Annotated in this window: 154 protein-coding genes, 1 other RNA gene, 4 pseudogenes and 1 riboswitch; of the genes and pseudogenes, 70 read left to right on the top strand and 89 right to left on the bottom strand. The window is 72.3% G+C overall.

The genetic code is table 11. The features are described 5' to 3' along the window. The first annotated feature begins 474 nt into the window (after window positions 1–474). Genes AC27LF_RS23590 through AC27LF_RS23580 form a run of 3 tightly spaced genes read left to right on the top strand, consistent with a single transcriptional unit; the run spans window position 475 to window position 3,436 of the window. Entirely contained in the window at window positions 475–1,335 is an 861-nt protein-coding gene (locus AC27LF_RS23590) for a MaoC/PaaZ C-terminal domain-containing protein (protein ID WP_479658013.1), read from the top strand. Between the two features lie 29 nt (window positions 1,336–1,364). Next, window positions 1,365–2,441 carry a Zn-dependent alcohol dehydrogenase gene (locus tag AC27LF_RS23585; protein ID WP_479658014.1) on the top strand — a complete coding sequence of 359 codons (1,077 nt, stop codon included), beginning with the start codon at window positions 1,365–1,367 and terminating at the stop codon, window positions 2,439–2,441. 17 nt (window positions 2,442–2,458) lie between these two features. After that, window positions 2,459–3,436 (top strand): 3-oxoacyl-ACP reductase, encoded by a 978-nt coding sequence (locus AC27LF_RS23580; RefSeq protein ID WP_479658015.1) that lies wholly within the window; start codon window positions 2,459–2,461, stop codon window positions 3,434–3,436. 475 nt (window positions 3,437–3,911) lie between these two features. Here AC27LF_RS23580 and AC27LF_RS23575 read toward each other — a convergent pair whose 3' ends face one another. Both AC27LF_RS23575 and AC27LF_RS23570 read right to left on the bottom strand, forming a co-directional pair. After that, a complete protein-coding gene (locus tag AC27LF_RS23575) occupies window positions 3,912–4,064 on the bottom strand; it encodes a hypothetical protein (protein WP_404036828.1) in 153 nt (50 codons plus the stop codon). A 96-nt stretch (window positions 4,065–4,160) separates the two neighbouring features. Continuing rightward, window positions 4,161–5,657, bottom strand: coding sequence for a hypothetical protein (locus AC27LF_RS23570; protein ID WP_479658016.1), 1,497 nt, complete (start codon window positions 5,655–5,657; stop codon window positions 4,161–4,163). Window positions 5,658–5,845: 188 nt separating this feature from the next. On the opposite strand from AC27LF_RS23570, the gene AC27LF_RS23565 reads away from it, so the two are divergent. From AC27LF_RS23565 to AC27LF_RS23555, 3 genes are read left to right on the top strand one after another with little or no spacing between them, the layout of a single operon-like run. Then, window positions 5,846–6,733: a Nif3-like dinuclear metal center hexameric protein gene (locus AC27LF_RS23565; RefSeq protein WP_479658017.1), complete on the top strand. Its 888-nt coding sequence runs from the start codon at window positions 5,846–5,848 to the stop codon at window positions 6,731–6,733. Continuing rightward, entirely contained in the window at window positions 6,730–7,473 is a 744-nt protein-coding gene (locus AC27LF_RS23560) for a zinc ribbon domain-containing protein (protein WP_479658159.1), read from the top strand. The genes AC27LF_RS23565 and AC27LF_RS23560 overlap by 4 nt, the downstream gene beginning before the upstream one ends. A gap of 11 nt (window positions 7,474–7,484) precedes the next feature. Then, the gene (locus AC27LF_RS23555) at window positions 7,485–8,795 is read left to right on the top strand and encodes a bifunctional RNase H/acid phosphatase (RefSeq protein ID WP_479658018.1); all 1,311 of its coding nucleotides are present in this window, start codon (window positions 7,485–7,487) and stop codon (window positions 8,793–8,795) included. 633 nt (window positions 8,796–9,428) lie between these two features. Here the strand turns inward: AC27LF_RS23555 and eda are convergent. Both eda and yaaA read right to left on the bottom strand, forming a co-directional pair. Then, window positions 9,429–10,055, bottom strand: coding sequence for a bifunctional 4-hydroxy-2-oxoglutarate aldolase/2-dehydro-3-deoxy-phosphogluconate aldolase (gene eda, locus AC27LF_RS23550; RefSeq protein WP_479658019.1), 627 nt, complete (start codon window positions 10,053–10,055; stop codon window positions 9,429–9,431). 75 nt (window positions 10,056–10,130) lie between these two features. Next, window positions 10,131–10,913, bottom strand: coding sequence for a peroxide stress protein YaaA (gene yaaA, locus AC27LF_RS23545; protein WP_479658160.1), 783 nt, complete (start codon window positions 10,911–10,913; stop codon window positions 10,131–10,133). A gap of 292 nt (window positions 10,914–11,205) precedes the next feature. Here yaaA and AC27LF_RS23540 point away from each other — a divergent pair, with 292 nt between their 5' ends. The 4 genes and pseudogenes from AC27LF_RS23540 to AC27LF_RS23525 all read left to right on the top strand — a co-directional run bounded on the left by AC27LF_RS23540 (window position 11,206) and on the right by AC27LF_RS23525 (window position 14,238). Beyond that, window positions 11,206–12,030 (top strand): AraC family transcriptional regulator, encoded by an 825-nt coding sequence (locus tag AC27LF_RS23540; protein ID WP_479658020.1) that lies wholly within the window; start codon window positions 11,206–11,208, stop codon window positions 12,028–12,030. Between the two features lie 19 nt (window positions 12,031–12,049). Continuing rightward, a pseudogene (locus AC27LF_RS23535) lies at window positions 12,050–12,829 on the top strand (DMT family transporter); the annotation flags it as partial. A gap of 115 nt (window positions 12,830–12,944) precedes the next feature. Further along, window positions 12,945–13,348: RNase P RNA component class A (gene rnpB / locus AC27LF_RS23530), an RNA gene on the top strand. A gap of 284 nt (window positions 13,349–13,632) precedes the next feature. Beyond that, complete coding sequence (locus AC27LF_RS23525; protein ID WP_479658021.1) at window positions 13,633–14,238, top strand: response regulator; 606 nt, start codon at window positions 13,633–13,635, stop codon at window positions 14,236–14,238. A 33-nt stretch (window positions 14,239–14,271) separates the two neighbouring features. On the opposite strand, the gene AC27LF_RS23520 is transcribed toward AC27LF_RS23525, so the two are convergent. The 3 genes from AC27LF_RS23520 to AC27LF_RS23510 all read right to left on the bottom strand — a co-directional run bounded on the left by AC27LF_RS23520 (window position 14,272) and on the right by AC27LF_RS23510 (window position 18,263). Further along, a complete protein-coding gene (locus AC27LF_RS23520; RefSeq protein ID WP_479658022.1) occupies window positions 14,272–15,480 on the bottom strand; it encodes a sensor histidine kinase in 1,209 nt (402 codons plus the stop codon). A 339-nt stretch (window positions 15,481–15,819) separates the two neighbouring features. Next, window positions 15,820–18,087 carry a TOMM precursor leader peptide-binding protein gene (locus AC27LF_RS23515; RefSeq protein WP_479658023.1) on the bottom strand — a complete coding sequence of 756 codons (2,268 nt, stop codon included), beginning with the start codon at window positions 18,085–18,087 and terminating at the stop codon, window positions 15,820–15,822. Then, complete coding sequence (locus AC27LF_RS23510) at window positions 18,084–18,263, bottom strand: hypothetical protein (RefSeq protein ID WP_479658024.1); 180 nt, start codon at window positions 18,261–18,263, stop codon at window positions 18,084–18,086. The genes AC27LF_RS23515 and AC27LF_RS23510 overlap by 4 nt, the downstream gene beginning before the upstream one ends. Window positions 18,264–18,544: 281 nt before the next feature. Here AC27LF_RS23510 and AC27LF_RS23505 point away from each other — a divergent pair, with 281 nt between their 5' ends. Further along, window positions 18,545–19,363, top strand: a complete 819-nt coding sequence (locus AC27LF_RS23505; protein ID WP_479658025.1) for an AfsR/SARP family transcriptional regulator — start codon at window positions 18,545–18,547, stop codon at window positions 19,361–19,363. A 16-nt stretch (window positions 19,364–19,379) separates the two neighbouring features. Here AC27LF_RS23505 and rfbH read toward each other — a convergent pair whose 3' ends face one another. Then, window positions 19,380–20,684 (bottom strand): lipopolysaccharide biosynthesis protein RfbH, encoded by a 1,305-nt coding sequence (gene rfbH / locus AC27LF_RS23500; protein WP_479658026.1) that lies wholly within the window; start codon window positions 20,682–20,684, stop codon window positions 19,380–19,382. 163 nt (window positions 20,685–20,847) lie between these two features. On the opposite strand from rfbH, the gene AC27LF_RS23495 reads away from it, so the two are divergent. Continuing rightward, window positions 20,848–21,837, top strand: a complete 990-nt coding sequence (locus AC27LF_RS23495) for a Gfo/Idh/MocA family protein (RefSeq protein ID WP_479658027.1) — start codon at window positions 20,848–20,850, stop codon at window positions 21,835–21,837. 724 nt (window positions 21,838–22,561) lie between these two features. Here the strand turns inward: AC27LF_RS23495 and rfbB are convergent. The 5 genes from rfbB to AC27LF_RS23470 all read right to left on the bottom strand — a co-directional run bounded on the left by rfbB (window position 22,562) and on the right by AC27LF_RS23470 (window position 27,516). Beyond that, window positions 22,562–23,521: a dTDP-glucose 4,6-dehydratase gene (rfbB, locus tag AC27LF_RS23490; RefSeq protein ID WP_479658028.1), complete on the bottom strand. Its 960-nt coding sequence runs from the start codon at window positions 23,519–23,521 to the stop codon at window positions 22,562–22,564. Next, a complete protein-coding gene (locus AC27LF_RS23485) occupies window positions 23,509–24,843 on the bottom strand; it encodes an activator-dependent family glycosyltransferase (protein ID WP_479658029.1) in 1,335 nt (444 codons plus the stop codon). The genes rfbB and AC27LF_RS23485 overlap by 13 nt, the downstream gene beginning before the upstream one ends. A gap of 64 nt (window positions 24,844–24,907) precedes the next feature. Continuing rightward, a complete protein-coding gene (locus AC27LF_RS23480; RefSeq protein WP_479658030.1) occupies window positions 24,908–26,242 on the bottom strand; it encodes a cytochrome P450 family protein in 1,335 nt (444 codons plus the stop codon). 23 nt (window positions 26,243–26,265) lie between these two features. After that, window positions 26,266–27,036 (bottom strand): SDR family NAD(P)-dependent oxidoreductase, encoded by a 771-nt coding sequence (locus AC27LF_RS23475; RefSeq protein ID WP_479658031.1) that lies wholly within the window; start codon window positions 27,034–27,036, stop codon window positions 26,266–26,268. 45 nt (window positions 27,037–27,081) lie between these two features. Beyond that, a complete protein-coding gene (locus AC27LF_RS23470) occupies window positions 27,082–27,516 on the bottom strand; it encodes a nuclear transport factor 2 family protein (RefSeq protein WP_479658032.1) in 435 nt (144 codons plus the stop codon). A 452-nt stretch (window positions 27,517–27,968) separates the two neighbouring features. Here AC27LF_RS23470 and AC27LF_RS23465 point away from each other — a divergent pair, with 452 nt between their 5' ends. After that, window positions 27,969–28,748, top strand: a complete 780-nt coding sequence (locus tag AC27LF_RS23465; RefSeq protein WP_479658033.1) for a cyclase family protein — start codon at window positions 27,969–27,971, stop codon at window positions 28,746–28,748. 73 nt (window positions 28,749–28,821) lie between these two features. Continuing rightward, on the top strand, window positions 28,822–29,538 hold the full coding sequence (locus AC27LF_RS23460; RefSeq protein ID WP_479658034.1) for a class I SAM-dependent methyltransferase: 717 nt from the start codon (window positions 28,822–28,824) through the stop codon (window positions 29,536–29,538). A gap of 12 nt (window positions 29,539–29,550) precedes the next feature. On the opposite strand, the gene rfbA is transcribed toward AC27LF_RS23460, so the two are convergent. Continuing rightward, a complete protein-coding gene (rfbA, locus tag AC27LF_RS23455) occupies window positions 29,551–30,426 on the bottom strand; it encodes a glucose-1-phosphate thymidylyltransferase RfbA (RefSeq protein ID WP_479658035.1) in 876 nt (291 codons plus the stop codon). A gap of 202 nt (window positions 30,427–30,628) precedes the next feature. Here rfbA and AC27LF_RS23450 point away from each other — a divergent pair, with 202 nt between their 5' ends. Next, a complete protein-coding gene (locus tag AC27LF_RS23450; RefSeq protein WP_479658036.1) occupies window positions 30,629–31,738 on the top strand; it encodes a DegT/DnrJ/EryC1/StrS family aminotransferase in 1,110 nt (369 codons plus the stop codon). A gap of 121 nt (window positions 31,739–31,859) precedes the next feature. Here the strand turns inward: AC27LF_RS23450 and AC27LF_RS23445 are convergent. The 7 genes and pseudogenes from AC27LF_RS23445 to AC27LF_RS23415 form a co-directional block, all read right to left on the bottom strand. Further along, window positions 31,860–31,988, bottom strand: a pseudogene (locus AC27LF_RS23445) (IS30 family transposase); the annotation flags it as partial. A 244-nt stretch (window positions 31,989–32,232) separates the two neighbouring features. Then, window positions 32,233–33,585 (bottom strand): NDP-hexose 2,3-dehydratase family protein, encoded by a 1,353-nt coding sequence (locus AC27LF_RS23440; RefSeq protein WP_479658037.1) that lies wholly within the window; start codon window positions 33,583–33,585, stop codon window positions 32,233–32,235. A 48-nt stretch (window positions 33,586–33,633) separates the two neighbouring features. Beyond that, complete coding sequence (locus AC27LF_RS23435) at window positions 33,634–34,530, bottom strand: NAD-dependent epimerase/dehydratase family protein (protein ID WP_487227805.1); 897 nt, start codon at window positions 34,528–34,530, stop codon at window positions 33,634–33,636. 38 nt (window positions 34,531–34,568) lie between these two features. After that, window positions 34,569–35,186 (bottom strand): dTDP-4-dehydrorhamnose 3,5-epimerase family protein, encoded by a 618-nt coding sequence (locus AC27LF_RS23430; RefSeq protein ID WP_479658039.1) that lies wholly within the window; start codon window positions 35,184–35,186, stop codon window positions 34,569–34,571. Further along, window positions 35,187–36,512: an activator-dependent family glycosyltransferase gene (locus AC27LF_RS23425; RefSeq protein WP_479658040.1), complete on the bottom strand. Its 1,326-nt coding sequence runs from the start codon at window positions 36,510–36,512 to the stop codon at window positions 35,187–35,189. 52 nt (window positions 36,513–36,564) lie between these two features. Next, complete coding sequence (locus AC27LF_RS23420) at window positions 36,565–37,917, bottom strand: SRPBCC family protein (RefSeq protein ID WP_479658041.1); 1,353 nt, start codon at window positions 37,915–37,917, stop codon at window positions 36,565–36,567. 47 nt (window positions 37,918–37,964) lie between these two features. Then, on the bottom strand, window positions 37,965–38,750 hold the full coding sequence (locus AC27LF_RS23415) for an SDR family NAD(P)-dependent oxidoreductase (protein WP_479658042.1): 786 nt from the start codon (window positions 38,748–38,750) through the stop codon (window positions 37,965–37,967). A 256-nt stretch (window positions 38,751–39,006) separates the two neighbouring features. Between AC27LF_RS23415 and AC27LF_RS23410 the strand changes: the two genes are divergently transcribed. The 6 genes from AC27LF_RS23410 to AC27LF_RS23385 all read left to right on the top strand — a co-directional run bounded on the left by AC27LF_RS23410 (window position 39,007) and on the right by AC27LF_RS23385 (window position 44,382). Continuing rightward, window positions 39,007–39,390 carry an antibiotic biosynthesis monooxygenase family protein gene (locus AC27LF_RS23410; protein WP_479658043.1) on the top strand — a complete coding sequence of 128 codons (384 nt, stop codon included), beginning with the start codon at window positions 39,007–39,009 and terminating at the stop codon, window positions 39,388–39,390. Further along, window positions 39,387–40,658, top strand: a complete 1,272-nt coding sequence (locus tag AC27LF_RS23405; RefSeq protein WP_479658044.1) for a beta-ketoacyl-[acyl-carrier-protein] synthase family protein — start codon at window positions 39,387–39,389, stop codon at window positions 40,656–40,658. The genes AC27LF_RS23410 and AC27LF_RS23405 overlap by 4 nt, the downstream gene beginning before the upstream one ends. Next, window positions 40,655–41,878 (top strand): ketosynthase chain-length factor, encoded by a 1,224-nt coding sequence (locus AC27LF_RS23400; protein WP_479658045.1) that lies wholly within the window; start codon window positions 40,655–40,657, stop codon window positions 41,876–41,878. Before AC27LF_RS23405 ends, AC27LF_RS23400 begins: the two co-directional genes overlap by 4 nt. A gap of 118 nt (window positions 41,879–41,996) precedes the next feature. Continuing rightward, a complete protein-coding gene (locus AC27LF_RS23395; protein ID WP_479658046.1) occupies window positions 41,997–42,275 on the top strand; it encodes an acyl carrier protein in 279 nt (92 codons plus the stop codon). Beyond that, the gene (locus tag AC27LF_RS23390; RefSeq protein ID WP_479658047.1) at window positions 42,272–43,378 is read left to right on the top strand and encodes a ketoacyl-ACP synthase III family protein; all 1,107 of its coding nucleotides are present in this window, start codon (window positions 42,272–42,274) and stop codon (window positions 43,376–43,378) included. Before AC27LF_RS23395 ends, AC27LF_RS23390 begins: the two co-directional genes overlap by 4 nt. Continuing rightward, a complete protein-coding gene (locus AC27LF_RS23385; protein ID WP_479658048.1) occupies window positions 43,375–44,382 on the top strand; it encodes an acyltransferase domain-containing protein in 1,008 nt (335 codons plus the stop codon). The genes AC27LF_RS23390 and AC27LF_RS23385 overlap by 4 nt, the downstream gene beginning before the upstream one ends. A 127-nt stretch (window positions 44,383–44,509) precedes the next feature. Here the strand turns inward: AC27LF_RS23385 and AC27LF_RS23380 are convergent, their stop codons facing one another. Next, entirely contained in the window at window positions 44,510–45,370 is an 861-nt protein-coding gene (locus AC27LF_RS23380) for a class I SAM-dependent methyltransferase (RefSeq protein WP_479658049.1), read from the bottom strand. A 201-nt stretch (window positions 45,371–45,571) separates the two neighbouring features. On the opposite strand from AC27LF_RS23380, the gene AC27LF_RS23375 reads away from it, so the two are divergent. The 4 genes from AC27LF_RS23375 to AC27LF_RS23360 all read left to right on the top strand — a co-directional run bounded on the left by AC27LF_RS23375 (window position 45,572) and on the right by AC27LF_RS23360 (window position 49,188). Next, window positions 45,572–46,006: an ester cyclase gene (locus AC27LF_RS23375; RefSeq protein WP_479658050.1), complete on the top strand. Its 435-nt coding sequence runs from the start codon at window positions 45,572–45,574 to the stop codon at window positions 46,004–46,006. 40 nt (window positions 46,007–46,046) lie between these two features. Beyond that, a complete protein-coding gene (locus AC27LF_RS23370) occupies window positions 46,047–46,889 on the top strand; it encodes an AfsR/SARP family transcriptional regulator (protein ID WP_479658051.1) in 843 nt (280 codons plus the stop codon). Window positions 46,890–47,001: 112 nt separating this feature from the next. After that, a complete protein-coding gene (locus AC27LF_RS23365) occupies window positions 47,002–47,484 on the top strand; it encodes a nitroreductase family deazaflavin-dependent oxidoreductase (protein ID WP_479658052.1) in 483 nt (160 codons plus the stop codon). 75 nt (window positions 47,485–47,559) lie between these two features. Next, the gene (locus AC27LF_RS23360; protein WP_479658053.1) at window positions 47,560–49,188 is read left to right on the top strand and encodes an FAD-binding oxidoreductase; all 1,629 of its coding nucleotides are present in this window, start codon (window positions 47,560–47,562) and stop codon (window positions 49,186–49,188) included. 66 nt (window positions 49,189–49,254) lie between these two features. On the opposite strand, the gene AC27LF_RS23355 is transcribed toward AC27LF_RS23360, so the two are convergent. Both AC27LF_RS23355 and AC27LF_RS23350 read right to left on the bottom strand, forming a co-directional pair. Continuing rightward, window positions 49,255–49,983 carry a class I SAM-dependent DNA methyltransferase gene (locus tag AC27LF_RS23355; protein WP_479658054.1) on the bottom strand — a complete coding sequence of 243 codons (729 nt, stop codon included), beginning with the start codon at window positions 49,981–49,983 and terminating at the stop codon, window positions 49,255–49,257. 16 nt (window positions 49,984–49,999) lie between these two features. Then, a complete protein-coding gene (locus AC27LF_RS23350) occupies window positions 50,000–50,857 on the bottom strand; it encodes an NAD(P)H-binding protein (protein WP_479658055.1) in 858 nt (285 codons plus the stop codon). 222 nt (window positions 50,858–51,079) lie between these two features. On the opposite strand from AC27LF_RS23350, the gene AC27LF_RS23345 reads away from it, so the two are divergent. From AC27LF_RS23345 to AC27LF_RS23330, 4 genes are all read left to right on the top strand, one after another. After that, complete coding sequence (locus tag AC27LF_RS23345) at window positions 51,080–51,517, top strand: ester cyclase (RefSeq protein ID WP_479658056.1); 438 nt, start codon at window positions 51,080–51,082, stop codon at window positions 51,515–51,517. Between the two features lie 205 nt (window positions 51,518–51,722). Next, the gene (locus AC27LF_RS23340; protein ID WP_479658057.1) at window positions 51,723–52,322 is read left to right on the top strand and encodes a PadR family transcriptional regulator; all 600 of its coding nucleotides are present in this window, start codon (window positions 51,723–51,725) and stop codon (window positions 52,320–52,322) included. Between the two features lie 199 nt (window positions 52,323–52,521). Then, window positions 52,522–53,502, top strand: coding sequence for an ATP-binding cassette domain-containing protein (locus AC27LF_RS23335; protein ID WP_479658058.1), 981 nt, complete (start codon window positions 52,522–52,524; stop codon window positions 53,500–53,502). Further along, window positions 53,499–54,353 carry an ABC transporter permease gene (locus tag AC27LF_RS23330; protein WP_479658059.1) on the top strand — a complete coding sequence of 285 codons (855 nt, stop codon included), beginning with the start codon at window positions 53,499–53,501 and terminating at the stop codon, window positions 54,351–54,353. The genes AC27LF_RS23335 and AC27LF_RS23330 overlap by 4 nt, the downstream gene beginning before the upstream one ends. Window positions 54,354–54,518: 165 nt before the next feature. Here the strand turns inward: AC27LF_RS23330 and AC27LF_RS23325 are convergent, their stop codons facing one another. Then, the gene (locus AC27LF_RS23325) at window positions 54,519–55,934 is read right to left on the bottom strand and encodes a lipase family protein (RefSeq protein WP_479658060.1); all 1,416 of its coding nucleotides are present in this window, start codon (window positions 55,932–55,934) and stop codon (window positions 54,519–54,521) included. A gap of 831 nt (window positions 55,935–56,765) precedes the next feature. Between AC27LF_RS23325 and AC27LF_RS23320 the strand changes: the two genes are divergently transcribed. From AC27LF_RS23320 to AC27LF_RS23305, 4 genes are all read left to right on the top strand, one after another. Next, complete coding sequence (locus AC27LF_RS23320) at window positions 56,766–58,841, top strand: hypothetical protein (RefSeq protein WP_479658061.1); 2,076 nt, start codon at window positions 56,766–56,768, stop codon at window positions 58,839–58,841. Further along, the gene (locus AC27LF_RS23315) at window positions 58,838–61,219 is read left to right on the top strand and encodes a WD40 repeat domain-containing protein (protein ID WP_479658062.1); all 2,382 of its coding nucleotides are present in this window, start codon (window positions 58,838–58,840) and stop codon (window positions 61,217–61,219) included. Before AC27LF_RS23320 ends, AC27LF_RS23315 begins: the two co-directional genes overlap by 4 nt. Continuing rightward, on the top strand, window positions 61,219–62,097 hold the full coding sequence (locus AC27LF_RS23310; protein ID WP_479658063.1) for a serine peptidase: 879 nt from the start codon (window positions 61,219–61,221) through the stop codon (window positions 62,095–62,097). The genes AC27LF_RS23315 and AC27LF_RS23310 overlap by 1 nt, the downstream gene beginning before the upstream one ends. Before the next feature lie 115 nt (window positions 62,098–62,212). Continuing rightward, window positions 62,213–62,854: a superoxide dismutase gene (locus AC27LF_RS23305; RefSeq protein WP_479658064.1), complete on the top strand. Its 642-nt coding sequence runs from the start codon at window positions 62,213–62,215 to the stop codon at window positions 62,852–62,854. 252 nt (window positions 62,855–63,106) lie between these two features. Here the strand turns inward: AC27LF_RS23305 and metE are convergent, their stop codons facing one another. The 7 genes and pseudogenes from metE to AC27LF_RS23270 form a co-directional block, all read right to left on the bottom strand. Continuing rightward, window positions 63,107–65,425, bottom strand: coding sequence for a 5-methyltetrahydropteroyltriglutamate--homocysteine S-methyltransferase (gene metE, locus AC27LF_RS23300; protein WP_479658065.1), 2,319 nt, complete (start codon window positions 65,423–65,425; stop codon window positions 63,107–63,109). A 171-nt stretch (window positions 65,426–65,596) separates the two neighbouring features. Beyond that, a riboswitch (cobalamin riboswitch) is annotated at window positions 65,597–65,788 on the bottom strand. A 178-nt stretch (window positions 65,789–65,966) separates the two neighbouring features. Beyond that, window positions 65,967–66,641 carry a response regulator gene (locus AC27LF_RS23295; RefSeq protein ID WP_479658066.1) on the bottom strand — a complete coding sequence of 225 codons (675 nt, stop codon included), beginning with the start codon at window positions 66,639–66,641 and terminating at the stop codon, window positions 65,967–65,969. Then, window positions 66,638–67,915, bottom strand: coding sequence for a sensor histidine kinase (locus AC27LF_RS23290; RefSeq protein ID WP_479658067.1), 1,278 nt, complete (start codon window positions 67,913–67,915; stop codon window positions 66,638–66,640). Before AC27LF_RS23290 ends, AC27LF_RS23295 begins: the two co-directional genes overlap by 4 nt. 26 nt (window positions 67,916–67,941) lie before the next feature. Continuing rightward, window positions 67,942–68,781, bottom strand: a complete 840-nt coding sequence (locus AC27LF_RS23285; RefSeq protein ID WP_479658068.1) for an ABC-2 transporter permease — start codon at window positions 68,779–68,781, stop codon at window positions 67,942–67,944. Then, window positions 68,778–69,716: an ATP-binding cassette domain-containing protein gene (locus AC27LF_RS23280; RefSeq protein ID WP_479658069.1), complete on the bottom strand. Its 939-nt coding sequence runs from the start codon at window positions 69,714–69,716 to the stop codon at window positions 68,778–68,780. Before AC27LF_RS23280 ends, AC27LF_RS23285 begins: the two co-directional genes overlap by 4 nt. Window positions 69,717–69,978: 262 nt before the next feature. Further along, window positions 69,979–70,329: pseudogene (locus AC27LF_RS23275) on the bottom strand (MazG-like family protein); the annotation flags it as partial. 24 nt (window positions 70,330–70,353) lie between these two features. Beyond that, entirely contained in the window at window positions 70,354–70,908 is a 555-nt protein-coding gene (locus tag AC27LF_RS23270) for a DoxX family membrane protein (RefSeq protein ID WP_479658070.1), read from the bottom strand. Between the two features lie 142 nt (window positions 70,909–71,050). On the opposite strand from AC27LF_RS23270, the gene AC27LF_RS23265 reads away from it, so the two are divergent. After that, on the top strand, window positions 71,051–71,377 hold the full coding sequence (locus AC27LF_RS23265; RefSeq protein ID WP_479658071.1) for a nuclear transport factor 2 family protein: 327 nt from the start codon (window positions 71,051–71,053) through the stop codon (window positions 71,375–71,377). Between the two features lie 287 nt (window positions 71,378–71,664). Here AC27LF_RS23265 and AC27LF_RS23260 read toward each other — a convergent pair whose 3' ends face one another. Together AC27LF_RS23260 and AC27LF_RS23255 are read right to left on the bottom strand one after the other, a co-directional pair. Next, window positions 71,665–72,423, bottom strand: coding sequence for an SDR family oxidoreductase (locus AC27LF_RS23260; protein WP_479658072.1), 759 nt, complete (start codon window positions 72,421–72,423; stop codon window positions 71,665–71,667). A gap of 104 nt (window positions 72,424–72,527) precedes the next feature. Next, a complete protein-coding gene (locus AC27LF_RS23255) occupies window positions 72,528–73,547 on the bottom strand; it encodes a Gfo/Idh/MocA family protein (protein ID WP_479658073.1) in 1,020 nt (339 codons plus the stop codon). Window positions 73,548–73,657: 110 nt separating this feature from the next. Between AC27LF_RS23255 and AC27LF_RS23250 the strand changes: the two genes are divergently transcribed. The 6 genes from AC27LF_RS23250 to AC27LF_RS23225 all read left to right on the top strand — a co-directional run bounded on the left by AC27LF_RS23250 (window position 73,658) and on the right by AC27LF_RS23225 (window position 79,407). Beyond that, complete coding sequence (locus AC27LF_RS23250) at window positions 73,658–75,088, top strand: multidrug effflux MFS transporter (protein ID WP_479658074.1); 1,431 nt, start codon at window positions 73,658–73,660, stop codon at window positions 75,086–75,088. Next, window positions 75,072–75,425, top strand: coding sequence for a hypothetical protein (locus AC27LF_RS23245; protein ID WP_479658075.1), 354 nt, complete (start codon window positions 75,072–75,074; stop codon window positions 75,423–75,425). The genes AC27LF_RS23250 and AC27LF_RS23245 overlap by 17 nt, the downstream gene beginning before the upstream one ends. Then, window positions 75,380–76,549, top strand: a complete 1,170-nt coding sequence (locus AC27LF_RS23240; RefSeq protein WP_479658076.1) for a serine hydrolase domain-containing protein — start codon at window positions 75,380–75,382, stop codon at window positions 76,547–76,549. Before AC27LF_RS23245 ends, AC27LF_RS23240 begins: the two co-directional genes overlap by 46 nt. A gap of 404 nt (window positions 76,550–76,953) precedes the next feature. Beyond that, a complete protein-coding gene (locus AC27LF_RS23235; RefSeq protein ID WP_479658077.1) occupies window positions 76,954–77,949 on the top strand; it encodes a small ribosomal subunit Rsm22 family protein in 996 nt (331 codons plus the stop codon). Between the two features lie 9 nt (window positions 77,950–77,958). Beyond that, window positions 77,959–78,573, top strand: a complete 615-nt coding sequence (locus tag AC27LF_RS23230; protein ID WP_479658078.1) for a TetR/AcrR family transcriptional regulator — start codon at window positions 77,959–77,961, stop codon at window positions 78,571–78,573. Window positions 78,574–78,669: 96 nt separating this feature from the next. After that, complete coding sequence (locus AC27LF_RS23225; RefSeq protein WP_479658079.1) at window positions 78,670–79,407, top strand: bifunctional DNA primase/polymerase; 738 nt, start codon at window positions 78,670–78,672, stop codon at window positions 79,405–79,407. A gap of 424 nt (window positions 79,408–79,831) precedes the next feature. On the opposite strand, the gene AC27LF_RS23220 is transcribed toward AC27LF_RS23225, so the two are convergent. From AC27LF_RS23220 to AC27LF_RS23185, 8 genes and pseudogenes are all read right to left on the bottom strand, one after another. After that, window positions 79,832–80,839, bottom strand: coding sequence for an SCO2278 family lipoprotein (locus AC27LF_RS23220; protein ID WP_479658080.1), 1,008 nt, complete (start codon window positions 80,837–80,839; stop codon window positions 79,832–79,834). A gap of 106 nt (window positions 80,840–80,945) precedes the next feature. Then, the gene (efeU, locus tag AC27LF_RS23215) at window positions 80,946–81,803 is read right to left on the bottom strand and encodes an iron uptake transporter permease EfeU (RefSeq protein WP_479658081.1); all 858 of its coding nucleotides are present in this window, start codon (window positions 81,801–81,803) and stop codon (window positions 80,946–80,948) included. 3 nt (window positions 81,804–81,806) lie between these two features. Further along, window positions 81,807–83,069, bottom strand: coding sequence for an iron uptake transporter deferrochelatase/peroxidase subunit (gene efeB, locus AC27LF_RS23210; RefSeq protein ID WP_479658082.1), 1,263 nt, complete (start codon window positions 83,067–83,069; stop codon window positions 81,807–81,809). Window positions 83,070–83,080: 11 nt separating this feature from the next. After that, window positions 83,081–84,223 (bottom strand): iron uptake system protein EfeO, encoded by a 1,143-nt coding sequence (gene efeO, locus AC27LF_RS23205; protein ID WP_479658083.1) that lies wholly within the window; start codon window positions 84,221–84,223, stop codon window positions 83,081–83,083. A 163-nt stretch (window positions 84,224–84,386) separates the two neighbouring features. Beyond that, window positions 84,387–85,205: a heme ABC transporter ATP-binding protein gene (locus AC27LF_RS23200; RefSeq protein WP_479658084.1), complete on the bottom strand. Its 819-nt coding sequence runs from the start codon at window positions 85,203–85,205 to the stop codon at window positions 84,387–84,389. A 407-nt stretch (window positions 85,206–85,612) separates the two neighbouring features. Further along, window positions 85,613–85,843, bottom strand: a pseudogene (locus AC27LF_RS23195) (ADP-ribosylglycohydrolase family protein); the annotation flags it as partial. 17 nt (window positions 85,844–85,860) lie between these two features. Beyond that, a complete protein-coding gene (locus AC27LF_RS23190) occupies window positions 85,861–86,871 on the bottom strand; it encodes a FecCD family ABC transporter permease (protein ID WP_479658161.1) in 1,011 nt (336 codons plus the stop codon). Window positions 86,872–86,948: 77 nt separating this feature from the next. Further along, complete coding sequence (locus tag AC27LF_RS23185) at window positions 86,949–87,971, bottom strand: heme/hemin ABC transporter substrate-binding protein (RefSeq protein ID WP_479658085.1); 1,023 nt, start codon at window positions 87,969–87,971, stop codon at window positions 86,949–86,951. Between the two features lie 112 nt (window positions 87,972–88,083). Here AC27LF_RS23185 and AC27LF_RS23180 point away from each other — a divergent pair, with 112 nt between their 5' ends. The 3 genes from AC27LF_RS23180 (at window position 88,084) to AC27LF_RS23170 (ending at window position 91,791) form a co-directional block, all read left to right on the top strand. Continuing rightward, the gene (locus tag AC27LF_RS23180; RefSeq protein WP_479658086.1) at window positions 88,084–89,487 is read left to right on the top strand and encodes an HtaA domain-containing protein; all 1,404 of its coding nucleotides are present in this window, start codon (window positions 88,084–88,086) and stop codon (window positions 89,485–89,487) included. A gap of 96 nt (window positions 89,488–89,583) precedes the next feature. Continuing rightward, entirely contained in the window at window positions 89,584–91,083 is a 1,500-nt protein-coding gene (locus tag AC27LF_RS23175) for an HtaA domain-containing protein (RefSeq protein WP_479658087.1), read from the top strand. An 18-nt stretch (window positions 91,084–91,101) separates the two neighbouring features. Further along, entirely contained in the window at window positions 91,102–91,791 is a 690-nt protein-coding gene (locus AC27LF_RS23170; RefSeq protein ID WP_479658088.1) for a PhzF family phenazine biosynthesis protein, read from the top strand. A gap of 293 nt (window positions 91,792–92,084) precedes the next feature. On the opposite strand, the gene AC27LF_RS23165 is transcribed toward AC27LF_RS23170, so the two are convergent. Together AC27LF_RS23165 and map are read right to left on the bottom strand one after the other, a co-directional pair. Next, window positions 92,085–92,732, bottom strand: coding sequence for a biliverdin-producing heme oxygenase (locus AC27LF_RS23165; RefSeq protein ID WP_479658089.1), 648 nt, complete (start codon window positions 92,730–92,732; stop codon window positions 92,085–92,087). A gap of 127 nt (window positions 92,733–92,859) precedes the next feature. Next, window positions 92,860–93,717 (bottom strand): type I methionyl aminopeptidase, encoded by an 858-nt coding sequence (gene map, locus AC27LF_RS23160; RefSeq protein ID WP_479658090.1) that lies wholly within the window; start codon window positions 93,715–93,717, stop codon window positions 92,860–92,862. A 58-nt stretch (window positions 93,718–93,775) separates the two neighbouring features. On the opposite strand from map, the gene AC27LF_RS23155 reads away from it, so the two are divergent. Continuing rightward, window positions 93,776–94,006: a hypothetical protein gene (locus AC27LF_RS23155; RefSeq protein ID WP_479658091.1), complete on the top strand. Its 231-nt coding sequence runs from the start codon at window positions 93,776–93,778 to the stop codon at window positions 94,004–94,006. Between the two features lie 388 nt (window positions 94,007–94,394). Here AC27LF_RS23155 and AC27LF_RS23150 read toward each other — a convergent pair whose 3' ends face one another. Then, window positions 94,395–95,675 carry an MFS transporter gene (locus AC27LF_RS23150; RefSeq protein WP_479658092.1) on the bottom strand — a complete coding sequence of 427 codons (1,281 nt, stop codon included), beginning with the start codon at window positions 95,673–95,675 and terminating at the stop codon, window positions 94,395–94,397. A gap of 98 nt (window positions 95,676–95,773) precedes the next feature. Next, window positions 95,774–96,373 carry a hypothetical protein gene (locus AC27LF_RS23145; RefSeq protein ID WP_479658093.1) on the bottom strand — a complete coding sequence of 200 codons (600 nt, stop codon included), beginning with the start codon at window positions 96,371–96,373 and terminating at the stop codon, window positions 95,774–95,776. A 105-nt stretch (window positions 96,374–96,478) separates the two neighbouring features. Here AC27LF_RS23145 and AC27LF_RS23140 point away from each other — a divergent pair, with 105 nt between their 5' ends. The 3 genes from AC27LF_RS23140 (at window position 96,479) to AC27LF_RS23130 (ending at window position 98,638) form a co-directional block, all read left to right on the top strand. After that, on the top strand, window positions 96,479–97,552 hold the full coding sequence (locus AC27LF_RS23140; protein WP_479658094.1) for a sialidase family protein: 1,074 nt from the start codon (window positions 96,479–96,481) through the stop codon (window positions 97,550–97,552). 38 nt (window positions 97,553–97,590) lie between these two features. Then, window positions 97,591–98,316 (top strand): NADPH-dependent F420 reductase, encoded by a 726-nt coding sequence (npdG, locus tag AC27LF_RS23135; RefSeq protein ID WP_479658095.1) that lies wholly within the window; start codon window positions 97,591–97,593, stop codon window positions 98,314–98,316. Window positions 98,317–98,425: 109 nt separating this feature from the next. Then, window positions 98,426–98,638 (top strand): hypothetical protein, encoded by a 213-nt coding sequence (locus tag AC27LF_RS23130; RefSeq protein ID WP_479658096.1) that lies wholly within the window; start codon window positions 98,426–98,428, stop codon window positions 98,636–98,638. Here AC27LF_RS23130 and AC27LF_RS23125 read toward each other — a convergent pair. Beyond that, a complete protein-coding gene (locus tag AC27LF_RS23125) occupies window positions 98,628–99,428 on the bottom strand; it encodes a site-2 protease family protein (protein ID WP_479658097.1) in 801 nt (266 codons plus the stop codon). The two genes, AC27LF_RS23130 and AC27LF_RS23125, sit on opposite strands and share 11 nt — an antisense overlap. A 50-nt stretch (window positions 99,429–99,478) precedes the next feature. Here AC27LF_RS23125 and AC27LF_RS23120 point away from each other — a divergent pair, with 50 nt between their 5' ends. Further along, window positions 99,479–99,700, top strand: a complete 222-nt coding sequence (locus AC27LF_RS23120) for a hypothetical protein (protein WP_479658098.1) — start codon at window positions 99,479–99,481, stop codon at window positions 99,698–99,700. A gap of 35 nt (window positions 99,701–99,735) precedes the next feature. Then, the gene (locus tag AC27LF_RS23115) at window positions 99,736–103,107 is read left to right on the top strand and encodes an AfsR/SARP family transcriptional regulator (protein ID WP_479658099.1); all 3,372 of its coding nucleotides are present in this window, start codon (window positions 99,736–99,738) and stop codon (window positions 103,105–103,107) included. 26 nt (window positions 103,108–103,133) lie between these two features. On the opposite strand, the gene AC27LF_RS23110 is transcribed toward AC27LF_RS23115, so the two are convergent. The 3 genes from AC27LF_RS23110 to panB all read right to left on the bottom strand — a co-directional run bounded on the left by AC27LF_RS23110 (window position 103,134) and on the right by panB (window position 106,117). After that, complete coding sequence (locus tag AC27LF_RS23110; protein ID WP_479658100.1) at window positions 103,134–103,943, bottom strand: ABC transporter permease; 810 nt, start codon at window positions 103,941–103,943, stop codon at window positions 103,134–103,136. After that, window positions 103,940–104,965 carry an ATP-binding cassette domain-containing protein gene (locus AC27LF_RS23105; RefSeq protein ID WP_479658101.1) on the bottom strand — a complete coding sequence of 342 codons (1,026 nt, stop codon included), beginning with the start codon at window positions 104,963–104,965 and terminating at the stop codon, window positions 103,940–103,942. Before AC27LF_RS23105 ends, AC27LF_RS23110 begins: the two co-directional genes overlap by 4 nt. Window positions 104,966–105,250: 285 nt before the next feature. Beyond that, on the bottom strand, window positions 105,251–106,117 hold the full coding sequence (gene panB, locus AC27LF_RS23100; RefSeq protein ID WP_479658102.1) for a 3-methyl-2-oxobutanoate hydroxymethyltransferase: 867 nt from the start codon (window positions 106,115–106,117) through the stop codon (window positions 105,251–105,253). 216 nt (window positions 106,118–106,333) lie between these two features. Here panB and AC27LF_RS23095 point away from each other — a divergent pair, with 216 nt between their 5' ends. The 4 genes from AC27LF_RS23095 to AC27LF_RS23080 all read left to right on the top strand — a co-directional run bounded on the left by AC27LF_RS23095 (window position 106,334) and on the right by AC27LF_RS23080 (window position 111,182). Further along, entirely contained in the window at window positions 106,334–107,923 is a 1,590-nt protein-coding gene (locus AC27LF_RS23095; RefSeq protein ID WP_479658103.1) for an MFS transporter, read from the top strand. Window positions 107,924–108,012: 89 nt separating this feature from the next. Next, entirely contained in the window at window positions 108,013–108,642 is a 630-nt protein-coding gene (locus AC27LF_RS23090) for a TetR/AcrR family transcriptional regulator (protein WP_479658104.1), read from the top strand. Between the two features lie 184 nt (window positions 108,643–108,826). Next, window positions 108,827–109,873 carry an endonuclease/exonuclease/phosphatase family protein gene (locus AC27LF_RS23085; RefSeq protein WP_479658105.1) on the top strand — a complete coding sequence of 349 codons (1,047 nt, stop codon included), beginning with the start codon at window positions 108,827–108,829 and terminating at the stop codon, window positions 109,871–109,873. A gap of 88 nt (window positions 109,874–109,961) precedes the next feature. Further along, entirely contained in the window at window positions 109,962–111,182 is a 1,221-nt protein-coding gene (locus AC27LF_RS23080; RefSeq protein ID WP_479658106.1) for an MFS transporter, read from the top strand. A 489-nt stretch (window positions 111,183–111,671) separates the two neighbouring features. On the opposite strand, the gene AC27LF_RS23075 is transcribed toward AC27LF_RS23080, so the two are convergent. The 4 genes from AC27LF_RS23075 to AC27LF_RS23060 all read right to left on the bottom strand — a co-directional run bounded on the left by AC27LF_RS23075 (window position 111,672) and on the right by AC27LF_RS23060 (window position 116,969). Then, a complete protein-coding gene (locus AC27LF_RS23075) occupies window positions 111,672–113,420 on the bottom strand; it encodes an NAD+ synthase (protein WP_479658107.1) in 1,749 nt (582 codons plus the stop codon). 86 nt (window positions 113,421–113,506) lie between these two features. Then, on the bottom strand, window positions 113,507–115,447 hold the full coding sequence (locus tag AC27LF_RS23070) for a S53 family peptidase (protein WP_479658108.1): 1,941 nt from the start codon (window positions 115,445–115,447) through the stop codon (window positions 113,507–113,509). A 210-nt stretch (window positions 115,448–115,657) separates the two neighbouring features. Further along, window positions 115,658–116,284: a DUF305 domain-containing protein gene (locus AC27LF_RS23065; protein WP_479658109.1), complete on the bottom strand. Its 627-nt coding sequence runs from the start codon at window positions 116,282–116,284 to the stop codon at window positions 115,658–115,660. A gap of 10 nt (window positions 116,285–116,294) precedes the next feature. Beyond that, the gene (locus tag AC27LF_RS23060; protein ID WP_479658110.1) at window positions 116,295–116,969 is read right to left on the bottom strand and encodes a thioredoxin-like domain-containing protein; all 675 of its coding nucleotides are present in this window, start codon (window positions 116,967–116,969) and stop codon (window positions 116,295–116,297) included. Between the two features lie 404 nt (window positions 116,970–117,373). On the opposite strand from AC27LF_RS23060, the gene glnA (AC27LF_RS23055) reads away from it, so the two are divergent. Both glnA (AC27LF_RS23055) and AC27LF_RS23050 read left to right on the top strand, forming a co-directional pair. Next, window positions 117,374–118,735 carry a type I glutamate--ammonia ligase gene (gene glnA / locus AC27LF_RS23055; RefSeq protein WP_388715054.1) on the top strand — a complete coding sequence of 454 codons (1,362 nt, stop codon included), beginning with the start codon at window positions 117,374–117,376 and terminating at the stop codon, window positions 118,733–118,735. A 254-nt stretch (window positions 118,736–118,989) separates the two neighbouring features. Then, complete coding sequence (locus tag AC27LF_RS23050) at window positions 118,990–119,532, top strand: hypothetical protein (RefSeq protein ID WP_479658111.1); 543 nt, start codon at window positions 118,990–118,992, stop codon at window positions 119,530–119,532. Window positions 119,533–119,686: 154 nt separating this feature from the next. Here the strand turns inward: AC27LF_RS23050 and AC27LF_RS23045 are convergent, their stop codons facing one another. Then, on the bottom strand, window positions 119,687–120,292 hold the full coding sequence (locus tag AC27LF_RS23045) for a GNAT family N-acetyltransferase (RefSeq protein ID WP_479658112.1): 606 nt from the start codon (window positions 120,290–120,292) through the stop codon (window positions 119,687–119,689). Between the two features lie 15 nt (window positions 120,293–120,307). Further along, window positions 120,308–121,726 carry a pyridoxal phosphate-dependent decarboxylase family protein gene (locus AC27LF_RS23040; RefSeq protein WP_479658113.1) on the bottom strand — a complete coding sequence of 473 codons (1,419 nt, stop codon included), beginning with the start codon at window positions 121,724–121,726 and terminating at the stop codon, window positions 120,308–120,310. A gap of 424 nt (window positions 121,727–122,150) precedes the next feature. Between AC27LF_RS23040 and AC27LF_RS23035 the strand changes: the two genes are divergently transcribed. Then, window positions 122,151–122,594, top strand: coding sequence for an ALF repeat-containing protein (locus tag AC27LF_RS23035; RefSeq protein ID WP_479658114.1), 444 nt, complete (start codon window positions 122,151–122,153; stop codon window positions 122,592–122,594). Between the two features lie 458 nt (window positions 122,595–123,052). Here the strand turns inward: AC27LF_RS23035 and AC27LF_RS23030 are convergent, their stop codons facing one another. The 4 genes from AC27LF_RS23030 to AC27LF_RS23015 form a co-directional block, all read right to left on the bottom strand. Next, complete coding sequence (locus AC27LF_RS23030; protein WP_479658115.1) at window positions 123,053–124,069, bottom strand: TolB family protein; 1,017 nt, start codon at window positions 124,067–124,069, stop codon at window positions 123,053–123,055. After that, entirely contained in the window at window positions 124,066–125,433 is a 1,368-nt protein-coding gene (locus tag AC27LF_RS23025; protein ID WP_479658116.1) for an MFS transporter, read from the bottom strand. Before AC27LF_RS23025 ends, AC27LF_RS23030 begins: the two co-directional genes overlap by 4 nt. A gap of 1 nt (window position 125,434) precedes the next feature. Beyond that, on the bottom strand, window positions 125,435–126,322 hold the full coding sequence (locus AC27LF_RS23020; RefSeq protein ID WP_479658117.1) for an alkaline phosphatase family protein: 888 nt from the start codon (window positions 126,320–126,322) through the stop codon (window positions 125,435–125,437). Between the two features lie 272 nt (window positions 126,323–126,594). Beyond that, window positions 126,595–127,101, bottom strand: coding sequence for a pyridoxamine 5'-phosphate oxidase family protein (locus AC27LF_RS23015; RefSeq protein ID WP_479658118.1), 507 nt, complete (start codon window positions 127,099–127,101; stop codon window positions 126,595–126,597). A gap of 220 nt (window positions 127,102–127,321) precedes the next feature. Between AC27LF_RS23015 and AC27LF_RS23010 the strand changes: the two genes are divergently transcribed. Next, window positions 127,322–130,315: a bifunctional [glutamine synthetase] adenylyltransferase/[glutamine synthetase]-adenylyl-L-tyrosine phosphorylase gene (locus AC27LF_RS23010; protein ID WP_479658119.1), complete on the top strand. Its 2,994-nt coding sequence runs from the start codon at window positions 127,322–127,324 to the stop codon at window positions 130,313–130,315. On the opposite strand, the gene AC27LF_RS23005 is transcribed toward AC27LF_RS23010, so the two are convergent. Continuing rightward, entirely contained in the window at window positions 130,303–131,172 is an 870-nt protein-coding gene (locus AC27LF_RS23005) for a phosphatase PAP2 family protein (protein WP_479658120.1), read from the bottom strand. The genes AC27LF_RS23010 and AC27LF_RS23005 overlap by 13 nt on opposite strands. 272 nt (window positions 131,173–131,444) lie before the next feature. After that, window positions 131,445–132,479, bottom strand: a complete 1,035-nt coding sequence (locus AC27LF_RS23000) for a LacI family DNA-binding transcriptional regulator (RefSeq protein WP_479658121.1) — start codon at window positions 132,477–132,479, stop codon at window positions 131,445–131,447. Window positions 132,480–132,871: 392 nt separating this feature from the next. Here AC27LF_RS23000 and AC27LF_RS22995 point away from each other — a divergent pair, with 392 nt between their 5' ends. The 7 genes from AC27LF_RS22995 to AC27LF_RS22965 all read left to right on the top strand — a co-directional run bounded on the left by AC27LF_RS22995 (window position 132,872) and on the right by AC27LF_RS22965 (window position 145,750). Then, the gene (locus tag AC27LF_RS22995; protein WP_479658122.1) at window positions 132,872–134,149 is read left to right on the top strand and encodes an extracellular solute-binding protein; all 1,278 of its coding nucleotides are present in this window, start codon (window positions 132,872–132,874) and stop codon (window positions 134,147–134,149) included. Between the two features lie 144 nt (window positions 134,150–134,293). Then, window positions 134,294–135,298 (top strand): carbohydrate ABC transporter permease, encoded by a 1,005-nt coding sequence (locus AC27LF_RS22990; RefSeq protein ID WP_479658123.1) that lies wholly within the window; start codon window positions 134,294–134,296, stop codon window positions 135,296–135,298. Window positions 135,299–135,311: 13 nt separating this feature from the next. After that, window positions 135,312–136,220, top strand: a complete 909-nt coding sequence (locus tag AC27LF_RS22985; protein WP_479658124.1) for a sugar ABC transporter permease — start codon at window positions 135,312–135,314, stop codon at window positions 136,218–136,220. A 57-nt stretch (window positions 136,221–136,277) separates the two neighbouring features. Continuing rightward, window positions 136,278–137,942: a glycoside hydrolase family 13 protein gene (locus AC27LF_RS22980; RefSeq protein WP_479658125.1), complete on the top strand. Its 1,665-nt coding sequence runs from the start codon at window positions 136,278–136,280 to the stop codon at window positions 137,940–137,942. A 386-nt stretch (window positions 137,943–138,328) separates the two neighbouring features. Further along, complete coding sequence (locus AC27LF_RS22975; protein ID WP_479658126.1) at window positions 138,329–139,696, top strand: alpha-amylase; 1,368 nt, start codon at window positions 138,329–138,331, stop codon at window positions 139,694–139,696. 229 nt (window positions 139,697–139,925) lie between these two features. Then, window positions 139,926–145,328 (top strand): pullulanase-type alpha-1,6-glucosidase, encoded by a 5,403-nt coding sequence (gene pulA, locus AC27LF_RS22970; RefSeq protein WP_479658127.1) that lies wholly within the window; start codon window positions 139,926–139,928, stop codon window positions 145,326–145,328. 32 nt (window positions 145,329–145,360) lie between these two features. Next, window positions 145,361–145,750, top strand: a complete 390-nt coding sequence (locus tag AC27LF_RS22965; protein ID WP_479658128.1) for a 5-carboxymethyl-2-hydroxymuconate Delta-isomerase — start codon at window positions 145,361–145,363, stop codon at window positions 145,748–145,750. On the opposite strand, the gene AC27LF_RS22960 is transcribed toward AC27LF_RS22965, so the two are convergent. After that, window positions 145,747–146,436 (bottom strand): TetR/AcrR family transcriptional regulator, encoded by a 690-nt coding sequence (locus AC27LF_RS22960; protein WP_479658129.1) that lies wholly within the window; start codon window positions 146,434–146,436, stop codon window positions 145,747–145,749. The two genes, AC27LF_RS22965 and AC27LF_RS22960, sit on opposite strands and share 4 nt — an antisense overlap. A 331-nt stretch (window positions 146,437–146,767) precedes the next feature. Beyond that, the gene (locus AC27LF_RS22955) at window positions 146,768–148,693 is read right to left on the bottom strand and encodes a hypothetical protein (protein WP_479658130.1); all 1,926 of its coding nucleotides are present in this window, start codon (window positions 148,691–148,693) and stop codon (window positions 146,768–146,770) included. 405 nt (window positions 148,694–149,098) lie between these two features. Here AC27LF_RS22955 and AC27LF_RS22950 point away from each other — a divergent pair, with 405 nt between their 5' ends. Then, window positions 149,099–149,500, top strand: coding sequence for a hypothetical protein (locus AC27LF_RS22950; protein WP_479658131.1), 402 nt, complete (start codon window positions 149,099–149,101; stop codon window positions 149,498–149,500). Window positions 149,501–149,579: 79 nt separating this feature from the next. Here the strand turns inward: AC27LF_RS22950 and AC27LF_RS22945 are convergent, their stop codons facing one another. The 7 genes from AC27LF_RS22945 to AC27LF_RS22915 all read right to left on the bottom strand — a co-directional run bounded on the left by AC27LF_RS22945 (window position 149,580) and on the right by AC27LF_RS22915 (window position 157,534). Then, complete coding sequence (locus AC27LF_RS22945; protein WP_479658132.1) at window positions 149,580–151,142, bottom strand: DUF1996 domain-containing protein; 1,563 nt, start codon at window positions 151,140–151,142, stop codon at window positions 149,580–149,582. Between the two features lie 194 nt (window positions 151,143–151,336). Continuing rightward, complete coding sequence (locus AC27LF_RS22940; protein ID WP_479658133.1) at window positions 151,337–151,990, bottom strand: response regulator transcription factor; 654 nt, start codon at window positions 151,988–151,990, stop codon at window positions 151,337–151,339. Beyond that, window positions 151,975–153,264 carry a sensor histidine kinase gene (locus AC27LF_RS22935; protein WP_479658134.1) on the bottom strand — a complete coding sequence of 430 codons (1,290 nt, stop codon included), beginning with the start codon at window positions 153,262–153,264 and terminating at the stop codon, window positions 151,975–151,977. Before AC27LF_RS22935 ends, AC27LF_RS22940 begins: the two co-directional genes overlap by 16 nt. Before the next feature lie 68 nt (window positions 153,265–153,332). Beyond that, the gene (locus tag AC27LF_RS22930; protein WP_479658135.1) at window positions 153,333–154,349 is read right to left on the bottom strand and encodes an NAD-dependent epimerase/dehydratase family protein; all 1,017 of its coding nucleotides are present in this window, start codon (window positions 154,347–154,349) and stop codon (window positions 153,333–153,335) included. Window positions 154,350–154,431: 82 nt separating this feature from the next. Further along, window positions 154,432–155,055 carry a winged helix-turn-helix domain-containing protein gene (locus tag AC27LF_RS22925; RefSeq protein WP_479658136.1) on the bottom strand — a complete coding sequence of 208 codons (624 nt, stop codon included), beginning with the start codon at window positions 155,053–155,055 and terminating at the stop codon, window positions 154,432–154,434. Window positions 155,056–155,568: 513 nt separating this feature from the next. After that, the gene (glnII, locus tag AC27LF_RS22920; protein ID WP_479658137.1) at window positions 155,569–156,597 is read right to left on the bottom strand and encodes a glutamine synthetase; all 1,029 of its coding nucleotides are present in this window, start codon (window positions 156,595–156,597) and stop codon (window positions 155,569–155,571) included. A 259-nt stretch (window positions 156,598–156,856) separates the two neighbouring features. Next, on the bottom strand, window positions 156,857–157,534 hold the full coding sequence (locus AC27LF_RS22915; RefSeq protein ID WP_479658138.1) for a hypothetical protein: 678 nt from the start codon (window positions 157,532–157,534) through the stop codon (window positions 156,857–156,859). A 303-nt stretch (window positions 157,535–157,837) separates the two neighbouring features. Here AC27LF_RS22915 and AC27LF_RS22910 point away from each other — a divergent pair, with 303 nt between their 5' ends. Further along, window positions 157,838–158,152, top strand: a complete 315-nt coding sequence (locus AC27LF_RS22910; RefSeq protein WP_479658139.1) for a hypothetical protein — start codon at window positions 157,838–157,840, stop codon at window positions 158,150–158,152. Window positions 158,153–158,215: 63 nt separating this feature from the next. On the opposite strand, the gene AC27LF_RS22905 is transcribed toward AC27LF_RS22910, so the two are convergent. The 5 genes from AC27LF_RS22905 to glnA (AC27LF_RS22885) all read right to left on the bottom strand — a co-directional run bounded on the left by AC27LF_RS22905 (window position 158,216) and on the right by glnA (AC27LF_RS22885) (window position 163,204). After that, a complete protein-coding gene (locus AC27LF_RS22905; RefSeq protein WP_479658140.1) occupies window positions 158,216–159,421 on the bottom strand; it encodes a winged helix DNA-binding domain-containing protein in 1,206 nt (401 codons plus the stop codon). 147 nt (window positions 159,422–159,568) lie between these two features. After that, window positions 159,569–160,267 carry a PspA-associated protein PspAB gene (pspAB, locus tag AC27LF_RS22900; RefSeq protein WP_479658141.1) on the bottom strand — a complete coding sequence of 233 codons (699 nt, stop codon included), beginning with the start codon at window positions 160,265–160,267 and terminating at the stop codon, window positions 159,569–159,571. Between the two features lie 2 nt (window positions 160,268–160,269). Continuing rightward, window positions 160,270–161,187 carry a zinc metalloprotease HtpX gene (gene htpX / locus AC27LF_RS22895; RefSeq protein WP_479658162.1) on the bottom strand — a complete coding sequence of 306 codons (918 nt, stop codon included), beginning with the start codon at window positions 161,185–161,187 and terminating at the stop codon, window positions 160,270–160,272. Window positions 161,188–161,300: 113 nt separating this feature from the next. Continuing rightward, a complete protein-coding gene (locus AC27LF_RS22890) occupies window positions 161,301–161,558 on the bottom strand; it encodes an SCO2583/SCO2584 N-terminal domain-containing protein (RefSeq protein ID WP_479658142.1) in 258 nt (85 codons plus the stop codon). Window positions 161,559–161,794: 236 nt separating this feature from the next. Continuing rightward, a complete protein-coding gene (glnA, locus tag AC27LF_RS22885) occupies window positions 161,795–163,204 on the bottom strand; it encodes a type I glutamate--ammonia ligase (RefSeq protein ID WP_479658143.1) in 1,410 nt (469 codons plus the stop codon). A gap of 211 nt (window positions 163,205–163,415) precedes the next feature. On the opposite strand from glnA (AC27LF_RS22885), the gene AC27LF_RS22880 reads away from it, so the two are divergent. Continuing rightward, a complete protein-coding gene (locus AC27LF_RS22880) occupies window positions 163,416–163,883 on the top strand; it encodes an RDD family protein (RefSeq protein WP_479658144.1) in 468 nt (155 codons plus the stop codon). 173 nt (window positions 163,884–164,056) lie between these two features. On the opposite strand, the gene AC27LF_RS22875 is transcribed toward AC27LF_RS22880, so the two are convergent. The 4 genes from AC27LF_RS22875 to lipB form a co-directional block, all read right to left on the bottom strand. Next, window positions 164,057–164,758, bottom strand: coding sequence for a DUF4191 domain-containing protein (locus tag AC27LF_RS22875; protein WP_479658145.1), 702 nt, complete (start codon window positions 164,756–164,758; stop codon window positions 164,057–164,059). A 75-nt stretch (window positions 164,759–164,833) separates the two neighbouring features. Then, window positions 164,834–165,031 (bottom strand): SCO2195 family GlnR-regulated protein, encoded by a 198-nt coding sequence (locus tag AC27LF_RS22870; protein ID WP_404028068.1) that lies wholly within the window; start codon window positions 165,029–165,031, stop codon window positions 164,834–164,836. Between the two features lie 272 nt (window positions 165,032–165,303). Further along, window positions 165,304–166,269: a lipoyl synthase gene (lipA, locus tag AC27LF_RS22865; protein ID WP_479658146.1), complete on the bottom strand. Its 966-nt coding sequence runs from the start codon at window positions 166,267–166,269 to the stop codon at window positions 165,304–165,306. Window positions 166,270–166,790: 521 nt separating this feature from the next. Next, the gene (gene lipB, locus AC27LF_RS22860) at window positions 166,791–167,591 is read right to left on the bottom strand and encodes a lipoyl(octanoyl) transferase LipB (protein ID WP_479658147.1); all 801 of its coding nucleotides are present in this window, start codon (window positions 167,589–167,591) and stop codon (window positions 166,791–166,793) included. Between the two features lie 237 nt (window positions 167,592–167,828). Here lipB and AC27LF_RS22855 point away from each other — a divergent pair, with 237 nt between their 5' ends. Continuing rightward, window positions 167,829–169,310, top strand: coding sequence for an NsdA family TPR-like regulatory protein (locus AC27LF_RS22855; RefSeq protein ID WP_479658148.1), 1,482 nt, complete (start codon window positions 167,829–167,831; stop codon window positions 169,308–169,310). A gap of 122 nt (window positions 169,311–169,432) precedes the next feature. Here the strand turns inward: AC27LF_RS22855 and AC27LF_RS22850 are convergent, their stop codons facing one another. Further along, on the bottom strand, window positions 169,433–170,788 hold the full coding sequence (locus AC27LF_RS22850; RefSeq protein WP_479658149.1) for an NAD(P)/FAD-dependent oxidoreductase: 1,356 nt from the start codon (window positions 170,786–170,788) through the stop codon (window positions 169,433–169,435). 163 nt (window positions 170,789–170,951) lie between these two features. Continuing rightward, entirely contained in the window at window positions 170,952–171,845 is an 894-nt protein-coding gene (locus AC27LF_RS22845; protein ID WP_479658150.1) for a TIGR01777 family oxidoreductase, read from the bottom strand. Between the two features lie 71 nt (window positions 171,846–171,916). On the opposite strand from AC27LF_RS22845, the gene AC27LF_RS22840 reads away from it, so the two are divergent. Then, window positions 171,917–172,405 carry a GNAT family N-acetyltransferase gene (locus AC27LF_RS22840; protein WP_479658151.1) on the top strand — a complete coding sequence of 163 codons (489 nt, stop codon included), beginning with the start codon at window positions 171,917–171,919 and terminating at the stop codon, window positions 172,403–172,405. Window positions 172,406–172,597: 192 nt separating this feature from the next. On the opposite strand, the gene AC27LF_RS22835 is transcribed toward AC27LF_RS22840, so the two are convergent. Beyond that, the gene (locus AC27LF_RS22835; RefSeq protein WP_479658152.1) at window positions 172,598–173,782 is read right to left on the bottom strand and encodes a MarP family serine protease; all 1,185 of its coding nucleotides are present in this window, start codon (window positions 173,780–173,782) and stop codon (window positions 172,598–172,600) included. 233 nt (window positions 173,783–174,015) lie between these two features. On the opposite strand from AC27LF_RS22835, the gene AC27LF_RS22830 reads away from it, so the two are divergent. Beyond that, window positions 174,016–174,771 (top strand): peptidoglycan recognition protein family protein, encoded by a 756-nt coding sequence (locus tag AC27LF_RS22830; protein WP_479658153.1) that lies wholly within the window; start codon window positions 174,016–174,018, stop codon window positions 174,769–174,771. A gap of 368 nt (window positions 174,772–175,139) precedes the next feature. On the opposite strand, the gene AC27LF_RS22825 is transcribed toward AC27LF_RS22830, so the two are convergent. The 6 genes from AC27LF_RS22825 to lpdA form a co-directional block, all read right to left on the bottom strand. Further along, window positions 175,140–175,658 carry a DUF4240 domain-containing protein gene (locus AC27LF_RS22825; RefSeq protein ID WP_479658163.1) on the bottom strand — a complete coding sequence of 173 codons (519 nt, stop codon included), beginning with the start codon at window positions 175,656–175,658 and terminating at the stop codon, window positions 175,140–175,142. Window positions 175,659–175,716: 58 nt separating this feature from the next. Then, window positions 175,717–176,691: a helix-turn-helix transcriptional regulator gene (locus AC27LF_RS22820; protein ID WP_479658154.1), complete on the bottom strand. Its 975-nt coding sequence runs from the start codon at window positions 176,689–176,691 to the stop codon at window positions 175,717–175,719. A 107-nt stretch (window positions 176,692–176,798) separates the two neighbouring features. Next, on the bottom strand, window positions 176,799–179,501 hold the full coding sequence (aceE, locus tag AC27LF_RS22815) for a pyruvate dehydrogenase (acetyl-transferring), homodimeric type (protein ID WP_479658155.1): 2,703 nt from the start codon (window positions 179,499–179,501) through the stop codon (window positions 176,799–176,801). Between the two features lie 344 nt (window positions 179,502–179,845). After that, window positions 179,846–180,469, bottom strand: coding sequence for a GntR family transcriptional regulator (locus AC27LF_RS22810; protein ID WP_479658156.1), 624 nt, complete (start codon window positions 180,467–180,469; stop codon window positions 179,846–179,848). Between the two features lie 1,672 nt (window positions 180,470–182,141). Next, a complete protein-coding gene (gene sucB, locus AC27LF_RS22805) occupies window positions 182,142–183,959 on the bottom strand; it encodes a 2-oxoglutarate dehydrogenase, E2 component, dihydrolipoamide succinyltransferase (RefSeq protein WP_479658157.1) in 1,818 nt (605 codons plus the stop codon). A gap of 61 nt (window positions 183,960–184,020) precedes the next feature. Then, entirely contained in the window at window positions 184,021–185,409 is a 1,389-nt protein-coding gene (gene lpdA / locus AC27LF_RS22800; protein ID WP_479658158.1) for a dihydrolipoyl dehydrogenase, read from the bottom strand. Between the last annotated feature and the right edge of the window lie 246 nt (window positions 185,410–185,655).

Here is a 185,655-nt window from a genome sequence, read left to right as displayed (position 1 = left end):
CTAGGGCGTGCTGGGGCCGGGCCCCGGAAGGGGCGCGGGGAACTGCGCGAGGAGGCACGACGGCGCGGCAGCCGGTCGACGGGGTGCTGGGGCCGGGCCCCGGAAGGGGCGCGGGGAACTGCGCGACCAGCCACGACGGCGCCGCAGCCGGTCGACGGCGTGACACGGCCGTTCCCGCGGAGCGCCACGCGGGGAACTGCGCGACGAGCCACGACGGCGCCGCAGCGGGGTGACGGCGTGACACGGCCCTACCCGCGGAGCGCCCCGCTGACGGGGTGTCAGGAGGGTTCACAAGTATCGTGGGCTCGGCTATACAAGGGGCGCCGGACTGGAACGCGTTCTAGGTCGGCCCGTGACGACCTCGGCGCGGCCGACGGTGCGGACGGCCGCGCCGGGGTCTTGGCACCGCGGAGCGCCGCGGTGCCCCACCCGCCCGGCCGCCCCCGGCCGGCCGCCGCCCGTGTCAGGAGCCGTATGCCCATCGACGCAGCCAAGGCACTCGCCGCCGAACCCCGCTCCCGGGAGATCGCCTGGGACCACAAGGACGTCCAGCTCTACCACCTCGGCATCGGCGCCGGCCGGCCCGCGACCGACCCCGACGAACTGCGCTACACCCTGGAGTCCCGGCTGCACGTCCTGCCCGCCTTCGCCACCGTCGCGGGCAGCGGCTCGCCCGGCGTGATCAGCGGCCTGTCCATGCCCGGCATCGAGGTCGACCTCGCCCGCGTCCTGCACGGCGGCCAGTCCCTCACCCTGCACCGCCCCATCCCGGCCGAGGGCACCGCCACCGCCACCGGCCGGATCGCCGCCGTATACGACAAGGTCAAGGCCGCCATCCTCGTCCTGCGTACCGAAGTCACCGACGCCGACGGCCCGTTGTGGACCAGCGATGCACAGATCTTCGTACGCGGCGAGGGCGGCTGGGGCGGCGACCGCGGCCCCTCCGGCACCCTGGAACCGCCCACCGGCGCTCCCGACCTGACCGTCGAGCGCCCCACCCGCGAGGACCAGGCCCTGCTCTACCGGCTCTCCGGCGACTGGAATCCGCTGCACGCCGACCCCGATTTCGCCAAGTCGGCCGGGTTCGACCGGCCCATCCTGCACGGCCTGTGCACCTACGGCATGACGCTCAAGGCCGTGGTCGACACGTTGCTCGACGCCGACGTGACCAGGGTCCGCGCCTACACCACACGTTTCGCCGGCGTGGTGTACCCCGGCGAGACGCTGCGCATCCGCATGTGGCGGCGGCCGGGCGCGGTCCGGGTCGCCGTGAGCGCCGTACGGGATGAGGACGAGGCACCCGTCCTCACCGACACGATCGTCGAACACGCCTGAGTCAAACCGCTGTTGAGGGGAGCCGCACCATGCGCGCAGCCGTACTGCACGAGATCGGCCAGGACAAGCTGGAGGTCCTCGACGACATCGAGGCGACGGGGTTCGGCCCCGGCAAGGTGAGGATTCGGGTGCGCGCCACGGGGCTGTGCCACTCCGACCTGTCCGCCATGAGCGGGGTGCTGCCGCAGCCGGCGCCGTTCGTGCCCGGCCACGAGGGCGCGGGCGAGGTGCTGGAGGTGGGCGAGCACGTCACCGCCCTGAAGCCCGGCGACCGGGTGGTGGTCTGCTGGCTGCCCGCCTGCGGCGCCTGTCCCGCCTGCGGGCGCGGCCAGACCGAGCTGTGCCTGGCCGGATTCATGAACGCGGGCACCCCCAATTTCAAGCGCTCCGGCGCGGACCTCTTCGGCTTCGCGGGCACCGGCACCTTCGCCGAGGAGGTCGTCGTCGACGCGGGCTGCGCCGTACCGATCCCGGACGACGTGCCCTTCGACATCGCCGCGCTCATCGGCTGCGGTGTGACCACCGGCCTCGGCGCCGCCCTCAACACCGCGGACGTAGAGGCCGGTTCGTCGGTCGCCGTGATCGGCTGCGGAGGCGTCGGCATCTCGGCCGTCCAGGGCGCCCGCCTCAAGGGCGCCGCGGAGATCGTCGCCGTCGACCCGGTCGCCGCGCGCCGCGAGTCCGCGCTGCGCTTCGGCGCCACCCGGGCCGTACCGCCCGAGGCGCTGGCCGACGCCAAGCAGCAGGTCACCGGCGGCGAGGGCTTCGACTACGTCTTCGAGGTCGTCGGCCGCTCGGCCACCGCACGCACCGCCTACGAGAACACCCGGCGCGGCGGCACGCTCGTCGTGGTCGGCGCGGGCGCCATGGACGACTTCCTCAAGCTCAACATGTTCGAGCTGTTCTTCGACGAGAAGCGGATCCTGCCGTCCATGTACGGCGGCGGCGACGTGCTGCGCTCCTACCAGCGCACCATCGCCCTGTGGCGGGCCGGCCGCGTCGACCTGGAGGGCCTGATCACCCACCGGGTGCCGCTGGCCGGGATCAACGAGGCGCTGGACCAGATGCGTACGGGGACCGCCCTGCGCACCTGCATCGAGATCTGACGGGGAGCCGCAGCCGTATGTCACTGCCACTCGAAGGCCGGTCCGCCATCGTCACCGGCGCCGGACGCGGACTGGGCCGGGCCGAGGCGCTGGAACTCGCCCGGCTCGGCGCGGCCGTCGTCGTCAACGACTACGGGCAGCCCGCCGGATGGGGCTCCCCCCTGCCCGAGCGAAGCCGAGGGCTTGGGGGAGGCTCGGGGGACGGCGCCGCCGCGCCCGCCGAACAGGTCGCCGCGGAGATCCGCGCGGCCGGGGGCCGGGCCGTCGCCCACGACGGGGACGTCGCCGACTTCGCCCGCGCCCGGGAACTGGTCGCGCTCGCGGTCGACGCGTTCGGGAGCCTGGACATCCTGGTCAACAACGCCGGCATCCTGCGCGACCGCATGGTCTTTTCCATGTCCGAGGACGAGTGGGACTCGGTGATCCGGGTCCATCTCAAGGGGCACTTCAACACCATCCACTTCGCCGCCGCGCACTGGCGGGAGCGGTCCAAGGCGTCCGGGGGGCCGGTCTACGGGCGGATCGTGAACACCTCCTCGGAGGCGTTCCTGGCCGGCTCGGCGGGCCAGCCCAACTACGCCGCCGCCAAGGGCGGAATCGTCGGCCTGACCACCTCCACGGCGCTGGCTCTCGCCAAGTACGGCGTGACCGCCAACGTGATCTGTCCGCGCGCCAGGACCCGGATGACCGAGGACGTCTTCGCCGGCATCGCCGCCCCCGACGAGGGACTTGACCCGCTGGCACCCGAGCATGTCGCTCCGCTGGTCGGCTATCTGGCCGCGCCCGCCGCCGCGCGGGTCAACGGGCAGCTGTTCGTGGTGCACGGCGGCATGGTCGCGATCGTCGAACGACCGCGGGTCCAGGCGAAGTTCGACAGCAAGCAGGACACCTTCAGCTACGCGGAGCTGGACGCACTCCTCACCCCGCACTACGCGTCCCGCCCCCCGAGCGAGACCTTCGCGGCCACAGAAGTACTCACCCTCAAACACGACTGACAGTGATGATGTTCGTGGTGACGCCGCTGGTGGGTCTGACGGGGGCCGCTCCCGCGCCTGTCATGGGGGCGGTCAGGCCCCGGCGACGGCGGTGGGCGCCGGCTCGGGGTACGTCTGCTGGTCGGCCCGGCGTCGGGATGCGTCGCGGTGGCGTGCTGCCGTCGCGCGCCACCCGGCCTGCGTGCCGTCGTGCGCAGCGCGGCCCGGGGGCGTCCGATGTCCGTCTTGGGCGCCCGCGCGTGGGCACGCGGAGGGGGTGACCGTCGGTTTCGTCGGGGTGGCCGCTTCGGGTGGGGGTTTTGTCCCGCTGGTGTTCGTGCGTGTGGCTTGGCGCGCGGGCCGTTCGGCGGGGCCGCCCGCGGGCGAGTCATGGGTGCGGGCTCAGGCTCGCGCGGTGGCGTTGGTGTGGAGGGTGTGCGCGGGGGAGGGGGCCGGGGGTCGGGTGACCGTCGGTCCCCTCCCGCCGCGGGTACCGTCAGGCCGCCGACTCCGTCGGCTCCGGCTTGCGGTGACGACCGCTCGGGGCCGTCTCGCCGTCCTGGGCCGAGACCGGCCCCCGGTGCTTGCCGTGTCCGTCTGTCTCCTGAGAGCCGGCAGACAGCGGCTGCGTCGTGCTGGTGTCGCTCATCGGAAGAATTCACCCCGTCAACATCATCTTTCGTACAGCCGGGCGAGTCTAACCGGCGGACCTCCGCCCTGATCCAGGCGGGCACGCCAACCGGCACTACTTCGTTACAAGGCGTCCCAGGGGAGCCTGTTGCAGCGGTACGGGACGCAGCGCAACCGGTCGCGGAGGCTCCGATTCCACCGCCTCCGCGACGGCCGCGGACCCCCCGGCCGCCGCCGAACCATGTGCCCCGTCCAGGCCCCCGTACACCCCCCAGTCCACCGCCCACTCACCGGACACCCCCCAGCCACGCAACACCGCCTCATCACGCACCACCAACTCCCCGGCCCCCGCGAAACCGCCGTGCGCCCTCGCACCCTCGGGCGTCCCGGTGTCACCGAGCGTCCTCGCGTCGCCGGGTGCCCCCCAGCCGCGTGCTGCAAAGCGGCCGGGTGTCGTGGCCCGTTCGTCGGGTGTCATCGAGTCGCCGGGTGCCGCCGGGGCGTTGCTGATCGGCCAGGTGGGGGGCGGCGGTGGTGGGGTGGCCGTGGTGGCCCGGGAAGTGGTGGGGGTTCGGGTGGGTGGTGGGGGTGTGGGGGGTGTCAGGTGGGCCAGGCCGCAGGGGGTCTGTGGGGTGGCGTACGGGAGGAGTAGTACGCCGTCCTCGGTCCACCGTCCCGCGCCCGTCAACCACCCGGCCGGCGCCGGGAGATGGGACAGCCGCCGCTCCGCCGGCCGCCACACCGCGATCCAGCGGCCCAGCGGCCCGTCCACGCGCAGCGCCACCGCACAACGCTCCGGCGTCAGCGCCTGCCCCGGCTGGATCGCGAACGGCGTCACCACGCAGTCCGGCATCCGCAGGCTGTCCGGGAACCGCACCGGCAGCGTGCTGCCCAGCACGCCCCAGCCCAGCCGCTCCCGCCCCGGCGAGGGCGCGTCCGAGGCGATGAGCAGCAGCCCGCTGTCCGGGTCGGCGAGCAGCAGCCGGTCGTCGCTGTCGGCCGCGATCTGCAGCAGCGGCGACACCTCGCCGCCCCGCTCCAGATCCACCACGACCGCCTTGGTGCGCCCGCCGGCCTCCCGGTCCAGGGCCAGCAGCCGCCCCGTGCCGTCCAGCCAGACCCCGCCCGTGCAGCGCCCCGGCACCTCGGCAAGCCGCTCGGGCCCGAAGGCGCCGCCCGCCACCAGCCACACCGTCGTGGAGCGCCGGCCGACCGCGAGGGCGTACGCGTACGCCCCGCCCGGGGCCGGAGGCAGCAGCCGCAGCCGGGTGGCCGCGTCCGCGGACTCCACCGCGCCCAGCGGCAGCTCCCCGGTGCCAGGACCGGTCGGGTACAGCAGCGAGAACACATGCCGCCCCGCCACCAGCCGATGGATCAGCACCCGCCCGTCGCCCATCGGCTGCACCTCGGTGCCGGGCTCCTCGGGCTGGTTGCCGGGCAGCGGCACGGCGTACGGCTCGGGGCCGTCCAGCGTCCAGCGCTCCGGGTAGCGGGAGCCGCAGTCCAGCGCGAGCCGGGCGGCGTAGGCGCCGTCCGCCGTGATGGTGCAGCCCGTCTCCGGCACACCGTCGTCCGCGCCGGCCGCCGAGGGTTCGATCGCACACGCCGTCATCGTTCGCTCACCTCCGGCGACGAACGTAGTTTTCGCACGCACAGCCGTGACACCGACGAGCAGCCTCTTCACACAAAGGGGTGGCCGCGTAACGATTCTCCTGAGGAAACAGGGATCCATGTGCTGCGCGGGCGCCCCGCGTCCGCGGCCGGTACGTCCCCGCGGAACAGGCGGGTAGCCTTTCTCCCGTGCCCCGTCTGTCTGAAGTCATCGCCGCGCTGGAGAACCTGTGGCCCGCCGAGCGGGCCGAGTCCTGGGACGCGGTCGGCACGGTCGTGGGCGACCCGGACCAGGACGTCCGCCGGGTGCTGTTCGCGGTCGACCCGGTGCGGGACGTCGTGGCGGAGGCGGTGGGGCTCGGCGCCGACCTGCTCGTCACCCACCACCCGCTGTATCTGCGCGGTACGACGACGGTCTCGGCCGGCACCTTCAAGGGCCGGGTCGTACACACGCTGATCAAGAACGACATCGCCCTGCACGTCGCCCACACCAACGCCGACACCGCCGACCCGGGCGTCTCCGACGCGCTCGCCGGGGCGCTGGACCTGCGCGTCGTACGCCCCCTCGTGCCGGACCCCACCGACCCGGCGGGCCGCCGCGGCCTCGGCCGGGTCTGCGAACTCGACCACCCCCTCACCGTGCGCGAACTCGCCGCCCGCGCCGCCGAGCGGCTGCCCGCCACCGCGCAGGGCATCCGGGTGGCCGGCGACCCCGAGGCGGCCGTCCGCACGGTCGCGGTCAGCGGCGGCTCGGGCGACAGCCTGTTCGACCAGGTCAGGGCGGCCGGAGTGGACGCCTTCCTCACCGCGGACCTGCGCCACCACCCGGCCTCCGAGGCCGTCGCGCAGACCCCGCTCGCCCTGCTCGACGCGGCGCACTGGGCCACCGAGTGGCCCTGGTGCGAGCTGGCCGCGGCCCAGCTCGACGAGATCTCCGACCGGCACGGATGGGACCTGCGCGTCCACGTCTCCAAGACGGTCACCGACCCCTGGACCGCCCACGCGGCGTCCGCCACCGCCCTTCCACCGGGCGCCACGCGCGCCCCCTCTTCTCACGCACCGGGAGCCCCCAACTGAACGCCGCCCCCGCCGACCAGATCCGACTCCTCGACGTCCAGGGCCTCGACGTACGCCTCCAGCAGCTGGCGCACCGGCGGAAGTCGCTGCCCGAGCACGCCGAGATCGACTCGCTGACCAAGGACCACACCCAGCTGCGCGACCTGCTCGTGGCCGCGCAGACCGAGGAGAGCGACTGCGCCCGCGAGCAGACCAAGGCCGAGCAGGACGTGGACCAGGTCCGCCAGCGTGCCGCCCGCGACCAGCAGCGCCTCGACTCCGGCGCGGTCACCTCCCCGAAGGACCTGGAGAACCTTCAGAAGGAGATCGCCTCCCTCGCCAAGCGGCAGGGCGACCTGGAGGACGTCGTCCTTGAGGTCATGGAGCGGCGCGAGGCGGCGCAGGAGCGGGTGGGCGAGCTGACCGAGCGGGTGGCCTCCGTACAGGCGAAGATCGACGACGCGAACGGCCGCCGGGACGCCGCGTTCGAGGAGATCGACGGCGAGGTGGCGACGGTGACCAAGGAACGCGAGGTCATCGCCGGTGCCGTGCCCGCGGACCTGCTCAAGCTGTACGACAGGCTGCGCGAGCAGCAGGGCGGCATCGGCGCGGCCAAGCTGTACCAGCGCACCTGCCAGGGCTGCCGCCAGGAGCTGGCCATCACCGAGCTGAACGAGATCCGGGGCGCCGCGCCGGACACGGTCGTACGCTGCGAGAACTGCCGTCGCATCCTGGTGCGTACGGCCGAGTCGGGTCTGTAAGGAGCCTGGACGTGCGGGAGTTCATCGTCGAGGCGGACGGTGGGTCGCGCGGCAATCCGGGTCCGGCGGGCTACGGCGCCGTCCTGCTCGACGCCGTGACCGGCCGGCCGCTGCTGGAGGCCGCCGAGTACATCGGCATCGCCACCAACAACGTCGCCGAGTACCGGGGGCTGCTGGCCGGGCTGCGGGCGGCGCGTGATCTCGATCCCGGCGCCGCGGTCCATGTCCGCATGGACTCCAAGCTGGTCGTCGAGCAGATGTCGGGCCGCTGGAAGATCAAACACCCCGACCTGAAGCCGCTCGCCGCGGAGGCGGCCCGGGTTCTGCCGCCCGACCGCGTCACCTACGAGTGGATCCCCCGGGAACGCAACAAACACGCCGACCGCCTGGCCAACGAGGCGATGGACGCGGGCCACCACGGCAAACAATGGTCCCCGCCGGCCTCAACGGCGTCCTCGGACATGGGCGGGGCCGGGGATGCGGTGGGGCCTCAGGGCACTGTCGGGGACACGGGGGAGGGCTCGTCGGCTCCTTCCGCGCCGTCGGTTCTCTCGGCGTCGCGCGGCGGGGCGGGCGCGGTCCCCGAAGCTCCCGCCGCCGAACCCCCGGGCGCCGGTGGTGGAGCCAAGGCGGTTGCTGATGTGCGGGCGGCGCGGGTCGTGGCGACGCCGAGCGCCGGTTGGGCGCCCGCGGATCTCGGGGCCCCGGCCACCTTCGTACTGCTGCGGCACGGAGAGACCCCGCTCACCCCGCAGAAGCGGTTCTCCGGGAGCGGCGGCAGCGATCCGTCCCTGTCGGACGTCGGCCGGGAGCAGGCGCAACGGGTCGCCGCGGCCCTCGCCCGGCGCGGCACCGTCCAGGCGATCGTGTCGTCACCGCTGGCCCGTACCCGGGAGACCGCCGCGATCGTCGCCGCCCGGCTCGGTCTTGAGGTGGCCGTCGCGGACGGGCTGCGCGAGACGGACTTCGGCGCCTGGGAAGGGCTCACGTTCGGCGAGGTCCGCGAGCGCCACCCGGACGACCTGAACGCCTGGCTGACCGACCCCGAGGCCCGCCCGACCGGCGGCGGCGAGAGCTTCGCGGCGACCGCGGCGCGGATCGCCGTCACCCGCGACGAACTGGTCACCGCGTACGCCCGCCGCACCGTGCTGCTGGTCACCCACGTGACCCCGATCAAGACCTTCGTACGTCTGGCGCTGGGCGCCCCGCCCGAGTCCCTGTTCCGCATGGAACTCTCGGCGGCGTCCCTGTCGGCGGTGGCGTACTACACGGACGGCAACGCCAGCGTCCGCCTGTTCAACGACACGAGCCACCTGCGGTGAGCTTCGCAGGCTGGGGTGTGTTGAGCCCTGTTGAGCAGCGCGGGCCAGTAACACTCCCGCGCCGCGGGTCCGGTGCAGAGTCGGGCGTCACATCTCCGAACCAGAGCGCAGGGCCGCGCTGAGCGTCACACGGCTGGGGTGTGTTGAGCGGCGCGGGCTGGGCGGAGTTCCACGCCGAGGCGAGGGCCATGCCGCCGGCTGGGACCCCGCGCTGAGTCGAGGGCCATGCCGCCGACCGGAGGCGCACGCTGCGGGCGTCACGTCTGCGAGCTGGAGCGTTGGGCCACGTCGGGGCGTCCTGCCGTCGGCCGGAACCCCGCGCCGCGGTAGGCGTCACGAGGTGGTGCGGGAGCCTCGCGCTGAGTTGAGGGTCGGGTGATCGGCCCGAGCCCCGCGCCGCGGTAGGCGGTGCACGGCCGAGTCGGCTTCCGCGGCGCGTCGAGCGCCCTGCCGTCGGTCGGATCCCCGCGCCGCGTCGAGCGCCCTGCCTTCGGCCGGAGCCCCGCGCCGAGTTGAGCGTCATGCTGTCGGCCGGAGTCCGTCTCCGCGGTGGGCGTCACGTGACCGAGCGGGAGCCTTGCCCTCCGCGTCGAGGGCCGTCCCGTCGGCCGGGGGGTCACGTCGGTTTGGCGGTCACGCGGAGGGGCGGAGGCTCGCTGCCTCGCGGGCCAGGGTTTCTATGCGGGCCCAGTCGCGGGACGCCACCGCGTCCGGCGGTACCATCCAAGTGCCGCCGACGCAGCCGACGTTGGGCAGGGACAGATACTCCGCGGCGTTCGCAGGACCGATCCCCCCGGTCGGGCAGAACCGGGCCTGCGGCAGCGGACCGGCCAGCGACTTCAGATACGCCGTGCCGCCGGCCGCCTGCGCCGGGAAGAACTTCATCTCCCGCACCCCGCGTTCGAGCAGCGCCACCACCTCCGACGTGGTCGACACCCCCGGCAGGAACGGCACCCCTGACCCGGCCATCGCCGATAGCAGCGCATCCGTCCAGCCGGGGCTGACCAGGAACCGCGCCCCGGCCGCACACGCCTCCGTCACCTGCTCTTGGCCGAGGACCGTACCGGCGCCGACCACCGCGTCCGGTACCTCGGCGGCGATCGCCCGGATCGCCGCCGGTGCGGCGGGCGTCCGCAACGTCACCTCGATCGCGGGCAGCCCGCCCGCGACCAGCGCCCTCGCGAGCGGTACGGCGTCGGCGGCGTCCGCCAGCACGACCACGGGCATGACGGGCGCGAGATCCAGCGGTGATGAGGACATGCCGCTCATCCTGCCCGCGCCGAGCATCCTGCGCAAAGCCCGTTGCGTATGGTGCAACGCGCGCCCGGAGTGGCGTCAGTGCACGTCGTCGACCAGCACGTCCAGCGACCAGGCCCGGCCCGCCCGCGCGGGCGCCTGCGCCTCCACCACGTACCCGAGATCCCGCAGCGCCGTCACCAGCTCGCCCGGATCCTTCGGCGCGGCACCGGAGGACAGCAGACTGCGCACGATCCGCCCCTTCGTCGCCTTGTTGAAGTGGCTGACGACCTTCCGGGTCGGCGCGTACAGCACCCGCACCGTCGCCGTACGCTCCGCCACCTCGCCCTTCGGCTGCCACGCGGCGGCATACGCGGCGGACCGCAGATCGAGCACCGGCCCGGCACCGGCCGCCGCGGGCAGCACCTCCGCCAACGGCCCGCGCCAGTGCGCGCCCAGCGCCCCGAGCCCCGGCAGCCGTACCCCCATCGAGCAGCGGTACGACGGGATGCGGTCCGTCACCCGGAGCGCACCCCACAGCCCCGAGAAGACCAGCAGCGACCGCGCGGCGCGCCGCTTGGCCGCCGGATCGAGGGAGGCCAGGTCGAGGGCGTCGTAGAGAACACCCGTGTAGACCTCACCGGCGGGCCGCGCCCCGGCCGTACGCAGCCCGGCGTTCTTGGTGACCTCGCCGTGCAGGCCCTCGCTGAGCCCCAGCACCTCGCGCGCCTTGAGCTCGTCCCCCGCGCACAGGTCGACCAACCCGTCGAGGACGGCCGCACGGGCGTCGGCCAGCCCCGGCAAGGACAGCGACTCCGGCTTCAGCGGGGCGCCACGGCCGGACGCGGCCTTGCCTTCGGACGGCGGCAGCAGGACAAGCACCATGACAGCAAGGACTCCTTCTCTCGACCTCCGCGCCAGCGTACGGCGTACACCCACCAGCCCCCCGCCCCGGCGACGACACCCCGCTGCCCCGACGGCACCCCGCTGTCCCGGCGGCACGCGGGTGTCCCGGCGGCGCCCCAGTGCCCGGCACCCGGTGTCTCGGCGGCATCCCGGCCGCGCTCCAGTGCCCCGGCACCCGGCGGCCCCGCGGCCCCGCGGCATGGAACCGGGCCCGGAGGCGTTGCACCAGACTGTTCCGGGCGGGTGAGTACGAAGGGGTGTGGGGGCGGTGGCCGAACAGGCACGGTGGACGAGGGCGCGCCTGGGCGACTGCGGCCCGCCGCTCGACCTGCTGACCGCCCGCTTCCAGCGGCACGTCTACGCCCCGCACACGCACGAGGAGTTCACCATCGGCGTGTGCGTCGGCGGCGCGGAGGTCATCGACTACCGCGGCGGCCGCATCCGCACCGGCCCCGGCTCCATCGTGGTGCTCGCCCCCGGCGAGATGCACACCGGCGGCCCCGCCACCAGCACCGACGGCTACGCCTACCGCGCCCTGTACGCCGACCCGGCCCTGCTCGCCGACGGCACCCTCGACCGCGTACCGCACTTTCGCGACCCCGTCCTCGCCGACCCCGAACTCGCCGTCGCCCTGCGGCGCGCGCACACCGACCTGAGCGCCTGCCCGGACCCGCTGGAGGCCGAGTCCCGGCTGCCGTGGCTGCTCACCGCGCTGGCCCGCCGGCACTCCACGGCACGCCCGGCCCCCGACCTCGTACCGGGCGCCTCGGCGATCGCCCGCGCGGTCCGCGACCGGCTCGCCGACGAACTGGCCGCCCCGCCCGGCCTCGCCGCCCTCGCGACCGACCTCGGCCTGTCCCGCTACCAACTCCTGCGGGCGTTCCGTACGACCATGGGGATACCGCCCTACGCCTGGCTCGCCCAGTACCGGGTGACCCGGGCGCGCGGCCTGCTGGAGGCCGGCCTGCGGCCCGCCGAGGTCGCCGCCCTCGTCGGCTTCGCCGACCAGGCGCACCTCACGCGCTGGTTCCGCCGGGTGCTCGGGGTGACTCCGGCGGCGTACCGCAACAGCGTTCAAGACGCCCGCCGGTGAGCGGCCCGAGACTCACCGCATGACTGCACGCGGCTGGTTCCTGTTCTCCCTGATGGGAGTCGTCTGGGGCATCCCCTATCTGATGATCAAGGTGGCGGTGGACGCGGTGTCCCCGTCGATGGTGGTGTTCACGCGCTGCGCCCTCGGCGCGCTCCTCCTGCTTCCGTTCGCGCTCCGCCAGGGCGGCCTGACCGGGACCGTACGGGCGCACTGGCGGCCCATGCTGGCCTTCGCGTGCATCGAGATCATCGGCCCCTGGTTCACCCTCACCGACGCCGAACGGCACCTGTCCAGCTCCACCGCCGGCCTGCTGATCGCGGGCGTGCCCATCGTGGGCGTGGTCCTGGCCAGGTTCTTCGGGGACACGGAACACCTGGGGGCCCGGCGGCTGGCGGGCCTCACGCTTGGCCTCGGCGGCGTAACGGTCCTCACCGTGCCCCATTTGACCGGCGGCGACGCCCGCTCCCTGGGCGAGGTGCTGCTGACGGTGCTCGGCTACGCCACGGCCCCCCTGATAGCCGCCCGCTGGCTCAAGGACGTACCGTCCCTGCACCTCACCGCGCCCTGCCTGGCCCTGGCCGCCCTGGTCTACGCGCCGGCCGCAGCCGCGACCTGGCCGTCGGCGGTGCCCTCCGCGCAGGTGCTGGCCGCGCTGGCCGGCCTGGGCGTGATCTGTACGGCGGTGGCCTTCGTCGCCTTCCTGGAACTGATCAAGGAGGCGGGCCCGACCCGGGCCACCGTGTTCACCTACGTCAACCCGGCGGTCGCCGTCGCGGCGGGCGCGCTGTTCCTGGACGAGCCGCTGACGGCCGGTGTCGCCGCGGCGTTCGCCCTGATCCTGGCCGGTTCGGTGCTGGCCACGGCCGCCGGTCCGCGGCGCCCCGCACGCCCGGTAACATGGTCGACACGGCAGACGAGCCGGGCGGACGGCCGCGTGGAGTCCCCCTAGGGGGCTTCCCGAGGAACGTCCGGGCTCCACAGGGCAGGGTGGTGGCTAACGGCCACCCGGGGTGACCCGCGGGACAGTGCCACAGAAAACAGACCGCCCGGCGCTTCGGCGCCGGGTAAGGGTGAAACGGCGGTGTAAGAGACCACCAGTGCCCAGGGTGACCTGGGCAGCTAGGTAAACCCCACCCGGAGCAAGGTCAAGAGGAGCGCCGTGAAAAGCGCTCTGCGCGGACGTTCGAGGGCTGCCCGCCCGAGTCCGCGGGTAGACCGCACGAGGCCGGTGGCAACACCGGCCCTAGATGGATGGCCGTCACCCCGACCTCCGCAAGGAGCCGGGGAACAGAACCCGGCGTACAGCCCGACTCGTCTGCCGCTCAGGGGCCACTGCCCCTGCGGCAGGGCGCCCGGGCCGGTATCCCGGGAGACGGCCGATTCCGTTCGCAGGGGGAATCCCGGATTCAGCGCCTGGCGCCTCGACCGGATCGAACGTCATTGATCATCGGCGAGCACCGCTGATTCCCTTTCCGTCTCATCAGACGTTGCGACCGCCCTGGTCGGCGGGTGGGGCGTTGGGCGATTCCACGCTGTGGTTCGGCTGAGCGGGTGAGAGTATGGAGCGCGAGTGTCTGGGAGACGGCCGATGTGAGAGAAGCCATGCTGAAGATTCTGATCGCCGAGGACATGGTGATGTTACGCCGAGCGTTGGCCGAACTCCTTGCGTTGGAAAGCGATTTCGACGTGGTCGCCGAACTGGATCGCGGCGATGAGATCGTTCCGAAGGCGCGCGCGCTGCGACCGGATGTGGCCGTACTGGACATCGGTCTTCCCGGTATGGACGGCATCACCGCCGCCGCCGCGCTCGGTACCGCCGTACCCGACTGCCGGATCCTCATGCTCACGGGGCTCGGCAATCCCAGCACCTTGCGCCGGGCGCTGGCCTCCCGTGCCACCGGATTCCTGTGCAAGGACGCCAACCCCGCCCAACTCGTGGGGGCCATAAGGGAGGTGGCCGCCGGGAAGCGGGTCGTCGACCCCCAACTGGCCGTCGCGGCACTCGAAGAGGTGACGCAGCCGCTGGCCCCGCGTGAACTGGAAGTCCTCCGGCTCGCCGCCGCGGGCGATGACACCGCGGCCATCGCCGGCCGTCTGTTCCTCGCCACGGGAACGGTGCGGAACTACCTGAGCAGCGCGGTGGTCAAGCTGGGCGCCCGCAACCGGATGGACGCCGTACGGATCGCCCGCGAGGGCGGCTGGATCTGACAGCGGCGACTTGTGCGCCGACCAGGTCACTTATCAGGCTGAGTGCCGGACGGGCCAGTGCTTGGGCGCGGCCGTCTTCGCCGGGAGCGGGACGACCGCCGTCAGGGAGAACCATCCCCCGTCAGTGACCTCCGCGGTGAGCCGGCCTTCCACCGCCTCGATGCGGTCACGGAGGTTGTTGAGGCCGCTTCCCGTGCGTGCGTCGCTGCCCGCTGCGGCCGGTAGGTCGTCGAGTCCGTCGTTGGTCACGGTCATTCTGACGGCGCCCTGTTCGCGGTGGAGCCGGACGACGCAGGTGCCGACCCTGCTGTGCCGCAGCATGTTGGTGACCCCTTCGCGCAGCACCGTCGCCAGGGTGGTCTCGATGTCGGGCGGCAGCGGCCCGGCGCTGCCCCGGACCTGGGCGTGCACGCCCAGGTTCCTGAGGGTGGCGAAGAGGGTGTCGACCTCTGCGGCCAGTGACATCGCACGATAGGTCTGGGAGACGGCCCGGACGTCGACCAGGGCCCGCTGGGTTGTTTCCAGGATCTCCGTCAGTTCCTGGTGCAGACGGGCGTGTTTGGAGGGCGGTAGCCGCCGTGCCAGTTCGCTCTTGAAGGCGATGGTGGTCAGGCTCATGCCCAGCAGATCGTGCAGATCGCGCGAGAAGCGCAGCCGTTCGGCCTCCACGGCCATCCGGGCGAGTTCGTCGGAGGTGTGGTGCGCATCCTGGACGAGGCGGGTCAGCTCGGAGAGCCCGAACACCACCAGGCCGGTCAGGGTGGTCGCGACCGTGCCGTAGCCGAGCGAGCCACTGCCCGCTCCGCTCTCCAGCACCAGCAGGCTGGCCGATCCCACGATCGCCGCGAACGTCAGCCACCTCCAGCGGGGCGGCAGTACGAGCAGGGCGGAACCGGCGAGGGTGCCCGGTGTGGCGAGCCAGGCGTGGGCGAAGGTGAAGAAGGGCAGATAGGTGAGCAGGGTCTGGAGTCCGAACGTCCAGTACCGCCCGCGTGTCAGCCGGGGCGACAGGTACCCGAAGGAATGGGCCAGTTGGAGGCCGTAGAGGAGCAGCAGGGTCACGATGCCCGCGGTGAACCTGACCGGTGAGAGATGGCTGTCCAGCAGATAAACGACGGCGACCCCGAAAAAGGCCACGAGGACCGCGATCGTGATGGCACCGGAGGTGCTGAGGGCGAGGTGCCTGCTGCTCGCGTAGTCCCGTTCCGTGCGCGCACCCTTGTGCTGGGCAGAACCTCGCATCTCTTCTCTTCCCCCCGGAGAGTCGAACGAGTCAACGAGTCAGGTTGTCCCGCGCGTAATCCTCTCATGGCACCGTACGGGAGCGCGGGAAACGCAATTGTTCTCCGTCCTTGTCGAAGGAGACCGTTCTTGGTGCGGAAGGGTTTACTGGGGTCTTCGAATTGTGTGGGGGTGTCTTCCCACGGCCGGGTGTGACGCGCGTCGAACCGCCCGCGCCGTCGGCCTTGACCCGCGTCACACGGCGTGATCGTCGAGCCCTCCCAGCACCGCTGCATCCCCGTCGAGTTCGAAGAACCGGTTGACTCCGGTGCGCGGAAGAAAGGGAAAGACCTCGTTCCGTCATAGGTGCAGCGGCAGCGGATTGAGATCCGCGTAGTTGGTCGGGCGGGTGAGCCGGCCGAGCGCGACGGGTACGTCGAACAGTCTGCCGGGGCCGAGTCCCGCCCAGTGCGGGCGCAGACCGGGGATCAGCACCTTGGCGACGGGCAGGTCCACATCGGGGCGGGTCTGATCGAGGACGAGGACGTCGAGGCCGTGCCGGCGCAGCAGCGCGACCAGGGCGTGGACCTGTGCCGCGGCGTCGGCGGGCGGCCGCAGAGCCGCGGGCGGCCGGGCGGACCGGCGGGCCGCGGGCAGCAGATACGGCTGGTTGGCGGTGGTGGCGTGCCGGAACCAGGCCAGGGCCTCCGAGTCGGTGCCGGTGTACGCGGAGGACCCGTCGGCCGGTTCCCCCGTCAACGGCGGCAGCATCTGGTTGAGTTCGGTGAGCGCCCGGCGCAGCGCGACACGGGGATCGAAATGCGCGCCGAAGCCCAGCACGATGTCCTCGGCCTTCTTACCGGTCCGGGCCGATACGGCGGCGACCACGGGAATGCCGAGATCGGAGGTGAGATCAAGAGCCCACACCGTCCGGCCCAGATCCCTGAGGACGGCCCGCATCCGGGCTGTCCACGGATCCCGCGGGTCCAGGGTCACACCGGGCTGCCGGGTGCGGTTGTACCACCACAGCGCGACCGCGTCCCGTTCCACCAGTTCCAGACAGCCGTGGACGATGGCGTCCTCCACACTGGTTCCGGCGGCGGCCCCGTTGGAGGTGGCCCTGCAGAATCCGGTTCCCGCGTCGGGGGCGTTGTAGTAGAGCAGACTCGTCGGCGCCAACCGCTGCCGTCGCTCGGTCAGCGACCAGACGGGCGTCCAGTCGAGGGGGGCGTCCTCGTCGAAGGGCTCGGTCACCTGGTGGAAGGGACCGTGCGCGCGGTTCCACGCCACCCGGTCCTCGAACTGCCGCCGGTCGAAGAGCTGGACGCCGTCCGGATGGACGGCGAGGGGTGCCAGCTCGCGGTAACTGCCGTGCCGGCGTGGCTCGTCGCCCTGGTAGTAGCCGCTGTACCGCTCCAGGGCCTCGGCCAACGCGCTCACCCTGGCATGGAGTTCGGTGACGCCCTTGCCGGAGCCGGGGCTGCGCAGCGGCGTGTGCAGCGGGGGCGGCGGCCGCTCGGGGTCCCAGGGCGGCTGGGCGCCGGCGTGGAAGCAGTTGAGGAATTCCGGTCCCCGCGGATCCCGGCGGATCTCCCCGACGAGACCGGTGACGGGGTCCACGAGGTGCCCGTAGCGCTCCAGCATCCGCTCCGGACCGTACGTCCGGTGGCCCCCACCCGTGGTGTCCCGCACCGGCTGCGGGAACAGCACGACTGGAGCCGAGACCCGGTCGCGCACCAGCAGCGGATCACCGCAGCGTGCGCACTGCGGGCGGCGCCGCACGGGATGGCGGCTGCTCTCCAGCGTGCGGGTGTCCAGCCGCCACAAGCTGCCCTGCTCGGTGCCCCGGTGCCCGGCGAGCCACTTTCCGGCCTCCAGCAGGGCCAGGTGCAGGGCCGCGGCACGCCCCGCGGGCAGGTACGACGGCCGGTGCGCGGCGGGCCCGCTGTGCCCGAGCCGGTGCTGGACGTACGCCTCGCCGCGTCGGCGCAGCCGGAGCCGGTCCGCGAGACAGTTCCAGCAGGGGCCGTCGCCGGGGGCGAAGAAGGGCCCGATCCACAGGTGGGTGCCGCTGGCCCGTACCGGCAGCCATGTGCGTCCCGCGGCGCGGTGCTCCGCGTCCAGGGCGCTCAACCGCGGATCGAGGTAGTCGTGGCACAGCGCCAGGGTCAGGTCGGCTGGCTCGCCCGCGGCGGCGGCGCGCAGCCCCGCCGCCGGGATCGCCTCGCGCAGCGCGTCCCCCGTGTCCTCGGTGAGGTCGACCGCGGCCAGGCGCGCCTCAAGGCCGGCGCCGGGCCGCGCCTCCAGGCCGGTGAGGGTCCAGTAGGCACGCTCGGGTCCGTCCGACCCGTCCGGCGGATAGGCGTGCAGCAGGCCCGCGTCCAGCAGCCTGGTCACGAGCCGTTCGGTGCTCTCGGCCGACAGCCCGGGTGCCGCGTCGGCGACGATACGGGGCAGATCACGGCTGCCGTCGAGCAACGGGGCCAGGAGGGCGACCTGCTCTCCGCCCAGCGTGGTCAGCCGATCCTCCGTCATCAGGAAGACGGGCTCCCCCGGCACCGACTCGACCCGCAGATGCGGTGCGAATCCCAGCCGGGGGAGCCCGTGGCCCGGGACCGTCCGGCTCATCGAGAGGTACGACCGCCGTCCTCGGCGCACGTCATGCCGGGCGAAGAGATCCAACAGATGCAGATGCGGCCGTCGGAGATCTCCGCGGCGTCGTGGCCGAAGTCGGTGATCACGAGATCGTCGACCGCCGTCGCGGTGGCCGCGGCGCCGTCCGGCAGGGGCGTGAACCGTGACATATGTGCTCCTTGTCGCTGTCGACTGCCTGCTCCGTGGATGCGTCGGACCGGGGCCGGCCCTGCGCAGCGCCGCCATCCTTCCGGGGTCCGGCGAGGGGGTACCAGTGCGTCCCGCACAGGGACCATATGAGGCTTACACATCTTGCGCATACGTTTCTCCCATGCCTGTCCGGGACCACGGCACTGGTTGACGGCCGAAGCAGCCAGCGAGACTCCATGGGCAAGGAGCTCTTCGCGGTGCTCCGCCGACCACATCCGCTGACCACATGGGGGAGACAGACGTGGACATATGGTTGCTGGGACCGCTGACGGCCGAGGTGCGGGGCCGCTCGATCGTGCCGACGGCCGCGAAGCCCCGCCAGATCCTCGCGCTGCTCGCGATCCACGCCAATCGGGTCCTGCCCGTCGGGACCCTGATGGAGGAGATCTGGGGCACCGAGCCGCCGCAGAGCGCGCTCGCGACCCTGCACACGTACATCCTCCAGCTGCGCCGTCAGATCACCGCTGCCTGCGGCTCCGACGGCGGGGTGTCGGCCAAGGACGTCCTCGTCACCCAGTACGGCGGCTACTGCTGGCAGGCGCCCGAGGACGCCGTCGACGTACCGCGGTACGAGCGGCTGGTCGCCGCGGGACGCGTCGCCACCGCAGAGGACCGGCACGAGAAGGCGTCGGCGTACTTCCGTGAGGCGCTGGCGCTGTGGCGCGGGTCCGCGCTGGTCGACGTGCGGATAGGGCCCGTACTCAGCATCGAGGTGGCCCGGCTGGAGGAGAGCAGGCTCGGCGTGCTGGAGCGGTGTCTGGAGGCGGATCTGAGGCTGGGACGCCACGCGGAACTGCTGGCCGAGCTGATCGAGCTCACCGGACGCCATCCGCTGCACGAGGGCCTGCACGCCAAGTGCATGACGGCGCTGTACCGGGCGGGCCGCTCCTGGCAGGCGCTCGACGTCTACCAGAGGCTGCGCCGCCGGCTCGCGGAGGAACTGGGGCTTTCACCGTCCCCGCGCCTGCAGCGTCTGCAACAGGCGGTGCTCGCGGCGGAACCGTGGCTGGACGTGCCCAGGTACGGGGAGAACGTGATGCTCGACCGGATGATCGGCTGACCGGCCCCGGGGCGGCTCAGCCGTTCTTGGCGACGAACTCGACGATGGACTCCCGCATGTAGTCGGTCATCTCCTCGGTGATGCCCGGGTACACCCCGATCCAGAAGCTCTGCTCGGTGATGATGTCGCAGTTGCGGAGGTCTCCCGCCACCCGGTGCGGGGTGCCGAGATACGCCGGATGCCGGGTGAGGTTGCCGCCGAACAGCCGGCGGGTGCCGATGCGCCGCTCCTCCAGGAAGGCGATCAGGTCGCGACGGGTGTACGTGGCGTCGGGCAGCACCGTGATGACGAAGCCGAACCAGCTCGGGTCACTGCCCGGCGTCGCGGTGGGCAGCAGCAGACCCGGAACGTCCGCGAGCCCGTCGCGCAGCCGCTGCCAGTTGCGCCGGCGGGCCGCGCCGAACTCCGGGAGCTTCTTCAACTGGCTGAGTGCCAGGGCCCCTTGGAGGTCGGTCGCCTTCAGGTTGTATCCGATGTGCGAGAAGATGTACTTGTGGTCGTAGCCCTTGGGCAGATCACCGAGCTGGTAGTCGAACCGCTTGAGGCAGGTGTTGTCCTCGCCCGGCTCGCACCAGCAGTCCCGGCCCCAGTCGCGGAACGACTCGACGATCCTGGCCAGTTCGAGGTTCCTGGTCAGTACGCACCCGCCCTCGCCCGTCGTGATGTGGTGGGCGGGGTAGAAGCTGACGGTGGCGAGATCCCCGAAGGTGCCCGTCATGCGCCCCTGATAGGTCGAGCCCACGGCGTCGCAGTTGTCCTCGATCAGGAACAGCTCGTGATCGGTGGCCAGTTGCTGGATCTCCGCCACCTCGTAGGGGTTGCCGAGGGTGTGCGCGATCATGATGGCCCGGGTGCGGTCCGAGATCGCCGCACGGACGCGTTCCGCCGTCGTGTTGTACGTGCCGAGTTCGAGGTCCACGAACACGGGCGTGAGGCCGTTCTGGAAGATCGGGTTCACCGTCGTGGGGAAACCGCCGGCCACCGTGATCACCTCGTCGCCCGGGCGCAGTCGCTGATCGCCGAGCCGGGGGGAGGTCAGCGCCGAGAGCGCCAGCAGGTTCGCCGAGGAGCCGGAGTTCACCAGGTGCGCCTTGCGCACACCGATGTGACGGGCGAACCTGCTCTCGAAACGCCGGGAGTGCGCCCCGGCCGCGATCCGCAGATCCAGGGCCGCCTCCACCAGGGAGACCCGGTCCTCCTCGTCCAGAACCGCCCCCGAGGAGAGGATCGGTGTCACGCCCGGCTCGAAGTTCCCCGGCCGCTGCTGCCGGTGGTACTCGCGGACCTGCTCCAGGACCAGGGCCTTGGTGTCGGATGTCATAGCCGTCCCTCCGGTAAGGATTGCCTGGGGACCATGCTCGCGCCGCTCGGTCGAGGAGCCATGGAGTCCCCGCGGAAAGCCCCTGCTCCAGCGGGCTTCCAGGGGCTTTCGACCTGCTCCGGCTAGCGTGTGTCGGCGACGTATCCCACAGGTGAGGTGGCAGATGCCCGAGGACACTCCACGACCGGTACTCCGCATGGGAGTTCTGGGCTGTGCCGACATCGCGGTGCGCCGGATCCTGCCCGCGCTGGTGGAGCATCGGTCGGTGCGGCTGGTGGCGGTGGCGAGCCGGGACGGGGCGAAAAGCGAGCACCTGGCGGCCCGGTTCGGCTGCGCGGCGGTGACCGGCTACCGGGCGCTGCTGGACCGGGACGACATCGACGCGGTCTATGTGCCGCTGCCGCCGGGCATGCACCACGAATGGGTCGCGGAGGCGCTGACCGCTGGCAAGCACGTGCTGGTGGAGAAGCCGCTCAGCACCACGTACGCGCAGAGCGCCGAACTGGTGGCGATGGCTGCCCGCCTCGGTCTTGCGCTCACCGAGAACTTCATGTTCCTGCACCACTCCCAGCACGCGGCGGTACGGGAACTGGCGGGCGAGGTCGGTGAGCTGAGGGTCTTCTCCAGCTCCTTCGGGGTGCCGCCGCCGCATCCGGCGTCCTTCCGGCACGACCCGCGGCTCGGCGGCGGCGCCCTGCTGGACGTGGGGGTCTATCCGCTGCGCGCGGCCCAGCTCCACCTCGCCGGGGAACTCGACGTCCTCGGCGCCTGTCTGCGCGTCGACGAGGCCACCGGTGTCGATGTCGCGGGCAGCGCGCTGCTCTCCACCGCGACCGGGGTGACCGCGCAGCTCGACTTCGGGTTCCAGCACTCCTATCGGTCCGTGTACGCCCTGTGGGGCAGCCGGGGGAGGATCAGCGTGCCGCGCGCCTTCACACCGCCGCGGGAGCACCGGCCGGTGGTCCGCCTCGAACAGCAGGACCGGATCACCGAGGTGACCCTCTCCGCCGACCACCAAGTGGGCAACGCGCTCGACGCCTTCGCGGCAGCGGCCCTGTCGGGCACCGGGCGGACCGGCCTGGGAGAGGCCCTGTTGCGCCAGGCGCTCCTGGTCGAACAGGTACGCAAGGCCGCAAGAGTCGTCACCCACTGACCCTCACCGCACACGACCGCCCCGGCTACCGCCCGCACACCCCCGACGGACCGCATGCCCAGCCCCCGACCGCGGACACCCCCCCGGGGGCACCCCCATCGACCAACGTGCCCCCTTCGAGCGGTGTCTTCGGGGGGTGCGGGACTTTGGGCGGTGTGTTTTCACGGGTGGTGTGCGGCTTCGAGTGGTGTGTTTTCGTGGGTGGTGTGCGGCTTCGGGTGGCATGGCTTCGCGGGCGATGTGCTGCTTTGGGGGGGTGTCGCTTCGCGGGTGGTGTGTCCCTCGGGCGGTGTGGTCCGTTGGGCGGTGTGCTTCAGGTGGCGTGCCCGCTTGGGTCGGCATCCTCGCTTCGGGCGGCGCGCGTGGTTCCGCCTGGCCGCCGCCGATTAGGCCGGCCGTCGACCAGAGCGGCCCTCGACTTTGACCGGCCGTCGACTTGACCGGTTGCCGATCGGACCGGCCCTCGGGTGGCGTGGTCCGTTGGGCGGTGTGCTTCAGGTGGCGTGCGTGGTTTCGCCTGACCGGCCCTCGACCAGGTCGGCCGCCGACCTGACCGGCCGCCCGAGCAGACCGGCCCTCGGCTAGGCCGGCTGCCCGAGCAGGCCAGTTCTCGGCTGGACCGGTCGCCCGAGCAGGCTGGTCCTCGACCGGAGCGGTCGCCGGTCATGCTGGTCCGCGGCCTCGCCAGCTCACGGTGGCGGGAGTCGGTTCGGTGGAGGGCGGGTCAGGGGTGGGCGGGTGTTCGGGGGTGGGTGCGGTGCCAGGCGACGACCTCGCGTAGGCCGTCGTCCAGGGAGCGCAGGGGACGGTAGCCGAGTTCCTTACGGATCTTCGAGTCGTCCACCGCGTACCGCAGGTCGTGGCCCCTGCGGTCGGGTACCTGGCGGACCCGGGACCAGTCAGCGCCGCACAACTCCAGCAACTTGGACGTCATTTGACGGTTCGTGAGATGCGTACCGCCGCCGATGTTGTAGATCTCGCCGGCCCGGCCGCCGGTCAGCACCGCGTGGACGGCACGGCAGTGGTCGTCCACGTGCAGCCACTCCCGGACGTTGCTGCCGTCCCCGTACAGCGGCACCGTCCGCCCGGCCAGCAGCTCGGTGACGAACAGCGGGATGAGCTTTTCCGGATGCTGGCGCGGGCCGTAGTTGTTGGCGCACCGCGTGATCCGTACGTCGAGCCCGTGCGTGCGCCAGTAGGACCGGGCGACGAGGTCGCTGCCCGCCTTCGACGCCGCGTAGGGCGAGTTGGGGAGCAGGGGCTCCTCCTCCGTCCAGGTGCCCTCGGCGATGGACCCGTAGACCTCGTCCGTCGAGATGTGCACGAAGGTGCCGACCTCGCAGCGCAGGCTCGCCTCAAGGAGCGCCTGGGTGCCCAGCACATTGGTGTGGACGAACTCCGCGGCCCCGGTCAGGGAGCGGTCGACATGTGTCTCGGCCGCGAAGTGCACCACCGCGTCATGACCGGGGAAGACCTCCAGGAGCGCGTCGAGGTCGCGGATGTCGACGCGCCGGAAGTCCAGGCGGGGATCGTCCAGAGGCAGGTTGTCCGTGCTCCCGGCGTAGGTGAGCAGGTCGACGACCGTCACCCGGGCGGGCCGGGGCCCGGGCAGGCTGCCGGCCAGCAGGGAGCGCACATAGTGGGAGCCGATGAAACCGGCACCGCCGGTGATCAGGACGCGCATGGTGTGGACGCACCTCCGGGACGTCGACGCCCTTGGGCGGCGTGGTGCTGGGCGGTCAGCCGCTCCAGTACGGGGACGACCTCCGCCGGAGTCGGCTCGGACTCGGCCTCGGTGCGCAGCCGGGCGGCGGCCGAGGTGAACGAGGGCTCCTTGAGGAGCCGCACGAGCCTGCCCCGCAGCCCCTCCACCGTCACCTCGTGGGAGGGGAGGTGGAGACCGGCGCCCAGTTCCTGCTGGCGGCGCGCCCGCTCGATCGCGTCCCAGATCCAGCCCATGGCGATCTGCGGCACCCCCTCGACCAACGCGGTCGACCAGGTCCCGGCACCGCCGTGGTGCACGATGGCCGCGCAGGTCGGCAGCAGCGCGTGCAGCGGTACGTGGTCCACCAGGCGCACATTGTCCGGGACACGGGACAGCAGCGCCCGCTCCTCGGCGTCGAGCGTGGCCACCACCTCGATGTCGAGTCCCTCGATCGCCTTGAGGACCAGGTCGACCGGGACCGCGCTGGGGAACTCGGAGGTCCTGGCCGTGAGCCCCAGGGTGACGCACACGCGGGGCCGCTCCGGCGGAACCCGCAGCCAGCCGGGTACGACGGCGGGCACCGGCCCGTTGTACGGGACGTAGCGCATGCCCACGGTCGGCCGGTCCGACGGCGGCCGGAAGCTGCGCGGCACCTGGTCAACCGACCACTGCCCCGTCACCGCCTCCTCGTCGAAGGGCACGCCGTACCGGCCGAGTGTCCACTGGAGCCACTGGCCGACGGAGTCCTCGGTGTGCGGCCCCTGTTCCCCGTCCTTGCCGGTGGGACCGGGACCGAGCTGCGTGAGGAAGGCCCGCCGCATCGACAGGAACAGGTCCGGGAAGGACAGCAGCCGGGCGTGGGCGGCGCCGGTCACCTTCGCCGCCACCGCGCCGGCGAACGTGAACGGCTCCCAGAGGACGAGGTCCGGCTCCCAGGCACGGGCGAACGCGATGAGTTCGTCGACCATCGGATCGTCGTTGATCAGGGTGAAGAAGGTGGCGGTCATCATCGTGTCCCAGCCCTTGAGGAAGGCGGGGGTGAGCTGACCGGGGGCATCGGGGTCCAGCGACTGGTCGGCGTGGTGGGAGAGCACGGAGTCGCCCACGCCCTTGACCATCTCGTCGAGGCCGGGGTCGGCCCCCACGGGGACGGCAGTCAGTCCGGCCGCCGTGATGCTCCCCGTCAGCGCGGGCTGGCTCGCCACCCGTACCTCGTGCCCGGCGGCCCGCAGCGCCCAGGCGAGCGGTACGGACCCGTTGAAGTGCGCGTCCATCGCGAAGGACGTCAGCAGAACCCGCATGGTCGGTCCTTTCTCAGCGGCTCTGGGGAAACTCCGGCCGCGGTACACCGGACGCGGCGCACCGTCACGCGGAACCGAGGGAGAACCGCAGCACTCCGCCCAGGACGGGGGACCGCATCCGCCGCTGGACGCCGTCGGCCGGTGCCAGCCGGGGGTGGCGCTCCCGCAGGGTGCGTACGGCGGTCTCGGCGTGGAGCCGGGCGAACGCCCCGAAGAGGGAGGTGTGCGGGCCGGACAGCGACAACTGCCCCTGTCCCGCGGGCCGGGTGAGGTCGAAGTGGTCCGGGGCCAGGAACACCCGGGGATCCCGGTTGGCCGCGCCGACATGCACGACGACCTGGGCGCCGGCGGGGACGTCCTGGCCGGCGAGCACGAGGTCTTCGCCGGCGATCCGGCTCTCCAGCCGCACCGGCGGCGCGTGGCGCAGCGTCTCCTCCACGGCTCCGGCCGCGAGGTCGGGGCTCTCGCCCAGCAGCGCCCACTGCCTGGGGTGGGCGAGCAGCGCCTCCACGGCGTTGTTGATGAGCCCGGCGGTGAGAGCGACGCCCACCGTGGCGGCCAGCACACCGACCGCGAGGGCGTCCTCGGCGGGAGAGCCGGCGCGCAGCACCGTGCTGAGCAGATCGTCACCCGGCTCGGCCCGCCGCGCCGCGACGAGATCGCCGACGAGGGCGCGGACGTCCTCGATCGCCTCGGTGAGCCGGCGGGTGACCGCGAGCGGCTGCGGGCAGAGCGCCGCGTCGAGCGCGACCTCCAGGGCCGGGCACGCGCGGGCGAACCGGTCGCGCTGCGCCTCCGGTACACCGAGCAGGGCCGCGGCGGCCTCGGTGGCCACCGGGCGGGAGTAGTCCGCCATGAGGTCGAAGGAGGCACCGAGTCCGTCGGCGGTCTCCTGGTGCAGGCGTTCGGCGCTCTTGCGGTGGCCGTCCGCCGCGGCCGCGCCCAGGGCCGGGGCCGCCGCCCGCTCCCAGCGCGCGTGGTCGGCGCCCGGCGCGTGGAGAAAGGCCCGGTCCAGCGGGATGATGTGGCACAACAGCGGATTGCTCCAGGCGTCCGAGAAGACGTGCCGCTGGAGGCCCGGCAGATCGGCGTGCCGCAGGCTCAGCCGCGGATCGGCCAGCGCCTCGGCGGCCACAGCGTGCCGGCCGGTGACCCAGGCTCCGGCGGTGCTCTGCCACAGCGGTGTCTCCGCTTCCCGGATGCGGTGGGCCAGCGCCACCGGGTCGTCGCTCTCCGCGCGCAGCGTCAGGGCGTACGGATCGCCGCTGGTTCCGTAGATCCAGTGGAAGCCGCGGGCGGTCAGGAGATGACGGCCGAGTTCGCTGTCGGTCTGCTGGATCCCCTCGGCCGCCACGGGGGCCTCGGCGGTGGTCGTCTCGTCGGTCTCCGTGTGGGTCACGGCAGTCTCCTTCGGGGCGTGGTTCAGGTCAGGGACAGACCGCCGTCGACCGGGAGCACCGCTCCGGTCGCGTAGGCGGCTCGCGGGTCGGTGAGCTGGACGGCCCACCAGGCGATGTCCTCGGGGCGGCCGACCCGGCCGGCCGGGACGCGCGCGGCGATCTGCTGGAGGAAGCCCGCGTAGGACTCCTGTGACATGCCGGACCGTTCACCGATACCGGTGTCGATCACGCCCGGCGCCAGGCCGAGGACGCGGATGCCGCGGGGCGCGAGTTCCACGGCCCAGGTCCGGGTGAGGAAGTCGAGCCCGGCCTTGGCGGCGCCGTAGACCCCGTTCTCCGGCCAGGCACGGCGGCCCAGTGCGCCGGCCGAGCCGATGTTCAGCACCGTTCCGCCGCCGTCGGCCGCGAGAGCGTCCAGGGTCTGCCGGGTGAGCAGCAGCGGGGCCAACAGGTTGCTGTCGAGCTGGTCGCGGGCGGCCTCCCGCTTGGTCTCCGCGAGAGCGGCGAATCCGCCGGTGGCCGCGTTGTTGACCAGCACGTCGATCCGGCCGAACGAGTCCAGCGCCGCGTCGGTCACGGCGCGGGGGGTGTCCGGATCGGTGAGGTCGGCCGCGAGGACGCTGATCCGGGGGTGCCCCTCGGCGGTCGCGGCCAGGGTGGTGGGCGTACGGCCCACGACGAGTACCCGGTCGCCGCGGTCGGCGAAGGCGCGGGCCGTGGCCCGCCCGATGCCGGTCCCCCCGCCGGTGACGATCACGCCGCGGGGCGCTGTCGTGTCCTGTGTCGCGCTCATGCCCGGGACCGTAGGACGGGCCGCTCGATTCGCGGTCGACTCCCGCTACGGCCGGTCGTCACGGGTCACCACCCTTTCCCTGACCAGGAGTTCGCCGGCCTCGCGCACCAGCACGTCCCGGCAGGTGCACATCAGGTGCAGCCGGGCGGGGCCGCCCCGTGGCACGGCGACGATCGAGACCTGGCTCTCGGCGGTCAGCGAGCCGTCGTCCGCGGGGGTGACGGTGAGCATGCCGACCCAGTGGCGGTGCGTCTCGCCGGCGGCCGCGAGACCCGCGGCGGCCTTGCGGGCGCCCTCGGAGAGAGCCGGGCGGCCGCGCACCGGTTCCGGGAGTGAGGGCGGCGCGAAGGAGCCGTCCTCGGTGAAGGTGCCGGCCCAGAACTCGGCCTCGCCCGAGTCCAGGAGCCGCATCTGCCGCGCGTAGAAGTGCTGTACCTCGGCGTAGACGTCCGCCGGTGCCGTCGGGGCCTGTGCTGCCATGCCGTGTCCCTTCCGCCGTCGCTGTGGGCCGGGGCGGGTGCGTTCCCGGGTTCCCGTGAGGTCACGACGGTGGCAGCGGCCCCTCCAGGATCGGTCGAGCCGGGATCGGTCGAGCCGGGATCGGCCGAGCCAAGCGCTCCGCTGGACATGCCGCGCTGTGCCGGCGGTCGTCTGCGGCACCGTCGTGGCCGGTCGCTCCCGCACGTTCTCGGCTTCGCTCGAACTAGGGGCCGCCCAGCGCGGCGGAGCCGCAGACAACCGACGGCACAGCGACCCTTCGGGGCGCTGTCGAACCGCAGCGGACTTCACTGGACCTGCTCGGGTCGGTCGAGCGCGGGGCGGCGGTCGCGGGGCGGGCGGTCGCGGGCCGCGTCGAGCCAGGCTCCAACGCTTCTCTAGCCGCGCTGGTGAGCATGGGCTGGCTCGCAGGAATCCATCGCCGGGAGGCTCGTGTGCGCATCATCGACCTGTCCTCACCCGTGGACGGGGCGGGTTTTGAACCCGATCCCGTGGTGCACGATGTCCTCGGCCCGAAAGAGGCCGCCACGCACATGAGCGAGGAGATGCGTGACCACTTCGGGATCGAGTTCGATCCGGCGGAGCTGCCGGAGGGCGAGTTCCTCTCGCTCGACCGCCTCCGGCTGACGACCCACACCGGGACGCACGTCGACGCGCCCTCGCACTACGGCACGCGCGCCTCCTACCGGGACGGTCCGCCGCGGCACATCGACGAGATGCCGCTCGACTGGTTCTTCCGGCCGGCGGTGGTGCTCGACCTGAGCGACCAGGGCACGGGCGCGGTCGGCGCCGAGGTGGTGCAGCGGGAGCTGGACCGGGTCGGCCACACCCTCTCGCCCATGGACATCGTGCTGCTGAGGACCGGCGCCGACGCGTGGTCGGGGACGCAGAAGTACTTCACGGACTTCACCGGGCTCGACGGGTCCGCCGTGCATCTGCTGCTGGACCGGGGAGTCCGGGTGATCGGCACCGACGCGTTCAGCCTGGACGCGCCGTTCGGCGACATCATCACCCGCTACCGGGAGACCGGTGACCGCTCGGTGCTGTGGCCCGCCCACATGATCGGGCGGGACCGGGAGTACTGCCAGGTCGAACGGCTCGCCGGGCTCGACCGGTTGCCGGCCCCGCACGGATTCCGGGTCGCGTGCTTCCCGGTGCGGATCGCCGGGGCGGGCGCCGGCTGGACGAGGGCGGTGGCGCTGCTCGACGAGTGACCCGGCGAGTGCGGAGCACACGACGGCCCGGCGGACGCCACGCCCACCAGGGCGGCAACGGGAGGAGACACACATGTACGGCAGGGAACTCGCGGACGTGTACGAGGCCATCTACCGCAGCCGGGGCAAGGACTGGGGGGAGGAAGCGGCGGACGTCTCCCGGCTCATCGCCGAACGCCGCCCGGGAGCCGACTCACTGCTCGACGTCGCCTGCGGCACGGGCGCCCATCTCAGCGTGTTCAGCACGCGGTTCGAGGTCGCCGAGGGGCTGGAGATCGCGGAGCCGATGCGCCGGCTCGCCGAGCAGCGGCTGCCCGGCGTCACGGTGCACGCGGGCGATATGCGCGACTTCGCCCTCGGCCGCAGGTACGCGGCGGTGACCTGCATGTTCTGCGCCATCGGCTATCTGGGCACGGTGGCCGACCTGCGGGCCGCCATCGCGTCGATGGCCGGCCATCTGGAGCCCGGCGGCGTCCTGGTCGTCGAACCCTGGTGGTTCCCCGAGAACTTCATCGAGGGCTATGTCGCGGGTGACCTGGCCCGTGAGGAGCACCGCACCATCGCGCGGATCTCGCACACCACCCGCAAGGGCCGGGCCACCCGCATGGAGGTCCGCTTCACCGTGGGGGACGCCGCCGGTATCCAGCAGTTCACCGAGATCGACGTACTGACCCTGTTCACCAAGGAGGAGTACATCTCCGCGTTCACCGACGCGGGCTGCTCCGTGGAATTCCTGGAGGACGGTCCCACCGGTCGTGGTCTTTTCGTCGGCGTCCGCGCATCGGGTTGACGGACGACAGCGTCAGGACGACATTTCGCGGGCCACCGACATCACATAGCGGCCGTAATCCGACTGCGACATCTTCTCGCCGAGCCGGTGGCAGCTTTCCGCGTCGATGAATCCCATGCGCAGGGCGACCTCCTCGACGCAGGCGATCCGCACGCCCTGCCTTTCTTCGAGCGTCCGCACATACTGGGTGGCCTGGAGCAGGGATTCCGGAGTTCCGGCGTCCAGCCAGGCGAAACCGCGACCGAGGTCGACCAGACGGGCTCGGCCGCGCTCCAGGTAATTCCGGTTGACATCGGTGATCTCCAGTTCTCCGCGCGCCGATGGGCGGAGGTTCTTGGCGATGTCCACCACGTCGTTGTCGTACAGGTAGAGCCCGGTGATGGCGAGGTCGGAGCGGGGCCGGACCGGCTTCTCCTCCAGGGAGACGAGGCGTCCCGACGCGTCGGTCTCGCCCACCCCGTAGCGCTCCGGGTCCTCCACGGGATAACCGAACAGCACACAGCCCTGTACGTCCCGGACAGTGCTCTGGAGCAGGTCGTAGAAGTGGTAGCCGTGGAAGATGTTGTCCCCCAGGACCAGGGCCACGTCGTCGTCGCCCACATGGTCGGCGCCGATGACGAAGGCTTCGGCCAGCCCGGCCGGCCGGTTCTGCACCGCGTAGTCGATCCGGACGCCGAGCTGGGAGCCGTCGCCCAGGAGCCTGCGGAACGGTTCCAGGTCGCGCTCGGTGCAGATGAGCAGGATCTCCCTGATGTCCGCGAGCATCAGCACCGAGAGCGGATAGTAGATCATCGGTTTGTCGCCGACCGGGAGAAGCTGCTTCGAAACGGAGACGGTTATGGGATGGAGCCTTGTTCCCGAACCGCCGGCGAGAATAATCCCCTTCATGGATATATCCCTGTCCTCGATTTCTGCTCATGCTAACGGCGGGATTCACGCGAGAGCAAGTAAGTGCAGTATCTGGTCCAGGGATATTCGAGCGGAAATAGAGGAAAATCAAGGGTTGTGGACAGGCTCGCCAATATGATGTGCTGCGAGGGGATGGTGACGCCCTGCGGCACGGCATCAGCAATGGGAGGGAAGCGAATTAATGACCACTCTCGTATGGGACTACCGGCAGGAATACGAGAACGAACGCGCCGATATTCTGGACGCGGTGGAGGCGGTCTTCAGCTCCGGCCGGCTCGTCCTCGGTGACAGTGTCCGCGGCTTCGAGCAGGAGTTCGCCGGGTATCACGGCGTGCGGCACTGCGTCGGCGTCGACAACGGCACCAACGCCATCAAGCTGGCCCTCCAGGCGCTCGGCGTCGGCCCCGGGGACGAGGTCGTCACCGTGTCCAACACCGCGGCCCCCACCGTGGTCGCGATCGACGCGGTGGGCGCCACCCCGGTGTTCGTCGACATCCACCCGGACAGCTACCTCATGGACACCGAGCAGGTGGCGTCCGTCCTCACCCCGCGCACCCGGTGCCTGCTCCCCGTCCACCTCTACGGACAGTGCGTCGACCTGGCCCCGCTGGAGCGGCTGGCCGCCGAGCACGGCCTGCTCCTCGTCGAGGACTGCGCCCAGGCCCACGGCGCCCGCCGCGAAGGCCGGCTCGCCGGCACCACGGGCGACGCCTCCGCCTTCTCCTTCTACCCGACGAAGGTGCTCGGCGCGTACGGCGACGGCGGCGCCGTGCTGACCTCCCGGGACGACGCCCACCGCGCGTTGCGCCGGCTGCGCTACTACGGCATGGAGGAGCGCTACTACGTCGTCGGCACCCCGGGCCACAACGCCCGGCTCGACGAGGTGCAGGCCGAGATCCTGCGGCGCAAGCTGCGCCGGCTCGACACCTACGTCCAGGGGCGGCAGGCCGTCGCCCGCCGCTACGAGGAGGGGCTTGGCGACACCGACCTGGTGCTGCCGTGGACCGCTCCCGGCAACGAGCACGTGTACTACGTCTACACGGTGCGCCACCCCCGGCGCGACGACATCATGAAGGCCCTCAAGGCGTACGACATCGAGCTCAACATCAGCTATCCCTGGCCGGTGCACACGATGTCCGGGTTCGCCCACCTCGGCTGCCCCACGGGCTCGCTGCCCGTGACCGAGGAACTGGCCGGCCAGATCTTCTCGCTGCCCATGTACCCGGCCCTCGCCCCGGACGTCCAGGACAAGGTGATCAGCGCGGTGCGTGACGTGCTGGACAGCCTCTGATCCCGTGCGGGGGGGCGCGTCGGCACACCGCGGGCCCGGCCCGTCACACCCCCACGCACCGAAACCCGACGGAGAGGGCGCCTTCCAGGGGCCGCTGCACCACGGATGGCGTCGACCGGACCGCGCGCAGTTCATACAGACGCTCGGCTGGGGTCTCCCAGCCGAGCGTGCTGCGTGGGCGGCCGTCGAGTCCGGCGGCGACAGCGTCCGGATGTTCGCGGGTGTGGACGGACAGGCCGGTGCACTTGGGGCCCGTCGCCCAGTCTCGGCGGCGATCGTCCGGGCCATGGCCTTCTCCCGCCACCGGTCGGCGATGTGGATCCGCTCGTTCGCGCGGGTACCTGGACGGACCGGAAGGCGGCACCACCGTGTGGGCCGGTGGTGTCGCCCTCTGCCTGTGGCCGGCGCGGTCCGGCACGCTGCTTCGTTGCTCCAGCCCTGCCGCATGAGCCGGCCGCTCACGCATCGGTCGCCGGAGCGGAAGGCGACCGTGGTCAGGCGGCCGAACGGGACGCCTCCAGGCTGCGCAGGCACGCCACCAGGCTCCGGGCCTGCACATTGAGGTAGTGGCTGTGCCGGAGAAGCCGGGTGAGCTGGTCCATGGTCAGCCAGCGGTAGTCGGGGTGGCCGGGGTCCTCGGGGACATCGCTGTCCACGATCAGATAGCGGTTGCGGGCATGGAAGAAACGGCCGCCCTCCTCGGAGAGCACGGCCTCGAAACGGATACGGTCGGGGCCGGCGGCCAGCACCTCGTCGAGATGACGGGGCCGGGCGGCGGGCGGCAGCCAGCGGTAGCTATCCGGGATGCACTGCACGGTCGGCGCCAGCTCCACGACGTCCGCGTAACCCGGCTCGGTGCGGGCGTGCAGCAGCACATGCGGCACCCCGTCGATCTCCCGTGACAGGAAGGCGACGACCCCCGTGCCGCGCGGCTCGATCATCGGCTGGCGCCAGGTGCCGACCTCGCGCCCCGCGGCCGTCACGGACACCCCGATGACATCGAAGAAGCCGCCGCTCTCGTGTGAGTACCCCATCTCGGTGTGCCGCCACTCGTCCAACGTATTAAGGGCGATCCGCTCGGTGCGCACGGTGGCCAGCGAGCGGGCCCCGTTGATCCAGCTCAGCACGTCGGTCATCCGGTGCAGCGCGCCGTCCGTCCGGGAGCTGTGCGGCAGACACGCCAGCACGGTCCTCAGGTCCATGTTGATGACGTCGTCGCGCGACAGCAGCCGGTACAACTGCCCCAGCGTGAACCAGCGGAAGCCGTCGAGGACGTCCACCTCGGCGGTCGTCTCCACCACCATGTTGCGGTTGCGCTTGCGGTAGAACCAGGCGCCCTGCTCCGACTGCCGGACGTCCGCGACCACCCGGTGCCCTGACGTGTCCCGGAAGTAGTCCAGATACGGCACGGGCTTGCCCTTGTGGACGCCGGTGTAGTTGCTGCGGGTCGCCTGCACGGTGGGGGACAGTTGAAGGCCCCGGGGGTTGCCCGGTTCCGCCTTGGCCTGGATCAGGAAGTGCGGAACCCCGTCGAACTCCTTGATCAGAACGCCCAGGATGCCGACCTCGGGCTGGTCGATGATGGGCTGGACCCATGAGTGCACCGCGCCGGCCGGATCGTGCACCCGCAGACCGTGGATCGTGAAGAACTTGCCGCTGCGATGCCACAGATCACCGGTTACCGGAGTCTGGTACCACTGGTCGAGGGCGGCCAGCGGTACCCGCTCGGCCGTCGTGTAGCTTCGCTCCCCGAACTCGGCGAACCAGTCGTCGAATCCGGCGGGATCGGTCAGCGGGCTCTCCACGGCCGCGGCCGACCTGGCGATACGGGCCGTCACATCGGCCATCTGAACTCCTCGTCATGGATGGGGGCGGACACGGTGGTGCGGGGTGGTTCAGTCGGCGGGCGTCTCCCACGTCGCCCGCATCGCCTCGGCGAGCCCGATCCGCGGCTTCCAGCCGAGCAGTTCGCCCGCCAGCCGGATGTCCGCGAGGGTCCAGCCGCCGCCCTTGCTGGCGACCGGCCCGTCCTCGACCCTCAGCGCCCTGGGCGGCAGCCCCGCGGCGGCGACCAGCAGATCCACCAGCTCCCGCATCGCGGCGGCCTCCCCGCGGCCGATATTGACCACCCGCCCGGTGGCCGGTGACCCCACGGCGAGGACCACGGCCTCGGCGAGATCGCGCACATCGATGAAGTCCCGTCGCGCGTCCGCGACCCGCAGCGTCACCGGGGCGCTCACGGACGCGGCCCGCAGCCTGTCGACGACCGCCCCGAGGAAACTGGCCCGGGTGGTGCGGGGCCCGCACACGTTCACCGCGCGCAGCACCAGCCCGTCGAACCGGCCGGCCCGGGCGCCGTCGAGCACCAGCTCGGAGCCGGCCAGCTTGGTCCTGGCGTACATCGTGGTCGGCCGGGGCTCAAGGTCCTCGCCGATGGAGCGGGGCTCGGGCACCGGCCCGTACTCGTGGATGGAGCCCACATGGACCAGCCGCGGCCGCTGCGTCATCTGCGTGAGGGCCCTCAACAGCCGGTCGACCAGGGTGATGTGCGCGTACCGCATCTCCTCCTCGGTCGTGCCCCAGCCGCCCGTCACATTGACCACCGCGCTCACCCGGTGCCGAGTGAACAACCGCGCCAGCTCGGCCGGCGCGGCCGCCGCCACGTCCAGGCCGGCGAAGACATGGCCCGCCACCGAGGGACCGCCCCGCCGGGCGACGGCGAGCACCCTGTGCCCCTCGCGCGCCAGCGCGGCGCTCACACAGCGGCCGACACAGCCGCTGGCCCCGAGCACTGCGATCCGGGACCCCGGGGCCGCCGGCCGGCCACCGGTCAGGGCCGCCACAGTGCGGCCTCGATCCGGAGGCACTTGTCGTACTCGGGCAGGCCGCCCTCCGCGTGCACCTGCGCGAGCGGCGGCGCGGCCGTGTCCCGCGCGGACAGCAGGGGCTCCACGTCCTCGGGGATCGGCAGGCCGAGCGCGGGGTCGAGCGGGGACAGGGACAGCTCGTGCTGCGCCTCGTAACTCCCGGAGAGCATGTACGACATCACCGTGTCGTCCTCCAGGGCGATGAACGCGTGCCCGACCCCGACCGGAAAGTACATGGCGCCGAAGCCCTCGGGGTCCAGCACGGAGGAGTCCCAGCGGCCGAAGGTGGGCGAGCCGACCCGGATGTCCACCACGATGTCGATGGCACGGCCCCGCGCGCAGTACACGTACTTGGCCACGCCCGGCGGGGTGACGGTGTAGTGGATGCCCCGGACCGTGCCGCGCCGTGACTTGCTGTGGTTGGACTGCGCGACGGGGAAGAGCGGATGCCCCAGGGCCTCCACGAACGCCGGCTCCTGGTACGGCGAGGTGAACAGACCACGGTGGTCCTCGAAGACGGGCGGGGTGAAGGTGTACGCGCCCCGGACGGCGAGTTCGCGGAACTTCACGGCGGAGGCCATCTACCGCTCCCCTCGGACGGCGCTGCCGCGGGAGTCCCGGGCCCCGCGGTGTTCCGCGACGAGCTTCTCCAGCAGCGGAACGATGTCGTTGGGGCTCGGTGTCCCCACCATCTCCCGGCGGATCCGCGCGCAGTTCTCCGCGAACGACGGCTCCTCCAGCAGACGCAGCACATGGTCGCGCAGGTCCTGGGCGGTGTAGTGGTCGACGTCGTGCAGGTACAGGCCCGCGCCGAACTTCTCCAGCTGCTTCGCCTTGTGGATCGTGTCCCAGACCATGTCGGGCACGATCAACTGCGGGACACCGTGGGCCAGCGCGGTCTGGAAGGTGCCGGAGCCACCGTGGTGCACGACCGCGGAGCAGGTCGGCAGCAGCGCGTTCAGCGGCACGAAGTCGACGGCCCTGACGTTGTCCGGCAGTTCCGTCCCGGCGAGCTGCTTGGCGTTGAGGGTGGCGACCACCTCGACGTCCAACCCCGCCAGCGCCTGGACCAGCTCGCCGACCGAGGCACGGTCGCCGTCCAGCACCTCACGGTGGGCCACCCCCAGCGTCAGACAGACACGGGGCTTCTTCGGCGGCTCGTGCAGCCAGTCCGGTATGACGGCCTGCCCGTTGTAGGGGATGTAGCGCAGCGGGACGAACGGCTGCCTCACCTGGAACCGCATCGACGGCGGCACCGGGTCGATGGTCCACTGACCGACCGCGACCTCCTCCTCGAACTCCGCGCCATAGCGGCCCAGCGTCCAGGTCAGCCACTCGCGCAGCGGATCGTCCCGCTGTTCCGGCAGCCGCTCCGCCTGGAGGTCCAGGAAGGTCTCGCGCATCCGCCCCAGCAGATCCAGCCCGAACAGCAGCCGGGCGTGGGCGGCGCCGGTCACCCGCGCTGCCACCGGGCCCGCGAAGGACAGCGTGTCCCAGACGACCAGGTCGGGCTGCCATTCGCGGCTGAACGCGACCAGGTCGTCGATCATGCGCTCCGGGCAGGAGTTCTGGAAGGCCATCGCCGTCATCGAGGTGAACACACCGAGGACGTGGTCCCAGGTCAGCATCTCGGGACGGGTCTCGGTCATGTCCATCCCGGCTTCCGCCTGGCTCTCCATGATCTCGGCGTCGTCGCCCAGGCCCTCGCTGACCCGCTGCATCTGCTCCTCCAGGAGCAGCGGCTCACCGACACAGACGGCGGTCAGCCCGGTATGGGTGATGTCCTCCGCGAGATCCGGCTGGCTGGCGATCCGGACCTCGTGGCCGGCGGTCTGCAGCGCCCAGGCCAGCGGAACCTGGGCATGCATATGGGATTTCGCGGCGAACGTGGTGAACAGGACCTTCATCGATCTCCCTTTTCGCGAGTGGTGGTGCCGGCGCTGTCCGGGGCGGCGGGGCTCACTGCCCGTCGTGGCCGACGTACCGGTAGCGCACCAGCCAGCCGTCCCCGTCGGCGACGAGGACGTCCTGGCACGACGTGCTCAGCCGGATCATGGGAGCGGAGCCCGTCGAGGTCGACACGACCAGGGCGTCGTAGCCCGTGCGCACCGAACCGTCCGGGAACCGCCAGGCAGCCGGCAGGCCCAGCCAGTGCCGGCGCACCGTGCCGGCCGGCGCCGCGGGCCGTTCCCGCACGGCCGCGGCGATCGCCGCCCGGCCGCGCACCGGCTCGGTGAACGTGCTCTGGTCGAAGGCCCCGTCCTCGGTGAAGGTGTCCGCCCAGGCATCCCCCTCGCCCGCGTCGAGGAGCCGCATCTGCCGTGCGTAGAACTGCTGGACGGAGGCGTACTCGGCGGGCGACACCGGTTTCGTACGGGCCCGCCGCTCCGCGTACTCCTTCGCGTGCCGCATGGTGATCGTGCTGTTGCCACCGAGCACGTCCCGGATGAAGGCGCGGGCGTCGGCGGTGGTAGCGGAGGCGCCGAGGACCTTGGTGACGGCCGCGGTGTTGACGACCACGGTGTGCCGGGAGACGGCCACGCAGCCGGACGGGATCTCCCGTACCTTCCACTCCCCGGTGTGCACGGACATCAGGGCCGGTGTCTGCGACTGCTTGTATGTGATCCGCCCGTCCGGCAGGCAGATCCGCACCGAGGCCGTGGTGTGCGTCGAACCGTCGGGGGTGCGGGTGTCCATCTCCAGGTGCTGGACGTCGGGCGTGTCCTCCTTCAGCAGCACCCGTGCGACATGCGGCAACCGCTCCTGCCACAGCCCCGCGTCGCGCAGGAAGTCCCGCACCTCCTGGGCTGGGGCGTCGATCCGCACCGAGTCCTCGAAGGTGTACGGCGCTTCGTCGGTGCCGGTGCGCAGGGCGGCGGACTCCAGCGCGGCCAGCTCGGCCCGGCTGTTGCGCTCGATGGCCTCCAGGATCCAGCCGACGTTGCGCTCCAGGTCGCCGACGGCCCGGAAGTCGTGCAGCAGCCGGACCCGGCTGCCGCCGTCGGGCAGCGCCTCGATGATCCACTCCCCGCCCATCGCGGCGACGGGATCCTGGGAGACCTCCTGGCGGAACCGGATCCGCAGCCCCGCCCGGTCCAGGGTGCGCCGCGAGGTCCAGGACTTGACCTCGCCGTTGGCGGTGGCCCAGATGCGCAGCCGCTCCTCGTCGCCGGACCGCTCCAGGCACTCCACGTGCAGACTCGGCGGAAAGACGTGCGGCCAGTCCTCCGCCCGCTCCACCAGGCCGAAGACGGCCTCGGGCGCGGCGGCCACCGTGATCGTGTGCTCGGTCGTGTGCACCTCGTACGCCATGCTGATCCCCTCTGTCTGCCCGCGGCCGCGCACGCCCGGGTCCGCTGTCAGTAGTTGCCGAGCCCGCCGCAGACGTTCATCGCCTGGGCGGTGATCGACGCGGCCGTGGCGGAGAGCAGATAGCCGACGAGCCCGGCGACCTCGTCCGGCGTGGAGTAGCGGCCGAGGGGAATCTTCGCCTCGAACCGCTTCAGCACCTCGTCCTCGGTGATGTCCCAGGCGTCGGCGTACCCCTGGCGCACCCGCTCGGCCATCGGTGTCTCGACATAGCCCGGGCAGACGGCGTTGACGGTGATGCCCGTCTTCGCCAGCTCCAGGCCCAGGGCCTTGGTGAAGCCGACCACGCCGTGTTTCGACGCCGAGTACGGCGCTCCCAGTGCCACGCCCTGCTTGCCGCCCGTCGAGGCGATGTTGACGATCCGTCCGGCGCCGCGCTCCAGCATGCCGCCGGTCGTCAGCACCTCACGGGTCATCCGGAAGACGCTGTTGAGGTTGGTCTCGATCACGTCGAGCCACAGCTCGTCGGGGATCTGCGCGGTGTGGCCGCCGCCGCTGCGGCCGGCGTTGTTCACCAGCGCGTCGACGGGGCCGAACCGGTCCCTGGCCTCCTGGACGAAGGCACGCACCCGCTCGCTGTCGCGCACGTCGCAGGCGGCGCCGTCGACGTCGAGACCCGCCTCGCGCAACTCCTTGACGGTGTGGGCGACACGGTCGCCGTCGCGGGCGCAGAGGAAGACCCGCGCACCGCCTTCGGCCAGGCTGCGGGCCACGGCGAGACCGATTCCGCTGGTCGCACCGGTGACGACGGCGACGCGTTCTGCTGCTGGCGACATGAAGGCTCCTCAGCGGTCCCTGCGGTGGGCTGTCGGACGACTGCGAGGGTGTCAGCGGCCGCTCGAAATGCGCTCGACCCCGGGCCCGGTCCGGGCTCCAGCGGCCTTCCACTCGCCTGCGAGACCGGACACGCAGCGTGGAACGACACGAACGACCGCACGATGTCAAGCGAGGCCGGGTTACCCGAACGAGCCAGACAGAGACCCGGCGACACCGGATAAATTCGGGCAAATCCCGGCAATCAGGAGGCCATTGATGACGCATCAGGAGCCGGATGCCAACGAGCCCGGCGCCGTGACCTTCGTGAACACCTTCACCGTGCACGCCGAACCCGAGGTGTTCGAGAGGGAGTTCACGCGGACGTCCGAGTTCATGGCACGTCAGCCGGGCTTCGTCCGACACACGCTCTGCCGGCACACCGAGCGGCCCGGCCAGTACGTCAATGTCGCCGAGTGGCAGGACGTCGCCTCGTTCCGCGCGGCCGTCTCGCACCCCGACTTCAAGCCGCACGCCGGTGCGCTGCGTGCCCTGAGCGAGAGCCGGCCGGAACTGTACCGGGCCCGGCTGCGCCGCGACGGCGACTCGGCGCCTGAGGTCCTTGGGCCCGACGGGACGGCCGACGCCAAGGAGGACATATGACGGCCCGCCGGGTGGTCGTCACCGGACTGGGAGTGGTCGCGCCGGGGGGTATCGGCACCAAGGCTTTCTGGGAACGCATCGTCTCCGGGGTCTCCGCGACCAGGACCATCACGGCCTTCGACCCGTCGCCCTTCCGCTCCCGGATGGCCGCCGAATGCGACTTCGACGGGGCCCGCTCGGGACTGTCGGCCCGCGACACCGCGCGGCTGGACCGCGCCACCCAGTTCGCCCTGGTCGCCACCCGCGAGGCACTGGCCGACAGCGGCGTGGAGATCGACGACGGCAACGCGCACCGGACCGGCGTCAGCCTCGGCTCCGCCGTGGGCTGCACCCAGAAACTGGAGGAGGAGTACGTCGCGCGCAGCGGCGGCGGGCAGCAGTGGCTCGTCGACCACGCGGGGGGCACCCCGTACCTGTACGACTACTTCGTGCCCAGCTCGATGGCTGCGGAAGTGGCCTGGGAGGCCGGCGCTGAGGGGCCCGCCGCGCTCATCTCGGCGGGCTGCACCTCCGGCCTCGATTCCCTGGGCCACGCCGTTGAACTCATCAGGGAGGGCAGCGCCGACATCATGATCGCGGGGGGCAGCGACGCTCCCATCGCGCCGATCACCGTGGCCTGCTTCGACGCGATCAAGGCGACCTCGCCGCGCAACGACACCCCGGGCCATGCCTCGCGGCCCTTCGACCGGACCCGCAGCGGCTTCGTCCTCGGCGAGGGCGCCGCCGTGCTCGTCCTGGAGGAACGGGAGTCCGCCCTGCGGCGCGGGGCGGACGTCTACGCCGAGATCGCCGGCTTCGCCGCGCGCGCCAACGCCCACCACATGACCGGACTGCGCCCCGACGGACTGGAGATGGCCGCCGCCATCACCGGCGCGCTCGATGACGCCCGGATCGACCGCGAGTCCGTCGGCTACGTCAACGCGCACGGCACGGCCACCCGGCAGAACGACATCCACGAGACGGCCGCGATCAAGCACAGCCTGGGCGAGCACGCCCACCGGGTCCCGGTCAGCTCCATCAAGGCGGTCATCGGCCACTCGCTCGGCGCCGTCGGCTCCATCGAGGCCGCCGCCTCCGCCCTGGTGATCCGGCACGGTGTGCTGCCCCCCACCGCGGGACTGTACGAGCCGGACCCCCAACTCGACCTCGACTACGTGCCGTTGACTGCGCGCGACCAGCGCACCGACACCGTGCTGACGGTGGGCAGCGGCTTCGGCGGCTTCCAGAGCGCGATGGTGCTCACCGCCACGGAAGGGAGGCGCCCATGACCGCCACGGCCGTGGTCACCGGAGTCGGCGTGCTCGCGCCCAACGGGATCGGCGCGCGGGAGTACTGGTCGGCGACCCTGCGCGGCGAGAGCGGCATCGGCCGCATCACCCACTTCGACCCCGCACGCTATCCCTCCCGGCTGGCCGGCGAGGTCACCGGGTTCTTGGCGCGTGACCACATCCCCAGCCGTCTCGTCCCGCAGACCGACCGCACCACACAGTTCGCGCTGGCGGGCTCCGACTGGGCGCTCGCGGACTCCGGGCTGACCGCCGACAGCCTGCCCGCGGACGAGCGCGGGGTGGTCACCGCCAGCGCCTCCGGCGGGTTCGAGTTCGGCCAGCGCGAACTGGGCCACCTGTGGGGCAAGGACCCGAAGCACGTCAGCGCGTACATGTCCTTCGCCTGGTTCTACGCGGTCAACTCGGGCCAGATCTCCATCCGGCACGATCTGCGCGGCCCCACCGGAGTGATCGTCACCGACCAGGCGGGCGGCCTCGACGCGGTCGCCCAGGCCCGGCGCCGGATCCGCGGGGGCACCCCGCTCATGCTGACGGGCGGCATGGACGCCTCGCTGTGTCCGTACGGACTCGCCGCACAGATCTCCGCCGGGATCCTCAGCGGGAGCGAGGACCCGACCCGCGGCTATCTGCCCTTCGACGCCGCGGCCGACGGCCATGTGCCCGGCGAGGGCGGAGCGATCCTGACCCTGGAGGACGCGCGGCGGGCCCGGGAGCGCGGGGCCCGCAGCTACGGCGAGATCAGCGGATACGCCGCCACCTTCGACCCCCGCCCCGGCTCGGGCCGCCCCGCCAACCTGGAGCGGGCCGTCCGCGGCGCGCTGGCCGACGCCGGTCTGCGTCCCGACGACATCGCCTTCGTCCTCGCGGACGGGGCCGGCGAACCGGAGTCCGACCGTATCGAGGCACAGGCCCTGACCGCGGTCTTCGGGCCCGAGGGCGTGCCGGTCGCGGTCCCCAAGACCATGACGGGACGCCTCTACTCGGGTGCCGCACCGCTCGACCTCGTCACGGCCCTGTTCGCCCTGCGGGACGGCGTCGTCCCGCCGACCGTCCACGTCGACCGACCGGCGACGGACTACGCCATCGACCTCGTGACCGGCGCCCCCCGGCCCGTCGGCGGAGACGCCGCGCTCGTACTGGCCCGGGGACGCGGGGGGTTCAACAGCGCGATGGTCGTACGCCGCCCGTCGGCGGCCTGAGGCCCGCCCCGGGCCGTCACGGTCGCCATCCGTCCGATCCACCACCCGTCAGCCCGTCCGGCCGCACCGCACGCGGCCGGCCCCACCGCGGCCCACGGGGTCGCACCTTGGAGATGCCATGTCCGCTTTCACCCTGGAAGACCTGTTCCGGATCATGCGTGAGTGCGCAGGCGAGGAAGAGGCCGTCGACCTGTCGAGCGCCGCCGCGCGGCAGGAGTTCTCCGCGCTCGGCTACGACTCGCTGGCCCTCATGGAGGCGATCAGCAGGGTGGAGCGCGGCTTCGGGGTCGAGCTGCCCGAGGACACGCTCGGTGAGGCGCTGACCCCGGCGGCGTTCGTCGACACCGTCAACGCCGCACTCGCCGAGCGCACGCCCGCGGTGGAGGCCGCGGGATGACCGAGGCGGGCCTGGGCGCGCGGGGCGCTCCCGTCGTGGCGGCCCAGCAGCCGGACCTCCGGATCGCCGGGTGCGCGGCCTGGCTGCCGCCCCGTACCCCCGTCGCGGACGCCGTCGCGGCCGGACGGTGCGACGAGGCCCTGGCCACGACCACCGGCATGGTGTCGGTGGCCGTGGCGCAGGACGAGCCGGCACCGGAGATGGCGGCCCGCGCCGCCCGCACCGCCCTCGGGCGCTCCGGCTCCGACGAGGTGTCGCTGATCCTGCACGCCAGCTTCTTCTACCAGGGGCACGACCTGTGGGCGCCCGCCTCGTACGTCCAGCGCACCGCCGTCGGCAACCAGTGCCCCGCGATCGAGGTCGGTCAGGTCTCCAACGGCGGCATGGCCGCGCTCGGGCTCGCCCTCGACCATCTGCGGGCCGGCCCGGCGGCCGGTGAGGCGGACCGGCGCGTGCTGGTGACGACGGGTGACGCCTTCCGCCCGCCCGGGTTCGACCGCTGGCGCAGCGACTCGGGCACCTTCTACGGGGACGGAGGCACCGCCCTCGTCCTGTCCGCGCGGGAGGGCTTCGCCCGGATCCGGGGCCTGGCCACCGTGTCCGTACCGCAGCTGGAGGGGATGCACCGGGGTGACGATCCCTTCGGCAGCGCCCCGTTCAGCCACCGGCCGGTCGTCGACCTGGACGCCTGCAAGAAGGACTTCCTGGCCGCCCACCGGGTGACCGAGGTGATCGCGGCGAGCGGGGCCGCGCAGGACGCCGCCGTCGAGCGGGCCCTTGCCGCGGCCGGGGTCATGCTCGCCGACGTCGACCGCTTCGTCCTTCCCCACCTGGGCCGCAAGCGGCTGCGGGCGGGGTACCTCGCGCGCTTCGGGATCGCGGAGGAGCGCACCACCTGGGAGTGGAGCCGAGGGATCGGGCACCTCGGCGCCGGTGACCAGATCGCCGGGTTCGACCATCTGGCCGGCTCGGGGAGCCTGGGCGCCGGGGACCTGGTCGTGCTGATGGGCGTGGGCGCGGGGTTCACCTACTCCTGCGCGGTCGTCGAAATGCTGGAACGGCCCGCCTGGGCGGGTACGGCGCAGGCGGGAGGCGTTGTATGAGCGCTGTCGCAGGGCCGCTGCCTGTCGCTCTGTTGCTGCCGGGTCAGGGTTCTCAGCATCCGCGGATGGCGGCGGGGCTCTACGGGCGCGAGCCGGTGTTCACCGCGGCGATGGACGAGTTCTTCGACGCGGCGGGCCCCGAGGGCGGTCCGCTCCGCGAGGACTGGCTGGCCGACCGGCCCGCCACGGACATGGACCACGTCACCCGCTCGCAGCCGCTGCTCTTCGCCGTGGACCACGCGCTGGGCAGGCTGCTGCTGAGCCGGCGTGTGCGCCCGGCGGCCCTGCTGGGGCACAGCATCGGGGAGTTGGCCTCGGCGACCCTGGCCGGGGTGTTCGGCCCGCGGGACGCGGCCGGCCTGGTCCTCGACCGGGTGCGACGGCTGGCCGAGGCCCCGCCCGGCGGCATGCTCGCGGTCGCCGCGTCCACGGCGGAGGTGACGCCGTATCTGAGCGGGGACGTCGTGATCGGCGCGGTCAACGCCCCGCGCCAGACCGTGCTGGCCGGCCCCGACGGCCCGCTGGACAAGGTCGACCGCACGCTGCGCGAGGCCGGCTTCACCTGCCGTCGGGTGCCGTCGCTCAGTGCCTTCCACAGCCCGGTGCTCGAACCCGCCTGCCGGGGCGCGGCCGAACGCTTCGCCGCGGTGGACCGGAACGCCCCGTCGGTGCCGGTCCACTCCGCCTACACCGCCGCTCCGTTGACCGGGTCCGACATCGACGACCCTTCCTTCTGGGCGCGTCAGCCGGTGGCTCCGGTGCTCTTCTGGCCCGCGCTGGAAGGACTGCTGGCGACCGGCGACCATCTGCTGGTGGAGGTGGGGCCGGGGCAGGGCCTGTCCCAGCTGGCCCGCCGGCACCCGGCCGTCCGGCGCGGGACCAGTGCGGTGGTGTCGCTGCTCCCGGCCAGGCCGGGCCCACCGGAGGCGGACCGGGCCGCACTGGAGGCCGCGATGGCCCGCATGGCGGCGGCGGGCCACCCGACCGCCCGCACGACCGGCTGACCGCACACGACCGACGCCCCGCCCCCGTGGACACAGCGGGGCGGGGCGTCGGTCGGTCGCGGCTGGGCGGCACGGGCACAACGAGCCGCGCCAGGGCTGCCGGGCCCGTACGGACCCGGTCGCGCCGTCAGGTGCGTACGGTCGCGGTGACGTAGCGCACGGGCGTGTCGATCGCGAGCGGCCCGTTTCCGTCCCGCATCGCGTCGAGCGAGGTGATCAGCCGGTCCCGAAGCTGCCGGCGCTTGTCGTCCGAGAGATGGTTCCACAGCAGGCGCATGCCCTGCGTGTGGGACCAGTCCACCCACGCCAGGCCCGACTCGGCCACCAGACGGACGTTCTCGTCGACGACCGACACCTCCTGGAAGCCGGCCTTCTCCAGGGTGCGGGTGAGGTCGGCCGGGTCGGCGAGCCAGCTGTTGAAGCGCTGCTGAAGCCGCTCGGGCCGCCACTGCGGCGGCAGGTCGAGCAGGAGTTCACGCGGGATCAGCTCGGTGAACACCGGGGGCAGGAAGGGGAAGGTGTCGTCGCTGAACACCGGGCTGGTGAAGGCGAGCCGCCCGCCGGGCGAGAGCAGCGGCGCGTAACGCGCGAGGGCCGCGGGCGCGTCGGGCAGGAAGATGACGCTGTAGCTGCCCAGGACCACGTCGAAGGAGCGCGGTGCGAAGTCCGGGTGCTCCCCGTCCATCACCCGCAGTTCCACCGTGGTGGCGCCGCGCAGCGACGCCTCCTTCGCGGCTTCCTCGATCATCGCCTCGGCGACGTCGATGCCCACCACACGGCCGTCCGGCCCCACGCGTTCGGCCGCCGGGAAGACACAGGCACCCCGGCCGCAGCCGACGTCGAGGACCCGCTCGCCTCGCCCGGGGGCCGCGCGTTCCACCAGACGCCGGCCCATCGGAGTGAAGAACTCCACGCCGAGCCGGTCGTAGGACGCCGCAGCGGTGTTGAAGGCGGCCGCCACTTCGGATTTGTATGTGGACGTGTCCACTGACCCTCCCGCTCTCTCGGTGGACCCACCACCTTTCCGGCCCTGTCTCGGGCATGGATGGAGGGGCCTTGGAGCGCCACTGGAATGCGGCTGGACAAAACGCAAAGAAGTCCGTGGGGGGCCTGTCGGCCCTTGCTCCCGATGGTGTCGTCTCCTAAGAATTGATCCCGTCACGTACCGCACCGATTCGGGAGGGAAAACGTGAGCGACCAGATAGCGACCGCTCGGCGCCTGGTGGAGGCGTACAACACCGGGAAAACCGACGATGTGGCCGAGTACATCCATCCGGAATACATGAATCCGGGAACTCTGGAATTCACCTCGCTGCGCGGTCCTGAGCTTTTCGCGATCAATGTCGCATGGGTCAAGAAGACCTTCTCCGAGGAGGCCCGCCTGGAAGAGGTGGGCATGGAGGAGAACGGCGACTGGGTGCGCGCCCGGCTGGTGCTCTACGGGCGGCACGTCGGTGAGATGGTCGGCATGGCGCCCACCGGGCGGCTGTTCTCCGGTGAGCAGATCCACCTCCTCCACTTCGTCGACGGAAAGATCCACCACCACCGCGACTGGCCCGACTACCAGGGCACCTACCGCCAGCTCGGTGAGCCGTGGCCGGAGAAGGAGCACCGCCGCCCGTGACAGCGGATTCCTGGACGCCGGGAGAGCAGGGGGAAGCGCGATGGAATTCGGTGTGCTGGGGCCGCTGTACGTGCGGGTGAACGGGGAGACGACCGCTCCGAGCGCCCCGAAACTGCGCAACGTACTGGCGATGCTGCTCGTCCACACGGGGCAGGTGGTGCCCGTGCCGTCACTGGTGCGGGACCTGTGGGACGACGATCCACCCGTCAGCGGACTGACCACCCTTCAGACGTACATCCTGAATCTGCGCAAGATGTTCGCCGCGATCACTGGGCTGACCACGGACGAGGTGGCCCGCGAGGTCCTGGTGACCCGGGCGGGCGGCTATCTGCTGGCCGCCGAGGCGGGAGCGCTCGACCTCCACCGCTACCGCAGCCTGGCGGCCGCCGGCCGTGAGGCCCTGGTACGCGGCGACGACGCGGCCGGGGTGCGGGACCTGAACGAGGCGCTGCTGCTGTGGCGGGGCCCCGCGCTGGTGGACGTGCCGGCGGGGCGGGTGCTGGAGAGCAGGCGCCGGCAGCTGGAGGAGTCCCGGCTCGCCGCCTTCGAGTACCTGATCGACGTGGAGCTGCGGCTCGGTATGTACCGCGAGGTGCTGGCCGAACTGGCGGCCCTCACGGTGGAGAACCCGCTGCACGAGGGCCTGCACGGCCAGTACATGTGGGCCCTCCATCTCAGCGGGCGCAGGGCCCAGGCGCTTCAGGTCTTCCACCGGCTGCGCGGGGCGCTGGTCGCGGGGCTCGGTCTGGAGCCGGGGCCACAGGTACAACGGCTGCACCAGGCGGTCCTGAACGCGGACACCGACTTCGAGCCCCGTTTCGCCGTCGGCCGGGCCCCGGTCGCCGTGCCGGCCACCGCGTTCGGCGGGGGGCGTCCCTACTGACTCCTGGTGCAGGAGCCGACCCCTGGTGACGGGGCGGTATTCACATGTGATTGCGTCGCCGGGCGCGGCGTCGCTAGGGTGGCTAGACAAATTTGACTAGCTCGGAGGGGTCATGCCGGAACAACAGGACGGGTCGGAACAGCGGGACCAGCCGGAACAGCGGGACGAGACGCCCATCGACAGTCCGACGGGCTGGGTCGCGGCGCACATCCGCCGCTACGACAGCAGCGGCGGCAAGGAGGGGCAGAAGTGGTACGGCCTCGACACGTTACTCCTCACCACCCGCGGCCGGAAATCGGGAAAGCTGCGCCGCACCGCGGTGATATTCGGCCGCGACGGTGAGAACGTCATCGTGGTCGGCTCGAACGGCGGAAAGCCCGAGCATCCGCTCTGGTATCTCAATCTGGTCGCCTCGCCCGAGGCCCATGTCCAGATCGGCGAGGAGCACCTGGATGTGCGCGCCCGCACCGCGAACGCCGAGGAGAAGCCGGATCTCTGGAAGCTCATGACGGGGATCTTCCCGCAGTACAAGAGTTACCAGAAGAAGACCACCAGGGAAATCCCCGTGGTGATCCTGGAGCCGGTGAAGAAGTAACCGCCGCTGGCCGAATGTTCAGAGTAATTGCATGGCGGAGAAACGTCATGGCAGGGAAACGGAAGGGTGTTTGTGTTGAACGAATTCACGCGCCGCGGATTCCTCGGCACCGCGGCAGCGGTCGGCGGGGCCACCGTGGTGGGCACGGCCGGACCGGGCGTCGCGACCGCCGAGGCGGCCGTCCCGGAAGCGGCGGAAGGCGGCGCGTGCGGCGCCCCGACCGGACTCGTCCAGGTGGACCGGACGGACCGGCGCTACCGGGACCTGGTCAGCCGGGGCTTCAACGGACGGTTTCGCGGCAACCCCGACGCCGTGTACGTCGTGCACACCGTGGACCAGGTCGTCGACGCGGTCAACCGGGCCCTGGCCGCGGGCCGGCGGATCGCCGTGCGCAGCGGCGGCCACTGCTTCGAGGGCTTCGTGGACGACCCCGCCGTCCAGGCCGTCATCGACATGTCCGAGATGAGAAAGATCTGCTACGACCCCGCCAAGCGGGCGTTCGCCGTGGAGCCCGGCGCCACCCTCGGGGAGACGTACCGCAGCCTGTATCTCAACTGGGGCGTCACCATCCCGGCCGGCGTCTGCCCCCAGGTGGGCGTCGGCGGCCATGTCCTCGGCGGTGGCTACGGCCCGCTCTCCCGCCGCGACGGAGTGGTGGCCGACCACCTCTACGCGGTGGAGGTCGTCGTCGTGGACGCCTCGGGCCGGGCCCGCAAGGTCGTGGCTACGAGTGCCGCGGGCGACCCCAACCGTGAGCTGTGGTGGGCCCACACCGGGGGAGGGGGCGGCAACTTCGGGATCGTCACCCGGTACTGGTTCCGCACCCCCGGGGCCACCGGCAACGATCCGTCGGCCCTGCTGCCCAAGGCCCCCGAGTCCACGCTGCGCCATCTCGTGACCTGGGACTGGTCCGCCCTCACCGAGAAGGCGTTCACCAGGATCATCGACAACCACGGGGCCTGGCACCAGCGCAACAGCGTCGCCGGCACCCCGTACGCCAGTCTGCACAGCGTCTTCTACCTCAACAGCCGGGCCGCGGGACAAATCCTGCTGGACGTTCAGATCGACGGCGGCCTCGACGGCGCCGAGGGCCTGCTGAACGACTTCGTGGCCGCGATCAACGAGGGCACGGGTGTCGAGCCCGCCGTCCAGCGGAGCACGGAGCCGTGGCTGCGTGCCACGCTGGCCGACAAGTTCGACACCGGTGGCTTCGACCGGACCAAGTCCAAGGGCGCCTATCTGCGCAAGCCGTGGACCGCCGCCCAGGCCGCCACCCTCTACCGCTATCTGAGCGCCGACTCCCAGGTGTGGGGCGAGGTCTCGCTCTACTCCTACGGCGCGAAGGTCAACTCCGTGCCGGAGACGGCCACCGCCACCGCACAGCGCGACTCCATCATCAAGGTGTGGATGTCCGCGACCTGGATGGACCCCGCGCAGGACGACGCCAACCTCGCCTGGATCCGGGAGATCTACCGCGACGTCTTCGCCACCACCGGCGGTGTCCCGGTGCCCGACGACCGCACCGAGGGCACCTTCATCAACTACCCCGACATCGATCTGACCGACCCGCGGTGGAACACCTCCGGAGTGCCCTGGTACACCCTCTACTACAAGGGGAACTACCCGCGCCTGCAGAAGGTCAAGGCCCGCTGGGACCCCAGGAACGTCTTCCGGCACGCCCTGTCCGTACGACTGCCCGACTGACAGTGAGGATTGGCCGTGGCATCGCCAGGGAGGTCTGACTCGGCGACGCGAGGAGGGCGGGCGCGCTCAGTGCGGCCCGCCCTCGGGCCGGTCCGCGAGGAACAGGCCGCGGCCCGACTGGATCCCCTCGACATAGGTGACCCGCAGGCCGGCACGGGTGAAGGCGTCCTCGTACTCGGCCCGTGTGAAGAGGGTCAGGGCGTGCTTCTCCGCGAAGTGCCGTACTCCGCTGCCGGGTTCGGCCACCACGTAGTGCACGATCATGTGCGAGGTGTGCCCCTCGCGCTCCGTGTACGAGACGCGGGTCATCGTCCGCCGTCCCACGGTCACCGTGTCCCCGCTCACATGGCGCTCGAAGGATGTCTCCAGGAACCACCACGGGTCGACCGCCACGACCCCGCCCGGCGCGAGGTGCTCCGAGAACGACCTTAGTGTCGCGGTGAGTTCGGCGGTGTCCCGCAGATAGGCGATCGAGCCGAACATACAGGTGATCACGTCGTAGGAGCGCCCCAGGGAGAGATCGCGCATGTCGCCGCCGTGCAGGACGGCGGCGGGCACCGCGGTGCGGGCCATCGTCAGCATGGCGTCGGACAGCTCCAGCCCTTCGACCTTGTCGAAGAGTTCGGCGAAGTGCCGCAGATGGGCGCCGGTGCCGCAGGCGACGTCCAGCAATGAGGCCGCCCGCGGATTGCGGGCCCGGACGAGCCCCGCGACGGTGGCGGCCTCCGCCCGGTAGTCCTTGCCGCGCGACTCGTGCAGCAACTCGTAGATCTCGGCCATCCCGGGTCCGTACATGGCGAATTCCCCTCCCTCAGCCGGCACTGTCGGAACGGTCGGCGCGGAAACGGTGGGCGTGCTCCGCGGCCCAGCTCGCGAACGTGCGCGCCTCCCGGCCCGTGACCTTCCGCACCGCGTCGGTCACCGGGCCGGGGCTGACCACGGACTCGGCGAGGTAGTCGAGCAGCATCTCGACGACCGGGGGCGGCATGACCTGGCTCATCGCCTCGCGCCCGGCCGCACGGCTCAGCTCCTCGAAGCGGATCTCCCGGCCGATCGCCTCCGCCAGGGTGCGGACCTGCTCGATCTGCGTCAGTGCCTGCGGCCCCGTCACCAGGTACTGCGCGCCCGCGTGACCGTCCTCCAGCAGCGCGGCCACCGCCACGGCCGCGATGTCGGCCTCGTGGACGATCGCCCGGGCGGCCCTGCCGTACGGTGCGCGCACCACGCTCTCGGTACGGATGGATTCCCCCCACTTCCACAGGACGTTGCCGGCGAACTCGTCGGGGCGTACGAAGGTCCAGTCCGCCCCGCTGTCCTCGACGGCCCGCTCGACCGTCCGGTGGTGCTGGTGGCTGGGATTGCTCTCGTCCTCAAGCACCGAGCTGGACGACAGGACGACGATGTGCCGGACCCCCGCCTTCCGGGCCAGCGCAGCGACCTCGTGGGCGGTCCCGGGCACCGGGAAGAGATACATCCGGTCGATCCCGTCCAGCGCGGCCGGCAGGGTGCGCGGCTGCTCCAGGTCGCCCTGGACGACCTCGACACCGGCCGGCAGCGCGGCGGTCCCGGGGTTCCGGGTGAGCGCCCGCACATGATGCCCCCGGGCCAGCACGCCCTTTGTGACATGGCGGCCGACCTTGCCCGTGGCACCGGTCAACAGGATGTCCAAAGCCCCTCCTCGGCGAACGAAGCGGTGCTCCCCGGCACTCGGCCGAAGAGGCGATTCCAGGACGCCAAGGCTGTCGCGCCGGGCTAGAGGACCCCGTGAGCCCCGATGGATCCGGGGGCCCCGCCCCGCTCCAGGAGGACTGGAGCGATCCTGCAGCCGTTCTCATGCGGGTCGGGGGCAGTCTGGCGGGACATCGTCCGCCGCTAGACCTGAGGAATCGCCATGTCATTGGCCGAGCGCAAGGCGCTGTGTCTGGAGATGGTCGCCGCCTGGAACCGCTGGGACCTGAGCGGGATCATCAAGCACTGGTCGCCGGACATCGTGCACTACTCCGAGGACACCGAGGTGAGTTCCGCCGACATGATCAAACTCATGGAGGCCGGGCTGAAGGCGTTCCCCGATCTCCAGCTCGAAGTGAAGAGCATCATGGCCGAGGAGGACCGGGTCACCCTGCGCATCACGGTGACCGCCACCCATCAGAACGAGTTCATGGGCGTGAAACCGACCGGAAAACCCGTCAGCTGGCACCTGGTCGAGGAACTGCGCTTCGCCGACGCCAAGGTCGTCGAGCACTGGGACGTCATCAACATGCGCCCCCTGCTCGTCCAGTTGGGCAAGCTGCCGGACGTGCCGAAGGTGGAGCTGGAAGCAAGCTCCTGACCTGCCCGGACGGCCGGCGGCCGGGGTAGCGGTCCGCCGGCGGAGCCCGGGGGTGCGGCGGTGCCCCGCACCCCCGGGCCGGGGTGTCCGTGTGCCGGATCGGCCCGCGTCCGGCACCCCCGCCGCGCCCCGCGCCGCTCACTATGCTGATGCGCGGGCGGGCGGCGGGCAGCCGGATCTCCGCACCGGAGAGAACGAGGTGACGATGACGGCGACGAGGCTCTTGGTCCTCGGGGTGGTACGCGGCTTCGGCAGGGCGCATGGCTACCGGGTCCGGGCCGAGCTGCTGTCCTGGGGGATCGACGACTGGGCCAACGTCAAACCCGGTTCGATCTACCACGCCCTGCGGCAGCTGGCGAAGAGCGGCCTGCTGGAGGCCACCGAGATCGAGGACTGGCCGGGACGGGTGGACTACAGCGTGACCCCCGAGGGGGAGGAAGAGTTCTTCCGGCTGCTGGTCGAGGCCCTGGAACGGCCCGAGCACCGTGACGACATGCTCAGCGCCGGCCTCGCCCTGATGCCCGCGCTCACCCGAGACCGCGCCGTCGCCGCGCTCTCCGCCCGGCTGGCCGTCCTGGAGAGGCAGGGCGCGGTGCTGCGCAAGGACCCCGAGGCGGCCGAGGCCGGGAAGCCGCCACCGCATCTGGCCGAGCTGTGGACGATGCGGACGCGGTACGTCGACCTGGGCGTGGAGTGGACCCGTGAGCTGCTGGAACGGGTGAAGTCCGGGGAGTACGAGATGGCGGGGGAGCGCGGGGACGCCTTCGGGATGCCGGGAGCCTGGCGGTCTCCCGTCGAGCCGTAGCCGAACGGACGGGCCTTCGCGAACCTGACTAATCAAACTTGCATAGTGGGTCGTCCGTGCCCTAGTTTGAAGCAGTGGTCAAGTTTGAATACTGACCCGGAGTGCCGTTCTTTCCCTCCCGCTCGTCCTCGGGGCTCTCCCGGTACGCCGGTCATGGCGCACCGCCCCTCACGGCGCATCAGGACCAAGGAGTCACAGATTGAGTTCGCCATCCACTCTTGCCATCGAGACGTCGGGCCTCGTCAAAGTCTTCGGTGAGAAGCGTGCCGTCGACGGCGTCGACCTGGTCATCCCCCAGGGCGTCGTGTACGGCGTGCTGGGGCCCAACGGAGCGGGCAAGACGACGACGATCCGGATGCTGTCCACCCTGCTGACCCCCGACGGCGGAACCGCCCGGGTCCTCGGGCACGACGTGGTCAGGGAAGCCGAGGCGGTCCGCAGCCGGGTGAGTCTCACCGGCCAGTTCGCCTCGATCGACGAAGACCTCACCGCCACCGAGAACCTGACCCTGCTCGCCAGGCTGCTGGGCTTTTCCCGCGCCCAGGCGGCGGACCGGGCCGAGGAACTGCTCGCGGCGTTCGACCTCACGGAGGCCGCCGGACGGCAGTCCAAGACCTTCTCCGGTGGTATGCGCCGCCGGCTCGACATCGCCGCCAGCCTCGTCATCACCCCCGACCTGCTCTTCCTGGACGAGCCGACCACCGGACTCGACCCGCGCAGCCGCAACCAGGTGTGGGACAGCGTGCGGGCCATGGTGGCCCTGGGCACCACGATCCTGCTCACCACGCAGTATCTGGACGAGGCCGACCAACTGGCCGACCGGATCGCCGTCATCGACCACGGCCGGGTCATCGCCGAGGGCACCACGGGCGAGCTGAAGTCGTCGGTCGGCACCGGAGCCCTGCACGTACGGCTCGTCAACGCCGAACAGCGCCCCGACGCCGCCCAGTTGCTCACCCGGGCCCTTGCCGCACCGGTCTTCCAGGAGTCCGACCCGTTCTCCCTGTCCGTGCGGACCGACGACCAGGAGAGGGTGGCCCGAGCCCTGGCCGAGCTGGCCCGCTCGGAGATCGCCGTCTCGGACTTCGCCTTCGGCCGGCCCAGCCTCGACGAGGTCTTCCTCGCCCTGACCGGCCACCCCGCGGAAGCCGACACCACCGACCAGGAGGACGCGGCATGACCCTCACATCCGAGACGACGGCCACCGCGGGCGTGCCCGCCGACGCCCTGCGCAAGGCCCTCACCAGTCAGATCCGGCCCTCCCGCCCCAACCCGCTGACCGCCGTGCGGGTCTCGGCCTGGCGGACGATGCGCAAGATGAAGCACTACGGCGTGGCCGTGCTGTTCGACGTCACGCTGATGCCCATCGTCTTCCTGCTGACCTTCACCTATCTCTTCGGCGGCGCGTTCGCCGGGTCGACCAAGGAATACCTCCAGTACTTCCTGCCGGGCGTCCTCGTGCAGACCGTCGTGATGCCGACGGTCTACACCGGTACCGCGCTCAACATGGACATCACCCGGGGCATCTACGACCGCTTCCGCACCCTGCCGTTCTGGCAGCCGGCCACCATCGTGGGCAGCCTGCTCGGCGACATCGTCCGCTATGTGCTGGCGCTGTGCACCACGATGGCCGTCGGCCTGGCACTCGGCTTCCGTCCCGACGGCGGCGTGGGCGGCGTGCTGGCCGCGATGCTCCTGCTGCTGGTCTTCGCGGTGAGCGTCAGCTGGATCTTCGCCGCCCTGGGCGTGGTGGCCAAGGCGCCCGAGACGGTGTCCGGCACCAGCATGCTCGTCATGTTCCCCCTGGTCTTCACGAGCAACATCTTCGTGGAGCCCGAGACGATGCCCGGCTGGATGGAGGCGATCGTCAAGGTCAACCCGGTCAGCAACGCGGCCACCGCCGTACGCGGTCTGATCCACGGCGAAGCGAACGGCTCCGACATCGGCTGGGTCCTGCTGGCCTGCGCAGTGATCACGGTCATCTTCGCCCCGCTGACGATGTACCTCTACCGAGCCAAGAGCCGCACCTGATCCACCCCCCGAACGGAGCCACGGCAGCCGGAGCTTCGGTTGTCTCCCCCGTCGGCCGGCCCCGAGCTGCCGTGGCTCCTCCCAGCACAACCGCGAGAGCCACGTGGGAAGTCCGGGCGCTGTCGTCACGCACGCCGAGTCGTCCGGCCACGGTGGTCGTCGGGGTCAGGGCTGGCGGGGCAGGGTCGCGCAGTTGGGGGTGGCGGGGGTGCCGGAGAGGCGCTGGGTGAGCCAGGTGATGGCCGCGGTCTGGTCGGTCAGCAGGGGGACGAGGTGGTTGGTGAGGAGTTTGTCGCCCAGGTTGGGCAGGACGATCGCCTTGTAGGTGACGTCGGCTCCCTTGGCGCACCAGTCGAGGGCGAGCCGGCGGGCCTGGGCGTGCGGAACGATGTCGTCCTGGACGCCGGTCGCCAGGCGTACGGGGCCGGCCGGCGTCAGGGTGCCGATGCGCTGCGCGTCGAGGGTGGCGCGCAGCAGGGGCTCACTGTCGACCACCTCGCTCAGCGACTGCCCGTCGCGGGTCCAGGCCGTGCTCTTCGTGAAGGCGTAGCCGAGGATGGCGTCCCCGACGCACATGGTCGACAGGTCGTGCAGCGTGTTCTTTCCCGCGGTGTTGAGGTGCCGGTCGGCTACGGCCCGGAGCGCGGGGTCGCTCTGCACGAAGCCGTTGACCGACCAGCCCAGAGCGCCCGCCAGGGCACTGCCGTCGATGCCCTTGACCACCGCGGCCAGGTCCGCGGGCGGGGCGCCCGCGTAGGTGCCGGCCAGGGTGATGTCGGGGGCGTAGTCGGGCTGGAGCTCCGCGGCCGCCGCGCCGGCTCCGCCGCCCTGGCTGTAGCCGTACAGACCGGTGGGCGAGGCCGAACTGACCGACGCGCCCGGCAGGTTGCGGGCGGCACGCACGGCGTCGAGCAGGGCGTGTGCGGCGTCGAGGCGGTTGACGTACGTGTGGAGCCGGTCGGTCGCGCCGAGTCCGACGTAGTCGGTGACGACGACCGCCACTCCGGCGGACAGCAGCCGGTAGACGGCCAGGTCCTCGTATCCGACCGACACCGTACGGCCGTTGAAGACGATCGGGTGTTCGAGGCCGAGGGAGGCCGCGCACTGGTCGCCCTGGCCCATGGTGCCCGGTGCGAGGGCCACCAGCGGGCGAGGGCCGCCGTGCTTCCAGGCCGCCGAGGGTTCGAGGTAGGCGCCGGTCACGGCGACCGGCCGGCCCGACGCGTCGGTGGACTTGTACATGAGGCGGGTCGCGGTGCCGGGCAGGGGCTTCCCGTCGAGGCCGGGCAGGCTCAGCGCCAGGGGGAGGGGAGCGGTGCGGACGAGGGCGCCGTTGGCCGTGGGCAGGGAGTCGGGCGGGGTGTAGAAGGCCGGAATGGTGACGCCCCGCGAGACGACCTCGCTCTGGGGCGCGGCCGTGGCGGGGGCGACGCCCGGGACGCCCAGGCACACAAGTGCGGCCAGGGACACGGCGAGGCGGCGACCGCGTGGCGGGGCGGCGGGGGAGACGTTGCCATGTGGCGCGGCCGGTGCGGCGCCGGGCTCGGCATGGGGGTCGGGGCGGGGTTCTGGTCGGTTCATGCGGCTCTCACTCTCTGCTGTGTCAAGCTCCTTGCGGGGTAGGCGCGCTGACGCACCGTCTGTCGGCTTCTTGTGCCGGGACGTCGTGCGCTGGGCCTTCACGCGCCGGCCTTGCGGGGCGCGGATGAGGGTGCTGTGGAGGGGGGCGTCCCCGGCCGGTGACGACGGGCTTCTCGAACGGGTCGCCGGGCACGCGGTACGCCGGGCATGCGGTACGCCGAACTGAAGTGCATCGCGCCTTAGTTACTGGCGAGTCAGTTCGGGAGCATAGAGCCGCGTGTCACCGAGTAACAAGGTGTCTGCATGTCGTTTCCCGGATGTCCCGCCAGCCTGCGCCCGGGCGGCGAGACGGAACGGAGAGCCGCCTCCGCCCGCCGCTCGGCACCGTCCCGCGCGCGGCACTCCGCACGGCAGCCGAGGGGCTTCCCCGCTGACCCGGGCCGCCGTGACCATGATCGAGGTCCAGCAGCCGGCCGCCCACAGCGGGCCGGCGAGCGCCGCGAGGCATGCCGACCGCCGGGCACGGCGGGCAAGGACCCCTACGACCGGGGCGCCCGGGCGGATCGCCGGTCAGGTACGACCGGGTCGCCCGGCCGGATCGCCGGTCGGGACCCCGGCGAGCACCGCGACATCACCCCGGTGCGGTCCGGGCACCTACTGGTGCCCCTCACCGCGCGGACTCGGCGCGCGGGACGACCACCGGAGACCTTCTGCCCGGTCGTTCGGGTCGGCGTATCCGATTGCGATGGCGGCCCTTCAGGTTCGACCATGGTGGCAAGTGCCGGGGCACAGACGGTGTTTCGCGCTCGCAAGGGGACGGGTCGGGCGGGGATGGACGACGACGGCGGCGGCCGTGGCGGTGCCACGGGCAGGAGAGTGCTGGCCCTGGGTGTCGCGGTGAAGGCGCGGCAGGAGGAGGGGCCGCCGCCGCTGGACGCGCTGGACCCCCTCGTCGAGGCCCCGCGGCACGCCGCGTCCGTGTCCGAGGTCGTGCGCGCGTTCGGCTACGTCGAGTGCCGTACCGCGAGCTCCGAGACGGACCTCGCCGAGGAGGTGCGCCGGGCGCTGAGGAGCCGGACCCAGGTGCTGATCGTTCATCTCGTCGGCCACGGCCGACTGGCCGACACCGGGGAGCGGGGTCTGCACCTGGTGGGTGCGGACGGCGGCAATCTGGACGACCCCGTCTCCTCATGGATCAGCCTGATCGAGTCCCACCCGGACAAGGAGCGGCCGCTGACCCTGTTCATCCTGGACCTGTGTCATGCCGGGGCCGCCGCGGCGCTGCCCTGGCACCAGGACATGCCGACCGACCGGCGCCGCGCCTGGGTCATCGCCGCGACCGGCTCCCAAGGCAAGGCGTTCGACTACCGGTTGAGCAGGGCCACGCGCACCGTGCTGCGCAACTACCTCGACGGCACATTGCGGGTGGACCGGTCCTGGGAGTACATCCCGCTGCCCACGGTGGGGTTCGAGATCGCCCGCGAGGTGGCGAGTCTCAGCGAGCGGGAAGGGTTCACCCAGCAGGTCGACGTCAGCCGCATTCCCTTCATCGAACGCCTTGAGCTGCCGTTCTTCCCCAATCCGCGCTACGACAGCCATGCGTCCAGCGTGTTGTCCGAGGTCGATACCGGCATCGCCGCCCTCGTGGACGAGGCGTTCGACGCACGGCACTTCATGCTGCGGGGCGCCGGCGGCGAACCGCTGGGCCGCGGCCTGGGGCGTGGCTACTTCCACGGCCGGGAACGGGAGGTCCGCGGGCTCACCGACTGGTTCAACGGCGAGGGCGTCGGCTTCCGGGCCGTCACCGGCAAACCCGGCGTGGGGAAATCGGCCCTGCTCGGGGTCCTGGTGTGCGCCGCCCATCCCCGACTGCGCGCACCCGCACGGCATCTGTGGTCCCATCTGCCGGCCAAGCCGGCGTGCCACGACCGGCTCGCCGTGGTCCACGCCCGGCGCCGCGATCTCGAACAGGTCGCCGACTCCCTCGCGCGTCAGATGGGCGCGAGCGACGACGACCGGCCGGCAGACGGCTGGGACGCGGAGCGCCTGATCGAACTCGCCGGCCCCGGAGGGTACACGCTGGTGATCGATGCGCTCGACGAAGCCGAACGCCCCGGCGACATCACCCAGGCACTGCTGTTACCGCTGGCCCGCGCCGCCCTCGCCGGTGGTGCCGGGATACGGCTGCTGATCGGCACCCGCGGTGAGCCGCCGTTCACCGGGCTGCTGCGACTCGCGCGGGAGGCCGACGGGCTCACCGACCTCGACCACGCCCAACCCGTCGAGATGTACGACGCGTTGCGGCAGTACGTCGGTGAACTGCTCGCCGACGACACCCCCTACGCGGCACGCGCCACCGTGAGGGCCGCAGCCGAACTGGCCGCGGGCATCGCACAATGCCTGACCGGCACCGGCACCGACACCGGCACCGGCGAACCGGCCGGAAACGACGCCCCGCCGGACGCGTCGAAGCCCCTGGGCTGGGGCGAGTTCCTGGTCGCGGGGCTCTATCTGCACCACGTCCTGTCCCTGCCCACCGAGTCGGACCCCGTCCGGGCCAGGGAACTCGGCCTGGCCGTACCCCGGGACCTGACTGATCTCCTGGAACTCGACCTCGCCCGCCGTACCGACCGGGGCGACCTGCGCGCCGTGCTGGCGGCTCTGGCCCACGCCGAGGGCTCCGGGATGCCCGAGCGGATCATCGCCCACGTCGCCGCCGAGTTCACCTCCGGCACCGCGCCGCTGCCCGTGCACCGCGTCCAACAGGCCCTGGAACAGGCCCGCTTCTACCTGCGCCGGGACATCGACATCGACGGCACCACCTTGTACCGGCTCTTCCACGAAGGTCTCGCCGAACGCCTGCGGGCCGACCCGTACGGTCATGAGGAACGGGGGCACAGCGCATGAGCACGGCCCCGCACACCGCGCCGTTCGCCCAGAACGTCTACGAACGGCTGCTCGGCTCGCTGCCCCGCACGGAGAACGAACGTCCCGCCTGGCATGTCGCCGACCCCTACCTGCTGCGCCACACCATCCAGCACGCCGCCGGCGCAGGACGGGTGGACGAACTCCTTCAGGACCCGGACTTCCTGGTGCACGCCAACCCCGAGACGGTGACCATGGCGCTGCGCCGGGCGACCCACCCCCGCGCACGCCTCGCGGCCGCCGTCTACCGTGCCTCGTACGGCGTCCACCGGGACCTCGGCGCCGACCGGCGGCGCCAGATCCTCGCCCTCGACGCCGCCCGGTTCAAGGCCACGGAGCTGAGCCGGGACCTCGCCTCGGGGACCGGCTGGAGCCCCCTGTGGGCGACCGGAACCCAGGTGTCGACCGCGCTCGTCGCCACGATGCCCAGCCATGCCGCCAGGGTGACCGCGGTGGCGACGGCGGTGGTCGACGGCCGGCCCGTCGCCGTCACCGTCCTCGCCGGCCCCGAGCGCGCGGTGCGGGTGTGGGATCTGCTCACCGGCCACGCCACCCATACCTTCGCCGGCCACACGGGCGGGGCGGACGCGGTGGCGACGGCGGTGGTGGACGGCCGGCCGGTGGTGGTCACCGGTGGTGAGGACGGCACGGTATGGGTCTGGGACCTGACCGCCGGTCATGCCCTGCATGCCTTCACCCACGGCGACGACGGGGTGGGCGGTGTGGCGACGGCGGTGGTGGAGGACCACACCGTGGCCGTCACCGTGGGCCGCGACGGCGTGGTGCGGGTGTGGGACCTCACCACAGGCCGCGCCACCCATACCCTCACCGGCCACACCCGCCGGGTGGATGCCGTGGCGACGGCGGTGGTGGACGGCCGGCCCGTGGTCGTCACCGGTGGTGAGGACGGCACGGTGCGGGTGTGGGACCTGACCACCGGGCAGGCCCTGCACACGCTCACCCATGGCAGCACGGGGGTGGACGGGGCGGCGACGGCGGTGGTGGAGGGCCGGCCCGTCGCGGTCACCGTCGGCCGTGACCGCGAGGTGCGGGTGTGGGATCTCACCACCGGCCGCGCCGGCCGCGATCTCCTCGGCCACACCGGGTGGGTGAGCGGTGTGGCGACCGCGGTGGCGGAGGACCGGCCCGTCGCCGTCACCGTGGGCCGCGACGGCGAGGTGCGGGTGTGGGACCTCACCACAGGCCGCGCCACCCACACCCTCACCGGCCACACGGGCGGCGTGAACACGGTGGCCACGGCGGTGGTGGACGGCCGGCCGGTGGTGGTCACCGGTGGTGAGGACGGCACGGTACGGGTGTGGGACCTGAGCGGCAGCCGCGACGGGCACGACGGCACCGTCGAGTTCTCCGGCCACACCGGATGGGTGACCGCGGTGGCTACGGCGGTGGTGGACGGCCGGCCGGTGGTGGTCACCGGTGGTGAGGACGGCACGGTACGGGTCTGGGACCTGGCCACCGGCCGCAACCTGCACAGCCTCCTCGGCCATACGGGCAGGGTGATGTCGGTGGCGACGGCCGTGCTGGACGGCCGGGGCGTCGCCGTCACCGTGGGCCGCGACGGCGAGGTGCGGGTGTGGGACCTGTCCACAGGCCGTGCCACCGGCCGGTTGCGCGAACAGCGGGACAGGGCCGAAGACAGGGCGGGCGGTGTGGCGACGGCGGTGGTGGCGGGCCGGCCCGTCGCACTGACGACCACCTCCCGCGGCGCAGTGCGGGTGTGGGACCTGACCACGGGCCGTGTCATCCGCCGGCAGCACGGACACGATTACGGGGCGGACGAGGTGGCCGCGACGGTGCTGGACGGCCGGCCCGTCGCCGTCACCGTCGGCACCGACTACGCCCGCTCCGGCCGGCTCCGGCGCACGCTCGGGGTGTGGGACCTGACGGCATCCGACCGTGACCTCTATCGCCCGGTGACGGGGCATCGCCCCCACGACCTCCCCGGCCTCGACACGGTGGACGCGATGGCGACGGCGGTGGTGGCGGGCCGGCCCGTCGCCGTCATCGCCGGCACCGAACTCGGCGGCTTCGGCGACCGGGAGCCCACGGTGCGGGTATGGGACCTGACCACCGGCCGGGACCTGCACGGCCTCCACGGTCACACAGGCAGGGTGACGTCCGTAGCCACGGCGGTGCTGGACGGACGGCCCGTCGCCGTCACCGCCGGGCGCGACCGCGAGGTGCGGGTGTGGGACCTGACCGGCCGGACGTGCCTGACCACCGTGGGCCTCCCGCACGCCGCACAGTGCGCGGAGATCACCGCGGAGGGCACCGTCGTACTCGGCATGGGCAGCGAAGCCGTCGTCCTCACTCTGGAGCCGACCTTCAGGAGATGGTGATGAGCCACACCAGCGACGATCCCCTGGCCGTGGTGGCCGTGCACGGCGTCGGGTACCACGAGGCCCGCGTCCCCGCCGAGCACGTACGCGCGCGGCACATCCGGAACTGGACGCGCCACCTCGCCGACGGGTTGCGCGTAGACACCGGCCGTCTGTCGCTCGACTTCGCCTACTACGCGCCCTTCCTGCACGCCGGCCGCACCGTACAAGGACCCGAAGACACCGAGGAGTTGGACGAACCGGTGGCCAGGGAACTGCTGGCGTCCTGGCTCGTCGAACTGGGGGCGCCCCGGCCCGTGGCACAAGGAGCACTGACGATGCCGCTGCGGTACGCCGCGTCCTGGGTGGCACAGAAGTTCAGCCTGGACGGTCGGCTGACCCGGCTGTTCATCCGCGTCTTCTTCCGTGAGGTGGCCGCCTATACGGCCCGTGCCGACTCCCCGGCCCGTACGGCGGCACGCGAGGAGGTCGCCGCGTGCATCGCCCGCCACCGTCCCCGGGTCGTCATCGCCCACTCCCTGGGCACCGTCGTGGCGTACGAGGCCCTGCACGCCCACCCCGAACCGGCGGTGGAGCTGTTCGTGACGATGGGGTCACCGCTCGCCCTGCCGCACGGCGTCTTCGACCGTCTCGTCCCGGGCCCCACCGGTGCCCCGCCCGCCCGTCGTGGAGCCCGCCCGGCCGGTGTCGCACGGTGGGTGAACATCGCCGACCCCGGAGACCCCGTGGCCATCCCGCCGCGGCTGTCCCGGGCCTTCACCGGCATCAGCGACGACCTCACTGATCCCATCCATTGGGCCTTCGGCTTCCACCATGCCAAGAACTACCTGTCCGGCAAGGCCACGGCCGCCACGCTGGCCCCGTACCTGAGGCCCTGACCGCGCCGACCGACACGGCACCGAGTCCTAGGTCCCACGCCTGATCGCCCCGCGCACTTCTTGCTGCTAGCGTGCAGTTGCACATCGTTCGCAATTATCACGGAGGACGTTGGACATGCCGGTCTACACGCTCCCGGAGCTTCCGTACGACTACGCGGCGCTCGCTCCGGTCATCAGCCCCGAGATCATCGAGCTGCACCACGACAAGCACCACGCCGCCTATGTGAAGGGCGCCAACGACACCCTGGAACAGCTCGCCGAGGCCCGGGACAAGGAGTCGTGGGGCTCGATCAACGGCCTGGAGAAGAACCTGGCCTTCCATCTCTCCGGGCACATCCTGCACTCCATCTACTGGCACAACATGACCGGCGACGGCGGCGGCGAACCGCTGGAGAAGGACGGCGTCGGCGAACTCGCGGACGCCATCGCCCAGTCGTTCGGCTCGTTCCAGAACTTCAAGGCCCAGCTGTCCAAGGCGTCCGCCACGACGCAGGGCTCCGGCTGGGGCGTCCTCGCCTACGAGCCGCTGAGCGACCGGCTGATCGTCGAGCAGGTCTACGACCACCAGGGCAACGTCGGCCAGGGCGCCACCCCCGTCCTGGTCTTCGACGCCTGGGAGCACGCCTTCTATCTCCAGTACAAGAACCAGAAGGTCGACTTCATCGAGGCCATGTGGAAGGTCGTCAACTGGCAGGACGTGGCCAGTCGTTACGCCGCCGCCAAGGAACGCGGCAACGGCCTGCTGCTCGCACCGTGACGCCGTAACCGCGTCCGCCGCACGGACGCCCTGCTCGTGACCGCCTTCTCACCGCTCACCCCCAAGGGGCGCGGGGAACCGCGCGACCGGCCACACCACACCCGCGCCCGCCCGACCGGCGGGCACACCCCGACGGAAAGCTCCCGCGAGGCGAATGCCCGCGGGAGCTTTCCCCTTCCGCCACGGACCCGGCGGTCCGCCGTCCGCCGACCGCCGTCCGCCGACCGCCGTCCGCCGTCCGCCGTCCGACGGTCAGTCCGAGGACAGTTCCGCGCGCACCTCCCGGGCCGCGGCGACCAGGTTCTCCAAGGAGGCCCGGACCTCCGGCCAGCCGCGGGTCTTCAGACCGCAGTCGGGGTTGACCCACAGGCGTTCCACCGGGATGGCCCGCAGGCCGGTGCGCAGCAGATCGGCCGCCTCCCGCGTGCTCGGCACCCGCGGGGAGTGGATGTCGTACACGCCCGGTCCGGCCTCGCGCGGATAGCCGTGCGCCGCCAGTTCCCGGGCGACCTGCATGCGGGAGCGGGCCGCCTCCAGGCTGATGACATCGGCGTCGAGGTCATCGATGGCCTGGACGACATCGCCGAACTCGGCGTAGCACATGTGCGTATGGATCTGGGTGGCCGGCCGCACTCCGGCGGTCGCCAGGCGGAACGCCTCCGTGGCCCAGGCCAGATAGTCCGGGCGGTCGGCGGCACGCAGCGGCAGCGTCTCCCGCAGCGCGGGCTCGTCCACCTGGATCACCGAAGTGCCCGCCGCCTCCAGGTCGTCGACCTCGTCGCGCAGGGCCAGGGCGACCTGCCGGGCGGTCTCGGACAGGGGCTGGTCGTCGCGCACGAAGGACCAGGCGAGCATGGTGACGGGACCGGTGAGCATGCCCTTGACCGGGCGTGCGGTGAGCGACTGGGCGTACGTCGTCCAGCGCACCGTCATCGGCTCGGGCCGCGAGACGTCGCCGGCCAGGATCGGCGGGCGCACATAGCGGGTGCCGTACGACTGGACCCAGCCGTGCCGTGTCGCCAGATACCCGCTGAGCTGTTCCGCGAAGTACTGGACCATGTCGTTGCGTTCCGGCTCGCCGTGCACCAGGACGTCGATGCCGGTCTTCTCCTGGAACGCGATCACCTCCCGGATCTCGGCCTCGATGCGCTGCTCGTAGGCCGCCGTGCCGATCTTCCCCGCCCGCAGGGCCGCGCGCGCGGCGCGCTGCTCGCCGGTCTGCGGGAAGGAGCCGATCGTCGTGGTCGGCAGCAACGGCAGCCTGAGATGGGCCCGTTGGGCGGCGACACGTTCGGCGTACGGCTCGCTGCGGCGGGCGTCGGCCGCGGTGACGGCGGCCGTGCGGGCCCGTACGGCCGGATCCCTTGTGAGCGGGGAGGCCGCGCGCAAGGCGAGGCCGGCGCGGTTGGCGGCCAGTTCGGCGGCGATGGTGCCGGGGCCGTGGGCCAGGCCGCGGGCGAGGGTGACGAGTTCGGCGGTCTTCTGCCGGGCGAAGGCCAGCCAGCGGGCGATCTGCGGATCGATGTCCCGTTCGGCGGCGGCGTCCAGCGGTACGTGCAGCAGGGAGCAGGAGGCGGCCACGTCCATGCGGTCGGCGAGGCCGAGGAGCGTGCCCAGGGTGGACAGTGACCTGCCCAGGTCGTTGATCCACACATTGCGGCCGTCGACGATGCCCGCCACGAGCCGCTTGCCCGGCAGGCCCCCGGCCGCCGCGAGGCCGTCGAGGTTCGCCGCCGCTGGACCGGTGAAGTCCAGGGCGAGTCCGTCCACGGGCGCCTTGGCGAGCACGGGCAGGGCCTCGCCGAGCCGGTCGAAGTACGACGCGACCAGGAGCTTGGGACGGTCACCGCGCAGGCCCAGGTCGCGGTAGGCGCGGGCGGCCGCGTTCAGCTCGGCCGGGGTGCGGTCCTGCACCAGGGCGGGTTCGTCCAACTGCACCCACTCGGCGCCAGCCGCGCGCAGCTCGGCGAGAACCCGTGCGTACACCGGCAGCAGCCGGTCGAGGAGCGTGAGCGGCGCGAAGCCGGCCGGGACACCGGGGGCGGGCTTGGCGAGCAGCAGATAGGTGAGGGGACCGAGCAGCACCGGACGAGCGCGGAGACCGAGAGCGAGGGCTTCGCGAAGTTCCCCGACCTGCTTGCCCGCATGGGCTTCGAACACGGTCTCCGGGCCCAACTCCGGGACCAGATAGTGGTAGTTGGTGTCGAACCACTTGGTCATCTCCAGCGGCGCCACGTCCTGCGTGCCGCGCGCCATCGCGAAGTACCCGGCGAGCCCGTCCGCCTCGACCGCGGCGCGATGCCGCTCGGGGATCGCGCCCACCATGACGGTGGTGTCCAGGACATGGTCGTAGTACGAGAAGTCACCGGTCGGGACTTCATGGAGACCGGCGCCGGCCAGCTGCCGCCAGTTGGCGCGGCGGATGCCCGCGGCTGTCCCGCGGAGGGCGTCCGCGGTGACGCGGCCCTCCCAGTAGCCCTCGATCGCCTTCTTCAGTTCCCGGTCCGGGCCCTGACGGGGGTAGCCGTGGACGGTGGCCCGCACCGCCGGGGCCGTGGATGTCGCTGTCACGAAACTCTCCTTCGCGAGCTCTGGACGAGAGCGACCCCGAAGACACCGAGCGAGAGCGCGAAGGGATGGACAGCACGGACGAGCCACGACGTCCGTGCCCGACCGACATGCGCACCGACCCGCCCTCGGGGTCAACGGGATCTCCGCGCACGGCGGTCCGCGCGCGGGCAGTGGCAGGTCTTCGGACTCGCGGGCACGCCTCGTTGTCGTACGAGACACCTACTGGCCGTCGCTTCCCAGGCCCGTCACGTCCGGGCCCAGTGCGTATGACGGCGGTCGTTCCCGCTCACCGCTGCGGGGCAGTCCCGGATTCCCACCGGGTTCCCTCTTGCGACGCGCCTGCCTGGCGGACAGGGCGAACCAGCTGCACCGGCCAGCCTACGTGCCGCCGCCCCGGAGCAGGACATGACTTCCAGCATCCGGACGGTGCGGCGCAATCCCGGACGCGGGCGCGACCGCACCGATGGGCCACCCGGTCAACTGCGCCCGCGCATACGGCGGATGGGCGCCTGCCGGCACCGGCCGGCCGAGCGGTGGGTGTTCAGTCCGCGTTCGGGCGGGCCAATCCGTGGTCGTACGCGAAGATCACCGCCTGCACGCGGTCGCGGGCGCCGATCTTGGCGAGGACGCGGCCGACATGGGTCTTGACGGTGGACTCGGCCACGACGAAGTGCGCGGCGATCTCTCCGTTGGTCCAGCCCCTGCCGATGGCGACCAGGATCTCCCGCTCGCGGCCGGTCAGGGAGTCGAGCCTCGGGTCCGCGGCCCCCGGGCCGCCCGCGCCGTACGCCGGAGGGTGACGGGTGAACTCGTCCAGGAGACGGCGGGTGAGGGCGGGGGCGATGATCGCGTCGCCCGCCGCCACCGCCCGGATCCCGGCGAGGAGTTCATCGGGCCGCGCGTCCTTGAGCAGGAAGCCGCTGGCGCCCGCGCGCAGCGCGGCGTGCACATACTCGTCGAGGTCGAACGTGGTCAGCACCAGGACCCGCGAGCGGTCGCCGGCGGCCACGATGCGGCGGGTGGCCTCGATACCGTCCATGCCGGGCATGCGTACGTCCATGAGCACGACGTCCGGCCGCAGTTCCGCGGCCATGCGAACGGCTTCCGCGCCGTGAGCGGCCTCGCCCAGCACGTCCGTCTCAGGGATGGAATCGAGAAGCATACGGAAGCCGTAGCGCTGGAGTGGTTGGTCGTCCACGATCAGTACGGTGGTCATCGGGCGCCGCCGCGGGGTGTGAGGGCGAGGGTGGCCTCCACCCGCCAGCCGCCGTCGGCGGTCGGCCCCGCGCTGACGCTTCCGTCGTAGAGCGCGGCCCGTTCGCGCATGCCCACCAGACCGTGTCCCTCCTCGTTCGGCCGCCCTGGCCGCACGGCCGGGCCGCTGTCCTCGACCCGGATGCGCAGCCGGTCGTCCTCGACCACGACCGCCAGTCTCACCCGGGCCTCGGACCCGGCGTGCTTGAGGGTGTTCGTGAGGGCTTCCTGCACGATGCGGTAGACCGTCAGCTGGACCCCGCCGTCCAGCGCGTCCACATCGCCCGACGTGCGGTAGACGACGTCGAGACCGGCGCCCCGCACCCCCGCGCACAGCGCTTCGATGTCCGCGATGCCCGGCTGCGGGCTCAGCTCGGGCCGGTGCGCGGAACCGTCCGCCTCCCGCAGCACGCCGAGCACCCGCCGCAGCTCCCCGAGGGCCTGCCGGCCGGTGTCGCCGATGAGCCGCAGCGCCTCCGTGCCGCGCTGCGGCTCCCGGTCACCGGCGTAGGCGCCCGCGTCGGCGAGGGTGATGATGACGGACAGGTTGTGGCCGACGATGTCGTGCATCTCCCGGGCCACCCGCGCCCGCTCGGTCGCCGTCGCGAGCCGGCTGCGCTGGTCGCGCTCGACCTCAAGCCGGGCCGCCCGGTCCCGCAGCCCGGCCAGCTGGGCCCGCCGGATCCGCACCATCAGACCGAGCGCCACGGCGGCCGTCGCCGTGCTCAGCAGCAGGAACAGCGCGTCCCAGACGGACACCGCGACCGACGCCCGTACCGCGACCAGCGCCATCGCCGCCGCCATCACCCCGCAGGCCCACGGCAGGTGCCGGGGCCGCCCGTGCAGGGCCAGGCTGTACACCGCGATGAACAGGGCGACATCGGCGCGCAGCGCGACGTTCAGCGACCACTGCACCGCGAACACCGCCGTGATCACGCCGAAGGCCGCCGCGGGCCTGCGCCGCCGCCACAGCAGCGGCAGCACCAGCCCGGCCTGCAACGCCAGCACGGCCGCCGTGGGCGGATGCGCGAACAACAGCCGCCGCGGCTCGTCCCCGTCCCCGGAGCCCTCGCCCAGCAGGTCAGGCAGGCAGAACATCACGAAGACGACGACCACCACCGCCGTGTCCAGCACCCAGGGCCGGGCGCGGTCGGCGCGGCGCAGCCGCTGGCCGCTCCGGCTGAAGAAGGCGACCAGCGAGCCCGTGCCGAGCACGTCGTCGGTGGTGGTGGTCACGGATGTCACCTGCCCATGGTGCGGGCTCAGACGTCGCTGCGCCGCAGCCGGTACGCCGCTCCCGCCAGCGCGAGCACCGTCCAGCCGAGGAAGACCAGCAGTCCGGCACCGGGGGACAGGACGGTGGAGTCATGGGTCAGGGCGAACAGGGACTGCCCCGCGTTGCTGGGCAGATAGGGGCTGACGTCGTTCTGCCAGGAACTCGGCAGCAGCGAGATCAGACCGGGTACCAGCATCAGCGCGGCGACCAGCACCGAGATGCCGCCGGCCACGGACCGCAGCAGCGCGCCGAGCGCGGCGCCGATCACCCCGACCAGGCCGAGATAGAGGCCGGCGCCCAGCAGACTGCGGACGACACCGGCGTGCGACAGACCCATGGCCGCGGGTGTGCCCGAGACGATGCCGCCGCCGATCAGAAAGGTGACGAACGCGCCGACCGTGCCGGCCACCAGCGCCACCAGCCCGAACACCGCCGCCTTCGACCACAGCACGGGCAGCCGCCGCGGCACCGCCGCCATCGTCGAACGGATCATGCCGGTCGAGTACTCCCCGGCCGTGACCAGCACACCGAGCACACCGAGGGCGAGCTGGGCGAAGTTCGTACCGAACAGGGACAGGCTCACCGCGCTCGCGTCGGCGAAGTCCCCGTCGAGATGGCCGGAGTCGTACCCGGAGCGGTAGCGCTGCGCGGCGATCAGCCCGAAGGCCACCAGGAACAGCAGACCCAGGGCCAGCGTGATCCACGTCGAGCGCAGCGACCACAGCTTGGCCCACTCCGAACGCAGCACCCGCGGCCCGGTCACCCGGTAGGCGGGACGCACACCGAGGCTCCGGGGCGACTCGGCGGTCGCGGCCGGGGCGTTCATGCCGCCCTCCCCAGGGCGTCGGGGCCGGCGGTCGAGCCGTGGTACTCCACGGCATCCCGGGTCAGTTCCATGAACGCCTCCTCCAGCGACACCGTGCGCGCGCTCAGCTCGAACAGCGCGATCCCCTGCTCGGCGGCCCGCAGCCCGATCTCCCGGGCGGTCAGGCCGGTCACCTCAAGTTCCTCGGCACCGATCCGGCCGGTGACCTCGACGCCCGGCCCGGCCAGCACCTCACGCAGCCGCGCCGGGTCCTGCGTCGCCACGTGCACGGTGTCCCCGCCCGCCGCACGGACCAGGTCCCGTACGGTCGTGTCGGCCAGCAGCCGGCCCCGGCCCACGACGATCAGATGGTCCGCCACCAGCGCCACCTCGCTCATCAGGTGCGACGAGACGAACACGGTGCGGCCCTCAGCGGCGAGCGAGGTCAGCAGGGTGCGGATCCACAGCACGCCCTCCGGGTCGAGGCCGTTGACCGGCTCGTCCAGCATCACCGTCTGCGGATCGCCCAGCAGCGCCGCCGCGATGCCGAGCCGCTGGCCCATGCCGAGCGAGAAGGCACCCGCCCGCTTCTTCGCCACGCCGCCGAGTCCGGCGAGGTCGATGACCTCGTCCACCCTGCCGAGCGGGATGCCGTGCGTCAGCGCGAGCGCCTTCAGATGGTTGTACGCCGAGCGGCCCGGGTGGATCGACTTCGCCTCCAGCAGCGCGCCGACCTCCTGGAGCGGTGCGGTGTGCCGGGCGTAGGCGCGGCCGTTCACCGTCACGGAGCCGCCGGTCGGCGCGTCCAGCCCGACGATCATGCGCATCGTGGTCGACTTGCCCGCGCCGTTGGGCCCGAGGAAGCCGGTGACGGTGCCCGGCTTGACGACGAAATCCAGCCGGTCCACGGCCGTCTTCTCGCCGTACCGCTTGGTCAGCTGCTCTGCCTCTATCATGCGCACTCCCTCGCTCGGGCGGCGGGCGGCGGTCGCCGGGCCACAGGAACAACGCTAAGAACGGGCCGGCGGTGAACCGGTCGTACCGGGGGCGGAACGGGGGCTCCGCCGTCATACCGCGGTACTACGACCGGCCGTCTTGTGGCTGCGGCTGTGGTGTGGCCGGGGGCGCGGTAGGGGGTGCCTCGGTGGGTGGTTCGGCGGGTGCGGGTTTGTTGTGGCTTGTCGCGCAGTTCCCCGCGCCCCTGGGACTGGGGGGCGCGGGCTCTGTTGGGGTGAGGGAGCGGGTGGTGACTCGGGTGAGGTGGTGGGTGAACTCCTCGCGGGCGTCCGGGGTGAGGGTGCGCAGGGCGACCAGGGCGGTGATGATCACGTCGCAGAGTTCGGCGCGGACGTCCTCCCAGGTGTGCGAGACGCCCTTGCGCGGGTTCTGCCCCGTCGCGCCGATCACCGCCTGGGCGACCTCGCCGACCTCCTCCGACAGCTTGAGCACCCGCAGCAGCACGGTCTGCGACGGGTCGTGCCCATGGTGCGCGTCCAGCCAGGCCCACAGCTCCTCGACAGCGGTCCACAGGTCCGCGGGCGCCGGTGTGCACGTCTCCTGATCGGTCATGGACGCAGCCTGCCACGCCCACGGCTACTCCTCGAACAGCGCACCCTGCGCGCCCGCCGCCTCCTCGGCCGTCCGCCGCACCCGGCGGTTCCGGGCGCCCACCACGACCGCGGTGACCGCCGCGGTCACTCCGAGCGCCGCCGGGACCATCCAGCCGCGGTCGAGGACATGGCCGAGGGCGTGGTCGAGGGAGAGCCGGCCGGGGCCCGCGACGGCGAGGCCGGCCGCGGCCAGGCCCAGCGTCGCCGCGTACTCGTAGCCGCCCTCCTGGGCGAAGAAGCCGTTGGGCAGGTGGATCGCCGCGGCGCCCGCCATCGCGCCGACCGCCGCCGCACCCGCGGCGGGCGTGCCGAGGCCGAGCGCCAGCAGCGCGCCGCCGCCCGTCTCGGCGAGGCCCGCGGCCGTCGCGCTCGCCCGGCCCGGGGCGTATCCGACGGACTCCATGAAGCGGCCCGTGCCCTCGATGCCGTGCCCGCCGAACCAGCCGAACAGCTTCTGCGTGCCGTGCGCGGCCAGCACCCCGCCGGTGCCCAGCCGGAGCAGCAGCAGGCCCAGATCACGTCGGTCGTAACAGCTCACGGTGGCTCCCCATGTGGTGCGGGTCGACGGCCGGAACAGGCTTCTGCCCGGGTGTCCACCGTCGCATCCGGGGCCGCCGGGCAGCCCGTCCGGGGCGCCGTTCGGGTGGCGGGGGCCGTGGCGCGGTGTGAGGGTGACGGCCATGACGATCCAGACATCGAAACTCAGCGATCCCGCGGTACGGGCCTTCGTCAGCGCCGTCAACGCCCATGACCGCCAGGCGTTCCTGGACACCCTCACCCCCGACGCGACCATGTCCGACGACGGCTCCGAACGGGACCTCGCCGACTGGATCGACCGGGAGATCTTCTCCTCCAACGGCCACATGGAGGTCGACAACGAGTCCCAGGGCGGCCGCTCCCTGGTCGCCCGCTACCGCAACGACACATGGGGCGAGATGCGGACGAGGTGGGACTTCACGATCGAGCCCGACGGCCGGATCTCCCACTTCGCCACGGGCCAGGCATAACGCCCCGAAGTGCAGTTGACCGCGGGTCCCGTGTGGTGGTGGGGATTGAGCGGCAGCCGTTCCGGGCCCGGTGTGTGCCCCGCGGGGTTGCGCGGGGGGCACCCCCCTCCCGGGTGTGGTGGAACGGCTGCCGCTTCCCCCCCTCGGTGTGGTCCGTGGAACCCCGGTGCTTCAACTGTGAAGCTCCGGTGGAGGAAAGTTGAGCATAAGCTCCCGACCGGCCGCAATAGCGCGGAGATTCGAATTCCGGTTGTGCAGATCGGAGTTGACGGAGTACCGGGGCCCACTCAGCCGCGGCCCACGTACGGCATCGCCGTCGCCAGCACCGTCGCGAACTGCACGTTCGCCTCCAGGGGCAGCTCCGCCATGTGCCGTACGGTGCGGGCCACATCGGCGACGTCCATCACCGGTTCCGGGGCTACCTCCCCGTTCGCTTGCAACGCCCCCGTCTCCATGCGGGCCGTCATGTCGGTGGCCGCGTTGCCGATGTCGATCTGGCCGACCGCGATGCCGTACGACCGCCCGTCGAGCGACAGGGACTTGGTCAGGCCGGTGAGCGCGTGCTTGGTCGCGGTGTAGGCGACCGACCGCGGCCGGGGCGCGTGCGCCGAGACCGAGCCGTTGTTGATGATCCGCCCGCCCCGAGGGTCCTGCTCCTTCATCTGCCGGTACGCCGCCTGCGCGCACAGGAACGCCCCGGTGAGGTTGGTGTCCACCACGTGCCGCCAGGCGTCGTAGGGCAGGTCCTCGACCGGGACCCCGCCTGGACCGAACGTGCCCGCGTTGTTGAACAGCAGGTCGACCCGGCCGGAGCGGTCCACGGTCGCGGCGAACAGTCCGGTCACGTCGTCCGGCCGTGCCACGTCCGTGCGCACGACCAGCGCGTCGCCCTCGGGGGCCAGCGCCGCCGTCCCGGCGAGCCGTTCGGCCCGCCGCCCGGCCAGCGCCACCGCCCAGCCCGCGCGCAGCAGCTCCACGGCGACCGCCCGTCCGATACCGGACCCGGCGCCGGTCACCACCGCGATCTTCGATTCCCTGTCGGTCATGCACCGCAGCGTAGGCGCCGACTCCGCCATGCGGAATCCGGTGTCCGCCGTACGACTGGCAGCCGCAGCGCCGTACGCAGCCGTCGTAGCAGCGGACGACCGGCTCAGGCGGACGCCGGGACGGGCACGGCGTCCCCCGGGTACCGCACCCCGACCCGCTCCCGGATCGCGTCCAGCGTCCGCATCACGGCGAGCGTGCCGGACAGCGGCACGAGCGGGGACTCCGGCTCGCCGGCCCGCAGCGCGCGCATGACCTCAGCCGCCTCGTGCCGCAGGGTGTGCCGCGGCCCCTCGGACGGCGCGAGGACGAACTCCTCGGGGTCACGGCCGTCGCGGTGCAGCACGAACCGGTCCGGGTGGAAGAAGCCGCCCGGTACGTCGATCCGGCCGAGCGACCCGGTCACCGACGCGGTGACCGCCGTACCGCCGACGAGCGAGCAGTGCACGGAGGCCAGCGCCCCGCCGTCCCAGGACAGCAGCGCGCCCGTCTGGAGGTCGACGCCCTCCGCGGACAGCACCGAGCGGGCCTCGACCGCGTCCGGCTCGCCGAGCAGCAGGTGCGCGAACGACACCGGGTAGACGCCGAGGTCGAGCAGCGCGCCGCCGCCCAGCGCCGGGTCGCGCAGCCGGTGCGCGGGCGGAAAGGGGCCCGCCAGCCCGAAGTCGGCCTGAACGGTGCGGACTTCGCCGATCGCCCCGGCGTCGACCAGCGCCTTCAGCCGGCGTACCAGCGGATTGCAGTACATCCACATGGCCTCCATCAGGAAGCGGTCCCGATCGCGTGCCAGCGCGACCAGTTCCTCCGCCTCCCGCGCGTTCAACGTGAACGCCTTCTCGCACAGCACGTTGCGCCCGGCCTCAAGGCACAGCCCGGCCGCCGCGCGGTGCGCCGCGTGCGGGGTGGCGACGTACACGACGTCGATGTCCTCGTCCTGGGCCAGCGCCTCCCAGCCGCCGTAGGCCCGGGGAATGCCGAACCGTTCGGCGAACGCCCGTGCCGCGTCCTCGGTGCGCGAGGCCACCGCCACGACCTCGGCGTCCGGCAGATCCACCAGGTCCGCCGCGAACGCGGACGCGATGCCGCCCGTCGCCAGGATCCCCCACCGCACGCTCTGCTCCGCCATTCCGGCCCCGCCCTCGCTCATGCATACCTCGGCACTGTGTACGAACTGAGAGCATAGGTGCCAGTTCAACCACACGGGTCGGCCGCACAGGCCACAAGGGGAGGGGACCCATGCCCGAACGCGCGGCGGCACCGGCATCCGAGACGGCGGACCGGTCCGCGGGCGGCGAACCCGCGCGCCGCACGGCACGCCGTACCGGCCGGCTCGTCACCCTCGTCCTCGGCGGCCTCACCGCCACACCCCCGCTCGCGATGGACATGTACCTCCCGGCGCTGCCGGAGGTCACCCGCTCCCTGCACGCGCCCGCCGCCACCGTGCAGCTCACCCTCACCGCCTGCCTGGCCGGCATGGCGCTCGGGCAACTGGTGGTCGGTCCGATGAGCGACCGCTGGGGCCGCCGCCGCCCGCTGCTGGCCGGCCTCGCCGTCTACGTCGTCGCCACCGCCCTCTGTGCGGCGGCGCCCACCGTCGAGGCGCTGGTCGCGCTCCGGCTGGCGCAGGGACTGGCCGGGGCGGCCGGCATCGTGATCGCCCGGGCCGTCGTCCGCGACCTGTACGACGGCGTCGCGATGGCCCGCTTCTTCTCCACCTTGATGCTGATCTCCGGCGTCGCCCCCATCGTGGCGCCCCTGATCGGCGGTCAGATCCTGCGGGTGACGGACTGGCGGGGCGTGTTCGCCGTCCTCACCGTGGTCGGGGCGGTGCTGGCCGCGGTGGTCTGGCTGCGGCTCCCCGAGACCCTGCCGGCGGCCACCACCCGAGTGCCGACCGACGGTACGGAACCGAAGGCGCACGGGCGGCAGGACGGCGGGGTCGGCGCGGCCCTGCGCGCCATGCGGGGGCTCCTCGCCGACCTGCCGTTCACCGGCTACCTGCTCACCGGCGGCTTCGCCTTCGCCGCCCTGTTCGCCTACATATCCGCCTCACCGTTCGTCATCCAGGACATCTACGGCGCGTCCCCGCAGACCTTCAGCCTGCTGTTCGGGCTCAACTCCGTCGGCCTGGTCGTCGTCGGGCAGATCAACGGCAAGCTGCTGGTCGGCCGGGTCAGCCTGGACCGGGTGCTGGCCGTCGGGCTCGCGGTCACCGTGCTCGCGGCGGGTGCCCTGCTGCTGATGACCCTCGGTGCCTTCGGACGGGTCGGTCTCGCGCCCGTCGCCGCCGCGCTCTTCGTCCTGATGTCCTCGATGGGCCTCACCCTTCCCAACGCCCAATCACTCGCCCTGCTGCGTACCCGGCACGCGGCCGGCTCCGCCTCCGCGCTGCTCGGCGCCTCGTCCTTCCTCATCGGGGCGATCGCCTCCCCGCTCGTCGGCGTCGCCGGGGAACACACCGCCGCGCCGATGGCCGTCGTCCAACTGGCGGGCGCGGTGACGGCCACCGCCTGCTTCACGGCAATGTGCCGCCCCTGGAGGGCCCGTGCGGCCGGAGTGAAGCGGGGCGGCCTCGGCTCCGACGAGACGGGCGAGACACGGGCCGAGGAGATGCGAGCCGAGGGGGCGCGGGCTGTGGACAACCGGGTCGATGGAGGCGCGGGCTGAGGTGACGCGGGCCGTGCAGGCGTGGGCTGAGGAGATACGGGCCGTGGGTGCGCGGGTCGTGGAGAGGCGGGGCGTGGAGGTGCGGGCCGAGGATATGTGGGACGAGGACGCGAGGGACGAGAAGAGGCGGGCCGTGGCGATGTGGGCCGAGAAGACGGAGGCCAGGAAGGCGCGGGCCGAGAAGACGGAGGCCGGGAAGGCGCGGGCCGAGGGGGCGCGGGACGTGGAGATGCGGGCCGAAGACCTGAGGGACGAGGACGTGCGGGACGAGAAGAGGCGGGCCGTGGCGATGTGGGACGAGGACGTGCGGGGCGAGAAGCCGGGGGAGGAGAGCTGAGCGCGCTGAGACTGCGGGTCGACACACCCGAACGTGCCGGCCTCGACCCCGTGGAACTCCAGCACCTCGTCCAGGAGGTACGCGGCCTCACCGTCGGCGACCGCCCCTGGGCGCCGGGCGTCGTCGTGGTCGCCGGGCGCGGACCGGTGATCGCCGTGCGGGAGGCCGCGGGCTGGGCGGTCCGGTACACCGCGTACGACGCCACGACGGACCGCGGTGTCGAGCCGGAGCCCGCGGCCCGGGTGCCGATGACCCTCGACACGCCGTTCGACCTGGCGTCCCTCACCAAGCTGTTCACGGCCGTCGCGACCTTGCAGCAGATCGAGCGGGGCACCATCGGCCTCGACGCCCCGGTCGGCGCCGTTCTGCCGGAGTTCCGGGCGGTGGCCCGACGCGGCGTCACGGTGCGTCAGCTGCTCACCCACACCTCGGGGCTACGGCCCGAACTGCCGCTGTACGACTGCCGGGACGACGCGGCCCGGCTCGCGCTGCTCCGCGCGGAGGTGCCCACGGCGCCGGCGGGCAGGTACCGCTACTCGGACCTGAACATGCTGCTCCTCCAACTCCTGCTGGAGCGGATCACCGGGCGCGGCCTGGACGTCCTGATCCAGCAGGGGATCACCCGGCCGCTGGGGATGACGGCGACCCGGTTCGGACCCTGTCCGGGCGCCGCGGCCACCGAGGACCAGCGGCGGCCGTGGGCCAAGGCCGACCGGGGGATGCTGCGGGGTGTGGTCCACGACGAGAACGCGTGGGCGCTCGGCGGGGTGGCCGGTCACGCGGGGCTGTTCTCCACGGGCGGGGACCTGGCGGTGTTCTGCCGGACGCTGCTGACCGGCGGACAGTACGGTCCGGCCCGCATCCTGAGCCCCGACATCGTGACGCTGCTGCTGACCCCGCCGGGGCTGGGCTTCGCCGTGGACCAGCGCTGGTTCATGGGGGAGTTGGCGGGACGGGGAGCCGCCGGGCACACGGGTTTCACCGGCACCTCGCTGGTCCTCGACCGGGCGACCGACACGTTCCTGGTGCTGCTGGCGAACACGGTGCACCCCCGCAGACGCCCCCCGGACAACACCCCAAGAGCCCGCGCAGCAACCCACCTGTCCCAAGCAACACACACCTAACCCACCCCGCCAGGGGCGCGGGGAACTGCGCGCCAAGCCACAACGCACCCGCACTCACCCACTGACCGTAGCCGCCCCAGGGGCGCGGGGAACTGCGCGCTCAGCCCCCACGCACCCGCACAGGCCCGACACCGGACCCCCACGGCGCTCGCCCTCGCTTCCCCCCGGCCCATCTGCACACGCGCACCGGCCGCAGCCCACCCAGGGGCGCGGGGAACTGCGCGCTCAGCCCCCACGCACCCGCACAGGCCCGACACCGGACCCCCACGGCGCTCGCCCTCGCTTCCCCCCGGCCCATCTGCACACGCGCACCAGCCGCAGCCCACCCAGGGGCGCCAAGCCCCCACGCACCCGCACAGGCCCGACACCCGAACCCCCACGGCGCTCACCCCTACAATCGCCCCGTGAACGAACCTTCGGCCGAAAGACTCCGCGCCGCGCTGGCCGCCCTGCTCGACGGTCTCCCCCCGTCGCAGGCCGCCGCCGCCGTGGAGCGGCTGATCACCGCCTACCGGGGCGCCACCCCCACCGCCGCACCGATCCTCCGCGACCGCGCCGACGTCGCCGCGTACGCCGCGTACCGCATGCCCGCGACCTTCGAGGCCGCGCGCCGCGCACTCGCCGCGTTCGCGGGCGCGGTGCCCGGCTGGGCACCGGCAGGCCACACGGACGTCGGCGGCGGGACCGGCGCCGCGACCTGGGCGGTCAGCGCCACCTGGGCGGGCACCCGGCCGGTGACCGTGCTGGACTGGGCGGAGCCCGCGCTCACGCTGGGCCGGGAGATCGCCGCCGAACAGCCGACGCTGCGCGACACCCGCTGGCGGCGGGAACGGATCGGCGCCGCCCTCACCCTCGACCCCGTCGACCTCGTCACCGTGTCCTACGTACTCAACGAGCTGTCCACGGCCGACCGCGCCGCCCTCGTCGACGCCGCAGCGACCGCCGCACGGGCCGTAGTGATCGTCGAGCCCGGCACCCCCGACGGCCACGCCCGTGTCATCGAGGCCCGGAACCGGCTGATCGACGCCGGGTTCAGGATCGCCGCGCCCTGCCCGCACAGCGCCGGCTGCCCGCTCGTGCCCGGCGCCGACTGGTGCCACTTCTCCGCCCGGGTCAGCCGCTCCTCCCTGCACCGGCAGGTCAAGGGCGGCTCGCTGCCGTACGAGGACGAGAAGTTCAGCTACGTCGCCGCCACCCGCCTCCCGGCGGTACCGGCGCCCGCCCGGATCGTCCGCCGCCCGCAGCTGCGCAAGGGACAGGTCCTGCTCGACCTGTGCGAGGCCGCCGAACGGCTGCACCGCGCGACGGTCACCAAACGCCACGGCGATCTGTACAAGGCGGCGCGGGACGCGGACTGGGGCGACCCCTGGCCGCCCGCCGCACCGGACCCCATGGGTTAGCTTCACCCCATGGTCAAGAAGCCCGCCCCGGACGCCAGCCGCCGCAGCGAGAGGTCCCGCCGCGCGATCTACGCCGCCGCCCTCGCCCTCGTCGCCGAGGTCGGGTACCCGAAGACCACCGTAGAGGCGATCGCCGCGCGGGCCGGGGTCGGCAAGCAGACCATCTACCGGTGGTGGCCGGCCAAGGCGGACGTCCTGCTGGAGGCGTTCCTGGATCTGGCCGAGCAGTCGGCCCGCGACCTGGGCCAGGCACCGTACACGATCCCCGACACCGGGGACGTCGCCGCCGACCTCAAGGCGGTGCTGCGGGACACGGTCGACGAACTGCTCGACCCCCGGTTCGAGGCGCCCGCCCGCGCCCTCGCCGCCGAGGGCCTGGTCAACGAGCAGCTGAGCCGCGATCTCGTCGGCAAACTGCTCGAACCACAGCTTCTGCTGTACGTCGACCGGCTCCGCTCCGCCCAGGACGCGGGGCAGGTACGGGCGGACGTGGACCCACGCATCGCCCTGGAGCTGTTCGTGTCGCCGCTGGCCCAGCGCTGGCTCCAGCACACCGGACCGATCTCGTACGCGTACACGGACACCCTGGTCGACTACGCCCTCCACGGTCTGGCCCCGCGCTGACCGCACCCCTCCCGGACGGGGCCCGCGGTCCCCCGGGGCGCCGGATGGTGGGACCATGGGGCATGTTGTCCGCACACCAGCGAGGCGAGGGGATTGATGAGCGCGACGTTCGGCGGCCGGTCCGGCCGGCAGGGCAAACTCTCCCAGTGGCTGCGGGGCCGCCGCACGTCACCGACCGCCGACACCGGCGGCCGTGAGGAACTGCTGCTCGCCGCCGCCGCAGCCGGACTGCCCCTCGCGCCCGCCGCGCACCCCGCTCCCGGATACCGCTGTTCCTGCGATCGCGTCGGCTGTCCCACTCCCGCCCGGCACCCGGTGTCGTTCGCGTGGCAGACGCAGTCCACCACCGACCGCGCCCAGATCGAGCGCTGGGCCCGGCACCAGCAGCAGGCCAACTTCATCACCGCGACCGGCATGGTGCACGACGTCCTCGACGTGCCCCTGGAGGCCGGCCGGCAGGCGCTGCGGCGGCTGCTCGACTCCGGCGTCGAGGTCGGCCCGGTCGCCGAGAGCGACGACGGCCGCATGCTGTTCTTCACCCTCACCCGCGGTACCCCCGAGGACGAGGACGAGTGGTGGCCGTGCGAGCTGGACTGCCACCCCGAGACCATGGACGAGCACCCCGGGCTGCGCTGGCACTGCCGCGGCTCGTACGTGCTGGTGCCGCCCGCCCGGCTGCCCGGCGACGACGGCCGGCAGGTGCGCTGGGTACGCGGCCCTGAACACGCGCTGCCCGACCCCCTGACCCTCCTGGAAGCCCTGACCGACGCCTGCGCCCGCCACGCAGACACCCAACCCCACCCCACACCCCCCACCTGGCCCCTACGCCACTAGCCCCCAAGGACCGCAGAAAACCAGGGCCAGGACAGCGCCCCGAAGGGGCGCGGGGAACTGCGCGCCCAACCACGACGCACCCGCAGAGGACCAGGGCGCAGCACAGCCCGCTGGGCCCCGATCCGCGGGGCAGGACAGCGCGCCCCGAAGGGGCGCGGGGAACTGCGCGCCCAACCACGACGCACCCGCAGAGGACCAGGGCGCAGCACAGCCCGCTGGGCCCCGATCCGCGGGGCAGGACAGCGCGCCCCAAAGGGGCGCGGGGCTGTATCGATATGCGGCTCCGCCGCGCGGGCGCGCCCAGCCCCAACGCACCCGCAGAAAACCACACCACATCACAACCACGCCGCCAAACACCGCACCCGCAGACAACAACGCCGCAGCACAACCACGCCACCCCACCCGGCCAAACCCAGCGGAGCGCTCAGTCGCCCTGCGCCCCCGTCAGCCCCTGAACCCGCCCCAGCAGCGACACCTGTCCGCCCCCAGAACCGGAACCACGCTTCGGATCGAGGGCGACCTCGTTGGAGACGAACTCCAGGGTCAGCGACTGCTTGATCTCGCCCTTCGTCAGGGCCTGCACATCCTCGCCCGGCGCCGGCACGGAGACCCCCGCGGCAGCGGTCTGCTTCTCGAAGTGGCGTGTGGTGAAGAACACCAGCGCCCCACCGTCGGCCGTGCGCAGCGCGAGCGGCGCGTAGTCGCCGTCGGTCAGCGGCTCGTCGATGTACTGCCGGGCCAGCCCCGGCTTGCTGGCCTGCCGTTCACGCGTGGCGCGCCAGTCGCTGGTGTGCACGCCGTCCGCGAAGACGCTGCCGCCGCTCTTCAGATACGTCGCGTACCGCTCGCTCAGTTCGCCCGGCGCGACGGACAGGTCGGCCGATCCGGCCGGGACGGCCTCGGCCCAGCCGTCCTCGTCGAGCTTGAACTCGGGCAGCTTGTCCGGGGCGACGAGCGTGAGGTACGCCACCTGGAACGGCTCGCTCAGGGCGTCGCGGGTGAACACGAACAGCCAGCGGGCGCTGCCGCCCTTGTTGGCGGTGGTGTCGGCGACGAACCAGCGGGGCCAGCCGGCCTTCTTGGGGATGGTGAACTCGGCGTCCGACAGCTCCAGCGGCTGGTGCCCGGGGTTGCCGCCCGGATGGTTCGCGTGTCCCGCCTTCAGCCGGGCCCCGTCGATGTCGGCGAGCGCGCCGGTGACGTGGTCGGCGTCCAGGGAGCTGTCGTACGCCTTGTCCGCCGCGTTGTAGGCGTCGGTGAACTCCTCCAGCGCCTTCGCGGCCTCGGCCTTGCTGGTGGCCGGGAGCACTTCGCGCTCGCCGTGCACCACCACGCATCCGCTCGCCGTCAGCGACAAGGCGGTCAGCGAGGCCGCTATGAGTGCCGTCCGGTCACGCCCGCGGCGCCCGCGCGGACTGCGATCCCTGGTCATGAGGTCCCGTCACCTTCCTCTTCCCGGAGCCGAACCCTACCGGGAGCGAAGGCCGTTCGAACGCCGGGTTCCCGCTCCGCGCCCGCACCGTGACCGGAGGACGGTGTCAGCCCGTGTCACGGACCGCGGCCGGCGCCGGCCGCGGCCGGCTTCCTGCGGTGCCCGGGCGGGACGGCACGAGGAACAGGGCCAGCGTGGGGATCAGATAGAGCAGCCACACCGTGACCTGCACGACGGTCGGGTCGGGCTGGAAGTTGAGGACGCCCTTCAGGAGCGTGCCGTACCAGCTGTCCGGCGGGATGGTGCCGCTGATGTCGAAGGCCAGGTCGCGGATGCCGGGGATCCAGTCGGCCTCCTGGAGGTCGTGGACGCCGTACGCGAGCACGCCCGCCGCGACCACCACCAGCATGCCGCCGGTCCAGGTGAAGAACCGGGCGAGGTTGATCTTCAGGGCGCCCCGGTAGAACAGCCAGCCCAGCAGGACGGCGGTGGCAAGCCCCAGGGCGACGCCGATCAGCGGGCGCGGGGTGCCGTCGCTGGCCGCGTGCACGGACGCCCACACGAACAGCGCGGTCTCCAGACCTTCGCGGCCCACCGCGAGGAACGCCGTGGCGACCAGCGCCCCCGTGCCCATGGCGAGCGCCGCGTCCAGCCTGCCGTGCAGTTCGGAGCGCAGGTGCCGGGCGGTGCGCCGCATCCAGAAGACCATCCAGGTCACCAGGGCCACCGCGACGATCGACAGCGAACCGCCGAGCGCTTCCTGGGCCTCGAACGTCAGCTCCTGGGAGCCGAATTCGAGCGCGCACCCGAAGCCCATGGCGATGGCGATGGCGATGCCGATGCCGATCCAGATCGGTTTCAGCGCGTCCCGGCGCCCGGTCTTGACCAGATAGGCGATCAGGATGCACACGACGAGGCTGGCCTCCAGCCCCTCGCGCAGACCGATCAGATAGTTGGAGAACACGGGTCACGCCTCCTCGGTCAGCAGCGTCCGGCCCCACCAGTCGTCCGCGTCGCGGACGCCGGGCGGGATCGCGAAGACAGCAGAACCCACATGCTGGATGTACTCGTTGAGCGCGTCCGACGCCGCCAGCCGGCGCTGGAGCGGAATGAACCCCTTGCGGGGGTCGCGCTGGTAGGCGAGGAAGAACAGGCCCGCGTCGAGCCGGCCGAGTCCGTCGGTGCCGTCGGTGAAGGAGTAGCCCCGGCGCAGGATCGTGATCCCGCCGTTGGCGTCGGGGTGGGCGAGCCGGACGTGCGCGGTCGGTTTCATGGCCTTCAGGAACGGCTCGTCGTGCTCGTTGGGCTTGCCGACCGGGGCGCCCTCGCCCTTGTCCCGGCCGAAGACGTCCTCCTGCTCCTGGAGCGAGGTCCGGTCCCAGGTCTCGATGTTCATGCGGATGCGCCGCGCGACGAGATACGACCCGCCGGTCATCCACGCCGGCCCGTCCTGGCCGCCGACCCAGACGTGCTGGTCCAGCCGGTCCTTCTCGGTGCCCGCGATGTTGCGGGTGCCGTCCTTGAAGCCGAAGAGGTTGCGCGGGGTCTGGGCGTGCGGGGTCGTCGACGACGTCTTGCCGAAGCCGAGCTGCGACCAGCGGACGGCGACCTTGCCGAAGCCGATGCGGGCCAGGTTGCGGATGGCGTGCACGGCGACCTGCGGATCGTCGGCGCATGCCTGGATGCACAGGTCGCCGCCGGTGCGTGTGGCGTCGAGGTTGTCGCCGGGGAACTTGGGCAGGTCGACGAGGGCGGCGGGCCGCCGGTCCGCGAGCCCGAACCGGTCGAACAGGGACGGCCCGAACCCGAGGGTGAGGGTGAGCCGGGACGGCTTGAGGCCCAGTGCCTCGCCGGTGTCGTCGGGCGGCGCCTCGGCCAGTCCGCCGTAGGCGCCCTCGCCGACGGTGCGGCCCGCGGTCATCCGGCGGGCGGCGGCCGTCCAGTCCTTGAGGAGTTGGACGAACGCGGCGCGGTCGTCGGTCTTCACGTCGAACGCGGCGAAGTGCAGCCGGTCCTGCACGGGCGTGGCGATGCCCGCCTGGTGGTCGCCGTGGAAGCCGACCGCGGTGCCCGTCTCGGCGGCGGCCGGGTCGGCGTCCTGGCCGGTGCGGGTCATCGCGACGGCGCCGCCGGCCGTGGCGGCGCCGAGCGCGAGCCCGGCGCCGCCCCAGCCGATCAGCGCGCGTCGTGAGGGGCTGCCGCCCCGCTGGTTCTGCGGCATCTGCGTCATCTCGTCCCCGCCTACTTCACGACCGCGGCGGCGAGCTTGGACAGCGGCTCGGCGAGCGCGTTCACCGCGTCCGACAGCTCCTTGCGCTGCTGCTCGGTGACCTTGTCGTAGGAGACGAACGCGTAGGAGGTCTTGTCGGCGCTGTCGGAGCGGTACTTGTCGAGCAGGGCGTCGAGCGCCGCGAACTGCTTGTCCAGCTCACCGGTCAGCGCCGCGTCGTTGGCCGAGGCGACCGGCTTGAGCAGGTCGTACGCCTTCTGCGCGCCCTCGACGTTGCCCTTGAAGTCGACGAGGTCGGTGTGCGCGTAGCGGTCCTCCTCGCCGGTGACCTTGCCGGTGGCGACCTCGTCGAGCAGTTCCTTGGCGCCGTTGGCCATGGAGGTCGGGGTGATCACCGCGGTGCCGACCCGCTTCTGCCAGTCCTTCAGATCGGTGAGGAGCTGGTCGGCGAGGGTCTTCTCCTCGGCGCCGATCTTCTTGTCGTGCCAGAGGGACTTCTCCAGGCGGTGCCAGCCGGTCCACTTCTGGCCCTCTTCGAGCCCGTCCTCGCGGACGTCGACCCTGGGGTCGATGTCGCCGAAGGACTCGGCGACCGGTTCGGTGCGTTCCCAGCCGAGCCGGGAGGGGGCGTAGGCCCGCTTCGCGGCCTCCAGGTCGCCGTCCTTGATCGCCTGGACGAAGGTCTCGACCCTCGGCAGCGTCTCGTCGGCCTGGTCCTGCGCGTACTGGCGGTACTCGGCGACCGCCTTGTCCAGCTTGGGGTCCCGCTTGGCGGTGCTGCCGCCGGTGACCGTCAGCTTCTGGCGTACGCCGTGGCCCTTCATGCCCGGGCGGCAGGCGATCTCGTACGAGCCGGCCTTCACCTCGGCGGTCAGCGTGTACTTGGTGCCCGGACCGATGTTCTCCTTCTCGGAGACGATCCGGTCGTCCGGGAAGAGGATCTCGACCTCGGTGGCCCGGGAGCCCTTGTTCTCTATCCGGAGGGTGACCTGGCCGGCCGGGACCGAGGTGGCCGAGGTGTCGCACGTGGTGTCGGCGGCGGTCACCTGGATCGCGTTGCCGTCCTTCGCGTCGCTCTTCGCGGTGCAGGCCGTGAGGGCGGTCAGGGCGGCGACGGCGGTGGCCGCGGTGACGGTGAGGCGGGCGGCACGCATGCGGGCTCCAAGCGGGAAGCAGTCTGGTGAGGCTGGCCTAACTTATCTGAGGCTTGCCTCACCCATACCCCTCCGGGCGGTGATTCAGCTCTCACTGGAAGATCACAGACACGGCTTGATCTCGACGGCTCAAAATCGCCGCCAAGGGCGGGTAATGGGGAGGTCAAGCGGTGCGTCGCGGGGTGATCAGGACGGCCCCGGTGCGGGGGTGCGGGAACACCTCGACGGGCTGCTCGTAGACGTCCGACAGCAGCCGCTCGTCGAACACCTGCGCAGGCGGGCCCTCGGCCGCGACGCGCCCCGCGCACAGGATCGCGACCCGGTGCGCGTAGGCCGCCGCCAGGGCCAGGTCGTGCAGCACCACGACCACCGCGTCACCGGCGCGCGCCCGCTCCCGGCACAGCCGCAGCACCGACTCCTGATGCTTCAGGTCGAGCGCGGCGGTCGGCTCGTCCAGCAGGAGCAGCGGCGCGTGCTGGGCGAGCACCCGGGCGAGCGCCACCCGGGCCCGTTCCCCGCCGCTGAGCGCGGAGAACGGCCGCAGCGCGAAGCCGGTGACCTCCGTCGCCGCCATCGCCCGCGCCACCGCGAGGTCGTCCTCCGCGGGGGAGGAGGCGTGCGGCGCGCGGCCCATCCGGACCACCTCCTCCACCGTGAAGGGGAAGGACAGCGCCGACGACTGGGGGAGCACGGCCCGGCGCAGGGCGAGTTCGGCCGCGGACCACTGCGGTGCGGGGCGGCCGTGGATGCGTACGACGCCCGCGGCCGGGGTGAGGTCGGCCGCGAGGGCGCTCAACAGGGTCGACTTCCCGGCGCCGTTGGGGCCGACGAGGGCGAGCAGTTCACCGGCGCGTGCGGACAGGTCGACGCCGTCCAGCACGGTACGGCCACCCAGGCGGACGCACACCCCCTCCGCCTCGGCGACCACGGTCCCGGTCCCGACCGGCCCGGGGGCGACGGCCCTGCCACGCAACAGCCTCACAAGCGAACCCTTTCGATCGGCCCCCAGGGGGCGGTGTCTGCGACGCGGACGGGCGGGGTACCCCCGGGCCGGGCCCGGCCGGCCCACCGCACCGGCGACCGGCCGCCCGCGCCCGGACTCGGCCGGGGCCGGTCGGCAGGGGGCCGTCGAGACCGGCGGGGCGACCGGCGCCGTGCCCCCGGCGCGGCGGCCGGGGCCGGTCCGGTCCCCGGCTCCAGCCTCCTCCGGGCGGCGTGGCCGTGGCGGCGGCACCCGGTCGCCGCGGTCGCCGCGGCGGCGCCGGTCGGCCCGGCCGCGGTGGGGGTGCGGACCCGGGTGTCGTTCGGTGTGGTCGTGGCAGGGGCTCCGGCGGGCGTGGTAGCGGTGGGGCCCCGGCGGGTGCGCACGCGGCAGGTGGGCGGGTCGGTGTACACCGCCCGTGCGACCTCGGTGAGCGTCCGGGCCGGCGCCCACAGGCCCAGCCGGCTCGCCTCCGCGACGGTCTTGGACCAGTCCTCCGGGACGGGCGAGCCGAGGGCGCCGGCCGGCGCGCCCGCCATCGTCGCGATCGAGTCGCAGTCGCGGCCGTAGTCGACCGCGCCCAGCACCGCCTGCCGGTAGTCGCCGTCGGCCACCGGCAGCATGCCGAGCGCGATCGGACGTCGATCGGCGGGTGTCATGCCCAACCACCCTGTCTGCGGCGGGTTCTGCGCAGGAGCCAGAAGAAGAACGGGCTGCCGAGCAGTGCGGTCAGCACGCCGAGCGGGAGTTCGGCGGGCGCGGCCACCGTACGGGCCGTCAGATCGGCGCCCAGCAGCACCAGCGCGCCGAGCAGCGCGCTCGCCGGGATGAGGAACCGGTGCCCCGGTCCTGCCGCCATCCGCAGCAGATGCGGTATGACGAGGCCGACGAAGGAGATGATCCCGGCGACGCTCACCGCCGCCGCGGTCAGCAGGGCGATGACCAGCACCAGCATGAGCCGCAGCCGCTCCACGTCCACGCCCAGGTGCCGCGCGGGCCGCTCGCCCAGCGCCAGCAGGTCGAGCCGGCGGGCGTGGCCCGGGGCCAGCGCGAGCCCCAGCACCGCACAGGGCAGCACGGCCAGCACCTTGGGCCAGGTCGCCTGGGACAGCGAGCCGAGCTGCCAGAAGGTGATCTGGTTGACGGCGGCGGTGTCCGCGAAGAACAGGAACAGCCCGATCAGCGCGCCCGCGAAGGCGTTCACCGCGATCCCGGTGAGGATCAGCGTCACCACCTCGGTGCGCCCGCCGGAGCGCGACATCCCGTACACCAGCAGGACCGTGCCGAGGCCCGCCGCGAACGCGAACGCGGACACCGTCCAGTCGCCGAGGAAGTCGAGCCCGAACGCGATCGCCGCGACCGCGCCGACCGCCGCGCCCGAGGAGACGCCGATGACGCCGGGCTCGGCGAGCGGATTGCCGAAGACGCCCTGCATCAGCGCCCCGGCGCAGCCCAGCGAGGCGCCGACGAGCAGCGCCAGCACGATCCGCGGGAAGCGGACGTTCCACAGCACCGACTCGGCCACCCGGTCCAGCGCGGAGCCGCCGAGGCCCGCCCGGTGCAGCACGGAGCCGAGCACGTCGCCGGTCGGGATCGGATAGGCGCCGAGGCCCGCGGCCACCGGGACGAGCACCAGCAGGGCGGCGAGCAGCCCGGCGGTGAGCAGCCAGGCCGTGGAGTGCCCGCGGCGCGCGGGGGTCTCGGCGGTCTCGGCGGTCCGCCCGGCCGGTTCGTCGAGCACGGTCACTCGGCACCGTCCCGGTACAGCTGCGCCACCACCGTGGCGAGCACCTGGTCGGTGCGCGGCCCGTAGTTCAGCAGCACCCCGTCCTCGACGGACACGATCCGCCGGTTCATCCCGGCCGGCGTCTGTGCGACACCGGGGATCTTCACCAGTCCGTCGATCCCGCCGACCGACTCAAGTCCCTTGGCCATCACGAGGATCGCGTCGGGCGCGGCCTCGGCCAGCGCCTCGGTGGTGATCGCGGTGAAGTCCTTCGTCAGGCCCGACTCGACCCCGGCGTCGATGGCCCCGGCGGCCTCCAGCAGGGAGGTCGCGCCCGAGCCCCGGCCGCCGATGAGATAGACGGAGGCGGAGCCGCGCAGATAGAGGAAGGCGACCCGGGGCCGCTCGGCGCGCTCCGGAACCGTCGTGCGTACGGCGGCGATCCGCCGCTCCGTGCGCCGGGTCAGCTCCGTGCCGGCGGCCGGGACGCCGAGCGCGCCGGCCACCGCCCGGATGCGCGGGCCCACGTCGTCCAGGCCCCGGGCCGCGGCGACCACGAGGACCGGCACCCCGGCGGCGCGGATCTGGTCCATGGCCTCCTTGGGTCCTGTGGTCTGCTCGGCGAGGACCAGATCGGGCCGCAGGGAGAGCACGCTCTCCGCGGACACGTCGTGGTTGCGGGTCACCACCGGGAGCCGTGCCGCCTGAGCGAAGGTGGCGGTGACATCGCGGGCGACGACCCGGTCGCCGAGTCCGAGGGTGAACACGATCTCGCTGAGGCTGCCGGAGAGCGGCACGATGCGCCGCGCCTGGCGCACCGTCACCGTGCCGCCGTCGGCCGAGGCGACGGTGACGGGCAGTTTCGGCGCGGGGGTGGCGGTCAGCGGCTCGACGCGGTCGGCCGTGCCGGTCGTCGAGGTGCCCCCGGTCCTGCCCGGTTTCCCGGTCGGTTCCGCGGCTTCGGGGGAGCCGCCGCAGCCGGTCACGGCCATGGTGAGGGCGAGCACGGAGACCAGTGCTCCCGCCAGTCGGGTGCGCAAGCGTCGCACGGTCCTGTCCCGTTCCCTTCGGTTGCTTCCAGAGACTGCCAGGTTGAGCTTAGGTTAGCCTTACCTTCGTTCGCTACCGGTCGTCGTATCCGGAGGACCACCCATGCCCACGCCCCCGCGGCACCCGATCGCCGTGTTGTGCGCGGCCCTTCTGGGCGCCCTGCTGCTCCCGGTCACCGCCGCGCACGCCGAGAGCCGCACCGTCCAGGGCGGCCGCCTCGACTGGGGCGTCAAGTCGTCGTTCCAGAGCTATGTCACCGGGCCGGTCGCCCAGGGCGGTTACTCGCTCACCGGCGGCGCGGCCACCGTGGGCAGCAGCCAGTTCCGCTTCCCCTCGGCGACCGGCACCTACGACGGGGCCACCGGGGCGTTCGCCGCGTCCTTCGCGGGCGGCGTGCACTTCGTCGGACACCGCGCAAGCGACGGCACATACCGGCTCGACCTCACGCTCAGCCGCCCCACCGTCCGGATCTCCGGCGCCACCGGCACCCTCTATCTGGACGTCACCGGCAGGGCGAAGGACACCGGGAAGGTCACGACCTCCGCACAGGTGCCCTTCGCCACGCTCGCCCTGGGCGGCATCGACATGCGCGGCGGTGGCACGGCCGTCGTCCTGAACAACGTGCCCGCCACGCTGACCGCCCAGGGCGCCACGTCCTTCGCCGGCTATTACCCGGCCGGCACCGCCCTGGACCCGGTCAGCCTGGCCGCCGACGTCAAGGCGGCCGCACGGCCCACGCCCACACCGACGCCCACCGCGAGCGAACCGGCCCGGACGAAGGCGCCGTCGAAGGGCGGCGCGATCGCGGACGGCGCCGTCGACTGGGGCGTGCGCCGCACCTTCCGGGAGTACGTCACCGGCGACATCGCCCGCGGCGAGTGGACCCTGAGCGACGGCGCCCGGGACGGCGGGGCCCTCTTCCGCTTCCCCGCGGGCAGCGGCACCTACCGCGGCGGCGAGCTGACCGCGAGCTTCGACGGCGTGGTCGCCTTCACCGGCGACCACGGCCTCGACCTGCGGCTGAGCGGCGTCCGGGTCACCGTCGCGGACGGCAGGGGCACCCTCTACGCCGATGTGGGCGGCGCCGACTTCACCGGCAAGAAGGTCCCCCTGGTGACCTTCCCCGCACCGGACTTCACCGCCCGTGACGGACTGGCCCTGCTCACCGAGGCCCCGGCGAAGCTCACCGCCGAGGGCGCGCGGGCCTTCGGCGGACGGTACCCGAAGGGCACCGAGATGGACCCGGTCTCGCTGGCCGTCGCCCTCACCGACGACGCCGCACTGCCCGCGCTGCCCGACCTGGGCAGCGCGGCAGGCCCGACGCCGTCGGCCACACCGGCCCCCACCCCGAAGACCGCGGCGGAGCCGGTCGCGGCCGATTCTGCGGACGACGGCGCCCCCGTCCTGCCCCTCACCCTCGCGGCGGCCGGCCTGCTGCTGGCCGGCGCGGGCACGGCGGTCGCCGTCCACCGGCGCCGCACCCGCCCGGCGGCCGACGAGAACTGAACCCGCCCCAACCGAGCCCAACCAACCCCAGACCACCCCAACCGATCTGACTGATCCGACCCGATCCGCACCCCGACCAAGGAGACGGAACCACCCATGCCTGTCACCACCCCGAGACGCCTCGCCCTCGCCGCCGCCGTCGCGGTCGCCCTGGGCGTCGGCGCCTTCCCCGCGACCAGCGCCTCCGCCGCCGAAGTCCCGCTCAGCGGCTACGAGTTGACCTGGGGCATCAAGCAGTCGTACCGCACGTACGTGACCGGATTCGCGGCCGGCGCCTTCACGCCCGCGGACGGCGCGGCCCAGGCGGCCGGCAACGGCGCCTTCACCTTCGTCCGGGGCACGGGCGGCTATGACTCCGACGCGCACACCGTGTCCCTCGGCTTCGAGGGCAGCCTGAAGATCAAGTCCGAGCTGCACGGCTTCGAACTGACCCTCAGCGACGTCAGGTTCGACAGCAAGGACGCCGAGATCACCGCGGACGTCACCCGCGCGGGCAGCACCACGCAGGACGTACCGCTCGCGACGGTCGCGGTCACACGCCAGATGACGGACATGGCGACCACGCTCACCAAGGAGGCCGCGGACGTCTTCGGCAGCGCGGGCTACGAGGGCGCGGCCGGCGACCCGCTGACGGTGGTCCAGACGACGTCCCCGTCCCCGTCGGCGTCGGAGACGACCTCACCGACACCCACGCCCACTCCGCCCCCCACCGCGAGCGAGAGCCCCGCGCCGTCCTCCCCGTCGGCGACCGCGAGCACCACGTCCTCCCCGACGGTCACGCCCGGCGCGTCCGCCTCCGAACCGGCCCCCGCCCAGGGCGAGATAGCCGACGGCACGCTCACCTGGGGCGTGAAGGAGTCCTTCCGCGGCTACGTCGTCGACGGGGCGGCCCACGGCGCCATCACGGTGTCCGACGGCGCCACCCAGGCCACCGGCAACGGGGCGTTCACCTTCCCCGACGCGACCGGCGACTACGACACCGACGCCGGCACCCTCGACGCCGCCTTCGAGGGCGCGGTCACCTTCAAGGGCCACGAGAGCAACGGGAGTTACGGCCTGGACCTGACGCTCAGCGGCATCCGGGTGCGGCTCGACGGCGGCTCGGGCGAACTGACCGCCGATGTCACGAGCCTCGGCGAGCGGACCGCGGACGTGGTCCTGGCCGACCTGACGGCGCCCTCGGCGGACCTCACAGCGAAGGACGACGTCATCACCGTGAAGGGCGTCACCGCTACGCTCACCGAGGCCGGCGCGAAGGCGTTCGGCGGCTTCTACCGGGCGGGCACCGCGCTCGACCCGGTCGACCTGACCGTGGCCCTGAGCGACGGCGCCCAACTCCCCTCCGGCGACGGCGACTCCGGCACCTCGGGCGGCACGGGCACCTCAGGTGGCACCGGCACTTCAGGCGGTACCGGCGCTTCAGGCGGTACCGGCACGGCGAGCGGCGGCGTGACCGGCAGCCTCGCCACGACCGGCTCGGACGTGCCGGCGGGCGCGCTGGGCGCCGCCGCCGCGCTGGCGGTGGCCGCCGGAGCCGGCACGGTTTTCGCGATCCGCAGGCGCCAGGCGGCGGCACCCGGGGACGCCCGCCCCTGACGATGCTTGAATGCCCGGGTGACTGACTACGACGTGCTGCGCGTCTTCTGCGCGCCGAACGGCGGCTACGGCAACGAACTCGGCGTGGTCCGCGACGGCTCGGTACTGCCCGAGCGGAGCGACCGGCAGGCGTTCGCCGCCAAACTCGGCTTCAGCGAGACCGTGTTCGTGGACGACCCGGAGCGCGGCGTCGTCGACATCTACACCCCCACCCTGCGCCTGCCCTTCGCGGGCCACCCCTGCGTCGGCACGGCCTGGCTGCTTGACGTGCCCGAACTGGTCACGCCCGCGGGGGTGGTGGGCGTCCGGCTGGACGGCGAGTTCAGCTGGATCGAGGCACGCCCGGAGTGGGCGCCGCCGCGCACCCTGCGCCAGTACGGCACGGCCGCCGAGGTCGACGCCCTGCCGGTGCCCGAGCCGGGCACCTGGATCTACGCCTGGGCCTGGGAGGACGAGGCGGCGGGCCGCATCCGCGCCCGCGGGTTCCCTGGCCGGATCGATGAGCGCGGCGTCAGCCGCTCCAGTGGAGCCGGGGCTTGCACCGGGGGCATCGAGGAGGACGAGGCGACCGGCGCGGCGGCCCTCCTCCTCACAGCCCACCTCGACCGAGCCCTCAACATAACCCAGGGCAAGGGCTCCCAACTCCTGACAGCCCCCCAACCCCAAGGCTGGATAGAACTAGGAGGCCGAGTACAACTGGACCACTAGGCGCCCGCAGGGGCGCGGGGCTGTATCGATATGCGGCTCCGCCGCGCGGGCGCGCCAAGCCACAATGCACCGGCACCCAACGATGGACGTGCTGCCCCCCAAGGGGCGCGGGGCTGTGTCGATATGCGGCTCCGCCGCGCGGGCGCGCCAAGCCCCATCACACCCGCACCCAACAACGCACGTGCTGCCCCCCGAGGGGCGCGGGGAACTGCGCGAACTGCCCCAACGCACCCGCACCCAACAACGCAACCCCCCATGGCAGACGCAGTCTTCACGGCGCCCCCAGCGAAGCGCTACGCGCTGAGGGAGAACTCCACCCCCAGCTCCCCGAACACCGCGCTATTCAAAGCGAAAGCGCCCCGGCATTCGGCCACAATCCGCTGCTTCTCCAGCTCATCCACCCGCACCGCGTCCAACAGCTCCCGATACCCCCGCTTGAACGCGGCCGGATTGTCGATGCCGTCGAAGACATAGAACCGCACCCCGTCGCCCTTCTTCGCGAACCCCCACGTCCGCTCCGCCTTGTCGCGGATGATCTGCCCGCCGGAGAGGTCGCCGAGGTACCGGGTGTAGTGGTGGGCGATGTACCCGCCGGGCCACTGCTCGGCGCACTCCCGCACCCGCTCCGCGTACTCCCGTGTCGCGGGCAGCGCGGAGAGCCCCGCGCGCCAGGCGGGCCCGCGCAGATGGGCCAGGTCCCGCTCCAGCGCGGGCAGCCTGAACAGCTCCGGGCGGATGAAGGGGCCGGCCAGGGCGTCGGACGCCAGCCGCTCCGCCCCGGACTCCAGCGCGTCGTACACGAACCACAGTTGCTCGGTGTAGCGGGCGTACGCGTCGACGCCGAGCCTGCCGCCGAGCAGGGCGCTCATGAACGTCGACGTCTCCGCCTCCAGGTGCTGGGTACGGGACGCGGTGCGGATCACTGTCGAGAAGGACTCCATGGCACGAATCATCTAAGGTTAGCCTTACCTAAGTCAACGCTTTCCCGACGTCCTGTCGGTAAAAGCGTACAAGAAAAGGCCCACCCCAGCAGGGCGGGCCTTCGCGACTCCCGGGTGCCCCCGGCGGCTACGGCAGGGTCAGGATCTCCGCCCCCGAGTCCGTGACCACCAGCGTGTGCTCGAACTGCGCGGTCCGCCTGCGGTCCTTGGTGACCACCGTCCAGCCGTCGTCCCACATGTCGTACTCGTACGTGCCCAGCGTCAGCATCGGCTCGATGGTGAACGTCATCCCCGGTCGCATGACCGTGGTCGCACGCGGACTGTCGTAGTGCGGGACGATCAGCCCGGAGTGGAAGGACGAGTTGATGCCGTGGCCGGTGAAGTCCCGCACCACCCCGTACCCGAAGCGCTTGGCGTACGACTCGATGACCCGGCCGATGACATTGAGCTGCCGGCCCGGCCGTACCGCCCTGATCGCGCGGTCGAGGGCTTCCCGGGTCCGCTCCACCAGCAGCCGCGACTCCTCGTCGACGTCCCCGACCAGGTACGTCGCGTTGTTGTCGCCGTGCACGCCGCCGATGTACGCCGTCACGTCCAGGTTGACGATGTCGCCGTCGCGCAGCACCGTCGAGTCCGGAATGCCGTGGCAGATGACCTCGTTGACGCTGGTGCACAGCGACTTGGGGAAGCCGCGGTAGCCGAGCGTCGACGGGTAGGCGCCGTGGTCGCACATGTACGCGTGCGCCACCGCGTCCAGCTCGTCCGTGGTCACCCCGGGCGCGATGATCTTCGCGGCCTCCGCCATCGCCCGGGCGGCGATCCGGCCCGCGACGCGCATCGCCTCGATCGTCTCGGGGGTCTGCACCTCCGAGCCGGTGTACGGCGTCGGCGCGGGCTTGCCGACGTACTCGGGGCGGCGGATGTTTCCGGGTACCGAACGGGTGGGAGACAGCTCCCCTGGTACGAGCAGCGACTGGCCAGACATGCCAGCGAGTCTAACCAGCGGGCATGGGGGACCATGTCCCTGGCGAAAGGAGCCGGTCATGGCCCTGTTCAAGAAGCGGACGGTCGGAAAGCCGGGGGAGTGGTACTACTGCCTCGAACACAAGAAGGTCGAGGAGGGGCCGGAGTGCCCGGCCAAGGACCGCTTCGGCCCGTATCCCAGCCGCACGGAGGCCGAGCACGCCATGGCGACCGCCCGCGAACGCAACCTGGAGTGGGAAACCGACCCACGCTGGCACGACAGCGCTAGCCGCTCCACAGACGACGACTGACCGGCCCGCCCGTGGTGCCTGGCCGGGGCTTCGGCGCCTGAGGAGGTGCCTCGGTGTGTCGTGTGGCGGCTGCGGGGCCGTTGTGGCTTGTCGCGCAGTTCCCCGCGCCCCTTTGGGGTGTTGGCCATGGCGGGGTTTGGTTGTACCGGGGCTTGGGTGCCTTTGGGGGTGCCTCCGTGTGCCGTGTGGCGGGTGCGGGGCCGTTGTGGCTTGTCGCGCAGTTCCCCGCGCCCCTTTGGGGGCGTTGGCCCCGGCGGGGTTTGGTTGTACCGGGGCTTGGGCGCCTTTGGGGGTGCCTCGGTGTGTCGTGTGGCGGGTGCGGGGGCGTTGTGGCTTGTCGCGCAGTTCCCCGCGCCCCTTTGGGGTGTTGGCCCCGGCGGGGTTTGGTTCAGCTCGGGGCGGTTGCGGTTGTGGTTGCGCGCTGGGTGCGCATGCGGACCGCGTGTTCGTTGGTTCGGGCGTCGTATGTCATCAGCTTCGGCAGGCACAGCGCGAGCAGCCCCACCGCGCCCGCGCACAGCAGCCCGCCGGACCAGACGGAGGCCCGCACCCCCAGCCACGTGGCGAAGCCGCCCGCCCTGACCTGGCCGAGCTGCGGCCCCACCGCGTACGACAGCAGCTCGATCCCGGCGAGCCGCCCGCGCAGCTCGTCCGGGATCGTCTGGTTCCACATGGCGGCCCGGAAGATCCCGCTGACCATGTCGAAGCCACCGCCGAGGGTCAGGAACAGCAGCACGAGCCACACGTTGCCGCAGATACCGGCGGCGGCCACGGACAGCCCCCACAGCAGGGCCGCGCCCGCCACCAGCAGCCCGTGCCGGTGGATCCGCGAGGTCCAGCCGCTGGTCAGGCTCACCAGCAGGGCACCGGCCGGCAGCGCCGCGTACATCAGCCCCAGTGACCACTCGGCGTCCAGTTCGTCCGCGAGGAACGGCAGCACGGCCAGCGGCATGGCGAGGAACATCGCCGCGAGGTCGACGGCGTACGTGCCGAGGAGTTCCTTGCGGTTCCAGGCGTAGCGCGCGCCTTCGAGGATCGCCGCCAGGGAGGGCCGTACCGCCTCGTGGGCGGCGGGGGAGGGGGCGATGCGCACCACGAACACCACCGAGACCACAAAGGTCAGCACGTCGACGGCGTACGCCCAGCCGAGGCCGGCGTAGGCCACGACGACGCCCGCGAGCGCCGGTCCTGCGACCCCGCCCACCGTCCAGCGCAGCGAGTTGAGCGCCGCCGCGGCGGGCAGCTGCTCGTGCGCCACGATCCGCGGCAACAGCGAGTCCAGCGCGGGCCGCTGGACCGCGCCGACGCCCGAGGTGAGGGCGGCCACCACGTACAGCGGCCACACCGGGGGGCTCGGCAGCAGCGCGTTGAGCAGCAGCACCGCGCTCAGCAGGCCCTGCGCGCCCTCCGTCCACAGGATCAGCTTCCGCTTGTCCAGCGCGTCCGCGAGCGCCCCGCCGTACAGCCCGAACACCACCAGCGGCACCAGCTCCGCGGCGCCGATCGCGCCCACCGCCGCGGCGGAGCCGGTCAGCTCCTTCACCTGCACCGGCAGCGCGACGAAGGTGAGGAAGCTGCCGAAGTTGCTGATCAGCCCCGACATCCACAGCCTGCGGAAGTCGACGGAGGTCCGCCAGGGAGCAAGATCGGGAAGAAGGCCACGCGTCACGAGGGGCCATGCTCGAACCCCCGCCCCCACCGGGGCAACCGCTTTTCCTCCCAGTCCGAGCGCCCCGGAGGCCGGTCATGGTGGAGGCGGGTGGGTGGTCACCAGGGGGCCGGGGGTGGGGCTGTCAGGGTTTCTGTGAGTCTTGTCAGGCGGTCGCGGAGGGTGCGGCGGCCCCGTGGGGAGGGGACCGCGTTCTCGCCGGCCGCCGCGCTCACCAGGTGCTGCACCGTGTCCAGGTCCAGCTCGCCGTCCTCGGGCACCGTCAGCGTCTCGTGCGCCATCGCGGCCAGCTCGCCCGCGCCCGAGCCCAGGGCCAGCACCGTCACCCCGGCCCGCCGCGCGTCGTGCACCCGCTCCAGCAGCGGCGCGGGCTCAGCGGGCGCCACGACGAGCAGCGTCTCGCCTCGCCGCGCCGCCGCGATCCGCCCAGGGCCGACGGCCAGCTGCGCGGGATCCGTGGGCCGTGCGTCATGCCGTACGAGCGTCGGGGCCAGCTCCGGCGTGCCCGACCAGGCGGCCTCGTCCACCAGATGCGCCGCCAGATGCCACGGCTCGTACTCCGGCGTGCCCACCAGCAGCAGTCCGCCGCCGTGCGCCACCACCGAGCCGCGCAGCGCCCCCGCGAACCGCCGCGTGGCCCCCAGCCACTCGGTCCCTGCGAGCACTTCGCGCAACAGCGCCACCCGTACGGCATCCATGTCACCGCATCCTGCCGCAACCGGTCACTCGTGACGTGGAGTTCACCCCGAATTCGCCCGACCCGGGGAGGGTGCCCAGCCCCGAGACCGATGAGGAGCCGGCCCATGACCGACGTCAGTGTCCCCTTCCGCGCGGGCCACGAGGGCTACGCCAGCTACCGGATCCCGGCCCTGGTCGGCACCGGCCCCGGCACCGTGCTGGCCTTCTGCGAGGGCCGCCGCGACTCCGCGCACGACCACGGCCGCATCGACATCGTGCTGAAACGCTCCACGGACGGCGGCCGCACCTGGGGCCCGCTCCAGGTCGCCGCGCCGGGCGGCGGCGACCTGGCCGGCAACCCCGCCCCCGTCGTCCTCGGCACCGGCCGGATCCTGCTCGTGCACGTCCGTGCCGCCGCCCACGCCACCGAGGACGCCGTGCGGCGCGGCGAGGTCACGGCCGCCGACGGCCGCCGGGTCTGGCTGCGGCACAGCGACGACGACGGCGCGACCTGGTCCGGGCCCACGGAGATCACCGCGTCGGTGAAGCTGCCCGGCTGGCGCTGGTACGCCACCACACCCGGCCACGCCCTCCGGCTGAGCACCGGCCGGATCGTCGTACCCGCCAACCACTCCCTGCCGCCCGCGGGCGGCGACACCGGCACGGAGCCCCACTACTACGGCGGCCACTGCCTGCTCAGCGACGACGACGGCGCGAGCTGGTACCTCGGCTACGTCGACGACGACACCGCCGGCTACATCAACGCCAACGAGACCAGCGCCGCCGAACTCCCCGACGGACGCATCTACTTCAACACCCGCACCGCCTCCCGCTCGCCCGGCACCCGCGCCGACGCCCACTCCGCCGACGGCGGCCGCACGCTGATCAAACCGTTCCGCCCGCAGGCGGGCCTGACCGGACCCGTCTGCCAGGCCGCCGTCCTCCAACTGCGCGACCCCGACCTGCTGCTCTGCTCCGGCCCCGCCGCCCCCGGCGCCCGCGCCCTGATGACCCTGCGCGTCTCGACCGACGGCGGCACCACCTGGCGCCCGGCGCACACCGTCGACGGCCTGCCCGCCGCCTACTCCGACCTGGCCCGGATCGACACCGCGACCGTCGGACTCCTCTACGAGACCGGCGACCGCGGCGCCTACGAGACGATCACTTTCCGGCGGGTTCCCGTCACGGCGCTCACCTGACCGGGTGGGCGGACGGCCGCGGACGTAGAGTCGGCCGCATGACCTCTACCGACAGTGCACAGCAGCCCACCGGAACCCCCGCAGGCAAGCCCGCCAAGGACCCCTGGGACCTGCCCGACGTCTCCGGTCTCGTCGTCGGCGTGCTCGGCGGCACCGGACCGCAGGGCAAGGGCCTCGCCTACCGGCTCGCCCGGGCCGGCCAGAAGGTGATCATCGGTTCCCGGGCCGCCGAACGCGCCCGGGCCGCCGCCGACGAACTCGGGCACGGCGTCGAGGGCTTCGACAACGCCGAGGCCGCCCGCCGCAGCGATGTGGTGATCGTCGCCGTGCCCTGGGACGGCCACGGCAAGACGCTGGAGTCACTGCGCGCGGAACTGGCCGGCAAGCTGGTCGTGGACTGCGTCAACCCGCTCGGCTTCGACAAGCAGGGCGCCTACGCCATCAGGCCCGAGGAGGGCAGCGCCGCCGAGCAGGCCGCCGCCCTGCTGCCGGACTCCCGGGTCGCCGCCGCCTTCCACCATCTGTCCGCCGTGCTGCTCCAGGATCCGGAGATCGCCGAGATCGACACCGATGTGATGGTCCTCGGCGAGGAGCGGGCCGACGTGGAGATCGTGCAGGCGCTGGCCGGGCGGATCCCGGGCATGCGCGGCATCTTCGCGGGCCGGCTGCGCAACGCCCACCAGGTGGAGTCCCTGGTCGCGAACCTGATCTCCGTCAACCGCCGGTACAAGGCGCACGCGGGGCTGCGGGTCACCGACGTGTGAGACGTGCCGGCCCATGGGGGACACTGGTGGCGTCCGACAGATCCACCGGGTCCGGCGGTCCGAAAGGTCCGGCCCGGTCCAGCAGTGTCCCCCGACAGGAGCCGATCCGATGCCCGCCCCGCTCCCGCCCGGCCCGACCCGGCGCCTGGCCCTCTACACCCTCGTCGTCTGCGTCCTCGCCGTGGCCGCGGCCGTCGTCTCGTTCGTCCAGGGCAGCTGGCTGGGCATCGTCTGGGTGCTGCTGGCCGGGCTGTCCAGCAACATGTGCTGGTACTACATGAAGCGGGGCAGGGCCGGCCGCCGGCCGCCCGTCACGGGCTGACGGCGCAATACGGGTTGCCGTCCCGCCAGAAGCGGTACAGCTCGTGGCCGCAGTACTGATCGACGGCGTCGATCCCGAGGCCGCGCAGGATCGCGTCGACCAGGTCGAAGAACGCGCCGTTGAGCGACGGGATCCACAGCAGCGCGAACACGAACAGCAGCCCGAACGGCGCGAACGGCTCCACCTGGCGCTTGACGCCGTACGACAGCCACGGCTCGATCACGCCGTAGCCGTCCAGTCCGGGCACCGGCAGGAAGTTCAGGATCGCGGCCGTGACCTGGAGCAGCGCCAGGAAGGCCAGCGCGTACCGGAAGTCCCGGGGCACCCCGTCCAGGGCGTCCAGCCAGAACGGCGCCGTGCACACCACCGCGAACAGCACGTTCGTCAGCGGGCCCGCCGCCGAGACCAGGCTGTGCCGCCAGCGGCCCCGGATCCGGCCGCGTTCGATGAACACGGCACCGCCCGGCAGCCCGATCCCGCCCATGATCAGGAAGACCACCGGCAGCACGATGCTCAGCAGCGCATGCGTGTACTTCAGCGGGTTCAGCGTCAGATAGCCCTTGGCGCCCACCGTGATGTCGCCGCTGCGCAGCGCGGTGCGCGCGTGCGCGTACTCGTGCAGGCACAGGGAGACGATCCAGGCCGCCGTCACGAACAGGAACACGGCGACGCCCGGCCGGTGGGCGAACCCGGTCCAGGTGGCCCAGCCGGTGACCGCGGTGACGGCCAGCAGCCCGAGGAAGACCGGACTGATCCTCCGGTCGCTGCGGCGGGTGGTGGCGGTGGTCATACGGCGGGCTCCTGCCAGACGGGTCGGACGAACCGGGGTCGACCGTACCGGTGACGGAGGGAGAACGTCCTGCGCCCCGGCACGGGTTCCTGGCAGTCGTTGCGCTCGCGGCCTCGCGGCCTCGCGGCCTCGCGGCCTCGCGGTCGCTGCTGACGCAGCCGGCGGACGGCGTCCACCAGTGCTCGCAGTTCGGACCGTTCGGCAAGGAGACCGAGATCCCCGTGGCGGACCGCACGCTCGTCCTGGACTCCTCGCAGTTCCTGCGGGTTTGAAACCCGAAGGCGGGGGATCGGCGTCTGCGGGGACAATGGACCCCGTGCGCTATCGCATTCTCGGCACCACTCAGGCGCTCCGCGCCGACGGCGCCCCCGTCCCGGTCGGCGGGGCGCGGCTGCGTGCCCTGCTGACGGTGCTGGCGCTGCGGCCGGGCCGCACCGTGCCGGTGGGCCTGCTGGTCGACGAGGTGTGGGGCGCTCAGCCGCCCGCCGACGCCACCGCGGCGTTGCAGGCGCTGGTGGGCCGGCTGCGGCGGGCACTGGGCGCCGAGGCCATCGCCTCCGGCGAGGGCGGCTACCGGCTGGCCGCCACGGCCGACGACATCGACCTGTACCGCTTCGAACGGCTGACCGGCGACGGCCTGCGCGCCCTCGCCGACGGCGACCCGCACAAGGCGGCCGGAGTCCTCGACGACGCCCTCGCCCTGTGGCAGGGGCCGCCTCTCGCCGACCTGCCCGACCGCACCGCCGACGCGGCCCGGCTTGACGCCCGGCGCCTGGACGCGCTGCGCGCCCGGCACACCGCGGCCCTCGCACTCGGCCACGCCGAACAGGCGCTGCCCGAGCTGACCGCGCTGTGCGACGGCCACCCCCTGGACGAGCCCCTACAGGCGCTGCGGCTGCGCGCGCTGCGCGACGCGGGCCGCGGCGCCGAGGCACTGGCCGCCTACGAGGACGTACGACGGCTGCTCGCGGACCGCCTCGGCTCGGACCCCGGACCCGAACTGCGCGCCCTGCACGCCGAACTGCTGCGCCCCCCGGAACACACCGGCCGCACGACCGGACCCGCCCCGCAGGGCACCGCGGGCGACGGGGCCGCGCCCGGCGCACGGCACCCGGACGGCGCCGGGCCACGGGCCGCGGCGCCCGACGGGGGCGGCGGCCCGCCGGTCCCCGGGAACCTGCCCGCCCGGCTCACCTCCTTCGTCGGGCGGGAGGGCGACATCGAGGCGATCCGCGGCGACCTCGCGACGGCCCGGCTCGTGACCCTGCTCGGGCCCGGCGGGGCCGGCAAGACCCGGCTGTCGCTTGAGGCCGCCGAGAGCATGCGGCACACCGCCCCGGACGGGGTGTGGCTGGCCGAACTGGCGCCCGTCGACGACCCGGCCGCCGTACCGGAGGCCGTGCTCACCGCGATCGGCGCCCGCGAGACCGTGCTGCACGGCGCCGGCGCCGAGGGCATGCGGGCCGTCGGCGACCGCCATGACGACCCGGCCGGCCGGCTGGTCGAACACTGCGGCAGGCGCCGCATGCTGATCGTCCTCGACAACTGCGAGCACGTCGTGGACGCGGCGGCCCGGCTGGCGGCCCGGCTCCTGGAGCGCTGCCCCCAGCTGACCGTGCTGGCCACCAGCCGCGAACCCCTCGGCGTGCCGGGCGAGTTGGTGCGCCCCGTGCAGCCGCTGTCCGAGCCGGCCGCGCTGCGGCTGCTCGCCGACCGGGGCGCCGCGGCCCGGCCCGGCTTCCGCGTCGAGGCCGACGAGGAGACCGCGGCGGCCTGCGCCGAGATATGCCGGCGCCTGGACGGGCTGCCCCTCGCCATCGAACTGGCCGCCGCCCGGCTGCGTCTGATGACACCGCGGCAGATCGCGGACCGGCTGGACGACCGCTTCCGGCTGCTGACCTCCGGCAGCCGCACCGTGCGGCCCCGCCAGCAGACCCTGCGGGCCGTGGTCGACTGGTCCTGGGACCTGCTGGACGAGGACGAACGGGACGTGCTGCGCCGTCTTTCGGTGTTCGCGGGCGGCTGCGACCTCGCCGCCGCCGAGGCCGTCTGCGGCCCCACCGCCCTCGACGCGCTCGGCTCGCTGGTCGACAAGTCCCTGGTGGTGGCGGCCCCGGCACCCGACGGCGCGATGCGCTACCGGCTCCTGGAGACCGTCGCCGACTACGCCGGCGAACGCCTGGAGCAGGCCGGACAGCGTGCCCGTGCCGAACGCGACCATCTGACGTACTACCGCGAACTCGCCCGCACCACCGATCCGTTGCTGCGCGGCCCGGGCCAGCGCGCGGCCATCGAACGGCTGGAGCTGGAGTACGAGAACCTGCGCACGGCCCTGCGCCACGCGGTCGCCGCCCGCGACGAGCAGGAGGGCCTGAGCCTGGTCCTGTCCCTGCTCTGGTACTGGCAGATGCGCGACCTGCGCGGCGAGACCCGGCACTGGTGCAGCGAGGTCATGGCCCTCGGCCCCGACCCGTTCGCCGAACCCGTCCGCCCGGCCCAGCCGGTGTGGCAGCGCTGCACCGACACCCCGCCCCCGCTGACCGGAGAACTGCTCGCCGAGGCCCGGCGCGGTGTCCATCTCGCCCATCTGGCCTGCCTGGACAGCGAGATGGACGCCCTGCAGTCCCCCGAGGCCCTGGCGAAGCTGCGCGTCATCACCCGCACCTACACGCCCGGCCTGCCGCAGACCTGCCAGGCCCCCGGGATGATCTGGTTCTACGCCGTGGTCCTGACCGGCGACATCGAGCGGCTGTACACGATCCTGGACGCCTGTGTGCGCACCTGCCGGGAGACCCCGGGCTACGACTGGAACCTCGCCGGCACCCTCCAGCTGCGCGCCGGCATGCTCGCCAACCGCACCGCCTGGGCGGGCGACGCGGTGCGTGACGCCGACGAGGCCCTGGAGATCTACCGGCGGCTCGGAGACGCCTGGGGCGCCGCGGAGGCGCTGTCCGCGCGCGGCGAGGCCCATGAGCGCAAGGGCGATTTCGGCGCCGCCGCGGCCGACTTCGAGGCGGCCATCGAGCATGCCGAACTGCTCGGTGCCCGCGCCCAGAGGGCGATCCTCACCGCCCGGCTCGGCGGCGTGCTCCTCGAAGCGGGCGAGACGGAACGCGGCGAGCGGCTGCTGCGCGAGGTGCTGGCCCGCAAGGACGGCGGCGGCGACGAGGCGATGCCCGCCGCCCGGCTCTTCCTCGCCGGCTGGTTCGCCGCGGACGGCCGGGCCACCGAGGCGCGCGAACAACTCCGGCTGGTGCGCGAGGGGTTCAAGGTCGCGCACTTCCTCGTCTTCGACACTCTGCTGCTGGGCCAGGAAGCCTGGGTGGACGCCGCCGACGGCCGGCACGAGGAGGCCCTGGGCAAGATCCGTGCGTCGCTCGGGCAGTGCACCGATCCGCTGGCCCAGGCGGTCATCCCGCAACTGCCGTCCATCAATCTGAGCGTCGCCGCGGTGTCCCTGGCCCGCATCGACGGCGGCAGCCGTGCCGCGGACGCCGCCCGCTGCCTGGGCGCCGCCGACGCGCTGCTGCCGGCCGGTCACTTCCCGGCCGGCATGGAGCGCGCGGTGCGCGGGCGGGCCCTGGACGGCATCCGTGCGGTGCTGGACGAGGCGGCCTACGAGGCCGCGTACCGGCAGGGCGGTGGCCTCTCCCTCGCGGAGGCCATCGCCCTGATCTGACCCGCGCCCCACCGGAGCCCGCAACGTCAGCTCTTCGTACGGAACTTGTGGATCGCGACCGGTGCCATCACCGCCGTGATGGCCGCCGACCAGGCCAGCGTGATCCACAGATCGTGGGCGACGGGGCCGCCCACCATCAGTCCGCGGGCCGCGTCCGCCAGCGTGGACAGCGGGTTGTAGTCGGTGAAGGACTGGAGCCAGCCCGGCATCGACTGGGTCGGCGCGAAGATGGACGAGCCGAACTGCAACGGGAACAGCACCAGGAAGCCCATCGCCTGCACGGACTGCGCGTTCTTCAGGACCACGCCCAGGGTGAGGAACACCCACATGATCGACGAGGCGAACGCCGCGGACAGCCCCACGGCCGCGAACAGCCCGGCCCAGTGCTCGATGTGAAAACCGACCAGGACGGCCACGACCATCAGCACGGCGGTCGCGAACAGCATCCGCGCCAGCTCCACCGAGATCTTCGCGAACAGCACCGAGCCGCGCCCGATGGGCAGCGACCGGAAGCGGTCCATGACACCGGAGTTGAAGTCCTGGCTGAAGCCGGTGCCGACGCCCTGGGACAGCGTCATGCTCATCATCGCGATCATGCCGGGGATCACATACTGCACGTATCCGTCCTGGCCGCCGCCGAGGGCCTGCCCGATCGAGCCGCCGAAGACGTACACGAACAGCAGCGTGAAGACGATCGGCATCAGCAGGGCGTCGAACATCGACTCCGGGTCCTGCCGGATCCACAGCAGATTGCGGCGGATCAGGGCGCCGGTGTGCCGCAGATGGCCGCGCAGCGGGATACGGGCGTCGGAAGCGGTGGCGGTGGCGGTGGTCATACGGCGACCTCCTGGCGGGTGTCGGCGGGCGCGGGGTCCTGCGGGGCACTGGCACGGTGGCCGGTCAGCGACAGGAACACCTCGTCCAGGCTGGGCAGTTCGGTGGTGATCGAGGAGACGGTGATGCCGCGCGCGGCGACCGCGCCGACCACCGCGGTCAGCTGCTCGTCGCTGAGGATCGGCACCAGCAGGCTGCCGGCCTCGCTGTCCACGGTCGTCGCGGCGAGCCCGGTGATGCCCAGTTCGTCCAGCATCCCGGCGAGCGGGCGCAGCTCCAGCGGGTCGGCGGGCCGGATCCGCAGCGTGCGGCCGCCGACTTTCGCCTTCAGCTCCTCGATGCCGCCGTTCGCGATGACCCTCCCGCGGTCCACGACGGTCAGCTCGGAGGCGAGCTGTTCGGCCTCCTCCATGTACTGGGTGGTCAGCAGGACGGTGACCCCGTCCCCGACCATGGCCTTGACCTCGTCCCACACCTCGTTGCGGGTCCGCGGGTCGAGACCGGTCGTCGGCTCGTCCAGGTACAGCACCTCGGGCCGGCCGATCATGGAGGCGGCCAGGTCGAGCCGGCGCCGCATGCCGCCCGAGTAGGTGGCCGCGGGCCGCTTGGCGGCATCCGTCAGCGAGAACCGCTCCAGCAGTTCGTCGGCGCGGGCGCGGGCCTCCTTGCGGGGCAGGTCGAGCAGCCGCCCGATCATGTACAGGTTCTCCCAGCCGGGCAGCTTCTCGTCCACGGAGGCGTACTGCCCGGTCAGGCCGATCACCCGGCGCAACTGGCGGGGCTGGCGTACGACGTCGTAGCCGGCGACGGTCGCCTGGCCGGCGTCCGGTGCCAGCAGGGTGGACAGGATGCGTACGAGGGTGGTCTTGCCGGCCCCGTTCGGACCGAGCACCCCCATCACGGTGCCCTCGCGCACGTCCAGGTCCACGCCGTCCAGCGCCTTGGTCTCGCCGTAGTGCTTGACCAGCCCCCGCACGGTCACGGCGTCCCCACGCCCGCTGGGCTTGTTGTCGGTTCGTGTCATGCCGAAGACACTGCCATCGCCCACCGACAATCCACCTACAGCCCACCGACAGCCCCGCGCACGGCCTCTGACGAAACCGCAACCACCGACCCGCCCTCCGATCGCGGAACCACTCATTGAGCGACCCCGACGGCGAGCCACCACATCCGCGAGAGCGGCGCCGGTTCAGGCGCAAAGAAAAGAAGGGGGACGGCCCGCCGACGGGGGAAGATCGGCGGGCCGTCCTGGGTGTTTCCGAAATGGTCTGAGGTCAGCGCCCCGAAGGGGGCCGAAGCGGACCCACGCCTAATGAACCGAGTGCTCCTCCTGAGGGAATGCGCCGCCGATGACATCCTCGGCGAAAGCCTTCGCCGCGTCACCCATCACCGCACGCAGATCCGCGTACTGTTTCACGAACTTCGGGACCCGCCCACCGGTCAGCCCGAGCATGTCGGTCCACACCAGCACCTGCGCGTCCGTCTCGGGCCCCGCGCCGATGCCGACGGTCGGGATGTGCAGCACCCGGGTCACCTCGGCCGCCAGCTCGGCCGGCACCAGCTCCAGCACCACCGCGAACGCGCCCGCGTCCTGCACCGCCTTCGCGTCGCGCAGCAACTGCTGGGCCGCCTCCTCACCGCGCCCCTGCACCCGGTAGCCCATGGAGTGCACGGACTGCGGGGTCAGACCGATGTGCGCCATGACCGGGATGCCGGACTCCACCAGCAGCCGGATCTGTTCGTGCGAGCGTTCGCCGCCCTCCAGCTTGACGGCGCCGACACCGGCCTCCTTGACCAGCCGGGTCGCCGAGCGCAGCGCCTGCACCGGGCCCTCCTGGTAGGAGCCGAAGGGCAGGTCGCCCACGATCAGGGCGCGCCGGGTGCCGCGTACGACCGCGGCCGACAGCATGGTCATCTCGTCGAGGGTGACGGGCACGGTCGTCTCGTACCCGAGGTGGCAGTTGCCCGCCGAGTCGCCGACCAGCATCACCGGGATGCCGGCCTCGTCGAAGACGGACGCCGTCATGGCGTCGTAGGCCGTGAGCATGGGCCACTTCTCGCCCCGCTCCTTGGCGAGGGCGATGTCGCGGACGGTGATGCGGCGCGTGCCCTTGCCCCCGTACAGCGCCTTGCTGCCGTCGGAGGGCTTGGTCTGGGCAGCCGAAAGCTGCGTCATTGCAACGGCTCCTTCAGGTCATCTCGAAGCGCCCTGACGGCGTCTCCGGATCCCCTCCATGGTGGCACCTCGTGCCAGGGACGGCCAGGGGACCTCCGTGTGATCCGCTCGGCATCGGGGTGCCCGGCGTCCGGCGACCGGCTCCACGGGTAAGGTCTGGGCAAAGAAATAAGATACGAGACGGTTCCGTATCGGAATGGTCCTAGGCTCGTTGCCATGACAACTCCCGCTGCAGCCGCCTCCCGGATACCCGAAGAGGTGCACCGGCGCCGTTGGGCCATCCTCGGCGTCCTCATGCTGAGCCTGCTGATCGTGGTGCTGGACAACTCGATCCTGAACGTCGCGGTCAAGACGATCTCCATGCCCGCGCCCACCGGGCTCGGCGCCACCCAGAGCGAGATCGAGTGGGCCATCAACTCCTACACCCTCGTCTTCGCCGGCCTGCTGTTCACCGCGGGCCTCGTCGGTGACCGGCTCGGCCGCAAGAAGGTCCTGCTCGGCGGGCTCGTCGTGTTCGGCATCGGCTCGGCCCTGGCCGCCGAGTCCGGCTCCCCGGGCCAACTCATCGCCTACCGCGCCCTGATGGCGCTCGGCGCCGCCTTCGTCATGCCCGCCACCCTGGCCGTGCTCATGAACGTCTTCGAGCGCGAGGAACAGCCCAAGGCCATCGGCATCTGGGCGGGCGGCGTCGGACTCGCCATCGCCATCGGCCCGATCACCGGCGGCGCGCTCCTCGACCACTTCTGGTGGGGCTCCGTCTTCCTCGTCAACGTGCCGATCGTGATCCTCGCGGTGGCCCTGATGATCTGGCTCGTGCCCGACTCGCGCGACCCCAGGCCCGGCCGCGTCGACCCCGTCGGCGTCGTCCTCTCCGTCGTCGGCCTGGTCCTGCTCGTCTACGGCATCATCAAGGGCGGCGAACTCGCCGACTTCACCGACCCGACCGTGCTCGCCACCATCGCCGCCGGACTCGTCGTGCTCGTCGCCTTCGTGCTCTTCGAGAAGCGCAGCGACCACCCGTCCCTCGACGTCACCTACTTCAAGAACAAGGTCTTCTCGGCCGCCATGAGCGCCATCGCGCTGGTCTTCTTCGCGCTGATGGGCGTGACGTTCTTCGGCGTCTTCTACACCCAGAGCGTGCGCGGCTACTCGCCGCTGGAGTCCGGCGTGCTCATGCTGCCGCTGGCCGCCGCGCAGATGATCTTCGCGCCGCGCGCCCGGCTGGTCGTCGACCGGTTCGGCAACCGGGCCACCACCACGGCCGGACTGCTCCTGATCGCCCCGACCCTGGCGGTCTTCGCCACCTTCGAGGCGGACACCCCCATCTGGCTGCTGGAACTGGTCTTCTTCCTGATGGGCACCGGCATGGCGCACATCATGACGCCGACCTCCGTGGTCATCATGCAGGCCCTGCCGCGCGAGAAGGCCGGCTCCGCGTCCGCGCTGAGCAACACCTTCCGCCAGGTCGGCGGCGCCCTCGGCATCGCCGTACTCGGCTCGGTCCTGTCCGCCGCGTACCGCAACGGCATCGAGGGCAAGCTCGGCGCGGTGCCGGCCGGACTGCGGGACACCGCGGCCGAGTCCATCGAGGCCACCCTCGGCGTCGCCGCCAAGCTCGGCCCGCAGGGCAAGGCACTGGTCGACCCGGCCAACGACGCGTTCCTGCACGCCATGCACGTGACCGCGCTGTGCGGGACCGGTGTCGCGCTGCTCGGCGCGCTGGTGGTGGCGCTGTTCCTGCCGGGCCGGCCGCCGGCCGCCCAGGAGGGCGAGCGGGAAGCGGAACTGGTCGCCGCCGCGGACTGAGCGGTCCGCGCACGCGTCCGGAGAGCCAGTACGGGGGAAGGAGGCCCCTGCGGGACAATTCCCGCAGCACAGCGAAGGGACGGAGTGACGTGAGCCTTGCCGACAGTCGCCCGCAGCCGTACGGTCCCGCCCGGGGCCGCCCGCGCAGCGAAGCCGTGGAACGCGCCATCCTGGAAGGCGTGATGAAGCTCCTGGAGGACGGCGTGCCCCTGGCCGAGCTGTCCATCGAGCGGATCGCCCGCACGGCCGGCGTCGGCAAGGCCACCATCTACCGCCGCTGGAGCGGCAAGGAGGAACTGTTCGTCGACGTGATGCGCGCCGCCGAGCCCCCCGACCCCGAACTCCCCGGCACCTCCATGCGCGACGACCTGGTCGTGCTGCTCGAAGCGCTGCGGCTGCGCGGCCTGGCCAGCCGCACCTCGGCCATCCTGCACAACGTGCACGCGCAGATGAAGAGCAGCCCCAAGATCTGGGCCGCCTACCACACCAGCGTGATAGCGCCCCGGCGCAGGCAGGGCCTGGAGATCCTGCGCCGCGGGCAGCGCAACGGCGAACTCCGGCCGGACGTCGACCTCGAACTGGCCAACGACATGTTCGTCGGCCCGATGCTCGTACGCTCCGTGATGCGCGCCGACATGGAACTCCCCGACGGTCTCTCGGAACAGATCGTCGACACCGCGCTGGCCGGCCTACGACCCGTCAGCACGCCCGGCGCATAGCCCGAATGTGCGCGTTTCGTCACAGTCCACCCCCACCTCCTCCGTGTCAGGAACTCCGGGCGCCCGCCTGTTCGTCCTCGACTTCCGTACGGCCGTCATGGGACGGCGGGCAGGGAGCCGATCATCCCCTAGGGTCGTGACCCAGGGGGACGACGGTGTGCACGGCAGGTTGTGAGGCGACGGTATGACGCAGCAGGCGTACATCACGGAGACGGACGACGGCGGCACGGGACCCGAGCCGCGGGGCTCCCGGCTCCGGCGCCTGGCGCTCCGCCTGCGCGACGTCTGGCGCGACCCGGGCATCTGGCGCCGCGGCCTCGTGCTCGCCGCGCTCGCCCTGCTCCTCGCCCTGGTGATGCTGCTGCACTCGCACATCCCCAACACCGTGGGCAACCTCGGCAGCCTCACCGAGACCTTCCTGCCCTGGCTGGGCCTGCTCATCCCGGTCCTGCTGGTCCTCGGCGTCGTCCGCCGGTCCGCGACCGCGCTGATCCTGGTGATCCTGCCGTCCGTGGTGTGGCTGAACGTCTTCGGCGGACTGCTCACCGACCGCACGGCCGACGGGGGCGACCTGGTGGTCGCGACGCACAACGTCAACGCCGACAACCCGGACCCGTCCGGCACCGCCCGCGAGGTGGCCGCATCCGGCGCGGACGTGCTGGCGCTTGAGGAACTGAAGGCGTCGGCCGTCCCGGTGTACGAGAAGGCGCTGGCGTCGACGTACAAGCACCACGCGGTCGTCGGCACCGTCGGGCTGTGGAGCAAGTACCCGATGACCGCGGTCCGGTCCGTCGACATCCGGCTGGGCTGGCAGCGCGCCATGCGCGCCACGGTCGCCGCGCCCGACGGCCGGGTCGCGGTGTACGTCGCCCATCTGCCCTCGGTACGGGTGAAGGTGGCGTCCGGATTCACCGCCCGTCAGCGCGACAAGAGCGCCGACGCGCTGGGCGAGGCGATCGCCGACGAGACGCTGCAACGGGTCGTGCTGCTCGGCGACCTGAACGGCACGATGAACGACCGCTCGCTCAACGCCGTCACCTCCCAGCTGCGCTCCACCCAGGGCGCGGCGGGCCGCGGGTTCGGGTTCAGCTGGCCGGCGTCGTTCCCGATGGCCCGGATCGACCAGATCATGGTGAAGGGGGTCGAGCCGGAGAGTTCGTGGACGCTGCCGAGGACGGGCAGCGACCACCTTCCGGTGGCGGCCCGTGTGAAGGTGGACACGTCTACGTAACCCGCAGGAATACTGAGCCTGAGACGCTTTGTTCCGAAGCTGAACATAAGCTGCTCCGTCCCCTTCCCCGAAAGGCACAGGCTCCTTCATGCCCCTGGCCCTGCTCGCCCTCGCCGTGGGCGCCTTCGGCATCGGCACCACCGAGTTCGTGATGATGGGCCTGCTGCCCGACGTCGCGGACGACCTGCACGTCTCCCTGCCGACCGCCGGGCATCTGGTCTCCGCCTACGCGCTGGGCGTCGTCATCGGCGCGCCGCTGCTCGCCGCGGTCACCTCCCGGATGTCCCGCCGCACCGTCCTCATCGGCCTCATGGCCCTGTTCGTGGTGGGCAACGCGCTGTCCGCCCTCGCCCCCGGCCACGAGTCCCTGCTGGCCGCCCGGTTCCTCAGCGGCCTGCCGCACGGCGCGTTCTTCGGCGTCGGCGCCGTCGTCGCGACGACCATGGCCGCCCCCGAGCGCCGGGCCCGCTCGGTCTCCCTGATGTTCCTCGGCCTGACCGTCGCCAACGTCGCGGGCGTCCCCGCGGCGACCCTGGCCGGCCAGCACTTCGGCTGGCGGGCCACCTTCCTCGGAGTGAGCGTCATCGGCCTTGCGGCGATCGCCTCCCTCGCCCTGCTGATCCCGCACGACCACACCCACGGCCCCGCCACCGGGCTGCGCGGCGAACTGGCCGCCCTGCGCTCGGTGCCGGTGTGGCTGGCCCTCGGTACGACCGTGGCGGGCTTCGGCGCGCTGTTCGCCGCCTACAGCTACGTCACGCCGATGCTCACGGACTCCGCCGGGTTCGCCGAGTCCGGGGTGACGCTGCTGCTCGCGCTGTTCGGCGTGGGCGCGACGGCGGGCAACCTGCTCGGCGGCCGGCTGGCCGACCACGCCATGCGCGGCACCCTGTTCGGCGGACTCGCCTCGCTGGCGCTGGTCCTGGCCCTGTTCCCGGTGCTGATGCGGGCCGAATGGAGCGCGGCGCTCGCGGTGACGCTGCTCGGCACGGCCGCGTTCGTCACGGGCTCGCCGTTGCAGCTCATGGTCATGGAGAAGGCCGCGTCGGCGCCCTCCCTGGCGTCCTCCGCCAACCAGGCCGCCTTCAACCTGGCGAACGCCGGGGGAGCGTGGGTCGGTGGCCTCGCCCTGGCCGCGGGGTTCGGCGTGACGTCCCCTGCGGTGGGCGGGGCGGCGCTTGCGGTGCTGGGGCTTGGGGTGGCGGGGGTGGCCTATGCGGTGGACCGTCGTGCCCTTGGCCTGCCGGCGGCTCGGCAGCGGCTGGTTGTGGCGCATGTGCCTGAGCGGCAGGAGACGGTGCGGTCCTGATTCGGCCGCGGGGTTTCTCTTCTGGCGCGGGGGGCTGCAGCGGGGGTGTTGTGGCTCGGCGCGGACGGTGAGTGCGGGTGCGTTGTGGCTGGTCGCGCAGTTCCCCGCGCCCCTTTGGGGGCTGCCCGTTGTGGGTTGGCTGCGGGTGTGTTGTGGCTGGGCGCGCAGTTCCCCGCGCCCCTTTCGGGGCTGCCCGTTGTGGGTTGGCTGCGGGTGCGTTGTGGCTGGTCGCGCAGTTCCCCGCGCCCCTTCGGGGGCTGCCCGTTGTGGGTTGGGTGCGGGTGTGTTGTGGTTGAGCGCGCAGTTCCCCGCGCCCCTTTGGGGGCTGCCCGTTGTGGGTTGGGTGCGGGTTTGTTGTGGCTGGGCGCGCAGTTCCTCGCGGCCCTTTCGGGACGCCGGGGAACTGCACACCTGGCCACAACGACGCCGTACCCGAAGGACGGGCCGAAACTCCGGCTCAGCCCTTCCCGCTGCTTGGCCGGCGCGGCGCTACTCTCGCCAGGCGTTGGTGATGGGGAGGCGGCGGTCCTTGCCGAAGCCCTTGGGGGAGATCTTTGTGCCCGGGGGGTACTGGCGGCGCTTGTACTCCGCCGTGTCCACCATCCGCAGCGTCCTGGTGACCAGGGCCGGGTCGAAGCCGGCGGCGACGATCGTGTCCGCGCCCTTGTCGTGGTCGACGTACAGGTCGAGGATCGCGTCCAGGACCGGGTAGTCCGGCAGCGAGTCGGTGTCGACCTGGCCGGGGCGCAGCTCGGCGCTCGGCGGCTTGGTGAGGGAGTTCTCCGGGATCGGCGGGGTCTGGCCGCGCTCGGCCGCCGCCCGGTTGCGCCACTCGGCCAGCCGGAAGACCGACGTCTTGTACACGTCCTTGATGGGCCCGTACGCGCCCACCGAGTCGCCGTACAGCGTCGAATAGCCCACCGCCAGCTCCGACTTGTTGCCGGGGGCGAGGACGATGTGGCCCTCCTGGTTGGAGATCGCCATCAGCAGCGTGCCGCGCAGCCGCGACTGGAGGTTCTCCTCGGCCAGCCCGGTCAGCTCCGTCGACGCCATGTACGCGTCGAACATGGGGGCGATCGGGACGGTCCGGAAGGTGAGGCCGGTGCGCCGGGCCAGCTCGGCCGCGTCGTCCTTGGAGTGCTCCGAGGAGTACTTCGACGGCATGGACACGCCGTACACATGCTCCGCGCCCACCGCGTCGCAGGCGATCGCCGCGACCAGCGCCGAGTCGATGCCGCCGGACAGCCCGATCAGCACGGACCGGAAGCCGTTCTTGCGCACATAGGCGCGCAGGCCGGTCACCAGCGCCGAGTAGACCTCCTCGTCGTCGTCCAGCCGGTCCGCGTAGCCGCCGGTCCACTCCGGCGGGTAGGCGGGCAGCGGGTCCTCGGAGAGGATCACCCGGTCGATGCGCAGCCCGTCGTCCACCACTCCGGTGGGCGGCTGCGCCGAGGCCGCGGGCAGGTCCAGGTCCAGCACCACACAGTCCTCGGCGAACTGCGGCGCCCGCGCGATCACCTCGCCGTCGGCGTCGACGACGATCGAGTCGCCGTCGAAGACCAGCTCGTCCTGGCCGCCCATCATGGCGAGGTAGGCGGTCGTGCAGCCCGCCTCCTGGGCGCGCTTGCGGACCAGTTCGAGCCGGGTGTCGTCCTTGTTGCGCTCGTACGGGGAGGCGTTGACGGACAGCAGCAGGCCTGCGCCCGCCGAGCGCGCTGCGGGCACCCGGCCGCCGTCCTGCCACAGGTCCTCGCAGATGGCCAGGGCGACGTCGACGCCGTGCACCCGCACCACCGGCATGGTGTCGCCGGGCACGAAGTAGCGGAACTCGTCGAAGACGCCGTAGTTCGGCAGGTGGTGCTTGGCGAAGGCCAGGGCGACCGTGCCGCGGTGCAGCACCGCCGCCGCGTTCTGCGGGGCGCCGGCCGGCTGGCCGTACCGGGGCTGGGCGGTCTCGCTGCGGTCCAGATAGCCGACGACCACCGGCAGCTCCCCGAAGCCCTCCTCCGCGAGCCGGGCGGCGAGCGAGCGCAGCGCGGCGCGGGACGCCTCCACGAAGGACGATCTGAGGGCCAGGTCCTCGACGGGGTACCCGGTCAGCGCCATCTCCGGGAACGCGACGAGATGCGCTCCCCGCTCGGCGGAGTGCCGGGTCCAGCGGAGGATCGTCTCGGTGTTTCCGGCGAGGTCGCCGACGCGCGAGTCGATCTGGTTGAGGGCGAGACGAAGTTGAGGCACGCGCCCAGTGTAATCGTCACTGCGACGCGATAGGGGTGGCGCGGAGTGTGGTGCACCCCACGCCACCCCCGTCCGGCGCCGCGGGATCAGCGACGGCGGTACGACTGGACGTAGCCGCCGGCGGGCGTGCCCACGCCGGTCACGTCGTCGTAGCCCTTCACGGCCTTGAGCGAGCTGTCCTTGCCGAGGCTGCGGACCGAGGTGAGCAGGCCGTCGGCGGCGTCGTAGCCGTTGGCGAAGTCGACGCGGGCGACCGCGAGGCCGGAGCCCGTCGGGTCGTCCGTGACGTCGTGGTACGCCTTGGAGCCGTACTTGGCGTAGATCACCGGGTTGGCGAAGCCGATCGCCTTGCCGCCGCGCGCCTCCTGGGCCAGCGCCTGCACGGCCGCGATCACCGGCGCGGCCAGCGAGGTGCCGCCGATGCGGTACTCGCTGTAGCGCGCGGACCCGTCAGGGAAGGTCTGGGTCTGCCCGACGAGGAAGCCGGTGTTCGGGTCGGCGACGGCCGCGATGTCGGGGACGACCCGGTTGCCGGCCGCGCTGTTCGCCCTGGCGAGCGAGCGCGGGACGACACCCCGCTGGTAGAACGGCTCGGGCACGGTCCGGCTGGTGCCGCCGCCCGCGCCGGAGGTGAACGCGCCGGGGAAGTCGGTCCAGCTGCCGCCGTCCGCGGACAGGTTCGCCTTCTCGGTGCCCCAGCCGGTCTCCCACAGGTACGTCTCGCCCTTGCCGACGGCCAGCGAGGTGCCGCCGACCGCGGTCACCCAGGCCGAGTTGGCGGGGGTGTCGACCTGCTTGGTGCCGGTGTTCGCGACCTCGTCGCCGTTGTCGCCGGAGGAGAAGTAGAAGCCGATGCCCTGGACCGCGCCGAGCTGGAAGACCTGGTCGTAGGCGGCCTGGACGTCCGGTGTCTCGTTGGCCTCGATGTCGCCCCAGGAGTTGGAGACGATGTCGGCCAGATGGCTGTCGACGATCTTGCCGAGCGAGTCGAGCAGATCGTCGTCGTAGCAGGACGAGGCGCCCACGTAGGTGACGGAGGCGTCCGGCGCGAGGGCGTGCACGGCCTCCACGTCCAGGGTCTCCTCGCCGTACCACCCGGCCGCCCCGCACTCCTCGGTCTTCGTGTAGTTCTTGGGCAGCACCTGGCGCAGCCCGCCGGACTTCCAGGCCGGGTCGCCGTTCTTGCGCGCGTAGGCGGCGGCGTCCGAGGCGATGGTCGGCGAGGCGTAGGCGTCGGTGATGGCGACGCGGACGCCCTTGCCGGTGTACCGGCCGGCGCCGTAGGCGGCCCGCAGCTGCTTGCCGGTGTAGCCCTTGACGGCGTACGGGATCTTCTGGCCGTACGCGCTCGGCAGGGTCGTCGCGGTGTTCGAGCCGTAGTACGAGGAGAACGGCCCGGCGTTCTTGAACACGGCGTCCGGCGGCGGCAGTTGGTCCTGGTGGTGGGCCTTGTGCGGCGCGTTGTCCAGGCCCGTGACGGTCAGCACGGCGCCGCCAAGGCCCCGCGGCACGGAGGCGGTGCGGGCGGGCGCCCGGTAGGTCTTCGAGCCCTTGGCGAAGTCGTGCAGCCGGGTGCCGAAGGCCCGCTCGGCCGCCGCCGCGTCACCGGAGACGGCGACATAGCGCCGGGTGACCCCGGTGACCTTCAGACCGGCCGAGGACAGCCAGGACGTCACGGCCCGCACCTGGGCCCTGGTCGCGCCGAAGCGCGCCTGGGCCTGCGCGGCGCTCAGATATCTGCCGTACAGCGGCGAGGACGGGTCGGAGACCGCCCTCGCGTACGCGGCGAGGCCGGACGCGTCCCGGCCGGCCAGATACACCCGGGCCGTGACCCGGGCGCCGTCCGGGGTGGCGCCCCGGTCCGCCTCGGCGGTGGCCCACGCGGGTCTGGTGCCCGCGAGTGTGTCCCGGCCCGGGCCGTCCGCGGCGTGCGCCGCGGGTATGCCGAGCGCCAGTGCGCCGGCGAGCATCGGCAGTGTCGCCGCCATGCTCACACCGGCGCGCGCCGTGGCGCGGTTGGATCTCATAGAACCCCCTGCGATGCGGTTCGCATGCACGTAGTGGTCGCGGTCGTCGCCGATCCGCACCGGGGCCCGCGGCGGTCAGGGCCCGCGAGTGGATCACACGATGGGGGTCACTCTTACGGATGAACCGTTCATGCCAGGGGAACGCGGGGGTCAAGAGAAGCTCAAGGAACCGTCACCTGGGGCGAATTGGGGTGTTTGCCCGCCCGGAGGTCAGGAACGGGGCGCCGCTCCCCGCTTCTTGAGCATGTCGGCCATCAGCGCGATCTCGGACTGCTGCGCCTCGACCATGCCCTGCGCGAGCCGCTTCTCCACCCCGACCGTGCACCGGGCGACGCACCCCTCGGCCATGTGCACACCGCCCTGGTGATGGTCCGTCATCAGCTGGAGGTAGAAGACCTCCGCACGCTCGCCCGACAGCGTGCCCAGCTTCTTCAGCTCGGCGTTGGTCGCCATGCCCGGCATCAGCGCGCCGTCCTTGCCCGCGGGCATGCCGCCCATGCCCATCCAGGTCATCGGCGGCTCCGCCGACACCTTCGGCAGCCCCCACAGGTCCAGCCAGCCGAGCAGCATGCCCCGCTGGTTGGCCTGCGTCTGCGCGATGTCGTAGGCGAGCCGCCTGACCTCCGCGTCGTCCGTGCGGTCGCGCACGATGTACGACATCTCGACGGCCTGCTGATGGTGGACCGCCATGTCCCGGGCGAACCCGGCGTCCGCCGACTCGGCGCCCGGCGCCGCCGCGCCCGAGCCCCCGTCCTCGGCGACCGCGTAGGTGATCGCGCCGGCCGCGACCAGCGCGGCGGCCGCGGCCCCGGCGACCCAGCCGATGTGCCGCTTCACCGCACCGCCCTCACTTCGTCGTCCCGCCGGTGCACGAGGCACCCGGTTCGGGCGTCTGCTTGCCCTGCACATACGTCGAGAAGAACGTGTTCACCGCCGGGTCGTCCGCGCTCTTCACGGTCACCTGGTGGCCCCAGGCCGACAGCATCAGCGGGGCCGCCTGGTCCTCGTACGGGCTCATCAGCGAGTACGGGGTCTGCTTCACCTTGGCCGCGAGCGCGTCCACGTCCGTCTTCTTCGCCGCCGCGGTGTACGTCACCCAGACCGCGCCGTGCTCCAGCGAGTGCACCGCGTTCTCGTTCTTCACCGGCGCGGTGTAGACGTCGCCGTTGCAGTTCAGCCACACCGGGTTGTGGTCGCCGCCGACCGGCGGCCGCATCGGGTACGTCACGCTCGTCTGGACGTGGTTGCGCGCCAGGTCGCCCTTCCAGGTGCGCACGCCGTCGTCGCCGGTCACGAAGTGCCCCGAGTCGCCGGCGCCCTTGGAGTCGTCCGCCGCGCTGTCCGTGGAGTCGGACCGCGTGTTCACGAGGACGACACCGCCGACGACCAGACCGGCGACGACCACCACGCTCGCGGCGATGGTGAGCAGCCGGTTGCGGCGCTCGCGGGCCCGCTCGGCCCGCTGCATCTCCGCTATGCGGGCCTTGCGGGCCGCGCTGCTGTTGTTCTTCGCGGAAGCCATGAGGCGTGTCCTTCTGGGGGAAAGGGGCGGAGGCGTGGTGCGGGGGTGCGGTGCGGGGTGGCGCTCGCTGATCGTAATGGGCGGGGGGCCGCGTTTCGTAGGGAGGGCGCAGGAATCGGGGTGACGGGAGTGAAGTGAAGCGCGGGGATGTGCCGCCTCGGCGACGCGCATCAAAACGGGCGGGAACGATCGGGATCGGCCATTACGGATGGTGGTCCGGGCAGGCAAGATGGGCGGCAGAGCAGTACACCTGCCGGACCCTGCGCGTTCCGTGCGAGGTCGGCCGGGCGATCAAGGTCCGCAACGCGCATGAAATGGTGTTGTGGTGGGATGCTCAGGTGCCCGACCGCCTCCGGTGGCACCGGGGAAAGGCGGCCTGACCAGCAAGGATGGGGAAGCGGAAGATGGACAAGCAGCAGGAGTTCGTGCTCCGGACCTTGGAGGAGCGCGACATCCGGTTCGTACGCCTGTGGTTCACGGACGTGCTGGGCTTCCTCAAGTCCGTCGCCGTGGCCCCCGCCGAGCTGGAACAGGCATTCGACGAGGGCATCGGCTTCGACGGCTCCGCCATCGAGGGCTTCGCCCGGGTCTACGAGTCCGACATGATCGCCAAGCCCGACCCGGCCACCTTCCAGGTCCTGCCCTGGCGCGCCGAGACCCCCGGCACGGCCCGCATGTTCTGCGACATCCTCATGCCGGACGGCTCCCCGTCCTTCGCCGACCCCCGCTATGTGCTCAAGCGCGCCCTGGCCCGCACCTCCGACCTGGGCTTCACCTTCTACACCCACCCGGAGATCGAGTTCTTCCTGCTGAAGGACCGCCCGCTCGACGGCTCCCGCCCCACCCCCGCCGACAACTCCGGCTACTTCGACCACACCCCGACCAACATCGGCATGGATTTCCGCCGCCAGGCGATCACCATGCTGGAGTCGATGGGCATCTCCGTCGAGTTCTCCCACCACGAGGGCGCCCCCGGCCAGCAGGAGATCGACCTGCGCTACGCCGACGCGCTCTCCACGGCCGACAACGTCATGACGTTCCGGCTGGTCATGAAGCAGGTCGCGCTGGAACAGGGGGTGCAGGCGACCTTCATGCCGAAGCCGTTCAGCGAGCACCCCGGCTCCGGCATGCACACCCACCTCTCGCTCTTCGAGGGCGACCGGAACGCGTTCTACGAGTCCGGCGCCGAGTACCAGCTCTCCAAGGTCGGCCGCTCCTTCATCGCCGGACTGCTCCGGCACGCGGCGGAGATCTCGGCCGTCACCAACCAGTGGGTCAACTCCTACAAGCGCATCTGGGGCGGCTCCGAGCGCACGGCGGGCGCCGGCGGCGAGGCGCCCTCGTACATCTGCTGGGGCCACAACAACCGCTCCGCCCTGGTCCGGGTGCCGATGTACAAGCCGGGCAAGACGGGCTCCGCGCGCGTGGAGGTCCGCTCCCTCGACTCGGGCGCGAACCCCTACCTGGCCTACGCCGTGCTGCTGGCCGCCGGCCTCAAGGGCATCGAGGAGGGCTACGAGCTGCCGCCCGGCGCCGAGGACGACGTCTGGGCCCTGTCCGACGCGGAGCGGCGCGCCATGGGCATCGAGCCGCTGCCGCAGAACCTCGGCGAGGCCCTGACCCTGATGGAGCGCAGCGACCTGGTCGCCGAAACCCTCGGCGAACATGTCTTCGACTTCTTCCTGCGCAACAAGCGTGCCGAGTGGCACGAGTACCGCTCGGAGGTCACGGCGTTCGAACTCCGCAAGAACCTGCCGGTGCTGTAGCAGCAGGTCAGAGCGGGTTTCCCGCCGATTCGGCGGGTGGGGCCGACGGCCACGAACCGCCGGCCCCACGGCAGCTGCGGGGGCGGGCGGCGCAGAAGGCGGCCCAGCCGGCCGCGCCCTCCGCAGCCGACACACGTCCCCGCACGGCGCCGCCGACGCCCGTCACCCGTTCGGCGGGCCCGGCTCGCCGGTGCGGGCGAACGGGGTGTCTCATGGTGGGTGAACCACAACCGCATGCGTGTGCGAGGTGGCCGATGGACGACATACGCACCGAACGACGGGCGGCCGGCAGGCCGCGGCTGGTCGAGCGGTGGCGCGAGGCCGCGGAACGCAATCTCACGCCGACCAAACGGTCGCTCATCGTCACGTGGGCGTCCTTCGGTACGACATGGGGCACGGTACGGCTGATCACGCACGGCATCCGGGGCGGCTGGCTGCCCTGGGGCAACATCTCCGCGGGCGGCGAGCACCTGCACCACTACAACCTCGGCATCGCCACGCTGGCCGGCATCGGGCTGATCGCGGTACGCGGTGACGAACGGGCCGTCGGCCACCCCGCGGTCGCCGCCGCCTACGGCGCCGGCACCGCCCTGATCACCGATGAGTTCGCCTTGCTGCTCGACCTTCAGGACGTCTACTGGGCCAAGCAAGGGCGCCTCAGCGTCGACGTCTCCCTCGGCGTCCTCGCCGCGCTCGGCACCTACCTCACCGCCAAACCGTTCTGGGACGAGATCGCCAAGGTGACACGCCACCACATCGCCTCCGCCGCGAAGCGCACCCTGCCGTCCCCCGGGTAGGGCCGTGCCGGCAGGCCCCGGAACGGGAGGCCCCGGGCTGTTGGGCACCAGGCCACGGTCGCGTCGCCCCGCACCCAGACACAAGACCCATGGTGCGGGGCGCGGCACCTTCCCTTCGGGGCGACCTGCCTTTGCGGTGCCTTGGGGGGTTTCCTTACCGGCGTGGGGCCGGGTTGCGCCACATGGGCAGCATCTCGGGGCCGCCGTCGGGCAACTGGATCCCGGGCCCCATCAGTTCGAAGCCGTGTCGCCCGTAGAGCCGCGCGCTGCGCCGGCTGCTGGCTTCGAGGTAGGCGCCCAGCCCTTCCGCGTCGCATACGTTCACAACGTGGCGGAGCAGTGCGCTGCCGACGCCGTGCGAGCGGTGTGCGGGGCGGACGCCGATGTAGCCGAGGTACCAGTGCGGCCGGTCGACGGGGTGCCGGTGGGCCGTGGCGTGGTCGTAGGTGACGGCTCGTGCCGCGTGCGGACCACAGGCCGCGCGCAGAGCGGCTTCGTGCGCGGCATCGGCCTCCAGCCGCTGCCACTGATCCGAGGGGAGCCAGACGGCCGCGCCTACGTGGTCGAGGTCGGCGAGCAGTTGCCCGTGCTTGGCGGCGGCGGTGGCCTGATGGGTGAAGTAGCGGACGCTGTAGTCGAGATGAGTGCCCGGGTCGGGGAAGATCCACTGCAGCAGCGGGTCGTCTGCGAAGCCCTCGGCGAGGGTCCGCGCGGCGCTGCTGATATCGGCTGTTCCGACGTCCTGCGTGTGCTGGGTCATGGCTGTGGTCCCTTCCTACGGCAGGAGCTCGCGGTGGGCCGCCGTCAGCGCGGCGGCGGCGCGTTGGACGTCTTCGTCGGTGGTGGCCCAGTTGGCCACCGAGATCCGCAGTACGACCCGGTCCTGCCAGCGGCTCACCGCGGCCCAGGCTTCGCCCTGCTGCTGGAGCACCGCGGCGACCTGGCGGGTGTGGGTGTCGGGGTGCTCATGCGGGTGCTCGAAGACGGCGAGGACCTGGTTGTAGGCGACATCGTTGACGATCTTGATGCCCGGCTCCTTCGCGAGCAGGTCCGCGAAGCGGCGGGCGTGGCCGCACAGCCGGTCGATCAGCTCGGCGACGCCGTCCTTGCCCAGGGTGCGCAAAGCAGCCCAGAGGGGGAAGACCCGGGCGCGCCGTGAGACTTCGATGCCCCATTGCACGGGATGGCGCTGGCTGGGGTCGAGGTGGAGGTAGTCGGCGGAGAGCGGGAAGGCGGCCTGGTGGGCCTGCTTGTCGGCGATGAAGGCGATGCCGCAGTCGTACGGGACGTTGAGGGCCTTGTGGGCGTCGGTGCCGATGGAGTCGGCCAGCTCGATGCCGTCGGCGAGGGTGTGCCGCAGCCTGGGTGAGGCCGCGGCCCACATGCCGAAGGCGGCGTCCAGGTGCAGCCAGCCGCCGGCGGCGTGTGTCTTGTCGGCAAGGACACGCAGCCGGTCCGCGCCGCCGGTGTTGATTTCGCCGATATGGCCGCAGACGATCAGTGGCCGGCCGGTGGCCGCCGCGATGGCCTCGTCCAGGGCGTCCTCACGGATCCGCCCCTCACTGTCCACCGGCAGCGTGCGGATGCTGCCGCCCAGGCCCAGCAGTTGCAGGGGGCGGACCACGGCGGCGTGGATGGACTCGTTGATCAGGACGGTGACCGGGGGAGCCCCGGCGAGGCCGCGTTCGGCGACGTCCCAGCCGGCCCGGGCCAGCACCGCGTGCCGCGCGACGGTCAGGCCGAGCAGGTCGGCGTGGGTGCAGGCGGGGGTGAAGGCGACGGAGGTGCCGGGCCGCAACCGGCACAGGTCCACCAGCCACTCGCCGCAGATCTCCTCGACGACGGCAGTGGCCGGGGAGCCGTCGTGCACGATGCAGTTCTGGTCCCACGCGGCCGTCAGCCAGTCCGCGGCCATCGCCACGGGCAGCGTGCCGCCGACGACGTAGCCGAAGTAACGGCCGCTGCCGGAGGGCACCAGACCGGCGTCGACCCCGGCGACGAGGTCGCCGAGGACGAGCTTGCCGTCGCTCGGCCGTTGCGGCAGCGGCCCGCCCAGCAGCTTACGGAGTTCGGCGTCGGTGGCACGGATGGAGACCGGGCGTTCAGACAGGTCTTCGAGATAGCGAAACGCCTCCGCAGCGGCCAGTTCGAGCAGGCCCACGTCGACGCGTAAAGACGAAGCAGACGTTCCCATATGAATCGTTGTCCCTTTCCGGACCGGTCCCTTGGCGACGAAGCACGGAGCAGCAGGTGATGGGGGTGCCGTTCGAGAGCTGCGGCGGCGCGGTACGGGCCGGTGCACCCCTGATCGCGCGAACACATCGAGGAGCCGACGCTCTCGGCCCGGCATCGGTGTGTTGACCACCGACGGCTACACACTGCACCACCGGCGGGCGGCCCGCGTAGGGGCGGAAGACCGTGGAACCGGGGCACTCACTGCACTTTCGTGCACTTGTGAATCTTGAGGGCGGACGGCGAACCCGGCGTACAGGTAACCGAACGTGATTCAGGGGGCGGCCTCTATGACGCTGTCGTGTGGCTTGACTTGACCTTGATCTCCGCGGACCGCACGGATGAAGATCGGGCTCACCGACCGTTCGATCACGGAGGCGCACACCATGAGACCGACGCGTGCCGTTCTGCTCGTCGCGGCCACCGCCCTGACACCGGCCCTGCTGTTCACCGCCCCGGCCTTCGCCACCGGCTCGCCGGCCCCGACCGCCACCGTCGAAGCGACCGGCTCCCGGCTCGACCAGCCCGACGACGACCGGGTCGCCATCGCCCGCATCCTCTTCGTGGCGACGCAGAACGGCGACAAACGGGTCATCCGCGAGGCCAACGAACTCCTTGACGACGGCACCCCGGACGAGATGCGCGCCTGGCTGGAAACCGGCTACCGGCTCGCCCAGGCCGAGGACGACGCCGTCTACACGGCCCGCCTGCTGGCGGACCCGACCATCACCCCCGCACTCCGCGCCGCCGCCAACGCGACCCTGAACGACGGCACCCCAGAAGCCCTGCGCTACTTCCGAGAAACGGGCCAATACGAAGCAGCCAACTAAAGCAACCAGCGCCCCGAAGGGGCGCGGGGCTGTGTCAATGTGCGGCTCCGCCGCGCGGGCGCGACCAGCCACGACGGACCCGCAGTCGCGCCACAGCCGCAACGTGCCCCTGGGGGGCGCCCCGTTAGGGGCGCGGGGAACTGCGCGAGCGACCACGACGGACCCGCAGTCGCCCCACAGCCGCAACGCGCTCCTGCGTGGCGCAAGGCGGCCCGGTCGGGGGGTGGCGCCCCGAAGGGGCGCGGGGAACTGCGCGACCAGCCACAACGGAGCCGCAGTCGCGCCACAGCCGCAACGTGCCCCGGGGGGGCGCCCCGTTAGGGGCGCGGGGAACTGCGCGATCAACCACGACGGACCCGCAGTCGCGCCACAGCCGCAACGCGCCCCTGCGTGGCGCAAGGCGGCCCGGTCGGCGGGGGCGACCCGTAGGGGCGCGGGACTGTATCAAGGGGCCTGAATCACAGGTATGCCGGGGACACCGCCGCCGGGCTGACCCGCCGGGAGGCACCCGTGCCGTCGGCCGGAACCTGGTACAGGTCGGCCCCGTAGTCCCCGGGCAGCGCGTACACGAGGGTGTGCGCGTCCCGCCACACCGCCTGGTCGTCCACGCTGCGCCGCTCCGCGAGCGGGGTCTCGCGCAGGGTACGCAGATCGAGGACGTACAGCCGCCAGGGGGCGTCCGCGGGCAGGCCCGCCACGCGCTTCTTGTAGGCGACGCGGGTGCCGTCGGGCGACAGGGAGGGGCACTCCACGTTCTGGTGCAGCGTCGTCACCGTCTCGGCCGTCAGGTCGCCGCGGACCAGATACGTGGTCCCCTTCGTCGCCAGGGTCGCGTAGAAGGTGCGGTCGTCCGCGGCGAACGTCACACCCCAGAAGTTGACGTCCGGTGAGGTGTAGGCGCGGCCGTCGCGGACGATGCGGAACCGCTCAAGCGAGGGGATCAGCCGGCCGGTGCGGGTGTCCACGACGGCGGTACGGGTGGAGAAGTGCGTGCCCGCGTACGAGTCGCCGCCCACGAACGCCGTCCAGGCGGCGAGGCGGCCACTGGGGGAGACCCGGGCCCGGGAGGGTATGCCGGGCACGTCGTAGCGGGCCGTGGTGCGCAGCCGGGCGTCCAGGATCAGCGCGCGGTAGCTGTCGGAGACCGGGCCGTGCTCCGCCTGGAGGCACACTCCGGTGCCCGCTGCGGCGTGGAAACGCAGGCACCTGACGCCGGAGGCGGTGCGCGGCCCGGCCGGGTCCGCCGCCGGGACCGCGGTCAGCTCGTCGCGGTGCGGGCCCCAGGCCATGGTGCGGAACACCAGCCGGCCGGGGTCCGTGAGCGTGACCCGGCCCGGGGTGACCGGTGGGCCGCCCGCCTGGGTGTGGTCGCGGCGCTCGGCCCGGGCCGACGCGTGCAGGACGGCCGCCAGCGCGACCGCCGTGAGGACGACGACGGCCGCCACCAGGACCAGCAACCGGGACCGCAGGGTCATGACACGGGCTCCAGGATCGTCGGGCGGAGGGAGTACGAGACGGCCGCGCACAGCGCGAGCGCCACGGTGGCCGCCGCCAGCGCGGTGCGGTCGCCCCACACCGTCCACGCGGCGCCGAACAGCAGCGAGCAGGCGAACCGGGCCATGGCCTGCCCGGTCTGTACGACGGCCAGCCCGGACGAGCGCAGCGCCTCGGGCACGCCGTCCGAGGCCGCCGCCATCAGCACGCCGTCGGTGGCCGCGTAGAAGCCGCCGTGCAGGGCGAGGACCGCGTACGGCAGGGCGGTGCCGTGCCAGGAGGTGAGCAGCAGGCCGTACGCCAGCAGCAGCGCCCCGTGTCCGGCCAGGAAGATCCGCCAGCGGCCCACCCGGTCGGCCAGCCGGCCCAGCGGCACCGCGAGCAGCAGGAACGCGGCGGCCGTGCCGAGCGGCAGCAGCGCGAACCAGCGGTCGGGGACGCCGAGGCGGCGTTGCAGCAGCAGGTAGACGAAGGAGTCGCTGACCGTGGCCAGGCCCAGCAGCAGGGCGCAGACCGTGATCCGGCGCAGCGCGCGGCGGCGCAGCAGACCGAGGGCGGCGCGCAGCGTGGGCCGCGGCTCACCACCGGCCGCCGGGCTGCCGCCGCCCGCCGGGCTGCCACCGGCCGCCGGGCTGCCGCCGCCCGCCGGGCTGCCGCCGGGCCGGTCCGTGGCGTCCGGTGCGCCGTGCGGTCGGCTCGTTGTGCCCGGCGGTACGAACAGGATCAGGACCAGCACCCCGGTCACGGCCACGCAGAAGCTCACAGTGAACACGGCGTCGTAGCCGTCGACCGTGGCCCGCAGGATCAGGAACGCGACGAGCGGGCCGAGCAGGGCGCCCGCGGTGTCCATCGCGCGGTGTACGCCGAAGGCCCGGCCGCGCGTCTCGGACGTACTGGAGAGCGAGATCAGGGCGTCGCGCGGGGCGGTGCGCAGGCCCTTGCCGGTGCGGTCGGCGGCCAGGATCAGGCCGATCGGGGTCAGGGTGTGCGCGAGCAGCAGCAGCGGCTTGCACAGCGCCGAGACGCCGTAGCCGAGCCCGGCCACCCACTTGTGCCGGCCTCCGCCGCGGTCGGCGAGGTGGCCCCCGGCGAGCCGGACGAGCGCGGAGAAGCCGTTGTAGATGCCGTCGAGCAGTCCGAAGCCCAGCGGTGACAGGCCGAGACCGGCCACCAGGTACAGCGGCAGCACGGCCGTGACCATCTCCGAGGAGACGTCGGTGACCAGGCTGACCGTGCCGAGCGCGAGGACGGTGGGCGCGACCGCGGGGCGGCGCCGTCCGGCAGGGGCCTGCCGGACGGCGCCTTGCGCGAACGGCGTGCTCGCGCGGCTGTCCGCCACATACACGTCAGGACGCCCAGACGCCGGTGATGTCCTTCGCGGAGGCCGCGTTGCCCGCGTGCTTCGTCAGGCCCTGCGAGTCCTCCAGGGTGCGCAGCAGGTCGTAGTGGTTGTAGGTGGTCGAGGAGCTGGAGCCCGCGGTGACCGGCTGGCCGTACAGGACCGTCGGGATCCGGTTGCCGGCGAGCCGGTTGTCCTCGTCGAAGGTGACGACGAGGAGGCTGTTGTGCGTCTTGGCCCAGGTGGCGTAGGCGCCCAGGTTGTTCTTCAGCCAGGTGTCACCGGTGGACACCGAGCAGTCGTGCATGTCGCTGCACAGGTTCGGGACCACGAAGGACAGCTGGGGCAGCGTCGTGTAGTCGGCCGGGAACTGCGCGAACGTCTTCGCGGTCGAGGTCGGTACGTTGCTGAAGCCGAACCACGGGTTGTGCTTGCGGGCGTAGCTGCCGCTGCTGCACGTGGTCGAGCCCTGGCTGGGCAGGGTCTCGTTGTAGCTGGCCCAGGTGCGGCCCGCGGCCAGCTGCTCGGAGGCCAGGTTGGCGGCCGAGGAGAAGCCGGGGGTGTAGCAGCTGTCGTCGGTGATGCCCTGGGTGGAGCCGGAGAACAGGGCGAAGTAGTTGGGCTGGCTCGGGTGGGTCTCGGCGTAGAACTGGCTGAGGTTGGCGCCGCCGGAGACCAGCGAGTTGATGTACGGGGCGCTGGAGGAGCCGATGACCTGGTTGTACGCGTGGTTCTCGAAGACCACGACGACCACGTGGTCCGGGGTCGGTACGGCGCCCGCGGCGTGCGCGGACTCGCCGCCGAGGCCGGTCCACAGCCCGAAGCCGGCCGCGGCGAGGGCTGCTGCGGACGCCACGACGGTACGGGCGCGGCGGAGCACGGAACTGCCGGACACATCAACCTCCGGTGGGGGGAAGGAAGCCAACGGTGCACGCGAGATCATGCACACGCCAACATGCCCTGGTCTCACGGCGGGCGGCCCACGGGATGAAAACCACATGAACACGGAGCCCTCCGGGGGCCGACGGGGCGCTCGGTCGTGTGGGCCGGAGTCACGTGCCACGATGCGCTGTCGGTCGTCCGCGGCACCATTGTGGCTGGTCGCGCCCGCGCGGCGGAGCCGCATATCGATACAGCCCCGCGCCCCTTCGACTTCGGGGCGCTGCCTCAGCGGAAGGGCCACTTTGTCTGGCCGAAGGGGGTGCCCTTGGCGAAGCCGAAGACCGTGCGCGGGGGCACCGCGAAGACCCGCGCACGCCCCGGGCCGTGTTCGAAGCAGCCGTCCCGCACCTCGAAGTGCCAGAACGCCCCGTACTTCGCCTCCCAGGCCGCGGCCAGCTCCCGTAGCCGCCCGTCGTCGGTGACCCGCACCGCCGTGCCCTCCACCACCAGGTCGTAGCCCTTGTCCCAGGTGTTGGTGCCGGTGGTCAGCACCACCTCGGGGTTGCGGTCGAGGTTGCGCGCCTTGCGCTCCCGCGGGCCGGTGCAGAAGTGCAGCGCCCCGTCCGCCCACACGGCGGGCAGCGGCGTCACGTGCGGGCGCCCGTCCGGCCGTACGGTCGAGATCCAGAACAACTCGGCCGCGCGCAGCAACGCCTCGGCCTCGGACCAGGCGGGCGCGCTCGCGCCCGCGCTGGAATAGCGGCGGTCCAGTTCGCCCTCGGGCTCCCGCATGACGCCTCCCTCTGATCGTGACCGACTGACCGACTGACCGACTGACCGGCTGATCGGCTGATCGACGGTCCCTGCCCAGTACGGACCGGGTCCCTGCCCAGTACAGACCTGGCGGCCGCCCGGAACTCATCGCGGTCCGCCCCGGCGCTTCACCGCGCCTGTCCGGTTAGGCTCTCGCCAGGACGACCTTGATCCGACCCGACCCGAGGGGAGGCCGCGGATGACGCCGGGGCGCAGGAGCAGTACCTTCACGCGACTGCTGCGGCACGGCTTCACCGACCCCTCCGGCGCCGAGCGGCTGCTCGACGGCGCCGAGCTGGCCCCCGTGCGCAGCGACCCGGTCCTGCTGGAGGCGCTGGGCGCCACCGCCGACCCGGACCTCGCGCTGGCCGGCCTGGTACGTCTGCTTGAGGCCCAGCCCGATCCCACCGCCCACCGCGAACTGCTCGACACGCTGATAGCGGCCAAGCCGCTGCGCGACCGCCTGCTCGGCGTGCTCGGCGCCTCCGCTGCCCTCGCCGACCATCTGGCCCGGCACCCCCGGGACTGGGCGGAGCTGGTCACCTACGAGCCGCACGACCTGCACCCGGGCGTGGCGGAGTTCGAGCGTGGCCTGTCCGAGGCCACCGACCCGGTCTCGCTGCGCGTCGCCTACCGCCGCTGTCTGCTGTCCATCGCCGCCCGCGACGTGTGCGGCACCACCGACGTCGCCCAGACCGCCGCCGAACTCGCCGACCTCGCCACCGCCACCCTGCGCGCCGCCCTCGCCATCGCCCGCGCCGCCGCCCCCGACGACGCCGCGCTGTGCCGGCTCGCGGTGATCGCGATGGGCAAGTGCGGCGGCCACGAGCTGAACTACGTCTCCGACGTGGACGTGATCTTCGTCGGGGAGGCCGCGAACGGCGCCGACGAGGCCAAGGCGCTCAGGGCCGCCGCGAAACTCGCCGCGCACATGATGCGGATCTGCTCCGAGACCACCGTCGAGGGCTCCATCTGGCCGGTGGACGCCAACCTGCGCCCCGAGGGCCGCAACGGCCCGCTGGTGCGCACCCTCAGCAGCCATCTCGCCTACTACCAGCGCTGGGCGAAGACCTGGGAGTTCCAGGCGCTGCTCAAGGCCCGCCCGGTGGCCGGGGACATCGAACTGGGGGAGGAGTACATCAGCGCCGTCGAACCCCTGGTCTGGACGGCCGCCGAGCGCGAGAACTTCGTACCCGACGTGCAGAAGATGCGCAGGCGCGTCGTCGAGAACATCCCCGCCGCCGAGGTCGAACGCGAGCTGAAGCTCGGCCCCGGCGGCCTGCGCGACGTCGAATTCGCCGTACAGCTCCTGCAGTTGGTGCACGGCCGGTCCGACCCGGCGCTGCGCAGCGGCACCACCCTGGACGCGCTCGCCGCCCTGGCCGCCGGCGGCTACGTCGGCCGCGCCGACGCCGCCCGGCTCGACGAGGCGTACCGCTTCCTGCGCTGCCTGGAACACCGCATCCAGCTCTACCGGCTGCGCCGCACCCACCTCGTCCCGGACGACGAGGCCGATCTGCGCCGCCTCGGCCGCTCCCTCGGCCTGCGCACCGACCCGGTGGACGGGCTGCTGCGCGAGTGGCGGCGGCACACCGGCGTGGTCCGCCGCCTGCACGAGAAGCTGTTCTACCGCCCGCTGCTCGACGCCGTCGCCCAACTCGCCCCGGGCGAGGCCCGGCTGAGCCCCGAGGCGGCCCGGGAACGGCTGGTCGCCCTCGGCTACTCCGACCCGGCCGCCGCGCTGCGCCACCTGGAGGCGCTGGCCGCCGGCGTCACCCGCAAGGCGGCCATCCAACGCACCCTGCTGCCCGTCCTGTTGGGCTGGTTCGCGGACTCCGCCGACCCGGACGCGGGCCTGCTCAACTTCCGCAAAGTGTCCGACGCGCTCGGCAAGACCCCCTGGTATCTGCGGCTGCTGCGGGACGAGGGCGCGGCGGCCGAGAACCTGGCCCGCGTGCTGTCGGCCGGACGGCTCGCCCCCGACCTGCTGATGCGCGCCCCCGAAGCGGTGGCTCTGCTCGGCGACGGCGACGGGGCCGGCCTCGAACCGCGCGGACGCGCGGGCCTGGAAGCGGAGATCCTGGCCGCCGTGGGCCGCGCGGAGAACGCCGAACAGGGGGTCACCGCGGCCCGCGGGGTCCGCCGCCGGGAGCTGTTCCGCACCGCGGCCGCCGACATCGTCGACTCCTACGGCACCGAGGCCAACCCCGTCGAGGCCGACCAGGGCGCGCTGGTGGACCGGGTGGGCGCCGCGGTCTCCGACCTGACCGCGGCGACCCTCGCGGGCACGCTGCGCGCCGTGGTCAGGACCGGCTGGGGCGACACCCTGCCGACCCGCTTCGCGATCATCGGCATGGGCCGCTTCGGCGGCCACGAACTGGGCTACGGCTCCGACGCCGACGTGGTCTTCGTCCACGAACCGCAGGACGGCGTGGGCGACCACGAGGCGGCGGCCGCGGCCGGCAAGGTCGTCTCCGAGATGCGCCGGCTGCTCCAGCTGCCCAGCGCGGACCCGCCGCTGCTGATCGACGCCGACCTGCGCCCCGAGGGCAAGTCGGGGCCCCTGGTGCGCACCCTCAAGTCGTACGCGGCCTACTACCGCCGCTGGTCCCTGGTGTGGGAGTCACAGGCGCTGCTGCGGGCCGAACCGGTCGCCGGGGACGCGGAACTGGGCCGCCGGTTCATCGAACTCATCGACCCGCTGCGCTACCCGGCCGAGGGCCTGGGCGACGACGCGGTCCGCGAGATCCGCCGGCTGAAGGCCCGCATGGAGTCCGAACGCCTGCCGCGCGGCGCCGATCCGAAGCTGCACACCAAGCTCGGCCCCGGCGGGCTCTCCGACGTCGAGTGGACGGTGCAACTGCTCCAGCTCCGGCACGCCTGGGCCGAGCCGGGACTGCGCACCACCCGCACCCGGAAGGCGCTTGCCGCCGCCCGCGCGGCCGGGCTGATCTCCGCGGAGGACGCCGCGACCCTGGACGAGGCGTGGGTGCTCGCGACCCGGGTGCGCAACGCGGTCATGCTGGTCCGCGGCCGGGCCGGCGACACATTCCCCACCGACCCCCGCGAACTCGCCGCCGTGGGCCGCTACCTCGGCTACACCTCCGGCCACGCCGGCGACATGCTGGACGCCTACCGCCGCACCACCCGCCGCGCCCGAACGGTCGCGGAGGCGCTGTTCTACGACGCCTGAGCCCACGAAGGGGAGCGCCGGCCCGGTGGCTGTGCCGGTACCAGGCGGGGCAGTGCGTAGGGCAGGGAGCCGTACCACAGGCCGGCCAGGGTGTAGCCGAACGCCAGGCACAGCACGCCGCCGACCGCGTCGAGCCAGAAGTGGTTGGCGGTGGCGACGATGACCACCAGGGTCGCCGCCGGGTACAGCAGGCCGAGCACCCGCACCCAGGGCACCTTGGCCAGCGCGAAGACCGTCAGCCCGCACCACAGCGACCAGCCGATGTGCATCGAGGGCATCGCGGCGTACTGGTTGGACATGTGCTTCAGATCGCCCGAGGCCATCGAGCCCCATGTCTGGTGGACCATCACCGTGTCCACGAAACGGCTGCCGTCCATCAACCGGGGCGGGGCGAGCGGATACAGGTAGTAGCCGACCAGGGCCACGCCCGTCGTCGCGAACAGCACCAGGCGCGTCGCCGCGTAACGGCCGGGGTGGCTGCGGTACAGCCACACCAGCACCGTCAGCGTCACCACGAAGTGCAGTGTCGCGTAGTAGTAGTTCATCCCCACGATCAGCCAAGTCACCGAGTTCACGGCGTGGTTGACCGATTCCTCGACGGCGATCCCCAGCCGGTGCTCGGTCTGCCAGATCCAGTCGGCGTTGCGCAGCGCCTTGCCCCGTTGCTCGGGAACCGCGTTGCGGATCAGGGAGTACGTCCAGTAACTCACCGCGATGAGCAGGATCTCGAACCACAGGCGGGGTTGTCGCGGGGTGCGCAGCCGACCGAGGAAACGCTGCTCGCCCTCGCCCGTGACGGCCTGCGGAACGGCCCCCTCCTCGCGACCTTCCGGCTGTGTCACGGTCGAGTCACTCATAGGCACAGAGTCTGCCAGAAAAGCTATCTCCGACAGATCATCCCAAGGTCGGGTCCGCAACGCATGTTCTACGCCACAGGGACCCCCTGCCCGCCGCCCCCTCCACCTTCCGGACGAGACCCGTGCCGCGGGCACGGCGCCGGTTCGGCTCTGGGGCGTGCACGTGTGCCTTTTGCTCCGCGGGGGCGTGCGCTGTGTGTGGCGGGGGTGTGATGCGGAGTGCCGGTTGTGCGGGGTCGGTTTCGTGGTGGTCGGCCGGTGGTGTGGGTGGGTCAGGGGCGGGGGCGGTCGGTGGGGGAGGAGGCTGTCGAGCCGCGTACCACCAGTTCCGGCATGAACACGAACTCGCTGTGCGGAGCGGGAGTTCCGCCGATCTCCTCAAGCAGCGTCCGCACCGCCGCCTGCCCCATCGCCGGTACCGGCTTGCGGATCGTGGTCAACGGCGGGTCGGTGAAGGCGATCAGCGGGGAGTCGTCGAAGCCGACCACCGAGACGTCCCGCGGGACGTCCAGGCCCCGCTGCCGTACCGCCCGTATCGCGCCGAGCGCCATCATGTCGCTGGCGCAGACCACGGCCGTACAGTCCCGTTCGATCAGCGCGCCGGCCGCGGCCTGGCCGCCCTCCAGCGTGTACAGCGAGTGCTGGACCAGCTCCGCCTCGATCACCTCCGCGGCGAGCCCCAACTGGTCCCGCATCGCCCGCACAAAGCCCTCGATCTTGCGCTGCACCGGCACGAACCGCTTCGGCCCGAGGGCCAGCCCGATCCGGGTGTGCCCCAGCGACACCAGATGGGTCACCGCCAGCGTCATCGCCGCCCGGTCGTCGGGCGAGATGAACGGCGCCTGCACCTTCGGCGAGAAGCCGTCGACGAGCACGTACGGCACGCCCTGCGCGCGCAGCCGCTCGTAGCGCTGCATGTCGGCGGTGGTGTCCGCGTGCAGTCCTGAGACGTAGATGATCCCGGCGACCCCGCGGTCCACCAGCATCTCGGTCAACTCGTCCTCCGTCGACCCGCCCGGGGTCTGCGTGGCGAGCACCGGCGTGTAGCCCTGGCGGGTCAGGGCCTGCCCGATGACCTGCGCCAGCGCGGGGAATATCGGGTTCTCCAGCTCCGGGGTGATCAGCCCGACCAGGCCCTCGCTACGCTGCCGCAGCCGTACCGGCCGCTCGTAGCCGAGCACGTCGAGCGCGGCGAGCACGGACTGGCGGGTGGTGGCGGCGACGCCCGGCTTCCCGTTGAGGACGCGGCTGACGGTCGCTTCGCTCACCCCCGCTTGCGCAGCGATGTCCGCAAGCCGTGTGGTCACGCCACCGGACTGTACCGGTCGGTTCTCTCCCTGCCCACCGATCGGACGCCGGGCACGCCCCGTCGCACGGCTCGCTGCGGGTTGCTGCGTCATCGCGGTCCCTCGTCCCTCTGGTCGGCCTCGGATGGCAAGAGCTTGCAGAGTCTTGCACAAGGTGCCCCGTGCCCGCTGATCGGCCGTGTCATCGGGTCGCGAAGGGGTCGAGACCCGATAACGACAGGGTAACCCCGGAGATCTCTTGCACTTTTTTTCTGCAAGGTCTTTCGGAACGCTTACAACGCTGTTACGTTCACGTCGCCCGGCGGACGCAACGGCGCAGTCGGCAAGTCGCGGGGACGGCGGACGGGACCGCTCCCCGCACCACTCGGGCTTTTCACCCTCAAGGAGAACTCATGCGGCGTGGCATAGCGGCCTCCGCGCTGGTGGCGTCCCTCGCCCTCACGGCGACGGCGTGCGGCGGAAGCGACAGCGACAACGGCGACAGCGCCGGCGGCCCGGTCACCATCACCTGGTGGGACACCTCCAACGCCACCAATGAGGCGCCGACGTACAAGGCCCTGGCCAAGGAGTTCGAGGCCGCCAACAAGGACATCAAGGTCAAGTACGTCAACGTCCCCTTCGACCAGGCGCAGAACAAGTTCGACACCGCCGCCGGCGCCAAGGGCGCCCCGGACGTGCTGCGCTCCGAGGTCGGCTGGACCCCGGCGTTCGCCAAGAAGGGCTACTTCCTGCCCCTTGACGGCACCACCGCCCTCGCGGACCAGGCCAAGTTCCAGCCCAGCCTGATCACCCAGGCGCAGTACGAGGGCAAGACGTACGGCGTGCCGCTGGTCACCGACACCCTCGCGCTCGTCTACAACAAGGCCCTGTTCGAGAAGGCCGGCATCACCGAGGCCCCCAAGACCTGGGACGAGCTGAAGTCCGCCGCCGCGAAGATCAAGGACAAGACCGGCGTCGACGGCTACTGGGGCTCCACCCAGGCGTACTACGCCCAGTCCTTCCTGTACGGCGAGGGCACCGACACCGTCGACGCCGCCGCCAAGAAGATCACCGTGACGTCGGCCGCCGCCAAGAAGGGCTACGGCACCTGGCTGAGCCTGTACTCCGGCAAGGGCCTGCACAAGGCCGACACCACCGCCGACGCCTACGCCCACATCCAGGACGCGTTCGTCAGCGGCAAGGTCGCCGCGATCATCCAGGGCCCGTGGGAGATCACGAACTTCTACCAGGGCTCCGCCTTCAAGGACAAGGCCAACCTGGGCATCGCCACCGTCCCGGCCGGCTCCACCGGCAAGGCGGGCGCCCCGACCGGCGGCCACAACCTCTCGGTGTACGCCGGCTCCGACAAGGCGCACCAGGAAGCGGCCCTGAAGTTCGTCAACTTCATGACCTCGGCGAAGTCCCAGGAGACCGTCGCCCTGAAGAACTCCACGCTGCCCACCCGTGACGACGCCTACACGGCCCAGGTGAAGGCCGACCCCGGCATCGCCGGCTTCCAGGGCGTGCTCGCCGCCGCCCAGCCGCGTCCCGCACTGCCCGAGTACAGCTCCCTGTGGGGCCCGCTGGACACCGAACTGCCGAAGATCGCGGGCGGCAAGGAGTCCCTGGACGCGGGTCTGGGCAACGCCGAGGTCGCGATCGAGAAGCTGGTCCCGGACTTCAGCAAGTAAGGCCCGGGTGGCCGCCGGCTCCGCCCCCGAGCGCCCGACATCGCTCGACCAGGGGAACCCCGCGCGCAGGGGAGGGAACCGGCGGCCACCGGCCCGCGCCCGCCCCACCCCCGAACCGCAGACCTGCGAGAAGGTTGTCGAACCATGACAGTCGCCATCGACCGCGCGACCGGCAAGCGCCACGGTGACCGCGCGCCTCGGCCCGGGCTGGGGCAGCGCCTGAAGCACGGCTACCAAAGACACTGGTACGCCTACGCCATGATCGCCCCCGTGGCCGTGGTGCTCGGCGTCCTCGTGCTCTACCCCCTGGTGTACGGCCTCTACCTCACCCTCACCGACGCCAACAGCCTCAACACGGCGCGCACGATCGGCGTCAACCACATCGCGGCCACCTACGAGTTCATCGGCCTGGACAACTACAAGGACGTGCTGTTCGGCCCGACGGCCTACGACCGCTTCTGGTCGCACTTCATCTGGACCATCGTGTGGACCGCGCTGTGCGTCGCCCTGCACTACTGCATCGGCCTCGGCCTCGCCCTGCTGCTCAACCAGCGGCTGCGCGGCCGCACCGTCTACCGGCTGATCCTGGTCCTGCCGTGGGCCGTGCCCACCTTCGTCACCGTCTTCGGCTGGCGCTTCATGCTCGCCGACGGGGGCATCATCAACTCCGCCCTCGACACGCTGCACCTGCCGACGCCCCTGTGGCTTGAGGACACCTTCTGGCAGCGGTTCGCCGCCGTCATGGTCAACACCTGGTGCGGGGTGCCCTTCATGATGGTCTCGCTCCTCGGCGGCCTGCAGTCCATCGACACCGCCCTCTACGAGGCCGCCGAGATGGACGGCGCCAACGCCTGGCAGCGGTTCCGCCACGTCACCCTGCCGGGCCTGAGATCCGTCAGCTCCACCGTCGTACTCCTCGGCATCATCTGGACCTTCAACCAGTTCGCCGTCATCTTCCTGCTGTTCGGCACCACCGCACCCGACGCGCAGATCCTCGTGACCTGGGCCTACTACCTGGGCTTCGGACAGCAGCCGCGTGACTTCGCGCAGTCGGCCACCTACGGCATCCTGCTGCTGGCCATCCTGATCGTCTTCACCTCGTTCTACCGCCGCTGGCTGAACCGCAATGAGCAGCAGCTCGCGATCTGAGGCAGGAGTTCCCATGAGTACGACCACCGTCGAGACCTCCGCCACGGTGACCGAGGACCGCCCGGCGCCCGCCGGCCGCAAGCGCCGCACCCGCGGCGAACGCGGCCTCGCGGCGTCCCTCGCCTCGCACGGCGTCCTGGTCGCCGGGAGCGCCGTGGCGCTCTTCCCGGTCGCCTGGCTGGTGTTCCTGTCCCTCGGCCCGGACAAGGACGACTATCTGCACCCGGGCGGCATCTGGCGCAAGATGACGTTCGACAACTACACGTTCGTCCTCCAGCACACGAACTTCTTCGACTGGCTGAAGAGTTCCCTGATCGTCTCGCTCGGCACCACCGTGCTCGGCGTGCTGGTCGCCGCCACCACCGGATACGCGGTCTCCCGCATGCGCTTCCCCGGCTACCGGAAGTTCATGTGGGTGCTCCTGGTCACCCAGATGTTCCCGGTGGCCGTCCTCATGGTGCCGATGTACCAGATCCTGGCCGACCTCCAGCTCATCGACAGCTACTTCGGGCTGATCCTCGTGTACTGCTCGACGGCGGTGCCGTACTGCGCCTGGCTGCTGAAGGGCTACTTCGACACCATCCCGTTCGAGATCGACGAGGCGGGACGCGTCGACGGGCTGACCCCCTTCGGCACGTTCGCCCGCCTCATCCTGCCGCTCGCCAAGCCGGGACTCGCGGTCGCCGCCTTCTACAGCTTCATCACCGCGTTCGGCGAGGTCGCCTTCGCCACCACCTTCCTGCTGGACGACCAGAAGTACACGCTCGCCGTCGGCCTGCAGAGCTTCGTCAGCGAGCACGACGCCCAGCGCAACCTCATGGCCGCCACCGCGGTGCTGATCGCGATACCCGTCTCCGCGTTCTTCTACCTCGTGCAGAAGAACCTGGTGACCGGCCTCACCGCCGGCGGCACGAAGGGCTGACGCCCGCCGCCGCACCACCCCTTAATGACCCGAACTCCTTTACGTACCAAGGACGCCATGAGCCAGCACTCCGCCGACCCGGCCCCGAACACCGCCCTCGCCACCGTCGCGGGCCACCGCGACTGGTGGCGGGACGCGGTGATCTACCAGGTCTATCCGCGCAGCTTCGCCGACAGCAACGGCGACGGCATGGGCGACCTGGAGGGCATCCGTTCCCGACTCCCCTATCTGCGCGCCCTCGGCGTGGACGCCGTGTGGCTCAGCCCCTTCTACGCCTCGCCGCAGGCAGACGCGGGGTACGACGTCGCCGACTACCGGGCCGTGGACCCCATGTTCGGCAATCTGCTGGACGCCGACGCGCTGATCCGCGACGCCCACGCGGAGGGCCTGCGGATCATCGTCGACCTGGTGCCCAACCACTCCTCCGACCAGCACGAGTGGTTCAAGCGCGCGCTCGCCGAGGGCCCCGGCTCGCCGCTGCGGGACCGCTACCACTTCCGCCCCGGCAAGGGCGCCGACGGTGAACTCCCGCCCAACGACTGGGAGTCCATCTTCGGCGGGCCGGCCTGGACGCGGCTGCCGGACGGCGAGTGGTATCTGCACCTGTTCGCCCCCGAGCAGCCCGACTTCAACTGGGAACACCCGGCCGTCGGCGACGAGTTCCGCTCCATCCTGCGGTTCTGGCTCGACATGGGCGTGGACGGCTTCCGCATCGACGTGGCGCACGGTCTGGTCAAGGCGGAGGGGCTGCCCGACCTCGGCGCGCACGACCAGCTCAAGCTGCTGGGCAACGATGTCATGCCGTTCTTCGACCAGGACGGCGTGCACGCCGTCTACCGCGAGTGGCGCAAGGTCCTCGACGAGTACTCCGGCGACCGGATCTTCGTCGCGGAGGCGTGGACCCCGACCGTCGAGCGCACCGCGAACTACGTCCGCCCCGACGAGCTGCACCAGGCGTTCAACTTCCAGTATCTGAGCACCGACTGGGACGCGGTGGAACTGCGCCGGGTCATCGACCGCACCCTGGACGCCATGCGGCCGGTCGGCGCGCCCGCCACCTGGGTGCTGTCCAACCACGACGTCACCCGGCACGCCACCCGCTTCGCCAACCCGCCCGGCCTCGGCACCCAGATCCGCACCGCCGGGGACCGCGAGCTGGGGCTGCGCCGGGCCCGCGCCGCCACCCTGCTGATGCTGGCGCTGCCCGGCTCGGCCTACCTCTACCAGGGCGAGGAGCTGGGCCTGCCCGACGTGGTGGACCTGCCGGACGAGGTCCGCCAGGACCCGGCGTACTTCCGCGGCGCGGGACAGGACGGCTTCCGCGACGGCTGCCGGGTCCCGATCCCGTGGACCCGCGAGGGCTCCTCCTACGGCTTCGGACCGGGCGGCAGCTGGCTGCCGCAGCCGTCGGTCTGGGGCGAGCTGAGCGTGCAGGCGCAGGAGGGCGTGCCCGGCTCGACGCTGGAGCTGTACCGCTCGGCGCTGGCCGTACGGCGTGCGCAGCCGGACCTCGGCGCGGGCGAGAGCGTGGAGTGGCTGCGCGCGCCCGAGGGCGTACTGGCCTTCCGCCGCGGGGAGTTCGTCTGCGTCACGAACACGACGAGCGAGCCGGTGACGACCCCGGCACACGGCCGCGTACTCCTCACCACCGAAGAGGTGACCGACACGTCCGGCGAAACAAAGATCCCGCCCAACACCACGGTGTGGTGGACAACAGCCTGACAACACCCCCCGCGCCCCAAAGGGGCGCGGGGAACTACGCGACAAGCCACGACGCCGCCGCACCCGAACGCGGACCGTCGGTCGGTGTATTGCCGCAGGCGCGCTCGGGCAGCGCCCCGTAGGGGCGCGGGGAACTGCGCGACCAGCCACGATGACGCCGCACCCGAACGACGACCTGCCGGGCCCCCGGAGGGGGGCGCGGGGAACTGCGCGACCAGCCACGACGCTGCCGCACCCGACCGAGGACCTGCCAAGCCCCCGGAGGAGACGTCAGCCAGAAAACTTGCTGCAACTTTCCCCCGGCCCGCTGCCCTTTCACTCGGCAGGCCCTAACATCTGCGCCACCGCAAGTTTCAGCAAGAGCCTTCAATGACGAAGGGACCCCCATGCCTCGCAGATCACTCCTCGGCGCCCTCGCCACCGCCGCCCTTGTCATGACCCCGACCGCCGCGGACGCGTCACCGCCCGGCACCAAGGACGTCACCGCCGTCCTCTTCGAGTGGAAGTACGCCTCGGTGGCCCGCGAGTGCACCACCACCCTCGGCCCCGCAGGTTACGGCTACGTCCAGGTCTCCCCGCCCGCCGAGCACATACAGGGCGGCCAGTGGTGGACGTCGTACCAGCCGGTCAGCTACCGGATCGCCGGCCGCCTGGGCGACCGCACCGCGTTCCAGAACATGGTGAACACCTGCCACGCGGCAGGCGTCAAGGTCGTCGTGGACACGGTGATCAACCACATGTCGGCCGGCACCGGCACCGGCACCGGCGGCTCGTCGTACACGAAGTACGACTACCCCGGCCTGTACTCGGTCTACGACTTCGACGACTGCACCGCGCAGATCTCCAACTACCAGGACCGCTGGAACGTCCAGCACTGCGAACTGGTCGGCCTCGCCGACCTCGACACCGGCGAGGAGTACGTCCGCAAGACCATCGCGGGCTATGTGAACGACCTGATCGGCCTCGGCGTGGACGGCTTCCGCATCGACGCCGCCAAGCACATCCCCGCCGCGGACCTGGCCGACATCAAGTCCCGGCTGACCAACCCCTCCGCCTACTGGAAGCAGGAGGTCATCTACGGCGCGGGCGAGGCGGTGCAGCCCACCGAGTACACGGGCACCGGCGACGTCCAGGAGTTCCGCTACGCCTACGACCTCAAGCGCGTCTTCACCAGCGAGAAGCTCGCCTACCTGAAGAACTACGGCGAGGGCTGGGGCTATCTGAACAGCTCCGTCGCCGGCGTCTTCGTCGACAACCATGACACCGAACGCAACGGCAGCACCCTCAATTACAAGAGCGGCGCCGACTACACCCTGGCCAACGTCTTCATGCTCGCCCTCCCGTACGGCGCCCCCGACATCAACTCCGGCTACGAGTGGTCGGACGCGGACGCGGGACCGCCCAACGGCGGCACCGTCAACGCCTGCTGGCAGGACGGCTGGAAGTGCCAGCACGCCTGGCCGGAGATCAAGTCGATGGTCGCCTTCCGCAACGCCACGCGGGGCCAGTCGATGACCGACTGGTGGGACAACGGCAACAACGCGATCGGCTTCGGCCGCGGTGCCAAGGGCTACGTCGCCATCAACCACGAGTCGTCGTCCCTGACCCGCACCTACCAGACCTCGCTGCCCGCGGGCACGTACTGCAACGTGCAGAACAACACAACGGTGAGCGTGAACTCCTCGGGGCAGTTCACCGCCACCCTGGGCGGCAACACGGCCCTGGCGGTCTACGCGGGCAAGTCGTCCTGCTGAACCACCGGGCGGCACCCGCCGCATGAAAGTTCTTGCCGTGAATTGCACGGCTCTTGCTGTAAGGGTTTCGGCGGCGATACGGTCGCGCGGGCGCCCGGCAGCGGAGCCGTGCCGCACGTCGCACCCGCGCAGCGCGCCGCAGCCGCACCGCGTCGCGCACGTCGCACCCGCGCCGCGCACGTCGGAGCCGGGCCCCGAAAGAGCCGTAGCACGCTAGGAGTTCACGCCCGTGATACCGAGATGGCAGGCGCCACGGACGCGCCGCGCCCCCTACGTCAGACGGGTCGCGGCCGTCGTCGCCGCCGCCCTGGCCGCCGCACTCGTACCGCCCCTCGCCGCCCACGCGGCCACCCCGCCCGCACCACCCTCCGACGCCCGGCTCGCCGCGGAACCGGCCCGGCACGACGCGACCCGCGAGCAGTTCTACTTCGTCCTGCCGGACCGGTTCGCCAACGGCGACGTGGGCAACGACCGCGGCGGTCTTACCGGTTCCCGGCTCAGCACCGGCTACGACCCCACCGACAAGGGCTTCTACCAGGGCGGCGACCTCAAGGGCCTGACCGACCGGCTCGACTACATCAAGGGTCTGGGCACCACCGCCCTCTGGCTGGCCCCGATCTTCAAGAACCGGCCCGTGCAGGGCACAGGTGACGAGGCGTCGGCCGGCTACCACGGCTACTGGATCACCGACTTCACCCGCGTCGACCCGCACTTCGGCACCGACAAGGACCTCACGACCCTCATCTCCAAGGCGCACGCCAAGGGCATGAAGGTCTACTTCGACGTCATCACCAACCACACCGCCGACGTCGTCGACTACGCCGAGAAGTCCTACGACTACCTCTCCAAGGGCGCCTTCCCCTACCTCACCGAGGACGGCAAGCCCTTCGACGACGCCGACTACGCCGACGGCGGCAGGCCGTTCCCGGCCGTCGGCACCGGCTCGTTCCCGCGCACACCGCGGCCGACCAGCCAGTCCAAGGTCCCGGCCTGGCTCAACGACCCGACGATGTACCACAACCGCGGGGACTCGACGTACACCGGCGAGTCCACCACCTACGGCGACTTCTCCGGCCTTGACGACCTGTGGACCGAACGGCCCGAGGTCGTCAGGGGCATGGAGCGGATCTACCAGCGCTGGGTGCGGGGCTTCGGCGTGGACGGCTTCCGGATCGACACCGTCAAGCACGTGAACATGGAGTTCTGGACGCAGTGGGCCACGGCCCTCGACGCATACGCGGCCCGGCACGGCCGCGAGGACTTCTTCATGTTCGGGGAGGTCTACTCCGCCGACACCTCCGTCACCTCCCCGTACGTCACCCAGGGCCGCCTCGACGCCACCCTCGACTTCCCCTTCCAGGACGCGGTGCGCGGCTATGTCTCCCAGGGCGGCAGCGCCCGGAAACTCGCGGGCGTCTTCGCCGACGACTACAAGTACACGACCGACAAGGCCAACGCTTACGAGCAGGTCACCTTTCTCGGCAACCACGACATGGGCCGGATCGGGACGTTCCTGAGGCAGGACGACCCGGAGGCCGGCGACGCCGAACTGCTCGCCAAGGACCGGCTCGCCAACGAGCTGATGTTCCTCAGCCGGGGCAACCCCGTCGTCTACTACGGCGACGAGCAGGGCTTCACCGGTGCGGGCGGCGACAAGGACGCCCGCCAGACGATGTTCGCCTCCCGGGTCGCCGACTACCTCGACGACGACGAGATAGGCACCGACCGCACCCACGCGAGCGACGCCTACGACACCAGGGCACCGCTGTACCGGCAGATCAGCGCCCTGGCCAAGCTCCGCAAGGCCAACCCGGCGCTCACCGACGGGGTGCAGACCGAGCGGTACGCGGCCGACGGCGCCGGGATCTACGCCTTCACCCGCACCGACGCCGGGACCGGCCAGGAGTACGTCGTCGCGTTCAACAACGCGGAGCAGGCCAAGGCCGCCACCTTCGCGACCGGCTCGGCGGGCATGACCTACCGGGGCGTCTACGGCAGCACCGACTCCGTGCGGTCCGGCACCGACCGCCGCCTCACCGTCACCGTCCCGGCCGGCACCGCCGTGGTGTACAAGGCCGCAGGCCCCCTCGCCAGGCCCGCGGCCAAGCCGGCGATCACCCTCACCGCCCCGGCCGCCGGCGCCACCGGCACCGTCGAACTGTCGGCCGGCGTCGACGGCGGACAGCTCAACCGGGTCGTGTTCGCCGCCCAGGTCGGCAACGGCCCCTGGCGGACCCTCGGCTCCGCCGACCACGCCCCGTACCGGGTCACCCAGACCCTCGGCGGCGACATCCCGGCCGGCACCGCCCTGCGCTACAAGGCCGTCGTGATCGACTCGGCCGGGCGCACCGCGAGCGCCACCGCCGCCGGCAGCACCGGCACCCCGCCCGCCGAGGACGTCCCCACGGCCGCCTCCCGGGACTACGCGATCGTCCACTACAAGCGCGCGGACGGCGACTACACCGACTGGGGCCTGTACGCCTGGGGCGACCTCGCCGACGGCGAGTCCACCACCTGGCCGGACAGCCACCCCTTCGTCGGCCGGGACGCCTACGGCGCCTTCGCCTACGTCAGGCTCAGGCCCGGCGCCTCGAACGTCGGCTTCCTGGTCATCGACAAGAACGGCACCAAGGACGTCTCCGCCGACCGCGGCATCGACCTCACCAGGACGGGCGAGGTGTGGATCGAGCAGGGCAAGGCCGACGTCCTGACCGAGAACCCCGCCCCGCCCGCCCAGGACACCGGCAAGGCGGTCCTCCACTACCACCGCGCCGACGGGAACTACGACGGCTGGGGCCTGCACGTCTGGACGGGCGCCGCGCACCCCACCGACTGGTCGAAGCCGCTGCCGCCGGTGCGGACCGACCCCTATGGCGCGGTCTTCGAGGTACCGCTGACCGAGGGCGCCACCAGCCTCGGCTACATCCTCCACAAGGGCGACGAGAAGGACCTGCCCGCCGACCAGTCGCTGGACCTCAAGGCCGAAGGACATGAGGTGTGGCTGCTGAACGGCCAGGACAAGCACCTGCTGCCGCAGCCCGCGGGCGGCGCCGCCGCGCTTGACCTGACCACCGCCAAGGCCATCTGGATCGACCGGGACACCGTCGCCTGGAACGGCGTCGAGGGCGCCGCCTCCACCCAGCTGCTCGCCTCCCACGACGGCTCGATCGCCGTCAAGGACGGGACGCTGACCAGCGACGACGAACGCTGGCTGCGCCTGCGGAAGACCACACTCACCGACGCCCAGAAGGCGAAGTACCCCCATCTGAAGGACTACACCGCCTGGTCCGTCGACCCGCGCGACCGGGCCCGCGTCCCGGGCGCGCTCGACGGGCAGCTCGTCGCCTCCCAGCGGGCCGCGAACGGCGCGGTGCTCGCCGCGACCGGCGTCCAGATCGCCGGCGTCCTGGACGACGTGTACGACGCGACCGGGGCCGATCTCGGACCGACGTTCCGGGGCGGCCGTCCCACGCTGGCGGTGTGGGCGCCCACGGCACAGCGCGTCTCCCTGGAACTGGACGGCTCCACGGTGGCCATGCGGCGCGACGACACCACCGGCGTGTGGTCCGTCACCGGCCCCGCGTCCTGGAAGAACAAGCCCTACCGGTACGTCGTGAAGGTGTGGGCGCCCGCCGTCGGCCAGATCGTCACCAACAGGGTCACCGACCCCTACTCGCTCGCCCTCACCGCGAACTCCCGGCGCAGCCTCGTCGTCGACCTGGACGACCGGTCCCTGACGCCGGACGGCTGGTCGACGCTGCGCAAGCCGCGGGCCGTGCCGCTCAAGGACGCCCAGATCCAGGAACTGCACATCCGTGACTTCTCCGTCGCGGACGAGACCGTACCGGCCGGGCACCGGGGCACCTACCGGGCCTTCACCGACAAGGACGGCGACGGCTCCCGGCACCTGCGGGAACTGGCCCGGTCCGGCACCTCCTACGTGCACCTGCTGCCCGCCTTCGACATCGCCACCGTCCCCGAGAAGAGGACCGACCAGGCGAGCCCCGACTGCGACCTCGCCGCCCTCCCGGCCGACTCCGACGCCCAGCAGGCGTGCGTGGCGAAGACCGCCGCGAAGGACGCCTACAACTGGGGCTACGACCCGTACCACTACACGGTCCCCGAGGGCTCGTACGCCACCGACCCGGACGGCACCGCCCGCACGCTCCAGTTCCGCGAGATGGTCAAGGCACTGGGCGAGGACGGCCTGCGGGTCGTCATGGACGTCGTCTACAACCACACCGCGGCGAGCGGCCAGGCCGACACCAGCGTCCTCGACCGGATCGTGCCGGGCTACTACCAGCGGCTGCTCGCCGACGGCAGCGTGGCCACCAGCACCTGCTGCGCCAACACCGCGCCCGAGAACGCCATGATGGGCAAGCTGGTGGTCGACTCCATCGTCACCTGGGCCAAGGAGTACAAGGTCGACGGGTTCCGCTTCGACCTCATGGGCCACCATCCGAAGGCCAACATCCTCGCCGTGCGCAAGGCACTCGACGCGCTGACCCCGCAGAAGGACGGCGTCGACGGCAAGAAGATCATCCTGTACGGCGAGGGCTGGAACTTCGGCGAGGTCGCCGACGACGCCCGCTTCGTCCAGGCCACCCAGCAGAACATGGCCGGCACCGGCATCGCCACCTTCTCCGACCGGGCCCGGGACGCGGTGCGCGGCGGCGGCCCCTTCGACGACGACCCGGGCGTCCAGGGCTTCGCGTCCGGCCTGTACACCGACCCCAACCCCGCCGCCGCCAACGGCACCCCGGCCGAGCAGCGGGCCCGGCTCCTGCACTACCAGGACCTGATCAAGGTCGGTCTGACCGGGAACCTCGCCCGGTACCGCTTCACCGGCACCGACGGCAAGGAGGTCAGCGGCGCCGAGGTCGACTACAACGGCGCACCCGCCGGCTACGCGGACGCACCCGGAGACGCTCTCGCCTACGCGGACGCGCACGACAACGAGTCGCTGTTCGACGCGCTCGCCTACAAACTGCCCCAGGACACCTCCGCCGACGACCGCGCCCGGATGCAGGTCCTGGCGATGGCCACGGCCGCGCTCTCCCAGGGCCCGGCCCTCTCCCCGGCCGGCACCGACCTGCTGCGCTCCAAGTCCCTGGACCGCAACTCCTACGACAGCGGCGACTGGTTCAACGCCGTCCACTGGAACTGCGCGGACGGCAACGGCTTCGGCCGCGGGCTGCCCATGGCCGCCGACAACGCCGCCAAGTGGCCCTACGCCAAACCCCTGTTGGCCTCCGTGCGGGTCGGCTGCCCGCAGATCCGCGGCGCCTCGGCCGCCTACCAGGACCTGCTGAAGATCCGTACGACGGAACGGGCGTTCTCCCTCGGCACGACCGAACGGGTGCAGGCGCAGCTCGCCTTCCCGCTGTCCGGGAAGGACGAGACACCCGGCGTGATCACCATGCGGCTCGGCGACCTGGTCGTGGTGTTCAACGCGACGCCCACGCGGCAGGAGCAGCGGATCGCCGGGCTCGCCCAGGACCGCTACCGGCTGCACCCGGCGCAGTCCGCGGGCGCCGACCCGGTGGTGAAGACCTCCTCCTACGCCGCGGACTCGGGCACCTTCACCGTCCCGGCCCGTACCGTGGCGGTGTTCACCCGGGCCGCGAACTAGGGTGAGGGCGTTGCCGTAGAACAGGAGCGCAGATGCCGCAGATCACCATCGACTACTCCCGCACCCTGGAGCCCGCGTTCGACCGCGCGGGCTTCGCGCGGGCGCTGCACGAGGCGACCGTCGAGATCGCGGCGGCCAAGCCGGAGGCATGCAAGACGCAGTTCCGCGCCGGCGCGGTCACCGCGTTCGGCTACGCCGACCCGGCCGCGCTGGAACACGCCGTCGTGCACGTCACCATCGGGCTGCTCGCCGGCCGCAGCGACGAGACGAAGGCGCGGCTGACGGAAACCGTGCTGGACCTGCTGCGCACGCACATCACGGACGAGGGCGCCACCCTGCACGCCTCGGCCGAGGTCCGCGATCTCGACCCGTCCTACCGCAAGTTCGACCGTCAGGGCCCGGGTTCGCCGGGGACGCCCTAGGAGGCCAGGGCCACGAGCCGGCCGATCAGGTCCGCGAACGGGCCGTCGGCCGGCTCGTCCTTGACCATGCCGCGCAGCAGCTCGGCCATCTCCTCGTCGTAGGCGGCGCTCACCGCCGCCAGCGCGGCGAAGTCGTACACGAGCTGGGCCTCCAACTCGGCGCGCGGGATGCGCCGTCCGTCCAGCCAGATCAAGGCGGTCGACTCGGCGAGCGAGATCCAGGAGCGGACGACCAGTTCCAGCCGCGGAGGCGCGGTCACGATCCCCAGATGCGACAGGATCTGGTCGTACGCGGCCTGCCGTACGGAGTCGATGAGCGCGTTCGTCGTGGAGGAACCGACCGCGGGACCGCCGCGCATCAACGCCGAGAAGCCGCGGCCGTGTTCGTCCACGAAGTCGAAGAACCGGCGCATCACCCGCAGCAGCCGTGCCCCGAGCGGGCCCTCCTGCGGCTCCGCGAACCGGCCCGCGAGATCCTCCGCCGCCCGCTTCAACGCGGCCTCGTACAGGCTGAGTTTGCCCGGGAAGTAGTGGTAGACGAGGGGACGTGAGATGCCGGCGGCCGCCGCTATCTCATCGATGGAGACCTCATCGGGCGAGCGACGGCTGAACAGTTCGAGGGCCACACCGATCAACTGCTGCCGCCGCTCCTCCACTCCCATCCTGCGGCGAACCCCGGTACTCATACGAACACCTTACCGACACTTTCCGCCCCACCCACCCCGCCCCCACCAAACCCCCCATTTCCCCACCCCTCACAAGGGGCGCGGGGAACTGCGCGATCAACCACAACGCACCCGCAGCCGCCCCACGTCCGCACCCCACCCCCACATGCCGCAGGGTCGGTCTGGATGGCAGGGCTCAACCCCAGCCAACCTAGGGGCGCGGGGAACTGCGCGACCGGCCACAACGCACCCGCACCCGCCCCACGTCCGCAACCCACCCCCACATGCCGCGAGGCGTGCTCTGACCAGCGGAGGGTGGCGCCCCGCAGGGGCGCAGAAAACGGCGCGATGACTAACGCAGCGCGGAAACCCGCCCCCCATCCCCCAACGTCCCGCTAAGCCGGGCGCTAGCCCCCTGCTTGGCCCGAGCAGCAAGCACACGGCCCCGCACAGACGCGGTGACCCCCCCGTCCGTACGGATCGACGCCACGTCCTTGCTGCCCGCGGCCAGCAGATACCAGGACCCGCCCTCCGACTTCCACAGCACCCCGGCCAGCACATGCGGATCGCGCGGACCACACGCGGCCACGTCGGTGGCCTTGGCGGCGACCGCCCCGTACCGGCCGCCCGGCGTGTGGAACTGGGCCAGCACCGCCGTGCCCGCACCCCGCCAGGTCTCCGCCCGCGTGCACACCCAGTCCGCCGTCCCGGCATCCTCGGGCAGCGCCTGGTCGGCGTACGCCCAGGCGTTCACGCTGCGCACACCCCCCGCGCGCTGCGCGGCCAGCGAGCAGGCGAACGGCGCCCACGTGGCCAGCGTCTCCGCCCCGGCCGACTGGGCGGCACCGGGACGGCCGCTGGTGAGACGGGCCGGCACCAGTTCGCCGAGGTCGGTGGACAGATACGTACCGGACGCGTCGGTCAGTTGCAGCACGTTCCACGACGTACAGGCGTCGGGCTGCCGCACCGGGCTGGCCTGCGGCGCCGTGACCCCGTCGGTCAGGTCGAGGTCCATCGCACCCCCGCTCGGCTTCCGCAGATCCCGTTCGGCGGCCTTCGTCACCCAAGGCGCGGTCAGATAGCGGACGTTGCCGTCGGCGCGGCCCAGCACGAGCGCGCTGGCCTCGGGCCCGGTCGCCCCGTCCACGCGGGCCAGGTCGAGCGCGGCGCCCTCCGTGCCGTCCTTCGGTTCGGCGTACCGGGCGATGCGCAGACCGTCGTAGAGGATCACCACATGCGCGTTGTCCACCTCGCCGGCGTACAGCAGCTGCGGCGGGCCCGCCGGGCCGCCGGTCTGGGTGCCGGGGGTGGCCGAGACCCGGACGGACCCACCGGGGCGGGCCCAGACGGCGAGCGCGCGGCGCAGCAGCGCGGTGTCCCCGGCGAGGGCGCCGCGGGCCGGCCACACGGAGAAGTCGGTGCGCGCCGACGACTTCCAGGCCGCCGGGGCGACACGGACCAGCCGGCCCGGGTCCAGGGCGGCTTCCGCCGCCGGGTTCTGCGCGTACTCGGGTGCCGCCGCGCCGTCCGGACCCCAGCCGCCGCCCGGCAGCGCGACGAGCGCGCCGCACACCGCGATCGCGGCAGCGGCGGCGATCGCGGCCTTGGTGTGCTGCCTGCGCCGCATCAGGTCGGTGGGCCGGGCCTGGAGCGAGCAGGGGTCGAACTCGGGGGAGTCGAGCAGCGCGTGCTGCGCGGGGACGCCGTTCGCCTCCGCGAGCGCCGCGTCGGGGTCCGCCACCTTGGCGGCGGCCAGGACCCGGCGCACGTCGGCGTCCGGCAGTTTCTCCAGACCGCGCAGCACGTAGGCGGCGCGGGCCGGTCCGCTCAGCGTCGCGAGGCGCTGGTCGAGGGCGAGTTCGTCGGCGCCGCCGGACCGTGGGAACAGCCGCAGGCCCCATACCTGAGGGAGCAGCGGCGGCAGCTGGGACCGTTTGGGCCACGCACGGCGCCTGAGCGGGAGCCCCGCCTCCAGGGCCGTACGCACCACCCTGAGGCGTACGAAGGCGTACCCGGGGTCGCCGTCGCGTCCCGTCGACTGCGACGGGATCACCGAAGCGGACGTACGGCCCCGGGGCAGCGCCCGCTGGACCAGGGCGTGCGCGGTCAGGACGCGCCGGCTGCGGCCCATGCCGGGCGGCAGCACCAGATAGCCGAGCCGGACCAGCCGCGGATAGTGCTCGACGAGCGCGGCCTCGGCCTGCTCGACATCGACGACCGAGCCGTCGGCTGCGGTGGAGGTGGGTGCGTGACGCGGGGCTACATCCTGTGGCTGCACGTCCGGGAGAACGATCAGAACGGCGGTTGGTCACCGTGGTGGCCCTCTCTCCTTCCGTTCGCTGTGGCTTGGCGTCGGTGTTTGTCTGCGGCGTCGTTGTGGCTGGTCGCGCAGTTCCCCGCGCCCCCCTGCGGGGCTTGGCGCGGTGTTTGTCTGCGGGTGCGTCGTGGCTGGTCGCGCAGTTCCCCGCGCCCCTTGTGGGGGCTGGTGTGGTTTTTCGGGTGCGGGTGTGTTGTGGCTGGTCGCGCCGTTCCTCGCGCCCCTTTCGGGGCGCTGGGTACGGGGGCGTTCGGGGGGGTTCGGGTGTGGGATTGAGTGGGAGGCGGGTGGGGTCCGTATCGATGGTGGGGTCCCGTGGCGGGGCCCTCTGCGGCATGCTGTCGCCGATCGGGACCGGAGGAACACATGAGGGTGACGCGACCGATGCTCGCCGTGACGGGTGTCGCGGCCGTACTGACGCTGGCGGGCTGCGGATCCGGCGGCGACGCGGGGGCGGTGCCGCCCACGGCCACGGGCAGCCTGGAGAGCCTGGCCGCCGAGGTGAAGTGCGCGCCGGACATCCAGACCGACGCCGACGAGATCCGCCAGGCGCTCTGCAAGAACCGGGACGGGAAGTTCGTCCTCGCCACCTTCGCCACCGACCGCGGCCAGCGCGAGTGGATCAACGACGCGAAGGACTACGGCGGTTACTACCTGGTGGGCCGCAAGTGGGTGGCCGTCGGCGAGGACGGGGTGGTCAGGGCGCTGCGCGGCAGGCTCGGCGGTGCCCTGGAGGCCGGCACGGACCACAGCGCCCACACCGGCTGACGCGCCGGTTTCGGCATGACGAAGGCCGGTGGCGGGAGGGACCCGCCACCGGCCTTCCACCGGGACCCGCCTCAGCGGATCACTGGCACCGCTGCCCGCGGTTGACACAGTTCGCGATCTTGTTCGCCAGGCCGCCGGTCGTGACGCTGATGAAGTCGTCGTGGTCGGTGGCCGGTTTGTGCAGCTGTTCCGGGAAGCCGTCCACCGCGTAGGCGTTCTTCACCACGCCGTTCTGGATGCTCGGCCGCGGAACGCTGTACACCAGGCGCATCGTCAGCTGCGGGATCGCCTTGAACCCGTTCTGGCAGTTGCCGTTCGCGTCGGCGAAGGCCACGTGGGTGCGGTGGTTCGCGCTGTCGATGTTCTGGCCGTCCCAGCAGCTCTGGAAGGCGAAGGTGCGGACCACCTGGCTGCCCTGCGGGCAGATCGGGTACTGCTCGGTCAGCTGCACCTTGTTCTCGAAGCCGGTGCAGCTCCAGTGCGCGTTGGCGTTGGCCAGGCCGTTGGTGGTGGTCTTGGCGTCACCGGTGATGATGCGCAGGAACTGGGGCATCGCGACGACCTTGGAGGTCGGGCTGCCGACGTACTTGATCTCCGCCTGCCGGGGGACCAGGATGCGGCCGACGTTGCCCTCCTTGCCGCCGCCGTCGGCGTTCTGGTCGAAGTCCTGCGTGCCGTCCTGGACGCGGACCACCGGCCAGTAGTACGACGACAGGTCGTTCTTGTTCTGGCAGCTGGTGCCGCCCTGCAAGAACGTGTCGTTGCTGGAGAACGCGTTGACCTTCTGGTTGCCGACGTAGTCGTGCAGGTGGTGCGCGCCGTTGGCCACGCCGGGCGCCACGATCACGTTGTCGGTGTTGTGGTTCTTGTTGGCGTTCACACCGCAGCGGGTGGTGAACGTGCCGGTCGACGCGGCCCGGGTCTTGCGCGGCTTCGCCTTGACGTTCGGCTGCACCTTGGTGATGTCGACGAAGTCGGCGGCGACCGGGCCGTTGCCTGCCTGCCCGCCGTTGCCGCCCTGCTGCTGGCCGTCGCCGCCGTTCTGGCCGCCGCCCTGCTGGCCGCCGCCGTTCTGCTGGTCACCGCCCTGCTGCTGGCCGCCGCCTTGCTGTTGACCGCCGCCCTGCTGCTGGCCGTTGCCGCCGTTCTGGCCGCCGGCGTTGGTCTGGTTGGCGCTCTGCGTGGTGCAGGCGGACAGCTGGGCCAGCGAGGTGTCGAAGGAACCGCCGACCCGCTGGATGCCGATTCTGATCCGGTCGATCGTCGCGGCCCGCTTCTCCTTGAGGGGGCCGACGATCGCGTTCTGTACGAAGTTCGTGTCGTTCTGCTGTGCCTGGCGGGTGGAGGCGAGCCGGGCGTAGGCCTCGGTGATCTGCTTGTCGAGGTTCGCCAGCTCCGTCGCCACCCCGGGGCGGGCCGCGTTCGGCACGTTCGTCAGCTTCTGGCCGACGTCCGGGCAGGAGATCGTCGCCACCTGCGCGGCGGCGGCCTTCGTCTGGTTCTGCGCCGAGTTGTTCGATTCATGCGCAGAGGCATAGAAGTTCGCCCAGATCAGCCCGCCCCCACCGAGCGCTAGGGCCGCCGATGCGGCTATGGCCTTGGTGGCCAGCGGCGTACGGCGTTTTCGTGTGTTGCGTCCCATGGAACTCCTCTGACTTCCTTGCGGGGCAGCATCGAGGCGCCCGACAGGAGTGAAGCGGCGTCCTTTCATACGGACCCGGTCCCAGGGGTGTTCAGCCGTCCCACGAATTCCTCACAGGTTCGATGTTTCGGCTGTGCTCAACCGCCCCTTGAGCAGCGGGAGTCGGCGAAAACATCCGAGGAGGGGCAAGGCGGTCAGCGGTCCCGGTCGAGGTAGGCGAGCACCGCCAGGACGCGTCGATTGTCGTCGTCCGACACCTCAAGTCCCAGTTTGGCGAAGATATTGGAGGTGTGCTTGGCGATCGCCCGTTCCGTGACGACGAGTTGACCGGCGATCGCCGCGTTCGACCGGCCCTGCGCCATCAGTTCCAGCACCTCAAGCTCCCGGGGGGTCAGCCCGCCGAGCGGCCGGTCGGCGGCGGCCCGCCGGGACAGCAGCTGCTGGATCACCTGCGGGTCCATCGCCGTGCCGCCCCCCGCCACCCGCCGCACGGCGTCCACGAACTGCTCCGCGTCGAACACCCGGTCCTTCAGCAGATACCCGACCCCGCCGGTGCCGTCGGCGAGCAGTTCACGCGCGTACAACTGCTCCACGTGCTGCGACAGGACCAGCACCGGCAGCCCCGGCCGGTCCCGGCGGGCCGCGAGCGCGCACTGCAACCCCTCGTCGGTGTGCGTCGGCGGCAGGCGTACGTCGACCACCGCGACGTCCGGCCGCAGCTCGGCCAGCGCATGGGTCAGCTCGGGGCCCGACTCGACGGCCGCGGCGATCTCGAAGTCGTGGGCCGTCAGCAGCCGGGCCAGCCCGTCGCGCAGCAGGAACAGGTCTTCGGCTAGGACAACGCGCACGGAATCTCCATGGTCACCATGGTGGGACCGCCCGCGGGACTGCTGACGGCCAGGATGCCGTCGAATGTACCCAGTCGCCGCTCGATCCCGGGCAGCCCGGAGCCGCCCGTGAGCACGGCGCCGCCCCGGCCGTTGTCGGTGACCGCGATCCGCAGCAGCCCGCCCTCCTGCGGCACATGGTGCAGATCGACCCAGATCCGGTCGGCGCCGGAGTGCTTGACCGCGTTGGTCAGCACCTCGCTGATCGCGAAGTACGCGGCCGACTCCACCGGCGCGGCCGGCCGCCCGGCCAGCTCCACGGTCACCTCGGTGGCCACCGGCAGCCGCAGCGCCAACGCCCGTACGGCATCGCCGAGTCCGCGTTCGGCCAGCACCGGCGGATGGATGCCGCGCACCAGATCGCGCAGTTCGCCGAGCGCCTCGGCGGAGGCGCGGCGGGCCTGCGCGAGCAGTTCCCGCGCCTTCGCCGGGTCCTTGTCCAGCAAAGCCTCGACGGTGCCCAGGTCCATGCCCATCGCGACGAGCCGGGCCTGCGCGCCGTCGTGCAGGTCCCGCTCGATGCGGCGCAGCTCGGCCGCGGAGGTGTCCACGGCGTCCCGCCGGGTCTCGGTCAGCACCCGTACCCGTTCGGTGAGTTCACCCTGGCCCGTGGCGAGCACGGAACGGGTCAGCAGGAAGTGGAAGCGCAGCAGCGGCGGCGCGAGGACGTACGCGGCGGCCAGCAGCGCCGCGCCGAGCAGCCCGGCGAGCAGCGCGCTGCCCTGCCCGGAGACCGGCACGAAGCCGTACCACCAGCCGACCCGGCTGCCGTCCGTGAACACCCGCCACAACCCGGCGGCCAGCGCGAAACCCTCCAGCGGGTAGAGCAGCAGGGCGGCGGGCAGCAGCGCGGTGACGAACCCGGCCGTCATGTCCACCAGGAGCCAGCCGAGGTCCCGCCAGGTCGCCGGGTCGCCGAGCATGCCGAAGGTACGCGCCCACGGGTTGGCCCCCTCGGGGTCCGGCCGGTAGGCGGGCGGGATCCGCACCCCGCACCACTGCGCGGCCACCAGCCGCCGCCAGTTCGCGAAGGCCCGCACGCCGGTCAGCACCCAGGGTGTCGTGACGATCCCGAGGCCCAGCGGGACGAGCGCGATCGACACGACGGACAGCACGAACAGGGTGATCGAACCGGCGAGCGCGACGATCGCGAGGGCGAGCCCCCGCGCTCCGGCGGTCACGGCGGCGCGCGTCCGGCCGCCGAAGGTCCTGGTGTCCCTGCTCCCTGTGTCCATGCCGTCAGTCTCGCCGAACCGGGCGCGGCGGTCACGGGGCGAAGCCCCCGGTCGGCAGGTGGTGCTGGCTACACCCCTCGCCGCACCCCCGCGGCGGCGAGCACCGCGGCCTCCACCTCCGGGTCGAGGCCCTTGCTCGTCCGGTCCGGGCGCTGCGGCGCGGTGCCGCCGATCTCCCGCAGCCACGCCCAGGTGTCGGCGACGGTCTCGCCGACCGGTCGGCACACGAGTCCCGTGGCGAGGGCGCGTGAGACGTCCGCGTGGTGCAGGGCCTCATAGAGGTCGCCGCCGGGCGGCACCCACACCGGCAGCTCGACCCACGGCTCGATCCCGGCGTCCACCACGGTCTGCGGATCGATCCAGCACAGCCGCGCGTCCGCGCCGGTGGCCTCGGCGCACGCCTCAAGGAACGCGCCCATGGTGGTGTGTCCTGGCGGGCTGACCAGGTTGTACGGGCCGCCGATGCCCCGCTCCACCGCGCCGAGCGTCCAGTCGGCCAGGTCGCGCACGTCGATGTACTGCAGGGGCATCTCGCGCGGTCCCGGCGCCAGGACCGGGCCGCCCCGGGCGATCCGGGTCAGCCACCAGGGCAGCCGGCCGACGTTCTCGTACGGGCCGAGGATCAGCCCGGCCCGCACCAGCAGCGAGTCGTCCGCGCCGAACGCCTCGACGGCGGCCAGCTCGCCGCCCCGCTTGTCCCGCGCGTACTCGGTCTGCCCGGCGTCGGCCGCGGCGCCCTCGACCAGCGGCGCGTCCTCGCCCCTTGGGCCCGTGGGCGGATAGGCGTACACCGAGCGGCTGGACACATACGCGTACCGGGCGGCCCGGCCCCGCAGCAGCCGGGCCGCCTCCCGCACGGCGCGGGGCGCCGCCGACCAGGTGTCCACGACGGCGTCCCAGGGGCCGCCGCCGGCGAGCGCGGCGAGCCCGCCGTCGGCGGTGCGGTCGCCGTGCAGCGACCGCACACCCGGCGGGGCCGCATGCCGCCCCCGGTGGAAGACCGTCACCTCCCAGCCGCGCCGGAGCGCCGCCTCGACGACGGCCCGCCCCACGAACTCCGTTCCGCCCAGCACCAGAAGTCTCATGCGGTGACTGTGCCCGGTGCGTCCGCGCGGGGTAACCGGATCTGCCGAGAGCAGACGGGGGACGCCGGCGCGGACGGCGCGGTCAGCGCCCGGTCGGCGGCGTGTACTTGTAGCCGACGCGGCGCACCGTCTGGATCGTCCGGCGGTGCTCGGCGCCCAGCTTGCGGCGCAGCCGGGCGATGTGGACGTCGACGGTGCGTCCGTCGCCCACGTGGCCGTAGCCCCAGACCGTGGTGACCAGCTGGTCACGGGTGTGCACGCGGTGCGGGTGCGCCACGAGGTGGGCCAGCAGCTCGAACTCCAGATAGGTGAGGTCGAGGTCGCGGCCGGCCACCTGGGCGGTGCGCCGTACGGTGTCGACGCGGACCAGCGGATCGCCGTCGTCGGTGTCCCCGGCCGGCCCGGTCTCAGGCCGGTCGGGCACCGCGACCGGCGGGAACGGCGGCTGCCGGTCGGCCGGGACCAGCACCAGGTAGCCGACCATCGGCGGCTGTCCGGGCAGGCTGGGCAGGGTGTGCTGGGGAGCCGGCAGCCAGGTGGCGCCCGGCGGCAGCAGGTCCGCGACGTGCTGCGGGCCCTGGACCGGGTCCGGGTGGGGCAGTGCCCACTCCTCGTCCCGGTCGACGGCGCGCAGCCGGTGCCGGGCGCCGGATGCCGGGGGCGGGGTGGGAGGGGCGGCGGTGGTGAGAGGACGAGTGGTCGCCATGAGAGGTCAGCTCTTTCGCGCGAGAAGTTCGTCGGGCGGGTCGACGGCCGCGATTCGTGGTCGGGCGCGCCGGGACGTTCGTCGTTTCGCGCTGGCCGAAGGCCGGGGTGTGCGGCTTTAGAGGGCCCGCGCGTTCCACGCGCGGCAACACACCCGGTCGAAGTCGTGGTGCTGACGGGAAGGCCAGAAGGGCTCAAGGTCATGGCGACCCGTCGCGGTGTACTCCTGGATGCTGGCCATGCGCCCATTGAAGCAGACACCGGCCCGTAACAGGACCCTTCTCTCACTGCTCGGACGCTTCCTTGGCGGGAAGTCGACGTTGCCCGCCGCCCCTTGGCGGGTGTCCGCTCCAGGTCAGGGGCCTGTGCTCCGCTGTACTGTCCGGTACGCCGTCCCACATGCCGGACAGCCGGGCGGCTCCCCGTGCCCGCGCGGGGCCGCGGCGGCAACGCGGAAGGGGCGCCCGTGGAGACCGCCGTCGCGGTGGGCGCCCCTTCGAAGCGGTGGCGGGGATCAGACCTGGCCGGCCTTCTCCAGCGCGGAGCAGCAGGTGTCGACCAGGAGGCGGGTCACCACGTACGGGTCGACGTTGGCGTTCGGACGGCGGTCCTCGATATAGCCCTTGCCGTCCTTCTCGACCTGCCACGGGATACGGACCGAGGCACCGCGGTTCGAGACGCCGTAGGAGAACTTGTCCCACGGGGCCGTCTCGTGCAGGCCGGTCAGCCGGTCGTCGATGCCGGCGCCGTAGTGCTTGACGTGGTCGAGCGGCTTGGAGCCCTCGCCCAGCGCCTCGCACGCGGTGATGATCGCGTCGTAACTCTCACGCATCGCCTTGGTGGAGAAGTTGGTGTGCGCGCCGGCGCCGTTCCAGTCGCCCTTGACCGGCTTCGGGTCGAGGGTGGCGGAGATGCCGAAGTCCTCGGCGGTGCGGTACAGCAGCCAGCGGGCCACCCACAGCTGGTCGGAGACCTCCAGCGGGGACAGCGGGCCGACCTGGAACTCCCACTGGCCGGGCATGACCTCGGCGTTGATGCCGGACAGGCCAAGGCCGGCCTTCAGACAGTTGTCCAGGTGGGCCTCGACGATCTCGCGGCCGAAGATCTCGTCGGCGCCGACACCGCAGTAGTAGCCGCCCTGCGGGGCCGGGAAGCCGCCCTCGGGGAAGCCGAGCGGACGGGCGCCGTCGAAGAAGGTGTACTCCTGCTCGATGCCGAAGACCGGCTCCTGCGCGGCGAACTTCTCCGCGACCTCGCTCAGCGCGGCACGGGTGTTGGAGGGGTGCGGGGTGAAGTCGATGTTCAGGACCTCGCACAGCACGAGGACGTCGTCGCCGCCGCGTATCGGGTCCGGGCAGCTGAAGACCGGCTTGAGCACGCAGTCCGAGGCGTGGCCCTCGGCCTGGTTGGTGGAGGACCCGTCGAAGCCCCAGATCGGCAGCTCGGCGCCCTTCGCGTCGTCGCCAAGAATCTTCGTCTTGGAACGCAGCTTGGCCGTCGGCTCGGTGCCGTCGATCCAGATGTACTCAGCCTTGAAGCTCACGGGCCACATCCTTCGAGGTGGGTCTGGGCGCACTCGCGGGTGCTGCGGCGGCGGCGCTGCGGCACTGGGCGCCGCGGGATACTGCCCGGCAGCCTGTCAACAGGCGATTTCCCGGCCATTGCCCGGATGTGAACCCCGTGTTACCCACCGGTTCCGTACCGTACGCGCCGACGGCGCCACAGGGGCCGGGCCTGCCGCTCCCGGAGGGGAGCGGCAGGCCCGGGACACACACCTCAGCGATCCGGTACGGGCCCGACGCTCACCCCACCTTCTCGATCAGCGCGCGACGGATCAGGAACTTGCCCGGCTCCCGGACCTGTTCGAAGGCCGCGTCGTTCAGCAGCACACAACTGCCGGACACGGACGTCACCTGCACGGTCGTGGACTTGTCGTTGTCCAGGTTGGTGACCTTCAGCGTGGTGCCCGCCGGGAACTGGTTGCTGGACGCCGCCGGGGCGCCGCCCTCACCGGAGAGCGTGACGGTGGAGCCGTTGCACACCTGCTGCCCGGAGGCCGCGCCTCCCGCGCCGGCGTCTCCCGCGTCCGCGGTGGGCGTGGACTGCCCGCCCTGCCCGCCGCCCTGCTGTCCGCTCTGGACCGGCGGTGCCGACTGGGAGCCCTGAGCCGACTCCCCGACGGCGCAACCGGACGCCTTCTGCTGGACCTTGATCTGCTCGATGACCGCCTCGCGGTTGGCGATCCGGGCCGCCGACTGGGCGTCCGGAGCGGCCCGTTGCCCCGCGATGAACCGCTCGTTGTTGCCGATCGCGGTGGCCAGCCCCTGGCAGACCGTCGAGTCCGCGGCGGACAGGGTCCGCGGGCTCTGCGCGGCGTTCGACGTGGCGGCCATGGCGAAGGCCCCGCCGCCGGCCACCGCGGCGGCGCCCACGAGCAGCGCGATCTTCTTCTTGGTGCTGAGCGTTCTCCTGCGCGACATGCGCGCCTCCTGAACAGCTAGGGGAGCGTACGCCGCTAGGTACGAGATACCGAACGACGTTGCTCAGTGGTCGTAGCGGTCACCGAAGTGACCTGCGCCACAGGGCGGGGGGTCGTGAACAGGGTCCCCACACGCCCTCTGTTCGAATTCCCTACCGCCCCCGCCGCCCCTCGTCGCACACCCCTGACCTGTCGTCAATTCCGCCGTCCACCTGGTGCTTTGACGGGGTCTTCGGGTCCCTCGATTGTCAGTGCGGGGCAGTAGACTGGAGTCAGTGTTCGAGAACGCGACAGGAGGATGCCCGTGCCCGCTGCCGCACTGAAGCCGAAGCCGTTGCCGACCCAGTCCACCGCGAAGCGCCCCGTCCAACTCGACCTGCCCTACGCCCCCCTGACGAAGCGTCCGCTGCCGCCCGGACGTCCGCGCGAGTGGTACATCACGCACAACCGCCGCCTCAAGGCGATGCGGCTCGCCATAGCCCTGCTCGACTCGGGCGTCTACGTCCCCAACCAGGCCCGCAACGAGACGATCCGCAGCACGGCCGAGCGGATCGGCGTCCACCCGCCGTCGGACACGACGTGCCACATGGTGCGGGCGTTCATGCGCTACAACCGCTGACGCCCGGCGCCGAAACCCGGGCACTCCGGGCGCGGCGGGCACCCGGGGTGCCCGCCGCGCCCGTCAGGCCGACAACTCCCGCTCCAACGGCGTGCGAAAGCGCGGCGTCACCCGGGTCGGGCCCAGCCAGCCCCGCAGCCGCTCCGCCTCCCGCGCGATCGCCGCCTCGGCCGCGCGCCCCCCACCCGCGTCCGCGCCCGCCCCGTCGGCCAGGACCCGCCAGACGATCTCCCCGTCCGGGCGCTGCGCCCAGCCGCCCACCACCCGGCCGTTCCACCACACCGTCGGACCCACGTTCCCGCTGCCGTCGAAGAGCGCTGGCCGCAGCTCAGGAGCGAGATACCAGTCCCGGTGCTGCCACGCCATCGCCGTCGGATCCAGGCCCGGCAGCAGCGCCGCCCAGGGCTCCTCCGGGTCCGCCACCGGCGCCACGTCGTCCTTCACCACGTACCCCGTCCCCTCGTCCAGGGTCACCGGCTCCGCACCGATCGCGGACAGCGCCCGGCGCACCTCCGTCACCCGCCACCCCGTCCACCACTTGAGGTCCGCCTCCGTCGCCGGACCGCAGGCCGCCAGCCAGTGCCGCAGCAGATCGGCCTGGGCCGCGGCCTCGTCCAGCTCCGGGTGCTCGGGCGCCACCGCCCAGCGGAACTGGCTCGACGTCCACGAACCCAGCGGACGGCCGCGGACCACCTTGCCCTCCACACCCAGCACCCTCAGCAGACGCGCCGAGACCGTGTGGACCCCCTCGTAGCTCTTGCCGGCCGCGTACACGAACTGCTCGCGCAGCCGCGGCTCGTCGGCCGCCAGCTGCGCCGCCGTCGCCTGGCCGCGCCGGGCCAGCGCGGCCAGCGCCGACGCCTCGACCTCCGCCAGCCAGGCCGCGTCGGGAGCGCCGGCCTTCGCCATGTCCTTCAGCAGGGAGGCCCGGGCGCGCGCGGCCACGGCGAGACTCGTCGACGCGTGCACCACGGCCGTCAGCTCCGTCGGGAACACGAACACCGTGTGCCGCATGCCGTGCATCCGCACCAGGGTCCGGTCCTCGTACAGCGCACGCTCGGTCTCCGGCACCGTACGCGCCGGGTCGGTCAGCCGCGCGCCCACCGCCAGGTACACCGTCGCCGGATCGGTGCCGTGCAGCGCCACCAGCGAGGCGGCGATCTCCTCGGGGCGGTCCGCCCGCGCCGGGCCCGCCAGCCGGTGCCGGCGGGCCAGCCGGGCCCGCCGCTCCGCCGCGCCGATGTGCCGCTGCCGTCCGTTCCCGCCCATGCCGGCCTCCGCCCCTCGGATACACCCCGTGTCCACCGCTTACCGGAGCATCCTCGCCCATGGCACCGACAACCGGCACCGCCTGCCGCACAGGCACACGACAGGACCGCCCGTACATGGGTCCCCCGGCAGCAGCGGGGCACCGGGTCACAGCCCGGGGGCGCCCCACACCGGGAACCAGCGGCTCAGGTCCTGCTCGATCCGCAGATCGTTCCCGAGGGCCGCCTTCACCTGGAGCTCCAGCGCGTTGTCACGGCGCTGGGCGGCGCCGGGCAGCGGCGCGAAGGGGTAGAAGGTGCCCCGCTTGTAGAGGTAGACGAGGGCCAGCCGCCGGCCGCGGCCCGCCACGGCTGTGTTCTGGGCGGTCTCGGCGTTCTCGGCGGACGCGGCGGACCCGATGTGCTCGGCGGCCTCGGCGTTCTCGAACCCGACCAGAGAGCACAGCAGCTGCGGGCCGAAGCCGTTGACCTCCATCGAGCTGTTCACCGCGTGCAGATCGTTCACCAGGTCCGGCAGCTGGTCCGGAGGGCGCTGCGAGACCAGCCAGGAGTAGCCGTAGTCGTCCTGCCGCAGCTCCACCGGCGGGGCACCCACGGATTCCGCGCCCGGCTCGCGCGGGCCCGCACGCCGGCGCTCGGCGTCCGCGTCCAGCAGGGCCCGCACCTCGCGCTGCGTCTGCTCGAAGGCCGCGCCCTCCACCGAAGCGAAGCACACCGCGCCGCCGCCGGTCGGCGTGAACCCGGCCGCGGCCTCCATCGTCACCGCAGCCGAGGGCAGCGCGAACAACTGGTCGAGATCGGGTGCGACGGGTTTCGTACGGCCGAGCAGGATGTCCAGGAGCCCCATGCTCAGCCCGCCTTCCCCGGCATCGCCGCCTCACCCAGCTCGGCGGAGATCCGGCCCAGCTGCTCCAGCCGCTGCTCCAGGCTGGGGTGGGTGGAGAAGAACCGGGACAGGCCGGGCTCGGCGCCCAGCGCCGGGGTGAAGTAGAAGGCGTTGAATGCCTGTGCCGTCCGCAGGTCCTTCGTCGGGATCCGGGCGATGTCACCCGAGACCTTGGTCAGCGCGGACGCCAGTGCCGAGGGCCGCCCGGTCAGATGGGCCGCGGCCCGGTCCGCGGCCAGCTCGCGATACCGGGACAGCGCCCGGATCAGCAGGAAGCTGATCGCGTACACGGCCGCGGAGACGCCCATGACGCCGGCGAAGACCACGAGGGTGTTCTGGTCCCTGCGGTCGCGGAACAGCTGCGAGTAGAAGGCGAACCGCACCATCAGACCGGCGAGGACGCCGAGGAACGAGGCGACCGTGATCACGGCGACGTCCTTGTGCGCCACGTGCGACAGCTCGTGCGCCAGCACGCCCTCCAGCTCCGCGGGCTCCAGCCGGCGCAGCAGGCCCGTGGTCACGCAGATCACCGCGTGATCGGGGTTGCGGCCGGTCGCGAACGCGTTCGGCATGTCGATGTCCGACACGGCGACCACGGGCTTCGGCATGTCCGCCTGGGCGCACAGCCGGTCGATGACCCCGTGCAGATCCGGATACTCCTCGCGTTCCACGACCCGGCCGTGCATGGCGTACAGCGCGACACGGTCGGAGAACCAGTACTGCGCGACGAGCAGCGCCGCCGCGAGCACCACGACCAGCACCCAGGACTTCAACAACGTGATCAACGCGGCCACGAAGGCCACGTACAGCAGCCCGAGCAGGAACAGCGTGACCACCATGCGTACGGTCAGCCGTCGGTCGCTCTGGAAGCGGCTCTGCATCTGCATCACCCCGCAGTCAGGCACTCGTCCCGCTGTCCAGTGTGCACCTCGGGACGCCCATGGCGAGGTCGGCGGTCACCCCGGGACGGGCAAAGATTCGCCCCGGGCCGGCCCTAGTAGGTCGAGCGCGTCTGGGCCCAGCCCAGCAGCAGGATCACCGCGGCGACGCAGCCGAGCACGATCACGGTCGACACCCATGACGAGCGGCGCGGCACGACCGGCTCCGGGGCGGCGCGGAACGGGGCCGGGTCCGGCGGGTTCTCCTTCCACCGGGCGGCGAGCATGCGCGCCCGCGCGGACGGCTCCTTGTGCTCGGCGCCGTCCGCCCACTTCAGATCGAACTCACGCTCGCCGTCGTCCTGTACCGGCATCCCCGTGTCTCCCCGTCACCCCTGTCGAACAGCCGTGCAAGAAACCATACGACCTCACCCCCGCCCCGCACACCCGGAGGGGGATGATGCGCGTCGGTCAGGTGCGGGTGCGTTGTGGCCGTCCGCGCCGTTCCCCGCGCCCCTACCGGCGCGTCTGGTGCGGGGGTATGGCTTGAGGTCCGTCGCTCCCGGGTTGTAGGGGGTGACGGACCTCAAGGGGGTGTGGGGCGCGCTTTTTAGACGTCGAAGTACAGCTCGAACTCGTGCGGGTGGGGGCGGAGCTGGAGCGGGGCGATCTCGTTCGTGCGCTTGAAGTCGATCCAGGTCTCGATCAGGTCGGACGTGAAGACATCGCCCGCGAGCAGGAACTCGTGGTCGCTCTCCAGGGCGTCCAGGACCGCCGGGAGCGAGGTCGGCACCTGCGGGACGCCGGCGTGCTCCTCGGGAGCCAGCTCGTACAGGTCCTTGTCGATCGGCTCGGCCGGCTCGATCTTGTTCTTGATGCCGTCCAGGCCCGCCAGGAGCAGCGCCGAGAAGGCGAGGTACGGGTTGCCGGAGGAGTCGGGCGCGCGGAACTCGACGCGCTTGGCCTTCGGGTTGGAGCCCGTGATCGGGATGCGCATGGCCGCGGAGCGGTTGCGCTGCGAGTAGACCAGGTTGACCGGCGCCTCGAAGCCGGGCACCAGACGGTGGTACGAGTTCACCGTCGGGTTGGTGAAGGCCAGCAGCGACGGTGCGTGCCTGAGGATGCCGCCGATGTAGTAGCGGGCGGTGTCCGACAGGCCGGCGTAGCCCTGCTCGTCGTAGAACAGCGGGTCGCCGCCGCTCCACAGCGACTGGTGGACGTGCATGCCCGAACCGTTGTCACCGAAGATCGGCTTCGGCATGAAGGTCGCGGTCTTGCCGTTGCGCCAGGCGACGTTCTTCACGATGTACTTGAAGAGCTGGAGGTCGTCGGCGGCGGCGAGCAGCGTGTTGAACTTGTAGTTGATCTCGGCCTGGCCGGCCGTGCCCACCTCGTGGTGCTGGCGTTCGACCTTCAGACCGGCCCGCTCCAGCTCCAGCGAGATCTCGGCACGCAGGTCGGCGAAGTGGTCGACCGGCGGGACCGGGAAGTAGCCGCCCTTGTAACGCACCTTGTAACCGCGGTTGTCCTCCAGCGCGCCGGTGTTCCAGGCGCCCGCCTCGGAGTCGATGTGGTAGAAGGACTCGTTCGCGCTGGTGGCGAAGCGTACGGAGTCGAAGACGTAGAACTCGGCCTCGGGACCGAAGTACGCGGTGTCCGCGATCCCCGTGGAGGCGAGGTACGCCTCGGCCTTCTTCGCCACGTTGCGCGGGTCACGGGAGTACTGCTCGCCCGTGATCGGGTCGTGGATGAAGAAGTTGATGTTGAGGGTCTTGTCCCGGCGGAACGGGTCCACCCGGGCGGTCGACAGGTCGGCGCGCAGCGCCATGTCGGACTCGTGAATGGCCTGGAAGCCACGGATCGAGGACCCGTCGAAGGCGAGCTCGTCGTCCGGGTCGAACGCCTCGACCGGCACCGTGAAGTGCTGCATCACGCCCGGCAGGTCGCAGAAGCGGACGTCGATGAACTTGACGTCCTCGTCCGCGATGAACTTCTTGGCCTCGTCGGCGTTCTGGAACATCCAGCTCCTCCTACTCCCGACCGTCCTGTCGCCGGGGTGGTAGTTCGTTCGTGCGGCCAGTGCGGTGGCACACGCTGGCTCGACACTAAGTACGGGTGATTTCTCAGGCGTGACCCATTTGTTTCGCTGAAGTTAACCGGTCCGGCTTCCACGGTAGCCCCGGCGGACCCCGCCGTCTCCCGGTCATTCCCGTGCGCAGTACCGTGGACGGGTGGACAACAGGCAAGCAGTGGGATCGTGGCTCTCCGGGCCGCGCGCGGCCATGGAAGAGGCCGGTGCCGACTTCGGATACCGGGGTGAACAGCTCGGTCTGCCGGAGCAGGGACCGGGCTCGATCGCCCGCCCCGGACGGCGGCTGGGCGCGCTGGCCGTGGACTGGGGGCTGTGCCTCTTGATCGCATACGGCCTGATCACGGACAGCTACAACCGTGCGGCCCAGGTCTGGGCCCCGCTCATCCTGTTCGCGCTGATCCTGCTCACCGTCGGTACGGTCGGCTTCACCCCGGGCAAGCGGCTCTTCGGCCTAAGGGTGGTCGCGCTCGACACCGGCCGCGTCAACCCGCTGCGTGTCCTGCTGCGCACGGTCCTGCTGTTCCTCGCCCTGCCGGCGCTCATCTGGGACCGCGACGGCCGGGGCCTGCACGACCGCCTCGCCCGCACGGTGGAGGTCCGCATCTGAGGCGTCCGAGACGTCCGAGACGTTCTCCGAGGCGTCCGAGGCATCGGAGGTGTCCGAGGGCGTGCTCCGGGGCGTGCAGAGCCCGGGAGCACGCCCTACGCGTACGACGAAGGGGCGCCCGGAATCACTCCGGGCGCCCCCTTCGTCGCGGGCGGTCAGCTCGTCGCGGGCGGTCAGCGGGCCTTCGGGCCGCCCTTCGGCATCCGCATGCCCTTGGGCATCGGGCCCTTCGGCAGCGGCATGTTGCTCATCAGGTCGCCCAGGGCGCGCAGCCGGTCGTTGGTGGCGGTCACCTGCGGTCCTGTCAGGACGCGCGGGAACTTCAGCATGGTCGTACGCAGCTTCTTCAGCGCTACCTGGTCCTCGCCGGTGCCGACGATCAGGTCGTGCACCGGTACGTCCGCCACGATGCGGTTCATCTTCTTCTTCTCGGCGGCCAGCAGGCTCTTCACGCGGTTCGGGTTGCCCTCGGCCACCAGCACGATGCCGGCCTTGCCGACGGCCCGGTGCACCACGTCCTGGCTGCGGTTCATCGCCACCGCGGGGGTGGTCGTCCAGCCCCGGCCGATGTTGTCGAGGACGGCCGCGGCGGCGCCCGGCTGGCCCTCCATCTGACCGAACGCGGCCCGCTCGGCACGGCGGCCGAAGACGATCGCCGTCGCGAGGAAGGCGAGCAGCAGGCCCAGGATCCCGAGATAGACCGGGTGACCGATCAGAAAGCCGATCGCGAGGAAGACACCGAAGGTGGCGATGCCGACAGCCGCGAGTACAAGACCGATCTTCTTGTCGGCCTTGCGGGTCATCTTGTACGTCAGGGCGATCTGCTTCAGTCGCCCGGGGTTCGCAGCGTCCGCTGCGGTTTCCTTCCTCGCCATGTCACGAAGTCTACGTGGCCCCGGGAGCGCCTTCGACGGCAGTGTCCCGACGGTGGCGCCCGGACGGTGCGGGCGTCAGGAGCGGGTGGCGGCCCGGTCCAGGACGCGCTGCGCCTCGACCCGGTCCTGGGCGCGGCGGCGGTCCTCAAGGACGGAGGTCCAGGCGTTGCGGCGGGCGGTGCGCTGACCGCCGCTCATCAGCAGGGACTCGACGGCGCGGAGCGCGTCGGTGAAGCTCGGGATGGCGGTGGCGCGAACGGGTGCTGCCTGCATGGAGGTCCCCCCTCGATACTGCTCCGGGAACGGGTGCGCATGGCGTGAGTCCAGGGTCACTGTTTGGTGTTACCAGGGCGTGACCGGCCGGTCAAACACCGATGAAGCCTTGATTCGGGGACCCGAAACGGTGACGCGGCCCCTGCGCGCGCCTCTCAACTGCGAGGACGGCCGGGGCCGCGGCCCACCCGGACTCTACCGGCGGGTAACGGGGTGTGCGCGAACTCATACGAGCCTCGATCCCCGCCCCGCGCAAGGGAGGTGACGGTCTCTCAGACGGCCTGGGCGGCGACGAACGCGCCGCGCTTCTCGACGGCCATCTGGTACAGCCGCCCGGCACGGTAGGAGGACCGTACCAGCGGCCCCGACATCACGCCCGAGAAGCCGATCTGCTCGGCCTCCTCCTTCAGCTCGACGAACTCCTGCGGCTTGACCCAGCGGTCCACGGGGTGGTGGCGCACGGAAGGACGCAGATACTGCGTGATGGTGACCAGCTCGCAGCCCGCCTCGTGCAGCTGCCGGAGCGCGTCGCTGATCTCCTCGCGGGTCTCGCCCATGCCGAGGATCAGGTTGGACTTGGTGACCAGGCCGTAGTCGCGGGCGTCGGTGATGACCTTCAGGGAGCGCTCGTAGCGGAAGCCGGGACGGATCCGCCTGAAGATCCGGGGCACGGTCTCGACGTTGTGCGCGAAGACCTCGGGGCGCGAGGAGAAGACCTCGGCCAGCTGCTCCGGCACCGCGTTGAAGTCGGGGGCCAGCAGCTCCACCTTCGTACGGCCGCCCTCGCGGTCCGCCGTCTGCTGGTGGATCTGGCGCACGGTCTCGGCGTACAGCCAGGCGCCGCCGTCCGCCAGGTCGTCGCGGGCGACGCCGGTGACCGTGGCGTAGTTGAGGTCCATGGTGACCACGGACTCGCCCACCCGGCGCGGCTCGTCGCGGTCGAGCGCCGCGGGCCTGCCGGTGTCGATCTGGCAGAAGTCACAGCGCCGTGTGCACTGGTCGCCGCCGATGAGGAACGTCGCCTCGCGGTCCTCCCAGCACTCGTAGATGTTCGGGCAGCCGGCTTCCTGACAGACCGTGTGCAGACCCTCGCTCTTGACCAGGTTCTGCATCTTCGTGTACTCGGGGCCCATTTTCGCCCGGGTCTTGATCCACTCGGGCTTGCGCTCGATGGGGGTCTGGCTGTTGCGGACCTCCAGGCGCAGCATCTTGCGTCCGTCTGGTGCGACTGCGGACACGACCGGCTCCCTAGCGATTGATTCTTCGGCGACTTCAAGGGTACGCCCGTTGATTTGAATGCCCGGCGGTGGTGCCGGACCCGCGGGGGCTGCCGCCCCCGGGCCCCCGCTTCGGCCTGAACGGCCGCGTCCTCGTGTGCCGGGCGGGCTGTTGGGCCTTGTCTTGTGTGTCAAGTGCCGGGGGGAGTGTTTTATGCCTTCGTGCGGTGGGTGGTGGTGCGGGCCGTTCGGCGGCTGCCGCCCCCGGGCCCCCGCTTCGGCCTGAACGGCCTCGTCCTCAAACGCCGGACGGGCTGTTCGAGCCGGGCCATGCCGCCCAGGGGCGGCCGGGCTGCGGGCACCGCCTTGTCGTCCAGAGCCGGACGGGCCGGTGGTGCCGAGCCCGAGTCGCCCAGAGCCGGACTGGCTGTGGCGCCGAGGTCGTGTCGTCCGAGGTCGACCAGGCTGGGGGTGCCGAGGCCGTGTCGTACGGGGGTGGCCGGGGCGTTGGCGTCGCCGGGGCATGCCTTCGGGGGGCCGGCTCATGCCGCCGGCCTGCGTTCGATGTCGCGGGGTTTGAGGTCCGCGTTCTCCAGGATGTCCCTGAGGTGGCGCTCGACCGTCGGCAGGACCTCGTCGACCGTGATGTCGCGGCCCAGCTCCGCGGCGAGCGAGGTGACACCCGCGTCCCGGATGCCGCACGGGATGATCCGGTCGAACCAGGCGTTGTCGGGGTTCACGTTGAAGGAGAAGCCGTGCATCGTGACGCCCTTGGCGACGCGGATGCCGATCGCGGCGATCTTGCGGTCCTCGCGCCGCTGGCCGGCGTTGGACGGGGCGTACTCGGGGCCGTTGAGGCGGGGGTCGAACTCCTCGTCGTGCAGGCGCGGGTCGAAGTCCAGGGACAGCCCCCCGATCGCCGGGCGCCGTTCGACCGGGTCGCCGAGGACCCACACCCCGCTGCGGCCCTCGACCCGGGTGGTCTCCAGGCCGTACTCCGCGCAGGTGCGGATCAGCGCCTCCTCCAGGCGCCGCACATGTGCGACGACGTCGACCGGGCGCGGGAGCTTCTGGATCGGGTAGCCGACGAGCTGGCCGGGGCCGTGCCAGGTGATCTTGCCGCCGCGGTCCACGTCGACGACCGGCGTGCCGTCGAGCGGCCGTTCGCTGTCCTCGGTGCGCCGGCCCGCGGTGTAGACGGGCGGGTGCTCCAGCAGCAGAACGGTGTCGGGGACCTCGTCGGCGAACCGCGCCGCGTGCACCCGGCGCTGCTCGTCCCACGCCTCCTGGTACTCGACGGCGTCCGCGCCGAACCCCATGCGGACGAACCGCAACTCACTCACGGCAAGCGCCTCCCTAGGGCGAAGGGTGTGTCAGGCACGTAACGCGCCCAAGCCACTGTACGTCCGGCCGTCACGCGTCAGCCTCGCGGTCCCTCCTCACACGATGGAATGAATGAGCGTCGAGATGTGCGAGTCGCTGCTCACTCTCCGCTACATTCGCGCCGTTCATGAGGCCATAAGGGCTGCTCACAGGCAATCCGGGCATGTCGGCCCGGGAGGCAGGAGACCGTACCGCATATGACGGAACGACCCGCGCAGCGCACTCCCAACCGCCAGCTCGCCGCGCTCATCGCGGAAGCGGGGTTCTCCAACGCGGGTCTGGCCCGCCGCGTGGACCAGCTCGGTCTGGAGCACGGACTGGACCTCAGATACGACAAGACGTCGGTGACCAGATGGCTTCGGGGGCAGCAGCCGCGGGGCACCACGCCCGCCCTGATCGCGGAGGTCTTCACCCGCCGGCTCGGCCGCCGGCTCACCGCCCAGGACCTCGGCCTGGACGCCTGCGCCCCGGTCTACGCCGGGCTGGAGTTCGCGGCCAGCCCCGAGGAGGCCGTCGACATCGTCAGCGGGCTGTGGCGCAAGGACTCCGGCAGCCACGCCGAGCTGCGCAAGATCGCGTTCACCGCGGCGGGGCTCGTGGTGCCCAGCCGGGACTGGCTGATCGGCCGGGCCGACGACAGGGTGGCCCGCAGCGAGCCCGTCCCCCGGGTGCCCGCGCAGGGCGGCCCCCTGTCGGCGCCGCGGCCCGCGGCCCCCGCCCCGCGGCCGGCGCACATCCCGCCGCGTCCGCGCGGCCAGGCCGACCACGGGATCCCGCACAAGGTGACCGGCGGTGACATCGCCGCGCTGCGCTCCGTCTGCGACCTGTTCCGGGCCCTCGACCACCAGTACGGCGGCGGCCACGCCCGGCAGGCCCTGGTGCGCTATCTGGAGCACGAGTGCGAGCCGATGCTGCGCGGCGTCTACGGCGAGCAGACCGGCCGCCGGCTGTTCGCCGCCGCGGCCGATCTCACCCGGCTCGTCGGCTGGACGTCGTACGACATCGCCGCGCACGGACTGGCCCAGCGCTACTTCGTGCAGGCGCTGCGGCTCGCCCAGGTGGCGGGGGACCGGGCGTACGGCTCGTATGTGCTGATCACCATGAGCCGCCAGGCCGTCTACCTCGGGCACGGGCGGGAGGCCGTCCAGCTGGCGCGGGTGGCCCAGCAGGGGGTCGGGACCGGCGCCCCGCCGGTGGTGCAGGCCCTGCTGCACGCCGTCGAGGCACGTGCGCACGGCGTGCTCGGCGAGGTGCGGGCGTGCACCGGCGCACTGGTGCGGGCCGAACGCGCCCTGGAGGCGGCCCGGCCCGGTGACGAGGTGCCGCACTGGGCGCGGTTCTTCGACGAGGCGCAGCTCGCCGACGAGTTCGGGCACTGCCACCGGGACCTCCAGCAGTACCGGGCCGCCGCCCAGCACGCCGAACGCTCCCTGCAACTGCGCGCCCCGGCGTACGCCCGCAGCCGGCTGTTCAGCCGGGTCGTCCTCGCCACCGCCCGCCTCGGCCTCGGCGAACTCGACCAGGCGTGCGCGCTGGGCGCGGAGGCGGCCGGGCAGGCCACGGAGATGCGTTCGGTGCGCGCGCTGGAGTACGTCAGGGACTTCGAGCGGCGGTTGGAGCCGTACCGGGACGCCGCGCCGGTACGCGGGTACCGCGACAAGGTCGCGGCGCTCGGTTGAGCCTGCCTGCGCCCAAGGGCTCGGGGGGTTCGGTGGTTGGGCGGGTGCGGGTTCGTTGTGGTTGGTCGCGCAGTTCCCCGCGCCCCTTCGGGGGCGCCTGGTCGGGCCGTTCCCTGCGGGGGTCAGGCTGCTTTCCGGATGGCGGGGAGTGGGTCCGCTCGGTGTATTGAGCCGGTCGCGCCCAGGTCCGCCAGGATCGCCGCGGCGGCGCGGCCCGCGGAGTGCAGCGCGCCCTGGACGGTGCTGGTGTCGCGGTGGTCGCCGCATACGTACAGGCCCGCCAGCAGCCGCACCGGGCGGCGCAGATCGTGCGGCGGGCGCATCGCGGGCACCGCCTCGGGGGTGTGGTGCACGGCCAGGGTCTCCCAGCGGTGCGTCGAGATGCCGTAGAGCCGGGACAGATGCATGCGTACGGCCGTGTCGACGCCCTCCGGTGGAGCGCCCAGGACCGTAGAGGAGACCAGGGCACGGCCCGCGGGCGCGCGGCTCGGGTCGACCTCGCTGACCACCGCGGTGTGCGCGACCGGGCCGCCGCGGTCGGCGTCGAGCAGCAGCGAGGCGCCCGTCGCCGGGGGCTCGTCCGTCGTGTGGTGCACCACGGTCACCGGGTGGAAGTCCGGCACCCGCAGCCCCGGCAGCAGCTCCGCGGCGGCGCGCGCGTCGGTCGCCAGCAGGACCGCACGGCAGCGGATCTCGCCGTGCTCCGCGGTGGTCACCGAGGTCGTGGAGACAGAGGTGACCCGGACCCCGGTGTGCACCGTGCCGGGCGGCAGCGCGCCGGCCAGCAGCTCCGGCAGCGCCTCGGCCCCGCCCTCCGGCACGCACAGCCGGCCGCCCGCGAACGAGCGCAGCGCGAGGTCGGCGCACCGGCTGGACGTGGTCAGCTCCGGGTCGCACAGCAGGGCGGCGAGCAGCGGGCGCAGAAAGCCGTCGACCGTGCGGGCGGGCGTGCCGCGGGCCACGAGGGCCTGGGCCGCGGGGAGTTCGGGGCGGGCCAGCAGGCGCTCGACGGGGGTCGTGGCGAACCGGCCGAGCAGGGCGCGCAGCCGCAGGGGCGCGCCGATGTCGAGGGAGCGGGCGCCCGGCCGTGCGGAGGGCGCGGCCGAGCCCCTGGGGGCGCCCGCCAAGGCGCGCACGGCATGGAGTGCGCCCCTTGCGCTCCCCGCGCCCGCCGGGGCGCCCGCGCGTTGCCGACGCCCGTCGTGGTGCAGCAGTACACCCGGCGCGAAGGCGCGCAGGACGAGGGCGTCGAGCCCGGGCGTCAGGCGCAGTTCGGGATACGACGTGGACAGGAGCCGTCCGATCCGGTCGAGCCGGAAACCGTCGACCTTCTCCGTCGACATGCGGCCGCCGACCCAAGGGGCGGCTTCCAGGACCACGGTCGTCACACCTGCGCTGGTGAGGCGACGGGCCGCCGACAGACCGGCGATCCCGGCTCCCACGACGACGACGTCCGCCTGGTACACGGGCTCAAGCACGAGGCTCCTCCTCGACGTTGCGCGGCCGGTGGGGGCCTCGTGCCCCCGACAGGCAGCAGGAATACCCGAGTTCGGGTCGAGAGTAGGGCCGCGATGGGTCAAGGACAGTCGCGCATCGACAGGGCACGGTCGCACGACGGTCGCATACGGTCACAGAAGTTCGTCACGCGGCACGGATGGCGTCCTCGATCCCGGGGAACGCAAAGGCGAACCCCGACTCCAACAGCCGCTCGGGCGCCACCCGCTGACTGCCCAGCACATCTCCGGCCAGCTCGCCCAGCACCGCCCGCAGCACGGGGGCCGGCACCGCGAACAGCGCCGGCCGGCGCAGCACCCGGCCCATGGCCGCGGTGATCTCACGGTTCGTCAGCGGGTGCGGAGCGGTCAGATTCACCGGGCCGGACAGCTCCTCGGTGTCGATGAGATGACGCAGCGCGGCGACCGTGTCGTGCAGCGCGATGAACGACCAGTACTGCCGCCCGTCGCCGAGCCGCCCCCCGAGCCCGGCCCGGAACAGCGGGAACAGCCGCCCGAAGGCGCCGCCCCGGCGGCTCACCACCAGCCCCGTGCGCGCGAGCACCGTCCGGATCCCGGCTTGCCGCGCGGGCCCCGTCGCCGCCTCCCAGGCCACGCACAGGGACGGCAGGAAGCCTTCCCCTGGCGGCGCCCCCTCGTCCACGGCCCGGCTCCCGGTCGTGCCGTAGTAGCCGATCGCGCTGCCGTTCACGAACACCCGCGGCGGCTCATCCAGCGCCGCCACGGCCCGCGCCAGCGTCTCCGTGCCCAGCACCCGGCTGTCCCGGATCCGCCGCTTGTAGGCGTCCGTCCACCGGTGGTCGCCCACCCCGGCGCCCGCCAGGTTGACCACGGCGGCGCAGCCGGCCAGCCCGGCCGCGTCCACGGACCGCCGCTCCGGGTCCCAGCGGACCTCACCGGGACCGGCGGGCGCGCGCCGCACCAGCCGCACCACCTCGTACCCGTCCGCCGTCAGGGACCGCACCAGGGCACCGCCGATGAGACCGGACGCCCCGGCCACCGCGATGCGCGAACGCTCCATGCCCCCATCCTGCCCGGTGCCCGCCGCGAAACCCGGGGCGACGTTCCGCCGCCCGGCCTACAGTGACCGCCATGCCCGAACCGTACATACGCCGCGCCACCCCCGAGGACGAGGAGGCGCTGAGCCTCCTCGACCGGGCCACCTGGTCACCGCTGCACGCCGTGCAGCCGCGGCCCCAGCCGCCCTACCCGCCGTTCTTCACCGAGCGCTGCGGACCCGAGGACCATCTCGTCGCGGAACTCGACGGCGTCCTCGTCGGCTACATCCGGCTCGCCCCGCCCACCTCACTGGCCTGCAACGCGCACGTCCGCCAGATCCAGGGGCTGGCCGTCGCCGACGCGGCACGCGGCGCCGGTGTCGGCCGGGCGCTGCTGCGGGCCGTGCAGGACGAGGCGCGGCGGCGCGGCGCCCGCCGCATCACCCTGCGCGTCCTCGGGCACAACACGCCCGCCCGGCGGCTCTACGAGTCCGAGGGCTTCGCCGTCGAAGGGGTGCTGCCCGCGGAGTTCCTGCTGGCAGGCGAGTACGTCGACGACGTACTCATGGGCCGCCCGCTGTGAGCCGCACGAACGGACCGACCCGCCCCGGCGCCGGGGCGGCCGGCGGGGTTCGGTAATCCGTCGTCGGTCGGCTGCGGCGCCGTCGTGGCTGGTCGCGCCGTTCCCCGCGCCCCTTCGTGGCGCCACCCCGCCGTCACCGGCGGCCTTGCCCAGGTAGGCCGACGGCGCCTCGGCCCACATGTCGCCGCGGCCTCACGAACTGACCAGAGCGCCCGTGCTCACCGGTGTCGTCGCGGTCGCCGCGCGCCGGGCGTCGCCCGCCACCTCGTCCGCCGTCAGTACATAGCCCGTCTCGGTGTCCGAGGTGGAGCGCGCGAAGACCACGCCGAAGACCCGGCCGTCGGTGGTCAGCAGCGGACCGCCGGAGTTGCCGGGGCGCACCGTCGAGCGGATCGAGTAGATCTCACGGGTGACCGTGGCGTCGTTGTAGATGTTCTGGCCCGTCGCCCGGATCCGGTTCGCCACGGTGGCCGCCTGGAGGTCGAGGCCGCCGTCCTGCGGATAGCCCGCGACCACCGCAGGCTCGCCGCGCCGCGCGCCGTCGTCGAAGTTCAGCGCGGGCGCGCTCAGCCGCGGCACGTACAGCACCGCCACGTCCTTCTGCGGGTCGAACAGCACCACCCGGGACGTGTACACCGGCCCGACACCTCCCACCCGCACGCTCGGATTGTCGATGCCCGCCACCACGTGCGCGTTCGTCATCACGTGCCGCGGCGCGTACACGAATCCGCTGCCCTCGCGGCCCTGGCTGCCCGAGACGCCCTCGATCTTCACCGTGCTCGTCCGCGCGGCGTTCAGGGCGCCCGCCGTGACGCTGTCGCCGGACGGCCGGGCGACCTCGGCCGTCGACTCGTTCTCGAACGGGTTGAACACCTGCGGGAAACCCGCCTCGGTGAGCGCGGACGTGGCCCGCGAGAACCACGCGGGCGTGGTGTCCGGCATCGCGTTCTGCACCGCGCCCAGCACCGCCGAGTTCCGGATCGCGGATGTCACCAGCGGCGACGACGACGCGCCCAGCACGCTCGCCGCCACCCACGCCACGATCAGCACCGCCGCCGCGTTGGCCGCCGCGCCGCCCAGCCCGTCGGCCGCCCGCAGCGGCCCCCGGTCCAGCTCGCGTCGCAGCCGCAGCGCCAGCCGGCCCGCCAGTTCGTGCCCCACCGCCGCCGGAACGAGCACCGTCAGCACGGCGGTCACCGTCGCCGCGGTCGTCCCGCGCGTGACCAGGTCCATCACCCACGGCAGGATCCACACCCCGACGATCGCGCCGCCCACGAAACCGGCCAGCGAGACGCAGCCCGCCACCAGACCGCGCCGGTAGCCGGACGCCGCGTACAGGAGAACCACCAGCACAAGCAGCACATCGAGCAGGTCCACGGAGCCGCCTTTCTCTCGGACCCCTTATACGGGCGGAACGCTCCCGGTGATCAGTCCCGCGCCGGGGACGGGCCGGAACCCGCCACGTCCGCGTGTACCCACAAAAACGCCGCGGACCGGGATGATGGTTCCACCGGGTGGCACAGCACACATCGCGGACGTGCCACAAGCAACCCACAGTGAGGAACATGTGGGTCATCACAAGAACGCGGTGGCGGACCCGGCGACGACGCGTGCCCCGGACCGTCCTGGCGCTCGCCGCCTGTCTGCCCGGCCTCGCCGCCGGCCTCACGATGCTGCTGTGCGCCCGCGGCGTGCAGGGCCCCGTGGCGGTGCCGCCGCGGCCCGCGGCGCCGCGCAGCGCGTCGCCCTACCAGGCCGCCCAGCCCCCCATCCGCCCGCGCTCCGCCTGGCTGGACGCCACCGTGCGGCGCACCCAGCCGCCCCCGCGCTACGACGACGCGGTCGTCGCCGTCTTCGTCCACCACACCGACTCGCCCAACGACTACACCTGCGCCAAGACGCCCGAGGTGATCCGCCGCCTGTACGCGGGGCAGACCACCGGCCGCCACTGGGACGACATCGGCTACAACTTCCTCGTCGACCGCTGCGGCACCATCTACGAGGGCCGCGCGGGCGGCATCGAACGCGCCGTCACCGGCGCCCACGCCCAGGGCTTCAACCACCGCACCGCGGGCATCGCCGCCATCGGCACCTTCACCGCGGGCATCCCCGTGCCGCGCGCCATGACCGACGCGATCGCCGCCCTGACCGCCTGGAAGCTGGGCCTGGCCGGCGTCGATCCACGGGCCGTCACCCGCCTGGTGTCCAGCAACGCCCGCAGCCGCTACCCGGTCGGCGCCGTCGCCGCCCTGCCGGCCGTCTCCGGCCACGACGCCGGCTTCCAGACCAACTGCCCCGGCGCAGCCCTGACCGCCCAGCTCCCCGCCATCAGAACCACGGCAGCCCACCTACAAGGCCGCCGCTGACCCCGCCCCACACGTGCCGCTTTCCGAACACCGCACCACCCACGCCGGCGCAGGCGCCCCAAAGGGGCGCGGGGAACGGCCCGATCAACCACGACGGCGGGTCAGCCGACAGACGGCAGAGTCCCCCGGAGGGGGCGCGGGGAACTGCGCGAACAACCACGACGGCGGGTCAGCCGACAGACGGCAGAGTCCCCCGGAGGGGGCGCGGGGAACTGCGCGAACAACCACGACGGCGGGCCAGCCAACAACCGGCAGACGCCCCGCAGGGGGCCGCGGGGAACGGCGCGAACAACCACCACGGCGGGCCAGCCGACAACCGCCAGACGCCCCGCAGGGGGCTGGCCGACAACTGACGGGCCCCCCGAAGGTCAGGCCCGGAACCGACTCCACAGCTTGGGATAACGCTGCGCGAGCACCCGCTCGTTCTCGAAGTCGAGCGGCGTGCCCTCCGGCTCGGCGGGCGCGGGTGCCACCCCCAGGTCCGGGGCCACGGTGCCGGTGAGCTGCTCGTACGCCTCGTCCGCCGCGTAGCCCAGTTCCTCGCCGTCGCCGTCGATCTCCTCGTCGAAGTCCTCCAGCAGATCGGCCAGCGAGTCAGGGTCGTGCAGGGCGCCCTCGAAGACGTCCCGGCCCTGCCCGATCAGCCAGCAGCGGAAGAAGTCGAACGCGTCGTCGCTCGCCCCGTCCAGCAGCACCCAGGCCGCGCCCCACAGGTCCCAGCGGTAGGCACGGTTGTAGCGGGACTCGAAGTGACGGGCGAAGTCCAGCACCGCCTCCGGGTCGAGCCGGCCAAGCCGTTCCACGAGCAGGTCCGCCTGGTCCTCCGGGTCGCCCTCGGCGGCCTCGCGGGCGGCGTCCACCAGCTCCCAGAACTCCGTCTCGTCCATCACGGGTCCAGCATCGGGCCTGCGCGGGCGGGACGCACGCGGAGTGCCCGCGGAACCGTCAGCTCCGGTACAGCCGGTACAGCCGGGCGGCGTCCCGCGCGAACCGCTCCCGCAGCGCCGCGGGCGCCAGCACCTCGACCTCCGGGCCGAGCGCGGTGAGCTGCGTGTACGCGACCTCCTCGGACTCCACCGGCAGGGTCGCCGTCACCCACCCGTCGGCGTCCGCCTCGCCCGCGGACCGCAGCCCCTCCCGCGCGCAGAGCGGATCGACGGCGTACCCGAGCCGCCGCACCCCCTGCGCGGACAGCCGCACGACGACCTCGGTGCGCAGCAGCGACCTGGCGAACCGCTCCGCCTGGGCCGCCCAGAAGCCGGGCAGGTCGAACTCCTCGTCCCGGGCGAACCGGGGGCCCGGCCCGCCGACGGCCGTGAACCGGTCCACCCGGTACGTCCGGAACGCGTCCGCGTCCGGCACCCGCGCGCACAGATACCAGGCGCCGGCCTTCAACACCAGCCCGTACGGCTCCAGCGTGCGCTCCACCTCGGCCTCACCGCGGCGGTAGCGGGCGGTGAGACAGCGGTCGTCCCAGACCGCTTCGGCGACCGCGGGCAGCAGTTCGGGCGTCTCCGGCTCCCGGAACCAGCCGGGCGCGTCCAGATGGAACCGCTGCGCGGCCGTCCGCGGGGCGTCCCGCACCGAGGGCAGCAGCGCGGCGGACACCTTCAGCCGCGCCGCCGAGGCCGCGTCCTCAAGCCCCATGTCGCGCAGCGCCCCCGGCACCCCGCTCAGGAACAGCGCCTCGGCCTCGCCGCGCGCCAGCCCCGTCAGCCGCGTCCGGTACCCGCCGATCAGCCGGTACCCGCCGGCCCGCCCCCGGTCCGCGTACACCGGGATCCCCGCCTCCGACAGGGCCTGCGCGTCCCGGGTGACGGTCCGCTCCGACACCTCCAGTTCCTTGGCGAGTTCGGCGGCGGTCATCGAGGGCCGGGACTGCAGCAGCAGCACCATCTTGATCAGCCGGGCAGCACGCATCCCCCCATCATGCCGCCCCCCTCCGACAACGGGCCCGTACGGCCGCGCCCCCGGTGACGGCCCCCGGTGCGGCGGGGCCGTCACCGGGGGCACGGTGACCGGTGTTCCTACAGCCCGTACCGCTCGCGGGCCTCCTTCACCGAGGTGGTCTTCACCTCGCCGCGCCGGGCGAGATGGGCCAGCGCCGCGACGACGATCGACTCCGCGTCGACGCCGAAGTGCCGGCGGGCGGCCGGCCGGGTGTCCGACAGACCGAAGCCGTCGGTGCCCAGCGAGGAGTAGTCCTGCTCCACCCACTGCGCGATCTGGTCCGGCACCTGACGCATGTAGTCGGAGACCGCGAGCACCGGGCCCTCGGCGCCCTGTAGCGCCCGACGGACGTACGGCACCCGGTCCTCGCCGCGCAGCAGCGCCGCGTCGGCCTCCATCGCGTCCCGCCGCAGCTCCGTCCAGGACGTCGCCGACCAGACGTCGGCCGCCACCCCCCACTCCTCGGCGAGCAGCTTCTGCGCGGCCAGCGCCCAGTGGATGGCCGTACCCGAACCCAGCAGCTGGATCCGCGGGGCGTTGGCGGCCGGGGCGAGCCCCGCCGACTCCGCCGTGTTGAAGCGGTACAGGCCCTTGACGATGCCCTCGTCGACACCGGCCGCGGACGGCTTGGCCGGCTGCGGCAGCGGCTCGTTGTAGACGGTCAGGTAGTAGAAGACGTTCGGGTCCTCGCCCGGCGCGGCCTGGCCGTACATCCGGCGCAGACCGTCCTTGACGATCGTCGCGATCTCGTACGCGAACGCCGGGTCGTACGTCAGCGCCGCCGGGTTGGTCGCGGCGATGACGGGGGAGTGGCCGTCGGCGTGCTGTAGGCCCTCACCGGTCAGCGTGGTCCGGCCGGCCGTGGCACCGACCAGGAAGCCGCGGCCGAGCTGGTCGCCGAGCTGCCACATCTGGTCGGCCGTGCGCTGCCAGCCGAACATCGAGTAGAAGATGTAGAACGGGATCATCGCCTCGCCGTGCGTCGCGTACGACGTCGAAGCGGCGATGAAGTCGGCCATCGAACCGGCCTCGGTGATCCCCTCGTTGAGGATCTGGCCGTTCTGGGCCTCCTTGTAGTACATCAGCTGGTCGCGGTCGACCGGCTCGTACGTCTGCCCCTTGGGCGAGTAGATGCCGAGCGACGGGAACAGCGACTCCATGCCGAAGGTGCGCGCCTCGTCCGGCACGATCGGCACCCAGCGCCTGCCGGTCTCCTTGTCCCGGACCAGGTCCTTGACCAGCCGGACGAACGCCATGGTGGTCGCCACGCTCTGCGTGCCGGAGCCCTTGTCGAAGGCGGCGAAGGACTTGTCGGCGGGCGCGGGCAGCGGGGCGAGCGGGTGCACGCGGCGGGCCGGGGCCGGGCCGCCGAGCGCCGCGCGCCGCTCCTGGAGGTAGCGCACCTCGGGGGAGTCGGCGCCCGGGTGGCCGTAGGGCACCTGGCCGTCGGCGAAGGCGCTGTCCGGGATCGGCAGCTCCAGCAGGTCGCGCATCGTCCTGAACTCGTCCACCGTCAGCTTCTTCATCTGGTGGTTGGCGTTCTTCGACGCGAAGCCCTCGCCGAGGGTGAAGCCCTTGACGGTCTGGGCCAGGATGACGGTCGGAGCGCCCTTGTGCGCGAGGGCCGCCCGGTAGGCCGCGTAGACCTTGCGGGCCTCGTGACCACCGCGGGAGAGGTGGAAGCACTCCGTGATCTTGTCGTCGCTCAGCAGCTTCGCCACCTCGACGAGCGCCGGGTCCTTGCCGAAGAAGTCCTCGCGGATGTAGGCGGCGTCGCGGGTCTGGTACGTCTGGACCTGCGCGTCCGGTACCTCGCGCAGCCGGCGTACCAGCGCGCCGGTGGTGTCGAGCGCGAACAGCTCGTCCCAGGCCGAACCCCACAGCGTCTTGACGACGTTCCAGCCGGCGCCGCGGAACTGGGCCTCCAGCTCCTGCACGATCTTGAAGTTGGCGCGCACCGGGCCGTCCAGGCGCTGCAGGTTGCAGTTGATGACGAAGGTGAGGTTGTCCAGTTCCTCACGCGCCGCCAGCGCGATCGCGGCCGTCGACTCGGGCTCGTCCATCTCGCCGTCGCCGAGGAACGCCCACACGTGCGAGGCGGAGACGTCCTTGATGCCGCGCGCCGTCAGATACCGGTTGAAGCGCGCCTGGTAGATCGCGGACAGCGGGCCCAGGCCCATCGACACCGTGGGGAACTCCCACAGCCAGGGCAGGCGGCGCGGGTGCGGGTAGGACGGCAGGCCGTTGCCGCCTGCCTCCTGGCGGAAGTTGTCGAGATGCGTCTCGTCGAGCCGGCCGTCGAGGAAGGCGCGGGCGTAGATGCCGGGGGAGGCGTGGCCCTGGACGTACAGCTGGTCGCCGGAGCCGTCGCCCTCCTTGCCGTGGAAGAAGTGGTTGAAGCCGGTCTCGTACAGCCAGGCGGCGGAGGCGAAGGTGGCGATGTGGCCGCCGACGCCGTGCTTGCTGCCCCGGGTCACCATCGCCGCCGCGTTCCAGCGGTTCCAGGCGGTGATCCGCGCCTCCATGGCCTCGTCGCCGGGTACGGCCGGCTCGGCGGAGGTGGGGATGGTGTTGACGTAGTCGGTTTCGAGGAGCTTCGGCAGCGCGACACCGGCCGCCTCGGCGCGCTCCAGCGTGCGGCGCATCAGGTACGCGGCGCGGTGCGGCCCGGCCTCCCTGGTGACGGCGTCGAGCGAGGCCCGCCACTCGGCGGTCTCCTCGGGGTCGCGGTCCGGGAGCTGGTCGAGCGCGCTCGGCTGGATGGCGTTGGGGTCGGTCATGTCGCCGCCTTCCTCAGTCGAAGGGGGTTCCCTCATCGGTAAGGGTTCAGAGGTGCCCTTGGTCTTTGGCAGGACAGGGCTTGGACTCGGGTGGTAGTCCGTCGGCGACTGTAACTCGCTGATCGATGATCGATCAAAGGGTTGACGGGCAAAACCTCTCGATTCCGAGAAACTAGGCACGGGGTGCCTCCGGCGGTGGCACCGGGTGACGGCAGTTGGCCGGTGTTGTCGCAGGTGAGGCGGGGTTTTTTGGGCGGTGTTGCGGCAGTGCCCCGAAGAGGCGCAACGGGAACTGCGCGACCACGTCTGGCGTCCGCGCATCGTCGTGGCACACCGCGGGATGCTCACGCGCGGGGGGCGCAGCCCAGGACGTGGGCCTTCACCAGCTCCGCGATGAGCGGGTCCCGTCTCTTGAACGCGGCCACCAGATCCTCGTGTTCCTCGGCGTACGACTGCTGCACGGTGCCCAGCCAGCGGATCGACAGCGCCGTGAACACCTCGATGCCCAGGCCCTCCCACGTGTGCAGGAGCACCGAGTTGCCCGCCGCGCGTACCAGCTCGCGGTGGAAGGCCACGGTGTGCCGCACCTGGGCCGTGCCGTCGGACCTTCGGTCGGCCTCGTACAGGGCGGCGACATGCGGCTCCAGCGCCGAGCAGTCACGGGCCAGCCGCTCGGCCGCCAGCTCCGCCGCGATCGCCTCAAGACCGGCCCGCACCGGGTAGCTCTCCTCCAGGTCGGCCGCGGTCAGATTGCGCACGCGTACGCCCTTGTTGGGCGCCGACTCGATCAGCCGCAGTGACTCCAGCTCCCGCAGGGCCTCCCGTACGGGGGTCTGGCTGACCTCAAGCTCGGTCGCGATCCGCCGCTCCACGATCCGCTCGCCCGGCTTCCAGCGCCCGCTGACGATTCCCTCCACGATGTGCTCGCGGATCTGTTCGCGCAGCGAGTGGACGACGGGCGCGGTCATGACGGCTCCTTAAGGAGGGGCCGCCCATCGGCCCCCGGGGGCATTGACGTTTAGACAATACGGCCGGTTCGCTCCGCGGGTAGGGCGTGTGGGGGCGCTTTCGTGCAGGTGAGACGAGACTTACAGTCTGGTTTTTGGCCGGGGGGCCTTGGGGGGTGGGGGGTGCTGTCCGCGTGCCCGCGCGGGTTGTTCTCGGCCGGTCGCGCAGTTCCCCGCGCGGGTTGTTCTCGGCCGGTCGCGCAGTTCCCCGCGCCCCTATGGGGGTGGTGCGGGTGCGTTGTCCGGTGCGGGTCGGTTGTGGCTGGTCGCGCAGTTCCCCGCGCCCCTGGGGGTGGGTGGTGCTGGTGGGTTGTTTGGTGCGGGTTGGTTGTGGCTGGTTGCGCAGTTCCCCGCGCCCCTGGCTGATGGCTGGGGTGCGTTGTTTGGCGCGGGTCGGTTGTGGCTGGTTGCGCAGTTCCCCGGGCCCTGGCTGATGGCTGGGGTGCGTTGTCCGGTGCGGGTCGGTTGTGGCTGGCCGCGCAGTTCCCCGCGCCCCTGGCTGATGGCTGGGGTGCGTTGTTTGGTGCGGGTTGCGCAGTTCCTCGCGGCCCTGAGAGCGGATGAGCTGGGGACTTCCCCGAACTTGCTCAGAAACGACACCACACCCCGGAACCCGCACCTCGCCGCGCCCTGTACCCGGTAAGCCCCACCAGCATCGATCCGTATCCCGCCTCGTACCCCGCCGCATCCTGCCGTGACCCGCACGCCGCCGCGACCTGCATCCCGATGTGCGATCCCGCACCCCGCTGCGACGCGCACCCAGCACCGACTCGCTCCCCGCCGCGACCCGCACCCCGGAACCCGCGCCCGCGTCGATCCGTATCCCGCCTTGTACCCCGCCGCATCCTGCCGCGATCCGCACGCCGCCGCGACCTGCGTCCCGATGTGCGATCCCGCACCCCGCTGCGACGCGTATCCCGTATCGACCAGCTCCCCGCCGCGACCCGCACCCCGCGCCCGCGTCGATCCGTATCCCGCCTCGTACCCCGCCGCATCCTGCCGCGATCCGCACGCCGCCGCGACCTGCATCCCGATGCGCGACCCCGCACCCCGCTGCGACGCGCACCCCGTACCGACCAGCTCCCCGCCGCGATCCGCGCCCGGAACCCCCGCCCGCACTGACCCGCTCCCCGTACCGCCTCGCGCGCTGCCGCGACCCGCGCCCCGCCGTGCGACTCCGTGCCGGTCCGTTTCCTGCTGTGATCCGCGCTCGGAAGCCCCGCCCGCACTGGCCCGCTCTCCGTACCGCCTCGCGCGCTGCCGCGACCCGCGCCCCGCCGTGCGACTCCGTGCCGGTCCGTTTCCTGCTGTGATCCGCGCTCGGAAGCCCCGCCCGCACTGGCCCGCTCTCCGTACCGCCTCGCGCGCTGCCGCGACCCGCGCCCCGCCGTGCGACTCCGTGCCGGTCCGTTTCCTGCTGTGATCCGCGCCCGGAACCCCCGGCCCGCACTGACCCGCTCCCCGTACCGCCCCGCGCGCCGTCGCGACCCGCGCCCCCGCACTAACCCGCCGCCCCCCGCACCACCCGCACCCCGGAACCCGCGACCCGCACGTCGTCGCCGTGCGTGTCGTCCGCTTCTGGGTATGACGGTGCCCCCGCCCGGGGGTCGGGCGGGGGCGGGGGGTGGGGGAGTTACAGGCCGAGTTCTACCTCGAACTCGCCCGCTTCCAGGATGGCCTTGACCGTGGTGAGGTAGCGGGCCGCGTCGGCGCCGTCCACCAGGCGGTGGTCGTAGGAGAGGGTCAGGTACGTCATGTCGCGGACGCCGATGACCGTGCCCTCCTCCGTCTCGATGACGGCCGGCCGCTTGACCGTGGCGCCGATACCGAGGATCGCGACCTGGCCCGGCGGCACGATGATCGTGTCGAACAGCGCCCCGCGGGAACCGGTGTTGCTGATGGTGAAGGTCGCACCGGCCAGCTCGTCCGGCGTGATCTTGTTGCCGCGGACCTTGCCGGCCAGGTCGGCCGTGGCCTTGGCGATGCCCGCGATGTTGAGGTCGCCGGCGTTCTTGATGACCGGGGTCATCAGGCCCTTCTCGGAATCCACCGCGATACCGATGTGCTCGGTGTCGAAGTAGGTGATGGTCCCCTCGGCCTCGTTGATCTTGGCGTTGATGACCGGGTGGGCCTTCAGCGCCTGCGCGGCGGCCTTGACGAAGAACGGCATCGGGGAGAGCTTGACGCCCTCGCGCGCCGCGAAGGAGTCCTTCGCCTGGGCACGCAGCCGCATCAGACGGGTGACGTCGACCTCGACGACCGACGACAGCTGCGCCTGCTCGTGCAGCGCCTTGACCATGTTGTCGCCGATGACCTTGCGGATGCGGGGCATCTTGACGGTCTGGCCGCGGAGGGGGGAGACCTCCAGCTTCGGCCCGGCCTTCTGGGCGGCCGGAGCGGCGGCCGGGGCCGGGGCAGCGGCCGCGGCCTTCGCGGCCTCGGCGGCGGCGATGACGTCCTGCTTGCGGATACGGCCGCCGACGCCGGTGCCCTTGACGGTGGCCAGGTCGACGCCGTTCTCGGCGGCGAGCTTGCGCACCAGCGGGGTCACGTAGGCACCCTCGTCGCCGGTGATCGCGGCGGGAGCGGGAGCGGCCGGGGCGGCCGGAGCCGGGGCGGCCGGAGCGGGAGCCGGGGCAGCGGGCTGAACCGCAGCCGGGGCCGGGGCCGCAGGCTGGACCGGAGCCGGAGCCGGAGCCGGAGCCGGGGGAGCCGGCGGGGCGGCGGGGGCCGGGGCCGCGGGGGCGGCCTGCGCGGGCGCAGGGGCGGCGGCCGGGGCCGGGGCGGCCGGTGCGGGGGCGGCGCCCGCGGCGCCGATGACGGCGAGCTTGGCGCCGACCTCGGCGGTCTCGTCCTCGCCCACGACGATCTCCAGCAGCACGCCCGCGGCGGGCGCCGGGATCTCGGTGTCCACCTTGTCCGTGGAGACCTCAAGCAGCGGCTCGTCGGCCTCGACGCTGTCGCCGACCGACTTCAGCCAGCGGGTGACGGTGCCCTCGGTGACGGACTCACCGAGCGCGGGCAGGACCACGTCCGTGCCCTCGGCGCCACCGGCCGGAGCGGCGGAGGGGGCGGCAGCAGGGGCCGCGGCCGGAGCCGGGGCGGCCGGGGCCTCGGCAACCGGGGCCTCGGCGACCGGCGCCGGCGCCGGCTCGGCGGCCGGGGCGGGCGCCGCGGCGGCAGCGGGTGCCGGGGCGGTGGCGGGCGCGCCGGTGCCGTCGTCGATCACGGCCAGTTCGGCGCCGACCTCGACGGTCTCGTCCTCGGCGACCTTGATGGAGGCGAGCACGCCCGCGGCGGGCGAGGGGATCTCGGTGTCCACCTTGTCGGTCGAGACCTCAAGCAATGGCTCGTCGGCCTCGACGCGTTCGCCCTCGGCCTTCAGCCAGCGGGTGACAGTGCCCTCGGTGACGCTCTCGCCGAGCGCCGGAAGGGTTACGGAAACCGCCATGGTTTCGGTTGCTCCTAACGAATTGCGGAAGTCTGTGTCGTCGCGCCCGTGGACCGAAGGCTCAGTCGTGGGAGTGGAGGGGCTTGCCGGCCAGGGCCAGGTGGGCCTCGCCGAGCGCCTCGTTCTGCGTCGGGTGGGCGTGGATGAGCTGGGCCACCTCGGCGGGCAGCGCCTCCCAGTTGTAGATCAGCTGGGCCTCGCCGACCTGCTCGCCCATGCGGTCGCCGACCATGTGGACGCCGACCACGGCACCGTCCTTGACCTGGACGAGCTTGATCTCGCCCGCGGTGTTCAGGATCTTGCTCTTGCCGTTGCCCGCCAGGTTGTACTTCAGAGCGACGACCTTGTCCGCGCCGTAGATCTCCTTGGCCTTGGCCTCGGTGATGCCGACGGAGGCGACCTCCGGGTGGCAGTACGTCACCCGCGGCACACCGTCGTAGTCGATCGGGACGGCCTTCAGACCGGCCAGCCGCTCCGCCACCAGGATGCCCTCGGCGAAACCGACGTGCGCGAGCTGGAGGGTCGGGACGAGGTCACCGACGGCGGAGATGGTGGGGACGTTGGTGCGCATGTACTCGTCGACCAGGACGTAGCCGCGGTCCATGGCGACACCCTGCTCCTCGTAGCCGAGGCCCTGGGAGACCGGGCCGCGGCCGACGGCGACGAGCAGGACCTCGGCCTCGAACTCCTTGCCGTCGGCGAGGGTGACCTTGACCCCGTTCTGGGTGTACTCGGCCTTCTGGAAGAAGGTGCCGAGGTTGAACTTGATGCCGCGCTTGCGGAAGGCGCGCTCAAGGAGCTTGGAGGAGTTCTCGTCCTCGACCGGGACGAGGTGCTTGAGGCCCTCGATGACCGTGACGTCCGAACCGAACGACTTCCACGCCGAGGCGAACTCGACGCCGATGACCCCGCCGCCCAGGATGATCGCGGACTGCGGCACGCGGTCCAGGACGAGGGCGTGGTCGGAGGAGATGATGCGGTTGCCGTCGATCACCAGGCCCGGCAGGGACTTCGGCACGGAACCGGTCGCGAGCAGGACGTGCCGGCCCTGGACGCGCCGGCCGTTCACGTCGACGGAGGTCGGGGAGGACAGTCGGCCCTCACCCTCGATGTAGGTCACCTTGCGGGAGGCGATCAGGCCCTGCAGACCCTTGTACAGACCGGCGATCACGCCGTCCTTGTACTTGTGGACGGCCGGTACGTCGATGCCCTCGAAGGTGGTCTTGACACCGAACTGCTCGCTCTCGCGGGCCTGGTCGGCGATCTCGCCCGCGTGCAGCAGGGCCTTGGTGGGGATGCAACCCCGGTGCAGGCAGGTGCCGCCGACCTTGTCCTTCTCGATCAGGGCGACGTCCAGGCCCAGCTGAGCCCCGCGCAGCGCCGCGGCGTAACCACCGCTGCCACCGCCGAGGATCACTAGGTCGAAAACGGTGCTGGCGTCGTTCGCCACGTCACGTCCTCCATGCATGTGCGCCGTACGCCGGGCCCCTTGGTCCCATCCGGGGGGTTGACCGGTCGGTCGGCTGGTGTCCGGCCGCTCTTTCTTCGGCCCTGTGGTGGGGGCCCTGTCCTGCCGGGCTCCATCTTCGCACCTGCCGAGCACAGACGGGACGCGGGGCCGCGGTGTGAGACACCCCACGCCCCCCAGGCACGCGAGGAACTACGCGAAAGGCGACGACGACCCGCACGCCCTCAG

This window comes from Streptomyces diversicolor (assembly GCF_057537855.1).
The sequence above is the reverse complement of the archived record's forward strand: the minus strand, read 5'-3'. Positions and strand labels throughout refer to the sequence as shown.

Excerpts from the sequence above, each read along its gene's own strand:
- AC27LF_RS22975 (WP_479658126.1), top strand. The coding sequence starts at position 138,329 with ATGCCTCGCAGATCACTCCTCGGCGCCCTCGCCACCGCCGCCCTTGTC.
- AC27LF_RS23140 (WP_479658094.1), top strand. The coding sequence starts at position 96,479 with ATGACCGACGTCAGTGTCCCCTTCCGCGCGGGCCACGAGGGCTACGCC.
- AC27LF_RS23415 (WP_479658042.1), bottom strand. The coding sequence starts at position 38,750 with ATGTCGCCAGCAGCAGAACGCGTCGCCGTCGTCACCGGTGCGACCAGC.
- AC27LF_RS23105 (WP_479658101.1), bottom strand. The coding sequence starts at position 104,965 with ATGACACGAACCGACAACAAGCCCAGCGGGCGTGGGGACGCCGTGACC.
- AC27LF_RS23370 (WP_479658051.1), top strand. The coding sequence starts at position 46,047 with ATGGAATTCGGTGTGCTGGGGCCGCTGTACGTGCGGGTGAACGGGGAG.
- AC27LF_RS23145 (WP_479658093.1), bottom strand. The coding sequence starts at position 96,373 with ATGGATGCCGTACGGGTGGCGCTGTTGCGCGAAGTGCTCGCAGGGACC.
- AC27LF_RS23265 (WP_479658071.1), top strand. The coding sequence starts at position 71,051 with ATGACGATCCAGACATCGAAACTCAGCGATCCCGCGGTACGGGCCTTC.
- AC27LF_RS23460 (WP_479658034.1), top strand. The coding sequence starts at position 28,822 with ATGTACGGCAGGGAACTCGCGGACGTGTACGAGGCCATCTACCGCAGC.
- AC27LF_RS22855 (WP_479658148.1), top strand. The coding sequence starts at position 167,829 with ATGACGGAACGACCCGCGCAGCGCACTCCCAACCGCCAGCTCGCCGCG.
- AC27LF_RS23450 (WP_479658036.1), top strand. The coding sequence starts at position 30,629 with ATGACCACTCTCGTATGGGACTACCGGCAGGAATACGAGAACGAACGC.
- AC27LF_RS23080 (WP_479658106.1), top strand. The coding sequence starts at position 109,962 with ATGCCCCTGGCCCTGCTCGCCCTCGCCGTGGGCGCCTTCGGCATCGGC.
- AC27LF_RS22985 (WP_479658124.1), top strand. The coding sequence starts at position 135,312 with ATGAGTACGACCACCGTCGAGACCTCCGCCACGGTGACCGAGGACCGC.
- AC27LF_RS23495 (WP_479658027.1), top strand. The coding sequence starts at position 20,848 with ATGCCCGAGGACACTCCACGACCGGTACTCCGCATGGGAGTTCTGGGC.
- rfbH (WP_479658026.1), bottom strand. The coding sequence starts at position 20,684 with ATGACATCCGACACCAAGGCCCTGGTCCTGGAGCAGGTCCGCGAGTAC.
- AC27LF_RS23525 (WP_479658021.1), top strand. The coding sequence starts at position 13,633 with ATGCTGAAGATTCTGATCGCCGAGGACATGGTGATGTTACGCCGAGCG.
- AC27LF_RS23010 (WP_479658119.1), top strand. The coding sequence starts at position 127,322 with ATGACGCCGGGGCGCAGGAGCAGTACCTTCACGCGACTGCTGCGGCAC.
- AC27LF_RS23005 (WP_479658120.1), bottom strand. The coding sequence starts at position 131,172 with ATGAGTGACTCGACCGTGACACAGCCGGAAGGTCGCGAGGAGGGGGCC.
- AC27LF_RS23470 (WP_479658032.1), bottom strand. The coding sequence starts at position 27,516 with ATGGCAGCACAGGCCCCGACGGCACCGGCGGACGTCTACGCCGAGGTA.
- AC27LF_RS23255 (WP_479658073.1), bottom strand. The coding sequence starts at position 73,547 with ATGGCGGAGCAGAGCGTGCGGTGGGGGATCCTGGCGACGGGCGGCATC.
- AC27LF_RS23180 (WP_479658086.1), top strand. The coding sequence starts at position 88,084 with ATGCCCACGCCCCCGCGGCACCCGATCGCCGTGTTGTGCGCGGCCCTT.
- AC27LF_RS23250 (WP_479658074.1), top strand. The coding sequence starts at position 73,658 with ATGCCCGAACGCGCGGCGGCACCGGCATCCGAGACGGCGGACCGGTCC.
- AC27LF_RS23515 (WP_479658023.1), bottom strand. The coding sequence starts at position 18,087 with ATGAGCCGGACGGTCCCGGGCCACGGGCTCCCCCGGCTGGGATTCGCA.
- AC27LF_RS23325 (WP_479658060.1), bottom strand. The coding sequence starts at position 55,934 with ATGAACCGACCAGAACCCCGCCCCGACCCCCATGCCGAGCCCGGCGCC.
- AC27LF_RS23280 (WP_479658069.1), bottom strand. The coding sequence starts at position 69,716 with ATGATAGAGGCAGAGCAGCTGACCAAGCGGTACGGCGAGAAGACGGCC.
- rfbB (WP_479658028.1), bottom strand. The coding sequence starts at position 23,521 with ATGCGCGTCCTGATCACCGGCGGTGCCGGTTTCATCGGCTCCCACTAT.
- AC27LF_RS23400 (WP_479658045.1), top strand. The coding sequence starts at position 40,655 with ATGACCGCCACGGCCGTGGTCACCGGAGTCGGCGTGCTCGCGCCCAAC.
- AC27LF_RS23070 (WP_479658108.1), bottom strand. The coding sequence starts at position 115,447 with ATGAGATCCAACCGCGCCACGGCGCGCGCCGGTGTGAGCATGGCGGCG.
- AC27LF_RS23155 (WP_479658091.1), top strand. The coding sequence starts at position 93,776 with ATGGCCCTGTTCAAGAAGCGGACGGTCGGAAAGCCGGGGGAGTGGTAC.
- aceE (WP_479658155.1), bottom strand. The coding sequence starts at position 179,501 with ATGACCGACCCCAACGCCATCCAGCCGAGCGCGCTCGACCAGCTCCCG.
- AC27LF_RS22840 (WP_479658151.1), top strand. The coding sequence starts at position 171,917 with ATGCCCGAACCGTACATACGCCGCGCCACCCCCGAGGACGAGGAGGCG.
- sucB (WP_479658157.1), bottom strand. The coding sequence starts at position 183,959 with ATGGCGGTTTCCGTAACCCTTCCGGCGCTCGGCGAGAGCGTCACCGAG.
- AC27LF_RS23320 (WP_479658061.1), top strand. The coding sequence starts at position 56,766 with ATGGACGACGACGGCGGCGGCCGTGGCGGTGCCACGGGCAGGAGAGTG.
- AC27LF_RS23365 (WP_479658052.1), top strand. The coding sequence starts at position 47,002 with ATGCCGGAACAACAGGACGGGTCGGAACAGCGGGACCAGCCGGAACAG.
- AC27LF_RS22930 (WP_479658135.1), bottom strand. The coding sequence starts at position 154,349 with ATGAGACTTCTGGTGCTGGGCGGAACGGAGTTCGTGGGGCGGGCCGTC.
- efeB (WP_479658082.1), bottom strand. The coding sequence starts at position 83,069 with ATGACGCAGATGCCGCAGAACCAGCGGGGCGGCAGCCCCTCACGACGC.
- AC27LF_RS23115 (WP_479658099.1), top strand. The coding sequence starts at position 99,736 with ATGGACCCCGTGCGCTATCGCATTCTCGGCACCACTCAGGCGCTCCGC.
- AC27LF_RS23425 (WP_479658040.1), bottom strand. The coding sequence starts at position 36,512 with ATGAAGGTCCTGTTCACCACGTTCGCCGCGAAATCCCATATGCATGCC.
- AC27LF_RS23230 (WP_479658078.1), top strand. The coding sequence starts at position 77,959 with ATGGTCAAGAAGCCCGCCCCGGACGCCAGCCGCCGCAGCGAGAGGTCC.
- map (WP_479658090.1), bottom strand. The coding sequence starts at position 93,717 with ATGTCTGGCCAGTCGCTGCTCGTACCAGGGGAGCTGTCTCCCACCCGT.
- AC27LF_RS22960 (WP_479658129.1), bottom strand. The coding sequence starts at position 146,436 with ATGAGTACCGGGGTTCGCCGCAGGATGGGAGTGGAGGAGCGGCGGCAG.
- AC27LF_RS23420 (WP_479658041.1), bottom strand. The coding sequence starts at position 37,917 with ATGGCGTACGAGGTGCACACGACCGAGCACACGATCACGGTGGCCGCC.
- AC27LF_RS23045 (WP_479658112.1), bottom strand. The coding sequence starts at position 120,292 with ATGACCCAGCACACGCAGGACGTCGGAACAGCCGATATCAGCAGCGCC.
- AC27LF_RS23175 (WP_479658087.1), top strand. The coding sequence starts at position 89,584 with ATGCCTGTCACCACCCCGAGACGCCTCGCCCTCGCCGCCGCCGTCGCG.
- AC27LF_RS22845 (WP_479658150.1), bottom strand. The coding sequence starts at position 171,845 with ATGGAGCGTTCGCGCATCGCGGTGGCCGGGGCGTCCGGTCTCATCGGC.
- AC27LF_RS23220 (WP_479658080.1), bottom strand. The coding sequence starts at position 80,839 with ATGACCAGGGATCGCAGTCCGCGCGGGCGCCGCGGGCGTGACCGGACG.
- AC27LF_RS23585 (WP_479658014.1), top strand. The coding sequence starts at position 1,365 with ATGCGCGCAGCCGTACTGCACGAGATCGGCCAGGACAAGCTGGAGGTC.
- AC27LF_RS22870 (WP_404028068.1), bottom strand. The coding sequence starts at position 165,031 with ATGCAGGCAGCACCCGTTCGCGCCACCGCCATCCCGAGCTTCACCGAC.
- eda (WP_479658019.1), bottom strand. The coding sequence starts at position 10,055 with ATGTCCTCATCACCGCTGGATCTCGCGCCCGTCATGCCCGTGGTCGTG.
- AC27LF_RS22925 (WP_479658136.1), bottom strand. The coding sequence starts at position 155,055 with ATGGCGACCACTCGTCCTCTCACCACCGCCGCCCCTCCCACCCCGCCC.
- AC27LF_RS23260 (WP_479658072.1), bottom strand. The coding sequence starts at position 72,423 with ATGACCGACAGGGAATCGAAGATCGCGGTGGTGACCGGCGCCGGGTCC.
- AC27LF_RS23575 (WP_404036828.1), bottom strand. The coding sequence starts at position 4,064 with ATGAGCGACACCAGCACGACGCAGCCGCTGTCTGCCGGCTCTCAGGAG.
- AC27LF_RS23245 (WP_479658075.1), top strand. The coding sequence starts at position 75,072 with ATGGAGGCGCGGGCTGAGGTGACGCGGGCCGTGCAGGCGTGGGCTGAG.
- AC27LF_RS23285 (WP_479658068.1), bottom strand. The coding sequence starts at position 68,781 with ATGAACGCCCCGGCCGCGACCGCCGAGTCGCCCCGGAGCCTCGGTGTG.
- AC27LF_RS23580 (WP_479658015.1), top strand. The coding sequence starts at position 2,459 with ATGTCACTGCCACTCGAAGGCCGGTCCGCCATCGTCACCGGCGCCGGA.
- AC27LF_RS23385 (WP_479658048.1), top strand. The coding sequence starts at position 43,375 with ATGAGCGCTGTCGCAGGGCCGCTGCCTGTCGCTCTGTTGCTGCCGGGT.
- AC27LF_RS23225 (WP_479658079.1), top strand. The coding sequence starts at position 78,670 with ATGAGCGCGACGTTCGGCGGCCGGTCCGGCCGGCAGGGCAAACTCTCC.
- AC27LF_RS23395 (WP_479658046.1), top strand. The coding sequence starts at position 41,997 with ATGTCCGCTTTCACCCTGGAAGACCTGTTCCGGATCATGCGTGAGTGC.
- efeO (WP_479658083.1), bottom strand. The coding sequence starts at position 84,223 with ATGCGTGCCGCCCGCCTCACCGTCACCGCGGCCACCGCCGTCGCCGCC.
- AC27LF_RS22990 (WP_479658123.1), top strand. The coding sequence starts at position 134,294 with ATGACAGTCGCCATCGACCGCGCGACCGGCAAGCGCCACGGTGACCGC.
- AC27LF_RS23110 (WP_479658100.1), bottom strand. The coding sequence starts at position 103,943 with ATGACCACCGCCACCGCCACCGCTTCCGACGCCCGTATCCCGCTGCGC.
- AC27LF_RS23475 (WP_479658031.1), bottom strand. The coding sequence starts at position 27,036 with ATGAGCGCGACACAGGACACGACAGCGCCCCGCGGCGTGATCGTCACC.
- AC27LF_RS22915 (WP_479658138.1), bottom strand. The coding sequence starts at position 157,534 with ATGTCGCGCAGGAGAACGCTCAGCACCAAGAAGAAGATCGCGCTGCTC.
- AC27LF_RS23330 (WP_479658059.1), top strand. The coding sequence starts at position 53,499 with ATGACCCTCACATCCGAGACGACGGCCACCGCGGGCGTGCCCGCCGAC.
- AC27LF_RS22945 (WP_479658132.1), bottom strand. The coding sequence starts at position 151,142 with ATGGGACGCAACACACGAAAACGCCGTACGCCGCTGGCCACCAAGGCC.
- panB (WP_479658102.1), bottom strand. The coding sequence starts at position 106,117 with ATGACGCAGCTTTCGGCTGCCCAGACCAAGCCCTCCGACGGCAGCAAG.
- AC27LF_RS22820 (WP_479658154.1), bottom strand. The coding sequence starts at position 176,691 with ATGCGTGCTGCCCGGCTGATCAAGATGGTGCTGCTGCTGCAGTCCCGG.
- AC27LF_RS23410 (WP_479658043.1), top strand. The coding sequence starts at position 39,007 with ATGACGCATCAGGAGCCGGATGCCAACGAGCCCGGCGCCGTGACCTTC.
- AC27LF_RS23485 (WP_479658029.1), bottom strand. The coding sequence starts at position 24,843 with ATGCGGGTTCTGCTGACGTCCTTCGCGATGGACGCGCACTTCAACGGG.
- pspAB (WP_479658141.1), bottom strand. The coding sequence starts at position 160,267 with ATGGGGCTCCTGGACATCCTGCTCGGCCGTACGAAACCCGTCGCACCC.
- AC27LF_RS23345 (WP_479658056.1), top strand. The coding sequence starts at position 51,080 with ATGTCATTGGCCGAGCGCAAGGCGCTGTGTCTGGAGATGGTCGCCGCC.
- AC27LF_RS22995 (WP_479658122.1), top strand. The coding sequence starts at position 132,872 with ATGCGGCGTGGCATAGCGGCCTCCGCGCTGGTGGCGTCCCTCGCCCTC.
- AC27LF_RS23355 (WP_479658054.1), bottom strand. The coding sequence starts at position 49,983 with ATGTACGGACCCGGGATGGCCGAGATCTACGAGTTGCTGCACGAGTCG.
- AC27LF_RS23095 (WP_479658103.1), top strand. The coding sequence starts at position 106,334 with ATGACAACTCCCGCTGCAGCCGCCTCCCGGATACCCGAAGAGGTGCAC.
- npdG (WP_479658095.1), top strand. The coding sequence starts at position 97,591 with ATGACCTCTACCGACAGTGCACAGCAGCCCACCGGAACCCCCGCAGGC.
- rfbA (WP_479658035.1), bottom strand. The coding sequence starts at position 30,426 with ATGAAGGGGATTATTCTCGCCGGCGGTTCGGGAACAAGGCTCCATCCC.
- glnA (WP_479658143.1), bottom strand. The coding sequence starts at position 163,204 with ATGTTCCAGAACGCCGACGAGGCCAAGAAGTTCATCGCGGACGAGGAC.
- AC27LF_RS23305 (WP_479658064.1), top strand. The coding sequence starts at position 62,213 with ATGCCGGTCTACACGCTCCCGGAGCTTCCGTACGACTACGCGGCGCTC.
- AC27LF_RS22875 (WP_479658145.1), bottom strand. The coding sequence starts at position 164,758 with ATGGCGAGGAAGGAAACCGCAGCGGACGCTGCGAACCCCGGGCGACTG.
- htpX (WP_479658162.1), bottom strand. The coding sequence starts at position 161,187 with ATGCAGAGCCGCTTCCAGAGCGACCGACGGCTGACCGTACGCATGGTG.
- AC27LF_RS23035 (WP_479658114.1), top strand. The coding sequence starts at position 122,151 with ATGAGACCGACGCGTGCCGTTCTGCTCGTCGCGGCCACCGCCCTGACA.
- glnA (WP_388715054.1), top strand. The coding sequence starts at position 117,374 with ATGGACAAGCAGCAGGAGTTCGTGCTCCGGACCTTGGAGGAGCGCGAC.
- AC27LF_RS22890 (WP_479658142.1), bottom strand. The coding sequence starts at position 161,558 with ATGCCGGTACAGGACGACGGCGAGCGTGAGTTCGATCTGAAGTGGGCG.
- AC27LF_RS23050 (WP_479658111.1), top strand. The coding sequence starts at position 118,990 with ATGGACGACATACGCACCGAACGACGGGCGGCCGGCAGGCCGCGGCTG.
- AC27LF_RS23085 (WP_479658105.1), top strand. The coding sequence starts at position 108,827 with ATGACGCAGCAGGCGTACATCACGGAGACGGACGACGGCGGCACGGGA.
- AC27LF_RS23310 (WP_479658063.1), top strand. The coding sequence starts at position 61,219 with ATGAGCCACACCAGCGACGATCCCCTGGCCGTGGTGGCCGTGCACGGC.
- AC27LF_RS23405 (WP_479658044.1), top strand. The coding sequence starts at position 39,387 with ATGACGGCCCGCCGGGTGGTCGTCACCGGACTGGGAGTGGTCGCGCCG.
- AC27LF_RS22950 (WP_479658131.1), top strand. The coding sequence starts at position 149,099 with ATGAGGGTGACGCGACCGATGCTCGCCGTGACGGGTGTCGCGGCCGTA.
- AC27LF_RS23125 (WP_479658097.1), bottom strand. The coding sequence starts at position 99,428 with ATGACCACCGCCACCACCCGCCGCAGCGACCGGAGGATCAGTCCGGTC.
- AC27LF_RS22935 (WP_479658134.1), bottom strand. The coding sequence starts at position 153,264 with ATGGACACAGGGAGCAGGGACACCAGGACCTTCGGCGGCCGGACGCGC.
- AC27LF_RS23295 (WP_479658066.1), bottom strand. The coding sequence starts at position 66,641 with ATGACCACCGTACTGATCGTGGACGACCAACCACTCCAGCGCTACGGC.
- AC27LF_RS23430 (WP_479658039.1), bottom strand. The coding sequence starts at position 35,186 with ATGGCCTCCGCCGTGAAGTTCCGCGAACTCGCCGTCCGGGGCGCGTAC.
- AC27LF_RS23520 (WP_479658022.1), bottom strand. The coding sequence starts at position 15,480 with ATGCGAGGTTCTGCCCAGCACAAGGGTGCGCGCACGGAACGGGACTAC.
- AC27LF_RS22965 (WP_479658128.1), top strand. The coding sequence starts at position 145,361 with ATGCCGCAGATCACCATCGACTACTCCCGCACCCTGGAGCCCGCGTTC.
- AC27LF_RS23340 (WP_479658057.1), top strand. The coding sequence starts at position 51,723 with ATGACGGCGACGAGGCTCTTGGTCCTCGGGGTGGTACGCGGCTTCGGC.
- AC27LF_RS23590 (WP_479658013.1), top strand. The coding sequence starts at position 475 with ATGCCCATCGACGCAGCCAAGGCACTCGCCGCCGAACCCCGCTCCCGG.
- AC27LF_RS23570 (WP_479658016.1), bottom strand. The coding sequence starts at position 5,657 with ATGACGGCGTGTGCGATCGAACCCTCGGCGGCCGGCGCGGACGACGGT.
- AC27LF_RS23040 (WP_479658113.1), bottom strand. The coding sequence starts at position 121,726 with ATGGGAACGTCTGCTTCGTCTTTACGCGTCGACGTGGGCCTGCTCGAA.
- AC27LF_RS23315 (WP_479658062.1), top strand. The coding sequence starts at position 58,838 with ATGAGCACGGCCCCGCACACCGCGCCGTTCGCCCAGAACGTCTACGAA.
- AC27LF_RS22825 (WP_479658163.1), bottom strand. The coding sequence starts at position 175,658 with ATGGACGAGACGGAGTTCTGGGAGCTGGTGGACGCCGCCCGCGAGGCC.
- AC27LF_RS23165 (WP_479658089.1), bottom strand. The coding sequence starts at position 92,732 with ATGGAGTCCTTCTCGACAGTGATCCGCACCGCGTCCCGTACCCAGCAC.
- AC27LF_RS23440 (WP_479658037.1), bottom strand. The coding sequence starts at position 33,585 with ATGGCCGATGTGACGGCCCGTATCGCCAGGTCGGCCGCGGCCGTGGAG.
- AC27LF_RS23060 (WP_479658110.1), bottom strand. The coding sequence starts at position 116,969 with ATGGCTTCCGCGAAGAACAACAGCAGCGCGGCCCGCAAGGCCCGCATA.
- AC27LF_RS22980 (WP_479658125.1), top strand. The coding sequence starts at position 136,278 with ATGAGCCAGCACTCCGCCGACCCGGCCCCGAACACCGCCCTCGCCACC.
- AC27LF_RS23015 (WP_479658118.1), bottom strand. The coding sequence starts at position 127,101 with ATGCGGGAGCCCGAGGGCGAACTGGACCGCCGCTATTCCAGCGCGGGC.
- AC27LF_RS23510 (WP_479658024.1), bottom strand. The coding sequence starts at position 18,263 with ATGTCACGGTTCACGCCCCTGCCGGACGGCGCCGCGGCCACCGCGACG.
- AC27LF_RS23130 (WP_479658096.1), top strand. The coding sequence starts at position 98,426 with ATGCCCGCCCCGCTCCCGCCCGGCCCGACCCGGCGCCTGGCCCTCTAC.
- AC27LF_RS23390 (WP_479658047.1), top strand. The coding sequence starts at position 42,272 with ATGACCGAGGCGGGCCTGGGCGCGCGGGGCGCTCCCGTCGTGGCGGCC.
- AC27LF_RS23030 (WP_479658115.1), bottom strand. The coding sequence starts at position 124,069 with ATGACCCTGCGGTCCCGGTTGCTGGTCCTGGTGGCGGCCGTCGTCGTC.
- AC27LF_RS22810 (WP_479658156.1), bottom strand. The coding sequence starts at position 180,469 with ATGACCGCGCCCGTCGTCCACTCGCTGCGCGAACAGATCCGCGAGCAC.
- AC27LF_RS22905 (WP_479658140.1), bottom strand. The coding sequence starts at position 159,421 with ATGGGCGGGAACGGACGGCAGCGGCACATCGGCGCGGCGGAGCGGCGG.